The organism is Geodermatophilus sp. SYSU D00698, assembly GCF_054050335.1.
The window spans coordinates 1-226,188 of sequence record NZ_JBJGZD010000001.1 but is presented as its reverse complement, the minus strand read 5'-3'; the positions used below and the strand labels follow the sequence as shown (position 1 = coordinate 226,188).

Here is a 226,188-nt window from a genome sequence, read left to right as displayed (position 1 = left end):
CCGTGACGCTAGTGCCGCTGACCGTCACCGGCAACGGGGTGTGTCCGGACGACGACGTTCCGTTCTCGCGTGTCCGTAACACCGCCGGTGCGGTGTTGCACCCCCGGCTCGTCGGGAGGCCGCCCGGGGCGGCACCATGGGGCCGTGGACGCCGAGGACTTCACGCAGATCCGGGACGCGGTTCGCCAGCTGGTGCGGGAGGTGGTCGTCCCGCGCGAGGAGGAGATCGACCTCGACGACCGCATCCCCGAGGAGCTGCGCGGCGCGGCGGCGGAGATGGGACTGTTCGGCTACGCGCTGCCCGAGGAGTACGGCGGCCTGGGTGTCTCCATGAGCGAGGACGTCGAGCTGGCGTTCGAGTTCGGCTACACGACGCCGGCCTTCCGGTCGCTGTTCGGCACGAACAACGGCATCGCGGGGCAGGTGATCGCGAAATTCGGCAGCGAGGAGCAGAAGAAGGCCTACCTGCCGCGGCTGGCCGCGGGCGAGCTCATCGGCTCCTTCGCGCTCACCGAGGCCGAGGCCGGCTCCGACCCCGCGGGCCTGCGCACCAGCGCCCGCCGCGACGGCGACGGCTGGGTCCTCAACGGCGCCAAGCGCTACATCACCAACGCCCCGCTGGCCGACCTGTTCGTCGTCTTCGCCCGGACCGACCCGCAGGAGAAGGGCGGCCGCGGGATCTCCAGCTTCGTCGTCGACGCCGAGGCGCCCGGCGTCACGCTCGGTCCCAAGGACAGGAAGATGGGGCAGTCCGGGGCGTGGACCTCGGAGGTGTTCTTCGACGACGTCCACGTGCCGGCCGACGCGCTGATCGGTGAGGAGGGGCGCGGCTACTCGAAGGCGCTCACCGTGCTGTCCCGCGGCCGGCTGCACATCGCGGCGCTGTGCGTGGGGATGGCGCAGCGGGTGCTCGACGAGTCGGTCGCCTACGCCGCCACCGCCAAGCAGGGCGGCGCCCCGATCGGCCGGTTCCAGCTGGTGCAGGCGCTGATCGCCGACATGCACGCCGAGACCCTGGCGGGGAGGGCGATGGTCCGCGAGGTCGCCGCCCGCTACGACTCCGGCGAGGACACCTCGATCGGCCCCTCGTCGGCGAAGCTGTGGTGCAGCGAGATGGTCGGCCGGGCGACCGACCGCGCCGTCCAGGTGCACGGCGGGCTGGGCTACCTGCGGACCACGCCGGTCGAGCGCTTCTACCGCGACGCCCGCCTCTACCGGCTGTACGAGGGCACCAGCGAGGTGCAGCGGGTCATCGTCGGCGGCGGGCTGCTGCGCGCGGCCGGCATGCCGCGTGGCTGACGAGGGACCCTCCTGCCCCCCGCCCCTCGCCGCCGCTCGGGGCGGGTCCGTGCAGGAGGGCCGTTCCAGCCTGTCACCCGAGGAGCGGGCCGCCCGGCGGGTGGCCGTCGGCGAGCTCGGCGACGCTCTGCGCGAGCTGGTCGACGCCGCCGTCCGCACGGAGGTGCCGGAGGCCGAGCTCGAGGCGGCCGCCGCCGTCGCGCGGGAGCTGGCGGCGCGGCTGCGGGTGGCCGGCCGCGGCCTGCACGAGATCGCCCGCGTGGACGACCCCGAGACCGGCGAGCGCTGGTACAGCCCGGTGTACGGCCCGGGCAGCCCGGTGGCGCCGCCGCTGGTGGCCACCGACACCCCCGACGGGACGGCGACCGGCCGGGTCACCGTGGGCAAGGCGCACGAGGGGCCGCCCGGGCTGGTGCACGGCGGCGTGGTGGCCACGCTGCTCGACCACGTCCTGGCCCGCGCGCTGCGCGCCGCCGGCCGCGGCGGGCTGACCGCGACCCTCACCGTGAAGTACCGACGCCCGGTGCACCTCGGGGTGCCGCTGCTGGTGACCGCCGAGATGGGGGAGACCGCCGGCCGGCGCACCACCGCACACGCCCGGCTGGTGGCCGAGGACAGTCCCGAGGTGGTGCTCGCCGAGGCGGAGGGCCTGTTCGTGGCGCTGCGCGCGGAGCAGGCCGCCGACGTCTTCGCGGCCACCGGTCGCTCGGTCGGCGCCTGGACGTCACGCACCTGACCGGGCACTGCCCCCCCCCCCCCCGCGGATCACGCGAACCGTCCCTGCCGCCCGAGTCCCTGAGCGGCCCACTGCGGGACGAGCCCGGCTCGGACGCCCTTCCCACGTGAGTGCTGCTCATGGGCGGTCAGTCACGGCCCGTAGCGCTCCGGCAGGCAGCCTCCACGGCGCTCCGGTGCGGGCGCGCCACGGCAGCGCGTCGACCACCTGCCGGTGATCGCGCCACCGCTCACCTGTCGTCCGGTCAGGGCTGGCAGCGGCTCGATGCGGACCCAGGCCCCGTCGGTGAGCTCATGCGGCCGACACTCGACCATCCCCCGGCGCGGATCACCTCTCCTGGGCTTTGGCGCCCGTGGCCGGCCCCCCTCGGTGGAGCAGCGCAGAACGGGATGGAGCCGCCACGCCCGCACCGGGAGGATTGACGTGGGGCCGCGGGTGGGTACCTCCGAGGGTCAGCGACGGGTCGTGTTCTCGCTTCACAGTGGGGGAGGCGTCGCAGTATGGCTCAGGAGCGTCGTGCGGCGCCCGAGCGGCGTGCGACGCCGCGGGCCGCTGGTCCACAGAGCAGCCCCGCCCGTGCCACGCGGACCGCCGGCTCGTCGCGGACCGGCACAGCCGCAGTCACGCGGCCGGCCGCCAGTGCTGCTCGGGCCGGGCAGATCCGTCGTGACGCCGGACACGGTCGGGACGCGCGCGCGGTCACCGGACGACGTGCCGACACCGGCACCCGCGTGGCGCAGCCACCCACCGAGCACCGACGGCGCCCGGCGAGGGCCGAGAAGCACCTGACCGGCGGCACGCCCGAGGTGAGCCGCGAGGCCAGGGCAGACGGCGGACCGGCTCGAACCCGCGACGCCGGCCGCACCGACGGCCGCACGCCGGGTTCCGGCCGGCCTCGGTCGCCATCCCGCCCCGCCCCCCGCCGCACGGGCACGGCACGGGGGTCTCGCGGTCTCGGTGCCATCCTCTCGGCGGTGCTGCGCCGCGCCCGTGCCGCACTGGACGGGCTCGGCGCTCGTCTGAGGCGGACGGTCCGGCGCATGATCCGTCGGTTGTCACCCCGGATAGCCGCGGCCTTGCACGGCCTCGCCGGCCGCGGCAGCGGGCTACAGCGGGCCGCGTGGGCCGCCTTGCGAGCCGTCCTGACCGGCCGCAACCCGGTGCTCGCGGCGATCAAGGCCTGGTTCGCCGCGCTGAGCACGCCGATGAAGATCCTGGTGATCGGGGCGCTGGTAGTGCTCGCCGTACTCGCGCCGCTGCTGCTGTTGCTCCTCCTGCTGGCCCTCGCCATCGCCCTCGTGGTCATCGCCGTACGGGCGCGGGCCACCGCCTGAGCCCTGACCGGCCGATCCTCCTCGCCCGCGGACCCGGCGGCTCCTCCTGACAGCCCGAGGCAACGTCTCCTCCGCGCTGTGCGCCCTGCGCCGCCCTCGGCCTGCGTGGACGTTCCCGGCCGCTGACACCCGCCGGGGCGCCACGCCGGCCCGGGCGACGTCGGCCGTCGAGGGGCCGGGCGAGGTGTCAGGGCAGCACCGCCGCACCCGGTACGTCAGGGGAGTCGCCGTCACGGCTGCACGTGAGCAGACTCCGTCGACGCGGTCCGCCGGGTTCGCCGGCCGACCACAGTCCCAAGCGGCCCACCATCGGACACGCTTCAAGGCTGAGGACGTGGGGTCTGAAGCGAGACAGGCGCCATCGTCGCCGAGCCGAATGGTCAGACGCTGGCATTCCCATGACCGAGCCGGTCGACCGCGGTCTGTGGTCCGGGCGGCCGCCCGGGCCGGCGGACGGGCCGATGTCACGTAGGGGCGCCGAGCGGCGGGTGCTCGAGCACGCAGGGTCTGTACTCGACCAGCTGGATGCGGCCGTCGAAGGTGCGGTGGTCGATCATCTCGAGGGCGACGTCCGGATAGCCGTCGTAGATGCGTTCGGCGCCCGTGGCCCCGGTGATCACCGGGAAGATCCCGACCCGGAAGCGGTCGACGAGTCCGGCCCGTAGCAGGGACCGGCACAGGCTGAGGCTGCCGATCGTGCTGAGGAGCCCCGAGCCGTTCTCCTTCATGGCACGGACCGTCTCGACGGCGTCGTCGCGGACGAGCGTGCAGTTGGCCCACGTCAGTGGCTCCTCGAGCGAGGAGGAGAACACCACCTTGGACGCCTGCGTGAGCTCATCGACGGACGCCTCTTCCTCGGGCCTGAACTCGTCCTGGCCATCCGGGACCTCGCCGGCGGCGAAGCCCGACATCAGGCGGTAGGTGTTCGCTCCCATCAGGTAGGTGACCTCGGGCTGCTCGCCGAGCCAGGCGAGGTACTCCGGGCCCTCGAGGCCCCAGAACCCGGGCCAGCCCTCTCCCGATGCGTAGCCGTCCAGGGAGGTGATGAAATCGACGAGAAGCTCCGACACGGCGGTGTCCCTTCCTCGAGTGTCACGAGCTTGGACCGGCCTGGAGCCACGAACTCATCGGCCGCGCTGTGAGGTGACGAGACCCATGACTCTGCAACGTGCCGAGTTCCAGCAGGTGGATCTCGACGTGGAGCAGGTGAGGGTCCGCATCGGCGATGACGGGATCCTGCGGTCGTGGCACCCTCCCCCACGCCGCCGCATGGCCAGCGTCACGGCGCGGAAGGCTTGTGCAGCACCGACAGTGGCGAGGGCATCGTCGTCAGTCGCGACGGGCAATGCTGGCGTGGATCCTGCGGAGCAGCGGGCGAGGGGCCTTCGACTCTGGAGGCGGGAGGTCCCAAGACGTAGCGCCCCTCATGGCCAGGAAGCCCGTGGTATGCCGACTCGGGGCGCATTCTTACGTGTACGCGCATCCTCGCGACGAGCACCAGGGGCCGGATCGATACCGAGATCAGGTGTGCCGTCGCTGCGGAAAGGGTCGCGACGATCACATACTTGCCCTTCCGCGAAACTCTCCGCCGGGCCTCGGGCCGACCATCTTCGGCTGATCGTGCTGAGGCTTTCAGACAGCAGTGAGCCCCGCGGTCGTGGTGACACCCCGAATCCGCCTCCGAGGAACGCACCGGTCCAACTGACGTTCACCGATCCGTCGGTCGCCGGTGTGTCCCCAAGCGGCCCACTTCGGGACACGTTCAGGTGTCCCGGCCAGGATGACTGGGCCCGCGGATTGATTGCTTCACAGCGTCCTGTACCCGAGCGCCTTGGTGCGCCAGGCTAGACAGGAGCGGTAGGGGTGGAGCGCGGGTCGAGCCCGGCCGCGCGGTAGATCGAGTCGAGCACACGCATCTGCGCCAGCGCGGCCGAGGCGTCCGTCGGGACCGACCCGTCGCCGCGCACCGCGTCCCGAAACGCCTCCAGCTGGTAGTCGTAGGTGGACCGGCGAACGGGGCGCTCGATCCGCACGCCCGCGGCCCCTCGGACTCGGATACGCGCGACCCGCAGCTGAGGGTGGTACGGGCTGATGACCCGCATGCGCCCCGCGTCGCCGACGACGTCGAGATGTGAGTCGATCAGGCGACGCGACCACAGTGACGAGAGCACGGTGGCCCGGACGCCGCCGTCGAAGAGCAGCCCGGCGTCGACCCGTCGATCGATTCCGTTCGGCGCCGTAGCGCGCGCCCAGGCCACTTCCGGCTCCGAGTCGAAGAGCTCCCGCAGCACCCGCACCGGGTAGTAGCCGACATCGAGGAGGCCGCCACCGCCGAGCGTCAGGTCGTAGCGGATGTTGCCGCCGGGCGGCAGCGGGACGGCGAAGGCGGCGGCGGCCGTGCGGATCGTGCCGAGCTCCCCGGACGCCAGGATCGCGACGAGTCGCTCCAGCGCGGGGTGGTAGTGCGAGTGGTACGCCTCCATGACCACGCATGGAGACGACGAGGTGGCCTCGAGAACCTCCTCAGCCTGGGCGGCGTTCGCCGTGAACGGCTTCTCGCAGAGCACGTGCTTCCCGGCCGCGACGGCCGCCAGGGTCCAGCGCCCGTGCAGAGCCGCCGGGAGCGGCACGTACACCGCGTCGACCGCGGGGTCGGCGAGCACGTCGTCATACGTGGGGTGCACGCGCGGGATGCCGTTGCGCTCGGCGTATGCCGCCGCTCGTGCGGGATCACGGGCCGCGAGCGCGACCACCTCCACGCCGGCAACCCGCCGGCTGGGCCCCAGCAGTGCCATCCGCACGATCCGAGCCGCACCCAACACACCGATGCGCACCGCGTCCATCTGCACTCCACAGCACAGGGATGTCCACCGAGTGGCACGGCAACGCTAGACCCACCGGCGGCCTGCACACCAGCGATCGCAGAACTCATCGAGCCGCGCGGCGGTGCGGTGAAGCCCACATGGAGCATCGCGCCGATCCGGTCAGCGCCGACACGGGTCGGAGTGTCTCCGAGGCCGCCTTCAGGGACACAGGTGAGGACGAGCCCTGAGCCGGTTACCCGGTCCTGGTCACGGCAGGCTCAGCAGGGCGGCGGGGTGGTCGCGGCGGTGAGGCCGGACGGCGTGGTGACGACGAGGTCCGCGTCCGGAGCGAGCCGGTGGGTCCAGCCGGGGGCCTGGTGCTCGCCGCGGTGGTGCGTGGTGCAGGAGCCGGCCGGGTTGGCTGCTGACGTCGGGCCCCCGGGCCAGGGGCGGACGGGTCGAGCTCCCCGCTCCCGCGCACGCCGCGGCGGCAGCCGGGGAAGCGGCAGCGCCGGTCGCGGGCGCGGACGTGGCGGTCCAGCGCGGTGCCGGGCCGGTACTCCGGGCTGTCGGCCGGGACGCCCAGGCCGGGGCGGGCGGTGAGGTCGTGGTCGCAGGTGTCGGGGGCGCGCCGGCACTGCGGCGCGGCCACATGTGCCCACGCGTCGCAGTGCGGGCAGGTCGGTGAGTGCGAGCAGGGCGCCGGTGACGGCGTCGGTGAGCGCGATGCGGGGCCGGTCCGCGAGCCCGCCGCCGGCGGTCCGGCCGAGCAGGTCGGCCAGCGCGGCCCGGTCGTCGTCCGCGGCGACGGTCAGGGCGGCGAGCGCGTCCGGTGCCGTCGACACCCGGCCGGCGGGGCCGACGGTCCAGGTGGTCGCGTCGGCGGCGTCGGCGCGCTCCGTCGTGTGGACCGTCCGGCGGGCGTGGCCGAGCGCGCGCTCGAACGTCAGCAGTGCCTCGCCCGCCGCGTCGACCGCGCGGTCCGGTGGCCTGGACCTCACCCGGTGGACCGGGTGCCCGGCCCACCGGAGGAGCGGGCGCGGCAGGAGCGTCGAGCGCCCGTCCCGCCGACCCCGCCACGTGTTCGATCACAGGATCGAAGAGAGAGCGGGGCAAGGTCCGTGGACGGTGGAGTGCCCGGGTCAGTGCCCTGTCAGCCCGGGCGGTGGTCCGGCACGTTGGACGGGTCGCCGCCCGGGTCGTGCTCCCTGCCGCCGGTCGCGGCCAGCAGCGGGCCGGGGCCACCCTCGCCGCGGCCGAGCGCGGCCACGAACTGGCGCAGGGAGTCGTCGCCGCGGTAGGCCGGCTGCCAGTCCAGCTGGGTGCGGGCGCGGGCGGTCTCGAGCACCGGCGACTTCAGGGCGAGGTCCAGCCAGCCCGGCTCGGTGGGCACCAGGCGCGCGTGGAAGGCCGCGCTCAGCCCGGCGCGCAGCACCGTCGCCGGCACCGGGATCCGGGTGGTGCCGAGCGCGCGGGCGATCCCGTCGGCGTCGAGAGCCGGGTCGGCGGAGAGGTTGAACGGGCCGGGCGCGCGCCGGTCGAGCATGCGGGTGATGGCGTCGGCGACGTCGTCGGCGTGGATGAAGCCGACCCGCAGCGACGGCAGGGGCAGCGGCAGCAGCGAGGCCACCTGCCCGGGCACCAGCCGGGCGGCGCCGAGCAGCAGCGGCCCGAGGAAGTAGCGGCCGATCTCGCTGGCCGCCTCCGGCTGCAGGACCAGGGTCGGGCGGACGACGGTCAGCGTGACGTCCCTCCTCCGCCCGACCACCTCGCGCACCACCCGCTCGGCCTCGGACTTCTGCCGGCTGTACTGGGAGCTCGGGATGCCGGTGACCGGCCAGTCCTCGGTGACCGGCCGGTCCCCGGCCCCGGCGGCGTAGGCGCCGAGCGAGGACATGTGCACGACGTGCCCCACCCCCGCCGCCACCGCGGCGCGCACCACCCGGCGGGTGCCGTTGACGTTCGCCTCGTGCAGCGCGTCCGGCTTGCGGCCCGGCTGCAGCACCCAGGCCAGGTGGACGACGGCGTCGACGTCCTCGAGCAGGTTGGTCAGCGCCTGCTCGCTGGAGGTCTCGCCGAGGTCGGCGGTGTACCAGGTGACGGAGTCGTAGGGAGCGGTGTCCGGCGGCTGCCGGCGGGCCAGACCGCGGACCTCGGCCACCCCGCTGCCCGGGGCGGTCAGCCGCCGCAGCAGTGCCGTCCCGACGTTGCCGCTCGCGCCGGTGACGGCGACCCGGAGGCCCTTCAGGTGGTCGCGGGGGAGATCAGCCATGCCCCGCCGCTACCCGCGCTGCCGCGAGGCAACCGGGGAGGCCGGCCCCGAGGCGGCCGCCGCGCCGGAGCGCAGACCCAGCGACACCGCCGCGACGACGAGCAGTGCCCCCGCAGCCACCCAGAACCCGGTCGCGGTGCCCAGGGCGTCGGCCAGCCGCAGCACCAGCAGGCTGGCGAGCAGGCCGCCGACCTGCAGCGTCAGCGACGACGCCGACAGCGCGGTCGCCCGCTGCCCGGCGGCCACCCGCGCGTGCAGCGCGTCCTTCCACAGCGGCCACGCCGCGGCGTTGCCCACGTAGAAGACGGTGAACAGCCCGCCCAGCGCCGGCGGCCCGCCGAGGGGGACGACCGCGACGGCGAGCGCGCCGAGCAGGGCCAGCCCCGCCGTCGCCACGCCCGCCGACCCGCGCGCCGCCCGGCGGGCGAGCGGCGCGAGCAGCGCCCCGACCCCGGCCGCCGCGTACGACACCGCCATCACCACGCCGAACACCGCGGCGCCCTCGGCGTCGTCGCCGGTGAGCGCGGCGACGTGCAGCGGCCCCACCAGCTCGAGCGTGCTCAGCGTGCAGCCGACCAGGAGCGAGATCGCCAGCAGCCGGCGCAGCACCCGGTCGCGGACGACCAGCCGCGCGGTGTCGCGGACGACCGCGGGCACCTCCCGGACGCCGGCGCGCAGGGCGGCCACCCCCGCGTGCCGCGCGGGAGCCACCGGGACGACGAGCGCCGCGACGGCGGCCACCGACAGCAGGGCGACCCCCGTGGCGGCCAGCACCGGCAGCACGAGCACCGCGTCGCCCGAGCCGTCGGCCACCAGGGGCAGCAGCCCGCCGAGCACCGCGCCCAGGCACAGGCCTGCCCCGTCGGCGGCGCCCGCGCGGGACAGGCCCGGGGTCACGTCCGCGGACGGGTCGGCGGCGCGGACGGCGTCGACGTACCAGGCCTCCAGCGGCCCGGAGTCCAGCGCCCGGCCGACGCCCTTGAGCGCCCACGCCACCGCGAACGCCGCGACGGAGTGCGCGAGGGCGGAGGTGACCAGCCCGGCGGCGGTCATCAGCCCGGACAGCACGAGCACCTGCCGGGTGCCGATCGCGTCGGCCAGCCCGCCGGTGGGCAGCTCCAGCAGGAGGGTGACCAGCGAGTAGACGGCGACGACGACGCCGACGTCGGCCGGCGACAGCCCGCGGGAGGCGGCCAGCAGCACGGACACCGGCGCGGCGAGCCCGATCGGCAGCCAGCGCAGCGCGGTCAGCCCGACGAAGCGGCGGCCGGCGGAGCGCACGGTCAGCGGCGCGCTCACGCCGGGTCCTCGGTGAGCGGGAACAGGTCCAGCAGGACGTGCACCAGCGGCTGACCGGGCTCCTCGCGCTCGGCCCGCCAGCGGGCGAGCACGCCGTTGAGCTCCTCGGTGAGCGCCGCGGTGGCCTCCGGCGACAGGTGCAGCGCCCAGTCGTTGAGCGAGACGGCGTCGCGCCAGACGGGCTCGAGGGCCTCCCGCTGCTCGGCGTGCGCGGCGAGCATCCGGCGCTGCCGGCCCAGCGACTGGTGGGTCAGCTCCTCGACGACCTCGCGGCCGCCGGGCCGGGTGACCAGGTCCTCGGTGCGCCAGCGGGTGCTGCGGTGCCGGGCGCGCCACCAGCGCTCCCGCGCGGTGCCCTGGCCGGCCACCTCCTCGACGAAGCCGAGGTCCGCGAGCTGGCGCAGGTGGTAGCTGGTCGTCCCGCTGCTCTCGCCCAGGCGCTGGCCCAGCCGGGAGGCCGTGGACGGTCCCTCCGACCGCAGCAGGGCGAGCAGCCCGGTGCGGATCGGGTGCGCCAGCGCCCGCAGCGTCCGCGGGTCGGTGACGTCGACGGTCTCCTCGGGGGCGGGGTCGGACACGCCGCCAGACTAGGGATGCAGAGACCTCTTTGCAAAGAGGTCTCTGCATCCCGTGGCGTCAGCCGTCGGAGTCCTCGCCGTCGGTGGCGTCCTCGACCTCCTGCTCGGCCTCGTCGACGCCCTCCTCGACGTTCTGCTGCACGTCGTCGTCCACGACGTCGGAACCGCAGGCGGCGACGGTCCACGGGGACGCGGCGAGGGCGAGGCCGACGGCGGCCAGGCGCCAGTTGCGGCGGCGGGGCGTGGTGGCGGGCGACATGGTGGCTCCCTGGGGTCGGGGGTGGGGGCACGGGGTGCCCCGGACGGGCGGCGTCCATGCGCCCGGGCCCGCCGCCCGGGGTGATTGACAGCCCGCGACCGGCGGGGCGAGGCTCGCGGCCACAGGCATCCGCCGACGTCGCCGGGCCTCGGAGCAGCGCTCTCCCGCTGCCCGGCACCGGTGGGGGATCGAGGTGGCGCTCACGTGACGTCCCGGGTGCGGCCGACCCCGGCGGAGGGCCTGCGGATGGGCACCCCGCAGGGGCGGTGGGTGCTGCTGACCACCGTCCTGGGCTCCAGCCTGGCGCTGCTGGACAGCACGGTGGTCAACGTGGCCCTCGAGCGCATCGGGGCCGACCTCGGCGCCGGGTTCACCGGGCTGCAGTGGACGGTGAACGCCTACACCCTCACCCTCGCCTCGCTGATCCTGCTCGGCGGCTCGCTGAGCGACCGGTTCGGCCGGCGGCGCGTGTTCGTCGTCGGCGTCGTCTGGTTCGCCGCCGCGTCGCTGCTGTGCGGGCTGGCGCCGGACACCGGGACGCTCGTCGTCGCCCGCGCGCTGCAGGGGGTCGGGGGAGCGTTGCTGACCCCGGGCAGCCTGGCGATCATCTCGGCGTCCTTCGCCGGGGAGGACCGGGCCGCGGCGGTGGGCGCGTGGTCGGGGCTGGGCGGGGTGGCCGGCGCGGTCGGGCCCTTCGTCGGCGGCTGGCTGGTGGAGTGGAGCTGGCGGGCGGTCTTCCTGGTCAACCTGCCGGTGGCCGCGGTGATCGTCGTCGTCGCGGCCCGGCACGTGCCCGAGACCCGCGACCCCGCCGCCGCACCGGGCCTGGACTGGACCGGGACCGTCCTGGTGGTCGTCGGCCTCGGCGGGCTCACCTACGCCCTCACCGCCGCCGGCGGGCCCGCCCCCGGGCCGGCGGTGTGGGCCTGGGGGGTCGCCGCGGTGGTCGCGCTGGCCGCCTTCGTCGCCGTGCAGCGCCGCTCCCGCCACCCCCTGGTGCCGCCCGTGCTCTTCCGCAGCGTCCAGTTCACCTCCGCCAACGTGGTGACGCTGCTGGTCTACGCCCCGCTCGGGGTCGTCTTCGTGCTGCTGGTGCTGCAGCTGCAGGTCGTGTCCGGCTACAGCCCGCTGCTGGCCGGGACCGCGCTGCTGCCGGTCACCGTGCTCATGCTGCTGTTCTCCTCGCGGGTCGGCGCCCTCGCCCAGCGGATCGGGCCGCGGCCGCTGATGACCTCCGGGCCGCTGCTGTCGGCCGCGGGCCTGCTGCTGATGCTGCGGATCGGCGAGGACGCCTCCTATCCGCTCGACGTCCTGCCGGCCACCGTCGCGTTCGGCGCCGGGCTGACCCTGCTGGTCGCCCCCCTCACCGCGACCGTCCTCGACTCCGCCGACGACCGCTACGCCGGCGTCGCGTCCGGGGTCAACAACGCCGTCGCGCGGGCCGCCAGCCTGCTCGCGGTGGCCGTCGTCCCGGTCGTGGCGGGCATCGGCGGGGACGACTACACCGACCCCGCCGCCTTCGGGTCCGGCTTCCGGACGGCGGTGCTCGTCTGCGCCGCGTTGCTGGTCGCGGGCGCGCTCGTCGCCCTCGCGGGGATCCGCCGGCCGCTGCGCACGGCGGAGCCCGGACCCGGCGGTCGGCTGCCGGTCGAGGAGTACGCGCACTGCAACGTCGAGGGCCCGCAGCTGCACCCGCGCGAGCCCGTGGGCTCCCGCCCGGCCCGCGGGGGCGGTCCCCGCGGCCCCGAACCCCTGGAGGACCAGTGACCCAGGCCCCCGAGGCCGCCGGGCGGGCCCGGCCCGTCCTGCTCACCGTCGACGACGACCCCGGGGTGTCCCGGGCGGTCGCGCGCGACCTGCGCCGCCACTACGGCGAGCGGTTCCGGGTGGTCCGCGCCTCCTCCGGCGAGGAGGCGCTCGGGGCGCTGCGGGAGCTCAAGCTGCGTGGGGACCGGGTGGCGGCGGTGCTCGCCGACTACCGGATGCCCGGGATGAACGGCATCGAGTTCCTCGAGCAGGCGATGGACCTGTTCCCCCGCGCGCGCCGCGCGCTGCTCACCGCGTACGCCGACACCGACGCCGCCATCCAGGCGATCAACCTCGTCGACGTCGACCACTACCTGCTCAAGCCGTGGGAGCCACCGGAGGAGAAGCTCTACCCGGTCGTCGACGCCATGGTCGCCTCCTGGGAGGCCAGCCCGGACACCGCCGTCGAGGACGTCAAGCTGGTCGGCCACCACTGGTCGGCGCCGTCGTTCGCCGCCCGCGACTTCCTGGCCCGCAACGCCGTCCCGTACCGCTGGTACAGCGTCGAGGAGCCCGAGGGGCGGCGGCTGCTCGCCGCGGCCGGCGCGGGTCCCGACGACGTCCCGGTCGTGGTGCCGCCGGGCGGGGAGGCCCTGCTGGCGCCGACCGAGGCGGAGCTCGCCGCCGCGGTCGGCCTCACGGTCGAGCCGAGCACCGACTTCTACGACCTCGTCGTCGTGGGCGGGGGTCCCGCCGGGCTCGGCGCCGCCGTCTACGGCGCCTCCGAGGGGCTGCGCACGGTGCTGGTGGAGCGGCAGGCCACCGGCGGGCAGGCCGGGCAGAGCAGCCGGATCGAGAACTACCTCGGCTTCCCCGACGGCGTCTCCGGCGGGCAGCTGGCCGAGCGTGCCCGGCGGCAGGCCATCCGGTTCGGCACCGAGGTGCTCACCGCCCGCAAGGTGACCGCGCTCGAGGTCCGCGGCTCGGCCCGGGTGGTGCACTTCGCCGACGGCGGCAGCATCGCCGCGCACGCGGTCGTGCTGGCCACCGGCGTCGCCTACCGGACGCTGCCGGCCGCGGGCGCCGACGGGTTCACCGGCCGCGGCGTCTACTACGGCTCGGCGCTGACCGAGGCCGAGGCCTGCGCCGACCAGCCCGTGTACGTCGTCGGCGGGGCGAACTCGGCCGGGCAGTCGGCGGTGTTCTTCTCCCGGCACGCCAGCTGCGTCACGCTGGTGGTCCGCGGTTCCTCGCTGGAGACGTCCATGTCGCACTACCTGGTGCAGCAGCTGGCCGCGATCCCGAACGTCGTCGTCCGGACCGGCACCACCGTGACCGCCGTGCTGGGCGACGACCACCTGGAGCAGGTCGAGCTCACCGACCGCTCCGGCCGGGTGGAGACCGTGCCCACGTCGCACCTGTTCGTCTTCATCGGCGCCGAGCCGCGCACCGACTGGCTCGACGGCGTCCTCGCCCGCGACGAGCGCGGGTTCGTGCTCACCGGCCCGGAGCTGCTCGTCGACGGCGAGCGGCCACCGGGCTGGCGCCTGCAGCGCGACCCGTTCTTCCTCGAGTCCAGCGTCCCGGGCGTGTTCGTCGCCGGCGACGTCCGCGCCCAGTCGGTGAAGCGGGTGGCCTCCGCCGTCGGCGAGGGCGCCATGGCGGTCACGCTGGTGCACCGCTACCTGGAGGAGCGGTGACCGCGCCCGCCCGCCTGGAGCCCGCGCGGCTGCGCGAGCTGTTCCTGTTCGCCGACCTCGACGAGGCGCAGCTGGCGTGGGTCTCGGAGACCGGCGACGTCGTCGCGTTCCCCGCCGGCAGCGACGTCTCCACGGAGGGCGAGCCGGCCGAGTGCTTCTACGTGCTCCTGACCGGCACCCTGCGGATGGTCCGGCGCGTGGGGCGCGACGAGGTGGAGACCGTGCGCACCGACCAGCCGGGCGTGTACAGCGGCGCGGTGCAGTTCTACCTCGGCGACCAGGTCCCGCAGGTCTACCCGGCGACGGTGCGCGCGGTCACCGACTGCACCTTCCTGGCGCTGCCCGCGGCCGAGTTCGCCGCGGTGTTCCGCCGCTGGTACCCGATGGCCGTCCACCTGCTGCAGGGCCTGTTCCTGGGCACGCGCAACTCCGAGGAGCTGGTCGGCCAGCGGGAGCGGCTGCTGGCGCTGGGCAAGCTGACCGCGGGGCTCACCCACGAGCTCAACAACCCGGCCGCGGCCGCGTCCCGGGCCACCGCGGCGCTGCGCGAGCGGGTCGCGGGCATGCGGCACAAGCTCGCGCTGCTGGCCGACGGCACCTTCGACGGCTCGCAGCTGCGCCGGCTGACCGAGCTGCAGGAGCGGTTCGTCGCGGGCATCGGCAGCGCGGTCGAGCTGAGCGCGCTGGAGCGGTCGGACCGGGAGGACGAGCTCGGCGACTGGCTCGAGGACCACGACGTCGACCGGCCGTGGGAGCTGGCGGCGGTGTTCGTCCCGGCCGGGCTGGACACCGAGTGCCTGGAGGCGGTCGCCGGCGCCGTCGACGCCGACTTCCTCGAGCCGGCGCTGCGCTGGCTGGCCTACACCGTCGAGACCGAGATGCTGCTCGCCGAGATCCTCGACAGCACCTCGCGGATCTCCCACCTGGTCGGCGCGGCCAAGCAGTACTCGCAGGTCGACCGCACGCCGCACCAGCTCACCGACCTGCACGCCGGGCTCGACGCGACGCTGGTCATGCTCAGCGCGAAGACCGGCCCGGGCATCCGCGTGGTCAAGGAGTACGACCGCGCGGTGCCGCCGGTCCCGGCCTACGCCGCCGAGCTCAACCAGGTGTGGACCAACCTCGTCGACAACGCGCTCGACGCCATGGCGGGGGAGGGCACGCTCACCCTGCGCACCGCCGTCGACGGCGACTCCGCCGTCGTCGAGGTCGCCGACACCGGCCCGGGCATCCCGGAGCCGGTGCGGCGCCGGGTGTTCGAGCCGTTCTTCACCACCAAGCCGGTGGGCCACGGCACCGGCCTCGGGCTCGACGTCGCCTGGCGGATCGTCACCAACCGGCACGGCGGGGTGATCAAGGTCCGCTCGGAGCCGGGGAACACCCGGTTCGTGGTGCGGCTGCCGCTGTCCGAGCCGCCGGCGGGCTGAGGCGTCCGCGTCCGCCGGCGGCCGCCCCGTCCGGGCGGGAGGGGTGCCGCCCGGACGGGGCAGCGCGGAGGTCAGCCGGTGATGGCGATCCGGCGCGGCCTGGCCTGCTCGGCCTCGGGCACGCGGCCGGTGAGCACGCCGTCGGACAGCGCGGCGGTGACGTGCTCGGCGTCGACGTCGCCGGGCAGGGTCACGGAGCAGGAGAACCGGCCGCCGCGGCGGGTCGTGCGGCGCAGGATGCCGGTGCGCTCCCTCTGCTTCACCTCTCCGGCCACGGTCAGCCTGCGGTCGCTGAGCTCGATGTCGACGTCGTCCCGGGTCACGCCCGGCAGCTCGATCTCGACCGACCAGGCGTCCTCGGTCTCCTCGACGTCGGCGAGCGGGGACCAGCGGTCGACGGCGCCGCCGAACCCCTCGGTCCAAAGCCGGTTCACCCGCTCGTGGAGGTCCTCGAGCTCGCGGAAGGGGTCCCAGGTCGCGACGTCCCGGGAGGACTCCCGGGGGTCAGGAGGCGCCGCGGACGTGCACGGCCACCAGGTCGGCGGTGCGCTCGGCGGCGAGCTCGGGGATCCAGTGCGGCACGTCCTCGAGCACCTCCAGCCGGTAGGGCCCGGTCACGTGGTCGCGGGTCCTCTCGGTGGCGGCGCGGCCGAGGAAGGTGTCGCCGGTGCTCCACACGTGCAGGGTCGGCACGGTCACCTCCCCGACGGTGTCGCGGGCGGCGAGGGGCACGGCCCGGTACCAGGCCAGGGCGCTCGACAGCGCGCCCGGCTCGCGCATCCGGGAGACGTAGCGCTCGACGACGTCCGGGGGCAGGCCGCCGTTCTCCAGCACGCCGCGCAGCGCCCGCCCGTCACCGGCGAGCAGCAGCCGCTCGGGCAGGACGGGGAGCTGGAAGAGGGCCATGTACGACGAGCGCAGCCCCTGGTCGCTGGTGAGCACCGCCCGCCCGACCGCGGCCGGGTGCGGGGTCGACAGCGAGGTCAGCGTGCGCACCCTGTCCGGGTGCCAGGCCCCCAGCGCCCACGCGACCGCGCCGCCCCAGTCGTGCCCGACGACGTGCGCCCGCTCGAGCCCGGCGGCGTCGAGCAGCGCCAGGACGTCGCCGGTCACCGCGCGCAGCCGGTAGGCCGAGCGCCCGGGCGGCCGGGCGCCGGGGCTGTAGCCGCGCTGGTCGAGGGCCAGGGTGCGCAGCCCGGCGGCGTGCAGCAGCGGCGCCATCCGGTCGAAGGCGCTCGCGTCCTGCGGGAAGCCGTGCAGGAGCACCACCGGCTCCCCGTCGGACGGGCCGTCGTCGTGCACGTCGAAGGTGAGGCCGTCGTTCTGGCACCGCTCCATGCCCTCCCCCTGCCCGCCCGGCGGCTGCCGGAACCCCCGGCGTCGGGGAGGATGGGGCGGTGACGGTGACCGCGGCGGAGCTGATCGTGCTGGTCGACGACGACGGGACGCCGATCGGCACCCTGCCCAAGCCGCTGGTGCACCACGGCGAGACGCCGCTGCACCGGGCGTTCTCCGCCTATCTCTTCGCCGACGACGGGCGGCTGCTGGTCACCCGCCGCGCCGAGGACAAGCAGACCTTCCCGGGCATGTGGACCAACACCGTCTGCGGCCACCCCGGCCCCGGCGAGGACGACGGCGCCGCGATCGCCCGCCGCGCCGGCCAGGAGCTCGGCCTGCGGGTGGCCGACCTGCGCCCGGCGCTGCCCGGCTACCGCTACCGCGCCGAGTTCCGCGGCGTCGTCGAGAACGAGGTCTGCCCGGTCTACCTGGGCCGCTTCACCGGCACGCCCGACCCCGACCCGCGCGAGGTGGGGGAGTGGGAGCTGCTGGAGTGGACGGCGTTCCGCCGCCGCCAGGAGGACTCCGAGCGCGACGAGTGGTCGCCCTGGTGCCGCGAGCAGGCGCGTCTGATCGAGCAGGCCGGGCTGGTCCCGAGGAGCCGTTGACGCGCGAGAGGTGGTAGTCGGCAGGACACGGACGGTGGCGGGCGCGCCCGCCCGCTCGTGTCGCTGCGCCGGACACGCGGGGGCGCCCTCCTAGCGTCCGCCGCGTGGACCGCCGGGGCTTCCTCCTCCTGCTCGCCACCGGACTCGCCGGGGCCGCCGTCGGGCGCGGCGCCGCCGAGATGGACCTGGGGGCACCGGACCTCGTCGCCCCGCCGCCCGCCGCGGCGGCCACCCCCACCGGCCCGGGCGGCCTGGTCGCCGTCCCTGCACCGGCCGGCGTGGTCGAGGAGATCCCCGGCAGGGGCAACCAGCTGGCCCTGACCATCGACGACGGCAGCAACGGCGAGGTGGTCGCGGCGCTGGTCACCCTCGTCCGCGAGACCGGCACCCGGCTGACGTTCTTCCCCAACGGCAGCTACCGCACCTGGGGCGACAACGCCCGCGACCTGTGGCCGCTGATCGAGTCCGGCGAGGTCGCGTTCGGCAACCACACCTGGTCGCACCCGGACCTCACCACCGTCTCCGACGCCGAGGTGGCCGAGGAGCTGCGGCGCAACCAGGAGTTCATGCGCCGCACCCTCGGCGTCACCGACACCCCGTTCTGGCGGCCGCCGTTCGGGTCGCACGACGAGCGCGTCGACGCGATCGCCGCCGACCTCGGCCACCCCACCACGGTGATGTGGAACGGCACCTTCGACGACGCCCGCGCGATCGGCGCCGAGGAGTTGATGGCCGCCGCGGAGCAGTGGTTCGCCGCCCGGGCGATCATCGTCGGCCACGCCAACCAGCCGGCCATCACCACCGTGCTCGACCGGCTGCTGGAACTGATCGAGACCCGGCAGCTGCAGACGGTGACCCTCGCCGACGTCTGGTCCTCCCCGGCCTGACCGCTCCGACCTGCGGGCCGCGCGGACCTCGGCGAGAGTGGCGGGGACGCATCGTGATCACGGGCCCGCTGGTCGCGTACCGGTGCGGGCCGGAGGACGGAGGAACGGGTGGCAGGGGAGCTGAAGGGCCGCGTGGCGCTGGTCACCGGCGGGGCCAGCGGGCTGGGCCGGGCGACGTGCGTGTCGCTGGCCGAGGCCGGCGCGCACGTCGTCGTCGCCGACATCGACGCCGACGGCAGCGAGCGCACCCGCGAGCTGGTGACCGACGCCGGCGGCAGCGCCGAGGTCGTCCCGCTGGACGTGACCGACGACGCGAGCCGCCGCGAGGTCGTGGCCCGGCTCTTCGAGCAGCACGGCGACGCCTTCGACGTCCTGGTCAACGTGGCCGGCATCGACCGGCCGGGCTACATCACCGACATCGACCTCGACGACTACCGCCGGGTCATGGCGGTCAACTGCGAGGGTCCGATCTTCCTGACCAGCGAGTTCGTGAAGCGGGTGCAGCACCTGCCCGAGGGCCGCACCGCCGACGTCGTGCACGTCGTGTCGCTGTCGGCGATCACCTCGGGCAGCGGCGCGATCGCCTACAACGGCTCGAAGGCCGGCTTCCTCAACGCCACCCGCTGCATCCAGCGCGAGCTGCGGGAGAAGGCCGTGAGGCAGGAGGACGGCAGCGAGCGGCCCTTCCCGGCGCGGGTCATGAGCGTCATCCCGGCGGCGATGGACACGCCGATGATGGAGCAGTGGGGCATCCCCGGGCACCTGATGATGCCGCCGTCGGCGGTGGCCGACACCGTCCGCACGCTGCTCCTGCTGCACCCGTCGGCGTTCGTGCCGGAGATGCAGGTCGTGCCGCGCCTCGAGCCGAACTTCCCGCGATGACCGACCCCGACCTCCCCGACAGCGGCATGGCCTCCGGCTCGGACGCCGGCGAGCCGGGGGAGCACCTCGGCAGCGGCGACCTGCGCCCCGACGAGGAGCGCCTGCTCGCCGAGCTGACCCGGGGCGTCGACGCCCCGCCCGACTCCACCGAGGCCGAGGTGCGCGCCGCCGAGGACGAGGCGCCGCTGCCCGACGACGGCGGCGCCCAGGACGACGGCCTGGAGGCCGACTTCTCGGACCCCCAGCCGTGAACGCGGCCCCTCCCGGATCCCGGGAGGGGCCGCTCACGCCTCCGGGGACAGGCGGACGGCGACCAGGGCGACGTCGTCCTCGGCGCCGTCGGGGACCATCCGCGCCAGCACCTCGTCGCAGACCTGGTCCACCGGCCGGTCGCGCAGCTCCGCGAGCGCCCGGGCGAGCCGCGTGACGCCGTCGTCGAAGCCCTCGGTCCGGCGCTCGACCAGGCCGTCGGTGAACAGCAGCACGGTGGAGCCGCGGGCGAGGACCACCTCGGCGTCGGCGCGGACCGCCTCCGGGCGCACCCCGAGCAGCAGGCCCGGCCGGCCGCCGTCCAGCGGCGCGCTGGTGCCGTCGGGGGCGGCGACCAGCGGGGGCAGGTGGCCGGCGCTGGCCCACCGCAGGCGGGTGACCCCGGCGGCGCGGTCGTCGTCGGTCTGCCCGAGCCGGCCGACCAGCACGGTGGCCATGGCGCCGAGCCGCAGCCCCTCGATCGCCGCGTCGAGCCGGGCGAGCACGGCCGCGGGGCTGTCCCCGCTGTCGTAGGCGATGCCGCGCAGCAGCCCCCGCAGCTGGGCCATGCAGGCGGCGGCCTGGACGTCGTGGCCGACGACGTCGCCGATGACCAGCATCGTCGAGCCGTCGGGCTGGACGAAGACGTCGTACCAGTCGCCGCCGACCTGGGCCTCCCGGGTGGCCGGCACGTAGCGCACCGCCATCTGCAGGTGGTCGGGCTGCGGCGGCTCGGACAGCAGGCTGCGCTGCAGCGTCTCGGCGGCGCGGACGATGCTGCGCGAGCGGGCGTAGAGCGCCTCAAGCAGGTGGCTGCGCAGCTGCAGCACCTCGGCGCGCTCCTGCGGTGTCCACGGGTGCGAGCGCTCGCGGACGGTCTCCCGCCAGCGGTCGAAGCTCTTGCGCGGGCTGAGCCGGACGTCGTCGCCCTCCCGCTCGGCGATCGCCTTGTTGTGCGGGTCGCCGCCCCAGTCGACGTGCCGCACGGCCTCGCGCCGGTGCCACAGCACGTACTGGCCCTCAGGGAGCGGCAGCACGAGCACGCCGCAGGCGACCTCGACCGGGACGCCGAGCCCGGGCGCCTCGCGCTGCAGGGCGTCGGTGGCCACCACGTCCTCGCCGCTCGCGGCCGCCCAGGCCACCACCCGCTCGAGGACGTCGGCCGGCAGCTCCGCGCCCGTGGTGCCGCTGCTGCCCTGGAGGCAGACCGCGACGCCGTCGGCGGGCAGGACGTCGAGCAGGCTGGTGGTGCCGAGCAGCGTGTCGGCCAGCGGGCGGTCCTCGTCGAGGGTGGCCGCGGTCAGCCAGGCCAGGGTGGAGCGGACCTGCAGCGCCCGGTGCACCTCGTCCTCGGCGGTGCGGTCGACCAGGCGCAGCGACAGCGTCGAGCCGAGGAACTCGGCCGCGGCGCGGGTGGCGTAGGGCGGCTGGTGCGGGCCGGAGTAGTGGTGGCAGGCGATGAGGCCCCAGAGCCGGTCGTCCTGCAGCAGCGAGATCGACATGGAGGCGCGCACGCCCATGTTCTGCAGGTACTCGACGTGGATCGGCGAGACGCTGCGCAGCGTCGACAGGGTGAGGTCCAGCGGCCGGCCGGTGGCCGGGTGCGCGGCCGGCTGGATGCGGCTGGGGACGTAGTCGACGTCGCTGATCAGCCGGATCCAGTTCTTCTCGTACAGCGCCCGGGCCTGCGCCGGGATGTCCGAGGCCGGGTAGTGCAGGCCGAGGAAGGAGTTGAGGTCCGCGGCCTTCGCCTCGGCCACGACCTCGCCGTTGTGGTCGGCGTCGTAGCGGTAGACCATCACCCGGTCGAAGCCGGTGAGGGCGCGGATCGCCCGCGCGGTGATGTCGTAGAGCTCCTGCAGCGTGGAGGCCCGGTTGAGCTCGGCGACGGTCCCGCGCACCGCCTGGTAGGTGTTCGGGAAGGAGAACGGCCGCGGCCCGCGCGCGGGTTCGAGCTCCACGACGAGGTTGGTCAGCGGCGGGTCGCCGTCCTCGGGCTGCCCGTGCTCGTCCCGGGCGCCGTCCAGCACCGCCCGGTGCAGGATCGCGTCCACCGGCACGGGGTCGCCGCCGACGTCGAGGGTGACCTCCACCGGGTTGCGCTCGCGCAGGTCGCCGAACGCGCTGGCCGAGCGGACGACGGCCTCCGTCTGCGCGACCCCGAGGACGTCGGCGAGCGGGCGGCCGAGCGCGTCGGACCAGACGACGCCGGTCAGCCCGGCGAGGTTCTCCGACGCCTGGACGACGACCAGGTCGGGCTCGCTGACCGCCAGCAGCACGCCGCGTGGCTGGATGCTGCCCGGGACGTGGATCGGCTCGCGGGCGCAGTTGTCCAGGTCGACCGGCTCACCCGGCGACAGCCACGCGACGTCTGCCCCGGCGGTGTCCGCCCCGGAGGTGGCGTCGACGTCGGTCACGCGGTGGCCCCCTGCGCCGCCGGGGCGCACCAGTCGGCGAGGACGGCGAAGGTCTGCCGGGCCGCGGCGACCACCCGCCCGGCGTCCCCGGCGCCCGCGACGTGCGCCCGGGTGACCCGGCGGAACCCGGCCCACATCGCGCCGGTGTCCTCGCCGTAGGGGCTGAAGCAGCGCAGCCGGGGCAGCCCCGGCAGGCCCGCCAGGTGGCGGTCGATGAAGGTGCCGCCGAGGGTCGAGCCCTCCATCACGTACAGCCGGCCCAGCGCCGCGTCGGTGTCCGGAACGGCGGGCAGGTCGGGCCGGCCGGCGTCGGGGGAGCCGCCCAGCCCGGCCAGGTCGGCGGCGTAGAGACCGGTGCGACGGCGGCGCTCCCAGTCGAGGGCGGCGGCGTCGGCGGGGCGGCGGGCGGCCCAGTCGTCCAGCCCGGCCTCGGCCACGGCCCAGAAGGCGTGCAGCCGCGCCAGGACGGTGACCAGGCGGCCGCGGTCCAGCGCGGGGTCCATCAGGTTGAGGGTGGCCTCGACCCGTCCGTGCTCCACGGCGGTGGCCGCGCGCAGGTCCCGGAGGACGTCGCCGGCGCCGCCCGCGTCTCGAGGCAACGCCTCTCCTCCCGCAGCCATCAGCCCTTCGAGCGTAGGTCACGCCCCGGACAGCGTCGCGGGGGAGAAGGTGCAGTGCGCAACAGTTCTCCTCCGGCGGGTCAGGAGGTCCGCGGCGGGCGGTCCAGGAGCAGGTCGGCGGCGCGGGCGAGGACCTGCGCCCGGGTGCGCCCGCCGTGGCCGGTGACGAGGAGGTGCTCGCCGATCGCCAGGCAGAAGGCGGTCAGGGCGCGCGCCTCCACCTCGTCGGGGTCGGCGCAGAACGTGCCGATCAGCTCGCGCAGCAGCCCCATGCGCCGCTCGTCGACCCGGCGCAGGCGCGCGGCGACCGCCTCGTCCCGGCGGGCCCAGTCGCGGACGGCGAGGTCGATCGGGAGCAGGCGGTCGCTGGAGAAGGTGAGGACGCCGGCCCGCGCGATGCGCGTCCGCGGGTCGCCGCCCTCCCGCTCGACGCGGTCGAGCACCTCGTCGGTGCTCTCCCGCTCCCAGGTGTCGAGCATCGCCTCGAGCAGGGCCTCCCGGTCGGCGAAGTGCCCGTAGAAGCCGCCCTTGGTGACGCCGAGGTCTTTGGCCAGCGCCTCCACGCGGACCGCGTCGGGACCGCCCGCGGCCAGCGCCCGCAGGCCCTGCTCCACCCACCGCTCCCGCGGCGTCCGCACGACCGCCACGCCCACCTCCTGTACGCCACCGTACACATCCGCTACCGTCGTCTGTACGGCACCGTATACGAGAGGGACCCGCCATGACCCGGCTCGCCAGCACGGGAGTGGTCCGCGGGATCACCGCGTCCGCGCGGGAGGTCTGCCCACTGCCCCGGATCGACTACGCCGACCGCTGCACCCTGGTCACCGACGCGACGGCGACGCCGGACCGGTGGGCCCGGGCGATGTTCGGCGACGTCCCGAGCCCGGCGGAGCGGTTCGTCTGGCGGGGGCTGCTCGCCTTCCGGCTCGACCCGCGGCGCTCCCCGGACACCGTGGGGGGCTGGCGGGTCGGCGGGCGCGGCGAGGACTGGATCCGGCTGGAGACCGCCTCCCGGTCGCTGCGCGCGACCATGGTCGTGCAGACCGCCGGGCGCCGGGTCACCTGGACGACGTGCCTGTCCTACGAGCGGTCGTGGGGCCGGCTGCTGTGGCCGCCGCTGTCGGCCGTGCACCGCCGGCTGGTGCCGCGGGTGCTCGCCGCCGCCGCGCAGCGGCTCCGGGAGACGGACGGTCAGGACAGCCGGGCGCGGCGCAGCGAGGCGTGCACCAGCAGCCGGGTGTCGCCGTCGGCCAGGTCCAGGCCGGTCAGCGCGGTGATCCGGCCCAGCCGGTAGTACAGCGTCTGCCGGTGGATCGACAGCGCCGCCGACGTCCGGACCACGCTGCCGCCCGTGTCGAGGTAGGCCTCGGCCGTGGCGGCCAGCACGGGGTCGGCGAGCAGCGGCGCGACGGCCGGGTCCGGCGCGGGCAGCGCCGCGGCGACCCGCCAGCCGCCGAGCTCCGACCAGCGGGCCACCGGCGCGAGCCCCGGCGCCACGGCCGCGACCCGGGCCGCGGTGCGGGCCTGCGCCCAGCACGCGGGCAGGCCGGCGGGACCCGCGGCGGGGTCGGACACCCCCGCGGCCGCGCCGCCGGGCAGCCGGGCGAGGGCCGCGGACGCGGTGGTCGCGGCCGGGCGCAGGTCGCCGGGGCGGGCCAGCCGGACGAGGACGGCGACCTCGCGGCGGTCCTCGCCCGGCACCGCCGCGGCCGGCTGGAGCCGCCACCCCCCGGGGAGCGCGCCCCGCAGCGCGACCAGGGCCAGCGGCGTGTCCTCGCCGAGCCGGGCGGTCAGGGTGCGCGTCGCCCGCTCGCGCGCCGGCGGGGTGCCGGTGAGCGCCGCGGCCAGGGCCTCGCCGAGGTCGCCGTCGTCGTCCCCGCCGGCCAGCAGCCGTCCCGCGCGGGCGGCGAGGGCGACCGCCGCGGCCAGGGCCGGGTCGGCGTCGTCGTCGGGGTCGGTGCGGCCGCCGTCGAGCAGCCAGAGGTAGCCGAGGGTGCGGCCGCCGTGCCGGACCGGCAGCAGCAGGCGGGTGAGGATCCCCGCGTCCGGGTCGGCGGGGGTGCGCACCGGCCGTTGCGCGGTGGCGATGCCGAGGTCCTCGAACCAGCGGCGGGTGTCGGGGGTGGAGCCGCGGCCGAGGATGGAGCGGGTGCGGACGGCGTCCATCGCGGTGTCGCCGCCGTCGAGGGGGTGCGCGGCGAAGGCCAGCAGCGTGAAGTCGACGTCCTCGAGCGTGGCCGGGGCGCGCAACAGCCGGGCGACCTCGTCCACCACGTCCTGCAGGTCGTCGCGCACCGTACGACTGTATGAAACCGGACGTCCGGAGTCCGTACGTCCGTCCCTGGTGGACCCGATCGGGCGCTCCTAGCGTTCGGGCCAGGCGTGCACTCCCGCGGGAGCGCACCGACGACGGAGGTGGCCGGTGCTGTCCACGAAGACCCTGCTGCTGGGGGCCTCCCGCCGCCCGGCGCTGCGCCGCGCGCTCGTGGGCACCCCGGTGACCCGGCGCGTGGTCGAGCGGTTCGTGGCCGGCGAGACGCTGCCCGACGCGCTGGCCGTCGTCGGCCGGCTCACCGGCGAGGGCATCGAGGTGACCCTCGACCACCTCGGCGAGCACGTCACCGACCCCGCCGAGGCGCGCGCCTCCCGCGACGCCTACCTCGCCCTGCTCGAGGCGCTCGCGCCGCTGGACCTCGGCCCGCGCGCGGAGGTGTCGGTGAAGCTGTCCGCCTTCGGCCAGGCGCTGCCGGGCGGGGAGGACCTCTCGCTGGAGCTGGTCCGGCCGGTGGTCGAGTGCGCGGCGCGGATCGGCACCACGGTCACCCTCGACATGGAGGACTCCTCGACCGTCGACGCCACCCTCGCCGTCCTCGCCGAGCTCCGCCGCGACCACCCGCAGACCGGCGCCGTGCTGCAGGCCGCGCTGCACCGCACCGAGGACGACGTGCGGGCGCTGGCCACCCCGGGCTCCCGGGTGCGGCTGGTCAAGGGCGCCTACGACGAGCCGCCGTCGGTCGCCCACCAGGGCCGCCGCGACGTCGACGTCGCCTACGCCCGCTGCCTCGGCGTGCTCATGCGCGGTCCCGGCTACCCGATGGTCGGCAGCCACGACCCGGCGATGATCGCGCTGGCCCAGCGGCTGGCCGGCGAGCACGGGCGCGCCGCCGACTCGTGGGAGGTGCAGATGCTGCACGGCATCCGGGTCGACGAGCAGCGCCGGCTGGCCGCCTCCGGCACCCGCGTGCGCGCCTACGTGCCCTACGGCCGCGACTGGTACGGCTACTTCGTCCGCCGGCTGGCCGAGCGCCCGGCGAACCTCCGCTTCTTCCTCCGCGCCCTCGTCTCCCGCTGACACACCCTGGAGGTCCCCCGTGGACGGCACCACCCGCGTCCCCCCGCCGCGCAACGAGCCGGTGCTCACCTACGCGCCCGGCTCGCCCGAGCGCGCCGAGCTCGAGACCCGCCTGGCCGAGCTGGCGGCCGAGCCGCTGGAGCTGACGGCCACCATCGGCGACAAGCAGCGCATGGCCGGCGGTGAGCGCTTCGACGTCGTCCAGCCGCACCGGCACGCCGCGGTCCTCGGCACCTCGGCGCACGCCACGCACGCCGACGCCGAGGAGGCCGTGGCCACCGCCAAGGCCGCCGCCCCGGCCTGGCGCGACCTGTCGCTGGACGACCGCGCCGCGGTGTTCCTCAAGGCCGCCGAGCTGCTGGCCGGCCCGTGGCGGCAGACGCTCAACGCCGCCACGATGCTGGGCCAGTCGAAGACCGCCCACCAGGCCGAGATCGACAGCGCCTGCGAGATGATCGACTTCTGGCGCTGGAACGTGCACTTCGCGCGCGAGGTCGTGTCCGCGCAGCCGGTGTCCTCACCGGGCGTGTGGAACCGCAGCGACCACCGGCCGCTCGAGGGCTTCGTCTACGCGGTCACGCCGTTCAACTTCACCGCGATCGCCGGCAACCTGCCCACCGCGCCGGCGCTCATGGGCAACACCGTCGTCTGGAAGCCCGCGCCCACCCAGCAGTTCGCCGCGCACTTCCTCATGCGGCTGCTGGAGGAGGCCGGCCTCCCCCCGGGCGTGATCACCATGCTGCCCGGCGACGGCATCCCGGTGTCGGAGGTCGTGCTCGCCGACCGCGACCTCGCCGGCATCCACTTCACCGGCTCGACGCCGGTCTTCCAGCACCTGTGGCGCACGGTGGGGGAGAACATCGCCGGCTACCGCGGTTACCCGCGGATCGTCGGCGAGACCGGCGGCAAGGACTTCGTCGTCGCCCACCCCTCGGCCGACCTCGACGTGCTGCGCACCGCGCTGGTCCGCGGCGCCTTCGAGTACCAGGGGCAGAAGTGCTCGGCCGCCTCGCGCGCCTACGTGCCGCGCTCGGTCTGGCGGCGGCTGCGCGACGACCTGGTGGCGACGACGGAGTCCCTGACGATGGGCGACGTCACCGACCTGTCGAACTTCATGGGCGCGGTCATCGACCGGAGGTCGTTCTCGAAGCTGTCCGGCGTCATCGACCGGGTCGACGACGACCCCGCGCTGTCGATCGTCGCCGGCGGGCAGGCCGACGACAGCGAGGGCTTCTTCGTCCGCCCGACGGTCATCGAGGGCACGGACCCCGAGCACGAGGTCTTCACCACGGAGTACTTCGGCCCGATCCTCGCCGTCCACGTCTACGACGACGCCGACTACGACACCGTGCTCACGCAGCTCGAGTCGGTGGCCCCGTACGCGCTCACCGGCGCGGTGATCGCCCAGGACCGGGCGGCCATCGCGCACGCGCAGCGGGTCCTGCGCTTCGCGGCCGGCAACTTCTACGTCAACGACAAGCCCACCGGTGCCGTCGTCGGGCAGCAGCCCTTCGGCGGCGGGCGCGCGAGCGGTACCAACGACAAGGCCGGCGCCGCGCAGAACCTGCAGCGCTGGACCTCGACCCGGTCGATCAAGGAGACGTTCGTCCCGCCGACCGACCACCGCTACCCGCACATGGGGTAGCCGCCCGCCTCCGGCCCGGGACGCCGGGGAGCGGAGCGCGGGCGCAGCGTGACGACGGGCACGCCGGGGACCCGGCCGCCCGGATCCCCGGCGCCCGGCGACCGCGAGGCGGTTGACGGGCGCCGGGCGGACCGGGACGGTGCCGTCGTCCCGGTCCGCACCGACGGCCCCGGCTGCACGGGGGCAGGAGGGGCTCCGTCATGGCCGGTCGGCGTCTCGACCAGCCGCCCCCGCCCGGGCGGCCCGGCGCGCGGACGGTCGCGGCCCGGCCGCGGGACGGCACGGTCGTGCAGCTGTCCGCCTCCGGCCGCGTGTGGACCTTCGACGGCTCCCGCGCGGTGGTGGTGGGCCGGGACCCCCGCAGCGACGTGCACCTGCCGGACGAGCGGGTCAGCCGCGCCCACCTGGCCGTGCGGCACGAGGCGCGCGGCTGGGTGCTGCAGGACCTCGGCAGCCGCAACGGCACCTCCCTCGACGGGAGGGCCGTGCCGCCCGGCACGGTGGGCGGGCCGCCCGGCCCGGCGGTGCCGCTGGAGCCCGGCCGGGAGCACCGGGTGCGGGTGGGCGGGCCCGGCGGACCGGAGCTGCTGGTCCGGTCCGTGTCCGGGGGGCACCGCCCGGGGGCGGACGCCGGCCCGGCCGCGGAGCGGGTGGTCGTCATCGGCCGCGACCCCGCCTGCGACGTCGTCGTCGCCGACGACCCGATGGTGTCCCGCCGCCACGCCGCCATCGAGCTCGACGCACCCGGCACCGCCGTCGTGCGGGACCTGGGCAGCTCGAACGGGACCTACCTGAACGGCTCGCGCCTGGCCGGCACGGCGGTCCTCACCGCCGGGGACACCATCGGCATGGGCGGCACGATGGTCACCTGGGACGGCCGGGAGGCGGTCCTGCCCGGCCGCCGCGCGGCGACCCTCAGCGCCCGGCACCTGGGCGTGTCCACCCGCGGCGGCAAGCGCCTGCTCGACGACGTCTCGCTCACCGTCCGGGCGGGCCAGCTCGTGGCGGTGATCGGCCCCTCCGGCGCCGGCAAGTCCACCCTCCTGGGTGCCCTCACCGGCCTGCGCCCCGCCGGCACGGGCCGGGTCACCTGGGACGGGCGGGACCTGTACGAGGGCTACGGCCACCTGCGCCACCTCATCGGGCTCGTGCCCCAGGACGACGTGCTGCACCGCCAGCTCACCGTCCGGCGGGCGCTCGGCTTCGCCGCCCGCCTGCGGCTGCCCCGCGACACCACCGCCGCCGAGCGGGACGAGCGGGTGCGCCGGGTCCTCGCCGAGGTCGGGCTGTCCGAGCAGGCCGACCAGCGGATCGACTCGCTCTCCGGCGGCCAGCGCAAGCGCACCTCCATCGCCCTCGAGCTGCTCACCGCGCCGCAGCTGCTCTTCCTCGACGAGCCCACCTCCGGCCTGGACCCGGGGCTGGACCGGCAGGTCATGGAGGGCCTGCGGGCGCTGGCCGACGGCGGCCGGGTGGTCCTCGTCGTCACCCACAGCGTGCTCGCCCTCGACCAGTGCGACCTGGTCCTGCTGCTCGCCACCGGCGGCCGGGTCGCCTTCTTCGGCCCGCCCGGGCAGCTGCTGTCGTTCTTCGGGGTGCCCGACCACGCGGCGGTCTTCCGGGCGCTGGACGACCCCGCCTGGGTCGCCCGGTTCGCCGCGTCCCCGGTCCGCCGGGCCTACGTCGGGGCGACGTCGGTGGAGGCGCGGCCCCCGCCGCCGGCCGGTGAGGCCCCGGCGCCGCCGCGACCGGCACCGGTCCGCCAGCTGGTCACCCTGGTCCGGCGCAACCTCGCCGTCGTGGCCGCCGACCGGTTGTTCCTGGCCCTGCTGGTCGGGATGCCGGTGGTGCTCGCGGTCATGGCGCACGCCTTCCCCGGCGAGGCCGGCCTGTCGCTGCGCGCGGCCGACGGGGACCCCGCCGAGGCGCAGCAGCGGATCATCGTGCTGGTGGTGGGCGCGGCCCTGATGGGCGCCGCGCTCGCGGTCCGGGAGTTCGTCGCCGAGCGCCCGATCTACCGCCGCGAGCACGCCGTGGGCCTGTCGCCGACCGCCTACCTCACCAGCAAGGTCCTCGTCGTGGGCGGGGCCGTCGCGGTCCAGTCGGTGGCCTTCACCCTGCTGGCGCTGATCGGGCTGCCCGGCCCCGACGACCCGCGGCTGCTGCCCTGGGGGCAGGCGGAGGTCGCCGTCGCGGCGGCCGCGGTGGGCGTGACGATGTGCATCGCCGCGCTGGCCGTCTCCGCGCTGGCCCGGTCCACCGACCAGACCATGCCCGCCCTGGTCGCGTTGGTGATGGGGCAGCTGGTGCTGTGCGGCGGGCTGTTCCCGCTGGCCGACCGCGCGGGCCTCGAGCAGTTCTCCTGGGCGCTGCCGGCCCGCGCCGGCTACGCGGCGATGGCCGCGACGGTGCAGCTGCAGCCCCTGTCCGGCCCCCAGCCGGACCCGCTGTTCACGCCCACCACCTCCCGCTGGGCGCTGGACCTGGGGCTGCTCGCCGCGCAGGCGGCGGTCTTCCTGGCCCTGACCGCCTGGGCGCTGGCGCGCTCGGTGGCGCGCCACGGTGCCCCGCGCTGACCGGCCCGCTCCGCACCGGGTCACGGCCAGTGCACGAGGCCGTCGTCGCCCAGGACGGCACCCCCGGACGGGCGGTGCGGGGCGAGCCGCCCGTCGGGCATCACGTGCGTGACCGGCACGCCGCGGGCCAGGACGGCGACGTCGGCGACCAGCCGCCGGTGGCAGCGCCACCACACGCCCTCGCTGCACATCACCGCGACCGTGGCGTGCGCCGCCTCGGCCAGCACGCCGTCGAGGGCGGCCGCGAACCCCGCGGTCCGGGTGTGCGCGGCGTAGGCGGCGAACTGGGCGACGGTCCACCAGCCGTCGGCCACCGGCTCGCCCGGGGGCAGCCGGCGCCGTCCGCCGAGCCGCTCCTCCCACCGGTAGCCGACGCCGGCGGCCGGCAGCCACTCCTCGAGCGCCTCCCGCCGGACGTCGGGGTTGCCGCGGCTGCCGGGGAAGCGGCGGACGTCGACCACGAGCTCCACACCGGCACCGGACAGCCGGGCGGCGAGGGCGGTCCGGTCGTCGGCCCCGTGGCCCACGGTGAGCAGCACGGGCACCCCCTACCCGCGCGGCGCGCGCCGCCGGGACCGCCTGCGGCTGCGGACGGTCCCGGGACGGGTGCGGGTCAGCCGGTGAACGCCAGCCAGACGGTGGCGGCGACGGTCAGGACGGCCAGGGTCAGGCCCGCGGCGGCTGCGGCGGGGAGCCGCCCGAGGACGGCGACGCCCGGCCCGCGGGCGTCGGGCTGTCCTCGATGCGGACGCGCGCCCGGGCGGTGGGCGGGGAGCTCACCGTGACCAGCGGTCCCGGCGGCACGCGCGTCGTCGCCGGCCTGCCCCTGGGGGCGGAGCGGTGACCGTCCGCGTGGTGGTGGCCGACGACCACCCGATGTACCGGTACGGGCTCCGCTCGGTGCTCGACGCCGCGCCGGAGGTCGAGGTGGTGGGCGAGGCCGCCGACGGCGCCGAGCTGCTCGCCCTCGTCGCCCGGACCGCGCCGGACGTCGTCCTCACCGACCTGGCGATGCCGCGGCTGCCGGGAATCGCCGCGATCGACGAGCTGACCCGCCGCCGGCCGGGCCTCGGGGTCCTCGTCCTGACCATGCACGAGGACGACGCCTCCCTCTTCGGCGCGCTGCGCGCCGGTGCCCGCGGCTACCTGCTCAAGGGCGCCGACGCCGCGGAGATCGTGCGTGCCGTGCTCGCCGTCGCCGACGGGGACGCCGTCTACGGGGGAGCGGTGGCCCGCCGGGTCGCGGACGCCCTGACCGGGACGGCTCCCCGTGCGCAGGCCTTCCCGGAGCTCACCGGCCGGGAGCGGGAGGTGCTCGAGCTGCTGGCCGCCGGGCTCCCCACCGGCCAGATCGCCCGCCGGCCGGCGCTGTCGGACAAGACGGTGCGCAACCACGTCTCCGCGGTGCTCACCGAGCTCCAGGCCCCCGACCGCGCCGCCGCCGTCGCCCGCGCGCGGGACGCCGGGCTGGGCTGAGCCGGTTCCACCCGCCGCCGGGCCGCCCCGGCCCCCCGGTCATGCTGGACGGCCGGGCGACGACGCCCGCGGAGGGGAGCGGTGTGAGCAGGGGGACGACGGACCGGGTGTCGCTGTGGCGGCTGCCGGCGATGCGGGCGCTGGTGGGGGCGACGACGCTCGGCTTCGCCAGCTACTGCCTGACCCTCGCCTCGCTGCCGGCGTACGCGGTGGCGGGCGGGGCGTCGGCCGACACCGCCGGCGTGGTGACCGCGGTCTTCCTGGCGGTGACCATCGCGGTGCAGTCGGTCGTCCCGGCGCTGACCGCGCGGTTCGGCCTGGGTCCGGTCCTCGCCGCCGGCCTCCTCGCGCTGGGTGCGCCCTCGCCGCTGTACGCCCTCGACGACGGCGTCCCCTGGCTGTCGGCGGTGTCGGCGGTGCGCGGCGCGGGCTTCGCGGTGCTCACCGTGCTCGGCGCGGTGCTCGCCGCGCAGGCCGCCCCGCCCGAGCGCCGCGGCGAGTCCATCGGTCTCTACGGGCTGGCGATCGCGGTGCCCAACCTGGTGGCGGTGCCGGCCGGGGTGGCGCTGGTGCTCGACGGCCACCCCGGCTGGCTGGCGTGGCTGGCCGCCTCGCCGGTGCTCGCGCTGCCGCTGGTGCCCGGGCTGGCCCGCTCGGTGCACTGGGAGGGCGGCGCCGGCACGTCCTCGCGCGCCGCCGCCCGCGCCGCACTGGCGCCGTCGGCGGTGCTGCTGCTGGTCACCCTCGCCGGCGGCGGCGTGGTCACCTTCCTGCCCATCGAGCGCCCCGACGGCGTCCTCGCGACGGCCGCACTCCTCGTCTTCGGCGTCACCGGCGCGCTCACCCGCTGGCGCGCCGGCCTGCTGGCCGACCGGGTCGGCACCGGCCGGCTGCTGCCCGCCGCCCTGGTCGCGGGCGCACTCGGGCTGGCCGCCGTCGCGCTGGGCCTGGTCACCGGCGACGCCGTCGTGCTGGCCGGGGCGGCGCTCTTCGGCGCCGGCTACGGCGCGGTGCAGAACCTGACGCTCGTCACCGCCTTCGCCCGCGCGGGGGAGGGCGGCTCGACCGCGGCCAGCGCGCTGTGGAACGCCTCCTTCGACGCGGGGACGGCGATCGGCGCGCTGGTCCTCGGGCTGGTCGCGGCCGGCGTCGGGCTGCCCTGGACCTACGTGCTGGTCGCCGGCGTCCTGCTGGCCGGGCTGCCGGTGGCCCGGACGGCGACCCGCGCGGCCTGAGCGCTCAGCGCAGCACCGAGGTCAGCAGCAGGCTCGTCTGGCTGTTGATCACCCCGGGCACCGACCGGATGCGGTTGAGCAGCCGGTCGAACTCCACGAGGTCGGCGGTGCGGTGCTCGGCGACGAGGTCCCACGCGCCGTTGGTCGAGTGCATGGACTCGATCTCCGGGAAGCCGCGCAGCCGCCGGATGACGTCGTCGGTGGAGCGGCCCTCCACCTCGACCAGCGACACCGCCCGGACCCCGCCCGCGGCGGCCTCGTCGCGCACCCGGACGGTGAACCCGACGATGACGTCCTCGGCCACGAGCCGGTCGAGGTGGCTGGTCACCGTCGCCCGGGTGACCCCGAGCCGGCGGGCCAGCGCGGCCACCGGCGCGCGGCCGTCCTCCCGCAGCGCCGCGAGCAGGCGGCGGTCGAGGTCGCTCAGATCGGCCATGCGCAGAACGTACGACTGATCTTGCTGAAGTGGTCGGTGTCTGGTCACAACGCGCGCCGTTCGCTCATTGTGTGTGCAGATCGCCCAGCAATACCGTTCCGGCATGACCGCGTTCGTCGACGTGCGCAACATGGTCCGCTGGACGGCCGAGACCGGGCCCGAGCGGATCATCGCCGGGATGTCCCGCTACGTGGAGGACGACTTCCGCCGGTGGGAGTCCTTCGACAAGATCGCCCGCGTCGGCAGCCACACGCCCTGGGGCGTGATCGAGCTGATGCCGACCAGCGACGGCGAGACCTACGCCTTCAAGTACGTCAACGGGCACCCGAGCAACCCGGCGCGCGGCTTCCAGACGGTGAGCGCCTTCGGGGCGCTGGCCGACGTCTCCAACGGCTACCCGGTCTTCCTCGCCGAGATGACCCTGCTCACCGCGCTGCGGACGGCGGCGACGTCGGCGATGGTCGCCCGCCTCCTCGCCCGGCCGGACTCCCGGCGCCTGGCGCTCATCGGCGCCGGCAGCCAGGCGGAGTTCCAGGCGCTGGGCATGCGCGGGGCGCTGGGCGTCAACGACGTCGCGGTCTGGGACACCGACCCGGCCGCGACGGCCAAGCTGGTCCGCAACCTGGAGCCGCTGGGCTTCGACGTGACGGTGGCGTCCTCCGGCCGGGAGGCCGTGCGCGGCGCGGACGTCGTCACCACCTGCACGGCCGACAAGGCCCGGGCCACCGTGCTGCAGGCCGACTGGATCGAGCCGGGCATGCACCTCAACGCCATCGGCGGCGACTGCCCCGGCAAGACCGAGCTGGACCCCACGATCCTGCTGCGCGAGGACGTCGAGGTCTTCGTCGAGTTCCCGCCGCAGACCCGCATCGAGGGCGAGATCCAGGCGATGCCGGCCGACTTCCCGGTCACCGAGCTGTGGCAGGTGCTCACCGGCCGGGCGGCCGGGCGCACCTCGGCGGCCCAGGTGACGCTGTTCGACTCCGTCGGGTTCGCGGTCGAGGACCTCTCGGCGCTGCGCTACGTCCGCGACGCGGTCGCCGGCACGCCGTGGGTCGACGACATCGACCTGGTCGCCGAGCCGGACGACCCCAAGGACCTGTTCGGGATGGTCGCGGCGTTCACACCGATCCCCTCGTGACGGCCGGGGCCGCCGCCCGGGCCGCGCCGGGTCGTCGAGGCGTCGGCCCGGCTGCTGCCGGTCGCCGTCCCGACGGTCGAGCTCGCCGGCGGCCCGGTGCGCTGCACGGTCGCCGGGGTGCACCTGGACCTGCGCACCGCGGCCGTCCCGGCCGCGGTCCGACCCCCGGGCTCAGGAGACGCGGTCGGCCGCGGCCTGCAGCGAGCGGATGAGCAGCAGCTCCTCGCCGGAGCGGCGCAGCCACTGCCGCAGCGCGGCGACGTCGGTGCGGGCGGCGTCCCGGACCGCCCCGAGCCGCAGCTGTCGGGTGTTGGCCTGCGCCCGCTGCGCCGGCGGCAGCGCGCGCCCCTCGGCCCGGGCCTGCGCGGTGAGCGCCGCGCCGACGTAGACCAGGTCGCGCACCCCGTCGACCTCGGCCAGCAGCGCGTCTGCGCCGGCGTCGTCACCGGCCTCGAGGCGGGTCAGCAGCAGGTCGGCGCGCTCGCGCCCCAGGGCGGCGGGATCGGGGGAGGTCACCCCTCCACGGTGCCAGCCCGCCCCCTCCGTACGGACGGAGGGGCGGGCCGGGCCCGGGCGACCTAGGCGTCGCGGCGGGTGAAGGCGACCGCGGCGACGGCGAGGACGACGGCGACCTCGGCGGCGAAGACGGTGAACCCGACCCACGGCTCGAGCAGCAGCGGGTTGAACGACTCCGGCATCGCGATCCGCGAGCCCGCGTTGCCCGGCATGAGCTTGGTGAGCCACTCGCCCAGGGCACCGGGCAGCAGCATCACCAGGTTGCCGACGAGGAACACCAGCGCGAGCACCACCGACACCGCGGCGGCGGTGGAGCGCACCAGCAGCCCGACGGCCATCGCGAACAGCCCGAGACCGGCCATGTAGAGGCCGCTGCCGAGCAGCGAGCGCAGCACCCCGTCGTCGCCGAGGGACAGGCCGATGCCCTCCGCGGACAGGAACGCGTTGCCGCCGACCCAGCCGAGGACGGCGGTGACCACGCCGGCGACGAACAGCACCGCGGCGAGCACCAGCGCCTTGGCGGTGAGCACGGTCCCGCGGCGCGGGGTGGCGGCGAGGGTCGCCCGGATCATCCCGGTGCCGTACTCGGCGGTGACCGTGAGCGCGCCGAGGACGACGGCGGTGACCTGGGCGAACAGCAGCCCCCAGGTGATGAACGCGCCGACCGGCTCGCCGGTCTCCCCGGCGGCCAGGTCGGGGGCGACCAGCGCGCACACCAGCGTGGTGAGCCCGGCGCCCAGGCCGACCATCGCGGCCACCGACCAGCCGGTGGAGCGCACCGACCACAGCTTGATCCACTCGGCGTGCAGGGCGCGGGGCAGCCCGGCGGTCGCGGCCGGGGCGGGGGAGGACGCGCGGGGCGCGGCCAGGGTGGAGGCGGTCACCGGGTCACCTCGGCGGGGCGGGCGGCGGCGTACTCGACGCTGCCGGCGGTCAGGGTCATGAAGGCGTCCTCGAGGGAGGACCGGACGAGGCCGAGCTCGTGCAGCACCAGGCCGGCGCCGGCGGCGAGCTCGCCGGTGGCGGCGGCGTCGACGCCCTGGACGCGCAGCTCGTCGCCGTCGCGGGTGACGTCGGCGCCCGAGCGCCGCAGCAGCTCGGCGAGGTCGGCCGGCCGGGGCGTGCGGACGCGCACGTAGGAGGCGGCGTGCTCGGCGATGAAGTCCGCCGTCGGGCAGTCGGCGAGCACCCGGCCGCGGCCGATGACGACCAGGTGGTCGGCGGTCAGCGCCATCTCGGCCATGAGGTGGCTGGACACCAGCACCGTGCGGCCCTCGGCGGCGAGGTCGCGGGCCAGGGTCCGCACCCAGCGGATGCCCTCGGGGTCCAGCCCGTTGACCGGCTCGTCGAGGACGACGACCGGCGGGTCCCCGAGCAGCGCGGCCGCGATGCCCAGCCGCTGCCCCATGCCGAGGGAGAACCGGCCCACCCGCTGCCCGGCCACCGCCTCCAGCCCGACCAGGCCGAGGACCTCGTCGACGCGGGCGGCGGGGATGCCGTTGGACGCGGCCATCCAGCGCAGGTGCGCCCAGGCGGTGCGGCCCGGGTGCAGTGCGCGGGCCTCCAGCAGCGCGCCGACCGCGCGCAGCGGGGCGGGGCAGTCGAGGTAGCGGATGCCGTCGACGGTGACCGTGCCCTCGGTGGGCCGGTCCAGGCCGATGACCATCCGCATCGTCGTCGACTTGCCGGCGCCGTTGGGGCCGAGGAAGCCGGTCACCCGGCCCGGCCGGACGGTGAAGGAGACGCGGTCGACGGCGACCCGGTCGCCGTAGCGCTTGGTGAGGCCGCTGGCGACGATCACGGGGTCACCGCCGGGGTGGGGGAGGGCTGCGAGGTCATGCCGGGAAGGCTCTCGGCAGCGGGGTGCCCGGCACATCGGGGAGGACCCCCGGCCCGACCCTGGACCGTCCCCCACCCGGTGCTGGGGGACGCCCCCGGTCAGGCGGTGCGGGGCAGGTCGGCGGGGAGCAGCCGGCGCAGGGTCACCGCCGCCGTCCGGCCGGCCCGGTTGGCGCCGATCGTGCTCGCGCTGGGCCCGTAGCCGACCAGCTGGAGGCGCGGCTCGTCGACGGCGGAGGTGCCGTCGAGCCGGATGACGCCGTCGCGGGTGCGCAGCCGCAGCGGGGCCAGGTGGCCGACCGCGGCGCGGAAGCCGGTGGCCCACAGGATCACGTCGGCGGCGACGGACCGGCCGTCGTCCCAGGCGACGCCGCCGGGGGCGATCCGGTCGAACACCGGCAGCCGGGTGAGGACGCCGTCGTCCAGGGCGCGGCGCACCCACGGGGTGACCACCAGCCCGGTCGCGCCGACGACGCTGCCGGGCATCCGGCCGGCGCGGACCGCGGCCTCGACGCGGGCCACCGCCTCCCGGCCCTGCTCCTCGCCGAAGGGACCCTCCCGCCAGACCGGCGCGCGGCGGGTCACCCAGGTCGTGCGGGCGACCGGCGCGATCTCCCCGAGCAGCTGGACCGCCGAGGCGCCGCCCCCGACGACCACGACCGACAGTCCGGCGAACTCCTCCGCACCGCGGTAGCCGACGGTGTGCAGCTGCCGGCCGCGGAAGGTCTCCTGGCCCGGGTAGTGCGGCACGAACGGCCGCGTCCAGGTGCCGGTGGCGTTGACCAGGCCCCGCGCCCGCCGCGTCCCGCGGTCGGACTCCACGACGAAGCGGCCGTCGTCGCCGCGGCGGACGGCCGACACCCGCACCGGCCGCCGGACCGGCAGGGCGAAGCGCCGCTCGTACCCGGCGAAGTAGGCCGGCACCGCCTCGGCGGCGGACAGGTCCTCCGACGCCGGCGCGAACGGCAGGCCCGGCAGCTCGTGCACCCGGTGCGTCGTCGCGAGGGTCAGCGAGGGCCAGCGGTGCTGCCAGGCCCCGCCGGGCGCCGCGTCGGCGTCGAGGACGACGAAGCCGCTGCCGGGCGCGAAGCCCTGGCGGGCCAGGTGGTACGCGGCGCTCAGGCCGGCCTGGCCCGCGCCGATCACCACGACGTCGACGTCCCGCGGGCTGCTCACGCCCGCGGAACGCTCCCCGGCCCGCCGCTATGCCGGGGCGAGCCGGCCGAGGTCCGCGCCGGCCAGCGGCACCGACGCCGGGTCGTACCCGAACCGGACGACGACCGCCCCCGGCCGGGCCTCGACCAGCCACGCGGTGCGCGGCTCGCCGCTCTCGGGCGTGTAGGTCCAGCGGTCGGCGAGCAGCGCCAGCCCGCGCTCGCGCAGGAAGGCGACCGCCTGCTCGCGGGTGGGGAACCGCCGCAGCGGCATGCCGGGGACGGCGTGCGCCGTCCACCCGTCCCGGCCGTCGGCAGCGGTCAGGTGGCCGACGAGCTCGCCGTCCTCCGGACGGTGCACCGGCTCGAGCCCGGGGGTGGTCGTCATGCCCTCCATGCTGGGGACGGGATCAACCGGTTTCCGGCCGCCAGGCGTCGGCGTGGTCCTCCACGAACCGGCGCAGGGGAGTCGGCTCCCGGCCCAGCAGGCGGGCGAGGTCGTCGGTGGTGCGCGCGGCCAGGCCGAGCCGGGTGGTCGTGAACAGCAGGGTCATGACCATCACCAGTCCGGGAGGCGTGCCCTCGGCCAGCTGCTGGCGCACGAAGGCGACCGCTCCTGGCCGCGGGTAGACGACCGGGCGGCCCAGCACCGCCGACAGGGTCGCCGCGATCTCGGCGAAGGTCGGCGCCTCCCGGCCGGTCAGCTCGTAGGCCCGCCCCTCGTGGCCCGGCTCCGTCAGCGCCGTGGCGGCCACCTCGGCGAGGTCGCGGACGTCGACGTGGGCGGTCCGGCCGTTCCCGGCCGGCACCGAGATCCGCGACCGGTCCCGGATCTCCTCGCGGTGCACGGTGAGCAGGTTCTGGAAGAAGTTGGCCGGCCGCAGGTGGGTCCAGGCCAGGCCGGTGGCCTCCACCCGCTTCTCCAGGGCCCGGTGCGGGAGCAGCGGGTTGCGCCCGGCGGCCTGCACGGACAGCAGGACGACCCGCCGCACCCCGGCGGCGACGACCGCGTCGAGGAAGGGCTGCAGGCGCTCGACCCGGGCGACGTCCGGCGGGCGGAGCAGGAACAGCGCCTCGGCGCCGTCGAGGGCGGCCGGCCAGGAGGCGGGGTCCTCCAGGTCCAGCCGTACGGCGGGGACGCCGGCCGGGAGCGCCGTGGCCGCCCGCTGCGGGTCGCGCGCGCCGGCCCGGACGGAGGCCCCGCGGCGGGCCAGCCGGCGGACGACCTCGCTCCCGACCGTGCCGGTGGCCCCGGCGACGAGCACGGTCACCGGTCGCCGGCCACGACGAACGGCGCCGCCGAGAGCCAGTCCCGTCCCTCGGCCAGTTCCACCAGGGCGAGGGCGGCGTCCGCCTTGGCCAGCGGAGCCGCGCGCAGCCCCGGCGCCTCGGTCGTCAGCCGGTACCGGCCGGTGCCCGGCCGGTCGGCCAGCCGCGGCGGGCGCACCTGGGTCCAGTCCAGGTCCGAGCCGGCGAGCACCCGGTACTCGCCCTCCTTGTCCTCGACGACGTCCCGTGCCAGCCGGTGGGTCAGACCCGAGACGAGGCGGGCGCCGCGTCCCTTGCGGTCGCCGGGCAGGTCCGCCCCCGCGCCGGAGATCCCCACGAACCGGTGCACCCCGGCCCCGCGCATGGCCGCGACCACCCCCGGCAGCGCCGTCCGGCCGACGTCCCCGCCCGAGGACCGGGTGACCCCGACGCACCACAGGACGGCGTCGGCGCCGCGCACCGCCCCGGCCACCAGGGCGGCGTCACGGACGTCCCCGGGGCACTCGACGGCCGCCGGCAGGCCCGTCGCCCGGCGGGCCACCGCGACCACCGCGTGCCCGCGCTCGGCCGCCAGCCGCACGGCGTGCCGGCCGACGCCGCCCGCCGCTCCGAACACCACGATCCGCACCCCGGCCTCCTGTCGTCAGGTTCCCTGTCGACAGCGTGTCAGGTAACCTGACGACCGTGCAACGGCGGGACGAGCTGCCGCTGGCCTACCTGCTGCTGCAGGCCGGCCGGTCCTTCGACGCCGTCCTCCGGGAGGAGCTCGCGGCCCGGGGGTGGCCGCGGCTGTCGGCGGCGCAGTCCCTGGTCTTCGCCTTCCTCGAGCCGGACGGGGTCGCCCCGGCGGAGCTGGCCCGGCGGCTGGGCACCACCCGGCAGGCCCAGCAGGACCTCGTCGCCGGCCTGGTCCGCCTGGGCCTGGTCGAGACGGTCGCGGACCCCGCCCGGTCCCGCGGGCGCCTGGTCCGCCTGACCACCGCCGGCCGGCGACTCGCCCGCGACGCCGGCGCCGTCCTCGCCGGGCTGGAGGAGGACCTCGGCGAGCACGCCGCGGACCTGCGCCGGCTGCTCGACGACGTCACCCGGGCCACGGAGCGGAGGCGGTCCCGGGGCGCCGACCGGGCGCCCGGCGCGACGACCGCCTGAGCGGTCCGCGGCCCCTGCGCGACCGGGGCCGTTTCCCGGTGGCGGACGCCGGGCACGGCTGCGGCAGCGCCGGTGTGCAGGGCCCGGCACGAGGAGAGGGGCGCTGCGTGCGCGCGATGGTCTACCGCGGGCCGTACAAGGTCCGCGTCGAGGACAAGGACGTCCCGTCGATCGAGCACCCGAACGACGCGATCGTCCGGGTCACCCTGGCCGCGATCTGCGGCTCGGACCTGCACCTCTACCACGGCCTGATGCCGGACACCCGGATCGGCCACACGTTCGGCCACGAGTTCATCGGCGTCGTCGAGCAGGTCGGCCCCTCCGTGCGGAACCTGCAGGTGGGCGACCGGGTGATGGTGCCGTTCAACGTCTTCTGCGGGTCGTGCTGGTTCTGCGCCCGCGGCCTGTACTCCAACTGCCACAACGTCAACCCGAACGCCACCGCCGTCGGCGGCATCTACGGCTACTCGCACACCACCGGCGGCTACGACGGCGGCCAGTCGCAGTACGTCCGCGTCCCGTTCGCCGACGTCGGGCCGGTGCGGATCCCCGAGTGGATGCACGACGAGGACGCCGTCGTGATGACCGACGCCGCGGCCACCGGCTACTTCGGTGCCCAGCTGGGCGAGATCGCCGAGGGGGACACCGTGGTCGTGCTCGGCGCGGGGCCGGTCGGGCTGGTCGCCGCGCAGTCGGCCTGGCTGATGGGCGCCGGCCGGGTGATCGTGGTCGACCACCTGCAGGAGCGGCTGGAGAAGGCGCGGACCATGGCCCACGCCGAGACGCTGGACTACGACGAGCACGACGACGTCGTGGTCGAGATGAAGAAGCAGACCGACTACCTGGGAGCCGACGTCGTCATCGAGGCGGTCGGCGCGGAGGCCGACGGCAACTTCCTGCAGCACGTCACGGGGACCAAGCTCAAGCTGCAGGGCGGGTCACCGGTCGCGCTCAACTGGGCGATCGACGGCGTGCGCAAGGGCGGCACGGTGTCGGTCGTCGGCGCCTACGGACCGATCCCCAACGCGGTGAAGTTCGGCGACGCGCTCAACAAGGGGCTCACGCTGCGGATGAACCAGACGCCGGTGAAGCGGCAGTGGCCGCGGATGTTCGAGCACGTCCGCAACGGCCACCTGACCCCGCGCGAGGTGGTCACGCACCGCTTCCCGCTGGAGCACATCGCGGAGGCGTACCACGTGTTCTCCAGCAAGCTCGACGGCTGCATCAAGCCGGTGATCCTGCCCGACGCGGCCTGAGGGGCGACCATGACCGAGTCCGACATCCCGAGCGCGTACGTCCGCGACAAGCGCACCCCGACGCCGAGCCGCGAGGAGCTGCGGGCCCGCATCCCCGGGTGGGGCGCCGACCTCGACCCGGCCGACCGGCCGTCCCACCCGAAGCTGCAGTACCCGGCCGACACCGGCGCCCACTGGGACTTCCCCGAGCGCCAGCCGGGCAGCGAGGGCCGGGAGCACTCGATCGAGCACGCCTTCGTGACGCCGGTGTTCGGCACCGCGCAGCCGCTGCGCGGCCTGCCCGGGGCGATCCGCCGGTTCGCCTACGCCCGTTTCAGCGAGGGCCGGCTCGCGCACTGGTTGCTGCTGGTCGTCGGCGACCGCGTGGACGCCTGGGAGCACCACCTGCGGTCGTTCGCCTCCGGCCGGCCCGACGTGCCCGCCACCGGCCTGCGGACCGAGTTCACCCGCGGCGGCCTGCGCTCGCGCCGCGGGCGCTCGGACGTCCGGCACCAGCTGCTCGACCCGGTGGTCGTCGCCGGGCCGTGGCTCGCCGGCGCCGGGGCCACGGTGCTCGGCGTCCGCCGGGTGGTGCGCGCCGTCCGCGGCTGACCCGGCCCGCCCGGGGCCGCTACGGTCCCGGGCGTGACGCCGCTCGACGAGCTGCCCCGGATCGGTGCCCCGGCGACCGGGGCCCTGCGGCTGGCCGGCTACACGCGACTCGACCAGCTGGCCGGCGTGCCGCGGGCGAGCCTGGCCGCGCTGCACGGCGTGGGCCCGAAGGCACTGCGCATCCTGGACGGGGCGCTGGCCGAGCACGGGCTGCGGCTGGGCTGAGCCGGAGGTCCGGACCGGCGTGTTCGTGCGGATCTGGGAGTACGAGGTCGCCCCCGCGGCCGTGCAGCGGTTCGTCGCGGCCTACGGGGCGGACGGGGACTGGGCGCGGCTGTTCCGCCGGCGCGACGGGTACGCCGGCACGGAGCTGTTCCGCGGCGCGGAGGGTGGGAGCCGCTTCCTCACCGTCGACCGCTGGCGGGACCGGGGCGCCTGGACCGCCTTCCTCGACCGGGAGCGGGAGGCGTACCGGGCCCTCGACGCGGAGCTCGCCCCGCTGACGACGCGCCAGCGGCCGCTGCTCGAGGGGACGGTCCCCGACGACGGCCCGTGAGACGACGGGAGCGGCCCCTCCCGCCGGGGAGGAGCCGCTCCCGTGTGCTGTGCGCCATCAGGGACTCGAACCCCGAACCCGCTGATTAAGAGTCAGCTGCTCTGCCAATTGAGCTAATGGCGCGTGTCTCCCGGCTGCCCGGGTCACGAGGGAGAACGATACCAGCGGTCGACGGCGTCCCGCTCGGGGGCCCCGGGTGGCGGACGCCACGGTTCCGTGATCCAGCGTGGACACTGGAGCGGGTACGCCCGTGCCCACGTGCACGGGCGACCACGCCGAGACGAGGGGGCAACACGGTGCGACGGACGGCTGCGCTGGTCACGGCGGGGGCGCTGGTCCTGCTCAGCGGGTGCCAGGGCGGCGACGACGGGGCGTCGGCGTCGGCGTCGGCGTCGTCGTCGGCGTCGTCCCCGGCCCCGACGTCCGCCGACGCGGCCCCCGCGCAGCTGCAGCTCGCCCCGGCCGACGGCGCGGTCGACGTCGCCCCGGCCGACCCGGTGGAGATCTCCGTCACCGACGGCGACCTCGCCGACGTCACCGTCACCGACCGCGCCGGCGCGGACGTGCCCGGCCAGGTGGCCGACGGCGAGACCGAGGGCACCGAGGTCTGGACGCCGGACCAGGACCTCACCTACGGCAGCACCTACACGCTCACCGCCACCGCGACCAACGCCGACGGCGAGCGGGCCGAGGCGAGGAGCACCTTCACCACCGTGGACCCGGAGACGGTCACCACCCCCTCGATCGGCCCGCTGGACGGCCAGACGGTGGGCGTCGGCATGCCGATCCGCGTGTACTTCGAGCAGCCGGTCGCCGACAAGGCCGCCGCCGAGAGCCACCTGCTGGTCACCAGCTCGAACCCCACCGACGGCGTCTGGAGCTGGCTCAGCGACACCGAGGTGCACTTCCGCCCGTCGCAGTACTGGCCGGCGCAGACCGACGTGACGCTCGAGGCCGACCTCTACGGCGTCGACCTCGGCGACGGCATCTGGGGCGAGAAGGACCGCACGGTCTCCTTCCGCATCGGCGACCGGCACGTGTCCGTCGCCGACGCCGCGACCCACCGCATGCAGGTCTACGACGGCGACCGGCTGGTGCAGGACTGGCCGATGAGCGCCGGCAGCCCGGACAACCCGAGCTACAACGGCCCGCACGTGGTCACCGAGCTCAACGCCGACCGGGTCATGGACTCCAGCACCTACGGCGTGCCGGTCGACAGCCCCGAGGGTTACCGCACGCCGGTGAAGTGGGCCGTGCGGCTGTCCGACAGCGGCGAGTTCGTGCACGGTGCCCCGTGGTCGGTGGCGCAGCAGGGCCGGGAGAACGTCTCCCACGGCTGCATCAACCTCTCGGACGAGAACGCCCGCTGGTTCTACGAGTTCTCCCAGCCCGGGGACGTCGTCGAGATCGTCAACTCCGACGCCGGCCCGCTCACCTCGCCGATCGCGGACTGGACCATCCCGTGGGACCAGTGGCAGGCGGGTTCCGCGCTGAAGTGATCTCCGTTTCCCGGGCCGCTCACCAGGGCACTCCCGAGTCGATCTCGGGAGGGAGAGCGTCGTGGACACCTGGTTGATCGTGCTCATCGCCGTCGTGGCCGTCGTCGTGCTGGCGCTGATCGGGCTCGCCCTGGCCAAGCGCAGCCGGGTGGCCGGTGCACGCCGCCGCGAGCAGCAGCGCGCCCAGGCGCGCGAGCAGCTCGAGGAGGCCCGGCTGCGCGGCGTGCAGGCGGAGAAGGAGCAGGCGCTGGCCGAGGAGCAGGCCGCCCGCGCCCGCCGGGAGCGCGCCGAGGTCGAGGAGCGCACCCGCCTGGCCGAGCAGGAGGCCCGGCAGCGGGCCGCGGCGGCCCAGGAGCACGCCTCGGCGGCGGACAAGCTGCGGGCGGAGGCCGAACGGCTGGCCCCGGGCCTGTCCGACCGGCACGCCGACGGGCACCCCGGCCGGACCGCCGAGGGCTCGGAGGGCTCCACGCGCCTCTGAGCGGGCCTCCCGCTCAGTTCCGGCGCCGGCCGCGGTCTGCAGTGCCGGGAGGGACCCGCGGGGTCCCGCCGACGCAGCGGAGGCACCGTGACCGACCTGCTCGCCATCGGCACGCGCAAGGGGCTGTGGCTGGCCCGCAGCGACGACGGGCGCCGCACCTGGGCCGTGGACGGGCCGCACCTGCTCGCGCAGGAGGTGGCGGCGGTCGGCATCGACACCCGGGGCAGTGACACCCACGGCGGGGCGCCGCGGGTGCTGGCCGGGGTCCAGTACGGCCACTGGGGCCCGACCGTCACCTGGTCCGACGACCTGGGCCGCACCTGGGCCGAGACCGAGCAGGGCGCGATCCGCTTCCCGGCCGACACCGGGGCCGCGCTGGCCCGCGTCTGGCAGATCCGCCCGGACACCGCGGACCGTCCCGGCGTCGTGTGGGCCGGGTGCGAGCCGCACTCGCTGTGGCGCAGCGACGACGGCGGCCGCACCTTCGCGCTGGTCCGCGGTCTGTGGGACCACCCGCACCGGCCGACCTGGGAGCCGGGCGCCGGCGGGGGCGCGGTGCACACCGTCCTGCCGCACCCCACGACCGACCGGGTGCTGGTGGCGATGAGCACCGGCGGCGTCTACGCCAGCGACGACGGCGGGGCGACCTGGGCGCCGCGCAACGCCGGCATCACCGCGCCGTTCCTGCCCGACCCGCCGCCGGAGTACGGGCAGTGCGTGCACAAGGTCGCCGCCGACGCGGGCGACCCCGACCGCTTCTACGCGCAGAACCACTTCGGCGTCTTCCGCACCGACGACGGCGGCGCGTCCTGGACCTCGATCGCCGCCGGGCTGCCGGTCGACTTCGGCTTCCCGGTGGCCGCCTCGCCGCGCACCCCGGGCACCGCGTGGGTGGTGCCGCTGGTGGCCGACGCCGAGCGGGTGCCGCCCGGCGGGCGGCTGCGGGTGCACCGGACCCGCGACGCCGGGGCCACGTGGACCGAGCTGGGCGCGGGGCTGCCCGACGGGTCCTGGACCGCCGTGCTGCGCGACGCCGTCTGCGTCGACGAGGGCGACCCGACCGGCGTCTACGTGGGCACCCGGGACGGCTGCGTCTACGCCAGCGCCGACGAGGGCGACACCTTCACCACGGTCGCCGAGCACCTGCCCGACGTCCTGTGCGTCCGCGCGGCGGTGCTGCCGTGACGGTCGAGGTGGTGCTGCCGGGCGTGCTGGCCGACCTGGCCGGCGGCGTCCGGCGGCTGCGGGTGGACCCGGGCGACGCGACGCTGGCCGGCCTGCTCGACGCGCTGGCGGTCACCCACCCGGTGCTGGAGCGGAGGATCCGCGACGAGGCAGGGGAGGTGCGCCGCTTCGTCAACGTCTACGTCGACGGCGACGACGTCCGCTTCTCGGCGGGCCTGGCGACGCCGGTGACCGCCGGGTCGGTGGTGCAGGTGCTGCCCTCGGTGGCGGGCGGCTGAGGACCCCTCAGAGGCGGGCCAGCTCCGCGCACTCCCGGCAGAGCTGGTGCTCCGCGTACTCCTCCGGCGGCCACTCCGTCTGCTCGTCCACCGCCACGTACGCGCCGCACAGCGACTTGCGGCTGCGGCCGGTGACCCGGCCGATCGTCGCGTGCGCCGGACCGATCTGCCGGGGCTGCAGGCCCTCGGGGCTGTCGACCGAGCCGACCATCACGACCGAGTGCGCGGTCCCGTAGGAGAAGGCAGTGGTCATGCCGCCAGGGTCCGAGGCGGCGCGGCGGTGGGCCAGCACCGCCCGGTGCGTGTCCGGATCGGAGCGGCGCACCCGCCCCTGCCGTCACAGGCGGCACAGCGGGGTCAGGCGCCGGGGGCCCCGTCCGGGGTCGCTGATCCGCGCGGCGGCCGCGTCGATCCACGGCAGGCCGGTGTCCGGGCCCTCCGTCGTCGCGACGGCCCGCACCGCGGCCGTCGTGACCTCCAGCGGCTGCCCGGGCACGCGGTCGGAGGCCAGCTCGTACGGGAGCAGGGCCTTGAGCCGGCTCTCCAGGGACATGCCGTCCAGCTGCTCCCGCCAGTCCCCCACGGGGGAGCGGTGCCTGGGGGAGGGCCGGTCCATGCGTGTCTCCGGAACTCCGACGCCGTGGTCCCCGCGGGCGGCCGGGAGGCGGTCCGGGTCGCGGGGGACCATGGCCCGGTGACCGCCTCCCCGCGGGCGCTGGCGCCGCTGCGCTCGGCGGCCTACCGCCGGCTGGCGCTCTCCCTGGCCCTGTCGCTCGTGGCCAACGGCGCCTGGGCGGTGACCGCCGTCTGGCAGGTGGTGGCCCTCGGCGGCGGGCCGGCGGAGCTGTCGCTGGTGACCGGCGCCTCCGCGGTCGGGACGCTGGCGACGGCGCTGCCCGGCGGGGTGCTCGCCGACCGGGTGCCGCAGCGCCACCTGCTGGTCGCGGTCACCCTGCTGGCGGCGGTGCCGGTGGGCCTCGCCGGGGCGCTGTCGGTGGCCGGCGCGCTGCCGCTGCCGCTGCTCGCCGTCGCCGGGCTGCTCGGCGGAGCCGGGCTCGGCCTGCACTACCCGGCCTACTCCGCACTGGTCCCCGCGCTGCTGCCGGAGGACCAGCTGCTGGCCGCCAACGGCCTCGAGGGTGCGATGCGGCCGCTGCTGTACCAGGTCACCGGGCCCGCGCTGGCCGCGCTGCTGGTGGCGGCGGCCTCTCCGGGCGCGGCACTGCTGGCCACGGCGGCCACCTCGCTCGCGGCCACCGTCTGCGTCCTCGGGCTGCCGCTGCTGCCCGCGCACCGCGCCGCGGACGGGCCGGCGCACCCGGCGCGGGCGCTGGTCGCCGACCTGCGCGAGGGCCTGGCCTTCCTCGTGCGCACCCGCTGGCTGCTGGCCACGCTGCTGTTCGGTTCGCTGATGCTGCTGGTCACCACCGGGCCGCTGCAGGTCCTGACGCCGTTCGCCGTGCGCGAGCACGCCGGCGGCGGTCCCGTCGAGCACTCCCTGGTGCTCGCCGGCTCCGGCGTCGGCGGCGCGCTGAGCTCGCTCGTCGTCGCCTCGCGGCCCCTGCCGCGCCGCTACCTCACGACGACGACGCTGCTGTGGGCCGCCGGCTGCCTGCCGCTGGTCGCCTTCGGCACCGCGACGTCGGTGCCGGTCATGGTCGGCGCCGCCGTCCTCGTCGGCGCCGGGGTGCACGGCGGGATGACCATCTGGGGCACCCTGCTGCAGCGCCGCGTCCCGCCGGCACTGCTCGGCCGCGTGTCCAGCCTCGACTTCGTCGTCTCGGGCGCGCTGGTGCCGGTGTCGGTGGCCCTGGCCGGGCCGGTGGGCGAGGGCGCCGGTCTGCGGGCGGCGTTCCTCGTGGCGGGCCTGGCGCCGCCGGTGCTGGCCGCGATCACCCTCTTGGTCGCCCGGCTGCCCGCCGACGAGCGCGCCCACCCCTTGGACCGGCCGGTACCGGAACCGGACGCCGGCCTGTGAGGGGCGCGGCATCGGCTACGGTCAGGGGAGCACCAGGTGTCCAACCTCGGGCACCCGGTACCTCGGCCCCCCGGCCCACGCCACGGAGACCACCTGTGGTCGACCACCTCCCCGCGGAGCGCCCGCGCGCCGGCGCCGACGGCCGGTCGCGTCCCTCGCGCGGCGACACCTCGGCGGCCGTCGCCGCCGCCCTGCAGCGGGCCGCCGACCAGGTCGCCCGCATGGAGAAGAACCTGCTCGTCGCCGACGAGCAGATGGCCCACCTGCACACCGCCCTGGAGTCGAACCGGCGCATCGGCATGGCGATCGGCATCCTCATGGCGCTGCGCAAGGTCGACGAGGAGGCCGCGTTCGGCCTGCTCAGGACCGCCAGCAGCCACCGCAACGTCAAGCTGCGCCAGGTGGCCGAGGAGGTCATCCGCACGGGGACGGTGGACTGACCGCCCCGCGCGCACTCAGCGGTCCTGGGCCCGGTCGACCGCGGCCTGCTCCCGGTCCGCCCGGGCGACGACCCGGTCGCGGGCCGCCGCGTCCCGGTCGGCGGCGGCCGCCGACCGGTCACGGGCCGCGGCCTTGCGGTCGGCCTCCTGGGCGTCGCGGTCGGCGCGGGCGGCGTCCCGGTCGGCCGCCCTGTCCCCGCCGGCGGTCGCGTGCCGGTGCCCGGCGGCCGTCATGCGCTCGACGGCGCGCGCGTCGCGGTCCTCGGCGTCGCGGTCACGCTCGCGGGCGTCGGCGTCCCGCTCGGCGGCCGCGTCGTCGCGGTCCCAGCCGCCGGTGACGGGGTCGCGCGCGCCGGGGTGGCGGCGTCCCGTCCCGGGGGGAGTGGTGTCCGGCACGCGTCCCTCCTCGGCTCGACGGGGCGCTGGGACCCATCCTGGCCCGTCCGCGGCACCTCCGCACCCCCCAGAACGGCGGAGGCCCCGGCCTGGGAACCCGGGCGGAGCCGCTGCGCGCAGGGTGGGTCACGGGGCCGGAACCCGCGGGTGGGGCCGGTGTGCGGGCCCGGTGACCCGGCAGGTGCGGAGCACGTGGAGCAGCCCCGGACCCGCGCGCGGGCCGGGGGCTGCTCCGGGTGGGACGGTCAGAGGGACAGGTGGTCGATGACGGCCGCGGTGACGTCCTCCGTGCCGGCGGTCCCGCCGACGTCGCGGGTGCGGATGCCCTTGCCCGAGGTGACCTCGATGGCGTGCTGGACGGCCTTGGCCTCGTCGTGCAGGCCGAGGTGCTCGAGCATCAGCGCCGCGCTGCCGATGGCGCCGACGGGGTTGCAGATCCCCTGGCCGGCGATGTCGGGCGCGGAGCCGTGGACCGGCTCGAACATCGAGGGGAAGCGCCGCTCCGGGTTGAGGTTGGCGCTGGCCGCCAGGCCGAGGCTGCCGGCGAGGGCGCTGCCGAGGTCGGAGAGGATGTCGGCGTTGAGGTTGGACGCGACGACGACGGAGAGGTCCTCGGGGCGCAGGACGAACTTGGCGGCCATCGCGTCGACCAGCACGCTCTCGGTCTCCACGTCCGGGTACTCGGTGGCGACGCGCTTGAACACGTCGTCCCAGAGCACCATGCCGTACTGCTGGGCGTTGCTCTTGGTGACGCTGGAGACCTTCTTGCGGGGCCGGGTGCGGGCCAGGTCGAAGGCGAACCGGATGATCCGCTCGCAGCCCACCTCGGTGAACACCGCGGACTGGACGGCGACCTCCCCGCGGTCGTCGCGGCCGGCGAAGTTGCGGCCGCCGAAGCCGGCGTACTCGCCCTCGGAGTTCTCCCGGACGACGACCCAGCTCAGGTCGGTCGTGTCGGCCTTGCGGAGCGGGCTCTGGATGCCGGGGAGGAACTCGACGGGGCGGACGTTGGCCCACTGGTCGAAGTTCTGGCAGATCCTGAGGCGCAGGCCCCACAGGCTGACGTGGTCGGGGACGGTCGGCCAGCCGACGGCGCCGAAGTAGATGGCGTCGAAGTCCTCGAGCTGGTCGAGGCCGTCCTCGTCCATCATCCGGCCGTGCCGGGCGTAGTAGTCCGCGCCCCAGGGGAACTCCTGCCAGTTGAAGGTGAAGCGGCCGTTCGAGGCCCCGGCGAGGGCGTCGAGGACGGCGCGGCCGGCCGCGACGACCTCGACACCGACTCCGTCGGCGGGGATGGCGGCGATGCGGAACGTGCGCTGGGCGGTCATGACGGTCTCCGTGGGGACGACTGCTGCGGTCGCTCCCGAGTGAACGGGGTCACGTCGCTGCCCGTCCAAGACGCGTTGTCGATCCTTCGGATAGCCCGGGCCTATCGATCCGCGGGGCCCATGCCCGCCTCCGCGTCGGACACGTACTGCTCGACGCACGTGACGAAGGCCTGGGCGGCCGGCGTGAGGGTGCCCGTCCGGGAGACGAGCGCGATCCGCAGCAGGACGGCGGGCTCGATCCGCCGGACCAGTGCGCCCGACCGCTGCGCCAGCGGCGTCCAGGACGACGGCAGGACCGCGTGTCCCACACCGGCGAGCACCAGAGGCATGATCGAGGTCCGGTGCTCGACCTCGACGACGATGCGCGCATCGACGCCGCCGGCCAGGACGTCGTCCACCAGCCCCCGCACGAGGCTGCCGTGCCTGCTGACGATCAGTCGCGTCCCGGCGAGGGCCGCACGGTCCACCGTGCGCACGGCCGGTTCCCCCATCGGCCCGCGGTCCCCGTGCTCCGGCGGCGCACCGTCCTCCGGCGGGGAGACCAGGACCAGGGGCTGGTCCTCGATCAGCAGGACACGCAGGCCACCGGGGTGCGGAGGCGAGGCCGCGCCGAGCAGCCCGAGCTCGGCCCGGCCGGTCCTGACCGCCTGGACCACCTCCTCGGGGGTGAACGCCGCGTCGGCCGTGACCGTCATCGCCGGATGGGCGGCGGTGAAGTCGCGGATCAGGGTCGACAACGGCTCCATGCCGGGACTGGGCATCGCGACGAGCTCGACCCGGCCGCGCTGCAACCCACGGACGGACTGCGCCGCGGCCCGGGCGGCCTCCAGGTCACGGACCACCTGGCGAGCCGGTTCGACCAGCTGGGCTCCGGCGTCGCTGAGCACGATGCCGCGGCCCACCCGGTGGAACAGCGGCACGCCGAGCTCCCGCTCGAGCGTCCCGATCGCCTGGGACAGCGAGGGCTGCGCGATGTACAGCTGCTCCGCGGCGCGGCCGAAGTTCATGGTCTCGACGACGGCGAGGAAGTAGGTCAGCTGCCGGACGTCCACCGCGTCACCTCCCGCGGACCGATAGGCCGAACCTACCGGTGCGGTAGCGAACGCGTCTTGGACCGGTGTGGCCGGAGTCACCCACCGTGGCGGCTACCCCGTCCACCCCTCCGGCAGTGAAGGACCGAGGTGTCCCCAATGGACCTGTCCCACGCGCACACGCCACCGGCCGAGAAGAAGCGCTGGTACCGGCAGCTGTACTTCTACGTCCTCGTCGCCATCGTGCTCGGCGTCGTCGTCGGCGCCGCCTGGCCCGGCGTCGGGGTCGCGATGGAGCCCATCGGCACCGCGTTCGTGGGGCTGATGAAGATGCTGATCGGCCCCATCGTCTTCCTCACCATCGTCGGCGGCATCGCCAGCGTCGCGGACCTGAAGAAGGTCGGCCTGACCGGGATCAAGGCGCTGACCTACTTCCAGATCGGCACCATCCTGGCGATGGTCGCCGGACTGGTCGCCATCAACTTCTTCCGCCTGGGTGACGGCGTGAACGCCGACGTCAGCACGCTGCGACCGACCGAGGACGTCGGCTCGCTCGTGGAGGCCGGGCAGGAGCAGCACTGGTGGGACTTCCTGCTGCGCGTGCTGCCGGAGAGCGCCGTCGCCCCCTTCGTCGAGGGCGAGATCCTGCAGATCATCTTCATGGCCGTGGTCTTCGGCGTGGCGCTCAACGCGGTCGGCGCGGTCGGCGCCCCGGTGCTGTCCGGCGTCCAGCGGCTGACCGCGGTGGTGTTCAAGGTGCTCGCGTTCATCATGAAGGCGGCCCCGCTGGGCGCGTTCGGGGCGATGGCCTACGCCATCGGCGAGTACGGCCTGGAGACGCTGACCAGCCTCGGCTCGCTCATCGCGCTGTTCTACGTCACCTCGGCGCTGTTCGTCTTCGTCGTGCTGGGCGGGGTGATGGCCTACCTGCGGCTGAACCTCTTCCATCTGCTGCGGTACCTGCGGGAGGAGCTCCTGCTCATCCTCGGCACCTCCACCGCCGAGCCGGCCCTGCCCGGGCTGATGAAGAAGATGGAGCACGCCGGCGTGGAGAAGTCCACCGTCGGCCTGGTGGTGCCGACCGGCTACTCCTTCAACCTCGACGGCGCCGCCATCTACCTGTCCCTGGCCGCCCTGTACATCGCCCAGGCCACCAACACCGACCTGTCGATCACCGAGCAGCTGGGCCTGCTCGCGGTCATGCTGCTGACGTCGAAGGGCGCGGCCGGCGTCGCCGGCGGCGGCTTCATCGCGCTGACCGCGACCCTGTCCACCGTCGGCACCATCCCGGCGGCGGGCATCATGCTCGTCTTCGGCATCGACAAGTTCATGTCCGAGTGCCGGGCGCTGGTGAACTTCTGCGGCAACGCCGTGGCCACCCTCTTCATCGCCGCCTGGGACAGGACGCTGGACCGCGACCGCGCCCGCCGGGTCCTGCGCGGTGACGACGTTCCGCCGCTGCACGAGATCGACGAGGTACCGGCAGAGACCGTGGACACCGACGACGCCGCCGCATCAGCCGAGCCGCCGCCGGTTCCCGGCGTCGTCGCCGTCCCCGTTCCTGTGGTGGCGAGGGCCTGACATGCGCGTGCTCGTGGCTCCGGACAAGTTCAAGGGTTCCCTCACCGCCCTTGAGGTGGCGACGGCCATCGGGCAGGGCCTGGAGGCGGCCGGTGTCGCCTCGAGGCTCCTGCCGCTGGCCGACGGCGGTGACGGCAGCGTGGCCGCCGCTCTGTACGCCGGCTCCGCTCCCCGCCCGGTGTCCGTGCGCGGCGCCGACGGACGCCGGCACACCACCGAGTTCGCGTTCGACGGCAGCACCGCGGTCGTCGAGGTCGCCAACACCTGCGGACTGACCACGCTTGCGCCCGGGGAACCGGCCCCGATGACCGCGTCCAGCTACGGATTCGGGCAGGCGGTGCTCGCGGCGCTCGAGGCGGGAGCACGACGCATCGTCCTCTGCCTGGGCGGCAGCGCCAGCACCGACGGCGGCGCGGGACTGCTCGCCGCTCTCGGCGTCCGGTTCCGGGACGACGCAGGACGTGACGTCGAGCCGACGGGGGGATCGCTGACGCAGATCGCCGAGATCGACCCGTCGGGAATCTGCGACCTGGAGGCCGTCGAGCTCGTCGTAGCCACCGATGTGACCAACCCGCTGCTCGGCGCCGAGGGTGCCGCGGCCGTGTTCGGCCCGCAGAAGGGTGCCACCCCGGACCAGGTCCGCGAGCTCGAGGTCGGCCTGCGGCACCTCGTCGGTCTGCTGGAGACCTCCCGGTTTCGAGCGGCCGACGGCGGAGGGGACCTCGCGGACGAACCCGGTGCCGGTGCGGCGGGCGGTCTCGGCTTCGCCTGCCGGTGGCTCGGCGCCCGGCGCGTCGCCGGCGCGGAGTTCTTCCTGGACCTCCTCGGCTTCGACGCCGCGGTCGCCGACTGCGCCGCCGTCGTCACCGGCGAGGGCCGCATGGACGGGCAGACCCTGGCCGGAAAGCTGCCCGCCGTCGTCGCGACACGATCGGCGCCGCGCCCCGTTTCCGCCGTCGTCGGGCAGTCGCTGCTGACCCCCGACGAGCGACGGCGACTCGGGCTCGACCAGGTGGTGGCGCTCGGCGAGCTGACCGACGGGGACCCGAGGCGGGACGCCGAGCTCTCGAGGCGCCTGGCCGCGGTCGCGGGTGAACTCATCGGCCGGCAGGTCCGTTCCCGTGCCGCCGCCGGGCGTCGGGGTGCCAGCCGCGCCCACCCGCCGGCGTCCACCGTCGGCGCCTGACCGGGCCGACCGGTCCCGGGCCGGAACTGGTCCGCCGCCGCCACGATGTGGTCACCTACACCGGCGTCAAGTACGCGCCGCGGTTCACCGCCGTCGGCGCGAGCTGGGAGCCGTGGCGGCAGGCGCCGGACCACGACGACGCTGACCCGGCCGCCACCATCCCCAGGTCGGCGACGGCAGAGGCGCTCGGGCTGGCCGGGCCAACGGTGAGCACGTGATCCTGCGCAGCGGCGTTGGGCAGACCCGGGACCTGCTCGCCCTGCACGGGCGGGAGAGGTTCGACGCGATCGTCAGCGACTAGATGTCGGTCGGCGGGTCGCTGATCGCCGAGAAGCTGGGTCTCCCGCTGGCCACGGTCGCCGTCCTCCCGCTGGTGCTCACCAGTCGGCACCTGCCCCCACCGGGCACTCGGCTGCTTCCGGCCCGCACCGCCGCCGGACGTGCGCGCGACGCCGTCCTCCGGCCGCTGGTCGGCACCGTCCTCCGCCGTGTCCTGGACCCGATCATCACCGACGTCCGCGCCCAGGTCGGGCTCGGCCGTGCCGCGGTGTCGGGCCTCGATGGGCTGTTCTCCACCCGCCTGGTGCTCGCCCAGGGCGTCCCGGGCTTCGACTACCCGCGGCCGGACCTGCCGCCCTACGTCCACTACTTGGGCCGTCTGGCGCCCGAGCCCGCGCCGGGGACCGACGCCGATCTCCCGCCGTGGTGGAACGAGGTGGCATGCGCGCGAGTCGAGGGCCGCCCGGTCGTCCACGTCGCTCAGGGCACTCTCCACGTCGATCCCGACGATCTCATCCGGCCCACCATCGCCGCTCTGGCCGGCAGCGATGCGCTGGTCGTGGCCACCACCGGCCGGGACGCCGCCGGGTCACTCCGCTCGCTGCCGCCCAACGTCCGCGTCGCACCCTTCATCCCGTACCACCTCTTGCTGCCGCACGTCGACGTGATGGTCAGCAACGGTGGCTGAAGCAGCGTGCTGGCCGCCGTCGCCGCCAGCGTGCCGCTGGTGGTGACCGGTGCCGACCTGGACAAGCCCGAGGTCGCCAGGCGGGTTGGCTGGAGCGGGGTCGGTGTGGACCTGCGCACCGGCCACCCCCGGCCCGCGCGGATCCGGGCAGCGGTCGACCGGGTCCTGGCCGATCCGAGGATGCGGCAGACCGCGCAGCGGCTGGCGAAGAAGTTCGACGCGGCCGGCGGTGCCCGTAGGGCCGGCGACCTCATCGAGACCATGGCCACTTCGTCCACGCCCTGAGCTGCCTTGCGCAGTCCTGCTCGGATCCGCGCAGGACAGGTTCTGGCCGTTATCTGCCGTCTCTCCGTTCGCGGTCCGCCGTGGCTGCCGCCTGGTCCCGGCTGTCCTGCTCGCGGTCGGCGCGGGCGGCCTCGCGGTCCTGTTGCGCCGCGAGCCGGTCCTGCTCGGCCGCGCGGCGGTCGGCCGTGTCGGCCGCTCGGTCGCCCGCGGCCCGTGCCCGGTCGTCCTCGATCCATCCGCGGTAGCTCGCCTCAACCTCGATGTCGATGGCCCGCTGCTCCTCGCCCTCCCCAGGAGGCCTACCGCCGGCCGACGCGGTCGGCGGGCCCGTCCACCGCCTGTGTTCGGCACGGCGCTCGTCAGCGGCCGCCTCCCGGCGCTCGGCGGCCACGGCCCGTTCCGCGGCCTGCCGGTCTCGCTCGGCGGCCACCTCGTCGCGCAGCTGGGCCGCCGTCTCGCGGCGCAGGGCCGCTTCATGCCGGTGGTGGGCGGCTCGCTCCCGCCGCCGGGCCGCATCGTCCAGGGCGCGGTCGGCCGCGGTCCGCCGCTGCCCGGCGCCCGCTGCGGCCGTGGGATCGGGCGTCGGGTCGCCCGGCCAGCGCTCCGCCCGCAGGCGTTCGTGCTCGACGGCTCGCAGCGCCGCCGCGGCCTCGCTCAGCAGGCCTTGCGCGTCCTGGAGGCGGGCCTCCCGCAGAGCCCGTTCGGCCAGGGTGAGCTGGGTGGCGGCTACACCGCTCTCGGTGCCGGCGATCGCCTCGGCGCCCCGGCCCATTCGCTCCTGCAGCCGCCGGACGTCCTGCCGGAGCCGCTCGGCGGCCCGCTCGGCGCGACGGCGCCGCTGCTCCCGGCGGTCCTGCCCGTCCGGCCCGCTCTGGTCGGCGGCCCGCTCGTCGGACCCGTCCACGCACCGAGCCTCCCCCCGGCACAGACCGCGGACAAGGGCCAGTGCGGCGCCGCATGGAGGCATGGCGCGGCGGGTAGGCCGAGGTGCGGACGGAACTCTGACAGCACGGGTCCGGCCGGTCCGACGGGCAGGTGCCCAGCTCACCTCCCCGGATCGAGCGGGAGCGTGCCGCTCTCCGGGTGGAGCAGATGGACCAGCCTTCGTGGGCGCAGCGACCGCCGCCGGCGCCGGGACCTCGCCTGACCGCGGTGTGGCAGGGCCGGCCGGGCACCGCCGCCGAGCTGACCGGCATGCGGCGCCGGCTGCGCACCGCACTCACCGACGGTGTCCTGCCCGCCGGGGCCGACGACGGCGGGCGGCTGCTGCTCGCGGTCGAGGAGCTGGCCTCCAACGGCCTGCGCCACGGCCGGCCGCCGGTGGACGTGACCGTTACCGCGGCGGGAGTCGGCTGGCTGCTGGAGGTCAGCGACAGTGCGGCCGCGCGGCCGCCGACCCCGGCGATCGACCGCGACGCCGCGCTCGGCGGCATGGGCCTGGGCCTGGTCGCCCGGCTCAGCCGCGCGCACGGCTGGACCGTGGACGGGGACCGCAAGACCGTGTGGGCGGACATCGCCTACCGGCCGCCGCCCCAGCCGCCGCCACCGCAGCGCATCCGGGCGGCCACCGTACGCGCCCGGGACCTGGTCGCCTGCCTAGCCGCCACCGAGGCCCGGATCGCGGCAACCCGGCAGCGGCTGGCGGCGGACGCCGCCGTCGCGGGCAGACTGGAGCAGGCCCACGCCTACCGCGCCGCCGCCGGGAGCGCCCGGACGACGGCCGTGCAGGCCCGCTCGACGAGTCTCGTCACGCCCCACGCCTCCGGTCCGAGGAGCCGCCGGCCGGCCGCCCCGGTGGGCCGGTACTCCGCCCGCTGAACCGGGCCGGAAGACGCGAAGCTGTCGACGGTCCGGCCCGCTGAGGCGGGCTGGTTCATCGGGACCGCGGCCGGGACACCTCCCAGTACCTTGCCGCGATCCCCACGGCGGGGTGTCCGGGTCGGGGCGGCATGGGGTAGTGCGCGCATACCGGTCCGCTCATCGAGCCGGCGACGTCGGTGACAAGCCGATGGAGGCGTGCCCCGCAGTTGCGCCTGGCACTGAGCCGCCCGAGCACGCCTGGGTGCTGCGGGCTCAGGGTCGTTGCGGCCGGCTGACGTCGGCGCGCGGTAGCGGGCGTAGAGGCTGCTCCAGGTCATGAGGTCGTGGATGCCTCCAGCAGCGTGCCGTCGGGGACGCGGAAGGCCGTGGCCTCGGTGATCCGCTCGCTGAGCTGTCGGTCAGATGGTGGCCGCGACGATGCCGACGTGCTCACGGCCGAGGTTGCGGCCGTTCGCGCCGGGGCGCGACCTGCAGGGAGGGTGGGACCGGGTGGTCGTCCGGGCCTGCAGGGCGGCATGCCGCCGTTGCGGCAGTGCGGCACTGCGGCGGGCACACCGAGGCCCTGCCATCCGGTCCGCTTGGCAGGGCCTCGTGGGTCTGCGGCCGGGACCTGTCCCACAACTGTGGGACAAGTCCAGCGACCTGTTGGACGACCTCAGCGGGCGCGGCGCCGCTGCGACTTCGCGGCGGGCGGCAGGGAGGCCGGGAACAGGTCGGCCTCGGCCGCGCGGCGGCCGCGGCGGGATGATCGGCCTGCTCCCGGGTCGCCGCATCGTGCTGCTCACCGGTCGCGGACCGCCGGCCCGAACGCTGCTGGACGCTGCGGAGGAGGTGCGTCGCGCTGGCTGAGCTGCCGGACGGCGAGGATCGCGATGTCGTCGCGGGCGCCGCCGACGTCGACCAGGTCGGCGAGCACCCCGTCGACGAGCGTGGCCAGCGGTGCCCCGCGGCGGGCGGTCGCGGCCGTGGCGAGCCGAGTCAGGCCGGCGTCGAGGTCGTCGGCGCGCCGCTCGATGAGGCCGTCGGTGTAGAGCAACAGGACCGCGTCGCTGGGCAGGGTGGTGACCGCCTCCGGACGCCGCCGAGCGCCGGGCACGGCGAGTGCCGGGCCGTGCCCGGCGTCGAGGTAGGTGACCGACCCGTCGGGGGTGGCCAGCAGCGGCGGCGGATGGCCGGCGCTGCTGCAGGTCAGCCGGCCGGTGGCGGAGTCGAGCAGCAGGCACACGACGGTGGCCAGCGCGGCACCGTCGACCTCCTCGGCGAGGCCGTCGAGGAGCTCCAGGGCCCGGGCCGGGCTGCGACCGGCCAGCAGCATGCCGTGCAGCGCGCTGGACAGCCGGCCCATCGCGGCGGCGGCCGCCCCGTGCCCGACCACGTCGCCGACGACGAGCGCGACGGAGCCGTCCTCGACGGCCAGCACGTCGTACCAGTCGCCGCCGGCGGCGGTGCCGCGCACCGCCGGCAGGTAGCGGGTGACCACCTGCAGCCCGGCGACGTCGGGCACGCGGGCGGGCAGCAGGCTGCGCTGCAGGGTCTCGGCCATCTCCCGCCGGACGTCGGCCAGCGTGGCGCGTTCCAGGGCCACGGCGAGCTGGTCGGCGACGGCGCGCAGGAACGCGCGCTCCGCGGCGTCGAAGCGCCGTCGGGTCGTGAACGCCACGCCGAGCGTGCCGATCACCCGGTCGGCAGCCGTCAGTGGCAGCGCCGCCGCCGCCTGGGTGGCGGCCTGCAGGTGCCGCTCGATGCCCGGATAGCGCGCCAGCAGCGCGGCGCGGTCACCCAGCCATACCGGCCGGCGGGTGCGCGCGGGTTCGGCGATCGGGAACGGCGCGGTCAGCCGCATGGCGGCGTACCGGGCCAGCTGCTCGGGCGGATAGCCGCGGGCCTCGACGGTGTGCAGCAGCCCGTCGGCGTCGAGCGTGCACACCGAGACGACCGACGCGCCCAGCGCGGCCCGCAGCCCGTCGGCCAGCGCCGCGGCGGCCTCGGCGACGGTGCCGGCCGCCGACAGCGCGGCGGTGAGCTCGTGCAGCTGCCGCGCCCGGGCGGTGACGCGTTCGGCGGCGACCGTCGCCGCGATCCGCTGGCCCAGCTCGTCGGCCAGCGCCAGGTCCTCCTCGTCGTAGCGGCGGGCGAGGTCGGTGGTGAGGAAGGTCAGCAGTCCCACCCGCTCCCCGCCGTGCTGCAGCGGAACCACCAGCTGGCGGCGCGGAGTCGGGTCGGCGGCGGCCAGCCGCTCCAGGACGGGGTCGCCGGCCAGCGCTTCCCGGCGCATCGCCTCGGGGAGTGGACCGACGTCGAACGGCCGGCCGGCGGCGATCAGCGGCCGCAGCTCCTCCGGTGCCAGCACCGCGGGCATGCCGTGGACCTGGGTGGCCAGCTCGGCCGGGGCGGCGGCGACCAGCCGGTAGCGGTCGTCGTCGGCCAGCCACACCACCGCGCGCTCGCCGAGCACCCCCAGGGTCCGCCCGGCCACCGCGCCCAGCCGCTGCTCGATCGGCCCGCCGGCGGACAGCGCTCGCCCGGCCGCGGCCAGCATCACTGCCGCCTGCTCCCGGCGCCGGGCGGCGGTGACGTCGGTGAGGACGACGTGCAGGCTGCGGGCCCGGCCGTGCTCGTCGCGGGCCACGTGCCCGAGGTGCTGCAGCCACAGCCACCGCCCGTCGCGGGTCCGCGCCCGGTAGGTCAGGGAGAAGTCGACCTCGCCGTCGGCGACCGCGCGGTGCACCCGCCGCACCGCTGTGGCGCGGTCGTCGGGGTGCAGGAGGCGCTCCCACAGCCCGGGCTCGGCCAGCCACCGGGCGGCCGGGTAGCCGAGCAGGTCCTCCACCCGGTCGTTGAGGAAGGTGAACCGCAACGTGTGCGGGTCGCGCTGCCACACCACCGCGTTCAGCCCGGCGACCAGCGCCTCCAGCCGGGCGGCGCCGGCCTCGGCGGCCTGGCGCGCGGCCTGCTCGGCGACCGCCGCGGCGCGGGCGTCCTCGGCGGCGCGCCGCTCGGTGATGTCCAGGATGCTGCCGCGGACCAGCCGCCGGTCGGCTGCCGGCAGCCGCAGCAGGGTGATCTCGCACGGCACCGGCGTGCCGTCGGCCCGCCGGTGCGTCCACTCGAACCGCGGCCGGCCACCGGCCAGTGCCTGTTCGACGTAGGCCTCCGCTGCCTGGTCCGACGGGCGGCCGTCGGGTTGCCGCGGCGGGCTGACCTGGACCGGCCCGACGCGCAGCAGCTCGGCGCGGTCCATGCCGAACAGCTCCTCGGCGGCGGCGTTGACCGAGATGAAGCGGCCGGTGTCGACGTCGAGGATCACGATCGCGTCCGGCGCGTGCTCGATCAGTGCCCGGGCCTGGGCCAGCTCCTCGGTCCCGGCGCCGGCCGCGGCGGCCGGCTCGGCGGGCACCTGACGCAGCGAATCCGCGGGGATGCTCACCTGCGCACCTCCGGAGGACCGACCGGAGCCCCGCGGGTCCGAGGGCGACGCCCAGTGTCCCGCGAAGATCGTCTCGGCGGGAGGGGGCCGAGGGGACGCTTCGCCTGCGGGCAAATCCGCGGGCGCACCCCTTCGCCTGCGGTGCTAGCCGGCCAGCGGACCCCCGTTCAGGGTCAGGCCATGACGGTGGTGCCGGAGCACTCGCCGCCCACGCTGCGACAGGCCGCAGCCGTGCGCCAGTCCGCCGAGGCGATCCGGGGGGCCGCCGCGACGGTCGCAGCCGTGGCGTTGAGCTACGGCGCCGTCGCGGCCGCCGCGGACGCGGTCGCCGGCACAACCAACTCCGCCGGGCCGCACCGGGATCGGGCGGCGTGGGCGCGCACGCGGGCCGACCCGCAACGCCGCCTGGCGCTGCGGATGTGGGCGCGGGCCGACGCGCTCGAGTCCACCGCGCACTGACCGGCAGGTCCCCGGACACGCGAACCGACACCCCCGCGGTGCGCATCGGCGTGCCCGCTCATTCGGCGCCGCCAGCGGCCGATGCGTTCGCTGACCGCAGGTGGCCGCGTGCGGCCGGTCTCTCGGACAAGCAGCGCCCCGCTGAGCCCAGGCGGTGGCCCTCCGCACGCGGCGCCCTACGGGCAGGCAGCGAGGGCACCGGTGGGCGCGATGGCCGACAGCTGGGGGCACGCGCAGCGTGTGACGCCGATCGACCTGTCGGAGGTAGCGGCGCGTCGCGCCGCTGCGGCCGAGCGGGCCCGGCGCTGCGCGGTGGAGCTCGTCGCCGAGGCCGGCGCCAGCCGGCAGCGCGCGGAGCAGCTGCGCCGGGGGCTGGAGGCCCGGCGGCTGCGGGCTGCCGCGGGCGGCGGGTCAGGTGCGCAGGGTGGCGCTGGGCAGCACGCCGTAGGCGGCGCGGTAGCGCTCGGTGAACCGGCTGGGCGTGAAGCCCCAGCGGGCGGCGACGGCGGTCACGGTGACCCCGTCGCCGGGGGTGGCGTCGCGTAGCTGCCGGTGCGCCTCAGCCAGGCGGACCTGGCGGAGGTAGGTGGTCGGAGTGCAGCCGAGATGGCGGCGGAAGGCCAGTTGCACCGCCCGCGGGGTGACGAAGGCGGCGCGGGCGATGTCGGCGACGGAGATGTCGCGGTCACAGTGGGAGTCGATGAAGTCGAGCGCGCGCCGCAGCGTGCCGGGGTGCGCGTCGATGCGGTCCGTAGCCACCGCCGGTGCGACGGCGGTGTTCGGCAAGATCGTCAGCGCGGTGGCGGCCAGCAGCCGTGCGGCCGGCCCGAGCAGCAGCGGCGAGGCGGCGGCCTCGGGGTCGGCGAGCAGGTCGTCGACGAACCAGGTGGTCGCCCGCCATCGAGCGGCTCCGCCGGGAGTGGCCTGCGAGGCGGTGAACCGCCACGGCTCGTTCGTGGTGGGAGTGCCCCGGGCGACGTCCGTGAGCAGTGACTGGGGGAGGGCGACGCTGAGGGTCCGAGCTTCATGACTGTCGGCGACGGCTCGGGTGTCGGGGTGATTGGCGATGAACACGTCCCCGGGCACGTACCGCTCGAGGTCGTGCCCGCGGTCGTACCCGATGGCACCGGCGACGGCTACGGAGATGAGGACGTCGTCCTGGCCGGCCAAGTCGAACGTGAGGTCGGCGGGCACCATGACATCGCTGATGCTGAATGCACCCGCGTCCAGCATCCTGACGCTGGCCTCCCATCTGGTGTCCGGGGAGGCCTTCAGCTGCAGCCGGCCGCCGAAGAGGTTGTCGATGAGCTCTCGCGCCTCGCCCGGGTCAGACGTGGCGTACTCATGCCGCCGTAGTGCTCCCGGTGTGGCGGTTCCCATGCCGCCCTCCTCTCCCGCTCGTGAGGCGATGTCAACTCGCAGGGCGATATCAGTCCCAGGACCATCACGTGCGCAGGGTGTGGGCGGGGGTCACCCCGTAGGCGGCGCGGTAGGCGGCGGCGAACCGGTCGGGCTTGGCGAACCCCCAGCGCAGCGCGATCGCCGCCACCGTGTCCCCGGCGGTCGGGTCGGCGGCCTGCAGCTCCCGGTGCGCACCCTCCAGCCGCACCCGCCGCGCGTAGCCCATCGGGGACAGCCCGACGTGGCGGGCGAAGGCCAGCTGCAACGCCCGCGGGCCGACCCCGGCGGCGTGGGCGACGTCGGTGACGGTGATCGGCAGGCTGGCGTGCGCGTCGATGAAGGCCACCGCCCGGCGCACCACCGCCGGCGCCACCGTGCCGGCGCCGGGCAGGTGGCCCGAGGTCATGGTGGTGTTCGGGAACGCCGCCAGCGCGGCCGCCGCCATCAGCTCGGCCAGGTGCGCGGCGATCAGCGGCTCGGCCAGCCCGCTGCCGGGATCGGCCATCTGCTGGTGCACGAACCGCATCAGCCCCAACCAGGTCCGGCGCATCGGCTCGGACAGCGGGCCCATCCCGTCGAACCGCACGTCGGCGGGTGGCACGCCCAGCCGCTCCTCGGCCACCCGCTCGACCACCGCCAGCGGCAGCCGCACGATGCCCACGTCCACGTCGTCCCACTCGTTCACGAACGGCGCGCCGGTCGGGCACCGGAACACCACGCCCGGTCGCGTGGTGACCTGCTCCCGGCCCGCCCCGTACCGGCACCCACCGCTCACCGGACTGGCCACCACCAGGTCGCTCAGCGGAGCGACCGCGCAGCGCATGCCCGCGGTGAACCGCAGCCGGTCCGCGGTCAGGTGACCGGCCGTTGCCGACCGGAGCTCGCAGGTGAACGACCCGCGGACGCCGGAGAACGCGAGCGGGCGCTCCGAGCGGTAGAGGTCGGCGAGCACGGCCTGGGCGACGTCCGGCTCCCGGATGGACAACTCGATGACCTCGACCGGCACGACGCGCCTCCAGCGTGCGCGTTCCCGAGGCCGTGGCTGAGCCGCCGCCGGCAGCGCCGGCCCCGCCGACGCTAGCCGCCGACATCCGCTGTGCGAAGCCCCTCGCCCCCCAGCGCAGCGCGGCGTCCGGCGCCGGTGCATGTCGACGGCGCCCCGTCGACCCGGCTGGACTCCTGACGCGATCGCCTGGCGTCACGTCGGCCGGGCATGCGGAGGTGTTCCACCCGCTGCACCGCGGTACTGCTGGTCGACGCGTCGGGGGTAGCGATACGTTGCGGCTCCCTAACGACAGCAGCCGCCCTCTTCCCGGGGCCACGGGAGGGCGGGCGTGCGATCGGACCTGCCGGCGATCCGCATCTTCCTGGTCGACGCGCACGAGGTCACCCGGCGCGGTGTGGCCGTTGTGCTGGCGGCCGACCCGCAGATCCGGGTGGTCGGCGAGGCCGCGTCGGTGGACCAGGCACGGCGCCGCGCACTGGCGGTGCGGCCGGACGTCGCGGTCGTTGCCGGCGCGCCGCTGTGCGCGGATCCGTGTGCGGTGCTGCCCGGCTTGCGCTGCCTGGTGCTGGGGCAGGACGGCGGTCCCGACTCGGTGGCCGCCGCCGTGCGGGCCGGCGCGTCCGGGTGCTTGGTCAAGGACGTGCGCGGCGCGGAGTTGGTGGCCGCGGTGCGCCGTGTGGCCGCCGGCCAGATCCTGTTCGACGCGGCCACGATCGCCCGGGCCGGGCCGAACTCCGACGGTCACCGGGAGCGGCTGGCGCTGCTCACCGGCCGGGAGCGCCAGGTGCTGCAGCTGCTCGGCGAGGGCCTCAGCAACCGGGAGATCGCTGAGCGCCTCCGTCCGGAGGTCAAGTCGGTGAAGAACTACGTCACCGCGCTGTTGGCGAAGCTGGACCTGGCCAACCGCACCCAGGCGGCGATCCTCGCCACCGAGGTGCGCGGCGGCGATGGGGTCGCCGGCCTGTGACGGGACAGGCCCCGTGCACGTGTCGAGCCCGCGGTGCGCGGAGCCCGGCCACAGCAGCCCTCGCTCCCGGGCGCGGCGCACCGCATCGCCCCGACCGGTCGCCGCGAGCTTGCGGATCAGCGTGCGCACGTGGCCGCGGACGGTGTTGGTCGACAGCACGAGACCGGCCGCGATCTGCCTGGTCGACTGCGCGTCACCCAGCCGTTGGAGCACCTCGAGCTCGCGGGGACTCGACCGCGGCGGCGCCGGGTCCGCTGTCGACTCGACCATCGGGCTCTCCTCGCCCAGCGTCGCGGCCACCGGCGGTGCCCAACGCCCGCGAGCCTGGACCGGCCCGGGGAGAACCCTGCCCGCCCGTCGAGTTGTGCGCCACAGCTTTCGGCGCGCAGGGGCGCCGCGCCGCCGGCCGCTGCTGACCCATGACCGCGGCCCAAGCCGTCGCTGTGCCGCCCCTTGTTCGGGAACCAGGCTGTCGCCGTCCGGTGCCACCGGCACCGCCCGGCTGCTGCCCTGCGTCATCGGCGACCGGACCGGCGGCCCGCTGTTCCTCGCCGTCCGCCGGCCAACGAAGCCGATGCCCGCGGCCGACGTCGATCCGGCCACCGGCCGGGCGCGGCTGTCCTACCGGCAGGCCGAGCGGGTGTTCGCCGCGCCCGGGCGGCGGCTGGACCCGGGCGGGCCGCCGTTCACGCTGCACCGGCTGCGGCACGCCGGGATCTCGCACGCCGTCGAGGACGGGTACTCCGTGGCCGCCATCCGCGCGAAGAGCCGGCACTCCTCGCTGCGGTCGCTGGAGGTCTACACCAACCCCAGCGCCGAGGCGATCCGCGCGATGACCGACGACCTGGACGGCACCGCCCGCCGGCGCCGGGCCGGCGGTGCCCGCTGACGGCGACGCCGATGAGCGGACCCGCGGCGGCGCTGGCGGCGCTCCTGGCCCCCTACCCCGATCCGGAGTTCGCGCCGATCGGCCGGGTCATCGGCGTGTCGGCGTAGGTCGGCGCGGGTGCTGCGGCTGCTGCTCCGCGAGCAGGTCAGCGTCCGGTGCAACGGCGTGCAGCCGCCCATGTCCTGGTTGGTCGAGCAGGCCGGCCTGCTCGACGGCCGGCTGGTCGGCGGGCTGGCCCGGGGCCGGGCCTACGTCCGCTTCGACGGGCTGCAACTGGCGCCGACCGCGGCCCGCGTCCTGGCCGACCGTTGGCCACCGCCTGGCCGGCGAACCCGCAGGCCCCCGGCGCCCTGGAGGGTGCGGTGGTCGAGGCCTGGACGTCGTGGAAGGCCCGCAAGCCCGTCTGGACCGGGGCGGGTGCCGAACTGCTGACCGGGCCGCTGCCGCCCGGCGTCGCCTGCGTGGGGTTCTGGTGGGACTGACCGGCGCGGGCGAGGTCACCATCCGGGCCCACCGCACGTAGCGGGGACCTCGCCGGCGTCCTCGGCCTGTGAGGCGCCGGGCGGCGGGCCAGGTACAGCGCCGCACCGGCGAACTGGAAACCGGTACATCGGCCGCCCGTCCCGGTTGCCGAGCTGTAGCAGGCCCGGGACACGCCGCACCGCCCCCTGGGGGGTGGTTGGGCTGCAGGGCGGCGTGCTGTGCGCCGATGGTGCTTCCGACGAACCGCCGGCCGAGTGCGACACCGCCGAGGACGAGCACGCTCCCGGCGATCACCGCCGATCGTCGGCGACCGCACCCGCACGAGAAGAGACGCAATGTCCAGCCACACCGCCCGCCGCCTCCGTGGAGGCGCGGTCCTGATCGCCGGAGCGCTCGCGCTCACCGCCTGCGGCAGCGGCTCCGCCGATCGCGCTTCGTCGCCCACGAGCTCGGCGGTTCCGTCATCGGCCGCGGCGCCGAGCAGCACCGCGCCCGCCGCTCCGCCCCGCGTGGCGCCGGCCACCGTCGCCCCCGCGTCGTTCACCGGCCCGGCGGTCGACCGGTTCGGTACCGACCACGTGCAGGCCGCCTACGCCGAGATGGCCGAGTACCTGAACCAGGCGTCGTTCAACGAGGCCGCCATGCCGACGGATCCGGCGCCGACCGCGGAAGTGTTCGAGGGCCTCACGGCGTACATGACGCCGAGCATGGCGGCGGACTTCCGGGAGACGGTGCGCAAGGCGGTGTCCGGGGACGAGGACGCGGCGACCGACCTCAACAGCATGGTCTTCAACCAGATGGAGGGGCCCGGCAACGGCGGCCTCGAGTTCGGTGACGGGCCATGGGTCACCGATCACACCCTCGGCGACCCGCGAGCCGAGGTGAGCGATCAGGGCAACCTCGAGCTCATCGTGGTCGAGCACGCCACCGTGCACATCAACCAGGGCGGCGCCCCGGTGCTGGTCCCGATCACCAAGACGTCGACCTTCTACCTGGTGCCGGGCACCGCCGGCACCCACCCCTGGCTGATCGACGGCATCACCGGCCAGTGGGACACCGGCACCATCACACCGGACACCACGGCGGGCTGAGACGGCGGCCCGGCGCAGCGGGTGCGCGGTGACCTCCGCGGAGGAACCGCCCGGCGCGCGGTGCGACGAACCGCAGCGCGGATGCCGTGGGCCGCCGCCAGGTCCATCAGCTGTGCCCGGTGGGCCCGGATGGAGGCCCCGTCCAGCGACGCGGTGTTGACCATGCCCACGTCTTGCCGGATGTGGGCCACGCCCGGCCGCTGGGAGGCCGGAGACTCCGTGGGAGCGCCGACGCTCATGCGGCGGTGCGGCAGGCGGCAATGCGGCCCTCGCTGATCTGGGTGAACGTGATGCGGGCTGCCGGTGGCGGCTGCGCCGCCGGTCAGTGCCGCAGGTCCGCGGCGGTCGGCCGGGCCAGGGACAGCACCGGCGCGACCTCACCGCGGCGCAGCACGTCGATCGGTCGCGTGTGGCGCAGGTCGTGGATCCGAGCCTCTTGGGGACCGCCCCACCGGCGGCCTTGACCGCCTCCTGCCAGTAGCATCGGTGGAGGTTGCCGTGGTGCAGCGGGCCGTCCTCGAGCATGGTGAACATGAAGTCCTCGGGGCCCTTGCCGGCGACCAGCGGCCGCAGCGCCTCGACCAGCCGCGGCAGCAGCAGGATGCGGCGGATCGACGAGCGGGTCTTCGGCCGGCCGCGCTTGCGCGCCTTGCCGCGCCACTTGAGCGCCGCCCGGATGTCGACGTGGGGCCGCTTGGCGTCCAGGTGCAGGTGCTGCACCCACAGGCCGGCGGCCTCGCCGTAGCGGGCGCCGGTGCCGACCAGGAAGTCCAGCAGCGGCTGGAAGTGGACGTGCATCGCGCCGCGGAGCGCGGCGTAGGCGGCGGCGTCGTCGAGGAAGAACGTCTCCCGGCGTTCGTGCTTGGGCAGCCGGATCTCCTTCGCCGGTTGGTCTCCAGCCGCGCCGGGCGCTCGCCCACGGCCAGGTCGAAGCACTGGCCCAGGACGGTCAGCACGTTGTCGACGACCTTCTTCGACAGCAGCGCCCCGGCGATCGGCCGGCCGGCGTTGTTGCGCCGCTCCTTCTTGAGGATGCCGGTCATCCAGTCGTCGTCGACGTAGAGCGCACCGGCCGGCGCGTCGGCCGCGCGCAGCGGCCGGGTGCGCAGGATCAGCCCGATGCCGGTGCCGCCGAAGAACGGCAGCAGGTGGTTGCGGCCGTAGCCCTCGTAGAGCTTGTGGGTGCCCTCGTCGACGTAGCGGATCCTGGTCAGGAAGCGGGCCCAGAGCTCGTCGAAGGTCACTCCGGTCAGCCGGGGGTCGGCCGGCGCGGCGAGTAGCGGCGGCGGCCCGGCCGGCACCGCCGGCGGCACCTGGGGTGCCGGCCGCGGCACCGGGTCGGCCGGCGCCAGGCCGCGTTCGGCCAGGGCCGCGTCCAGCAGCGCCCACCGGGCCACCTTGTCCTCGGTGGCCATCACCTGGCGGGCGGTGTCGAGGCCGAAGTAGGCGGCCATGTCGATGAACTGCTGGGCGTCGGCGGGCGAGTAGCAGCGCTGGTAGGAGCGGGCGGGCAGGCCGCGGCCGGGCGTGTTGCGCCAGTACACGCGGTGCTGGCGGCCGCGCTTCTCGATCCAGGGGCTGGCGGGCTTGAGGGACATGGGGATGTGCTCCGTGCGGTCGGTCGGGAAGGACCGGCCGCACCGTCGGGAGCTGTCTGCGGTGCGCAATCGCCCCGCCACTGCCCCCCCGATCTGCCCCCCAGCGAGGGGGTAGCGGGCGTGATCTTGCCCCCCCAGCCGAGGCCGAGGAACGGGAGAGGCCCTGGTCAGCGAACCGACCAGGGCCTCTCACGTGGGGTGAGTGACGGGGCTCGAACCCGCGACACCCAGGATCACAACCTGGTGCTCTACCAGCTGAGCTACACCCACCGCGTGCACCCGGCAGCGGACCCGCGCCGGAGGCAGGGACGAGGATACCGGAGCCGGTCAGCTCCCCGACGCAGCCGGGGGTGCGTCGTCCTCCGCGGGGGCGGCCGGCGGCGTGGCGTCGGCCGCGGAGAGCACGTCGGCGAAGCCGGCGACGACCTCCCCGGCGGCCCGCTGCGCCTGCGACGTCGACGGGCCGGGGGCGTCGACGAACAGCGTCCGGCGGTAGTAGGCCAGCTCGCGGATCGACTCGACGATGTCGGCCAGGGCGCGGTGGGCGAGGCCCTTGGGCGGCTGGGCGAAGTAGACCCGCGGGAACCAGCGGCGGGCCAGCTCCTTGATCGAGCTGACGTCGACCATCCGGTAGTGCAGGTGGTCGTCGAGCTCGGGCATGTCGCGGGCGAGGAAGCCGCGGTCGGTGCCGATCGAGTTGCCGCACAGCGGAGCGGTGCGCCGCTCGGGCACCCACCGTTTCACGTAGGCGAGCAGCTGCTGCTCGGCCTCGGCCACTGTGAGGGTCGAGGCGCGCACCGCCTCGGTCAGGCCCGACTTCGCGTGCATCTCGGTGACGACGTCGGCCATGTCCTCCAGGTCGGCGTCGTCGGCGGAGATCACCAGGTCCAGGCCGGGGTCGAGGACCCGCAGCTCCGAGTCGGTCACGACGACGGCGACCTCGATGAGCTTGTCCCGGGTGAGGTCCAGCCCGGTCATCTCGCAGTCGATCCAGACCAGGTGCCCGCCGTTGTCCGCCACGTCGGCCGACCCTACGTCCCGTCCGTCCCGCATGCCTCGCGTGTCGGCCCACTACTCCATGCGCCACACCGGCGCCACTCGGGGGTCGGCATCGGCGACCTGCGCCGTTACGGTGGGGCCATCCCGTCAGCGAGACCAGGGAGTCCTCCCGTGCCCCACCCCGTCCCCGCCGCTCCCGCCGGAGCGGTCCCCCCGGCACCGGGCTCGCTGGCCGCCGGGCTGCGGCACCCCGTCGTGCTGCTGCGCTGGCTGTGGCGGGCGTACATGACGCCGGGCCGGCCCGGGCGCCCGACGGGGGAGACCGAGCTGCGCTGGATCTACACCGCCTGGCTCGGGGCCTTCCTGCTCAAGATGCTCGGCTCGTCCTGGGACGTCTCCTGGCACTTCAAGTGGCTGCGCGACGACCTGGCGCCCCCGCACCTGCTCAACTCCGCCGGCACCGCGGTGGTCGTCGCGCTGGTGGTCTTCCACAGCTACAGCGGCTACGGCGTCGACCGCCGGGCGCTGCGGCTCATGCAGTGGGGGATCGGCACCTTCCTCGTCGCCATCCCGGTCGACATCGTCAACCACCGCGTCAACGGGCTGGACATCACCAGCTGGAGCCCCAGCCACGCGCTGCTCTACATCGGGACGGCGATCATGCTGGCCGGCGCGATCCGCGGCTGGTGGCTGTACGCCGCGCCCGGCCGGGTCCGGACGCTGGTGTCGCTGGGCCTGTGGCTGTTCTTCGTCGAGAACGTCGTCTTCCCCAACCAGCACCAGGAGTACGGCGTCCTGTCGCTGCGCGCCTACGAGGCCGGGCGGACGACGGCCGAGCCGCAGCTGCTCGACTTCGCCGCCTCGCAGGGCCAGACCCCCACGATGTTCATGCTGCCGGTGCCCTCCTGGGTGCACCCGGCCTGGCTGGTCTGCGCCGGCCTGCTCTCGCTGGTCGTGGCGCGCAGGGTCGTCGGCCTGCGCTGGACCGCGACCGTCGTCGCCGGCACCTACCTGGCCTACCGCGCGGTGATGTGGGCCGGGCTGGTGGCGATGGGCTTCCCGCCGTCGGTGCTGCCGCTGGCCCTGCTGGCCGGCGCGGTCTGCGTCGACCTCGCGGTCACCCGCGGACTGCCCGGCTGGAGCGCCGCGCCGGCCACCGCCGTCGTCGTCTACGCCGCCGGCCGGCTGCAGGACGCCGCCGGGGTCCTGCCGCCGTGGAACTGGTCCTGGTGGTCGGTCGCGCTGGTGGTCGCGGCGTTCACCGTCCTGTGGTCGGCGGTCGACGTCGTCGGCCGCAGCGCCCGGTTCGCCGACTGGCGCCGTCCCGTCGAGCCGGGCCTCCCGGCCGCCGCCGCCCCGGCCGGCGGCGCGCCGTCCCGCTGAGGTGCGGGACGGGCCCGTCACCTGACGTAACGTCGGACGTGGCCGCCCGCCCGGACCCCGCTGCCGGGCCGCGCCCCGCGCCCTCGCGCGCGCCCGGCCTCCCCCCGACCCCCACCCGCCCCCGGAGGACGACGTGCTGGCCCTGACGCCCGTGCCGCCGCAGACGGCGGGGGAGCGTGCGCTCTTCGCCGAGCTGACCCGCTGGGACCGCGGCGGAGCCGTCCGGGGCGCCGTCGTGGCGTCGGTCCCGGTCGTCGACGGCCCCATGGAGCGTCGCCTGTCCGACGCCGTGGTCTTCGTCCCCGAGGGCCTGGCCGTCGTGCGCGTGGTCGAGGTGGTCCGCCAGTCCGGCGTCGTCACCGCGACCCCGGAGGGCTCCTGGACCATCGGCCCGGGCGCCGGCCCCGGCGAGGTGCTGCAGCTGGCCGGCGGCGGCTCGACGCCGCTGGACGGCCTCATGCGGGCCGGCATGGACGCCGCGGTCCGGCTCCGCCGGGCCGGGCTCGAGCCCGGCCGCATCGCCCGGCTCACCGTCCTCGCCGGCGACCTCACCGGCCTGGTCCCCGCCGACGGCGACCTCGGCGACGGCGACCAGGTCGCGCTGCTGGAACCCCGCTCGCTGCTGCTCGGCATCTCGCGGGCCGCCCGCTACGCCGGGGTGGACAACCCGCGGCTGTGGACCACCGCCGACGTCCGCGCCGCGCTGACCGCGCTCGGCCTCGAGGGCCGCGGGCCCACGGTCGAGGAGCTCAACGGCGAGGGTTTCCCGTACTCGCCCTACGTCCTGCGCCGGCGGGAGCTGCTCGCGCCCGCGGCGATGGCCGCCTCGGCCGCCTCGGCCGCCTCGGCCGCCTCGGCCGCCCCCGTGGCGCCACCCGCCCCGCCGGTCCCGGCGCCGGCCCCCGTGGCGGTCCCGGCGCCGGCCGCCCCGGCCGGCCCGCTCGTCGACCCGGTCGCGGCCGCCGCCGTCGCCGTCGCGGCGATCCGGGCCGACGAGGAGGCCGCGGCGCGCGCGGCGGCCGCCCGGGTGGCCGCTCCGGTCGCACCCGCCCCCGTCGCACCCGTCCCCGTCGCACCTGTCCCCGTCGCGCCCCCGCCGGTCGTGCCCGCCCCGGCACACCCGGCCACCGCGCGCTTCGAGACGCCCGCCGTCCAGTCCGGGGGCGGCGTCCCCGACGCCCCGGTCGCCGTCCCCGCCGACGTCGCCGACGAGACCGGCGGCATCGGCGGGCTGTTCGGCGACGCCGACACCGACGCCGGGCACGGGACCCCGCCGGCCGCGCCGCCCGCGGCTCCCGTCCCGGTCCCGCCGTCCCCGCCGATCCCGCTGGTGGGGCCGCGCCGCCGCTCGCCGGCCGCGCGGCGCCGGCTGGCGCTGCTCGCCGCCGCCGCGCTGGCCGTGGTCGTCGTCGCGGTGGTCGCGCTGGTGAGCCTCACCGGCGGCGGGGGCGACGCCTCGGCGGCCGCCCCGCCGAGCACGAGCACCCCGGCCCCCTCCCCGGGGGCGCAGGAGGCCGGCCCGCAGCCGGGCGAGCGCGCGGTCCTCGACGGCCTGGAGTTCGTCCTGCAGCGGGTGCAGGTCGACGACACCTGCGTCGGCAACTCCTACGGCGACGTCGCGGACTCCTTCGAGCGGACCGACTGCGCGGGCCTGGCGCGGGCGCTGTGGTCGACCGACGTCGACGGCCGGGCCGTGGTGGTCTCGGTGTCCACCGTGGACATGGGCGACACCGTCGCCGCCCGCGCCCTGCGCGACCTGACCGACCGCAACGGCAGCGGGAACGTCAGCGACCTGCTGCGCGAGGGCGTGACCTACCCGGGTGCGCCCGCGGAGCTGTCCGGCGCCGAGTACGCCAGCGCCGTCCAGGGTCCGGTGGTCACCGTCGTGGAGACCGCCTGGACCGGTCCCGGCGAGGGCGGCACCGCCGACCTCGACCTGGTCGCCGGCACCGGCCTGAGCCTGCCGATGCCCGACCCGTCCGCCGGCTGACGACCCCGGCGGCGACGCCGCGTCAGGCGGTCGCGGCCGCCTCGGCCATCGCGGCGAGCAGCGCGGCCGTCCGCGCGCGCGGCAGCCGGCCCGCGCTGTGCGGGGTGGAGTTGACCAGCCCGAAGACGGCGTGCGCGCGGGCCCGGCTGGCGTCGGTGCCCTCCTCGGGCCGCAGCCGGGCCAGCACCTCCACCCACACCTCGACGTAGCGGCGCTGCAGCCGGCGCACCGCGGCCGCGTCGTCCGGCGGCAGGGAGCCGAGGTCGCGGTCCTGCACGGTGATCAGCGCGGGGTTGTCCAGCGCGAAGTCCACCTGGAAGGCGATCAGCGCCCGCAGCTGCGCGACGGGGTCGGGACCGGCGGCGGCGACCCGCTCGCGCCCGCCGGCCAGCAGCCGCTGGCTGATGCCCTCGAGCATCTCGGCCAGCATCGCGTCCTTGCTGGCGAAGTGCCGGTAGATGGCCGGGCCGGTCACGCCGACCGCGGCGCCGACGTCGTCGACGCCGACCGCCCGCGCGCCGCGCTCGGCGAACAGCTGCGCGGCCGCCCGCAGGATCTGCTCCCGCCGGGAGGGCCGGGCGGCGTCGGCCGTCAGCGCCGAGTCGGGCTGGCTGGCGGTCACGCCGCGGATGCTAACGGCCGCGGTCTGGACCCCGATGTGAACCGTCGTTAACATCGCTGGGGAGCGGCCGGCCGACCGGAGCGGTCGCAGGCGGGCCCCGGGGAGGACCCCACCGGCGCCCCGGCACCAGGGAGCACACCGTGCTGGACTACCGGCTCGACGACGAGACCGAGGCCCTGCGGAAGACCGTCCGCGAGTTCGCGCTCGAGGTGGTGGCCCCGCAGATCGGCGGCTTCTACGAGCGCGACGAGTTCCCCACCGCGATCGTGCGGCAGATGGGCGACCTCGGGCTGTTCGGCCTGCCCTTCCCCGAGGAGTACGGCGGCTCGGGCGGCACCTACTTCGACCTGTGCGTGGCCATCGAGGAGCTGGCCCGGGTGGACAGCTCGGTGGCCATCACCCTGGAGGCCGGCGTCTCGCTGGGCGCGATGCCGCTCTACCGGTTCGGCAGCGAGGAGCAGCGGAAGCGCTGGCTGCCGCGGTTGTGCACGGGCGAGGCGCTGGCCGCCTTCGGCCTGACCGAGCCCGGCGGCGGCTCCGACGCCGGCGCCACCCGCACCACCGCACGCCTGGAGGACGGGCACTGGGTGGTCGACGGCTCCAAGGCCTTCATCACCAACTCCGGCACCGACCTCACCGAGCTGGTCACCGTCACCGCCGTCACCGGCACCCGGCCCGACGGCGGCAAGGAGATCTCCGCGATCGCCGTCCCGTCGGGCACCCCCGGCTTCACCGTGGGCCCGCGGTACTCGAAGGTCGGGTGGAACGCGTCGGACACCCGCGAGCTCTCCTTCAGCGACTGCCGGGTGCCCGAGGACTCGCTGGTCGGGGAGCGCGGCCGCGGCTACGCGCAGTTCCTCTCCATCCTCGACGAGGGACGCGTCGCCATCTCCGCGCTGGCCACCGGCCTCGCCCAGGGGTGCGTGGACGAGTCGGTGCGCTACGCCGGCACCCGCGAGGCCTTCGGCCGGCCGATCGGCCGCAACCAGGCGGTCCAGTTCATGATCGCCGACATGGAGGTGCGCGCCTCCACCGCGCGGCTGGCCTACTACCGCGCCGCCGAGAAGATGCTGCGCGGCGAGCCGTTCCGCCGCGAGGCCTCGATCGCCAAGCTCTACAGCTCCGAGGTCGCGGTGGACAACGCCCGCGCGGCCGCCCAGGTGCACGGCGGCTACGGCTTCATGAACGAGACGCCGGTCGGGCGCTTCTACCGCGACGCCAAGATCCTCGAGATCGGCGAGGGCACCAGCGAGGTGCAGCGGATGCTCATCGCCAGGGACCTCGGCGTCGGCTAGGCCGTCACGTCCACCAGCACCTTGCCGACGGCGCCGTCCTGCACGGCCCGGTGCGCCTGCGCCGTCTCCGCCAGCGGGAAGACGTGCAGCGGCAGCCCGGCGTCCTCGCCCACCCGCAGCGCGCCGTCGAGGAGGGCCGCGTTGACGTCCTCGACGCCGAGGACCTTGGCCCGCTCGGGCTGCGTGTAGACGAGCACGAAGTTCCAGCGGGCGTTGGGGCCCATCTGCGCGCGCACGGGGATGGTGACCTCGGCGCCGCCGTCGTCGGCGTACACCGCGACCGCGCCGTGCATGCCGACCACCTGCGCGTCGACGGCGGCGTTGCGGGCCGCCGACACCTCCACGACCGTGTCGACGCCCTTCGGCGCGATCTTGCGGACCTCGGCGGCGACGTCCTGCTGCCGGTAGTCGACGACGTGCGAGGCGCCGGCCGCCGCGGCCAGCTGCGCCTTGCGCGGGCTGCTCACCGTGGCGACGACCGTGGCGCCGGCCCAGCGCGCCAGCTGGATCGCCGCGTTGCCCACCGCGCCGGCGCCGCCCTGCACCAGCACGGTGCGCCCGGTCAGCGAGCCGGGGCCCATCCGGTCGGGCACGGACTCGCCGAGGGTGAGGCAGCGGTGCGCGGTGAGGAACGGGATGCCCAGCGCCGCGCCGAGCTCGAAGGAGGGCTTCGGGCCCATGGGCACCGCCTGACGGGCGGGCACGACGGTGTACTCCGCCGCCGTCCCCCAGGGGCGCTGCCAGGCCGCCTCCCACACCCAGACCCGCTCGCCGCGGATCGCGGGGTCCACGCCCTGGCCGACCGCCTCGACCGTGCCCGCGCCGTCCTGGCCGGGCACCTGGCCGCCGGGCCCGGGCTGCGCGTTGGTACGGGACTTCCAGTCGGTCGGGTTGACGCCGGCCGTCGCGAGCCGGACGAGGACCTCGCCGGGGCCGGGGTCGGGGGTGGGCCGGTCGGTCAGCTGCAGGACCTCGGGGCCGCCGGGCTCGGTGTAGGTGATGGCGCGCACCCGGCGGCCCTACCCCGCGCGGCGTCCCTGTTGCGTACGGCCCTGTTCCGATCGGGGCGCGGCGCGGTAGGGAGGGCGCGTGAGCGAGTCCGCGCCGGCCTGGAGCCGCGTGCTCCCGTCCTCGCTGCGGCGGGCCCGGCTCTACCGGCAGCACCACGGCCGGCTGCCGCCGTGGGGGGAGCCACGCACCTTCACCGAGAAGCTGCAGCGGCGGATCACCCGCGACCGCCGTCCGCTGCTGGCGCCGACCTGCGACAAGCTGGCCATGAAGGACCACTTCGCGCGGCGGGCGCCGGACCTGCTGCGGGTGCCGCGGACGTACTGGACCGGCACCGACGTCGCGGAGCTGGCCGGCGTCGACCTCGCCGGCCCGTGGGTGCTCAAGCCCAACCACTCGTGCCGGCGGGTGCTGGTGGGGGAGGGGCGCCCCGACGTCGCCGATCTCGCCGCGCGCACCGCCGGCTGGGTCGCCGAGCGCTACTGGCGCGACAGCGAGGAGTGGGCCTACCGCTGCGCCCGGCCGGGCCTGCTGGTGGAGGAGCACGTCGGGGAGCCCGGGGAGGTGCCCACCGACCTCAAGGTCCTGGTGTTCCACGGCGTGCCGCGGGTGGTCGGCGTGCACACCGGCCGGCGGGACGTGCACCGTGCGCGCCTGTACACCGCCGGCTGGGAGCCGCTGCCCTGGACGTGGGGCTACCCGCCCGGGCCCGACGTGCCGCGCCCGGCCTGGCTGCCCGAGCTGCTGGAGGCCGCGGCCGCGGCGGCGGCCGGCTTCGACATGCTCCGGGTGGACCTCTACCGGCACGACGGCCGGCTCTGGGCGGGGGAGCTGACGCCCTACCCGGGCGCGGGGCTGTCCCGCCTCGAGCCGGGGCTCGACGCGTGGCTGGGCAGCTGGTGGACGCTGCCCGCCGAGGTGGACCGGCCCCGCTGGCGCACCGCGGCGGCGCGCCGGTGTGGCGGTCCTCACCCCCCGGGGTGACCACCGCGGAACGGAACTGATCCGGAACAGACCGGCGGCCGATGGGGCCTCATGGAGCTCCCCGTCATCGGCCGACTCCGCCGCGCGCTGCCCGAGGGGCGGCCACTGCCGGACGAGGTCTGGCAGCGGCGGCACGCGTTGCTGCTGCGGCTGGCCGCGGTGCAGGCCGTGGCGATCGGCGTCCTCGCGGTGGCCCGGGGCTGGGCTCCGGCTGCGGCGGGCGGTGCCGCGCTCGCCGTCGCCTACCCGCTGTCGTTCAGCCTGCTGCCGAACGCCGGCCGCACGCTGCGGGCCGCGGGGGTGACCGGGAGCCTGCTGGCCGCCTCGGTGCTGTTCGTGCACGTCTGCGACGGGCTGACCGAGGCGCACTTCCACTTCTTCGTCGTCGTCGGCCTGGTGTCGCTCTACCAGGACTGGGTGCCCTTCGGGCTGGCCCTCGTGGTCGTCATCGGGCACCACGGCGCCGTCGGCACGCTCTTCCCGCACTCGGTGTTCGACCACGAGGCGGCCTACCGCGACCCGTGGCTCTGGGCGCTGGTGCACGGCGGGTTCGTGCTGGCAGCGAGCCTGGCGCACCTGTCCTCGTGGCGGCTCAACGAGCGGCAGGGGCTGCACGACCCGCTCACGGGGCTGGCCAACCGCACCCGCCTGCTGCAGACCACCGCCACGCTGCTGGCCCGCCGCACCGGCCCGGTCAGCGTGCTGTTCCTGGACCTGGACGACTTCAAGGACGTCAACGACACCCGCGGGCACGCGGCCGGCGACGTCCTGCTCACCACGGTGGGCGACCGGCTGCGGGCCTGCGTCCGGGACGGCGACGAGGTGGGCCGGCTGGGCGGCGACGAGTTCGCCGTCGTGGTCGGCGGCGGCGCCGACGAGGCGGCGGCGGTCGGCGAGCGGGTCCTGGCCGCGCTCGCCGAGCCGGTCGACGTCGGCGGGCGGCCGCTGGCCGTGCACGTGAGCATCGGCGTCGCCGACACCGCGACGGCGGGTGACCGGCGGCCCGGGACGCTGCTGCGCAACGCCGACCTGGCGATGTACCGCGCCAAGGCGCTGGGGAAGAACCGGCTGGTCCGCTACGCGCCGGGCATGGCCGAGGCGGCCGAGGAGGAGGTCACCCTGCTGCAGGACCTGACCGCCGCGGTCCGGGCCGGCCAGCTGGAGGTGTACTACCAGCCCACCATCGACCTCGCCGACGGCCGCACCACCGGCTACGAGGCGCTGCTGCGCTGGCAGCACCCGCAGCGCGGGCTCGTGCCGCCCGCGGAGTTCGTGCCCCTGGCCGAGGCGAGCGGCGCGATCCTCGAGATCGGCCGCTGGGTGCTCGAGCAGGCGGTCGGGCAGGCTACGGTCTGGACGGCGGAGGCCGGCCGGCCGATCGGCATCGCGGTCAACCTCTCGCCGCGGCAGCTGGCCGACGACGACGTCGTGGCGCTGGTGTCCGCCGTCCTCGCCGCGAGCGGACTGCCGGCGGCGCAGCTGACGCTGGAGGTGACCGAGGGCGTGCTGCTGCGCGACGTCGACCGCGTGGCCGGGCAGCTGCGGGCGCTGCGGGAGCTCGGCGTGCGGATCGCGATCGACGACTTCGGCACCGGCTACGCGAGCCTGTCCTACCTGCGCCGGCTGCCCGCGGACGTCCTCAAGATCGACCGCAGCTTCGTGCAGGACCTCGGCGGCGACGTCCGCTCGCGGGCGCTGGTGGCCTCCATGATCGAGCTGGCGCGCAACCTGCGGCTGGAGGTGGTCGCGGAGGGCGTGGAGACCAGCGAGCAGCACGCCGTCCTCGACGGCCTGGCCTGCTCGCACGCGCAGGGCTACCTCTTCGGCCGCCCGCTGCCCGCGCCCGCGCACGACCCCGCCCAGCCGGCGCCTCCCCGCGCCGTCCCCGCGCCGCGGGAGCCGGTACCGGCCCCCTGACCTGCGCGGGCGTCCGGGGGTGGTCGCGGACGGAATGGAACGGTCCCCTAACCTGTGCGCGCACCGTGACAGCAGTCACACCGTGCGTACACCCTCGACGATGAGGACGTCCGTGCAGCCAGGAACCCTCCCCGCCGTCCGCCGGCGCCGTCTCGGCGCCACGCTCGCCGTCGCGACGGCCCTGTCCGTCTCGCCCCTCGCGGTGGGCGCGGCCTCCGCCGCCCCGCCGCCCGCCACCAGCCCCACCGCGCCGGACCTCGGCGTGAACGTCACCGTGTTCGACCCGTCCATGCCGGTCAGCGAGATCCAGGCCGAGCTGGACGCGACCTTCGCCGCCCAGAGGGACGACGAGATGGGCACCGAGCGGTACGCCTACCTCTTCCGCCCCGGCACCTACGGCACCGACGCCCAGCCGCTGCAGATCAAGGTCGGCTACTACACCGAGGTCACCGGCCTCGGGGACTCGCCGTCCGACGTGGTCATCAACGGCAAGGTCGAGAGCTACAACCGCTGCCTCGACGGCGGTGGCACGACCAACTGCATCGCGCTGAACAACTTCTGGCGCACCGTGTCGAACCTGACGATCGACGTCAACGCCACCGGCCAGGACGGCTGCCGGCAGAGCGCCAACTTCTGGGCCGTGTCCCAGGCGGTCTCGCTGCGCCGGGTGGACGTCACCGGCGGCACCCTGTCGCTGATGGACTACTGCACCGCCGGACCGCACTACGCCAGCGGCGGGTTCATCGCCGACTCGCGGGCGGGCGCGGTCGTCAACGGCTCGCAGCAGCAGTGGCTGACCCGCAACAGCACGGTCGGCTCGTGGTCCAACGGCGTGTGGAACCAGGTGTTCTCCGGCGTCGAGGGCGCTCCCGACGACGCGACCTTCCCGACCCCGCCGTACACCACGCTGGACACCACCCCGGTCAGCCGCGAGAAGCCGTTCCTGTTCCTCGACGGCGACGGCCGGTGGAACGTCCGCGTGCCCGCCGCCCGGCAGGACACCCGCGGGGTGAGCTGGGACGAGGGGACGACGGCCGGGCGGACCATCCCGATCGGCGAGTTCCTCGTGGCCACGCCGTCCACGCCCGTCCAGCAGATCGACAACCACCTCGCCCGCGGCGGCCACCTGCTGCTCACGCCGGGGGTGTACGACGTCGCGCGCAGCATCGACGTCAAGCGGCCCGGCACCGTGGTGCTCGGCATCGGGCACGCGACGCTGACCGCGGTCGGCGGCGCGGTCCCGCTGACGATCGCCGACGTCCCCGGCGTCGTCGTGGCCGGCGTGACGATCGACGCGGGCACCGTCGAGTCGCCGGCGCTGCTGCAGGTCGGCAACCCGAACGGCAACGGCGGGCGGTCCGACGCGGCCGACCCGACGACGCTGTCCGACGTCTACTTCCGCGTCGGCGGCCCGCACGTGGGCAAGGTCGACACCGCGCTCGTGGTCGACAGCGACGACGTCCTCGTCGACCACACCTGGGTGTGGCGCGCCGACCACGGCGTCGAGCCCGGCTTCACCCAGGGCGTCAACGGTGACACCGACCGCTGGCGGACCAACACCGGCCGGGTGGGGGCCGAGATCAACGGCGACCGGGTGACCGCGACCGGCCTGTTCGTCGAGCACTTCCAGACCCACAACACCGTCTGGAACGGCGAGCAGGGGACGACGGTCCTCTACCAGAACGAGCTGCCCTACGACCCGCCGTCGCAGGCCGACTGGCAGCAGCCCGACGGCACCCTCGGCTGGGCCGGCTACAAGGTCGCCGACGACGTGCAGCAGCACCGCCTCTACGGCGGCGGCGTGTACGGCTACCAGCGCAACGCGGGTCCGGGGATCACCACCGAGAGCGGCTTCGAGGTGCCGACGACGCCGGGCGTGCGGCTGCACCACGTGATGACCGTCCACCTCGACGGTCTCGGGATCATCCGGCACGTGGTGAACGACGTCGGCGGCCAGGCCGACGGCAGCAACCAGGGCCGGCCGCAGTACGTGGTCGACCACCCGGCAGCCTGACGCAGCGAGCCCGGTGGGCCGTCGCGGACTCCCGCGGCGGCCCACCGGTGCGTTCCGGCGGTCCCGGTGTCACCCGAGGCATCGGGGGGACGACGGTCGACAGGGTGTCGCGGCGTCACAGGCAGTAGGGACAGCCCGTGCCGCCGACGGCGACCGTGCGCACGCAGCGGAGCAGCGCGTGGAGACGGGTGCCCTTCGGCACCAGCGCGTGGGCACCGGCGGCGAGGGCCTCGAGTCGTGCCTCGCCGGCTTCCGCGGTCAGCACGACGACCCGGGCCTCGGGTCGAGCGGCGCGCAGCGCTTCCGTGGCCGCCAACCCGTCCATCACCGGCATGGACAGGTCCATGCACACGACGTCGGGATGCAGGCGTGCAGCGGCCTCCACCACCTGTGACCCGTCCTCGCACTCGCCGACGACGACGAGGTCGTCCTCCTCGGACAGTGCCTCCACCAGGGCCCTGCGCAGGTCCGGGTGGTCGTCGACGAGGAGCACGCGGATCTCGGCGGTGACGTCACCGACGTGGTCAGCTCCGGTCATCCGTGCACCTCCTGACCGTCCGGCGAGCACCCCGCGGTGGCCTGTCGGCCGTGGCACCTCGAACGGTGAGGCGACGATCCTGGGAGACGTCGGCGCTCACTGCAAGCCCGACGCGCTGCCCTCCTCGGGCGGCCGGTGTGTCCCCGATGGGCCCGTCCGCCGGCCGTGACCCGTCAGTCGTCCCGGGCGGCCCGCGGCGCCACCCGGCGGCGGTGCCGGCGCAGCACGCCGAGCCCGAGCCACAGGATCGCTCCCAGCGGCTCAGGCCGGGGTGATCGAGAGGGTGAGCGCGCGGCGGCCGGCCTCGGAGCGGGCGGTGCGCAGCCGCTCCTCCGAGGGGGTGCCGTACTCGGTGGTGCGCTGCCGGGCGGGCCGGCCGATCGCCGCGGCCATCGCCTCGAGCTCGGCGATCGTCTTCAGCGAGCCGTTCTCGCTGCCGGCCATCCGGCTGATGGTCTCCTCCATCAGCGTGCCGCCGAGGTCGTTGGCCCCGCCCTGCAGCACCGCCTGCGTGCCGGCGTCACCGAGCTTCACCCACGAGGTCTGGACGTTGCCGATCCGCCCGTGCACCAGCAGCCGGGCGACGGCGTGCACCGCCCGGTTCTCCCGCACCGTCGGGCCCGGCCGCGCGACGCCGGCGAGGTAGATCGGCGCGTTGTGGTGCACGAACGGCAGCAGCACGAACTCGGTGAACCCGCCGGTCTCGTCCTGCTGGCGGGCGATCGTGCGCAGGTGCGCCACCCAGTGCGCCGGGGTGTCGACGTGGCCGTACATCATCGTCGACGTCGTCGGGATGCCCACCCGGTGCGCGGTGCCGATGATCTCCAGCCAGGTCGCCGCGGGCAGCTTGCCCTTGGTCAGCACCCAGCGGACGTCGTCGTCGAGGATCTCCGCCGCCGTGCCGGGGACCGAGTCGAGCCCGGCCTCCTTCGCCGCGCGCAGGAAGTCCTCGAACGACAGCCCGGTGCGGGCCGAGGCGTTGACGATCTCCATGGGGCTGAACGCGTGCAGGTGGATGCCGGGCTGGCGGCGCTTCACCTCGCCGATCAGGTCGAGGTAGGCGGACCCGGGCAGGTCGGGGTGGATGCCGCCCTGCATGCAGATCTCGGTGGCGCCGGCGGCCCACGCGCGGTCGACCCGGTCGCCGACCTCGGACAGCGAGAGCGTGTAGGCGTCGGCGTCGGTGCGCCGCTGGGCGAACGCGCAGAACCGGCAGCCGGTGTAACAGACGTTGGTGAAGTTGACGTTCCGGTTGACGACGTAGGTGACGTCGTCGCCGGTGACGTCGCGGCGGACGGCGTCGGCCAGCGCGCACAGCGCCTCGAGGTCGGGGCCGTCGGCGCCGAGCAGCGCCAGGTACTGCGCGTCGGAGAGCCCGGCGGGGTCGCGCTCGGCGGCGCGCAGCGCGGCGTGCACCCCGGGGTCACCCACCGCCAGGGCGGTGGAGGAGCCGTCGCGGGCCGCCGTGGTGCGGTCGCGCAGGTCGGCCCAGTCGCCGTAGACGGCGTCGAAGTCCCCGCGTCGGTCGCCGGTGCGACCGACGGTGTCCACCTCGACGTGCAGGTCGGTGCGGCCGGAGGACACCCAGGCCTCGTCGGGCTCCTGCCACGGCAGCCCGGTGGGGATGCGGCCCTCGACCGCGAGCCCGTCGGGCCCGGCCAGCGCGGCCACGTGCGGGCGCACCCGCGGGTCGAGCCACGGCTCGGGCTCGAGCACGTAGCGCGGCTGGGCGGCCAGCCGCTCGCGCAGGGTGAACCCGCCCTCGGCGGTCAGCGCGGCGAGCTTGTCGGTGTTCGGCCAGGGCCGCTCGGGGTTGACGTGGTCGGGCGTGAGCGGGGAGACCCCGCCCCAGTCGTCGACGCCGGCGCGCAGCAGCAGCCCGAGCTCGGTGGAGTCGGACAGGTTCGGCGGCGCCTGCACCCGCGCCCGCGGGCCGAGCAGCAGCCGGGTGACGGCGACGGCGGCCACGTACTCCTGCAGCGCGAGGTCGTCGTGCGCGGCCATCGCGGTGCGCGGCTTGGCGCGGAAGTTCTGCACGATGACCTCCTGCACGTGCCCGTGCCGCTGGTGCGCGGCGCGGATCCGCAGGACGGCGTCCACCCGCTCGGCCGGCGTCTCGCCGATGCCCAGCAGCACGCCGGTGGTGAACGGGACGGCGGAGCGGCCGGCGTCCTCGAGCACCCGCAGCCGCACGGCCGGCTCCTTGTCGGGGGAGCCGAAGTGGGGGCCGCCGCGCTCGGACCACAGCCGGGTCGCGGTCGTCTCGAGCATCATCCCCATCGACGCCGACACCGGCTTGAGCCGCTGGACCTCCTCCCAGGTCATCACCCCGGGGTTGAGGTGCGGGAGCAGCCCGGTCTCCTCCAGCACCCGGATCGCCATCGCCCGCAGGTAGGCCAGCGTCGAGTCGAAGCCGTGCGCCTCCAGCCACTCGGCGGCGACCGGCCAGCGGTCCTCGGGCCGGTCGCCGAGGGTGAACAGCGCCTCCTTGCAGCCCAGCGCCGCGCCCTGCCGGGCGACGTCGAGCACCTCGTCGGGGGAGAGGAACGGCGCCCTCCCCTGGGCCCGCAGCTGCCCGGGCGTGGTCACGAACGTGCAGTAGTGGCAGCGGTCGCGGCACAGGTGGGTGAGCGGGATGAACACCTTGCGGCTGTAGGTCACCACGCCGGGGCGGCCGGCCGAGGCCAGGCCGGCGTCGCGCACCCGCGAGGCGGCGGTGAGCAGGCGGTCCAGCGGCTCGCCGTCGCCCAGCCCGCGGGCCGACAGCAGGGTCTCGGCCTCGCCGGCGTCGAGGGTCACGCCACGCTCGGCGCGGGCGAGGGCCCGGCGCAGCGCGGACGGCACGGGGGTCTGTGGCTCGCTCATCGCCCTCGAAACTAGTCGAAGGACCCCCCCGCCCCCCACCCGCTCGCAGGCGCGCGGGCGGGCCCCTGCGGGGGGCCGGAACCGCCTCTGTCGCGCTAACGGCTCCCGGGGGCGTCGACGTAGCGGCCGCGCAGCCGGAGCAGGGGCGCGGCGCCGTCGCGCAGGACCGGCACGTCCTCGACGGCGAGCAGCGCCAGCACGTGGTCGCCGGCCGGCACGAGCCGGTCGAGCCGGCAGTCCAGCGCGACGACGCCGCCGTCGAGCACGATCGCGTCGCTGCCGGCCGCCCGCGACCACGGCACCGACTCGAGCAGGTGCCGCGCCGAGGGCCGCCCGGCGGAGGAGAACCGGCTGGCGAGGATCGCCTGCCCGGCGGCGAGCACGGTGAGCCCGCAGGTGCCCACGGCCTCCAGCACCTCGGCCGGGTACCCGTCGGCGGCCAGCCCGACGGCGACCAGCGGCGGGTCGGCCGACACGCTCATGACCGAGGTGACCGTCGTGCCGACGTCGTCGATGTCGTCCCGGACGGTCAGCAGCGCCACCCCCGCCGCGTACTGCCGCAGGGCGGCGCTGAAGTCGGAGGGTGACACCGGCATGGCGGCCAGTCGACCACACCGCCAGGATGGCCCGGTGAGCAGCGCGGACGAGAAGACCTACGACGTCGTCGTGATGGGCGCCGGCTCGACCGGGGAGAACGTCGCCGACGTCGTCGTCCGGGGCGGGCTGTCCGCGGTGCTGGTGGAGGAGCACCTCGTCGGCGGGGAGTGCTCCTACTACGCCTGCATGCCGAGCAAGGCGCTGCTGCGCGGCACCGAGGCGATCGAGGAGGCGCGCGCGGTCAAGGGCGCCGCCGCCGCGGTCACCGGCGAGCAGGACGTCGCCGCGACCCTCGAGCGCCGCGACTCCTTCGCCAGCCACTGGGACGACGCCGGCCAGGTGCGCTGGGTCGAGGGCGCCGGCATCGACCTGGTCCGCGGCACCGCCCGGCTCGAGGGCGAGCGGACCGTCGTCGTCACCCGCCCCGACGGCGGGGAGACCCGGCTCACCGCGCGGCACGCGGTCGCGGTCTGCACCGGGTCGGAGGCCGCGGTGCCGCCGGTCGAGGGCCTGCCCGACGTCGAGCCGTGGACCCCGCGCGAGGCCACGAGCGCGAAGGAGCCCCCGCGCCGGCTGCTGGTGGTCGGCGGCGGCTACGTCGGCTGCGAGACGTCCTTCGCCTGGAACGCCCTCGGCTCGCGGGTGACGCTCCTCCAGCAGGGCGACCGGCTGCTGCCCGGCGCCGAGCCGCAGGCCGGGGACGCGGTGCTCGCCTCGCTGCGCGACCGCGGCGTCGACGTCCGGCTCGACGCGGAGGTCCGCGCGGCCCGCCGCGAGCACGACGAGGTCGTCCTCACGACCGCCGAGGGCGAGGTCCGCGGCGACGAGGTGCTCGTGGCCGTCGGGCGGCGGGCGCGGACGACGGCGATCGGCGTGGACAGCGTCGGCCTCGAGCCGGGGGAGTACCTCGACGTCGACGACACGCTGCAGGTGCGCGGGCTGCCGTGGCTCTACGGCGTCGGCGACGTCAACGGCCGCCGGCAGCTCACCCACATGGGCAAGTACCAGGCCCGCCAGGCCGGCGCGGCGATCGTCGCCCGCGCCCGCGGCGAGGAGGTGCGGGTGGAGGACTGGTCGCCGCACACCGCCACCGCCGACCGCGCCGCCACGCCCTCGGTCGTGTTCACCGACCCGCAGGTGGCCAGCGTCGGCCTGACCAGCGCCCAGGCGGAGGAGCGCGGCCTGCCGCACCGCGTCGTCGAGTACCCGATCGGCTCGGTCTCGGGCGCCGCCCTGTTCGCCGACGGCTACGAGGGGACCGCGGTCGCCGTCGTCGACACCGAGCGCGAGGTGCTGCTCGGGGTGACCTTCGTCGGCCCGGCGGTGGCCGAGCTGCTGCACGCGGCGACGATCGCCGTCGTCGGGGAGGTGCCGATCGCGCGGCTGTGGCACGCGGTCCCGGCCTACCCGACGGTCAGCGAGATCTGGCTGCGGCTGCTCGAGACCTGGCGCGGCTGAGCGCTCAGGGCAGCGGGAACGGCGTGTCGCTCGGTGCGGGCAGGTCGCCGTCGACGGCGGCGGTGACGGTCATGCCCCGGAACTGCGCGCCGCCGAGCGTGGTCAGGAAGGCGGTGTCGGCGGCGTCGCGGCCCGAGCAGATCCGCACCAGCGACGAGGTCGGCGCCAGCCGCGTCGCGTCGACCACGCACCAGGTCCCGCCGACGTCGGCCTCCGCGACGGCGTGGAAGTCCATCGGGTCCAGCCCGGGCGCGTAGACGGCGACCAGCCGCGCCGGCACCTCCAGGGCGCGCAGCAGGGTGACCGTCAGGTGCGCGTAGTCGCGGCACACGCCGCGCCCGGCCAGCAGCGTGTCGACGGCGGTGTCCACCGGGCGGCTGGCGCCCGCGGCGTAGACCAGCCGCCGGTGCACCCAGTCGGCCACCGCGCCCACCAGCTCGGCGCGGGGCAGCGAGCGGTCGAACTCGGTGGCGGCGAACCCCTCGAGCTGGTCCGACGGGCAGTAGCGGCTGGGCCGGATCGCCTCCGCCCACGCCTCCGGCGTCACCGCGCGGCCCGGGCCGCCGCGCTCGGCGGTCGCGGTGTAGGTGACCTCGGTGGTGCCCGCCTCCAGCCGGACCCGGTGCACCCGCGCCTCGCCCACCCGGAGCTCCTCGACCTCCAGCGGGCGCCCCTCGCACAGCACGGTCAGCGTCTCGGTGGCAGGGGCGGCCACCGCCACCTGCAGCAGGGCGGTGGCCGGGCCGGCCGAGGAGAGGGTGAGCGAGGCGGCGACGGAGGTCGGCATGACCGAGATCGTCGCCGCGGCCGGGGTCCCGGCGCGCTGTGTGCTCGCTCACCGTGCTGCAGTGGGGGCCGTGCCCGCACCGTCCCGCAGTTCCTGGCGCCGCTACGTCGCCCTCGGCGACTCCTTCACCGAGGGGCTCAGCGACCCCGACCCGGCCCGCCCCGGCGAGTACCGCGGCTGGGCCGACCGGCTGGCCGAGCACCTGGCCGAGGCCTCGCCGGGCGCCGACGTCGAGTACGCCAACCTCGCCATCCGCGGGCGGCTGCTCCCGCAGGTGCTCGCCGAGCAGGTGCCGGTCGCCCGCGCGGCGCAGCCGGACCTGGTGAGCCTGGTGGCCGGCGGCAACGACCTGCTCCGTCCCGGCGCCGACCCCGACGTGCTGGCCGCCGCGCTGGAGGCGGCGGTGGCCGCCTTCCGCGCCGACGGCGCCGACGTGCTGCTCGCCACCGGCGTCGACCCGCGGCTGACGCCGATCATCCGGCGCACCCGCGGCCGGGTCGCGGTGTTCAACGCCTCGCTGTGGTCGATCGCCGCGCGGCACGGCGCCGTCGTCCTCGACCAGTGGGGCGCGGACTGGCTGCTGGACTGGCGGCTGTGGGACAGCGACCGCATCCACCTCACCGCCGAGGGGCACCGGCGGATGGCGCTGGCCGCGGCCGACGCGCTCGGCGTCCCGGTCCCCGGCGACGGCGAGTGGCGCACCCCGCTGCCGCCGGCCCCGCCGCGGGCGCTGCGCGCGGCGCTGGCCGAGGAGGCCGCCTGGGTGCGCGGGTTCGTCGCGCCGTGGATCGCCCGCCGCCTGCGCGGCCGGTCCTCCGGCGACGGGCGGGCCCCCAAGCGGCCGGTGCCGCTGGCGCTGCCCCGCGGCTGAACCCGCCGGGACCGTGCACCTCCGCGGAGGTTCCCGGAGGGCTCAGGCGGGGGCCTGGTCCCCGTCCGTCTCGTCCCCGTCGGTGACCGGCTCGTCGTCGGTGGGCGTGTCCTCGACGACCACGAGGAACGGCCGGGGGGCCGGGGGCTCCTCGGCGTCCTCCAGCGGGAACAGGTCGACGCCGTCGCCGCCGGCCGGGTCCGGCACCGGGGGCAGCTCGCCGGTGACCGCCTCCAGCTCGCCGGTCACGGCCTCGAGGACGGCGGCGGCCTCCTCGGCGGCCTGCTCGACGAGCACCTCGGCCATGAGCGCCTCGGCGCGGCTGGGCAGCGGCGCGGGCCGGCCGAAGGCGTAGCCCTGCGCCATCGCGCAGCCGTGCCGGCGCAGCCACTCGGCCTGCTCGAGGTCCTCGATGCCCTCGGCGATCACCTGCAGGCCCATGCCCTGCCCGAGCTGCAGCAGGCCCTGGACCAGGGCGGCGGTGGAGGGCCGGGTGACGACGTCGGCGACGAACGACCGGTCGATCTTGACGGTGTGGATCGGCAGCCGGTGCAGCGCGGTGATGGCCGAGTAGCCGGTGCCGAAGTCGTCGAGCGCCAGCGTCACGCCGCGCGCGGTCACCTCCGACACCGCCTGCAGCGTGGCCTCGGCGGCGAACAGCGCCGTCGACTCGGTGATCTCCAGCTCCAGCCGCCCGGGCGGCAGGCCGGACTCCTCCAGCGCGGCGGCGACCAGGTCGCTGAAGCCCTCCTCGGCCAGGTGGCGCGCCGACACGTTGACGTGCACCCGCAGCCCGGCCGGCCAGCCGGCGGCGTCGGTGCACGCCTGCCGCAGCACCCAGGCGCCCAGGCGGGAGGTGAGCCGGTTGTTCTCCGCGGCGTCGAGGAACGCGCCCGGCGGCAGCAGCCCGCGGGTGGGGTGCTGCCAGCGGATGAGCGCCTCGTAACCGAGCAGGGTCTCGTCGGCCAGGGAGACGATCGGCTGGTAGAACAGCCGCAGCTCGTCGCCGTCCAGCGCGCGGCGCAGGTCGGTCTCCAGCTGCAGCAGGTCGACCTCGTCCTCGGTCAGGCCGCCGTCGTGCACCTCGATGCGCGCCCGGCTGCCGTCCCGCTTGGCGCGGGTGAGCGCGCTGTGCGCCTGGCGCAGCAGGTCGTCGGGGGCGACGTCGGAGCCCATGGTCAGCCCGACGCTCGCCGACAGCACGATCTCGCGGTTGCCGAGCTGGAACGGGTCGTCGAGCACCGACAGCAGCCGGTCGGCCAGCGCCCGCAGGCCGTCGAGGTCCTCGACGTCCTCGGCGAGGATGAGGAACTCGTCGGCGCCGAGCCGCACGGCGGTGTCCTCGACGCGGGTGCTCCAGCGGAGCCGGTCGGCGACCTGGCTGAGCAGCTGGTCGCCGGCCTCGGTGCCGAGGGTGTCGTTGACCGCCTGGAACCGGTCGAGGTCCAGGTGCACCAGGCCCACCTGGAGCCCGCGGCGGCGGGACAGCGCGAGGGCGTGGGCGAGCCGGTCGGTGAGGGCGCGGCGGTTGGGCAGCCCGGTGAGCTGGTCGGTGAAGGCCCGGCGGACCAGGTCCTCCTCGGCCCGCCGCCGGTCGGTGACGTCGACCAGCGACAGGACGACGAAGTGCGGCTCGCCGGTGGTCCGGTGGACGACGGTGTGCGACTGCTGCACCCACAGCTCGGTGCCGTCGGCGCGGCGCAGGCGGCGCTCGCCGTCCCGGCGCAGCCACGGGTCCAGGCCGGCCTCGTCACCGGCAGCGCCGTCGCCGTCGGCGATCGGGGCCTCGTCGGGGTGGGCGAGCAGGTCGACGTGGCGGCCCACCACGTCGTCGATGCCGCGGCCGGACAGCGCGCACAGCGCGTCGTTGACGACGAGCAGGTGGCCGTCGAGGCCGACCAGGGCCTTGGGGACCGGCGAGTTGAGGAACAGGGCGCGGAACACCTGGCCGCGGTCGGCCAGCAGCGTGTCGATGGCCCGCAGCCTCGTCCCCGCCGGTGCGCCGCTCGGCTCGCCGGGCTGGTCGGCCCGGGGCCGGGGCACGTGGGGGGCGCTGAGAGTCACCTGCACAGGGTGGCCGACCGGACGGCCGGAGCAGCGGAACCCGCACACGGAGAGTCGTGGTCGGTCGCTCACGTTGCGTCACGGCGGGAGGCTGCCGTGTCGTCCGGTGCGCGTGGGGCGTCCCGGTGAGCAGCGCCTCCACCTCCGGCCACGGTCTCCCTCGGCACGGGTGTCCGCTCCGGGCGCCCGGGAGGGTGCCCGCGCACCGCTCCGGGGAGCAGGGTGGGCGCCCCGAGCGGAGGAGCGCGTCATGGACTGGAAGCTCGAGCTGGTCGCCGTGCCGGTCAGCGACGTCGACCGTGCGATCGCCTTCTACACCGACGGCGCCGGGTTCCACCTCGACCACGACCACCGGGTGAGCGACGGGGTCAGGTTCGTGCAGCTCACCCCGCCGGGGTCGGCGTGCTCGATCGCGATCGGCACCGGGCTGCTCGACGTGCCGCCCGGGGCGGCGCAGGGGCTGCAGCTCGTCGTCGACGACGTCGAGGTGGCGCACGAGGAGCTGACCCGGCGCGGCGTCGAGGTCAGCGAGGTCCAGCACCTCCCCTGGGGGTCGTTCGTGTTCTTCAGCGACCCGGACGGCAACGGCTGGGCGGTCCAGCAGCTGCCGCCGCGCTGAGCGCCGGGAATGCTGAGCGCCGGGGAATCCCGCGCCCGGCCCGTGCGCTGTGCCGGGCATGGACGTCGGCAAGCGCATCGGGTTCCTGTCGTTCGGGCACTGGCAGCCGCTGCCCGGCTCGGAGGTGCGCACGGCCCGGGACGCGCTGGTGCAGACCGTCGAGCTCGCCGTCGCCGCCGAGGAGCTCGGCCTGGACGGCGCGTTCGTCCGGGTGCACCACTTCGCGCGGCAGCTGGCCTCGCCGTTCCCGCTGCTGGCCGCCATGGCCGCGCGGACCTCGCGGATCGAGCTCGGCACCGGCGTCATCGACATGCGCTACGAGAACCCGCTGTACATGGCCGAGGAGGCCGCGGCCACCGACCTGCTCGCCAGCGGCCGGCTGCAGCTCGGCGTGAGCCGGGGGTCACCGGAGACGGCGCTGCGCGGCTCGGAGGCGTTCGGTCACGTCCCGCCGGAGGGGTCCTCGGACGCCGACCTGGCGCGCGAGAAGACGGCGCTGTTCCTCGCCGCGGTGCGCGGCGCGACCGTCGTCGACGCCGACCCCGGGATGACCGGCGGCGCGCGCGGCCGGCTCGCGATCCAGCCGCAGTCACCGGGCCTGGCCGACCGGATCTGGTGGGGCGCCGGCACCCGGGCGACGGGGGAGTGGGCCGCCCGCCAGGAGCTGAACCTGATGAGCTCGACCCTGCTGTCCGAGGACACCGGCGTGCCCTTCGACGAGCTGCAGGCCGAGCAGATCGCCCGCTACCGCGCCGCCTGGGTCGAGGCCGGGTGGGACCGCGAGCCGCGGGTGTCGGTGAGCCGCAGCGTCGTCCCGATCGTGTCCGACGTCGACCGCGCCTACTTCGGCGACGAGCGCCGCTCGTCCGACCAGGTCGGCCTGCTCGAGGGCGTGCGCGCCCGCTTCGGCCGCAGCTACGCCGGCGAGCCCGACGAGGTGGCCGAGGAGCTGGCCAAGGACGCCGCCGTCCGCGAGGCCGACACCCTGCTGCTCACGGTGCCGAACATGCTCGGCGTCGAGTACAACGCCCGGCTGCTGGAGAACGTCGCGCGCCACGTCGCGCCGGCGCTGGGCTGGACGCCCGCCGGCGCGCGCTGACGCACGCACGCGAGAGGCCCGGGACCGCGGTGCGGTCCCGGGCCTCCCCTGCCTCCTGGGGGGTCACTCGAAGCTGACGTTGCCCTCGGCGTCGAGCGTGGCGGTGACGAGGGCGCTGTTGGTCGGGTCGTCGGCCGCGGCCACCTGGCAGTCCAGCGTCAGGCCGTCCTCGGCGACGAGCACGGTGCGGTCGCCGGCGTCGCAGGTGGAGACGACCTCGAGGCCGGTGCTCGCGGCGAACTGCTCGCTCAGGGTCGCCTCGACGTCGGCCACGTGCACGTAGACCTGGTCGCTGTCGATGGTCACGTTGCCCTCGTCGTCGGTCTGCTCGACGGTGAAGGTCACCTCCTGGCCCTCCAGCTGCGCGGTGCAGGTGGTGACCGTGCCGGCGGCGAGCTCGACGTCCTCGGGGCAGCTGACGTCGGTGACGGTGACGCCGGCCTGCTCCTGCGCGACGGCGGCGATCTGCCGCTCGGCCTCGGCGGTGTCGAGCACCTTGCTGCCGAGGAGGAGGAAGGCGCCGACGCCGAGCGCGGCGACGACGAGCACCGCGAGGACGCTGCCGACGATCGCGCCGGTGCGCTTCCCGGGGGGCTGCTGGCCGTAGGGGGTGCCGGGGCCGTCCCAGCCGTTGGGGGCGGGGAAGGGCGCCGGGGCGTAGGGGCCCTGCGGGGCGTGCGGCTGGGCGTTGCGGGGGTCGTGGACCTGGGTCACGGGGCGCTCCTCGGTGCGGTCCCGGGGCCGTCCCCGGGTGCTCGGGAGCACCGTCCCGCCGCCCGCTTGCAGCGCCCTTCGGGACGACTTGCGGTCCACGGCAAGTGGCGGTGAACGGCGCGCCCGGCAGGGATCGAACCTGCGACCAAGTGCTTAGAAGGCACCTGCTCTATCCGCTGAGCTACGGGCGCTCGGTCGCCGATGATGACACCTCCACGGCGCCGGGGGTGAGCGGGTGACGACCGGGGCGGTCGCCGTCCACAGGCGCCGGGTCCTCCACAGGCCGCTCCCGGCGCCGCCACGGGCCCCCGCGCGGGACGAGGGTCGGACCCGGACCGGCACCGTGCCGGCTCCTGGACCCGAGGAGCACCGTGAGCACCACCGAGATCACCGTCGTCGGCAACGTCGTCACGTCACCCAACCGCGTGCGCACGCAGAGCGGCACCGTCACCAACTTCCGCGTCGCCTCCACCGAGCGCCGCTGGGACAGCACCGCCCAGGGCTTCGTCGACGGCGCGACGTTCTTCGTCGACGTCGAGTGCTGGAACGAGCTGAGCGGCAACGTGTCGCACAGCGTCAGCAAGGGCGACCCGGTCGTCGTCCGGGGCACGCTGCGCACCGACGAGTGGGAGAACGACACGGGCCGCCACAGCCGGCCGCGGGTCCGGGCCCGCACCGTGGGCTTCGACCTCAGCAAGGGCACCGCCGAGTTCCGCAAGACCCGGCGGACGGCGGCCGCGCCGCCGGCCGAGCCGGTCGACGAGGCCGCCGACGAGCGGGACTATCCGGAGCCGGTCCAGCCGTTGTACGAGGTGGACCCCGACTCGTCCGCGGCCGGTGCGGCGCTCGACGCCCTGCCGGAACCGGCTCTCCACTAGCCGCCGCGAACTGGGAGGATCGGGGACGAGAACGCACGGGGGCCGGGCCGGGGCACGCGCCGGCCCGCCCCTCTCCGCGCATCGACACCGCGCACCGACGGAAGGCTCGAACGCCCAGTGGCTCAGTACATCTACACCATGGCCCGTGCCCGCAAGGCGCACGGCGACAAGGTCATCCTCGACGACGTCACCCTGTCGTTCCTGCCCGGCGCCAAGATCGGCGTCGTCGGCCCCAACGGTGCGGGCAAGTCGACCGTCCTCAAGATCATGGCCGGGCTGGAGCAGCCCTCCAACGGCGACGTGATGCTGGCCGCCGACGCGACCGTCGGCATCCTGCTGCAGGAGCCGCCGCTCAACGAGGAGCTCGACGTGCGCGGCAACGTCGAGGAGGCGGTCAAGCCGCTGCGCGACGCGTTGACCCGCTTCGAGGAGGTCAGCGCGGCGATGGGGGAGCCCGACGCCGACTTCGACGCGCTGCTGGCCGAGCAGGGCGAGCTGATGGAGGTCATCGAGCAGCACGACGGCTGGGAGCTGGACGCCCGCATCGAGCAGGCGATGGACGCGCTGCGCTGCCCGCCCGGCGACGCCGACGTCAGCGTCCTGTCCGGTGGTGAGCGCCGCCGCGTCGCGCTGTGCCGCCTGCTGCTCGAGGCGCCCGACCTGCTGCTGCTCGACGAGCCCACCAACCACCTCGACGCCGAGAGCGTCGCGTGGCTGGAGCAGCACCTCGAGAAGTACGCCGGCACCGTCGTCGCCGTCACCCACGACCGGTACTTCCTCGACAACGTCGCCCAGTGGATCCTCGAGCTCGACCGCGGCCGGGCCTACCCCTACGAGGGCAACTACTCCACCTACCTGGAGACCAAGGCCGCCCGCCTCAAGGTCGAGGGCGCCAAGGACGCCAAGCGGCAGAAGCGGCTGGCCGAGGAGCTGGAGTGGGTGCGGTCGGGCGCGAAGGCCCGCCAGGCCAAGAGCAAGGCCCGCCTCCAGCGCTACGAGGAGATGGCGGCCGAGGCCGACAAGTACCGCAAGCTGGACTTCGAGGAGATCCAGATCCCGCCGGGCCCGCGGCTGGGCAACGTGGTCGTCGAGAGCCACGACCTCACCAAGGGCTTCGGTGACCGCATCCTCATCGACGACCTGTCCTTCACGCTGCCGCGCAACGGCATCGTCGGCGTCGTCGGCCCCAACGGCGCCGGCAAGACCACGCTGTTCAAGATGCTGGTCGGCGAGGAGAAGCCGGACGACGGCGAGATCAAGGTCGGGGAGACCGTGAAGATCTCCTACGTCGAGCAGACCCGCAGCGGCATCGACCCCAAGAAGACGCTGTGGGAGGTCGTCTCCGACGGGCTGGACCACATCAAGGTCGGCAACGTCGAGATGCCCTCGCGGGCCTACGTCGCGGCGTTCGGCTTCAAGGGCCCGGACCAGCAGAAGCCGGCCGGCGTGCTCTCCGGCGGTGAGCGCAACCGGCTGAACCTGGCGCTGACCCTCAAGCAGGGCGGCAACCTGCTGCTGCTCGACGAGCCGACCAACGACCTCGACGTCGAGACGCTGACCAGCCTGGAGTCGGCGCTGCTGGAGTTCCCCGGCTGCGCCGTGGTGGTCAGCCACGACCGGTGGTTCCTCGACCGCGTGGCCACCCACATCCTCGCCTACGAGGGCGACTCGAAGTGGTTCTGGTTCGAGGGCAACTTCGCCGACTACGAGAAGAACAAGGTCGAGCGGCTCGGCCCCGAGGCCGCCCGCCCGCACCGTGCCACGTACCGCAAGCTGACCCGCGACTAGCCCGCGGTCACACCCCGCCGACGGCGGCCGGAGCACCTGCTCCGGCCGCCGTCGGCGTCCGCGGTGCGCGCACACGGCGCCGGGAGCCGCGGTCGACGGGCGCGGGAGGCGTGCGGCAGGGTGTCGGACCGTGCGGTTCACGGTGCAGGTCCCGATGCGCTGGTCGGACATGGACGCCTACGGCCACGTCAACAACGTCGTCCACCTGCAGTACTTCGAGATGGCGCGGGTCGCGCTGTTCTTCGAGCGGGCGTCGCTGGAGGAGCGCACCGGGCTGCGCCGCGGCACCGTCGTCGCCGCCCACGAGATCGCCTACAAGCGGCCGGTCGTCTACTCCGCCCGGCCGCTGGACGTGCAGATCTGGGTGTCGGGCGTCCGGGCGGCCGCCTTCACCTGCCACTACGAGGTCTTCGACCACGAGCGGCTCGCCGTCACCGGCAGCACGCTGCTGGTGCCCTTCGACTTCTCCATCGACCGGCCGCGCCGGCTCACCCCGGACGAGAAGGACTTCCTCGCCCGCTGGGCCGACGAGCCGGAGGCCTGAGCCCGGGGGTCACCAGCGGGCGGCCGGCGCGCCCTGCACCACGCCGCTGCCGGCGTGCATCCAGTCGCGCGGGGGAGCGGTCTCCACCACCCGCTTGCCCAGCGGGAACAGCCCGACGGCGGCCAGCTTGAACGACGCGATCCCGAACGGGATCCCGACGACCGTCACGCAGAAGGCGATCCCGGCGAGCACGTGCAGCAGCGCCAGCCACCACCCGGCGACGAGGAACCACACCAGGTTCCCGATCGCCGAGGCGACGCCGGCGCCCGCACCGTCGTCCGGCCGAAGGGCCACACCACGAACCCGGCGAGCCGGAACGCGGCGATGCCGAACGGGATGGTCATCACCAGCAGGCAGGCCACGGCGCCGGCGAGCGCGTAGGCCAGGGCGAGCAGCCAGCCGTGCAGGACCAGCCAGACCAGGTTCAGCAGCGTGCGGAGGGTGTCCACGCACAGACGACGGACCGCGGGCGCGCCGGGTTCCGCGCCGGCGGGACGGTCCGCGGGCGGACGACGGGCGCCCGGCCACGGCAGGATCGCGACCGCCGGCGCGGTCGGCCGACCGGCCGGGGCCACCCGAGAGGAGCCCGTCCGCGATGACCACCGACACCCGCGCACCCGCCGTCGACGACACGGCCACCGACACGGCCACCGACACGGCCACCGAGGCCCTCGCCGGGCGCCTGTTCGACACCGTGCTGGCCTGCCTCGACGCCCAGGCGATCGTGATCGGCGACCGGCTCGGCTACTACCGGGCCCTCGCCGACGGCGACGCGCTCACCTCCGCCGAGATGGCCGGGTGCACCGGGACGGCGGAGCGCTACGTGCGCGAGTGGCTGGAGCAGCAGGCCGTCACCGGGATCCTCACCGCCGCCGACGACCCCGACCGCCCCGGCGACGCGCGGGCCCGCCGCTTCACCCTCCCGCCCGGCCACCGCGCCCCCCTGCTCGACGTCCTCAGCGGCGACCACCTCCTCCCGCTGGTCCGCTTCGCCGTCGCGGCCGGCCGGCAGGCCGACGCACTGGCCGAGGTGCACCGCACCGGCGGCGGCATCTCCTGGGCGCGGCAGGGCGCCGACGTCCGGGAGGCGCAGGCCGCCGCGAACCGGCCGCTGTTCCTCGGCCCGCTGGGGCGCGAGCACCTCCCGTCGATCCCCGACGTCGACGCGGCGCTGCGGCGCGGCGGCCGGGTCGCCGACGTCGGCTGCGGGTACGGCTGGTCCTCGATCGGCATCGCGCTGGCCTACCCCGCGGCGACCGTCGACGGCTTCGACGTCGACGCGCCGTCGGTGGAGGCGGCCCGCCGCAACGCGGCCGAGGCCGGGGTCGCCGACCGGGTCCGGTTCGCCGTCACCGACGCCGCGACGGTGTCGGGCACCTACGACGTCGTCACGGCCTTCGAGTGCGTGCACGACCTGGCCGACCCCGTGGCGGTGCTCGCGGCCATGCGGCGGCTGGCCGGGGACGGCGGCGCGGTCCTCGTCGTGGACGAGCGGGTGGCCGAGGAGTTCACCGCCCCCGGCGACGACGTCGAGCGGCTGATGTACGGCTACAGCCTGGTGTGCTGCCTGCCCGACGGGCTCTCGACCCGGCCCTCGGCCGCGACCGGGACCGTCATGCGGCCGGCCACGCTGCGCCGGTACGCGCGCGAGGCGGGCTTCACCGACGTCGAGGTGCTCGACGTCCGGGACGAGGTCTTCCGCTTCTACCGGCTGGTCTGAGCCCTCAGCCGGCCACGATCCGCGGCACCGGCCGGTCCGCCCCCGTGGGCGCCCCCCGGCGGGCGGCCTCCTCCTCCGGCACCGGCCGGACGACGGCGCCCTCGGCGATCCCCGCCCCCGCGAACACCGCCGCGTTGATCCCGCCGCGGTGCACCATCGCCTTCACCAGCCGGGCGCCGGTGAGCCGCTCGAGGTGCGCGCACGGCGGGCAGCGCTTCACCCCGAACAGCAGCGCGTCGCCGACGGCGAACCACCGGCCCACCAGCGAGGGCAGGTCGACCCCGGTGGTGACCAGGTTGCGGCGGGTGTCCCCGGGCGTCAGCGGCACGCCGACCTCGTCCGCGACCGCCGCGACGTCGTCGGCGTCGATCAGCGTGAGCTGCTTCTCCAGGTCCGGGTAGCGCGCCCACGTGCCGCCGCCGAGGGCGTAGCGGTCACCCTCCAGCCCGCGCCCGGCCAGCAGCCGCCCGGCGGGGACCCGCCGCATGGGCGCGGCGGCGGCCGGGGTCGTCCAGATCTCGAGGACGGTCATCGCGGGACCTCCGGGGCGGGGGAGCGCCGGCGGCGGCGCGGGGGCGGGGCGTCGTCGGCGCCGCGGGCGTCCAGCGCCTCGCTCACGTCGTGGGCCATCTGCAGGACCTGCACCAGCAGCGGGGCGACCGTCGTCCGCAGCCCGCGCAGGCCGTGCGGGGAGCCGCCGCGGGCCGCCTGCGCCTCCCGGATGCGGTCCGCCCGCTCGACGAGCACCGGGATGAACCGCAGCGCCATGGTGACCACCAGCCCGACCCGTGCCGGCCGCACCCCGACCAGCCGCAGCGGGGCGGCCAGCCGCTCGACCACCGCCACCATCGCGCTCACCCGCGTCGTCGCCGTCACCACGGCCGCGGCCAGCACCAGCGTGAGCAGGCGCAGCCCGACGTGCGCGCCGGTGCGCAGGTCGGTGGTCAGCGCGTGCACGACCAGCAGCGCCAGCACCCACCACAGCACCGCCCGCGCCTGCCGCGCCAGCACCGCGACCGGCAGCCGGGCCACCAGCAGCCCGACGGCCAGCACGCCCGCCAGGGCCACACCGGCCGCCGTCAGCGTCGGCAGCCAGAACAGCGCGACGGCGAGGACGGCGAGGGCGAGCAGCTTCGCCCCGGCCGGCAGCCGGTGGACGACGCCGTCCCGCGGGACGTACAGCGCGAGGGTCACCGGCCGGCCATCAGCGCGCGGTAGGCGGCCACGGCCGGGCCGGGGGCGGCGTCCTCCACCACCCGGCCGCGGTCGACGACCAGCACCCGGTCGAAGCCGTCGAGCAGGTCCAGCTGGTGGGTGACGACGACCACCTGCTGCTCCAGCCCGGCGATCAGCCCGGCCACCCGCCGGGCGTTGACCAGGTCCAGCAGCGTCGTCGGCTCGTCGAACACGATGCGGGCGGGGCGCATGACCAGCACGCCGGCGATGGCCAGCAGCTGCTTCTGCCCACCCGACAGCAGGTGCGCGGGGTGGTCGGCGTGCCCGGCCAGGCCGTAGCGGGCCAGCACCTCGGCGACGCGGGCGGCCCGCTCGTCCGGCGGGACGCCCTGGTTCTCCAGCCCGTAGGCGACGTCCTCGGCGACCGTGGGGTGCACGATCTGCGCGTCGGGGTCCTGGAAGACGAACCCGACGCGGCGCCGCACGGCGCGCACCTGGGTGCGGGTGTCCAGCCCGTCGACCAGCACCCGCCCCTCGGTGGGCACGACCAGGCCGTTGAGCAGGCGGGCGAAGGTGCTCTTGCCCGAGCCGTTGGCACCGACGACGCCGACCCGCGGCTCGGTCAGGGTGAGGTCGAGGTCCTCGAGCACCACCCGCTCGCCGTACCGGTGCCCGACGCCGCGCAGCTCGATGCCGCGCCCCGGCTCGGCGAGCTCGTCCGCGGCGGGCGCCGGACCGGGACGGCGGAGCCTCACCGGGTGCCGGCCGCCCGGCGGGGACGGTCGATGACGGGGTAGCTGCGCCGGACGACGTCGGCGACGGCCGCGGCGACGAAGGCCTTGAACAGGTCGCCGGGGATGAAGACGGCGGCGCCGGTCCACAGCGCGGTGCCCCAGTCGAGCCCGGCCACGGCCTTGAGCACCGGGACGCCCACGGCGTAGACCACGACGATCCCGCCGACGACGTTGGCCACCAGGCCCCAGCCGACGTTGTAGCGGTCCCAGACCCGCTCGGTCAGCCAGCCGACGACGAACGCGGCGAGCGGCCAGCTGTAGAGGTACCCGGCCGTGGCGCCGGCGAAGGGCGCCAGGCCGCCGGCGCCGCTGGCCAGCAGCGGCAGCCCGACCGCCACCAGGACCAGGAACAGCAGGACGGCGAGGAAGCCGCGGCGGGCACCCAGGACGCTGCCGGCCAGCATGACGCCGAGGGTCTGCGCGGTGATCGGCACCGGCCCCACGTTGATCGCCGGCAGGGTCCCCAGCGCGGCGATGATCGCGGCGAAGAGGGCGACGTAGGCCAGGTCCCGGGTCTTCACGGCGTCTCCTCCACAGGCAGCGGGACGGGCCCGCGCGGTCCCCGCGGAAGGTACCCGAGGGGCGCGCGGGACCGGCCCGGCGGGCGTCCCGGGACCCCGCCGGGCCCGTCGCCGTCGGTGTCCGGGCGCTCACCTGCAGATACGTCCGCCGGTTTGCCCGGGCCGCGCGCGACGTGTTTTCTGGGATCGCTGAGGCCTTCGGCGGAGGCGAGGAACAGGCGGAATCTGCATGGCAACCGGGTGGTGGGCGTCACTGTGGTCGCGGGGACGTCACGAACCGCGGGACCCCACCTCCGAGCCCGCCCGGGAGCCGCACCGGGACCCGTGGCCCGGGCGCGCCGGCGCCGCCCGGCCCGCCGCGGCGGCACCTCCGCCCGAGCCCCCGCCCGAGCCCCCGCCCGAGCCCCCGCCCGAGCCCCCGCCACCCGCCGTCGAGGAGCCGGTCACCCGGCCGGCGCCCCGACCCACGCCGCCCCCGGCCCCGCCGGGTGCGGCACACGACGCCCCGGCGGCCGAGCCGCCGCAGGACGCCGTGCCTCCCCAGACGCCCGGCCCGTCCGGTCGACCCGGGCCGCCTCCCGGCCCGGTGCGCAGCCCGTCGCTGCGTCCCCCTCTCGAGACGACAGGAGCCCTTCCCATGGCCTCACTCGACACCGTCATCGCGGACCTGCTCGCGATCGAGGGCGCCAGCGGCGCCGCGATCGTCGACATCGACAGCGGCATGGCCCTCGCGTCCGGCGGCACGCCCGGCTTCGACCTCAACGTCGCGGCCGCCGGCAACTCCAACGTCGTGCGCGCCAAGCTGCGCACGATCAACGACCTCGAGCTCAAGGACGAGGTCGAGGACATCCTCATCACGCTGCAGAGCCAGTACCACCTGATCAACGTGCTCAAGGGGCAGGGCAACGCCGGCCTGTTCATCTACCTCGTGCTCAACCGCGTCACCGCCAACCTGGCGCTGGCGCGGCACAAGCTGCGCGCGGTCGCGGCGACCGTCAGCGTCTGAGCCGGCGGCGTCGGCACCCGACCCGGACGGGGGGCCGGGGAGGGTGCCGGCGCGGCGGCCCGGTGACCGAGCCCGGTCGTCAGGCGGCCGCCGTGGCGGCCTCGACGATGCGGTCGCGCACCGCGTCGACGGCGAGCTCGCCGGTGTCGATCCACCGGGCGACGCGGCCGCCGGCGACGATGCCGACCCGGTCGCAGCACTCGGCCAGCTCGTCGGGGTCCACCGACACGACGACGACCGAGGTCCCGTGCGCGGTCGCCTCGTCCAGCAGCCGGCGGACCTGCCGCCGGGCCCGCACGTCCAGGCCCCGGGTGGGCTCGTGGAGGACGACGACGTCGCGCGCGCACTCCGACATCCACCGGGCGAGCGCGAGCTTGTGCTGGTCGCCGCCGGACAGCGCGCCGAACACCGTGCGGATGCTCAGCGTCTTCACGTCCATCTGGTGCACGGTGCGGATGACCCCGCGCAGCCGGGCGATCTCCGTGCGCAGGTCCGACAGCGAGCCCCAGGCCTCCTGGGTCATCGTCCGGGCGATCGTCTCGCCGGGGTCCACGCCGTAGGCGTCCTCGTCCGGGCGGTACACCGGCAGCTCCAGCGCCGGGCCGTCCGCGGAGGACCCGAGCGAGCGCTCCTCGCCGAACAGCTGCAGCTCGTCGGTGACCGCCGGCAGCTCCCCGGACAGCGCGCCGGCGATCTCGCGGACGCCGGAGGACCGGTGCCCGGTCAGGCCGATCACCTCGCCGCGGCGCAGCAGCAGGTCGACGCCCTCGACCGCGCCCGGCACCCGCAGGTTGCGGACCCGCAGCACCACCTCGTCGGAGGGCACCAGCCGCGGCGAGAGGCGCACGGGGGCCTCCTCGGCCGCCGTGGGCCCGGCCGCCGCGGGCTCGGGCGCCGAGGCCACCCGGGGCTCCGGCGGCGTCACCGGCTCGCCGACGGTCTCCGCGGCCAGCCGCACCGGGTCCAGCCGGTCGGCCGGCGCGTCGAGGGCGATCCGCCCGTCGCGCAGGACGAGCACCCGGTCGACCACCTCGAGCATCTCGGGCAGCCGGTGGCTGATGTACAGGACGCCGCGGCCCTGCCGGCTCAGCCGGCCGGCGACGGCGTGCAGGCGGCCCACCTCCGAGGGCAGCAGCGGCGCCGACACCTCGTCGAGCACCACGAGCCGGGTGTCCTCGGCGAGCACGCGGGCGGTCTCGACGAGGCCGTGCACGAAGTGCGGCAGGTCCCCGACGGGGGTGTCCGGGTCGACGTCGAGGGCGACCTCGGCGAGCAGCACCTGCGCCTGCCGGCGCAGCTCCCGCGGCGGCAGCCCGGCCTGGGTCGTGCCGCGGAAGACCGCCTGCGCGACGGTGAGCGCCGGGTCGATGTGGACCAGCTGCTCGACGACGCCGACGCCGAGGTGGCGGGCGTCGTCGGCCGACAGCGGCGCGTAGGGGTGACCCTGCAGCGTCATGGAGCCGGCGTCGGCGGGGGTGATGCCGGCGATGACGTCACCGAGGGTGGACTTGCCGGCCCCGTTGGTGCCGACGAGCCCGACGATCTCGCCCTCGTCGATGGTGAAGGAGACGTCCCGCAGGACGCGGCGGGCCCCGAAGGACTTCGTCAGGCCCTGGACCTGCAGCAACGTCATCGGTGGGCGCGCCTCCCCCGGCACAGGGCCGCCGACACGGGGTCGGTCGACCGCGGCGTCAGCGTCCCCCCGTGACGCTCAGTTCCGGATCCGATGCTACCCGCGTGCGGGCGCGGCGCCTCCCGGAGCGGAGGGCGCCGCGCCCGCCCCGCTCACGCCTGCAGCCAGACCGCCGAGTCGGTCGGCAGGGCGCCGCCGGCCACGTCGGCGCTGGCCAGCAGGACCCGGCCCTCGGGCAGCGGCACGGCCTGCGCGGAGAGGTTCACCAGGCACACCAGCCCGCCGGGACGGCGGAACGCGAGGCACCCCTCGGGGGCGGGCAGCCAGTCCAGCGACTCGCCGGTGAAGGCCGGCGACGACGCCCGCAGCGCCAGCGCGGCCCGGTACAGCGACAGCACCGACGACGGGTCCGCGGCCTGCGCCTCGGCGGTCAGCGGCCCCCAGCCCCCGGGCATCGGCAGCCAGGTGTCCCGCTGCGCCGAGAAGCCGTAGGAGGGCTCGGTGCCCGACCACGGCACCGGGACGCGGCAGGCGTCGCGGCCGCGCTCGGTGTGCCCGGACCGCTCCCAGATCGGGTCCTGCAGCACCTCGTCGGGCAGGTCGACGTCGGGCATGCCGAGCTCGTCGCCGTTGTAGACGTAGGCCGCGCCGGGCAGCGCGAGCTGCAGCAGCGCCGCGGCCCGCGCCCGCCGGGTGCCCAGCTCGCCGCCGCCGTAGCGGGTCACGTGCCGGGGCCGGTCGTGGTTGGACAGCACCCAGCAGGCCGGCGCCGGGACGTGGGCCACCGACTCCAGCGAGTGGACGACGGCGTCGCGGAGGTCGTCGGCGTCCCAGTCGGCGGTGAGCAGCTTGAAGTTGAAGGCCAGCTGCAGCTCGTCGGCGCGCAGGTAGTCGGCCAGGCGGTCGTCGTCGGAGACCCACACCTCGCCGACGGCCATGGTGCAGGGGTACTCGTCGAGGACGGCGCGGATGCGCCGGTGCACCTCGTGCACCCCGTCGTTGTCGAACCGGTGGTCGCCCGGGCCGTGGTCGTCGAGCAGCCCGGTGTCCTCCATGGGCTCCATGTCGGGCAGGCCGTCGGGCTTGGCCATGCCGTGGGCGACGTCGATGCGGAAGCCGTCGACGCCGCGGTCGAGCCAGAACCGCATGGTCTCCTCGAGGTCGGCGAGCACCTCGGGGTTGGTGAAGTCCAGGTCGGGCTGCTCGGGCGCGAAGATGTGCAGGTACCACTGGCCGTCGGGCACCCGCGACCACGCCGGCCCGCCGAAGACCGACGGCCAGTTGTTCGGCGGCTCGGCGCCGTCGGGCCCGCGGCCGTCCCGGAACAGGTAGCGCGCCCGCTCGGGCGAGCCGGGGCCGGCGGCAAGGGCCGCCTCGAACCACTCGTGCCGGTGGGAGGTGTGGTTGGGCACCAGGTCGACCGTCACCCGGATGCCGGCCGCGTGCGCCTCGGCCAGCAGCGCGTCGAACTCGGCGAGGTCGCCGAACACCGGCTCGACGTCGCGCGGGTCGGCGACGTCGTAGCCGTGGTCGGCCATCGGCGAGGGGTAGAAGGGCGTGATCCACAGCGCGTCGACGCCGAGGTCGACCAGGTGCGGCAGCCGGGCGCGGATGCCGGCGAGGTCGCCGACGCCGTCGCCGCTGCCGTCGGCGAAGCTGCGGATGTAGACCTGGTAGAAGACCGCGTCGCGCCACCAGTCGGCGTCGGTGCGGCGGAACGGGCGGACAGGGGTGAGGGAACTCACCGGGCTCCTTGCTGTTGCGGCCCCGTCCGGAGGCTCGCGCCGAGCCTGCGAGGCGTGAGGGGGACGGGGTCCTTACCGGTTCTGCATGCTGCGGGCGGCCATCTGCAGGTAGCCCCACAGGGTGGCGTCCTGCTCCTCGGTGAGGTCGAGGGTGTCGACGGCGTCCCGCATGTGCCGCAGCCACGCGTCGCGCTCGGCCGGGCCGATGGCGAACGGGGCGTGCCGCATCCGCAGGCGCGGGTGCCCGCGCTCCTGCGAGTAGGTGGTGGGGCCGCCCCAGTACTGCTCGAGGAAGCGCCGCAGGCGGGTCTCGGCGCCCTCCCAGTCGTCCTGGGGGTAGAGCGGCGCGAGCACCGGGTCGGCCTTGACGCCGGCGTAGAAGCGGGCGACGAGCCGCCGGAAGGTCGGCTCTCCGCCGACCTCCTCGTAGAAGGTCCGCGCCGACGGCAGGGACCGGGTCGCCTCGCTCATGACACCGATGGTCCCGCAGCCGGGCGGTCCCCCGCCACGAGGGTCCGGGTGCGGCCGTAGGCGAGCAGCGGCGGCACGACCGCGACCAGCCCGATCCCGCCGGTCAGCGCGACGACGGCGCCGGGCGACAGCCCCTCGGCGGCGAGCCCCGCGGCCAGCGCACCGACGCCCTGGATGCCGTAGAGCCCGCTGACCGCGACGCCGAAGGCCCGGCCCCGGTAGGCCGGCGGCACCGCCTGCACGAAGGCGACGTTGAGCGGGATGGTCCAGGAGGCGCCGAGCCCGGCGACGAACATCAGCCCGACGACGGCGGCGAACGCGCCCCGGCCCGGGCCCGCGGTCACGGCGACCAGGCCGGCCAGCAGCACCGGCGCGAGCGACAGGCCCACCAGCACCGGCATCAGCCGGTCGCTGCGCGCCGTCCCGAGGAAGCGGGCGACCACCAGGCCGCCGACGGTGACCCCGAGCGGGTTGGCCGCCAGCAGCACGCCCACCTGGACCGCGCGCTCGCCGAGCTCGTCGGTCAGCGGGGCGGCGATGCCCTCGGCGGCGTTGGCGAACAGCGTGCCGACCCACAGCAGCGCGATGATCGCCACCAGCCGCGGGCTGCCCCCGATCAGCCGCAGCCCCTCGCCGGCCTCCCGCCACACCGACGACGGCGCCGCGAGCTCCTCCGTCGGCGCCGGCCGCCGCTGCAGCCCGAGGGTCAGCCACACGGCGGACACGGCGAAGGTGGCCGCGTTGACGAGCAGCACCACCGAGGGGTCGAGCACGGTGACCAGCCCGCCGGCGGCGAGGAACCCGACCACCTGCGCCACCTGCAGGCTGACGTTGGTCAGGGAGGTGGCGACGGCGTAGCGCTCGCCCTCCAGGACGTCGGCCATCAGCGCCGAGCGCGCCGACTCGAACGGCGGCGCGCACAGCGCGACGAGGAACAGCAGGACCAGCAGCAGCGGCAGCGGCGTCCCGGGGACCGCCATCCCGGCGACCAGGACCGCGCGGACGACGTCGCTGGTGATCAGCACCCGGTGCCGCGGGAACCGGTCGGCGACGGTCGCCAGCACCGGGCCGCCGAGCGCCCACGGCAGGAAGCCCAGCGCGAAGGTGAACGCCGAGAGCAGCGGCGAGTCGGTGCGCTGGTAGACGAGGACGGTCAGGGCCACCCGCGCGAGCTCGTCGCCGATGGTCGACAGCGTGTAGGTGCCGAACAGCGGCCGGAACTCGCGGACGGCGAAGACCGCGCGGAAGCTCGCCCGGTCGGTGGCCCTCCCCTCGGAGGTCGCGCGGCGACCGTCCCCGGTGCTCATCGGGCGCCGGCGGCCGCGGCGCCGGAGGACGCGCCGATCAGCGGGGGCGGGGTCTTGATGCCCTCGGCGACGAACCGCTCCTTGAGCCGCATGCGCAGCTCGCGGCCGACCCGCCACTGGTCGGCGTTGGTCGAGCGCACCTGCACCCGCATGAAGACGCCCTCCGAGAGGATCTGCTCGACGCCGAGGGACTCGGGCTCGGCCAGCAGCACCGCGGCCCACTCGTCCTCGGCGTACATCGCGTCGGCGACCTCCTGCATCACGGTGCGGCAGCGCTCGAGGTCGGTGTCGTGCGCGACGGGCATGTCGATGACCACCTGCGCGTAGCCCTGGCTCTTGTTGCCCACGCGCAGGATCTCGCCGTTGCGGGCGTACCAGACGACGCCGTTGACGTCGCGCAGCCGGGTGATCCGCAGGCCCACGGCCTCGACCGTCCCGCTGGCCTCGCCGAGGTCGACGACGTCGCCGACGCCGTACTGGTCCTCGAGGATGATCCCGATCCCGGCGATGAAGTCCTTGATCAGGTTCTGCGCGCCGAAGCCGAGCGCGACGCCGACGACGCCGGCGCTGGCCACGATCGGCGCCAGGTTGATGCCGAGCTCGCCGAGCACGAGGACGACGGCGATGCCCATGACGACGAACGAGGCGAAGCTGCGCAGCACCGACCCGATCGCCTCGGCGCGCTGGGTGCGCCGGGCGGCCACCTGCTCGAGCGGGTCGCCGCCGCCGGCGGCCGCGCGGTTGCGCAGCGGCCGCAGGATCGTCGGCATCGACCCGGTGGCGGTGCGGTCGGTCAGCCGCCGGATCGCCCGGTGCAGCAGCAGCCGGACGACCGCGGCCATCACCACGACGAGCAGGATCTTCGCCGGCTTCTCGATCAGCGCCTCGGCGTTGTTCGCCAGCCAGTCGATGCCGGACAGCTCGTAGACCTTGGCGCACAGCGTCGTCGGGTCGGAGACGCAGTCGGGCATGGAGCCGGCGAGCCCGCTGTCAGCAGCGGCGGTCACTACGGAGGGTGGAGCAGTCATCACTGTCCATGGTGTCAGGTCGGAGCGACGGATCAGGAGTGATCCGCGCGCCATCCGGACAGGCCGGTCGCGGCGGCGAGGAAGGCCAGCTGGTCCGCGGCCAGGCCGACGGTGCGGCTGACCGCCCGGGCGCCGTGGCCGACCGACGTCTCCCGCCGCAGCAGCACCGGCGCGTCGGCGCTGGTGGCGGCCTGCAGCGCGGCGGCGAGCTTGCGGGCGTGCAGCGGGTCCACGCGGGTGTCGGACTCGAAGGTCGTGAACAGCGTCGCCGGGTAGGCGGCGCCCCCTCGGACGGCGTGGTACGGCGAGTAGCCGAGCAGCCAGCCGAGCTCCTCCGGGTCCTCGGCGGTGCCGTACTCGTCGTTCCAGGTGCGACCCAGGCCGAAGCGCTCGTACCGGACCATGTCCAGCAGCGGCGCGCTGCAGACGACGCCCGCGGCGAGGTCCGGCCGCTGGGTCAGGGTGGCGCCCACCAGCAGGCCGCCGTTCGAGCCGCCCATCACCGCGAGCTGCCCGTGCGTCGTCCACCCCTGGGCGACCAGGTGCTCGCCGGCCGCGGCGAAGTCGTCGAAGACGTTCTGCTTGCGCTCCCGCATGCCGGCGCGGTGCCACTCCTCGCCGTGCTCGGAGCCGCCGCGCAGGTTGGCCACCGCCCACACCCCGCCCGCGGCCACCCAGGCCAGCGCCTGCGCCGAGTAGGACGGGGTGAGCGCGACGTTGAACCCGCCGTAGCCGTAGAGGACGGTCGGCCGCGGGGTGTCCGGCTCGCCGGTGCGCGACACCACGAACAGGTGCACCGGCGTCCCGTCGCGCGAGGTGGCGTGCGTCTCCACGACGGTCACCTCCGGCACCTCGCCGGCCACCGGGGCGCGCTCGTCCTCGGTGAGCGCCGTCGGCTCGGCGGCGTCCCAGCGCAGCACCGACGGCGGGGTGGAGTGGTCGGTCCAGCCGACCCAGGCGGTGGTGCCGCCCTCCGGCGGGGCGCTGACCCCGGAAACGCTGCCGACGCCCAGGCCGGTCACCTCGGCCAGCCGGCCGGAGCCGTCGCCGGCCCAGACGGAGAGCCGGTCGGTGGCGTCGACCGAGTGGACGGCGAGCACCTGCAGCGAGCCGTCGGCGCCGTCGACCAGCGCGACGTCGGACAGCACGCCGTCCTCGGCCTGCGGGACGACGTCGGCCCACGCCTCCACCGCCCAGGTGGCCGGGTCGGCCGGGTCGGCGACGGCGAGCCGCCAGCGCGGGGCGCCGCAGTCGCTGAGCAGCCACAGCCGGCCGTCGCGGGCCACCCAGGCGGCGGTCTGCGCGTCGACGCCGACCTGGAGCCCCTGCAGGGGTGGGCGGGTGCTGGGTGCAGAGCTGTTCAGGTCGGCCAGCCAGACGTCGTCGCGCGGGGCGGTGCCGGCCGACGCGGAGACGACCAGCCAGCGGCCGTCGCGGCTGGTGCGCACGCCGTAGTAGTTGGTCGGGTCCAGACCCTCGCCGTGCACCAGGACGTCGTCGCCGGGGTCGGCGCCGACCCGGTGGCGCCACACCCGGCGGTGGAACTGCTCCTCACCGGCGGGCACCTGGTCGGGTGCGAGGCGGCGGACGTAGAACAGCTCCTCGCCGCCGGGCAGCCAGGCGACGGGGGAGTAGCGGCAGCGGTCGACCGGGCCGTCGAGCCGCTCGCCGGTGGCGACGTCGAGGACGTACAGCCGCGACTCCTCGTCGCCGCCGGTGGACAGCTGGTAGGCCAGCCGGTCGCCCTCCCACGACGGCGCCCAGGCGTCGAGCGTCGTCGTCCCGGAGGGGTCGACGGCCATCGGGTCGACCAGCACGCGCACGCTGCCGTCGGCCTCGCGCACCCGCAGGACGGCGTGTTCCTGGCCGGGGTCGCGGCGGGTGGAGAAGGCGCGGCCGCCGCGGTGCACCGGGACGCCGACGGCGCCGGCGTGCACCAGCCGCTCGAGCCGGGCGGCGAGGTCGGCCCGCAGGGGGAGGGCGCCGAGGACGTCGGCGGTGAGGGCGTCCTGGCCGGCGGTCCACGCCTGCGTCCGCGGGTCGTCGGGGTCCTCGAGCCAGCGGTAGGGGTCGGCCACGCGGTGACCGTGCAGGTCCTCGACCAGGTCGAGTCTCTCGGCGTCGGGGTAGCGCACCCGCACCACCGTAACGGCGCCCCCGTCGGCGCCCCGGCACCCTCCGGAATCGTTTCCCCGCGCGCCGGAGGCGCAGGTCAGGGCAGGATGGGCACAGCCCTGTGCGGCCGCCCCGGTACGGCGGTCCGGGGCGTCGGAGGTGATCCGTGTCGCGTTCCGCGTCCGGGTCGTCGCCGGCGGGCCACCCAGGTCCGCGGCGCGACCCCGTCCCCGTCCCCCGGCTGCCCGTGCCCTCGTCCGGCACGGCGTCGGCCACGCTGCTGCTCAACGCCACCTACGAACCCCTGTGCGTGGTCTCCAGCCGCCGCGCGATCGTCCTGGTCCTGGCCGAGAAGGCGGTCCCGGTGGACGACTCCGCGGAGGTGGTGCACGCCGAGCGGGTGGCCCTCGCCGTCCCGGTGGTCGTGCGGCTCACCCGCTTCGTGCGGGTGCCCTACCCCGCGCAGGTGCCCCTGTCCCGGCGGGCGGTGTTCACCCGCGACGGGCAGACCTGCGTCTACTGCGGCGGGTCGGCCACGAGCATCGACCACGTCGTCCCGCGCAGCCGCGGCGGCACGCACACGTGGGACAACGTGGTGGCCGCCTGCCGGAAGTGCAACCACACCAAGGCCGACCGGTCGCTGGCCGAGCTCGGGTGGAAGCTGCCGCACCCGCCGCGGACGCCGAGCGGCGCGGCCTGGCGGCTGCTCGGTGCACGCACCGTGGACCCCCGCTGGCGGGAGTGGCTGGGGATGCCGGAGAGCGTCTCCGCATGAGGGAGGACCCCGTCCTCCCCGTCCGTCGCAGGCCCGGGCCGGGCCCCTGGACGGGGCCGGCGAGCGGCCGGAGGAGGACCCCGTGACCTCCGCGGGCACCGCCCGGCGGCTGTGGGCGCTGGGCGAGCCGTACCACGCGGTCACCTACTTCGCCGACGAGGCGCGGTCCGCGGCCGGGGAGGCCGGGCTGTCCGGCTTCTGGGCCACGTACTTCGCGCTGCGCGCCGCGCCGCTCGGGCCGGTGGGGCCGGCGGTGGTCACGGCGGCGTTCTACAACTTCGCGCCGTCGTTCGTCGCCCGCCGGGTGCCCGGCGTCTGGTCGGCGGTGACGCCGGAGCAGGCGCTGCGCGTCCGGCTGGCCGCCGTCGACGCCGTCGTGCACCGGGTGCTGGGCGAGTGGGCGTCCTCGGCCGAGGCCGCGGAGGCCGCGGAGCTGGCGCGCATCGCCGCCGAGGCGGTCGACCTGCCGGGCCGGCCGTTGGCGGCGGCGAACGCGGCGGTGGCCGAGCCGGACGAGCCGCACCTGGCGCTGTGGCAGGCGCTCACCACGCTGCGGGAGTACCGCGGCGACGGGCACAACGCGGCGCTGCTCGGCCGGGAGGTGTCCGGCGTCGGCGCGCACGTGCTGGTGGCCGCCGCCGGCCGGGTCGACCGGGAATGGCTGCAGAAGGCGCGCGGCTGGGGCGACGACGCGTGGGCGGCCGCCGCCGACGAGCTCGCCCGGCGCGGCTGGCTCGACGGCAGCGGGCCCGACGACGTGGGGCTGTCCGCGGAGGGCCTGGCGATGGTCACCGCGATCGAGGCCGACACCGACCGACTCGCGCTCGGCCCGTGGCGGACGCTCGGCGACACGCGCTGCGACCGGCTCGCCGAGCTCCTCGTGCCGCTGCGCCGCGCCGTCGTCGCCGCCGGTCTCTTCCCCGACCGCAACCCGATCGGCGTCCCACCCGAGGCCGACTGAGCACCTGGCGACGTGCTGGACCCGGCCCTCGTGCAGGGTCCCGCCGCGAGCGCGCGAGCGGTGGGGGGACGAGGGTCCTTCGTCACGTGACGCGGGCGCGCTCCTCGGGGTAGGCGGCCCAGCCGCCGTCCTCGAGCAGGGCGCGGAACCGGTCGACGGCGTCCCAGACGTCGACGAACCTCGTGTACAGCGGCGCGGGGCCCAGGCGCACGCGGTCGGGCGTGCGGAAGTCCGGCACCACCCCGCGGTCGACCAGCGCCCGGGTCAGCTGCCAGGCGTGCGGGTGGGCGAGCGTGACGTGCGACCCCCGCCGCGCCGGGTCGCGCGGGCTGGCCAGCGCCACGCCGTGCGGCACCAGGTGCGCGTCGGCGAGGTCGACCAGCAGCCCGGTCAGCGCCCGCCCCTTCGCCGCCAGCCGGTCGGTGCCGGCCTCGGCCACCAGGCGCGCCCCCACCTCGACCGCCGCGGCGGCGAGCACCGGCGGCGTCCCGGTGGCGAACCGCCCGACGCCGGGCACCGGGTCGTAGGCCGGTCCCATCGCGAACTGGTCGCGCTGGCCGAACCACCCCCAGATCGGCTGGCGCAGCGTCTCCTGCAGCTCCCGCCGCACGAAGAGGAACGCCGGCGCTCCCGGCCCACCGCCCAGGTACTTGTACGTGCACCCGACGGCGAGGTCGACGCCGCTCGCGGTCAGGTCCAGCTCCACCGCGCCCGCCGCGTGCGAGAGGTCCCAGACGACCAGCGCCCCGGCGTCGCGGGCCGCCGTCGTCACCGCCGCGACGTCGGCCAGCGCGCCCGAGCGGTAGGCGACCGCGGACAGCACGACGACGGCGACCCGCTCGTCCAGCGCCGCCGCGAGCACCGCCGGGTCCAGGCCCTCGTCGACGTCGGCGGGCACCTCCCGCACGGTCATCCCGCGGGCGGCGGCGACCCCGGCGACGACGTACCGGTCGGTGGGGAAGTCGTCGGCGCAGCAGACCAGCACGTCCCGGCCCGGGCGGGCGTCGGCCGCGGCGACGAGCAGCTTGTAGAGGTCGACGGTGGTCGAGTCGCTGAGCAGCACCTCGCCGGGCCGGGCGCCGAGGACGCCGGTGCCGATGACGTCGCCGACCCGCGTGCCGACGTCGATCCACGACGACCACGACCCGACCAGCCCGCGGCCCCACTCCTGCTCGGCCACCCGCGCCAGCGCCGCCGGGGTGTCGACGGGCATCCGGCCCAGCGAGTTGCCGTCCAGGTAGAGCAGGCCGTCGTCGACGCCGGCGAAGCGGGCGCGGAACCCGGCCAGCGGGTCGGCGTCGTCGAGGGCCTCGGCGTGCGCGCGGGAGAGGGACACGGCGACGTGTCTACCGGGCGGGGCTACCGTCGCCGCCCGTGACCGGTACGCAGGTGCACGAGCTCACCGCGCTGGAGCAGGCGGCCGCCGTCCGGGACCGGACGGTCAGCCCCGTCGAGCTGGTGGAGGCGGCCCTCGCCCGCGTCGAGGCCCTCGACGCCGGCCTGGGCGCCTTCGTCACCGTCACGCCCGAGCGGGCGCTGGCCGCGGCGGCCGAGGCCGAGGCCCGGGTGCTCCGCGGCGGCGACCTGCCGCCCCTGCTCGGCGTGCCGACGGCGATCAAGGACCTCAACAACACCGCCGGCGTGCGCACCACCTTCGGCTCCGCGGTGTTCGCCGACTTCGTGCCCCAGGTCGACGACGCCGTCGTCACCAAGCTCGCCGCCGCCGGGACGATCAGCCTGGGCAAGACCAACACCCCGGAGTTCGGCTACCCCTGCTACACCGACAACGACCTCGCCGGCCCCGCCCGCTGCCCGTGGGACCCCACCCGGCTGGCCGGCGGGTCCAGCGGCGGCGCGGCGGTGGCGGTCGCCGCCGGCATGGTGCCCTTCGCCCAGGGCAGCGACGGCGGCGGCTCGATCCGCATCCCGGCCAGCATCAACGGGCTGTTCGGCATCAAGCCGACCCGCGGGCGGATCAGCAACGGGCCGCTGGGCAGCGACGTCACCGGGCTGGGCACCAACGGGCCGCTGGCCCGCACCGTCCGCGACGCCGCCGCGATGCTCGACGCCATGGCCGGCCCGGTCACCGGCGACTTCGCCTGGGCGCCGCCGCTGCCGCCGGGGGAGACGTTCCTCGCCGCCGCGGACCGGCCGCCCGGGCGGCTGCGGATCGGTCGCGCGCTGGAGTCCCCGATGCCCGGCACGGTGCTGCAGCCCGAGGTGGCCGCGGCCCTCGACGACGCCACCGCGCTGCTCACCGACCTCGGGCACGAGGTGGTCGACGTCCCGCCCGGCCTGGTGGCCCCGGACGTGCTCGGCGCCTTCGAGCGGGTGTGGTCGCTGTCGGGGACCACGCTGCCGGTGCCGCCGGGCCGGGTGGGGGAGCTGCGGCCGCTCACCCGGGAGCTGCGCGCCCGCGGGCTGGCCCTGTCGGCGCAGGCGGCGATGGAGGCCCTGGGTGCCCTCCGGTTGTTCGCCCGCCGCTACGTCGAGGCCACCGACGGGTTCGACGTCCTCGTCGCCCCGGTGACGACGATGACGCCGCGGCCGCTGGGCTGGTTCGACGCCGACGGCGACGGCGCCGAGGACTTCGAGCGCAACAAGCGGTACGCCGCGTTCACCGCGCTCTACAACGTCACCGGCCAGCCCGCCGTCAGCGTTCCCCTGCACTGGACCGGCGACGGCCTGCCGGTCGGGACGATGCTCGTGGGGCGGCCCGCGGACGAGGTCACGCTGGTCGCCCTCGCCGCCCAGCTGGAGCAGGCCCGGCCGTGGGCGCACCGCCACCCGCCGGGCTGGGACGCGTACGCATAGGTGATCACGGAGGGCGGTAGATTCCGGGCGTGACCGTCGTCGAGACCCTGCTCGTCTTCCTCGTGGCCCCGCTGGCGGTGTTCGTCCTCCTGTGGGCGCTGACCTACCTGCCGGGCGGGCGCAAGCGCCAGGGCGTCCGGTACAAGCCGGGTCAGCCCTGGGAGCACGAGCCGGTCTGGTACGAGCCGCAGCCGAAGGACGCCCCGACGCACGCCGCCGGCCAGGGCGACACCCAGGCCGTCGGGTCCTCGCTGTACGGCGAGACCGCGTCCACCGGGTCCGGCCGCGGCGGCTCCGGGACCACCACCGGCTCGCACGTGATCGCCGGCGGCTCGCACGGCGCGACCGCCGTCTCCGCCGGTGCGCCGGCCCCGTCCGCCGGCGGCCCGCTCGGCGGCGCCCGCGGCACCTGGTGACCGCCCCGTGACACCCATCCACCTCGCGACCGCCTCAGGAGGCCGGCGATGACCCGCGTCTTGGACGCCGACGCCCACGACACCGGGACGGTCGACACCGCGCCCAACCGGGCCGACGAGGGCTACGACACGATCTTCAGCTACCGCGAGCTGGCGCGGCTCGACGAGGCGCTGACGATGTCCTCGCGCGAGACCGGCCTGCGGTTCACGCTCTACATCGGCGACCTCGGGCCCAAGACCCGCATCCGCGCCGAGGAGCTGCACGCCCGCGGCGGCGACCCGGCCGAGTCCGTGCTGCTGGCCGTCTCACCCGGGCAGCGGGTCATCGAGGTCGTCACCGGCGCCTCGGCCGCCCGCCGGCTGCCCGACCGGGCGTGCGCGCTCGCGGTGCTGTCGATGACGAACTCCTTCGCCTCCGGCGACCTCGTCGGCGGGATCGTCAACGGCCTGCGGCAGCTGTCCGACCAGGCCGGCCACCCCCGCGGCGCCCGCACCCACTGACGAAGGACCCCCTGCCCCCACCACTGGTGGACGCGAGAGGCCCAGGACCCGCCGGGTCCTGGGCCTCTCGCGTCCAGCGGGTCAGGCGCCGGCGGCGGCGTCCCGCGCCCGGTTGCGCAGCGCGCGGGCGATGCCGTCGCGGCCCTCGGAGACCAGCCGGCGCAGCGGCGCGGGGTGCCCCTCCTGGCCGAGCCACCTGTCGGCGGCCTGCAGCGTCCGCTCCTCGACCACCGACGGGAACAGGTACTGCACGGCGTTCTTCGCGATCTCGCCGGGCCGGCGCACCCACATCGGACCGCACTCGGTGAAGTACCGGTCCACGTACTCCGCGGTGAGCTCCCGCTGCGCCGGGTGCCAGAAGCCCGCCACCAGCGCCTCGTGCACGGCGTTGGGGATCTCCGGGTCGTGGAACGCCCGGTGCCACGCCTCGGCCTTGGCCTCCGCGGTCGGGCGCAGCGCCCGCGCGGTCGCCGCGCGCCGGATCCCGGTGGCGGTGGCGTCCCGCTCGGCCTCGGCGTCGATCTCGGCGTCGCCGGAGGCGCCGATGGCCACCAGGCCGTTGAGGAACGCCCACCGGGCGTCGGCGTCGACGGTCAGGCCCTCGACGGTGCGGGAGCCGTCGAGCAGCCCGCGCAGCACCGCGGCGTGCTCCTCGGTTCGGGCCGCGGCGGCCAGGGTGCGCGACCACTGCAGCTGCTCGTCACTGCCCGGCTCGGCCGACTCCAGCGCCTGCAGCGCCTTGTCCGCCAGCGCGGCCCACCCGGTCTCGGCCCACGCCGGGTCGGCGTACGAGGTCAGCGCGGACTGCACCCGGGCCAGCAGCGACTGCACCACGCTGATCTCGGTCTCGGCGTCGATGCCGGCCAGCACCAGCTGCACCCACTCGCGGGCGGGCAGCTCGGCGTCGCGGGTCATGTCCCAGGCGGCGGCCCAGCACAGCGCGCGGGCGAGGGAGTCCGGGACCGTGCCGATCGCCTCGCGCAGCGTGGCCAGCGAGCGGTCGTCGAGGCGGAGCTTGGCGTAGGTGAGGTCGTCGTCGTTGACCAGCACCAGGTCCGCCACCGGGTGCCCGGCCAGCTCGGCGACCTCGGTGCGCTCGCCGTCGACGTCCAGCTCGACCCGGGTGGTGCGGGTCAGCCCGTCCGGTCCGCGGTCGTACAGGCCCACGGCCAGCCGGTGCCGGCGCAGCACGGGGTGCTCGGGGACGGCGGTCTGCTCGATGGCGAACGAGGCGTAGCGGCCGTCGTCGGTGAGCTCGTACACCGGGCGCAGGGTGTTGACCTGGCTGGTCTCCAGCCACTGCGCCGACCACTCGGTGAGGTCGCGGCCGGTGGCCTCCGACAGCGGGTCGAGCAGGTCGGCCAGCGTGGTGTTGCCGTACTCGTGGGTGCGGAAGTAGCGGCGGATCCCGGCGAGGAACTCCTCCCGGCCGACGTAGGCCACCAGCTGCTTGAGCACCGAGGCGCCCTTGGCGTAGGTGATCCCGTCGAAGTTCACCTCGACGGCGGCCACGTCGACCATGTCCGCGGCGATCGGGTGGGTCGACGGCAGCTGGTCCTGCGCGTAGGCCCAGGCCTTCTCGGTGTTGGCGAACGTCGTCCAGGCGGTCGTGTACTCGGTGGCCTCGGCCTGGCACAGCGTGGAGATGTAGGTGGCGAAGGACTCGTTGAGCCACAGGTCGTCCCACCAGCGCATGGTCACGAGGTCGCCGAACCACATGTGCGCCAGCTCGTGCAGCACCGTCTCGGCGCGCCGCTCGTAGCGCGCCCGGCTGGTCCGCGACCGGAAGACGTAGTCCTCCAGCACGGTGACCGCGCCCGCGTTCTCCATGGCGCCGGCGTTGAACTCCGGCACGAACAGCTGGTCGTACTTGTCAAACGGGTACGGGTAGTCGAACACCCGCTGGAAGAACTCGAAGCCCTGCTTGGTGACCCGGAACAGCTCCTCCGGGTCCAGGTGCTTCGCCAGCGACGCGCGGCAGTACAGCCCGAGCGGGACGTCCTCGTAGCAGTCGGTCACCCGCGCGTAGGGGCCGGCGATCAGCGCGACCAGGTAGGTCGACAGCCGCTTGGTCGGCTCGAAGTGCACCAGCTGCGAGCCCGCCGGCCCGGCCTCGATCGTGCGGCCGCCGGTGTTGGACACCACCTGCCAGTCGAACGGCGCGACGACGTGCACCTCGTAGGTGCCCTTGAGGTCGGGCTGGTCGAAGCAGGCGAACACGCGCTTGGCCTCGGCCGGCTCGAAGTGCGTGTAGAGGTAGACGTGCCCGTCCTCGGGGTCCTCGAAGCGGTGCAGGCCCTCGCCGGTGTTGGAGTACCGGCAGTCGGCGTCGACGACGAGCGTGTTGTCGGCGGCGAGGTCGGGCAGCGGCAGGCCGCCCTCCTCGGTGTAGGTGGAGACGTCGAGCTCGACCCCGTTGAGCGTGGCGGACCGGACGGTCCCGGCGACCAGGTCGACGAACGAGGCGGCGCCGGGCTCGCGGCAGGTGAACCGCACCGTCGTCGTCGAGCGGAAGGTCCCGCTGCCCGGTCGCCCCTCACCGTCGGTGAGGTCGAAGCGGAGGTCGTAGCTGTCGACGTCGAGCAGGCGGGCGCGGGCGGCGGCGTCGTCGCGGGTCAGGTTGGGTACGGCCACGCCCGGCAGCCTGCCACGGACGGCCGACACGCCCGCAGGGCACCGGGAACAACCGGCCGGACGGGGCACTTGGCAGCGGGCAGTGGCCGGAGGTGCGACCCCGGCCCCGAGGACGACGGACCAGAGGAGAGCGATCGATGACCGAGGCAGTGCAGAGCGCCCCGACCAGGGCCCGGGTGGACTTCTGGTTCGACCCGCTGTGTCCCTGGGCCTGGCTGACCAGCCGCTGGGTCCTGGAGGCGGCGAAGGTGCGCGACATCGACCTGCACTGGCACGTCATGTCACTGGCGGTGCTCAACCGCGGGCGCGACCTGCCGGAGGAGTACCAGGAGATGATGGAGCAGGCGTGGGGCCCGGTGCGGGTCGCGATCGCCGCCGCCGAGAAGCACGGCGACGAGGTCCTCGGGGACCTCTACACGGCCATGGGCACGCTGCGGCACCACGAGGGCAGGGAGCTCGACGAGCTGATCGCCCCCGCGCTCGAGCGCGTCGGCCTGCCGGCCGAGCTGGCCGAGGCGGCGACCTCCACCGACCACGACGAGGCGCTGGAGGAGAGCCACCACGCCGGCATGGACCCGGTCGGCGACGACGTGGGCACCCCGGTCATGCACATCGACGGCGTCGCGTTCTTCGGCCCGGTCATCAGCAGGGTGCCCACGGGCGAGGACGCCGGGCGGGCCTTCGACGGCGCCGTGCTGCTGGCCAACCTGCCGGACTTCTGGGAGCTCAAGCGGACCCGCACGTCGGGCCCGGCCATGGACTCGGTGCCGGCCGACGCCCTGGAGCTGAGGAACACCTGAACCCGCCCGTGCACCTCCGCGGACCCGCACCGGGCGGGTCCGCGGAAGTGCACGGCTGGCATGCTGCCGGGCGTGCCGCGACCGACCCGCCAGCGCATCCTGATCACCGGCGCCAGCTCCGGGCTGGGCATGGGCATGGCCCGCCGCTTCGCCGCGCGCGGCCGGGACCTCGCGCTGGCCGCCCGCCGCGAGCACCTGCTGGAGGAGCTGCGCGACGAGCTGCTCGCCGCGCACCCCGGCATCCGGGTGGTCACCGCGGCCCTCGACGTCGACGACGCGACGGCCGTGGCCGAGGGCGTCCCGGCGCTGGCCGCGGAGCTGGGCGGCGTCGACCGGTTCGTCGCCAACGCCGGCATCGGCAAGGGCGCGTCGGTGGGCACCGGCGCCGGCTGGGCCAACCGCGCGACGCTGTTCACCAACGTCCTCGGCACCCACGCCCAGTGCGAGGCCGCCGTCGAGCTTTTCCGCGCGCAGGGGTCGGGCCACCTCGTCGTCGTCAGCTCGGTCGCCTCGGTCCGGGGGATGCGCGGCACCCGCACCGCCTACGGCGCCAGCAAGGCCGCGCTCAACGCGCTCGCCGAGGGCATCCGGTCGGACCTGCTCGGCACCGGCATCCGGGTCACCACGGTGCTGCCCGGCTACATCGAGACCGACATCAACGTCGGCCGCCGCGGCCCGTTCACCGTCGACCTCGACACCGGCGTCGACGCGCTCGTCGCCGCGATCGAGCGGGAGCCGGTGCGGGCCTACGTGCCCGAGTGGCCGTGGCGGCCGGTGTCGGCGCTGCTGCGCGTGCTCCCGCTGCCGGTGGTGCGCCGCCTCACGTGAGGCGGGAGGCGGCGGCCCGCATCGCCGCCTCGTCGTAGGGGCCGCGGTCCAGCCGGCCGGCCCGGACGGCGGCCAGCACCGCCAGCAGCTCCTCGCGCTGGGCTCCGACGAAGTCCGCGTCCACCACCGCGCCGTGGCCGGGGACGACCGGCCCGCGGGCCAGCGCGTGCAGCCGGCCCAGCGTCGCGGGCCACTCGGCCGGGAAGGCGTCCTCGAACGCCGGCGGGGCGCCCTCCTCGACCAGGTCCCCGGCGAAGACGGTGCCGTCCTCCACCTCCACGACCAGGTCGTGCCCGGTGTGCCCCCGGCCGAGGAAGCGCAGCACCACCTCGACGCCGCCCACGTCGAGCACCGCGACGTCGTCGACCAGCGCGTCCGGCGGGTCCAGCGGCGCCCGCCGCACCTGCGCCGCGGCCTCGTCGTCCCCGGCCGCCAGCAGCTCCGCGACCCGGGCCGCGCGCTGCGCCTCACCGGTCGCCAGCAGGTCCGCGGCGCAGCCGCGCGTGCCCCACACCGTCGCCGGCCGGAACGCGGTGTTGCCGAAACAGTGGTCGTAGTGGGCGTGGGTGTTGACCACGGTCCACGGGTGCGGGGTCACCCGGCGCACGGCGGCGGCGAGGTCGGCGGCCTCGGCGGGGGAGGAGCGGGTGTCGACGACGAGGCAGGCGCCGTCGCCGACGACCAGTCCGCAGTTGAGGTCCAGCGACCCGTGCCGGCGGACGAAGACGCCGTCGGCGACCTCGGTGAACGTCACCAGCAGATGCGCATCGGCCGGCCGCGGGCGTCGAGCGAGCCGTCGCCCACGCACTCCGCGGCGCCGTCGGCGATCCGCCGGGCCGACCAGGCGGCGGCGCAGGCGTCGAGCGCGTCGACCGCCGGGATGCCTGCCGGCGCCTCGGACAGCGCGTCCAGGACGTCCATGACCGGCTGGAGTGCGCGCAGGCGTTGACCCTGGCCCCGGGCGCTCGCCTTCGGATCGCGCACGCGTTCGTCGAGGGCGCGGAACGCCAGCTCGGGGTGGACCTCGTGCACGCGGGGGTCAGACGGGTCGCCGAGGGCGTCGTCGAGGTCGCGGATGGAGCGCGTCAGCCGGAACGACTGCGCCGACAGCGAGCGCCCGCCGGTCGCCGCGATCGAGAGCTCACGGGCGTGCGCGTAGTCCCGCGCGGCCAGGACCGGGCGCACGGGGGCGGGGAACACCGAGCCGGCGGCGCCGCGGCCGCGCAGCTCGTCCCGCGCGGCGACGTCGCAGGTCCGCACACCGTCGTCGGACAGGCCGATGGGCATGTCGACGGCGACGACGTCGACGTCCGGCACCGCGAGGACCGCCGCGGCGTCGCCGAGGTGGAGCAACCGCACCCTGCGGCCGTCGAGCAGCGCGCCGACCCAGGCCCCGCGCCAGCCGTCCACCCCGAGCACCGCCACCACCCGACCCTGACAGACTCGGCGCATGCGCGTCTTCGTCGGCACCGACCACGCCGGGCTGGACTTCAAGGAGCACCTCAAGCAGGCGCTCACCGAGGCCGGGCACGAGCCGGTCGACTGCGGCGCCTTCGAGTACCACCCGCAGGACGACTACCCGCCGTTCTGCTTCGAGGTCGGCGAGCGCGTGGTCACCGAGCCGGGCAGCCTCGGCGTGGTCATCGGCGGCTCGGGCAACGGCGAGCAGATCGCGGCGAACAAGGTGCCCGGCGTGCGCGCGGCGCTGGTGTGGAACACCGAGACCGCCCAGCTCGCCCGGCAGCACAACGACGCCAACGTCGTCTCGATCGGCGCCCGCCAGCACTCCATCGAGGAGGCCACCGCGCTGGTGCTCGAGTTCCTCCGGACGCCGTTCAGCCACGACGAGCGGCACGTCCGCCGGATCGGGCTGATCCACGACTACGAGCAGAACCGGCACCGTCCCGCCGGCGGCCTCCCCACCCGCGGCGACGTGGTCTGACGATCAGAACTGGTCCGGGCAGAACGGGCTCACGGGCCAGGAGAACGCCGTCGCGGCCTGGGTGACCGCGCCGGGGCTGACCTCGGTGACCCGGCCGGCCGCCTGCAGCGTGCCCAGCGAGACCCCGCCCAGGTAGGCCGCGGCCAGCGCCTCGACGTCGACGACCAGGTCGGGGTCGCCGTCGGTGGGGGCGCAGAACGCCCCTGCCGGGTGACCGCGCAGCCACCAGCGGCCGTCGTTCCACGGGCAGAACCGGTCGCGCACCTCGAGGACCATGTCGATCGGCGCCGGGTAGCGGCGCGCGGCCAGCGCCCGGCCGACGTCGACCAGCCGCAGCCACAGCCCGTCCAGCGGGCGCACCTGCAGCGCGCGCGGGTCGGCCAGCAGGTGGCGCAGCGGGTCGTCGGCGGGCGCGTAGCCGGCCTCCACGGTCCGCACGAGGTCCAGGTCGAGCAGGTACCGCCACAGCGCCGCGTAGCCGGGGGTGCTGCGCGCCCGCACGTCCTCGACGACGACCGTGCCGTCGGCCAGGCCGTCGTCGGTCCACCGGGTGCGCACGCGGAACGCGGCGAAGCCGGTGACCTCGCCGTCGGCCTCGGTGTGCAGCACGTACCGGCGGGCGCCGGCGCCGCCGCGGCGCTCGGCCGGTTCGCGCAGCGCGCGCTCCCACCAGCGCCCGTCGCGCTCGAACGTGCCGGGCACCCAGCGGCGCAGCGCCTCGTGCACCCGCGCGGCGCCGGCCCGCCACGCCTCGGGGTCGGCCGGGGCCACCGTGCCGGTGCCCAGGTCGACGCCGGGGCGGAAGGCCATGTCGCGGGTGGAGCCGCGCAGGTTCCCGCGCTGCGTCGCGGGCGCGTAGCCGAAGCGGCCGTAGATCGAGCCCTCGGAGGCCCACAGCGCGGCCAGCGGCTCGCCCTGCTGCTCGTGCAGTTCGGTGAGCTGGCGGCGCATCATCGCGGTCAGCACGCCCCGGCGGCGGTGGGTGGGGGAGACGGTCACCCAGGTGACGCCCGCGCACGGGACGACGGCGCCGGGCACGGTCACCTGCCGGCTGTAGATGCCGCCGGTGGCGGCGACCCGCCCGTCGCCGGCCCACAGCGACAGCGACCGGTCCAGCTCCGCCGTCGGCGGGACCCGCTCGGTGAAGTCGCCGATCGGGTCGTCGCCGAAGACCTCGAGCATCGCCCGGCTGAAGGCGGGCCACTCCTCGGCGGTGACGGGGCGGAGGTCGGCGGGATCGGTCACCCCTGGTGTCTACCGGGCGGGGACGGCGGCCCGCGACCGCGTTCAGCCGCGGAGGTAGGCCAGGGTCGCCATGACCCGGCTGTTGCGGTCCTCGTCGGGCGCGAGGCCGAGCTTGGCGAAGATCCGCTGGGTGTGCTTCTCCACCGCGCCCGGGGTGACCACCAGCTGCCGGGCGATCGCGGTGTTGGAGTGGCCCTCGGCGATCAGCCCGAGCACCTCGCGCTCGCGCGGGGTGAGCCGGCGCACCGGGTCGTCGGCGCGGCGGCGGGCGAACAGCTGGGCGACCACCTGCGGGTCGAGCACGGTGCCGCCGGCCACCACCTCGGCGAGCGCGGAGAGCAGCTGGTCGAGGTCGGTCACCCGGTCCTTGAGCAGGTAGCCGGCGCCGCCGCGGCCGTCGGCGAGCAGCTCGTCGGCGTAGGCCACCTCGACGTACTGCGACAGCACCAGCACCGCCGTCCCGGGCACCGCCCGGCGCACCTCGACGGCGGCGCGCAGCCCCTCGTCGGTGTGCGTGGGCGGCATCCGCACGTCGACGACGGCCACGTCGGGCCGGTGCTCGCCCACGGCGCGCACCAGCGACGGGCCGTCGCCGACCGCGGCCACCACGGTGGTGCCCGCCTCCTCGAGCAGCCGGACCAGCCCCTCGCGGAGCAGGACCGAGTCCTCGGCGAGCACCACCCGCAGCGGCCGGCCGTCCGGGGTCAGGCCCACGGCAGCTCGGCGGTGGTCCGGGTCGGGCCGCCGCGCGGGCTGTCGACGGTCAGCACGCCGTCGACGGCGCGCAGCCGGTCGGCGAGCCCGGCCAGGCCGTGCCCGGGCACCAGCAGCGCCCCGCCCTCGCCGTCGTCCTCGACGACGACCCGCAGCACGTCGCCGGCCCGCCGCACCTCGACCCGGCACACGCCGGCCCCGCTGTGCTTGGCCACGTTGGCCAGCGCCTCGCTGACGACGAAGTAGGCGGTGTTCTCCGTGACCGGCGCCGGCCGCTCGTCGGGCAGGTCGACGGCGAGCTCCACCGGCACCGGCGAGCGGGCGGCCAGCGCGGCCAGCGCCGCGGGGAGACCGCGGTCGGCGAGCACCGGCGGGGCGATGCCGCGGGACAGCGCCCGCAGCTCCTCCAGCGCCTCCTTGGCGAGGACGCCGGCCTCGGCGAGCGTCGTGCGGGCGGCGGCGGGGTCGCGCTCGAGCTGGCGCTGGGCGCGGGAGAGGTCCATGCCCAGGCGGACGAGGTGCTGCTGCGGGCCGTCGTGGATGTCGCGCTCCAGCCGGCGCAGCGCCACCGCCTCGGCGGCGACGGCGGCGTCGCGGCCGCGGGAGAGCCGGCCGATCTCGGCCTGGGCGGCGGCGCGGGAGGTGAGCACCACCCGGCCGAGCTGCGCCTGCAGCAGCGCGACCGCCCGGACGGCGAAGGGGAGCACGGCCGCGGCGACCAGGCCGATCGCCGTGTAGCCGACGATCCGCAGCGGGGTGCCGCCGTCGAAGCCGAGCAGCTCGAACAGGTCCTCGTTGCCCTCCTGCGGCAGCGCCCAGTCCCACAGCCCGTAGGTGATCCCGCCGAGCGCGAGCGCCCAGAACGTGACCGTGACGACGAAGGCCAGGACGGCGAGCGGGAACCGGGCGACGGCGTGCAGCACGTCGAGCCAGGACTGCGGGTCGCGCAGCGGGGTCAGCAGCCGGCGCACCCGGCCGCCGTCGGGGGTCAGGTAGGCCGGGCGGGGGACCGGGTGGCCCAGCACCGCGGGCAGCTGCGCCCGCTCGAGCGCGGCGAACCCGCGGGCGGCGAGCAGGGTGAGCGCGAGGACGGCGAGGCCGACCCAGATCACCACGGTGCCGACGCCGACGGCGACGCCGGTCACGGCGACGACGAAGGCGGCGATCCCGACCGGCAGCGACAGCAGCGCGTAGCCGGAGTCGACGAGCAGCCGGCGCAGGAGGCCGGCGTGCGGTGGGGCGGCGGTCGCGGAGGGCATCACGAGGGTGTCGGTGGTCATGCAGCGAGCCTGCTGGCGCGGGGGCGCCCGGCCGATCCCGTCAGCCGGTCGATCCGCTGTCGGGCTGGCCCGACACCCGCTGCGCTGCTCATGTCGCCGGCGATGCTCCCGGTCACGGCGGGCCGGTGTCCAGCGTCCTGGCTAGTGTCGGGCGCGATCCCGAGCGCGCCGACGGCGCCGTGCCCCCGCGCGGCCGCGTGCCCGGCTGGACGGAGGTCGCCCGTGCACCCGAGGTCGGTACCCGTCGCGCTCAGCGCGCTCCTGCTGGCCGCCGGCTGCACGGCGTCCACCGCCGCGGAGGAGGACGGGGGCGGCACCACCCCGGTCGCGACCTCCGCACCGGACCAGCGGCTGACCGTCGTCGCCGACGCCGAGCCCGCGGCATCGGCCGTCAGCGCCAGCCGCGCGCTGTTCGACGGGGCCGGCGTGGTCGTCGTCGCCCCCGAGGGCGACCGGGCGGCGACCCTGCTCGGCGCCTCGGCCGCGGTCGGCCTGGGCGTGCCGCTGCTGCTGGACCCCGAGGGCGAGGACGCCGACGCTGCCGTCGCCGAGGAGATCGGCCGGCTGGGCGCGCGCACGGTCCTCGCCGTGGGCGCCGACACCGCACCCGGCGACGCCGACGTCGTCGGCGTCCCGGCCGGTGCCGAGGCGGTCGCCGCCGCCACACGCCTCGACCTCGCCGACGCCGACCCGGTGCCGGCCGACGGCGAGGCAGCCGCCGTCGCGGCGCTCGACCCCGACCGACCCGCGGCCCTGCGCCCCGAGGAGGACGGAGCCGCGGCCGAGGGCGAGGCCGACGGCGAGCTGCCCGCGGTCACCCGCGCCGAGCCGCTCGAGGGCACCGTCGTCCTGGCCGACGGCGACCCGGGGTCGCTGGCCGGCGTCGCCACCGCCCGGGCTGCCGGCGCGCGCGTGCAGGTGACCGGCGGGCAGACCGACCCGCGGGGGTCGGCCGACGCGGTCGAGGCGGTGTCCGGCGCGGAGACCGTCGTCGCCCTGGGCGCGGGGTTCGGCGCGGAGGACGGCCTGGACTGGAAGGTGGAGACCGCGGCGACCGGCACCCAGCTGCCCGGCGGCGGGCAGACGCTGTTCCCGCAGCACTTCATGGTGGCGCTCTACGGCCACCCGGGCACCGGCGCGCTCGGCGTGCTCGGCGAGCAGGACGTGCAGGCGAGCGTCCAGCGGGCCCGCGACCACGCCGCGCCCTACGAGTCGCTGGTCCCCGACGCCACCGTCGTCCCGGCCTTCGAGATCATCGCGACGGTGGCCTCGGAGTTCCCGACCGACGGCAACGACTACTCCTACGAGGCGCCGCTGGAGCAGATCCGCCCGTGGGTGGAGGCCGCGGGGGAGGCCGGCCTCTACGTCGTCCTGGACCTGCAGCCCGGGCGCACCGACTTCGTCACCCAGGCCGAGCTGTACCGGCCGCTGCTGGAGCTGCCGCACGTCGGGCTGGCGCTGGACCCCGAGTGGCGGCTGGCGCCGAACCAGGTGCACCTCACGCAGATCGGCTCGGTCGGCATCGACGAGGTGAACCGGGTGGTGACCTGGCTGGCCGACCTCACCCGCGAGAACCGGCTGCCGCAGAAGCTGCTCGTGCTGCACCAGTTCCGGGTGGACATGATCCCCGGCCGCGAGCAGGTCGACCTGTCCCGCGACGAGGTCGCCGTCATGGTGCACGCCGACGGGCAGGGCCCGCAGGGGAGCAAGCAGGACACGTGGCGGGTGCTGCACGGCATCGGCCCCGAGGGGCTGGCCTGGGGCTGGAAGAACTTCTACGACGAGGACTCGCCGATGCTCACGCCCGAGCAGACGATCGCGCAGGTCTCCCCGCGACCCCAGCTCGTCACCTACCAGTAGTCCCCCTGTGTGACGAAGCGGTCACCCCCGGGAGTTAGCGTCGCCCCGCGCCCGGGACGCACGGGCGGCACACCGAGGGGACCACGCACACATGCAGCGACGCAGGTACTGGGCCGCGGTCGCGGCCGCACTCGCGGTGACCGCCGGGGCGGCGACGCCCGCGGCGGCCGCCCCGGCGGCAGCGGCCACCGACGAGCTCGACCTCACCCTGTTGGCCACCACCGACCTGCACGGTCGGGTGCAGGACTGGGACTACTTCAAGGACGCGCCCTACACCGAGTCGGCGCGCTTCGCCACGGGCCTGGCCCGGGTCGGCTCGGTCGTCGACAACGTGCGTGCCGCGCGCGGCGAGGAGAGCGTCCTGGTCGTCGACAACGGCGACTTCCTGCAGGGCACGCCGCTGAGCTACTACTACGCGCGGCAGGAGCCGGTCACCGGGACCGGCGCCGAGCACCCGATGGCCGCTGCCTACGACGCCGTCGGCTACGACGCCCAGGTCGTCGGCAACCACGAGTTCAACTACGGCCTGGACCTCCTGCAGGCCTACGCCGACGACGTCGACCACCCGGTGCTCGGCGCCAACGTCGTCGACGCCGCGACCGGTGAGCCCCACCTGCCGCCCTACACGCTGCAGCGGATGCACGTCCCCGGCCACAAGCCGGTCACCGTGGGCATCCTCGGCCTGACCACGCCGGGCTCGGCGATCTGGGACCGCGGCAACGTCGAGGGCCGCGTCGAGTTCGAGGACATGGTCGAGGCGGCGGAGCGCTGGGTGCCGATCGTCGACGAGCAGGCCGACGTCGTCGTGGTGCTGTCGCACGCCGGCGTGGGCGGCACGTCGTCCTACGACGAGTCGCAGGCCCCCACCGAGAACCCGACCGACGTCATCGCCCGGACGGTCCCCGGCATCGACGCCATGGTCGTCGGCCACACCCACCGGAACGCCCCGAGTCAGGTGGTCGAGAACGAGGTCACCGGCGACGGCGTGCTGCTCACCCAGCCCTACCGCTGGGGCGCCACGGTGTCCCAGGTCGACATCGGGCTCGAGAAGGTCCGCGGCCAGTGGGACGTCGTCAGCACCGCGGCCACGGCGCTGCGCACCGACGCGTACCCCGAGGACCCGGAGGTGCTCGCCGCGACCGACGAGGCACACCGGACGACGGTCGGCTACGTCAACCAGGTGGTCGCGACCTCCACCGAGGAGCTCTCGGCCGTGACCAGCCGGTACGAGGACACCGCGATCCTCGACTTCATCCAGGACGTGCAGACCGACACCGTCGACGCCGCCCTGGAGGGCACGCAGTACGCGGACCTGCCGGTGCTGTCGATCGCCGCGCCGTTCAGCCGGGACGCCGTCTTCCCGGAGGGCGAGGTGACCATCCGCGACATCGCCGGGCTCTACGTCTACGACAACACGCTGCAGGCGGTGCAGATGACCGGCGCCGAGATCCGCGCCTACCTCGAGCACTCCGCGAAGTACTTCTCGCAGACGTCCGACCCGGCGGTGGACCCCACGACGATCGCCGGGGTCAACGGGACGCCGGACTACAACTACGACGTCCTGTCCGGGGTCTCCTACGACATCGACGTGGCCGAGCCGGTGGGCGAGCGCATCACCCGCCTGCAGCACCCGGACGGCTCGGCGGTCGAGGCCGACGACGTCTTCGTGGTCGCGGTGAACAACTACCGGCGCTCGGGCGGCGGCGGCTTCCCGCACGTCGCAGCCGCTCCGGTGGTCTACGACCAGCAGCTGGAGATCCGGCAGCTGCTCATCGACAGTGCACAGGCGTCCGGTGAGATCGACCCGGCCGACTTCGCGGTCGACAACTGGCAGCTGGTGGTGAACGGGCAGCCGCTGGTGTCCTGACGCACCCGCCCCACCTCACACCCGACCGCCCCGCCGGAGCCCTCCGGCGGGGCGGTCGGCGTCCGGGACGGTCAGCCCGCCGGGGACTCCCGTTCCGTCGGTCCTCCGTGGTGGACTACCGCCCGTCGACGGGGATGGCGACCGAGGAGAGGTGGTCCGCGTGACCAGCGTGCTGACCGGGGTGTCCGACGAGCTCGACCCGCGACTGCTCGAGCACCGGCGGGAGCTGACCGGCTACTGCTACCGGATGCTGGGGTCGTCGTTCGACGCCGACGACGCGGTGCAGGAGACGCTGGTGCGGGCGTGGAAGAGCTTCGGCTCGTTCGAGGGCCGTTCCTCGCTGCGCTCCTGGCTGTACCGGATCGCCACCAACGTCTGCCTCGACCAGCTCTCCGGGCGGCAGCGCCGGGCCCTGCCCATGGACCTCTCCGGCTCGCCGTGGTCGCCGGTGGAGGCGTCCCTGGCCGCCAAGCGGCCGGCCGATGCCTGGGTCGAGCCGGTCCTCGACCGCGCGGTCCTGCCCGAGGACGGCGACCCGGCCGAGCGTGCGGTGGCGCGCGAGTCGGTGCGGCTGGCCTTCGTGGCGGCGCTGCAGCACCTGCCGCCGCGGCAGCGCGCCGTCCTCCTGCTGCGCGACGTGCTGCGCTGGCACGCCGACGAGGTCGCCGCCCTGCTCGAGACCACCGTCGCCTCGGTCAACAGTGCCCTGCAGCGGGCCCGCGCCACGCTGGCGGCCATGGGCGGCACCCCGGAGGAGCGGCCGCTGGACGCCGACCACCGCGAGCTGCTGGACCGCTACCTGGACGCCTTCGAGCGGTACGACATCGACGCCTTCGTCGCCCTGCTGCACGAGGACGCCACCCAGCACATGCCGCCGTTCGAGATGTGGCTGGGCAGCGCCGCCGACATCGGCACCTGGATGCTCGGCCCGGGTAGCGGCTGCCGGAACTCCCGGCTGCTGCTCACCGAGGCCAACGGCAGCCCGGCGGTCGCGCAGTGGCGCCCCACGGACGAGGGCGGCCACACCCCCTGGGCGCTGCACGTCCTGGAGATCGAGGACGGCCGGATCCGGCACATCACCAGCTTCCTCGACCTCGACAACGACCTGTTCGCCCGGCTCGGCCTGCCGCTCACCCCGGACGCGGCGCCCGCCGCCGGCTGACCCCCCGCCCTCCTCCACCGCCGCCTCCCACCCGCCCGGGTCGGGAGGCGGCGGCGCGTCGAGGGGTTGCTCCAGGTACCCCCAGGGGGTATACACGGCGGCATCCACGGAGGAGGGGACATGCACAGTGACCACGTCCACCGGACGCCCACCACGGACCGGCCCGCGGGCTCCGGGAGGAACGCCGTTCCCTGGGCCGCGGCGGTGCAGGCCACGCTGCACTGCCTCACCGGCTGTGCCATCGGCGAGGTCCTCGGGATGGTCATCGGGACCAGCCTGGGCCTGTCCACCTGGGCCACGGTCGCCCTGGCCGTCGCGCTGGCCTTCGTCTTCGGCTACGCCCTGACGATGCGCGGTGTCCTGCGCGCGGGCCTGACGTTCCGCCGGGCGCTGCGCGTGGCGCTGGCGGCCGACACCGTCTCGATCGCGGTGATGGAGCTGGTCGACAACGCCGTCCTGGTCGGCGTCCCGGGTGCGATGGAGGCCGGCGTCGGCTCGGCGTTCTTCTGGCTGTCCCTGGCCGCCGCCCTGGCGGTGGCGTTCGTCGTCACCCTGCCGGTCAACCGCTGGCTCATGGGGCGCGGCCTCGGCCACGCCGTCGTCCACGCCCGCCACTGACCGCCGCTCACGGCCGGTGCACGGGCCGCCCGCCGTCGACCGGGCCGGACGGTCCTGCGGTCACCAGGGCCGACCCCAGGCCGAACCGGCCCCGCAGCCGCCGGGCCCAGGCCTCCGGTGCGCGGTCGAACTCGGCACCGACGACCGTCGTGACCACGACGATGACCGCGACGGCGAGCAGCCAGCCCACCAGCGCGAGCGTCACGCCGAACAGGCCGTACCTGCGGCTGTAGGACTCCATGAGCAGGGGCATGTAGACCGCGGTGGCCACGGCGTAGAGGGCCGAGCAGGCGGCCGCCAGGGCGCCCGTGGGGAGCAGTCGCCGCCAGGCGAGGCGGCCCCCGAGCAGCAACCAGGGGGTCGAGGTCCACAGCAGGCAGCTCGCCACCAGGTGGCCGGTCCAGCCCAGCACCCGCGGGACGGAGCCGGGGGCCACCAGCCCGTGCAGGAACGACAGCAGCACGATCTCGAGCAGCAGCGCGGCGATGCCCAGCAGCGCGTCGACCGACCCGCGGAGGCCGGCGCGCTGCGGGAGGCGCCAGGCCTGCTCGTACATCCGCTGCAGCCGGCGCGCCAGTGAGACGCCGGAGAACACCAGCAGGACGACGCTGAGCACGCCGACGCCGGCGTCCCCGGCTGCTGCGAACAGCTTCTCCACGTCCGCGGCGGCCGCACCGGTCAGCCGGAACCGGTCGATCACGATCTCGGCGACCAGAGGCGCGTCGTCCCCCGGGGCCAGCAGGGACACGAGCAGGAGCAGCGGGATCAGCGCGGTGAACGCCTGGGCGGAGACGGCCATGGCCCGGTCGACGCCGCGCTGGTCCAGGAAGGCGGCGACACACCGGCCCGGGAACGTCGTCGCCGGCGGTTCGGTGACCGTGCCCGACCCCTGCGTCACCGTTCGACGCTGACCGCTGCCGGCACGGAGGCGCATCGTCCCGGCCGCATGAGCCCGGGTGGCGCGGCCGAGGATGGGGCCCGTGAAGATCTACGTGTCGTCGGACATGGAGGGCACCGCGGGTGTCGTCGACTGGGCGCAGTGCCGCGGCCCGGGCGGGGAGTACGAGCACTACCGGCGGCTGCTGCAGGACGAGGTGAACGCGGCGATCGCGGGCGCGATGGACGCCGGTGCCACCGAGTTCCTCGTCAACGACTCGCACTCGACGATGCAGAACCTGCGGCCCGGCGAGCTGCTCGGCAACGCCCGCCACCTCGCCGGCCGGCACAAGCCGATGTACATGATGGAGGGGCTGGACGGCTCCTTCGACGCCGTCTTCCTCGTCAGCTACCACGGCTCGATGTCCGGGCCGGCCTCGGTGCTGTCGCACACCTACAACCCGGCGGCGGTCGCCCGCGTGCGGCTGAACGGCGTCGAGGTGGGGGAGTCGGGCATCAACGCGCTGGTCGCCCTCGGCCACGGCGTGCCGGTCGTGCTGGTCACCGGCGACGAGACGACGGCCGAGGAGGCGCGCGCGGTGTGCCCGGGGATCGAGACCGCCGTCGTCAAGCGGTCGGTCACCCGGTTCGCGGCCGAGAGCCTGCACCCGGCCGAGGCGTGCGCGCTCATCCGCGAGCGGGCGGCCGCCGCCGTGCGGGGCCTGTCCGCCGCCGGCCTCCCGGCGATCGAGCTGCCGGCGACGCTGGAGGTCACCTTCCGGAACGCGGACCTGGCCGAGCTGGCCTGCCGGGTCGTCGGGGTCGAGCGCACCGGGACCCTCGACGTCCGGATCGCCGACGACGACCCGGTCGCCCTCTACCGGACGTTCGTCACCGTCGTGCTGCTCACCCGCGGGTTCACCGACTGAGCGGCGTCCGGCGGGGCTAGATGCGGGTCAGCCAGACCACCGGCGGCCGGGCGCGCCGCGCGGCGAAGGCGTCCAGTTGCGCCTGGCTCGGACGGCAGCCGCCCGGACAGTCGAACTCCACGGCCTGCCCGTCGACCCACCCGACGGCCGCCGGCCGCCGGCAGTTCGGGCAGTCCTCCCACGTGACCCGCTCGCTGGCTTCCACGGTGTCGCCTCCCGGTCCCGGGGATGCCCGGGGACGGGAGAGGACCTGGGCGCGCTGTTCGATCCAGGGACCCCTCGTCGGGAGAACGGTAGCCCTGCGATCCGGGCGCAAACGCCGGGATCGCGGACGGCGTGTTCCGGTTAACCCACGTTCCGCGTCCGGCGCCGGCCGGGGCCCGGGGGCGCCCTCCGGGAGGACCCGTCGCCCTCCCGGTCCCGCTACGTTGCCGGTCATGTCGTCGTCGAGCCCGCCGGGCGCGGGGACCGACCCGGCACCGCTGCCCACGGCCGAGCTGCACGTGCACGTCGAGGGGACCCTGGAGCCGGAGCTGGCCCTCGCGCTGGCGGCCCGCAACCGGATCCCGCTGCGCTTCCGCGGTCTCGTCGAGCTGCGTCGCGCCTACGCCTTCCGCGACCTGCAGTCCTTCCTCGACCTGTACTACGAGCTCTCCGCGGTGCTCCGGCAGCCGCAGGACTTCGCCGACCTCGCCGGGGCATACCTCGCCCGGGCGTCGGCGCAGGGCGTGCGGCACGCCGAGGTCTTCGTCGACCCTCAGGCGCACCTGACGCGCGGGGTGCCGCTGGAGGTCGTCATGGAGGGCCTCGGCGAGGCGTTGGGCGCCGCCGAGGAGCGGTACGGGATCACCGCCCGGCTGATCGCCTGCTTCCTGCGGGACCGCGACCCGGCCGAGGCCGAGGCGCTGCTGCCGCGACTGCTGCCGTATCGGGACCTGGTCATCGGGGTCGGTCTCGACAGCGCCGAGGTCGGCCACCCGGCTGCGCCGTTCGAGCGGGTCTTCGCCCGTGCCGCCGGCGAGGGGTTGCACCGGGTGGCGCACGCCGGTGAGGAGGGGCCGCCGGACCACGTGTGGGCGGCGCTGGACCGGCTCGGTGTGGAACGGATCGACCACGGCATCCGGAGCCTGGAGGACGACGGACTGGTGGCCCGGCTGCGCGAGGAGCAGATCCCGCTGACCGTGTGCCCGCTGTCGAACGTGGCGCTGCGCTGCGTCGACCGGCTGGCCGGGCACCCGCTGCGCCGCATGCTCGCCCTGGGCCTCGCCGTCACGGTGAACTCCGACGACCCCGCCTACTTCGGCGGGTACCTGCACGACAACGTCGTCGCCGTCACGCGGGCGCTGGGTCTCACTCCGGAGCACCGGCGGCGGCTGGCCGAGAACAGCTTCCGGGCCAGCTTCCTGCCCGAGGAGGCCAAGGCGCGGCACCTGGCCGCCGTGGCCGCCCACCGGTCCTGAGCCTCCGGTGGCGCGTGGAGTGGGTGACCGGGATCGACCGGCACGGCCAGCCGGGAAGGCTGAGTTCCCCGGCGTCCCCTTCGGCTGATCAGAGCGTTGTCCGCCCTACACCGTGCCTCCGGCTGAACAGGTCAGGTGGTCACGTCGGGTCCGTCGCCGTGCGGCCGGCGCGGACGGCGGTCACCACGGCGGTGACCTCGTCCACGACCAGTTGCGGCTGGCTGCCGGCGATGTCGTGGTCGCTGGTGGGGGAGACGACGTGGTGGGAGCCGGGCACCAGCGCGGCCAGCTCTGCCTGTTGCTCGCTCCAGAGCTCCTCGCGCGCCTCGTCGAGGCTTCCGGGCGGGAACTCCGCAGGTCGCCGGCTGAGCACCGAGAGCGGCATCGGCTGCAGCGGCCGCTCCGCGAGGGCCGTCGCAGTCTGGTTCTCGGCGGTGCAGATGTCGATCTGCTCGGGATCGGTCACCCGTGGCTCCATCCGGCAGAGCGCAGCCCGTAGTCCCGGCCACTCCTCGGGCGGGACGAACTGCTCGACGATCGCGGTCGTGCGCTCGTGGGTAGCGGGGTGGACGCCGTCGATGAGCACCAGGCCGGCGACGTCGTCCGGGTGGCGGCTGGCGTAGAGCAGATCGAACAACCCGCCGTTGGACGCGCCGGCGAGCACGTACGGCCCGGGCACGCCGGCGGCCGCGAGCAGCGCCCGCAGGTCGTTCACGCGGTCCTCCGCCGTGCGCGGCGTCGGCGCCGGATCGCTGCGGCCTTCCGCCCCCGCCTGGCCGGCCGGGTCGTAGCTGCAGACCCGGGTGAGGTCGGACAGCCGCTGCTGGAGCGGGTGCCAGAAGTGGGCCAGTCCGTTGTCGAACACGACGGTGGGACTGCCGTCGCCGGTGCACTGGAGGAAGAGCTGCCGGCCGTCGACCTCGTGCCAGCCGTCGTGGTCGCCCTCCGGGACGAGGGTGGGTGGTGCCGGGCTGGCCGAGACCTGGTCGATCAGACCGTCCGAGACGCCGAGGGCCACGGCGATCCGCTGCCCCGACTCCGCGTCGCCGAGCGCCATGGCCTGGTCGGCGCGGGGTGGGTACGCGAAGCCGGTGAACGTGGCCGGGCCGACGTCGGACAGCGCGGTCCGGAACGCCTCGAGGAGCTGTTCCGGTGGCTGCACGGTTTGCAGTTCAGGCGTGAGATGGTCCCGGACCTGTCCGGCGGTGAGACTGGCGGCGCCGCCGCCGAGCTGCTCGAAGACCCAGGCCAGCTGGTCGCCGAGCGGGCCGTCCGGCAGCCGGTGTTGCGGGCGGCAGCCGTGCAGCGCGTAGGCGTCGAAGGCGGAGCAGTAGCGAGCCGCTCCCTGTTCCGGACCGGATGCCTCCGAGTCGGCGCAGGCTGCGGCGAGCGCGGTGACCACCGCACAGGCCGCGACTGCGGCGTTGTTCCGCATGGCGGGACCTCCTTGATCGGGTCGGTCCTGGGTCGCCCCCCGTGGGTCGGTCGGCACCGCTGGCGGCCCGCCGGGGAGTTCAGGCGGGTTCGCGACGGATGAACGTCAGTGCCCCGGCCAGCACGATGGCCGCGGTGTAGCCGGCGAAGAGCAGGCCACCGGCGGCCGGGGACAGGATCGACGCCTCGTCGCCATCGAGCACCGCGTCGGCCGCCCCGCTCGGCAGCCAGGGCTGCACCTCCTGGGTGCGTGTGACGATCGGGATGAGCTCCTCGACGGCGAACTTCCAGAGCAGCACGGCCACCAGGGCGACCGTGCTGCTGCGCACCAGGGCGCCCAGCCCGACGGCCAGCACGGCCCACAGGCCCGCCAGTACCACGCCTCCGGCGATGCCGTGGACCAGCCCGGACCCGGCGGTGACCTGGCCTCCCGAGACCAGGACCGCCACGGCTCCCGTGAGCATCGCGACCGCGGCGCCCAGTGCGGCCAGGACGGCTCCGTAGCCGGCGGCGACGGCGGCCTTGGCGACCAGGACGCGTCCGCGCCGCGGCACCTGCAGCAACGTGGCGACGACGGTGCCGTGCTGCAACTCCCCGGTCGTGGCCAGCACGGCGACGATCACGGCGAGGAACCACAGTGGCCGGCTGGGTGCGACGGCGAGCTCGGCGAGCGTCGGGGTCCCGCCGTTGCCGGCGGCGATCTGGACGCCCGCGTAGCCGATGGCGGCGGAGCCGACCGCGCCGACCACCAGGACGGCGAGTGGCAGCACGAGCGTGCGGAGCTTGAGGGTCTCGGTCGCGAGGAGCCGGGTCATGATCGGCGCACCTCCTGCTCGGTGAGCTGGAGGAAGACGTGCTCGAGGTCGGGCCGTTCGGCCTGCATCTCGTAGACGGCCAGGCCGGCGGCGGCGACGGCCTGGCCGACCTGCTGGGTGCTCGCGCCGGTGGCGATGACCTCGTCCGGTTCACGCAGCTGCGCGGCGATGCCCCGGGCTGCCAGCACCTCGTACAGCACCGACGCCTGCGGGGTGCGCACACGGACGACCGCCGCCTGCGAGCCGGTGATGCCGGCGAGGCTGCCCTGGGTGATCAGCCGGCCGTTCCGGATGATCACGACGTGGTCGGCCGACAGCGCGAGCTCGGCCAACTGGTGGCTGGAGAGCAGCACCGTGCCGCCCTGCTCGACCCGCGCCCGGAGCAGCCCCCGGAGCCAGTGGACGCCGGCCGGGTCCAGCCCATTGGCCGGCTCGTCCAGTACGAGGAGCGGAGGGTTCCCGAGCAGCGCCCCGGCCAGCGCCAGGCGCCGGCGCATGCCGAGGGAGAAGCCCCCCACCCGCCGCCGCGCGGCTCCGGTGAGGTCCACCTGGTCGAGGACCTCGTCCACGCGCCCCGGGGGTATCCGGTGGGGTCGTGCGACGACGCGCAGGTGGTCGCGGGCGGTCCTCCGTGGGTGGAACCCGTCGGCCTCCAGCGCCGCGCCCACCACGAACGGTGGCCGGTCCAGCTGGGCGTAGGGCCGACCGCCGACCAGGGCGGTGCCCGACGTCGGTCGCGTCAGGCCGAGGATGGCCCGCAACGTCGTCGTCTTCCCGGCGCCGTTGGGTCCCACGAAGCCGGTGATGGTGCCCTCGCCGACGACGAAGCTCAGGTCGTCGACCGCCCGGACCGCCCGGAAGCACTTGGTGAGTCCGGACACGGCGATGGCGTCCATGGCGTCCTCCCGCGCAACCTCGAGCGCTGCCGACGCTAGGGCGGCGGGCCTGCACGCTCGTCGGCCCGCGGTCCAGAACCGGCTCAGCCGGCGGGATGAGACGCCGTGTCCCCGGGGCGGACCACCCCGGTCTCGTAGGCCGTGACGACCAGTTGCGGGCGGTCGCGCACCTGGAGCTTCGCGAGCAGCCGCGAGACGTGCGTCTTCGCCGTGGCCTCGCTGATGAGCAGCCGCGAGGCGATCTCGGTGTTGGACAGACCCTGACCGACCAGTCCGAGGACCTCCCGCTCCCGCTCGGTGAGACCGTCCAGCCGCCGCGCCTCGGCGGCCGGTACCGCTCCGCGCCGGCGGATGGTGGTCTCCACGAGGCGGCGGGTGGCGGCCGGGTCGATGAGCGCGTCGCCCGCTGCCACGATCCGCACCGCGTCGAACACCCGCTCCGGCGGCGCGTCCTTGAGCAGGAAGCCGCGCGCCCCCGCCTGGATCGCCGCGTACAGGTACTCGTCGAGGTCGAAGGTGGTGAGCACCAGCACGGCGACGTCGCGTGTGCCCGGGTCGGCGGCCAGTCGGCGGATCGCCTCGATGCCGTCCATCCCCGGCATCCGGATGTCCATCAGGACGACGTCGGGCCGGGTGGCACGCGCCTGCTCGAGCGCGGCCAGCCCGTCACCGGCCTCACCGACGACCTGGATGTCGGGAGCGTGCTCGAAGAGCGCCCGTAGCCCGGCTCGGACCAGCGGCTGGTCGTCGACGATGAGGGCAGCGATCACCGGGTCACCTCCGCGTAGGGAATCCGGGCTTCCACCCGCCAGCCACGCACGGGAGCCGGGCCGCTGGTGACCGTCCCGCCGTAGAGCGCCACGCGTTCCCGCATGCCGACCGTGCCGTGACCGGTCGGACCTCCGGAGTCGGCCCGCTCCGCCGGGCGCGGCCCGCCGCTGCGACCCTCGTCCTCGACGCAGACGGTGAGCAGGCCCGCCCCGGCGCGCACCGCCAGCCGAGCCGTCGTGGGCGCGGCATGCCGGAGCACGTTGGTCAACGCCTCCTGCACCACCCGGTAGGCGGTGAGCGACACCCCCGGAGGGACGTCGTCGAGCGGGCCCTCCGTCCGCACGTCGACGGTCACCCCGGCGTCGACCACCTGCGACACGAGCTCGTGCAGCCGCCCGAGGCTCGGCGCGGGATCGAGGACGGCCGCCTCCTCCTCGTCCTGGTCCCGCAGGATGGCGACCAGGCGTCGCATCTCTGCGAGCGCCGCCCGGGTCAGCCCCTCGATCTGGGCGAGCATCGCGCGTTCCCGGTCCGGATCGGTGCCCACCGCCAGCCGAGCGCCGCCGGCCTGCATCGCGATGACGCTCATGCTGTGCGCGAGCACGTCGTGCAGCTCGCGAGCCATGCGCAGCCGCTCGGCGGCGACGGCGGAGCGGGCCAGTTCCAGGCGTGCCTGCTCGAGTTCGGCAGCCCGTCGCCCGTTCTCGCGCGCCAGCACCTGCAGTGTCCGGACGACGGCGCCCAGGCACCAGGCGGCGGTGATGGTCAGGAGGTAGAGGACCGTCGACGGCCAGCCGGGAAAGAGCGGCTCCAACCGGAGGAGAACGACTGTCCCCGTGACCACCGCGGCGAGGTGCAGCAGCGCCCAGCGGCGGTTCAGCGTCGCCGCGCTGCCGTAGACGACGAAGAGCACGGCCGGCCCGAGCAGGTGCCCGGGCAGGCCGAGCACGCCGACGAAGACGGCCGCGGTGAGGAGCAGCTGGATCAGCGCCGCCCACGGGTTGACCCGCCGCCAGGCCACTGAACCGCCGTGCAGCACCGCGACGAGCCTTGCCGGCAGCAGCATGTCGGTGTTCCCGACCAGCCCGACCGCCTCGGTCGCCAGCACGAAGCCCGCGTAGGCACAGACGGCCGCGAACGCGACGTCCAGCGCCAGCGACCGGGACCCCAGCCGCTGGACCGACCACCACGCGACGTGGCCCGTCACCGGTCCCACCGTAGGGGCATCCCGCAGACCGTGGGCCACTCGCTCGCGTCGGGCGGGACCCCGACGAGGCTCACGGACGCGGGCCCGGAGACGTCGATGGCCCGACTCGCGGGGCACCTGCGAGCGGTGCCCCGCGCCGCCGCCCACGAGAACCCGAGGCGCCTCGACGTCGCGGAGGAGGTCGGCCGCCCGGGCCGTCACCGGCGAACTCGGCGCACGGGTGGTGATGCGACGCAAACGCCCTGCTGACCTGGACAGACGGGCATCCGAGCTGGTCGACACGTGGAGCGGGTGACGGGAATCGAACTCGCATGGCCGGCTCGGAAGGCGGGATCCCTTGGATCTGTCGGTGCTGGTCAGGGGGTTGTCAGGGTGTCCGAGACGGCCCGCATGACCACTGTGTGACCAATCGCTCTTCGGCTACTCCGGCCGCTCGCTGTCGTCAGGCGCTGACGCCCGGCCCTACCGCTCCTCGAAGAAGTCCTCGTCGACGCGTTCGAGGACGAAGCTCTCGCGGTCCTGGGCGCCGATGTTGTGCACCCGGGCCTCCGAGCGGTGCGTCATGACCGCTACCGGGCAGAGCGCAGGCATCTCAAGGGACTCCGATGCGCGTCCCCACGCCTCTCGAGCGTCAGCTGCCCGGACTGGACCGCCGCCGAGAGGCACCCGTTCACCGAGCCTCGACACACGATCGGGCAGCACGAGGTCGAGCCTTCCCGACGACGGTGCGGACCCCGTCGAAGCCGGGGCGAGACCCATCGAACCTGAGGTGCACGAGGTGTGTCCCTCTTGATCTCGGCGACCTCCAGTGCCGACAGATGGGCTGTGGCGAGGTGCCCCAGTGGAAGCCGGCCAGATCGGGGACCCGTGCGCGGGTCACCGTTGGTGTCACTCGGATCCCGCAGCCGGCTCCGGGTCAGCCGCTACCGGCGGTGGTGCAGGGGATGTCCGGGTCAACGCGTCGCGCAGGGCTGCGCGCGTCGATATGCCGAGCTTGGGGAAGATCCGGTACAGGTGGCCGGAGACCGTGCGGGGGGACAGGTAGAGACGGCTTCCGATCTGCTTGTTGGTCAGCCCGGAAGCGGCCAGCGAGGCGATCTGGTGCTCCTGTGGTGTCAGCGTCGCCGCCGCGGCTGGCTCGGTGCGGGAACCGTGCGTCAGACCGCTGGCACGCATCTCCTGCTCCACACGAGTGACCCAGGGGTGCGCGCCCAGGCTCTCGAACTGCTCCCGAGCAGCGGTCAGCTGGAGTCGGGCCGCCGACATCGCCCGGTTTCGCCGCAGGTGTTCGCCGTAGGCCAGTTGCACGCGTGCCCGCTCGAACGGGAACGCCTCGGCGCCGCGGACGCCCAGGGCCGCTCGGTAGAGATCGCCGGCGTCCTCACCGGAGGCCGCGAGCGCCGCTGACCCCGAGGCGAGCAGGGCCAGGCGCGGTCGGAGCCGGAAGACCTCGGCCCGCTGCATGGCGGTGACGTGTGCCGCAGCCTCCGCGGAACGCCCGGTGCGGACCGCCGCCTCCACCAGGTCCTTGGCGACCCACATGGCGACCGGGACGTGAGGCGCCAGGAGGCCCGGAGGGCTGATGGCGGTCGTTCGGCGGTAGGCCTCCTCGTAGTCGCCTCGACCGAGGGCGGCCAGGGCCCTGACCCGGTTGGCGAAGTGCTCGAGCACCGTCGCGCCCCGGGGCGCCGCCCAGGCCACGAGCTCCTCGGTCAGGGACCCGGTGGCCTCGTCGTCGCCACAGGCCGCGGCGAGCAGCGCGCGGCAGTAGACGCCGGGCAGGGAGATCAGCTGGTACCCCAGCAGCTCGCTCCAGGCGATGCCCTCGTCGGCCATCCGCGCCGCCTCGTCCCACCGTCCCCCGCGGAAGGCGTCGTGGCAGAGCATCATCAACGCCTGGACGGCGGACGTGGCCGCCCCGCCGTCGCGCCCGTCCCGGACGACCCTCGACAGCGCCGAGCGGCAGGCCGACACGCGATCGACGTAGAAGGCCGCGATGGCGACCCGCACGATCCGGGTGGGGTCGACCTCGGCGCCGAGCGTGGCGATGAGCCGGTCCAGCCGGTCCAGCTCGCTCGACGTCGCGCGGACGGCGGGAGCGCCGTACAGGTTGCTCGACACCGTCAGGACCGGTGAGACCCCCGGCCCCAGCCGGGTCACCGCCGAGTCGAACGGGCGCCACGGCTCGTCCCGTCCGCTGAAGTGGCAGACCAGCATCAGGCTGTGCAGCGCCTCGTCGACGGCCGGGCCGGTGCGCCCCTGCTCCACGGCGTCCTCGATCACCCGGGAGAGCATGGCGTGGGCGGTGTCGACGTCCCCCTCCCCGTTGAGGAGGTGGTAGGCGGCGGCCACCGTGACCTCGAGGGGCTCCGCACTGTCCGGGTCGGCGCGGCGGGCCTCACCGAGCAGGCGGGGGACACTGTCCAACTTCCCTGCTGTGTCGGCACCGAGATAGGCGGCTGCGGCCAGCCGCCGCGCACGGTCCGCGCCACGGGGGCTCAGCTCCGCGGCGCGGAGCCGGGCGTGCACGGCCCGGACGACGTCACCCTTGTGCAGGGCCCGGGAGGCGGCCACCTCGAGCAACGCGGCCGTCGGCTCGTCCGGGCCGCTCGCGGCCTCGGCCAGGTGCCAGGCGCGACGTTCCGGGTCGTCGGCGTGCAGGTCCGCGAGGAGGGCATGGGTCCGCCGGCGCTCGCCGGTGGTGGCCAGCTCCACCGCGGCCGCGCCGATCAGGGGATGCCGGAGGGCCACCCGGTTGGTGGTCGAGTCGACCCGGACCAGCCCGTCTCGCTCGGCGGGCGCCAGGTCGTCCAGCCAGCTGTCACCGGAGGAGCCCGCGCGCAGCGCCCGGAGGTCCCCGGTCCCGTCCAGGGCGGTCAGCAGGAGCAGCCGGCGCGTGGCCGCCGGCAGCGTGCGCAGCCGGCGGGCGAACAGCCTCTGGAGCTGACCGGTCAGCGGGAGGACGGGCGGCAGGGGGTTCCGCGCGACGCGCTGGTCCTCCGTCATCGTCGCGGGCAGCTCGAGGAGGGCGAGCGGGTTCCCCTGCGCCGCCGCGATGATGTGCCGGCGGACCGGCGTGGCGAGATCCGGGAACCGGCTGGCCAGCAGCTGCGTCGCCGCGAGCTCGTCGAGGGGGGACACCTCGTGCTCCGGCAGGCCGGCGTGCAGCAGGGAGGACTCGGTCTCGCTCCGTACCGCGGCGAGGAACCCGAGACGGCTGCCTGCCAGACGGCGGGCGACGAACCCGAGGACCCGCGCGGTCGAGCGGTCCACCCACTGCACGTCGTCGACGACCACCAGGACCGGTTGCTGCTCCGCGAGGTGGCGGAGCAGGGCGAGCGCGGCGGCGGAGATCACGAGCTGGCCGCCGGTGCGACCGGTGCCCGTGCCGAGAGCGACCGACAGTGCCTCCTGCTGTGGCCGCGGGAGTGCCTGCACCTGGTCGTGCAGGGGGAGGAACAGTTGGTGGAGCCCGGCGAAGCTGACCTCGGCCTCGAACTCGACCCCGGCCGCTCGCAGCACCCGCATCCCCGAGCCTTCGGCCGCTCGGCCGGCGACGTCGAGGAGCACGGTCTTGCCGACCCCCGGTCCTCCGCTCAGGAGCAGTGCGTCCCCGTGGTGGGCAGCCCGACCGAGGAAGGCCTCGAGGAGCTGCAGTTCCGCCATCCGCCCGACCAGGTCGGCGCGCTCGCTGTCGCCGAGGACGGGGGTGTCCTCCATCGGACGTCCTCTCGGCTGGGCGCCGGTCAGCGCGGGACGACGCGGCTCCGGTCGTCAGGACCGGCGGCGACGAGAGTCTCTCCCAGGGCACCGGCCGGCGACCAGCCACAGGCGCATCGCCAGGACGAGTCGGGTGACTCGTGCGCCGGGGACCTCGGCGCCTCCATGCTGCGCCGGCTGTGTCGGATGCCCAGGAGAGACCGATGTCCGTGCCCGCCGGGACCACGAACGGAACGACGCTGCCCGCGTCGTTCGACGCGCTGACCGTGTCGCAGGTGACCGTGGGCGAGGTGTCGCTGCGGGTCCGGGCCGGCGGGTCGGGGCCGCCGATGCTGCTCCTGCACGGCTACCCCGAGACCCACCTGGCCTGGGGTCTTGTGGCCGGCGACCTGGCGGAGGACTTCACGGTGGTCGCCCCCGACCTGCGCGGGTACGGGGACAGCTCCAAGCCGGCAGCCGTCCCCGGCCACGAGAACTACGGCAAGCGGGCCATGGCCGAGGACTGCGTCGACCTGATGCGCCGGCTCGGGTTCGACCGTTTCGACGTCGCCGGACACGACCGCGGGGGCCGGGTCGCCTACCGGATGGCGCTCGACCACCCCGGGGCGGTTCACCGGCTCACCGTGATGGACGTGATCCCGACCGGGGAGGTCTGGGCACGCGCCGATGCCCGCTTCGCCCTCGGCTACTGGCACTGGGCCTTCCTGGCCCAGCCGCACCCCCTCCCGGAGCAGCTCATCGGCGCCGACCCCGAGTTCTTCCTCTTCGACGCCGAGTTCGGCGGCGCCATCCGCCGGTTCCCGCCGGCGGCGGTGGCGGACTACGTCCGGTGTGCTCGGGACCCGGCCGCGATCCGGGCGATGTGCGAGGACTACCGCGCCGGGGCCACGTGTGATCGGCAGTGGGACGACGAGGACCACGCGGCGGGCCGCCGGATCACCTGCCCGACCCAGGTCCTGTGGGCCGGCCAGGGAGCCCTGGCGGCCTGGTACGACACCCTCGCCATCTGGCGCGACTGGGCCGCCGACGTGTCCGGACGCGCCCTGGACTGTGGCCACTTCCTGGTCGAGGAACGTCCGCAGGAGGTCCTGGCCGCCCTCCGGGAGTTCCACGCGGTGAGGTAGGTCTCGACCGAGTCAGCCGTCCGGCCCCGGACCCCCGCGTGCCGAGCCCAGCGCCTGGCCCCACCACATCGGCAGGTCAGTTGACCGTTGCTCCGGCCGCACCACCGCGACGAGGGTCCCACCGCGAGAGGTCCGGGGCGGACGCGGGGATCGCGGCAGCCGAGGGACGGGAGGAGCGAGGGGCGGCCGTCACCACCGAGGCGGGCGTGGCCGTCGTCGACGAGGACCGGGGGAGCGGGTCGTCCTGGTCACGGCGGGCCGCTGACCGCCGACGCCTGGGACCCGCGACCGAAGCAGGGGGCTCCGGCCCGCTGTCGGGCCGTCGCCTGTGACCGCCGCCCACGACCGCCGGAGTGGTGGCCGCTCGCCCCAGCACCGGGCTCTGTCAACCGCCACATCGGGAGGATTCGTCATGACCGACACCACCGCCCCCACCGTCGCCCTCGTCCACGGCGCCTTCGCCGACAGCTCCGGCTGGAACGGCGTCATCGCCGGCCTCGCGGCCGCCGGGGTGCGGGCCCAGGCGATCTCCAACCCGTTGCGCGGCCTCGCTCACGACGCCGCCTACGTCGCCAGTGCGCTCGGGCAGATCCCCGGCCCGGTGATCGCCGTCGGCCACTCCTACGGCGGGGCGGTCCTCACCAACGCGGGGACGCGACCGGGCAACGTGGTCGCTCTGGTCTACGTCGCCGCCTTCGCCCCGGACGAGGGGGAGACGCTCGCGGAGATCGAGAACGGTTCCGTCGACAGCGTCCTCAACAGCGCTCTCGTCCAACTCCGGTACCCCACCGGTCAGGGGAGCGAGACCGAGGTCGAGGTCGCGATCGATCCGGAGAAGTTCCACGACGCCTTCGCCGCCGACGTGCCGCTCGCGGACAGCGCGTTGATGGCCGCCACCCAGCGGCCGGTGGCCATGCGGGGATTCACCGAGTCGACCCGTGCGCCGGCATGGAGAGCCCTGCCGTGCTGGGCGGTCATCCCGACCGGCGACAAGGCCGCGGGAAGCGACGTCGTCCGGAACATGGCCCAGCGTGCCGGCATGACCATCAGCGAGGTGGAGGGCTCGCACGTCGCCTTCGTCACCAAGCCGCAGCCGGTTATCGACGCGATCCTGCAGGCGATGGAGGCCGTGGGCCACCGTGTCGCCGGCCGCGCTCCGGCAGGGGTCTGAGCCGTGTCAGATCCCGGGCCGCCCGTGATGTCGGTACCGGACGACCTGGCCGCCAACCTCCGGCGCACCGAGGTGCAGCGCGGCCCCTCGTCGATCCCCGGGCGGGAGATCGTGCAGGTGCTCACCGAGATCCCGGTGGGCGTGGAATCGGGCTGGCACACCCACCCCGGCGAGGAGGTGGGCTACATCCTCGCCGGGACGGTGGAGATGCAGGTCAGGGACGCCGACACCGTGACCCTGCAGGCCGGCGACGGCTTCCTCATCCCCCCGCGGACTCCGCACAACGCCCGCGACGTCGGCCCGGGCACAGGACGGATGCTGTCCACCTACGTCGTCGAGGTCGGACAGCCCTTGGCGACCTTCGCCGGCTGATGGTGCTCCGGACCGGCTGACCGTCTGCTCGAGCAGGATCGACCGCCGGTCGCGGGCCGCCCCACGTCCCGACGCCCGAACCGGCGCCGCGGCGCTCTCCGGACACCCCGCACCGGGAGAACCGATGTCACCGATGCCGGTAGGTGTCGCGACCCGACGCTCGGCCAGGTCCGAGTCCCGGTCCGGGACAGCCGACGACCGGCAACGCCCGGACCGGTCGCACCGTCGGCGACCGGTTCCACCGGCTCATCCGGACTCGGAGGTGGCGATGCCCCATGCGCTGGTCGTGGTGGCGGTGCCCGGTGACGTGAAGTCCACCGTCGCGCTGATCACCGCTGCACTCCACGGACGCCGGGTGCCGCTCTTCGCGACGATCGACCACGCCGCAGGCGCGGAGGAGGCCGGCCTGCAGCTGCAGGACGAAGTGCTGCTGATCTTCGGCAACCCCGCGGTCGGCACGGCGCTCATGCAGGCCGATCCGCGTGCCGGTGTGGACCTGCCGCTACGCCTGCTGGTGTGGTCGGAGTCCGGTAGCACGCACCTCGCCTACCACGACCCTCGGGAGCTGGCCGACAGGTACGAACTCGGCGGCCAGCTTTCCGTGCTCACCGTCCTCCACGATCTCCTCGCGGGTCTCGTCACGACGACGATCAACGGCGGCGACCGCGGTCCACCGTCCGCCTGACCTGCAGAGGACCGACTCGTGCCCCGCCTGCGGCCGTCCGGGACGCCCGCGATCGCGGGCAGCGTGCCGTCGCGGCGGGACCACGGGCCGGGCTCCTCGGCGACGCCGGGTGGTGGCAGACCCCGCTGTGGCGGTGGGCCGCTCACGTCGTCGTGATCTACCGCCGGGTGGCGGCCGAGCGGCTCGCGATGCCGGTGGAGGAGACCGCCCGGCGAGTCGCCGGGGGGCACGGCCTCGAGCTCACCAGGCCTTGCAGGGCCGCCCGACGTGACCCGTTCATGACCCACGCGGCGGGGAACAGGGGCCTGAAAGGGTTCGAACGAGCCGTCCGGAGGCTCCTCCAGAGCTCCTCCAGAGGGCCTCACGGGCCGGTTGACCTGCGGTGACACGTGGAGCGGGTGACGGGAATCGAACCCGCATGGCCAGCTTGGAAGGCTGGGGCTCTGCCATTGAGCTACACCCGCGAGGTGCCGCACCAGCGTAGCGGGCCGGGCCGATAGCGTCCGGGCGTGACCGAGCCCACAGAGCTGGACGCCACCGCGCAGGCCGACCTCGTGCGCCGGGGCGAGGTGAGCCCCGCCGAACTCGTCGACGCCGCCATCGCCCGGATCGAGGCGACGAACGCGCAGTTCGCCGCCGTCATCCGCGAGCGGTTCGACGCCGCCCGCGCCGAGGCCGCCGGCACGCTGCCCGACGGGCCGTTCCGCGGCGTGCCGCTGCTGCTCAAGGACATGGGCGCGCACATGGCGGGGGAGGAGACCGCCTACGGCCTGGGTCCGCTGCGCGACGCGCACGTGCGCTGGCGGCGCGACAGCCACCTGGCGAACGCCTTCCGCGCCGCCGGGTTCGTCGTCCTCGGCCGCACGAACGTCCCCGAGCTCGGGACGACGGTCACCACCGAACCCGCGTGCCACGTGCCGGCCTGCAACCCGTGGGACCCTGCACGCTCGACCGGAGGCTCCAGCGGCGGATCGGCCGCGGCGGTGGCTGCGCGGTACGTACCGGTCGCGCACGCCAGCGACGGCGGTGGGTCGATCCGCATCCCCGCCGCCCAGTGCGGGCTGGTCGGTCTCAAGCCCAGCCGGGCACGGGTCAGCCAGGGGCCCAGCGTCGCGGAGGGCTGGGCCGGCGCCACCATCGACGGCGTCGTCACCCGCACCGTCCGCGACACCGCCGCCGTTCTCGACCTGATCAGCCGGCCGATGCCCGGCGACCCGTACGCGGCGCCGCCGCTGCCGCGCCCGCTGGGCGAGGAGGTCGGCGCCCCGGTCGGTCGGCTGCGGGTCGGCCTGCTCGCCTCCCCGCCCGACGAGCGATACCTCGACGATCCCGACTGCCGAACGGCCGTCGCGCGGGCCGGTCAGCTGCTCGAGGATCTCGGCTGCGCCGTCGAGAAGGCCGGCCCGGCCGCCTTCTTCGACGACGGCTTCTCCCGGGCGTTCAACGCCACCATCGCCGCCGACGCCGCCCGCATGCTCGCCGATCACGAGCGCGTCCTCGGCCGGGAGATCACCGACGACGAACTGGAGCCGCGGAACGCGTACTACCGGCTGACCGGGAACCGGATGTCCGCGGCCGAGTACCTCGGGCACCGCGGCTGGCTGGGCTCCTGGGCCCGCCGGATGGCGGTCTTCTGGACACCGGCCGAGGACGGCGGGCAGGGCTTCGACCTGCTGGTGACCCCGACCGTGGGCGCGCCCCCGCCGGAGCTCGGCTGGTTCACCGCCGCGGGCCCGCGCGAGGAGGGCCGCCGGATCGGGGCGTTCATCCCCTACACCGCCCAGGCCAACGTCACCGGCCAGCCGGCGGTCAGCCTGCCGCTGCACACCACCGACGCCGGGCTGCCGGTCGGCGTGCAGCTGGTCGCGGGCGCCGGGCGGGAGGACCTGCTCGTGCGGGTCGCGGCCGCGCTGGAGGAGGCCGCCCCGTGGGCGGCACGCCGCCCGCCGGTGCCCGCCTAGACTCGCAGCCGCCACGGGGTGTGGCGCAGCTTGGTAGCGCACCCGCTTTGGGAGCGGGGGGCCGTGGGTTCGAATCCCGCCACCCCGACCCCGCCCCCGGCGTCTCTAGACTCGGGGGTCGACCCGGCGCCGGTCCCGGCGTCCCCCTTCCGTCGTACCGAGGAGCACTGCCGCTGTGAAGAGCACCATCGAGGAACTGGGCCCCACGCGGGTCCGGATGGCGATCGAGGTGCCGTGGGGAGACCTGGACCACGCCTTCGGTGAGGTCTACAAGGAGCTCAAGCGGCAGGTGCGCGTCCCCGGGTTCCGCCCGGGCAAGGTGCCCAACCGCATCCTCGACCAGCGCATCGGTCGCCCGGTCGTCCTCGAGCAGGTCGTCCAGCACGCCATCCCGGAGGTCTACTCCGAGGTCGTCCGCGACAACCAGGTCCGCGTCATCGGCCAGCCCGACATCGAGGTGACCCGCCTCGACGACAACGACACCCTGGCGTTCACCGCCGAGGTCGACGTCGCGCCGAAGATCGAGCTGCCGGCCCTCGACGACCTGAACGTCACCGTCGACGACGTCGAGGTCACCGACGAGGAGATCGACCAGCAGGTCTCGGTCATGCGCGAGCGCTTCGCCATGCTGACCGGCGTCGAGCGCGCCGCCCAGGACGGCGACTACGTCTCCATCGACCTCGAGGCCCGCGTCGGCGACGAGGTGCTCGAGGACGGCACCACCAGCGGCATGTCCTACGAGGTCGGCTCCGGCTCGCTCATGGAGGGCCTCGACGACGCCGTCCGCGGGCTGTCCGCCGACGAGTCGGCCACCTTCGAGACCCCGCTGCAGCAGGGCCCCCACGCCGGCGAGCAGGCGCAGGTCACCGTCACCGTCCGCTCGGTGAAGGCCAAGGAGCTGCCGGAGCTCGACGACGAGTTCGCCTCCACCGCCAGCGAGTTCGACACCCTCGAGGAGCTGCGCGACGACGTCCGCACCCGGCTGTCGCGGGTGAAGGTCATGCAGCAGGGCGCGCAGGCCCGCGACAAGCTGGTCGAGCACCTGCTCGAGGTCACCGAGGTCCCGATCCCCGAGGGCCTGGTCGACCGCGAGCTCGAGTTCCGCAACAACGCGCTGGCCACCGAGCTCAACGGCGCCGGCATGGACTGGGACACCTTCCTGTCCATGTCGGGCAGCGAGAGCCGCGAGGCCTACGACGCCGAGCAGCGGAAGAACATCGAGGAGGCGGTCCGCACCCAGTTCGTCCTCGACGCGATCGCCGACGCCCGTGAGATCACCGTCGACAACGACGACCTGTCGGCGCAGATCATGGCGCAGGCCTCGCGCAACCGGATGAGCCCGGAGCAGTACGCCCAGCAGCTGCAGCAGAGCGGCAACATCGCCGAGTTCGTCGCCGACGTGCGCCGCACCAAGGCGCTGGCCCAGCTGCTCGAGCAGACGACGATCACCGACGCCTCGGGCAACGTCGTCGACCTGGAGGCCGCCCGCCCGCAGACGGTGCGTGCCGCCGAGGCCGCCCCCGCGGCTGACGACACCGCCGGCGACGACACCGCCGCCGACGACACCGCCGCCGAGGAGGCCGACGAGGCCCCCGACGCCGAGGTCGCCGACGCGGCCGCCGTCGAGGCGACCGAGGGTGCCACCGAGGACAGCGGGGACGTCGCCAAGGGCTGACGGAGGACCCGTCCTCCTCACCCCGAGCGAGCTCGGGGTGAGCCTCGGCACGGGGCCACCCGGATGCCCACCACGGACGCCGTCCTCCCCCGCGCACGCGGGGGAGGGCGGCGTCCGTCGTCTTCCCGGGGGCGCGCTGCGCCGTCGGCGAACAGGCCCCCGCGCCGGGACTCCGGGCCCGGGGGTGCGCGTTAGGGTCGACGTGACTCGGGGCGGACGCCGGGGGTACGGCCCGCCAGGGCCGCCGGCCCCGCCTCCCGCCCACCGAGACCGACTCGATCCACCGCCAACGGAGGTCACACCACCCGTGAGCACCGACCCGAACCCGGCGTACAGCCCGCTGATGCGGGGTGCCGCCGGGGGGATGAACCTCAACGACTCGGTCTACGAGCGCCTGCTGCGCGAGCGCATCATCTTCCTGGGCACCCAGGTCGACGACGTCATCGCCAACCAGCTGGCCGCGCAGATGCTGCTGCTGTCCGCCGAGGACCCCAAGCAGGACATCCACCTGTACATCAACTCGCCGGGCGGCTCGGTCAGCGCCGGCATGGCCATCTACGACACGATGCAGTTCATCGACTGCGACGTCGCCACCTACGGCATGGGCCTGGCCGCCTCGATGGGCCAGTTCCTGCTGACCGCGGGCACCAAGGGCAAGCGCTACGCCCTGCCGCACGCGCGGATCATGATGCACCAGCCCTCGGCGGGCGTCGGTGGCACCGCCGCGGACATCGCCATCCAGGCCGACCTGTTCCGCCGCACCAAGCGCGAGCTCAACGAGCTGCAGGCGTTCCACACCGGCCAGTCCATCGAGCAGATCGAGCGGGACTCCGACCGCGACCGCTGGTTCACCGCGCAGGAGGCCCTCGAGTACGGCTTCGTCGACCACGTCGTCAGCCGCGCCGCGATGACCGACAGCGCCAACCCGGTCTCCGACAACTGAGCAGCGAGGACTGACAGACGATGAGCGACTTCCAGCTGCCCTCCAGCCGGTACGTGCTGCCCTCCTTCGTGGAGCGGACCAGCTACGGCATGAAGGAGAGCAACCCGTACAACAAGCTCTTCGAGGAGCGGATCATCTTCCTCGGGGTGCAGATCGACGACGCGTCGGCCAACGACGTGATGGCCCAGCTGATCACGCTGGAGTCGGCCGACCCCGACCGCGACATCACGATCTACATCAACTCGCCCGGTGGCTCGTTCACGTCGCTGATGGCCATCTACGACACGATGATGTTCGTCCGCCCGGACATCCAGACCGTGTGCATGGGCCAGGCCGCCTCGGCCGCCGCCGTCCTGCTCGCGGCCGGCACCCCGGGCAAGCGGCTGGCGCTGCCGTACTCCCGCGTGCTGATCCACCAGCCCTCCGGCGAGGCCGGCGGCCAGGTCTCGGACCTCGAGATCCACGCCGCCGAGATCGCGCGGGTGCGGGCCCAGATGGAGGAGATCCTGGCCCGCCACACCGGCCGCTCGGTGGAGCAGGTCCGCGCCGACATCGACCGCGACAAGATCCTGACGGCCCCCGAGGCCAAGGAGTACGGGATCGTCGACCAGGTCATCCAGAGCCGCAAGCTCAACGCGCTGCCGGTCTGATCGCCGTGATCGCCCGATCGGTACGGGTCGAGTCATCGCGTGTCGCGCACTCGACCCGTACCGTTCGAGGTGCAGTGCCGGGAGTGACGCGCGAGTCGGACGCCCCCGGCGCACCGGGGCGTCGAACCCCCGCGGCGTCGGCGGCGGCAGGTACCGTCGGCGAGCGTCCGATCCCCGGCCGGCAGCGCCGGGAGGTCACCCTCGCGGCACCCGCTCCCGCGGGGCCGAGCACGGGCAGCAAGCGACACACGATCCGCAGGTCCGCATCCCCGGGACCTGCAAACCCCCTGAGGTGGAGGTCAGCAGGTGGCACGAATCGGTGAGAGCGGTGACCTGCTCAAGTGCTCGTTCTGCGGGAAGAGCCAGAAGCAGGTCAAGAAGCTCATCGCGGGCCCCGGCGTCTACATCTGCGACGAGTGCATCGACCTCTGCAACGAGATCATCGAGGAGGAGCTGTCGGAGTCGTCGGACCTGAAGTTCGACGAGCTGCCGAAGCCCCGCGAGATCCACGACTTCCTCGAGCAGTACGTCATCGGCCAGGAGAAGGCCAAGCGCACCCTCGCCGTCGCCGTCTACAACCACTACAAGCGGGTGCAGGCCGGTGGTGAGCGCTCCCGGGACGACTCGGTCGAGCTCGCCAAGTCCAACATCCTGCTGATGGGCCCGACCGGGTGCGGCAAGACGCACCTGGCGCAGACGCTGGCCCGGATGCTCAACGTCCCGTTCGCGATCGCCGACGCCACGGCGCTGACCGAGGCCGGCTACGTCGGCGAGGACGTCGAGAACATCCTGCTCAAGCTGATCCAGGCCGCGGACTACGACGTCAAGCGCGCCGAGACCGGGATCATCTACATCGACGAGGTCGACAAGATCGCCCGCAAGAGCGAGAACCCGTCGATCACCCGCGACGTCTCCGGCGAGGGCGTGCAGCAGGCGCTGCTGAAGATCCTCGAGGGCACGACGGCGTCGGTGCCCCCGCAGGGCGGCCGCAAGCACCCGCACCAGGAGTTCATCCAGATCGACACGACGAACGTGCTGTTCATCGTGGGCGGTGCCTTCGCCGGCCTGGAGAAGGTCATCGAGCAGCGGGTCGGCAAGCAGGGCATCGGCTTCGGCGCGGAGATCCGCGGCAAGAAGGAGATCGAGGAGGCCAACGCCTTCGCCGAGGTCATGCCCGAGGACCTGCTGAAGTTCGGCATGATCCCCGAGTTCATCGGCCGGCTCCCGGTGATCACCAGCGTGCAGGCCCTCGACCGGGACGCGCTGATCCAGATCCTCACCGAGCCGAAGAACGCGCTGGTGCGCCAGTACCGGCGGCTGTTCGAGCTCGACGGCGTGGAGCTGGAGTTCACCGACGACGCCCTCGAGGCGATCGCCGACCAGGCCATCCTCCGCGGCACCGGCGCCCGCGGGCTCCGGGCGATCATGGAGGAGGTGCTGCAGTCGGTGATGTACGAGGTGCCCAGCCGCGAGGACGTCGCCTCCGTGGTGATCACCAAGGAGGTCGTGCTGGAGCACGTCAACCCGACGATCGTGCCGCGCAAGCCCACCCGCGAGCGCCGCGAGAAGAGCGCGTAGCACTGATACAGCTGAACGCCGGTGGCCCAGGATTCGCCGAGTCCTGGGCCACCGGCGTTCAGAGGTACGCCCGACGCCGCCTCAGCACGGCCTCGAGCTCGCGCCGGCAGCCGTCCGGGTCTGAGGTCAATCGCCGGTAGCTGAAGCGCTGCACGACCCAGCCGAGCGCCGCCAGGGCCGTGTCGCGGCGCAGGTCCCGCTCCCGCTGCTCGCGGCTGCCGTGGAAGGCGGCGCCGTCGAGCTCGACGGCCACCCGGAGCTCGGGCCAGGCGGCGTCGAGCAGGACGGCGCGGCCCCCGGGGAGCAGGACCCGGTGCTGCTGCACGAACGGCGGGATGCCCGGTGCGCGGAGGACGTGCAGGACGCCGAAGACCTCGAGCTCGCTCTGACAGCCGCCCGCGACGAGGCCGAGCAGGTCGGTCAGCTCCGCCCGGCCGGCGTGCACCCGCTGTCCGGCGGACTCCTCCCGCAGGTCCTCGACGTCGACCGCACGGGTGCGGACCGCCTCGATCACCGCCTGCCGGACCACCGGGACGTCGACGGCGGCCAGCGGGTTGCGGCGCGGGCTGGCCGCCCAGCTCCACGCGTCGACGAAGCTGCGCGCGGCACCGAGCACCGGCAGGCTGGAGACCCGGACGGGACGCATCGGCAGCGTCGTCCGGTGGGCGACGACGCCCGCGGGCCAGCGGTCGGCCGGCACGGTGACGTGCACCGGTCCGGTGGGTGCGGGAGCCAGGCCGTGCACGCCCAGGGCGGAGAGGTGGCTCAGCGGCCCGCGGGTCCACAGCGCCGCGGCGAGCGCCCGGACCGGCCACTCGTCCACCCGGTGCGCGATGGCGAGCACGCCGGGGTGCAGCAGGACGACGTCACCGCGGGTCAGCCACCGGCTGACGCTGCTAGAGCTCGTGGCGAGGGTGACCCGGTCGCGGCGGGCGGCGCCGTGGGGGAGGAGGGTGGCGAGTTCGTGCACGGGCCGGGAGCCTGGCCCAGACGGGTGCCCCGCCGCCGGTGCCCTGTGGACATCCCGACCTCTGAACGCCGGTGGCCCAGGACCGGCGCGGTCCTGGGCCCCCGGCGTACAGCGGTCCCGGAGGTCAGTCCGCGGGGGCGGCGAGGACGACGTCGACGGTCAGGGGGCCGTCGCCGGCGACGACGGTCAGCGAGGCGATCCGCCCGGCCGACACCAGGTCGTCCCGCGCGGCCTCCACCTGCGGCACCTGCGCCTCCGGCGCGGTCACCGTCGCGGACTCGACGTCGGCCCGCATCGACTGCTTGGCCTCCGACTTGGCCTTGCGCACCGCGGCCAGCGCCTCGGCGGCCACCTCGACGACCGCCGGGTCGCCGCCGCCGGGCAGCTCGTCGGCGGCCGGCCACGCCGCCCGGTGCACCGAGCCGGCCTGCCACCAGGACCAGACCTCCTCGGTGACGAACGGCAGCACCGGCGCGAACAGCCGCAGCTGCACCGACAGCGCGAGGGCCAGCGTGGCCTGGGCGGAGCGGGCGGCGTCGTCCGAGCCGTAGGCGCGGGACTTCACCAGCTCCACGTAGTCGTCGCAGAACGACCAGAAGAACGCCTCGGACACCTCGAGCGCCCGGGTGTAGTTGTAGGCCTCCATCGCCGCGGTCGCCTCGTCGACGACGTCGGCCAGCCGGCGCAGCAGCCCGAGGTCGATCGGCTCGGTGACCTGCCCGGCGGAGAGGTCGGCGGTGACGCCGAGGCCCAGCACGAACTTGCCGACGTTGAGGATCTTCATGGCCAGCCGGCGGCCGACCTTCATCTGCGCCTCGTCGAACGGCGAGTCCGCGCCCGGCCGGGCGCCGGCGGCGCGCCAGCGGACGGCGTCGGTGCCGTAGCGCTCGAGCACGTCGATCGGCGTGACGACGTTGCCCTTCGACTTCGACATCTTCTTGCGGTCGGGGTCGACGACGAACCCGGAGATGGTGGCGTGCGTCCACGGCACCGCGCCGAACTCGAAGTGCGAGCGGACGACGGTGGAGAACAGCCAGGTGCGGATGATGTCGTGCGCCTGGGGCCGCTGGTCCATCGGGAAGACGTGCGCGAACAGCTCCGGGTCGGTGTCCCAGCCCGAGGCCACCTGCGGCGACAGCGACGACGTCGCCCAGGTGTCCATGACGTCGGGGTCGGCCATGAAGCCGCCGGGGACGCCGCGCTGCGACTCGTCGAAGCCCGGCGGCACGTCCGAGGAGGGGTCGACCGGCAGCGACGCCTCGTCGGCCAGGATCGGCTCGTCGTAGACGGGGTCGCCGGAGGGGTCGAGCCGGTACCAGACCGGGAACGGGACGCCGAAGAACCGCTGCCGGCTGATCAGCCAGTCGCCGTTGAGGCCCTCGACCCAGTTCTCGTAGCGGTGCCGCATGTGCTCGGGCACCCACTGGATCTCCCGCCCGCGGGCGACGAGGGCGTCCCGGAGCGAGGCGTCCCGCCCGCCGTTGCGGATGTACCACTGCCGCGTGGTGACGATCTCCAGCGGCCGGTCGCCCTTCTCGAAGAACTTGACCGGGTGGGTGATCGCCTTCGGCTCGCCCTGCAGGTCGCCGGACTCGCGCAGCATCTCCACGATCCGCTGCTGGGCGCTGAACGGCGTCTTCCCGGCGAGCTCGGCGTAGACGCCGGCGGGGACGCCGTCCGGGGCGTCGGCGACGAAGCGGCCGTCCCAGCCGACCACCGCGCGGGTGGGCAGCTGCAGCTCGCGCCACCAGGTGACGTCGTTGAGGTCGCCGAAGGTGCAGATCATCGCGATGCCCGAGCCCTTGTCCGGCTCGGCCAGGCGGTGGGCGACCACCGGCACCTCGACGTCGAACAGCGGCGTGCGCACCGTCGTGCCGAACAGCTGCCGGTAGCGCTCGTCGTCGGGGTGGGCGACCAGCGCGACGCAGGCGGGCAGCAGCTCCGGCCGGGTGGTCTCGATGAGCACCGGGCCGTCGGCGGAGTGGAACGAGATCCGGTGGTAGGCGCCGGGGCGCTCGCGGTCCTCGAGCTCGGCCTGCGCCACGGCGGTGCGGAAGCTGACGTCCCAGAGGGTCGGCGCCTCCTGGGCGTAGGCCTCACCGCGGGCCAGGTTGTGCAGGAACATCCGCTGCGCGGTGGCCCGCGAGGTCTCCGAGATCGTCCGGTAGACGTTCGACCAGTCCACCGACAGCCCGACCCGGCGCCACAGCTGCTCGTAGGCGCGCTCGTCCTCCTCCGTCAGCTGCATGCACAGCTCGACGAAGTTGCGCCGGCTGATCGGCACCTGGTCCTTGCCCGGCTTGGCCGGCGGCTCGAAGCCCGGGTCGTAGGGGAGGGAGGGGTCGCAGCGGACGCCGTAGTAGTTCTGCACCCGCCGCTCGGTCGGCAGCCCGTTGTCGTCCCAGCCCATCGGGTAGAAGACGTGCTTGCCGCGCATGCGCTGGTAGCGGGCGACGATGTCGGTGTGGGTGTAGCTGAACACGTGCCCCACGTGCAGCGACCCGCTGGCGGTCGGCGGCGGGGTGTCGATCGAGTACACCTGCTCGCGCGGCGCGGCGAGGGCGGCGGCGCGGTCGAAGGCGTAGGTGTCCTGCTCGGCCCAGCGGGCGACCCAGGTGTCCTCGAGTCCGTCGAGGCTCGGCTTCTCGGGTACCCCGGCCCCGGCTCCCGGGGTGGTGCTGACCGGGGTGAGGGGATCGGCGACCATGCCCCCATCCTAGGAAGTGCGCGACTGGCATCCTGGGGAGGATGAGCAGCAGTCCCGAGGCCGAGCTGGCCCGCGTCGAGAAGGAGCTGCTGGCCCGCTGGCCGGAGACCCGGCTGGAGCCCTCGCTGGGCCGCATCGCCGCCCTGGTGGACCTGCTGGGCAGCCCGCACCGGGCCTACCCGGTCGTGCACGTCGCCGGCACCAACGGCAAGACGACGACGTCGCGGATGGTCGACGAGCTGCTGCGCGGCTTCGGCCTGCGCGTGGGCCGGTTCACCAGCCCGCACCTGCAGTCGGTGCGCGAGCGGATCGTGCTCGACGGCGAGCCGGTGAGCGCCGAGCGGTTCGTGGAGACGTACGACGACATCGCGCCCTACGTGCAGATGGTCGACGCCGCCGGCGAGCACCCGATGAGCTTCTTCGAGGTCGTGGTCGGCATGGCGTACGCGCTGTTCGCCGAGGCGCCGGTCGACGTCGCGGTCGTCGAGGTCGGCATGGGCGGCACGTGGGACGCCACGAACGTCGTCGACGCGCGGGTCGCCGTCGTCACGCCGGTGGCGCTGGACCACGCCGAGTACCTCGGTCCCGACGTCGCCACGATCGCCGGCGAGAAGGCCGGGATCATCAAGGCCGACGCGATCGCCGTCCTCGCCCACCAGCAGCCCGGGGCGCTGGACGCGCTGGTCCGCCGCGCGGTCGAGGTCGAGGCCGTGGTGGCGCGCGAGGGCACCGAGTTCGGCGTGCTGGACCGGCGGGTCGCCGTCGGCGGGCAGCAGCTGCGGCTGCAGGGCCTGGGCGGGGAGTACGACGACGTCTACCTGCCGCTGTTCGGCGCGCACCAGGCGCAGAACGCGGCCACCGCGCTGGCCGCGGTCGAGGCGTTCCTCGGCGCCGGCGCGGCCACCGGGACCGTCGACGTCGAGACGGTGCGCGCGGCCTTCGCCGCCGTCCGCTCGCCCGGCCGCCTCGAGCGGGTGCGCACCAGCCCGACGGTGCTGGTCGACGCCGCGCACAACCCCGCCGGGATGGCCGCGACCGTCGAGGCGATCCGGGAGTCCTTCGACTTCACCCGGCTGGTCGGGGTGGTCGGCGCGGTGCACGGCAAGGACGTCGAGGGCATGCTGCGCGAGCTGGAGACCGTCTGCGCGGAGCTGGTGGTGACGCAGAACAGCTCGCCGCGGGCGGTGCCGGCCGACGAGCTCGGCGCGCTCGCCGTCGACGTGTTCGGCGCCGACCGGGTGAGCGTCTCCCCGCGGCTGCCGGAGGCGCTCACCGAGGCGATCGAGCTGGCCGAGGCCGGTCCCGACGACGCCCTCGGCGGCTCCGGCGTGCTGGTCACCGGCAGCGTGGTCACCGCCGGCGAGGCCCGCACGGTCCTGGGCGGCCGGCCGTGACGGCGCCCGACCCGGTCCGGGCCGCGAGGGCGCTGCGGGGGGCGGCCGCCGCCGTGCTGCTGCTCGAGGGCATCGCGGTGCTGTTCGTCCCGCGGGCGATCGCGCAGACCGAGGCGGGCCTCGGCGCCACCCGGCTGACGGTCCTGCTGGTGCTCGCCGTCGTCCTCGTGCTGGCCAGCGGCGTCCAGCGGCGGCCGCGCGGCCTGGAGATCGGCACCGCGCTGCAGGTCCCGCTGCTGCTCACCGGGCTCATCGACTCGTCGATGTGGTTCGTCGGCGGCGTGTTCCTGCTGATCTGGCTGTACCTGCTGCAGATCCGCAAGGAGCTGCTCGGCGCGCCGTTCCGCGAGCCGGCCGCTCCCTCCGGGGACGACGCGCCGCCCGCCTGATCAGGCCGCGTCGGCCTCGCCCGCCAGGCGGCGGCGCAGGCCGGCGACGTCGGCGCCGGCGCGGGCCAGCGCCGCGGACACCGCGGGGTCGCCGACCTCGAGCACCCCGGCGAGCAGGTGCCGGCCGTCGATGACCCGGTCGCCGCGCGCGATCGCCGCGCGCAGCGCCTCCTTGAGCGCCTCCCTGCTGCCGGAGGCGAAGCGCAGGTGCCCCCTCCGGCGGCCGGGGGACCCGCGGTCCAGCGCGCCGGGGCCGAACGCCGCCTCGGCGGCCGCCCGCACCCGGTCCAGGTCGATGCCGAGCGCGGCCAGCGCCTCCGCATCGAGCGCACCGCCCCCGGAGGAGGGCAGGCCCGCGCGGAGGTCGGTCACGTGCACGCCCGCGGCGGCCAGCAGCGGGCCGGCGGCGCCGGGCGCGGCGGCGAGGGCGACCAGCAGGTGCACCGGGTCGACGCCGTCCGACCCGGCGGAGCGGGCCTCCTCCTGCGCCAGGACCACGACCGTGCGTGCCTCGGCGGCGAACCGTTCGAACACCTCAGGACTCCCTCCACGTCGCCCCGGACGACCGGGCGTGCTTCTTGTGCACCGCCTGCCGCGTGACGCTGAGCGCGTCGGCGACCTGCTGCCACGACCAGCCCCGCCGGCGGGCGGCGGCGACCTGCAACCCCTCGAGCCGGTCGGCCAGGTCCCGCAGGGCGCGGACCCCGCGCAGGCCGACGGCGGGGTCGTCGCTGGTGGCGGCGGTGAGCGTCTCGTCCGCGGTCCGGCTGGTCACGGTGTCAACTGTGGTTGACAGCTTCGGGGATGTCAACCCCGGTTGACGGACGGCGACCCGTAGGCTGCCGTCCCGTGACTGATCGCACCCTGGTCCTCGTCAAGCCCGACGGCGTCGCCCGCGGCCTGGTCGGAGAGGTCGTCTCGCGGCTGGAGGCCAAGGGCCTGCGCCTGGTCGCCGCCGAGCTGCGCACCCTGACCCGTGAGGTCGCCGAGGAGCACTACGGCGAACACCGCGAGAAGCCGTTCTTCGGCTCGCTCGTCGAGTTCATCACCGGCGGCCCGCTGCTCGCCCTCGTCGTCGAGGGGCCGCGCGCGGTCGAGGCGTTCCGCGCGCTGGCCGGCGCCACGGACCCGGTCAAGGCCGCCCCCGGCACCATCCGCGGCGACTTCGCCCTCGAGGTGCAGTCGAACATCGTGCACGGCTCGGACTCCGCCGAGTCCGCCGCCCGCGAGATCGGCCTGTTCTTCCCGGACCTCGCGGCGTAGTCGGTTCGACCCGGCCCCCGGGGCCGGGGTCAGCATGGGGGACATGGTGGAGTCGCTGGTCCGGGCCCGGGGCCTGGTGAAGCGCTTCGGCGAGCACACCGCCGTCGACGGCATCGACGTCGACATCGCGCCCGGGGAGGCCTTCGGCTTCCTCGGGCCCAACGGCGCCGGCAAGAGCACGACCATGCGCATGGTCGGGGCGGTGTCGCCGCCGACGGCGGGGGAGCTGCGGATCCTCGGCATGGACCCCGCCGTCGATGGCCCGGCGATCCGCGCCCGCCTCGGTGTCGTCCCGCAGACCGACAACCTCGACCTCGAGCTCACCGTCGAGGAGAACCTGCTGGTCTACGGCCGGTACTTCGGGCTGCCGCGGGCCGTCGTGCGGGAGCGCACGGCGGAGCTGCTGGACTTCGTGCAGCTCACCGACCGGGCGCGGGACCGGGTCGAGCCGCTGTCGGGCGGGATGAAGCGGCGGGTCACCATCGCCCGCGCGCTGGTCAACGACCCCGACGTCGTGCTGCTCGACGAGCCCACCACCGGGCTGGACCCGCAGGCCCGGCACGTGCTCTGGGAGCGGCTGTACCGGCTCAAGCAGAGCGGGGTCACCCTCGTCCTCACCACCCACTACATGGACGAGGCCGAGCAGCTGTGCGACCGGCTGGTGGTCATGGACCGCGGCCGGATCGCCGCCGAGGGCTCCCCGGCGCAGCTGATCGCCGCCTGGTCCACCCGCGAGGTGTGCGAGCTGCGCTTCCCGCTGACCGAGGGCGGCGGCGGGCCGGCCGCGCACGCCGACGCGCTGGCGCCGCTGGTCTCCCGCGGCGCCGTCGAGCGGGTCGAGGTGCTGCCCGACCGGCTGCTGCTCTACACCCCCGACGGCGACGCCGCGCTGAGCGAGGTGCTCGCGCTCGGACTGCGTCCGCTGTCGTCGCTGGTCCGGCGCAGCTCGCTGGAGGACGTCTTCCTGCGGCTGACCGGCCGGACGCTGGTCGACTGACGTGGTCCCGTCCCCGGCCGCCCGCTCCTTCCTGGCCCAGCGGCTGACCGCGCACCGGCACTTCTGGCGCAGCAGCGCGATCGGCAGCGTGCTGGAGCCGGTGCTGTTCCTCGCCGCGATGGGCCTGACGCTCGGCACCCTCGTCGACCGCGGGCCCGGCGTCCCGGGCGGGGTGGGCTACCTGGCCTTCCTCGCCCCGGGCCTGCTGGTGGCCGCGGCGATGCAGACGGCGACGGGCGAGTCGACCTACCCGGTGCTCGGGGCGCTCAAGTGGGACCGGCTCTACGAGGCGGTGCTCGCCACCCCCGCCCGCCCGGCCGACGTCCTCACCGGCCACCTGCTCTACGTCGCCTTCCGCGTCGCGACGTCGGCCGCGGCGTTCCTCGTCGTCCTCGTGCTGTTCGGCGCCGCGGAGAGCCCGCTGGTGGTGCTCGCGCTGCCGGTCGCGCTGCTCACCGGCCTGGCCTTCGCCGCGCCGGTGACGGCCATGGCCGCCCGGCTGGAGGAGGACGCCGCCTTCGCCGCGCTGCAGCGGTTCCTCATCGTGCCGATGTTCCTGTTCAGCGGGACGTTCTTCCCGGTGACGCAGCTGCCGGCGGCGCTGGAGTGGTTCGCCTACGCCACCCCGCTGTGGCACGGCGTCGCGCTGGCCCGCGACCTCGCCCTCGGGACGGCGGGGGCGGGGTCCGCGCTGCTGCACGTCGGCTACCTGGCGCTGTGGGTCGCCGCCGGCACGTGGCTGGCCGCCCGGGCGCTGCAGCGGCGGCTGGTGCGGTGACCGGCGTCCCCGCGCCGGTGCGCCCGGCGTCGCTGCTGCTGCGGATCGTGCCGCTGTACCCGCTGTCCGCGCGGCGGGCCGGGCAGCTGGTGTACCGGAACCTGCTGGTGGCCCGGCGCAGCTGGCTGGTGTTCGTCTCCGGGTTCGCCGAGCCGTTCTTCTACCTGTTCTCGATCGGCGTCGGCATCGGCGGGCTGGTCGGCGACGTCGTCACCGACACCGGCACCGCGCTGACCTACCAGGAGTTCGTCGCCCCGGCGCTGCTCGCGTCGGCCGCGATGAACGGCGCGGTCTACGACGCCGTCTTCAACCTGTTCTTCAAGCTGCGCTACGCCAAGCTCTACGACGCCGTCCTCGCCACGCCGGTCTCGGCCGCCGACGCCGCGGTGGGGGAGACGGTGTGGGCGCTGCTGCGCGGGGCCGTCTACTCCGCGGCGTTCCTGCTGGTCATGCTCGTGATGGGGCTGGTCGGCTCGTGGTGGGCGCTGCTCGCCCTGCCCGCGGCGGTGCTCATCGGCTTCGCCTTCGCCGCCGTCGGGCTGGCCGCGAGCACCTTCCTCCGCGGCTGGCAGGACTTCGAGTTCGTGCAGGTGGTGATCCTGCCGCTGTTCCTGTTCTCCACGACCTTCTACCCGCTGTCGACCTACCCGCGGCCGCTGCAGGTCGTCGTCGAGTGCACGCCGCTCTACCACGGCATCGAGCTGGTCCGCGGGCTGGTGACCGGCGACGTGCGGTGGGGGCTGCTGGTCTCGGTCGCCTACCTCGCGGTGCTGGGCGTGGCGGGCCTCGCGGTGGGCGCCCGCCGGCTGGCGGGCCTGCTGCTGCGCTGAGGTTCAGGCCACCCCGAGCAGCGGACGGCCGGCGCGGACCAGCCGCTCGACGGTGTCGGCCGGCACCGGGGAGCCGAACAGGTGGCCCTGCGCGGCGTCGCAGCCCAGCGACCGGAGTGCCGCCAGCTGGGCGGGCTGCTCGACCCCCTCGGCCACCACCTGCAGGCCCAGGCTGTTGCCGAGCGCGATGACGGCGTCGGCGACCGAGCCGGCGGCGGCGCCGGCGGCCAGCGGCGCCACCGACGAGGGGTCGATCTTCAGCCGGTCCAGCGGCAGGTCCTGCAGCCGGGACAGCGACGACGCGCCGGTCCCGAAGTCGTCGATGGCCACGTGCACGCCCAGCGCCCGCACCTCGCGGATCCCGGCCGCGGCGTCGGGGCCGGCGGCGACGGCCTCGGGGACCTCGATCTCCAGCCGGCCGGGGTCCACGCCCGCGTCCCGGGCGGCCGCGGCGATGCTGACGGCGAGGTCGCCGGTGGCCAGCCGGCGCGGGGAGACGTTGACCGCCACCCGCAGCGGGGGCAGGCCGGCGTCGTCCCACGCGCGCAGCTGGGCGCAGGCCCGGCCGATCACCCAGTCGTCGATCGCGTCGATGACGCCGCTGGCCTCGGCGACCGGGATGAAGCCGGCCGGCTCCACCAGCCCGCGGGTGCGCGACTGCCAGCGGGCCAGCGCCTCCACGCCGGTGACCGCGCCGCTGCGCAGGTCCACCTGCGGCTGGTAGAGCACCCGCAGCTCGCCGGAGTCGACGGCGGCGCGCAGGTCGCGGACCAGCTCGTCCTGCGCGGCGACCTCCTCGCGCATGCCGCGCTCGAACACCCGCACCCGGTCCTTGCCGCCGGACTTGGCCACGTACATCGCGAGGTCGGCGTCGCGGAGCAGGTCGTCCATGCCGCGCCGGTCGCCGGCGTCGGTGAGCGTGACCCCGACGCTGCCGCCCACGGTGAACCGCTCGTCGCCCCAGGCCACGGGCTCGCGCAGCGCTCGCAGCAGCCGATCGGCCACGGCCAGGACGTCGCAGCGGCCCTCGACGTCCTCCATGAGCACGACGAACTCGTCGCCGCCGAGGCGGGCGACGGTGTCGGCCGGCCGCACGTGCGACTCGAGCCGCCGGGCGACGGCGGTCAGGACGGCGTCGCCCGCCTCGTGCCCGCAGTCGTCGTTGACCGCCTTGAAGTCGTCGAGGTCGAGCAGCAGGACCGCGTGCCGGCGGACGCGGCGGTCGGCGAGGGCGTGCTCGAGCCGGTCCTGCAGGAGCGCCCGGTTCGCCAGGCCCGTGAGCGGGTCGTGCAGCGCCATCCGGGCCAGCTCGCCGGCCTGCTGCTCGAGCTGGCGGGCGGCGGCGCGGGCCTCGGCCTCCTCGCGCTTGCGGCCGGTGATGTCCCGGGTGATCCCGGCCACGCCGGTCGGGGTGCCGTCCTCGTCGCGGATGAGGGAGGAGGTGACCAGGGCGTCGAAGACCGAGCCGTCCGCCCGGCGGTGCCGCCGCTCGTGACTGCCGGGCGGCAGCCGGGTCAGGTCCGCGGGCAGCGGGGCGCCGGCGGACAGCATCGACACGTGCCGACCGAGGGCCTCCGCGGCGGTCCAGCCGTAGAGCCGCTCCGCGCCCGGGTTCCAGCTGGTGATCCGGCCGTCGGGGGTCGTCGTGACGACGGCGTCGTCGGTGGTCTGGACGACGGCCGCCAGCCGGGCCAGCTCGTCGCGCTGGGCGCGCAGCTCGGCGGTGCGCTCGGCGACCAGCTGCTCGACGCGCTCGCGCCGGTCGTCGAAGCGCCGCCAGGCCGCCAGGCACGCCCAGCTCTCCAGCAGCACGAACGCCGCGTGCAGGGCGGCCATCGGCAGCGCCGGGACGGAGTGCGCGAACACCGCGTGCGGCCACAGCGTGCCCAGCACCAGGTGGTGGAGGGCCACGAAGCCGACCGCGAGCAGGAACGGCGCCCGCGCGGCGTAGAGAGCGGCGAGCGGGAGCAGGGCGAAGAACAGGAAGTGCGCCTCGGTGGCGCCGTCGGACAGCCACACGCCCAGGGCGGCGGCGGTCATCAGCCCGATGGCGGCGGCCGCGGCGCGGGTGTTGCGGCCCAGCCCCGGGGCCCAGGCCAGCGCGGTCAGCAGCGCCAGGGGTGCGGCGTGCAGCACCGCGGGGACGACGCCGCTCCCGCGGACCAGCGCGTAGACCGGGACCGCGGCGACCAGCACCAGCAGCGTCCGGAGGACGAGGAGGTGGTGGGCGGCCCACTGCTCCGCCGGCATCGCCCGGCCCCGGGGCAGCGGGGACATCGCCCGGCCGCGGGGCAGCGGGGACACAGCCCGGCCCCGGGGCAGCGGGTGCGGGAGCCGGCCGGAGGGTCGGGTCGGGGAGACGCCGTCGGCGTCGCGCAGTGCACCGGTGCTCCCGGCCGGCGGGACCATGCTCCTCCTCGGAGGCCGTCCTGCTGGTCACCGACAGTTTAGTCGCGATCACGGTGAGCCGCCGGTCGAGAACCGGGCCGGGGACGGCGGGGGAGCCGTCTACCCTGGACGGGTCATGAGCGGAGAGAGCCTGTACCCCCGTCTCGAGCCCCTGCTGGCCCAGGTGCAGAAGCCCATCCAGTACGTGGGCGGTGAGCTGAACGCGCAGGTCAAGGCCTGGGACGACGTCGCCGTGCGCTGGGCGCTGATGTACCCGGACGCCTACGAGGTGGGGCTGCCCAACCAGGGCCTCATGATCCTGTACGAGGTGCTCAACGAGCGCTCCGACGCCCTCGCCGAGCGCACCTACGCCGTCTGGCCCGACCTCGCCGCGCTCATGCGCGAGCACGGCGTCGGCCAGTTCACCGTCGACGCCCACCGCCCGGTGCGCGACTTCGACGTCCTCGGCGTCAGCTTCGCCACCGAGCTGGGCTACACGAACCTGCTCGAGGCCCTCGACCTCGCCGGGATCCCGCTGCACGCGGCCGACCGCGACGAGACGCACCCGGTCGTCGTGGCCGGCGGGCACGCGGCGTTCAACCCGGAGCCGATCGCCGACTTCGTCGACTGCGCCGTCCTCGGTGACGGCGAGCAGGTCGTCGGGGACGTCACCGACGTCGTCAAGGCGTGGAAGAAGCAGGGCCGCCCCGGCGGCCGCGAGGAGCTGCTGGCCCGGCTGGCCCGCGTCGACGGCGTGTACGTGCCGCGCTTCTACGCCGTCTCCTACGGTCCCGACGGCGCGATCGCCGCGGTGACCCGCACCCGCGACGACGTCCCGGCCCGGGTCGGCAAGCGCACCGTCATGGACCTCGACGAGTGGCCCTACCCGAAGACGCCGCTGGTGCCGCTGGCCGAGAGCGTGCACGAGCGGATGAGCGTCGAGATCTTCCGCGGCTGCACCCGCGGCTGCCGGTTCTGCCAGGCCGGGATGATCACCCGCCCGGTGCGCGAGCGGACGATCACCGGTATCGGCTCGATGGTCGACCAGGGCCTGCGCGCGACCGGCTACGAGGAGGTCGGGCTGCTGTCGCTGTCCAGCGCCGACCACTCCGAGATCGGCCAGGTCGCCAAGGAGCTCGCCGACCGCTACGAGGGCACCAACACCGGGCTGTCGCTGCCGAGCACCCGCGTCGACGCCTTCAACGTCACCCTCGCCAACGAGCTGTCCCGCAACGGGCGCCGCTCGGGTCTGACCTTCGCGCCCGAGGGCGGCAGCGAGCGGATCCGCCGGGTGATCAACAAGACCGTGTCCAAGGAGGACCTGGTCGCCACGGTCACCACCGCCTACGCCAACGGCTGGCAGCAGGTGAAGCTCTACTTCATGTGCGGGCTCCCCACGGAGACCGACGAGGACGTCCTGGAGATCGCCGAGCTGGCCGTGGAGGTGATCCGGGCGGGCCGCGAGGCCAGCGGCCGCAAGGACATCCGCTGCACCGTGTCCATCGGCGGGTTCGTGCCCAAGCCGCACACGCCGTTCCAGTGGGCCGGGCAGGCGAGCGCGGAGACCATCGACCACCGCCTGAGGGTCCTGCGGCAGGCGATCAACGCCGACCGCCGGATCGGTCGCTCCATCGGCCTGCGCTACCACGACGGCAAGCCCGGCGTCATCGAGGGCCTGCTGTCCCGCGGCGACCGCCGGGTGGGCCGGGTCGTCGAGCGGGTGTGGCGCGAGGGCGGCCGGTTCGACGGCTGGAGCGAGCACTTCTCCTACGAGCGCTGGACCGCCGCGGCCGCCGCGGAGCTCACCCCGCTCGGCGTGGACCTCGACTGGTTCACCACCCGCGAGCGCACCCAGGACGAGGTCCTGCCCTGGGACCACCTGGACTCCGGGCTGGACAAGGAGTGGCTCTGGGACGACTGGCAGGACGCGCTGTCGGAGGAGGAGGTCGCCGACTGCCGGTGGACCCCCTGCTACGACTGCGGCGTCTGCCCGACCAACGGCACCGAGATCCAGATCGGCCCCACCGGGCGCAGCCTGCTCCCGCTCACCGTCGTCGGCCGCTGACCGTGGCCCGCACCCCGGAGGGCCCGCCCCCGCCGCCGACCGTCCAGCGCCTGCGGCTGCGCTACGCCAAGCGCGGCCCGCTGCGCTTCGCCTCCCACCGCGACCTCGCCCGCGCGCTGGAGCGGGCGCTGCGCCGCGCGCGGGTGCCGATGGCCTACTCCGCCGGCTTCACCCCGCACCCGAAGATCAGCTACGTGGGCGCGGCGCCGACCGGGGCGGCCAGCGAGGCGGAGTACCTGGAGATCGGCCTGGCCGAGCGGCGCGATCCCGAGGAGGTCCGGGCCGCGCTGGACGCGTCGCTGCCCCCGGGCATCGACGTCCTCGAGTGCGTGGAGGCCGCCGAGGGCGGCGGCTCGCTGGCCGACCGGATCGACGCCGCGCGGTGGCGGATCGAGCTGTCCGGCGTCGAGCCCGCGACCCTCGCCGCGGCGGTCGACGCCTTCCTGGCCCGGGAGGAGGTGCTGGTCGCCAAGCGCACCAAGAACGGCCTCCGCGACGTCGATGCGCGCGGCCCCGTCGCGTCCGCGTCCGCGGGCGGGGAGGCAGGATGTGCCATACTGCACGTGGTCGTCCGGCAGGTGACGCCCGCCGTTCGACCCGACGACGTGGTGGCCGCTCTCGCCGCCGTCGCCGACCTGCGCCCGCCGTCGCCCCCCCGGGCCGTGCGTGAGGCGCAGGGCCGGCTCGACGGCAGCGGGACCGTGGCCGATCCGCTCGGTCCCGACCGAGCGGCGCGCACCCGCTGCCAGGGGGAGCACGCCGCCGTCTGACCGGGCGACCCGGGAGCCACCGCGACGTCGAGCGACACGGCTGCCAGACGTGCCGCCCAGGACCGGCACCACCCGAGACCATCGGCACCACCGCTCCACCAGCAGTCCGGCCCCGGCCGCGGCGACCGCCGCGCGGGACCGACCACAGACTTCGCGAGCCGGGCTCGCCGCCGCACCCCGTGCGGCCGCCCGGCCCGCCCAACCCGTGCTCCTGCGCGGCCGCCCGTCCCCGGTGGGGACCGGCGCCCGGGAGCACCACACAGGAGGCGAGCCCTCGTGGCCGACCAGGACAGCGACACCCCGACCACCGACACCCCGACCACCGACGCCGGCAGCGCGCCCGCCCTCCCGCCCGGCGACGCGCCGGTCGCGGAGGTCCTGAGCGGCGAGGCGGCGACCGGGGAGACCCCGGCCGAGGAGCCGGCGGGGACCGCCGCGGCCGAGCCGCCGGCGGAGGCCGACTCCGACTCCCACCCCGACCCGGAGCCCCCGCCCGCCCCGGAGCCCGAGGAGGAGCCGGAGGACGAGCCGGACCGGTCGCCGTTCGGCGCCCAGTTCAGCTCACCGGAGCCGACCGCGGTCATCGCCCGGCCCCGCCGCCGCGCCACCCGCCCGGCGGCCGCCCCCGAGCCCGCCGCCTGGACGCCGCCCCCGCCGGTCGCCGCCCCGGTGGCGCCGGCCTTCGTGAGCTTCGTGGCCCCCGAGGCGGAGGTGACGCCGGCGCCGCGCCGGCGCAGCCGCCGGCCGCTGCCCGAGTCGCCCGACGTCGAGGACGTCGCGGCGCCGGCGGAGGACGACGCGGAGCCCCCGGCGCCGCGCTCGCGCCGCAGCCGGTCGCGCCGCCGCGGCGGGGCCGCCGAGGAGCAGCCCGCCGACGAGCGGGCCGTCGTCGGGACCGCCGAGGACGCCGACGAGGCCGACCGCGACGACGCCGACCGCGACGACGCCGACCGCGACGAGACCGACCGCGACGAGGCCGACCGCGACGAGACCGCCGGCGGCAGCCGGCGCCGCCGCCGGGGCCGCCGCGGCCGCGGCCGCGGCCGCAACGGGGACGACGCCGCGGACACCGACGCCGACGAGGACACCGCCGAGCGCGCCTCCGACGACGAGGACGCCGAGGACGAGGACCCCGACGCGGAGGCCGGCGAGGACGCCGAGGGCGACGACGGCGAGGGCGCCGAGGGCACGTCGACCACGCGGCGCCGCCGCCGGCGCCGCCGCCGCGGCGGGGACGGCGAGGCAGCCGCGGCCGAGGACGACGACGACCGCCCCGAGCGCGCCGGCCGCAACGGCCGCAGCACCAGCGACGACGACGTCCGCGGCGTCACCGGTTCCACCCGGCTGGAGGCCAAGCGCCAGCGCCGCCGCGAGGGCCGGGACAGCGGCCGCCGCCGCGCGCCGATCCTCACCGAGGCCGAGTTCCTCGCCCGCCGCGAGGCGGTGGAGCGCCGGATGGTGATCCGCCAGCGCGGCGAGCGCACCCAGATCGCCGTCCTCGAGGACGGCGTGCTGGTCGAGCACTACGTCACCCAGGCCCAGGCGACGTCGTTCGCCGGGAACGTCTACCTCGGCCGGGTGCAGAACGTGCTGCCCAGCATGGAGGCGGCGTTCGTGGACATCGGCAAGGGCCGCAACGCCGTCCTGTACGCCGGCGAGGTCAACTGGGACGTCGCCGGGCTCAGCGGCAAGCAGCGCTCGATCGAGCAGGCGCTCAAGTCCGGCGACAAGGTGCTGGTGCAGGTCACCAAGGACCCGATCGGCCACAAGGGCGCCCGGCTGACCCAGCAGGTCAACCTGCCCGGCCGGTTCCTGGTCTACGTGCCCGGCGGGTCGATGACCGGCATCAGCCGCAAGCTGCCCGACACCGAGCGGCAGCGGCTCAAGGACATCCTGAAGAAGATCGTCCCCGACGACGCCGGCGTGATCATCCGCACCGCCGCGGAGGGCGCCTCGGAGGAGGAGCTCACCCGCGACGTCGCCCGGCTGCAGGCGCAGTGGGAGGTCATCCGGCAGAAGTCGGAGTCGTCGAACAACGCCCCGGCGCTGCTCTACGGCGAGCCCGACCTCGCCATCCGGGTCATCCGCGACGTCTTCAACGAGGACTTCAGCGAGCTCGTCGTCCAGGGCGACGACGCGTGGGACACCGTCGAGGCCTACGTCGCGCACGTCTCCCCGGAGCTCACCGGGCGGCTGACCCGGCACACCGGCGAGGGCGACGTCTTCCGCGACCTGCGCATCGACGAGCAGCTGGCCAAGGCACTGGACCGCAAGGTCTGGCTGCCCTCGGGCGGCTCCCTGGTCATCGACCGCACCGAGGCGATGACGGTCATCGACGTCAACACCGGCAAGTTCACCGGGTCCGGCGGCAACCTCGAGCAGACCGTCACGCGCAACAACATGGAGGCGGCCGAGGAGATCGTCCGCCAGCTCCGGCTGCGCGACGTCGGCGGCATCATCGTCATCGACTTCATCGACATGGTGCTCGAGAGCAACCGCGACCTGGTGCTGCGGCGGCTGACCGAGTGCCTGGGCCGCGACCGCACCAAGCACCAGGTCGCCGAGGTGACGTCGCTGGGCCTGGTGCAGATGACCCGCAAGCGGGTGGGCCAGGGCCTGCTCGAGGTGTTCTCCGAGCCGTGCGAGCACTGCCGCGGCCGCGGCGTCATCGTGCACACCGACCCGGTCGACGACCGCCGCCGCGGCGGCAACGGCTCGGGCGGGCACGGCCCGGGCTCCGGCAACGGCGGCCGGCGCGACCAGGGGGGCCGCAAGGACGCCGAGCGCGGCGAGCGCAAGGACACCGAGCGCAAGGACACCGAGCGCAAGGACACCGACCGCAAGGACGCCGACCGGACCGAGGCCGAGGTCGCCGCGCCCGGGACCGGGCCCGACGCCGCCGAGAACGGCGAGGGCCAGCGGTCCGGCGGCGGGCGGCGCAACCGGGGACGGCGCAACCGCGGCCAGTCCGGTGAGGAGCGCGCCGCCGAGGACGCCGCGGTGCTCGCCGCAGCCTCCGGCGAGGAGCCCGCCGACGCCGGGACGTCCGAGGAGGCCGTCGCGGAGCAGGCCGTCGCCGGTCCGGCCGCGGCCGCCGACGAGGCCCCCGAGGTCGAGGTCACGGCCGCGGTCGGCGCCGAGGTGCCGGGCGCCGAGGTGACCGAGCCGGAGGAGGCGCCGCAGCCCGGGCCGGCTCGGCCCCTGACCGCGGAGCCCGAGGTCGCGGAGCCGGAGGACGCGGGGGAGGCCCCGCAGGCCGACCCCGGCCTGCTGGTCACCGACGCCCCCGTCCCGGTGGACGCCGCCTCCGCGGAGCCGCAGGGCCCGGGCGAGGAGGAGGCGGTCCCCGCGGGCGCCGGCCCCGACGACCCGGCCCCGGCGGCGGACCCGCAGGCCCCCGGCGGCCAGGTCCCGGCCGAGGGGGTCCTGGCCGAGGAGGCCCCGGCCGAGGAGACCCCGGCCGCCGAGGCGCAGCCGCCGGTGGCCGACGACGGCACCGGTGCCGCGGTGGGCGGGGCGCGCCCGCGCCGCCGCCGGGCCGCCAGCCGCCCGGCCGGGCCGCCGGCCAGCTAGACCCTCCGGGCAGCCGGGGCCGCGTTCGACCCGGTCCCGGCTGCTCGGGTACGCTGGTCGGGTTGCACCGCCCCGGACCGGGTCTCCCGGTCCCGCGCAGGCGGAGCGGCCCGTCCAGCACCCGGCGCCCGCGCCGGGGTGCGCGTAGGACGCAGCGCGGGGACAGACAGCAGCGATCGAGGAGTTCAGTGGTGTACGCAGTCGTGAAGGCCGGGGGCCGGCAGCACAAGGTGGCCGTGGGCGACCGGTTCACGGTCAACCGTCTCGCGGGTGAGGCGGGCGACACCGTCACCCTCCCGGCCCTGCTCCTGGTCGACGGCGAGACCGTCACCAGTGACGCGCAGGCGCTGGCCGGCGTGACCGTGACCGGCGAGATCGTCGGCCACGGCAAGGGCCCGAAGATCCGCATCCACAAGTTCAAGAACAAGACGGGCTACCACAAGCGTCAGGGCCACCGTCAGCCGCTGACCGACGTGGTCGTCCGCGACATCACGAAGGGCTGACGACGACATGGCACACAAGAAGGGCGCCTCGTCCTCCCGCAACGGCCGCGACTCGAACGCCCAGCGCCTCGGCGTCAAGCGCTTCGGCGGCCAGGTCGTCAAGGCCGGCGAGATCATCGTGCGCCAGCGCGGCACCCACTTCCACCCGGGCCTGGGCGTCGGCCGCGGCGGCGACGACACGCTGTTCGCGCTGACCCCCGGTGCGGTCACCTTCGGCACCAGCCGGGGCCGCAAGACCGTCTCGATCACCACGGTCGAGGCCTGAGGAAGGACCCCACCGCCCCCACCCCTCGCTCCGCTCGGGGCGGGGCCCTGCGGGGGGGCCGACCGTGAGGTCACCACGGACAGCACGAGGACGAGCGCACGGGCTTCGGGCCCGTGCGCTCGTCGTCGTTGAGCGAGCAGTGAGCAGGTAGAGCAGACATGGCCGCGTTCGTCGACCGCGTCGTCGTGCACGTCGCCGCGGGCAACGGCGGTCACGGCGTCTCGTCCGTGCACCGCGAGAAGTACAAGCCCCTCGGCGGCCCCGACGGCGGCAACGGAGGGGACGGCGGCGACGTCGTCCTCGAGGTGGACCCCTCGGTCCACACGCTCCTCGACTTCCACCACCGCCCGCACCAGCGGGCGGGCAACGGCCGGCCCGGCGCCGGCAGCCACCGGCACGGCGCCCGCGGCGAGGACCGCGTGCTGCGCGTCCCGGAGGGCACGGTCGTCAGCGTCGGCGGCGAGGTGGTCGCCGACCTGATGGGTGCCGGCACCCGCGTCGTGCTCGCCCATGGCGGCAAGGGCGGGCTGGGCAACGCCGCGCTGGCCAACCCCCGGCGCAAGGCCCCGGGCTTCGCGCTGCTCGGGGAGCCGGGGGAGGGCTTCGACGCCGTCCTCGAGCTCAAGAGCGTCGCCGACGTCGGCCTGGTCGGGTTCCCCTCGGCGGGCAAGTCCTCGCTGATCGCGGCGATGTCCGCGGCCCGGCCCAAGATCGCCGACTACCCGTTCACCACGCTGGTGCCCAACCTCGGCGTCGTCCGCGCCGGCGACACCGTGTTCACGATGGCCGACGTGCCCGGGCTGATCCCGGGCGCGGCCACCGGCAAGGGCCTGGGCCTGCAGTTCCTCCGCCACGTCGAGCGCTGCGCGGTGCTCGTGCACGTGGTCGACACGGCGACGCTCGAGCCCGGCCGGGACCCGGAGAGCGACATCGAGGCGCTGGAGCGCGAGCTCGCCCTGTACTCCGAGGGCGCGGCCGGCGGCGACGAGCTGGACCTGGTGGGCCGGTTGCGCTTCGCCGTCCTCAACAAGATCGACGTGCCGGACGGCCGCGAGCTGGTCGACCTCGTCCGCCCGGCGCTGGAGGAGCGCGGGCTGCGGGTGTTCGCGGTCAGCGCCGCGACGGGGGAGGGGCTGCCCGAGCTCGGCTACGCGCTGGCCGCCGCCGTCGAGGAGCACCGCGCCGCGCTGCCGGCGCCCGAGCCCGCCCGCGTCACGCTCACCCCGCGCGCCGTCGACGACTCCGGGTTCACCGTCGCCTTCGACGCCGAGGACGAGGCCTACGTCGTCCGCGGCGTGAAGCCCGAGCGCTGGGTGCGGCAGACCGACTTCACCAACGACGAGGCGGTCGGCTACCTCGCCGACCGGCTCAACCGGCTCGGCGTCGAGGACGAGCTGACGGAGCTCGGCGCGCAGGAGGGCGACACCGTCGTCATCGGCGACGTGGCCTTCGACTTCGCGCCCAGCCTGCCCGCCGGCACGCCGCTGGCCGAGGAGACCGCGGGCCTGGGCGGCCGGGGCACCGACAACCGCATCGACGCGCCGCACCGCGTGCGCGCGGCCGAGCGGCTGGCGGCGAAGAAGGCCCGCCGGGTGCCCTACGAGCTCACCGAGACGTGGACCGACGACGACCTGCCCGGGGAGACCGAGTGACCGCCCGTCCGCAGGTCGCCGGCGCCCCCCGGGTCGTCGTCAAGGTCGGGTCCTCGTCGCTGACCACGCTGCCCGGCGGGCTGGACGCCGACCGGCTCGCCGCGCTGGTCGACGTCCTCGCGGCGGTGCGGGCGCAGGGCCGCGAGGTGGTGCTGGTGTCCTCGGGGGCGATCGCGGCGGGCCTGGCGCCGCTCGGCGTCGAGGGCCGGCCGCGGGACCTGGCGACGGCGCAGGCGGCGGCCAGCGTCGGCCAGCTGCGGCTGGTGCAGACCTACGCCGACGCCTTCGACCGGCACGGCGTCACCGTCGGGCAGGTGCTGCTGACCGCCGACGACCTCACCCGCCGCGGGCACTACCGCAACGCCCGGCAGACGCTGGAGCGGCTGCTCACCCTCGGCGTGATCCCGATCGTCAACGAGAACGACACGGTCGCCACCGACGAGATCCGCTTCGGCGACAACGACCGGCTCGCCGCCCTGGTGGCGCACGTGGCCGCCGCCGACGCGCTCGTGCTGCTGTCCGACGTCGACGGCGTCTACGACGGCGACCCGCGCACCGGCCCGGCGCAGCTGCTCGACACCGTCCGCGGCCCGGGTGACCTCGCCGCGGTCACCCTCGGCACCGCCCGGCGCAACGGCGTCGGCACCGGGGGCATGGCCACCAAGGTCGAGGCGGCGCTGATCGCCTCGGGCGCGGGCGTGCCGGTCGTGGTCACCTCGACGCCGCAGGCCGCGGCCGCGCTGGCCGGCGAGCGGGTCGGCACGCTGTTCGAGCCCTCGGGCCGCCGTCCCTCGGGCCGGCAGTTCTGGCTGCGCTACGCCAGCCGGCCGCGCGGGCGGCTGGTGCTCGACGACGGCGCGGTCCGCGCGGTCCGCGAGCGGCACGCCTCGCTGCTGGCCGCCGGGGTCACCGGCGTCGACGGCGACTTCCTGGCCGACGACCCGGTCGAGCTCGTGGGGCCCGACGGCACCGTCGTCGCCCGCGGACTAGTCGCCTACGACGCCCGGGAGCTGCCGGCGCTGCTCGGCCGCCGCACGACCGACCTCGACCCGGAGTACCGGCGCGAGGTGGTGCACCGCGACGAGATGGTGCTGGTCGGGCGGCCGCGGACGGCTGCGAGACTGCCCGGGTGACGATCCGCCCCATCCGCGAGCTCGGTGACCCCGTGCTCCGCACGCCCGCCGACGAGGTGCGGGCCTTCGACAAGGAACTGGCCGCCCTGGTCCGCGACCTCGAGGAGACCGTCGACCACCCCGGCCGCGCCGGGCTGGCCGCCCCGCAGATCGGGGTGAGCGCCCGGGTGTTCAGCTACAACGTCGACGGCGAGATCGGCCACGTGGTCAACCCGCGGGTCGTGGAGCTGTCGGAGGAGACCCAGGACGGCGACGAGGGCTGCCTGTCCATCCCGGGGCTCTGGGCGCCCACGGTGCGCGCGATGTCCGCCGTCGTCGAGGGCTTCGACGTGCACGGGGGGCCGCTGCGGCTGTCGGGCACCGGGCTCATGGCCCGCTGCCTGCAGCACGAGGTGGACCACCTCGACGGGAAGGTGTTCCTCGACCGGCTCGCCGGCGAAGCCCGCAAGGCCGCCCTGCGCGCGCTGCGCGACCGGTGAAGGACCTCGTCCTCCTCACCCCTCGCGAGCCCGGTGCGAGCCTCTGGACGAGGCCGTACGGTCGGGTCCCGTGACCGACCTCGCCACCCGCGCCCGGACCCTGCTCGACCTGCACACCGCCCCGGAGATCCTCGTCCTCACCAACGTGTGGGACGTCGTCTCCGCGCAGGTGGTGGCGGCCACCGACGGGGTGCGGGCCCTGGCCACCGCCAGCCACGGCATCGCCGCCACCTTCGGCTACGAGGACGGCGAGAACATCCCGCTGGACCTGCACCTGGACATGGTCGGCCGGATCACCGCCGCGGTGGACCTGCCGGTCAGCATGGACATGGAGGCCGGCTACGGCGACGCCGGCGAGACCGCCCGCCGCGCCATCGGGCAGGGCGTCGTCGGCGGCAACCTCGAGGACCAGATGAAGCCGCTGGACGAGGCCGTGGCCGCCGTCGAGGCGGTGGTGCGGGCCGGGCGCGACGCCGGCATCGACTTCGTGCTCAACGCCCGCACCGACGCCTTCGTCCGCGCCGGGCGCGACGCCGACCGCGCTGAGCTGGTCGCCGAGGCGATCCGCCGCGGGCAGGCCTTCCTCGAGGCCGGCGCCCCGGTCGTGTTCGTCCCCGGGCTGATCGGGCGCGAGGAGATCGAGGCGGTCGTCGAGGGCCTGGGCCGCAACAGGCTGACGCTGATCAGCGTGCCCGGCCGGTCGCTGCCGGCCCGCGAGATGCAGGAGCTCGGCGTCGCCCGCGTCTCCACCGGCCCGTTCACCCAGCGGGTCGCGCTGACCGCGCTGCAGGACGCCGTCGTCGAGATGGTCGGCGGCGGCGTCCTGCCGCCCGGCACCCGCGCGCTCAACTGAGCCGGCGGGTCACCGGCCGGCGGGGAGTGCCACCCCGCCGGCCGGGACCACCAGGCCGCGGACGTCGAACGGGGTGACCACCACGGTCGGCCACGGCCGCCCCGCGAGGACCTCCGCGACCAGCGGCCCGATGCCCTCGCGGCCGTAGCGGTCGTACTGCTCGCGGGACTCCCACACCGCCACCTCCCGCAACCCGTCGGCGGTCGCCCAGGCCAGCTGGACCAGTCGGCCGTCGAAGACCCCGCCGGTGCGCTCCAGCAGCAGCCGGTGCACGGTGTCGTAGAGCTCCACCACGTCGTACGGCTGCTCCACCGGTGCGGACGCGTCCTCGGTCACTGCCCACATGACCTCGTCCCCCTCTCCGACGAGAGCGCGACGTCAGACCGCGACGCCGGCCCGCGGCAGCACGAGGCCGCGGACCTCGAACTCGGTGACGGTCGTGGCCGGCCGTGCCCGTCCTCCCAGCACCTCCTCGGACACCGGCCCGACCACCTCCCGGATCCCACGCTCGTAGGCCTCGCGGGACTCCCACACGTCGATCACCTGGAAGCCGTCCGCCGTCTGCCGGCCCAGGTGCAGCAGCAGGCCCTCGACGGCCGGGCCGATCCGCTCGAGCATCGCCGCGTGCATCGCGTCGTAGGTCTCCACCGGTGCGGACACGTCCGTGATCACACCCAGGGTCATGTCGTCCTCCTCGACTCCTCCCGGCGGCCGTCCGCCGCCGGCAGCCGTTGCCGCCCCTCGCCGGAGAGCCGGTGCACCGTCGCGGTGCGCCCGGTGATGAGCAGGAGCAGGTCGCCGGTCGTGCCCTCGACCGGCGCGCCCTCGCCCAGCACGAGGTCGCTGTCGGTGGCCCGCAGCTGCAGGCCGGCCAGCCGCTTCCGCACCCCGAACGGGAAGCTCATCGCCCAGGCCCGCCGGGCCGACACGGCCGCGGGGACCGGCGGGATCGGCCGCTCCCTGCCCAGCGGCAGGGCGATGTCCTGCCCGTGCACGAGGACGTCGGTGAGCGGCTCGATGGGGGAGATGAACGGCGCCCGCTTCCGCGAGCCGACCATCGCCCGGATCCGCCGGCCGTACTCGTCGTCGGGCAGCGGGCCGACGCGCAGGGCCGTGTCCCGGATGATCCGGTTGAAGCTGCCGCCCGCCCGGATCGCGGCGACCGTCAGGGGCCACGGGCCCATCTGCGCCAGCGTCAGGTGCGCGGCGACGTCGCGCACCCGCCAGGCGTCGCACAGGGACGGGGTCTCCCACTCGGTCGGCGAGAGGTCGTCGAGCAGGTCGGCCAGGCTCAGGCGCTGGGCGTCGATGGTGCGCCACACGTCGTCGAGGTCCACGACGACCTCCCCCGGTGTTGGTAAGATGGTCTGACCATTCAGTCAGATCGTCTGACCAACGTCAAGGGGGATCGTGAGCGTCCGCGACGAGGTCCGGCAGGACGGGGACCGCCCAGGCCGGGAGCAGGAGCACCAGAACCTGGCCCTGCTGTGCTTCTACCCGCACCGGGCGATGGAGGTCCGGGTACTCGCGGCCCTGGCGGCCGAGGGGCACGACGACATCACGCTCGCCCAGGGGCGCATCGCCGCCCGGATCGGCCCCTCCGGCACCCGGCTGACCGACCTGGCCGCGCAGGCGCAGGTCACCAAGCAGACCGCCGGGCACCTGGTCGACCAGCTCCAGCGCGCCGGCTACGTGCGCCGGGTGCCCGACCCCACCGACGCCCGCGCCCGGCTGGTGCAGATGGCCGAGCGGGGGCGGGAGCTGGTGGCGATCGCCCGCCGGGTGGAGGCCGAGGTGGAGGCCGAGTGGACCGCGTATCTGGGCGAGGAGACGACCGCGGAGCTGCGGGCGGCGCTCACCCGGCTGCGCGAGGTGACCGACCCCTACCGCTGAGCGGCGGTGCAGCTGCCGCAGGTCCCGAAGACCTCCAGCTGGTGCTGCACGTCGGCGAAACCGTGCTCGGCGGCCACCCTCGCGGCCCAGCGCTCCACGGGCGGGTCGGCGACCTCCACGGTGGTCCCGCAGGAGCGGCAGACCAGGTGGTGGTGGTGCACCGGCGAGCAGCGCCGGTAGGCGGCCTCGCCATCCTCGCCGCGCAGCACGTCGACCAGGCCGTCGTCCACCAGCGCCTGCAGGGCCCGGTAGACGGTGGCCAGGCCGACCGCGTCGCCGCGCTCGCGCAGCAGGGCGTGCAGGTCCTGGGCGGTGCGGAACCCGTCGAGCTCCTCGAGCAGGGCCATGACCGCGGTCCGCTGGCGGGTCTGGCGGCGGACCGGGACCTCGGGTGCGCTCACGGCCGCTCCGTCCCCACCGTCGGCGGGACGGCGGCGGGCGGGTGGGCAGGCCCGTCGTGCTCGTCGTAGTGCACGCCCGTGCCGGTGCGGTGCGGCGCGTGCAGGTGCCCGTCGTGGTCGTAGTCGACGTGGTCGCCGTGCGGCACCGGGCGGTGCCCGCAGCCGTCGCCGTGCTCGTGCGGGTGCGCGGCGTGCACCTGCACCCGCCGCCCGTGCCGGCGCCGTGCCGTCGCCTCGCGCAGTGCCACGGCCACCGTGACCAGCAGGAACAGGGCGATGGCCCCCAGCACGATCGTGCCGCCGGAGGGGGTGCCGGTGTAGTACGACGCCGCCGTCCCCCCGACGCTGACCACCAGGCCGATCGCGCAGGCCAGGTGCAGGGTGGCGCGGAAGCTGCGCCCGACCAGCTGGGCGACCGCGCTCGGCAGGATCATCAGCGCGCTGATCAGCAGCAGGCCGACCACGCGCATCGACAGGACGACGGTCGAGGCGACGAGCGCGGCCAGCACCACGTTGAGCGGCAGCACCGGCAGGCCGACCGCCCGGGCGTACTCCTCGTCGTCGCTGACCGCGTACAGCCGCCGGCCGAGCAGCCACACGACCGCGAGGACGACGACGGTGATGACGCCGAAGACGGCGACGTCGGCGCCGGTCGTCGTGGTGATCGCGCCGAACAGGTAGGCGTCGAGGTTGGTGGCCTGCCCGCGCGGCGCCAGCGACAGCAGCACGACGCCGCCGGCGATGCCGCCGTAGAACAGCACCGCGAGGGCGACGTCGCCACTGGTCCGCCCGCGCGCGCGGACCAGCTCGATGAGCACCGCGCCCAGCACGGCGGCGACCAGCGCCGTCCCCACCGGCGCGGTGGAGGTGAGCACCCCGATGCCGACGCCGGTCAGCGCCACGTGCCCGAGGCCGTCACCGAGCAGCGACAGCCGGCGCTGCACCAGGAAGACGCCGACGGCGGGCGCGACCAGCCCGACCATCAGCGAGGCCAGCAGCGCCCGCTGCATGAACCCGTACTCGAGCAGCTCCACGTCAGCGGCTCCCGTCGCGCACGCGCACCGCGTCCGGCGCCGGCCGCGGCTGGTCCAGGCGGTAGCCGCGCGCCGCCGGCTCGGTGCTCTCCCCGGGGTGGTGGCAGTCCGGGCCGGCGGGCCCGGCGCCGGCCAGCGGCCCGTCGTAGGTGAGCCGGCCGGAGTCGACGACGACCGCGCGCGCCAGGACGCCAGCGAGGGGGCCGGTCTCGTGGGTCACGACGACGAGTGTCGTCCCGGCGGCCGCGACGCGGGTCAGCACCGCGGCCAGCGCGGCCTGGCTGGCGGCGTCGACGCCGGCGGTCGGCTCGTCCATGACCAGCAGCTCCGGCTCGGCGGCCAGCGCCCGCGCCACCAGCACCCGGCGCTGCTGGCCCCCCGAGAGGGAGGCGACCGGGTCCTCGAGCCGGTCGGCGAGGCCCACGGCGTCGACCGCCTCGGCGACGGCCGCCCGGTCGCGCGGGCCGGGCCGGCGGAACAGTCCCAGCCGCGGCAGCCGCCCGACGCCGACCACCTCGCGCACGGTGGCCGGCATCGCGCCGCTGACGGTGTGCCGCTGCGGGACGTAGCCCACGCGTCCGCGCTCGCGCAGCCGGCCGACCGGGGCGCCGAGCACCTCGACCGTGCCGCCCAGGACGGTGGCCAGGCCCAGCACGCCCCGCATGAGGGTGGTCTTGCCCGAGCCGTTGGAGCCGAGGACCGCGACGGCCTCGCCGCGCCGGACGGTCAGGCCGGCGTCGCGGACGATGGCCACGTCGCCGTAGCCGATCGTGGCGCCGGCCAGCCGGAGCGCGGCGTCGTTCATGCGCAGCCCTGTCCCTCCTGCAGCGTGGCGAGGTCCGCGCGCATGACCGCGAGGTAGTCCTCGCCGGCCGACTCGTCGGTCAGGCCCTCGATCGGGTCGAGGACGGCGGTTCGCACACCGGCCTCCTCGGCGACGGTCTCGGCCACGGCGGGGTCGACGAGGGTCTCGGTGTAGACGGTCGTCACCCCGCGCTCCCGGACCAGCGTAGAGATCTCGGCCAGCTGCGCCGGGCTGGGCTCGGTCGACGGGCTCAGCCCGCTGACGCCCACCACGTCGAGGCCGTACCGCTCGCCGAGGTAGCCGAACGCGTCGTGCGCGGTGACCAGCGTGGTCACCGCGCAGTTCGCCAGCCCCTGCTCCATCTCGGCGTCGAGCGCCTCGAGGTCGGTGCGCAGCGCCGCGGCGTTTCCCCGGTAGGTGTCCGCGCCGTCGGGGTCGACCTCGGCCAGCCGGTCGGCCAGGGCGTCGCCGACGTCGGCCAGCCGGGTGGGGTCGAGCCAGAAGTGCGGGTCGACGGCCTCGCCCTCCTCGCCGGCGTGCTCGGCGTGCTCCTCCTCGCTCTCGCCCTCGTGGTCGTGCTCCTCGGCGGTCAGCGACAGGTCGGCGGCCTCGCCGGCGTCCCAGGCGGCGTCCCCGGCCTCGGCGACGGCGTCGTCGAGGCCGGGCTGGAAGCCGGCGAGGTAGACGACGAGGTCGGCCTCCGTCAGTGACGCGACGTCCTGCGGGGTGAGCTCCAGGTCGTGCGGCTCGGCGCCCGGCGGGGTCAGCGACTCGACGTCGACGCGGTCACCGCCGACCCGCTCGGCCGCCCACTGCAGTGGGTAGAAGGCGGCCTGGACCGAGACGCCGTCCGCGGCCGCGGCCTCGTCCTCCCCGGAGGAGCCGCACGCGGCCAGCAGCAGGACGGTGGCGGCGGCGGTGGTCGCGGCGAGGGCGCGCGTCGTCGTGCTCATGAGAACCATTCTCACACAGTGGCGGAGGTGCCCGGCCGGAGGGGGCGGCGCGTACCCTGCGGGGCGTGTCCGACGCCGCCGACCTGCCGCTGATCGGGGCCGCCGCGCTGCGTGCCCGCGCCGCGTCCCGCGTCCTGCGCACCCTCCCGACCGACGTCAAGGACGCCGCGCTCACCGCGATGGCCGAGGCGCTGGTCGAGCGGACCGACGCGGTGCTGGCCGCCAACGCCCAGGACGTCGCGGCCGCCGAGGCCGACGGCACGCCGGCGTCGGTGCTGGACCGGCTGCGGCTGGACGCCGGGCGGGTGGCCGGGGTGGCCGCCGCGCTGCGCGAGCTGGTCGCCCTGCCCGACCCGGTCGGTGACGTCGTCCGCGGCTCGCGGCTGCCCAACGGGCTGGAGCTGCGGCAGGTCCGGGTGCCCTTCGGCGTGGTCGGCATCGTCTACGAGGCCCGCCCGAACGTGACCGTCGACGCCGCCGGCCTGTGCCTCAAGAGCGGCAACGCGGCGCTCCTGCGCGGGTCGGCCTCGGCGTACCGGACCAACCTCGCGCTGGTCACCGTGCTCATGGAGGCCGGGCAGAAGGCCGGGCTGCCCGAGGGCTCGGTCGAGCTGCTGCCGGCCGACCGCGCCTCGGTGGGCGAGCTGCTGTCCGCGCGCGGGCACGTCGACCTGGTCATCCCGCGCGGCGGCGCCTCGCTCATCCAGCGGGTGGTCCGCGAGGCGCAGGTCCCGGTGATCGAGACCGGCGTCGGCAACTGCCACGTCTACGTCGACGCCTCCGCCGACCCGGCGATGGCCGAGGCGATCGTGCTCAACTCCAAGACCCACCGGGTGAGCGTCTGCAACTCCGCGGAGACGCTGCTCGTGCACCGCGACGTGCCGTTCCTCCCGCGCCTGCTGTCGGCGCTGGTCGACGCCGGCGTCACCCTGCACGGTGACCAGGCGACGATCGACGCCGCTGCGCAGTCCGGTCTCCAGGCCGTCGTCCCGGCCACCGACGAGGACTGGGCCACCGAGTACCTGTCGATGGACATGGCGGTGCGCGTCGTCGACGACCTGCCGGCCGCGCTCGGGCACATCGCGACGTGGGGGAGCGGGCACAGCGAGGCGATCGTCGCCGACTCCGCGTCGGCCATCGCGGCGTTCACCGCCGGGGTCGACGCCGCCGCCGTCCTGGTCAACGCCTCCACCCGGTTCACCGACGGCGGCGAGTTCGGCTTCGGCGCCGAGATCGGCATCTCCACCCAGAAGCTGCACGCGCGCGGGCCGCTGGGCCTGCCCGAGCTGACCAGCACCACCTACGTCGTCACCGGGAACGGCCACACCCGCTGATCCCGGCCTCCGATCCGAGGAGTCGCATGCCCCGCCCGCCGACGCAGTCGCCCCAGTTCTCCTCGGTGGCCGACGTGAGCAAGCGGTTGTCGACCGCCGGGTACCTGCCCGACGCGCAGATCGCGACGACGGTCTTCCTCGCCGACCGGCTGGGCAAGCCGCTGCTGGTCGAGGGCCCGGCGGGCACCGGCAAGACCGAGCTGGCCAAGGCGCTGGCGGCGGCCACGGGCTCGGAGCTGATCCGGCTGCAGTGCTACGAGGGCCTGGACGAGGCGCGGGCGCTGTACGAGTGGAACTACAAGAAGCAGCTGCTGCGGATCCAGGCGGCGCAGGGCGGGGACGGCGCGGACTGGGACACCGTCCACGACGACATCTTCGGCGAGGAGTTCCTGCTCTCCCGGCCGCTGCTGACCGCGATCCGGCGCACCGAGCCGACCGTCCTGCTCATCGACGAGACCGACAAGGCCGACGTCGAGGTCGAGGGCCTGCTGCTGGAGGTGCTCAGCGACTTCCAGGTGACGATCCCCGAGCTCGGCACGGTGACCGCCACCCGCCGGCCGACCGTCGTCCTCACCTCCAACGCCACCCGTGAGCTGTCCGAGGCGCTCAAGCGGCGCTGCCTGTACCTGTCGCTGGACTACCCCTCGGCCGAGCGGGAGCGGGAGATCGTGCTCTCCCGGGTGCCCGACCTCGCGCCGGGGCTGGCCGAGCAGCTGGTGCGCACCATCCGGGCGCTGCGGGCGATGGAGCTGAAGAAGTCGCCGTCGATCTCCGAGACCCTCGACTGGGCGCAGACCCTGCTCGAGCTGGGCCTGGACACCCTCGACGAGACCGCGGTGCGCTCGACGCTCGGCGTGGTGCTCAAGCACACCAGCGACCAGGACCGCGCCGCCGCCGAGCTGCGGCTCAACTGATGTCCGCGCCGTCGGCGCCCGCCGGGGGGCTGGCCGGTCACCTCGACGGCTTCGTGCGGGCGGTGCGGGAGGCCGGCATCCCGGTCGGGATCAGCCAGGCCGTCGACGCCGCGGAGATCCTCACCGTCGTCGACCTGCTCGACCGCGAGCAGCTGCGGCACGGGCTGGCGGCGGTGCTGCTGCAGCGCGCCTCGCAGCGCCCGGCCTACGACGTGCTGTTCGACCTGTGGTGGCCGCTGTCGGACCGGCCCGCTCCCGGCCCCGCCGGCGACGACGCGGACCCGGCCGACGGCGAGCCGCAGGCCCACGACGGCTCGACCCTGGACCTGCCCGACGGGCACGGCGACGGCGACGAGCGCGACCTCGCGCAGCGGATGCGCGAGCAGCTGGCCCGGCTGCTGCTCGAGGGCGACGACGAGGCGCTGCGCCGCTTCGCCCGCCAGGCGGTCGAGCAGCTCGGCCGGGCGCCGGCGTCGCCGTCGGGGCAGTCCTACTTCGGCTACCGGGTGATGCGGGCGCTGTCGCCGGACACCCTGGTCACGCAGCTGCTGGCCGGGCTGCTCGGCGACGGGGACCGCGGCGGCCTGGCCGAGCAGGTGGCCCGGCAGACCGTCCGCGAGCGGCTGGCCGCCTTCCGCACCGCCGTCGACGCCGAGGTGCGCCGCCGGGCCGCGGCCGACCGCGGGCGCGACCGGGTGGCGAAGAGCGCGGTGCGGCCGCTGGCCGAGCAGGTCGACTTCCTGCGCGCCCAGCAGTCCGACCTCGCCGAGCTGCGGCGGGCGGTGGCACCGCTGGCCCGCCGGCTCGCGGTGCGGCTGTCGGCGCGGCGGCGGATGGGCCGCCAGGGCCGGCTGGACTTCCGCAGGACCGTGCGCGCCTCCCTCGGCACCGGCGGGGTGCCGGTGGTCACCCACCACCGGCCGCGCAAGGTGCACAAGCCCGAGCTGGTCGTGCTCTGCGACGTCAGCGGCTCGGTGGCCGGGTTCAGCCACTTCACGCTGATGCTCACCCAGGCGCTGCGCGAGCACTTCTCCGGCGTCCGGGCGTTCGCCTTCGTCGACTCCACCGACGAGGTGACCCGGTTCTTCCGGCCCGGCGCCGACGTCGCCGGCGCCGTCGCGCGGATCGGCCGCGAGGCCGACGTCGTCGCCTTCGACGGGCACAGCGACTACGGCAACGCCCTGGAGGTGTTCGCCGACCGCTGGCCCACCGCCGTCGGGCCGAAGACCTCGCTGCTGGTGCTCGGCGACGGGCGGACCAACTACCGCCAGCCCGGCCTGCCGGTGCTCGCCGACCTGGTCCGCCGCGCCCGCTCGGCGCACTGGCTCAACCCCGAGCCGCGGCGGCTGTGGGGCAGCGGCGACTCCGCCGCCGACCGCTACGGCGAGGTCGTCGACATGGTCGAGTGCCGCAACGCCACCCAGCTGGCGGAGTTCGTCACCACGCTCTGACACCACCCGGTCCCGGCGACACGCCCGGGGGACCCGCTGCGAGACCGCGCGTAACCGGTGGCCGGCTGCGCCGTTGGTCAGCGCGGGCACCGAGACGCGACACGGTGCCCGGCCCGTGCTCCCGTCGTCGCGGTCGGGAGCGCGGGCGGCGCGACCGACGGCACGGGGGTGCCGGTCGCGACCGGGACGGTCCCGTCCCGACGGCCGGGTGCGGCGGCGCCCCGCGCCCGGCCGTCCGGGACCGGATCCGCCGGGTGCACCCGGGCCGCCGGTGCGGTGCCCGGCTAGGCTCGATCGGTGGCTGGTACCCGGATCGGCGTGATGGGTGGGACGTTCGACCCCGTCCACCACGGTCACCTGGTCGCCGCCAGCGAGGTGGCCGGGCTGTTCGGTCTCGACGAGGTGGTCTTCGTCCCCACCGGCCAGCCCTGGCAGAAGACCGAGCGCGAGGTCAGCCCCGCCGAGGACCGCTACCTCATGACCGTCATCGCCACCGCCTCCAACCCGCGGTTCTCCGTCAGCCGGGTCGACGTCGACCGCGAGGGCCCGACCTACACGATCGACACGCTCACCGACCTGCACGCCCAGCGTCCCGACGCCGAGCTGTTCTTCATCACCGGCGCCGACGCGCTGGCGCAGATCCTCAGCTGGCGCGACAGCGACCGGTTCCTCCGGCTGGCCCACTTCATCGGGGTCACCCGCCCCGGTTTCGCCCTCGCCGACGGGCACCTGCCCGAGGGCGCGGTCAGCCTGGTCGAGGTCCCGGCCCTGGCGATCAGCTCCACCGACTGCCGCGACCGCGTGGCCCGCGGCATGCCGGTCTGGTACCTCGTGCCCGACGGCGTGGTGCAGTACATCGAGAAGCGGGGCCTGTACCGCGCCGGCGGCCGGCGCTCGCCGGGCCCGCGCGGCGACCGGCCCACCCACGACCGCCCCCCGCCCGCCGCGCAGGCGGAGCCGGCCGACCCCGACCCCCCCGACCCACCGTCTGCCCACCTCCGGGAGGTGCCCCGATGACCGCCTCCGCCGAGGCCCGGGAGACCGCGCTGCTCGCCGCCCAGGCCGCCGCGGACAAGCTCGCCACCGACGTCTCGATCGTCGACGTCAGCGACCGCCTGGCCATCACCGACGCGTTCGTGCTCGCCGCGGCGCCCAACGAGCGCCAGGTGCAGGCGATCGTCGACGAGGTCGAGGAGCGGCTGCGCCGGCACGGCGTGAAGCCGGTCCGCCGCGAGGGCGTCGCCGAGGCCCGCTGGGTGCTGCTGGACTTCGTCGACGTCGTGGTGCACGTCCAGCACGCCGAGGAGCGCGCCTACTACGCCCTCGAGCGGCTGTGGAAGGACTGCCCGACCATCCCGTTCGTCGACCGCGCCGCCCCGCCCGCCACCGACGGTGCGCCCGCCGCGACCGGCACGCTGTCCACCGACGACGTCGACCCGGGCAGCTCCGACCCCGTCCCGCTGGCGCCCGACCCGACCGAGGACCTCCCCGAGGACGACCTCACCGACGACGAACTGGCCGACGAGGACGCCCTCGAGGGCGACCCGCTCCAGGAGGAGCCCCTCGGCGGCGCCGCCGACGGGGACGCGGGGACGACCGGCCGGTGACGGCTCCCGCCGCCCTCGACCTGCCGGTGCCCCGGCTGGTCGTCTGGCGGCACGGGCGGACCGAGTGGAACGCCACCGGGCGCTTCCAGGGCCAGATGGACCCGCCGCTGGACGCGGAGGGCCGCGCCCAGGCCGCCCGCACCGCGCCCCACCTGGTGGCGGCCGGGCTGGCGCCGGGGACGACCGTCGTGGTCGCCAGCGACCTGGTCCGCGCCGCCGACACCGCCGCCGCCCTGACCGGCCTGCTCGGCGTGCCGCTGCGGCTGGACGAGCGGCTGCGCGAGCACGGGCTGGGCTGCTGGGAGGGGCTCACCCGCGCCGAGGTCGCCGAGCGCCACCCCGAGCAGTACGCCGACTGGCTCGCGGGCCGGCCGGTGCAGGGCCGCGGCGGCGAGGAGGCCGCCGACGTCGCCCACCGCGCGCTGGCCGCCCTGCGCGACCTGCCGCCGGCCGAGGTGGCCGTCGTCGTCACCCACGGCGGGACCGCCGGCCGGCTCGTCGAGGCCCTGCTCGAGCTCGGCCCGCAGCACCGGCGGGTGTTCGGCCCGCTGGCCAACTGCGGCTGGAGCGAACTGGCCCGGCAGGGGGACCGGTGGCGGCTGATGCGGCACAACGCCGTCGTGGCCGCCCTGCCGGGCCGGGTCGAGGGACCGGCCGTCGGCGCCCCGGCGCCGGTCCCGGCCGACGCCGCGGCCACCCCGGAGGGCGCCGCGCCCCCGCCGGCCCAGGACGCCGACGCGGTCCTCTGAGGTCACCCGCCGGCCACCGACCGTCCGCCTGCGCGTCGGCCGCCGGTCGGCGTCGGGCTAGCCTCCCCTGGTGTCCGTCGCCGTGGTCACCGACTCCACGGCCTACCTGCCGCCCGACCTCGTCGCGCGGTACGGCATCGAGGTGGTCCCGCTCTACGTCGTCCTCGCCGGGCACTCCGGCCGGGAGGGCACCGAGATCACCCCGGAGGACGTCGCCCGGGCGCTGACCTCCCGCGGGCAGCAGGTCTCGACCTCGCGGCCGACCCCCGGCGACTTCGTCGCCGCCTACCGCCGCCGGCTCGCCGAGGGCGCGGACCGGGTGGTGTCGATCCACCTGTCCGCCGAGCTGTCGAGCACCTGGGACGCCGCCCGGCTGGCCGCCGCCCAGGTGGGGGAGCACCTCGTGACCGTCGTCGACTCGCGGTCGACGGCGATGGGCACCGGCTTTCCCGTCCTCGCCGCCGCCCGCGCCGCGGCCGACGGCGCCACCGCGGCCGAGGTCGCCGCCGTGGCCGCGCGGACCGCCGCGCGCACCCGCACGCTGTTCGTCGTCGACACCCTCGAGCACCTGCGCCGCGGCGGCCGCATCGGCTCGGCCGCCTCGCTGCTGGGCACCGCGCTGGCGGTCAAGCCGGTGCTGCACGTGGCCGAGGGGCGGGTCGTCCCGCTGGAGCGGGTGCGCACCTCCGGGCGCGCCCTCGCCCGGCTGGTGAAGCGTGCGGAGGAGGCCGCCGGCGGCCCGGGCGCCTCCCTCGCCGTCCACCACCTGGCCGCGCCCGAGCGCGCGCAGCGCCTGGCCGCCGAGCTGCAGCGCGCCGTGCCCGGCGTCCGGGAGCTGCACGTCAGCGAGCTGGGGGCGGCGGTCGGCGCGCACGTCGGGCCGGGCGCGGTCGGCGTCGTGGTGACCCCGGCGGAGGGGGACTGAGCGGAGGGCGGACACGGCGCGCAGCGTGCACCCGGCACCCGCCGAGCGGCCCGCGCCCGTCCACAGTCCGCACCGCCGTCCACAGTCCCCGCGGACCGGTCCTCCCGGGCGGGCGGTCTCCCTAGCGTCCGCCGCGTGCGCCTGACCTCCCGCCGCGACCCCGCCGCCGACGTCATCCGTGCCCGTCTCCGGGTGCTGCTCGACGAGGGCCGGCGCTCGGGCTGGCTGCCCGACGACGACCCGCTCGAGTCCCCGCCGCGCACCGGCGTCGCCCTCCTCCGCCGCCCGGAGCCCCGTGGGGACCGGGTCGACGACGACCGCGACGACGAGCCGGCGGGCGGGCGGCTGCCGGGCGGGCTCGGCCGGCACCGGGCGCCCGGGCGCGCGGTGCGGGTGGACCCCGGCCGCCGAGGCAGCGCGGCGCTGTGGCTCACCGGCCTGATGGCGGCGCTCCTGCTCGCCGGGTGGACCTGGCTGCAGCGGCCGGAGGTGGAACCGGCTCCCGAGCCGGCCCCGGCCGCCGACACGGAGCCCGCGCCCGCGGAGGCGGCCGGGGCCCGCACGACCGTCGTGGTCTCGGTCGTCGGCCTCGTCGTCACGCCCGGCCTGGTGACGCTGCCCGAGGGCGCCCGGGTCGCCGACGCGGTGGCCGCGGCCGGCGGCCTCCTGCCCGAGGCCGATCCCGCCTCGGTCAACCTGGCCGCGGTCGTCAGCGACGGGCAGCAGATCGCCGTCGGCGTCCCCGGCACGGCCGCCGCGCCGGCCGGCGGGGGAGCCGCCCCGGCCGGCCCGCTGGACCTCAACGCCGCCACGGTCGCCGACCTCGACGCCCTGCCCGGCATCGGCCCGGTGCTCGCCCAGCGCATCGTCGACCACCGCGGGCAGCACGGCCGGTTCACCAGCGTCGAACAGCTCGACGACGTCCCGGGCATCGGCCCCGCCGTCTACGGCGAGCTCGCCGACCTGGTCCGGGTGTGAGCGCCCGCCCCGACCGACGCTGGTCGTGGCTGGACCTGCGCCTGGTCCCGGCCGCCGCCGCGGTGTGGGCGGTCACCCTCGCCGCCGGCCTGCTGTCGCCCCCGGTCCTGCTCGTCCTGGCCGGCGCGGCCACGCTCGCGGCGCTGCTGCTCGTCCGGCGCCGGGGGCGGGCCGGCGTCCTCGCGCTGCTCGCCGTGCTCGCCGCCGTGGCCACCACCGCGACCGTCGCCGCCGTCCGCGGCGCCGCCCACGCCGCCTCCCCGCTCGCCGACGTCGCGGCCGGCCGCACGGTCGAGGTGGTCCTGGAGGTCGACGGCGACCCGCGGCGCGCCGCCGGTGCCGGCCCGCCCCGGCTGGTCCTCGACGTCACGGTCACCGCGGTGACCGACCGGGCGGCCACGGTGTCGCTGACCGCCGGGGCGGTGCTGTTCGCGCCGGCGCAGGACTGGACCGGCGTGCTGCCCGGGCAGGTGGTGCGCACCCGGGCGGCGGTGGCGACCGCGCCCGCCACCGACGGCGTCGTCGCCCGGCTGTCGGCCCGCGGCCCGCCGGAGCCGGTCGAGGGGCCGTCCCGGCTGCAGCGTGCCGCCGGTGCCGTCCGCGACGGGCTGGCCGCCTCCGCCCGGCGCGTGCTGCCCGCACCCGCGGACGGGCTGCTGCCCGGCCTGGTCGTCGGCGACACCCGGGGCCTGGACCCGGTGCTGGAGGAGGACTTCCGCCGCGCGGGCCTGTCCCACCTCACCGCGGTCTCCGGCGCCAACGTGGCGATCGTCCTCACCGGCGTGCTCGCGCCGCTGCGCCGGCGGGCGGTCGACCGCCGGGTGCAGGCGGTCGTGGCCCTCGCGGTCCTCGCCGGCTTCGTGGTGCTGGTCCGGCCCGACGCCAGCGTCCTCCGGGCGGCGGCCATGGGCGCGGTCACCCTCCTGGCGCTGGCCTCCGGCCGGGCGCGGGCCGCGGTCCCCGCGCTGGCCGCCTCGGTCGCGGTGCTGCTGCTGCTCGACCCGCGCCTGGCCCGCGACGCCGGCTTCGCCCTGTCGGTCGCGGCGACGGCGGCGATCGTGCTGCTGGCGCCCCGCTGGTCGCACCGGCTGCGGCGCCGCGGCTGGCCGCGCACCCCCGCCGACGCGGTGGCGGTCGCGGCGGCCGCCGGGCTGGCCACCGCGCCGCTGGTGGCGGGCCTGTCCGGGCTGGTCAGCCCGGTGTCGCTCCCGGCCAACGTGCTCGCCGCGCCCGCGGTGGCTCCGGCGACGGTGCTCGGCCTGCTGGCCGCCGTCGTGGGACCGGTCGTGCCGGTCGCCGGGGACGGCCTGGTGTGGCTGGCGGGCTGGCCGGTGCGGTGGCTGGTCGCCGTGGCGCGCACCGCGGCCGCTCTGCCCGACGGCGCGACCGGCTGGCCGGCCGGCACCGGCGGCGCGTTGCTGCTGACCGTCCTGCTGCTCGCCGCCGGGCTGGCGCTGTGGCGGTACCGGCGGCTGCGCCCGCTGGGGCTGGCCGCGCTGCTCGGGCTGGTGCTGCTCGGCTGGCCGCTGCGCCAGGTGGCCGACGGCTGGCCGCCGCCGGAGACCGTGCTGGTGGCCTGCGACGTCGGCCAGGGCGACGCGCTGGTCCTGCCGACCGGCCCGGGCGAGGCCGTGCTCGTCGACGCCGGCCCGGAGGTGGGCGCGGTCGACCGCTGCCTGGACCGGCTGGGCGTCGACCGGCTGCCGCTGGTGCTGCTGTCGCACCTCGACGCCGACCACGTCGGCGGGCTGGCCGGGGCGCTGGACGGGCGGGAGGTGGGCGCCGTCGCCACCGGCACGCTGTCCCCGGCCGACGACCGGGCCGGCGCCCTGGCCCGCGCCGCCGCCCGGGCGGGCGCGCGCCGCGAGGTCCTCGTCCCCGGCGACCACCGCGACGTCGGCGGCGCCCGGCTCGAGGTGCTGGCGCCGCCGCCGGAGATCGCGACCGCCGCGGCCGAGCCCAACGACCTCTCCCTGGTCGTGCGGGTCACCGTGCGCGGCGTGCGGGTGCTGCTCACCGGCGACCTGAGCGCGGCGGCCGAGGCGCGGGTCCTCGACCGGGGGGTGGACCTGCGCGCCGACGTGCTGAAGGTCCCGCACCACGGCAGTGCCGACGTCGACCCGGCCTTCCTCGCCGCGACCGGCGCCCGGGTGGCGCTGGTCAGCGTCGGCGCGGGGAACACCTACGGGCACCCGGCGCCGCGGCTGCTGTCGCTGCTGGCCCGGGACGGGGTGCGGGTGCACCGCACCGACCGGGAGGGCGACCTGGCCGTCGTCGGCTCGGTGGGGGAGTGGGGCGTCGCCGCCCGCGGCGCCCCGGGGGCGCAGGCCGGACCGGTGCACCCCGGCGACGACGGCGTGCCGGGAGGACCCGCGGTGCGGCCGGACCGTCGGCGGGCCGTGACACCATCGGAGCGTGGCAGCGGCACCCCCGGCACCGACCTCCCGCCTGCGGGCCGTCGTCGGCGAGGAGGAGCTGCTGCGCTCCCGCGCCGTCGCCGCCGTGCGCGCCGCCGTCCTCGAGCGCCACCCCGCCGCGGAGGTGCACGAGCTGGTCGCCGCGGGCCTGCCGGTCGGGCAGCTCGCCGACGTGCTGGCGCCGTCGCTGTTCGGCGAGCACCGCCTGGTCGTCGTCAGCGGGGTGCACGAGGCCGCGGGCGCCCTGGTCGACGCCCTGACCGGCTACTGCAAGGACCCCGACCCGGAGCTCACGCTGGTCGTCGTCCACCACGGCGGCAAGCGCAACGAGGCGCTGGTCAAGGCGTTCACCGCGGCCGGTGCGGCGCTCGACGAGTGCGCCAAGATCTCCTCGCCCGGCGACCGGGCGGCGTTCGTCCGCAACGAGGTGCGCGCGGCCGGCGGCCGGATCACCCCCGACGCGGTGGCCGCCCTGGTCGACGCCGTCGGCGCGGACCTGCGGGCGCTGTCGTCGGCGGCCACCCAGCTGGTCGCCGACTTCGGCGGGACCATCGACGCCGACGCCGTCGCCCGCTTCCACCGCGGGCAGGCCGAGGTCACCGGCTTCACCGTCGCCGAGAAGGTGCTGGTGGGGGACCGTCAGGGCTCGCTGGAGACGCTGCGCTGGGCGCTGGACCGCGGCGTGGCGCACGTGCTCATCGCCGACGCGATCGCCGACGGCATCCGGACCGCGGCCCGGGTCACCTCGCTGAACACCACCAACACCGGTGACCTCGCGCGGGCGCTCAAGCTGCCGCCGTGGAAGGTGAAGAAGGCCCAGACGCAGGCGCGCGGCTGGAGCATCGAGGGCCTGCAGCAGGCGATCGGGGTGGCCGCCGAGCTCAACGCCGACGTCAAGGGCGTCGCCGCGAGTGCCGACTACGCGCTCGAGCGGGCCATCCGCCGGATCGTCGACATCCGCGCCACCACCGGCCGCGGCCGGGTCCGCGCCGGCTACTGAGCGGCCGGCCCGCCCCGCACAGCGACGGGCCCCCGTCCTCCGGGGGGGAGGACGGGGGCCCGGGAGCGCTGGGACGCAGCTCAGAGGCTGGTCAGCTGCTTGGCCATGCCCGACTTGCGGTTGGCGGCCTGGTTCTTGTGGATGATGCCCTTGCTGGCGGCCTTGTCGAGGGCCTTGCTGGCCTTCTGCAGCGCCGTGGTCGCGGCCTCGGTGTCGCCGGCGGCGGCGGCCTCGCGGAAGCGGCGGACGGCCGTCTTCAGGGCGGACTTGACGGCGACGTTGCGCTGGCGCGCCTTCTCGTTCGTCTTGTTCCGCTTGATCTGGGACTTGATGTTCGCCACGCGTGAGCCTCGGTGTCTCGCAGGAGGGAAAGGGTCTGTCGGTGCGTCCGGACGGCATGCGTCAGCGGACCGGCCTGCCAGGTTACCAGCGTGCGGCGCGCCGTCCCAACCCGGCCGCGGGGGGACCTCCCCGGCACGGTGCTCCACCGCCGTGCCCGGGCGTGGGACGATGGCGGCACTGTGACGACTCCCGCTGCCACCGATCCCGCCCGGATCCGGAACTTCTGCATCATCGCCCACATCGACCACGGCAAGTCGACGCTGGCCGACCGGATGCTCGAGGTGACCGGGATCATCGAGGCGCGGCAGATGCGCGCGCAGTACCTCGACCGGATGGACATCGAGCGCGAGCGCGGCATCACCATCAAGGCGCAGAACGTGCGCCTGCCCTGGAAGGTCGGGGACACCGAGTACGTCCTCGACATGATCGACACCCCCGGCCACGTCGACTTCACCTACGAGGTGTCCCGGTCGCTGGCCGCCTGCGAGGGCGCGGTCCTGCTCGTCGACGCCGCGCAGGGCATCGAGGCGCAGACCCTGGCCAACCTCTACCTGGCCCTGGAGAACGACCTCACGATCATCCCCGTCCTCAACAAGATCGACCTGCCGGCCGCGCAGCCGGAGAGGTACGCCGCCGAGATCGCGCACATCATCGGCTGCGAGCCCGAGGACGTCCTCAAGGTCAGCGGCAAGACCGGCGAGGGCGTGCCGGAGCTGCTGGACGCGATCGTCGCGCAGATCCCCGCGCCGGAGGGCGACGCCGAGGCCCCGGCCCGCGCGATGATCTTCGACTCGGTCTACGACATCTACCGGGGCGTCATCACCTACGTCCGCGTCGTCGACGGGCGGATCTCCAGCCGCGAGCGCATCCGGATGATGTCGACCGGCGCCACCCACGAGCTGCTCGAGATCGGCGTCATCTCGCCCGAGCCCAAGCCGGTCGACGGCCTCGGCGTCGGCGAGGTCGGCTACTTCATCACCGGGGTGAAGGACGTCCGCCAGTCCCGCGTGGGCGACACCGTCACGCTGCAGCACCGCCCGGCCGCCGAGCCGATCGGCGGCTACAGCGACCCCAAGCCGATGGTCTACTCCGGCCTGTACCCGATCGACGGCAGCGAGTACCCGCTGCTGCGCGAGGCGCTGGACAAGCTGCTGCTCAACGACGCGGCGCTGACCTACGAGCCGGAGACCTCCGCGGCGCTCGGCTTCGGCTTCCGCGTCGGCTTCCTCGGCCTGCTGCACCTGGAGATCGTCCGCGAGCGGCTCGAGCGCGAGGCCGGCATCAGCCTCATCTCCACGGCGCCCAACGTCGTCTACCGGGTGGTGATGGAGGACGGCACCGAGCACACCGTCACCAACCCCAGCGACTGGCCCGAGGGCAAGATCGACAAGGTCTACGAGCCGATCGTCAACGCCACGATCATCGCGCCCAGCGACTACACCGGCGCGATCATGGAGCTCTGCCAGAGCCGGCGCGGCCAGCTCGGCGGCATGGACTACCTGAGCGAGTCCCGCGTCGAGCTGCGCTACACCCTGCCGCTCGGCGAGATCATCTTCGACTTCTTCGACGCCCTGAAGTCGCGCACCCGCGGCTACGCCAGCCTCGACTACGCCGAGGCCGGCGAGCAGGAGTCCTCGCTGGTCAAGGTGGACATCCTGCTGCAGGGCGAGGCCGTCGACGCGTTCAGCGCCATCGTCCACAAGGACAAGGCGTACGGCTACGGCGTGATGATGGCCGGCAAGCTGCGCGAGCTCATCCCGCGGCAGCAGTTCGAGGTGCCCATCCAGGCCGCCGTCGGCTCCCGGGTGATCGCCCGCGAGACCGTGCGCGCCATCCGCAAGGACGTCCTCGCCAAGTGCTACGGCGGTGACATCACCCGCAAGCGGAAGCTGCTGGAGAAGCAGAAGGAGGGCAAGAAGCGGATGAAGATGGTCGGCCGCGTCGAGGTCCCGCAGGAGGCCTTCGTCGCCGCGCTGTCGACCAACGAGCCCTCCGCCGCCAAGAAGTGAGCGGCCGGCTGCTCGCCGTCTGCGTCTCCGGCTCCGACCTGCTGCCCCTGCCCGGGCGCCGGCCCGACCGCAGCGGCATCGACAAGCGGCCGAGGCCCGGCCGCGTCGCCGTCGGCGAGCTGGGCCTGGACGGCGACGTCCAGGTCAACCGGAAGCACCACGGCGGGGAGGGGCAGGCGGTCTACGCCTACGCCCAGGAGGACGCCGACTGGTGGGCCGCCGACCTCGGCCGCGACCTGCCGCCGGGCCGCTTCGGCGAGAACCTCCGGACGGCGGGCCTGGACCTCACCGAGGCGGTCATCGGCGAGCGCTGGCGGGTGGGGACGGCGCTGCTCGAGGTGACCGCGCCGCGCATCCCGTGCGCCAACTTCGCCCGCTTCTGGGACGTCCCGGACCTGGTCAAGCGGTTCACCGCGCACGGCGCCACCGGCGCCTACCTGCGGGTGCTCGAGAACGGCGACGTCGGCACGGGGGACGAGGTCGCCGTCGTCGACCGGCCGGAGCACGGGGTCACCGCCGGCCTGGCCTTCCGCGCGCTCACCACCCAGCGGTACCGGATCGCCCAGCTGCAGCCCGCGCTGGCGTCGTTCCCGGTCAAGGACCAGCCCAAGCTCGCCGCGCGGATCGCCGCGAGGGCCGCCGCCCCGGCCTGACGCGGCGCCGGCGTGGACCGGCCTTCCCGTCCCCGGGACCCCCGCCGCCTGCGTCTGCCGGCCACCGCGACGCGCTACCGTGCCCGCGCCGGGAGCCGACCGGCGGGAGCGGGGAGGACGACGATGGTGCTGCGCTGTGCTGCCGCGACGGTGGCCGGGCTGGTGGTCGCGGTGTCCGCGCTGGCCGGCTGCGGCGGGAGCGAGCCGGAGGAGTCCGCCGGCGACCTGCTCGCCCGCGCCAAGACCACGCTCGACGAGACCGAGTCGCTGCACTTCGTGCTGACCAGCGAGGGCGCCCCCACCACCGGCACCGCGCTGGTCGGCGGCGAGGGCGACGTCCTCCGCCCGGCCTCGTTCGAGGGCACGCTGCAGGTGCTGGCCGTCGGTTCGGCGCTCGACCTCGCCGTCGTCTCGGTCGACGGCACCGTCTACGCGCAGCTGCCCTTCACCAGCGGCTACAGCGTCGTCGACCCCGCGCAGTTCGGCTTCGGCGACCCCGGCGCGCTGCTGGACCCCGACACCGGCATCTCGCAGCTGCTCGCCCAGGCCGACGCCGCCGAGCTGGGGGAGGAGCGCCGGGTCGACGGCGAGGTGGTGCGCGAGGTGACCGCGGAGATCCCCGGCGACCTGGTCGAGCAGGTGCTCACCAGCGAGGACCCGAGCCAGCCGGTGGAGGCCCGCTTCTCCGTGGCGACCGAGTCCGGCCAGCTGCGCCGCGCCGAGCTGACCGGCCCGTTCTACGCCGCCGACCAGGACGCCACCTTCACCATCGAGCTCTCCGACCCCGGCGACGATGTCGAGATCACCGCACCGCCTGTCGGCTGAACCGCAGGCGTCCGCGGTCCCGGGGCTGCCGCTGGTCGTCCTCGCCACCCTGGCGGTGCTGGTCACCGCGGCCGACACCTACGTCGTCGTCCTGGCGCTGCCGGACATCCTCACCGGGGTCGGCGTCGGCATCGACGAGCTGCAGCGGGCGACGCCGATCGTCGGGGGCTTCCTGCTCGGCTACACCGCCACGCTGCCGCTGCTGGGCCGGCTGGCCGACCTGCGCGGCCGGGTCCCGGTGCTGGCCGGCTGCCTGCTGCTGTTCGCGCTGGGCTCCCTGCTGACCGCCACGGCGACCGACCTGGGCCTCGCCGTCGCCGGCCGCGGGTTGCAGGGGGTGGGCGCCGGCGGGCTGGTCCCGGCCACGCTGGCACTGGTCGCCGACCGGTGGCCGCCCGAGCGCCGGGCGGTGCCGCTGGGCGTGGTCGGCGCGGTGCAGGAGGCCGGCGCGGTGCTCGGCCCGCTGGCCGGCGCCGCGGTGCTCGCGGTCAGCGACTGGCGGGCGGTCTTCTGGCTCAACCTGCTGCTCGGGCTGGTCCTCGCCGCGGGGGTGGTGCTCACCGGCGGCCGCCGGCGGCCCGACCCCGTCGGCCTGGTCCTGCTGCTGCTCGCCGGTGCCGCCGCGGGCCTGCAGCTGGCCGAGCCGGCGGTGCTGGCCGAGGACGTGACCCTCGGGCTGGCCTGGGTGCCGCTGGCCGACGGCGGAGCCGCCTCGACGCCGCTGGTGCTGGCCGCCGTGGCCGCCGGGCTGGCGCTGGTCGCGCGGAGCCTCGCGCACCCCGCCGGTGCGGTGCTGCCGCTGCGCGGGGTGCCGCGGCTGGTCCGCGAGGTCGACGTGCTGGGCTCGCTGCTCGCCGTCGTCGCGCTCGGGGCGCTGGTGTGGTCCTTCGCCGCGGCCGACCCGGCCACCGAGGTCGTCGCCCACGGCCCGGTGCTGCTGCCGGTCGCCGCGCTGGCCGCCGCCGGCTTCTGGCTGCACGAGCGGCGCGCATCCGACCCGGTGCTGCCGCTGGGCGCGCTGCGGCCGGCCGGCGCGTGGGGCGCGCTGCTGGTCAACCTGCTGGTCGGGGTGGCGCTGGTGGCCGCGCTGGTCGATATCCCGCTGTTCGCCCGCGCCACGACGACGCCCGGCGACCAGCTCGGCGCCGCGCTCGTGCTGGTGCGGCTGCTGGTGGCGGTCCCGGTGGGCGCGGTCGCCGGCGGGTGGCTGTGCCGGGTGCTGCCCCCGCGGCTGGTCGCGGCCGGCGGCACGGTGCTGGCCGCGCTGGCGCTGTGGGCGATGACCGGCTGGGGCGAGACGTCGCTGGACCGGTGGGGGTCCACGGTCGTGCTGCTGGCCGCGGGGCTCGGGTTCGGCCTGGCGATCGCGCCGGTCAACGCGGTGCTGCTGGCGGTCACCGGGCCGGCCGTGCACGGCAGTGCCAGCGCGCTCGCCGTCGTCGCCCGGACCGTGGGGATGCTGGTCGGGCTGTCGCTGCTCACCGCGGTGGCGCTGCGCCGGTTCACCGCCGAGGTGGCGGCGGTCGGCTCGCCGCTGACCGTCTGCCCGGACACCCCGGCCGACTGCCCCGCCTACGAGGCGGCCGTCGACCAGGCCGTCCTCACCCAGCTGCACACCGTCTTCGCCGGCGCCGCGGTCGCCGCCGCGCTGGCGGCGGTCGCGGCGCTGGTGCTGCTGCGCGAGGTCAGCGCGGCTCGTGCACCGCGTAGTGCGTGACGGTGTCCTCGCGCTGCACCAGGAAGCGGTCGTCCTCGGGGTAGTAGACGGCGGCCTCGAGGTCGTCGCCGGCGAACCCGCGGACCGCGTCCAGCGACTCCCACAGGCTCAGCGCGACGACCTCGGTGCGGCCGTCGCCGAGGTCGCGGGTCAGCACCCAGGCGCCCTCGTTGCCCGGCGTCCGCCGGTACTCACCCACGCCGGTCTCCTCGACGTAGGCGGCGTAGGCGTCGGCGTCCCCGGTGCGGACCCAGCCCCGCCACACCCGCGCTGTCCTGGCCACGGCCGGCCTCCTCGTCAGAGCGTGAAGACGATCTTCCCGGCGGTGCGCCCCTCGAGCATGCGGGCGAAGCCCTCGCGGGCCTCCTCGAGCGGCAGCTCGACGTCGATGACCGGGCGGACGCCGGTCACCGCGCACATCCGGACCAGCGACTCGAGCTCGTCGCGGGTGCCCATGGTGGACCCGACCACCGACAGCTGGGTGAAGAACACCCGGTTGAGCTCGGCGCCCGGGTCGTAGCCGGTGGTGGCGCCGGAGGTGACGATGACGCCGCCGGGCCTGAGCGACTTGACGCTGTGGCTCCAGGTCGCCTTGCCGACCGTCTCCATGACGCCGTCGACCCGCTCGGGCAGCCGGGCGCCGGTCTCGAAGGCCTGGTCGGCGCCGAGCTCGAGCGCGGCCGCGCGCTTCTCCTCGCTGCGGCCGGTCACCCACACCCGGTAGCCGGCGGCCCGCCCCAGCACGACCAGCGCGGTGGCGACGCCGCCGCTGGCGCCCTGCACGAGCACCGTCTGGCCGGGCCGCAGACCGGAGCGGACGAACAGCATCCGGTAGGCGGTCAGCCAGGCGGTGGGCAGGCAGGCGGCCTCGGCGAACGACAGCTCGGCGGGCTTGGGCAGCACGTTGCGCCGGGGGACGGCGACCCGCTCGGCCATCGTGCCCTGGTGCAGCTCGGAGAAGAGCGTGCGCTTGGGGTCGAGCGTCTCGTCACCGGTCCAGCCGGGGCTGGCGACGACGCCGTGGACGACGACCTCGTTGCCGTCCTCGTCGAGCCCGGCCGCGTCGGTGCCCAGGATCATCGGCATCCGCTCCTGCGGCAGCCCGATGCCGCGCAGGCTGAACAGGTCGTGGTGGTTGAGTGAGACGGCCTTCACCTGCACCGTCGTCCAGCCGTCGGGCGCCTCCGGCTCGGGCCGGTCGCCGACCTCCAGGACGGAGAGCGGGTCGTCGGGCGAGGGCGTGGAGACGAAGACGGCGCGCACGGCCGCGACGCTAGCCGAGGGTCGGGCCTGCGGCGACGCCGGTCACGGGCAGGCCGGGACGCCCCGGGCGAGCGAGTCGTCGTCGTCGGCCAGGGTGACCGCGACGCCGTCGTAGCCGAGGTCCGGCACGACGACGCGCACCTGCCCGGTCACCACGGCGTGCCGGTCGGTGAGCAGCTCGCGGCAGGCGCCGTCGGGACTGTCGAGGGTGTACTCGTGGCCGGGGCCCTCCGCGGTCCAGGTCAGGTCCACCACGGCGGTGCCGGTGACCTCGCCCGGCTGGGTGTGCGACCCGCAGGTCAGCGCCAGCTCGCCGCGGGCGGTGGCCGAGTCCAGCCCGGCGACGGTGGCGGGGACCCGCTGCTCGGTCAGGCAGTCCCAGCCGAGGACGAAGAACTCGCCGTTGCCGAAGGCGTCGGCGTCCGGCGGGTCGAAGACGGTGACGTGCACGAAGAGGTCGTCGCTGCCGCTGTCGCCGCCGGCGCCGAGGAACGCGCTGGCGTACCCGGTGCCGCCGTCGTCCGGCGCGGCCGGGGCCGTCGGGGCGGCCCGCGGGACCGCCGTCGCCTGTCCGCCGCACCCGGCCAGCAGCAGCGCCACCCCGCCCGCGATCCACCGCACGCCGTCCTCCTCCGCCGCTGCCGGGCGCGGAGGATGGCAGCCGCCGCCGGGCGGCGGAAGGGCCTAGCGGACGACGACGACGTGCTCGCCGCGCGGGACGAACTCGCCGATCACCGGGGCGCCGGGCACCTCGCCGGCCAGCAGCAGCCCGCCGGAGGTCTGCGCGTCGGCCAGCAGCAGCGCCTCGTCCTCCCCGACGGCGGACAGGTCGGTGTGCGGGCGCACCCAGTCGAGGTTGCGCCGGGTGCCGCCGGAGACGAACCCCGCGGCCAGCGCCTCGCGGGCGCCGGCCAGGTAGGGGACGGCGGCGGCGTCGACCACCGCGGTCACCCCGCTGGCGCGCGCCATCTTGTACAGGTGACCGAGCAGGCCGAAGCCGGTGACGTCGGTGCCCGCGCGGACGCCGGCGGCCAGGGCGGCGCGCGAGGCGTCCCGGTTGAGCGCGGTCATCGAGGCCACCGCCTCCTCGCTGACCTCGCCGGTGGCCTTCATCCGGTTGTTGAGCACGCCGACGCCCAGCGGCTTGGTCAGCGACAGCGGCGTCCCGGCGACGGCGGCGTCGTTGCGGATGACCCGGTCGAGGTCGAGGACGCCGGTGACGGCCATGCCGTACTTGGGCTCGGGGTCGTCGATCGAGTGCCCGCCGCCGACGTGGCAGCCGGCCTCCTGCGCCGCCTCGAGCCCGCCGCGCAGCACCTCGGCGGCGAGCTCGGCGGGCAGCACGTCGCGCGGCCAGCCGAGCAGGTTGACCGCGACCACCGGGGTGCCGCCCATCGCGTAGACGTCGGACAGCGCGTTGGCCGCGGCGATCCGGCCGAAGGTGTACGCGTCGTCGACGACCGGGGTGAAGAAGTCGGTGGTGAGCACCAGCCCCTGCCCGCCGGCGGTGCGGACGACGGCCGCGTCGTCGCCGTCGTCGAGGCCGATGACGAGCTCGGCGGCCGGGTCGACCGGGCCGGTGTGCGTGAGCCCCGCGACGACGGCCTCGAGCTCCCCGGGCGGGATCTTGCAGGCGCAGCCGCCGCCGTGCGCGTACTGGGTGAGGCGGATCCGTGCGGGCGCGCTGGTCACGGCCCCACCGTAGGCTGGCCGGCGGAGGCGTCAGGGCGCCTGGTGGCCCCCGCGGCCTCTAAAGCCGACGTGGCCGAGCAGCTCGGTCAGGCGGGTTCGATTCCCGTCCGCCTCCGCCAGCCTCCCCGCGGGCCGGCGCGCATACGCTCCGCAGCGATGAGCGCCGACCCGCGGCGGGCAGTGCCCCGCACCGACACGCTGCTGGCCGACCCGGCGCTGGCCGACGCCGCCTCGCGCCTGGGCCGGGAGCTGGTCAAGGACGCCGTCCGCGCCGTGCAGTCCCGCATCCGCGCGGGCGAGCTCGCGGCCGACGACGCGGTCGCCGCCGTCCTCGCCGGCCTGCCCTCGACCGCGTCCGCCCTGCGCCCGGTGCTCAACGCCACCGGCGTCCTCGTGCACACCAACCTCGGGCGGGCGCCGCTGTCGGCCGCGGCCGTCGAGGCGGTGGTCGCGGCCAGCGGCACCACCGACGTCGAGCTGGACCTGGCCACCGGCCGCCGCGGGCCGCGCGGCGAGGCGGCGATCGCCGCGCTGCTGGCCGCCGTCCCCGCCGCCGGGGCCGCGATCGTGGTGAACAACTGCGCGGCCGCGCTGGCGCTGGTGGCCACGGCGCTGGGCGGCGAGCTGGTCATCGCCCGCGGCGAGCTGGTCGAGATCGGCGACGGCTTCCGCATCCCCGCCCTGCTCGAGTCGACCGGCGCCCGGCTGCGCGAGGTGGGGACGACGAACCGGGTGACCCTCGACGACTACCGCGACGCCCTGCACGACGACACCGGCGCGGTGCTCAAGGTGCACCCGTCGAACTTCGTCGTCCGCGGCTTCACGCGGGCCGTGCCGGTGCACGAGCTGGCCGAGGCGCTGGCGAACAGCGGCGTGCCGCTGGTGGCCGACGTCGGCTCCGGGCTGCTGCGGCCGCACCCGGCGCTGCCCGACGAGCCGGACCTGCAGACGACGCTGGCCGACGGCGCCGACCTGGTGCTCGCCAGCGGCGACAAGCTGCTCGGCGGCCCGCAGGCCGGCCTGGTGCTCGGCCGCGCCGACCTGGTGCAGCGGCTGCGCCGGCACCCGCTGTACCGGGCGCTGCGGGTGGACAAGACGACGCTCGCGGCGCTGGAGGCCACGCTGCGCGGCCCGCAGCCGCCGGTGCAGCAGATGCTCGCTGCCGACGTGGACGGGCTGCGCGCCCGGGCGCGGGCGCTGGCCGGCCGGCTGGCCGCCGCCGGGGTCGACGCGCACGCCGTCGACTCCGCCGCCCGGGTCGGCGGGGGAGGGGCGCCCGAGCACCCGCTGCCCAGCGCGGCGGTCTCGCTGCCCGAGCCGTTCGCCGAGCCGCTGCGGCGGGGTGCGCGGCCGGTCGTCGGCTACGTGGCCGACGGGCGCACCCTGCTCGACCTGCGCAGCGTGCCGCCGTCGGCGGACGACAACCTCGCCGCCGCGGTGCTGGAGGTGGCGCAGCGGTGTCCCTGAGCGGCATGGACGTGATCGCCACCGCCGGGCACGTGGACCACGGCAAGTCGACGCTGGTCCGCGCGCTCACCGGCATGGAGCCCGACCGGTGGGAGGAGGAGCGCCGCCGCGGCCTGACCATCGACCTCGGCTTCGCCTGGACGACGCTGCCCTCGGGCCGGGTGCTGGCCGTCGTCGACGTGCCGGGGCACGAGCGGTTCGTCGGCAACATGCTCGCCGGCGTCGGGTCGGTGCCGGCCGCGCTGGTCGTGGTCGCCGCCGACGACGGCTGGTCGCCGCAGACCGCCGAGCACGTCGCCGTCCTCGACGCGCTCGGCGTGCGGCACGCGCTGCTCGCCGTCACCAAGGCCGACCTCGCCGACCCCGCGCCCGTGCTCGCCGACGCCACCGAGCGGCTGGCCGCGACGTCGATGGGCGCCGTCCCCGGCGTGGCCGTGAGCGCGCCGACCGGCCGCGGCGTCCCCGAGCTGACCGCCGCCCTCGAGACGCTGCTGGCCGGGCTGCCCGCGCCGGACGCCGAGGCGCCGGTGCGGCTGTGGATCGACCGCGCGTTCCCGATCCGCGGCGCCGGCACCGTGGTCACCGGGACGCTCGCCGCCGGGTCCGTCGCGCCCGGCGACCGGCTGCGGCTCGGCGACCGCGAGGTGGGCGTGCGCGGCGTGCAGTCGCTGGGCCGTCCGGTGGAGCGGGCGACGGCGACCGCGCGGGTGGCGCTGAACCTGCGCGGGATCGCCGTCGAGGACCTCTCCCGCGGCGACGCGCTGCTCACCCCCGGCGCGTTCCGGACCACCGCGGAGGCCGACGTCGTCCTGGCCCGCGCGCCCGAGGGGCGGCTGCCGGCCGAGGCGGTGCTGCACGTCGGCTCGGCGGCGGTGCCGGTGCGGCTGCGCCCGCTCGACGGGCGGGCGGTGCGGCTGCGGCTGACCGCCCCCCTGCCGCTGCGGGTGGGGGACCGCGTGCTGCTGCGCGACCCGGGGGCCCGGCGGGTGCTCGGCGCCGACGTCCGCGACGTCGCGCCGCCGGAGCTGCGCCGCCGCGGGGCGGCCCGGCAGCGGGCCGGCGAGCTGGGCCGCCAGCAGGCCGGCCCGGCCGGTGCCGCCGCCGACCTCGCCCGCCGCCGGGTGGTGCGCGCCGACGACTTCACCGCGATGGGCTGGCCGGTGCCCGGCGACGCCGTCCGCGCCGGACCGTGGCTGCTGGCGCCGGGGCTGGTCGGCGAGCTGGCCCGCCGGGTGCCCGGGCTGGTGGCCGCGCACCGGCAGGCGCACCCGCTGGAGCCCGGGCCGCCGGTCGCCGTCGTCCGCCGGGAGCTGGACCTGCCCGACGACGACCTGGTGGCCCTGGTCGTGCGGCCGCCGCTGGCGCTGCGCGAGGGCCGGGTGGTCGTGGCCGCCGCCGGGCTGCCGCCAGCGGTGCAGCGGGCGGTCGACGCGATCCGGGCGCGGCTGGCCGCCGATCCGTTCGCCGCCCCGGACGCCGACGAGCTGCGCGCGGCCCGCCTCGGCCCGCGCGAGCTGGCGGCCGCGGTGCGCGACGGGCAGCTGGTGCGCATCGCCGACGGCGTCTACCTGGCACCGGGCGTGGAGGAGGCCGCCCGCGCGCGGCTGGCCGCGGTCCCGCAGCCGTTCACGCTCAGCCAGGCACGCTCGGCGTGGGGGACGACGCGGCGGGTGGCCGTGCCGCTCATGGAGTGGCTGGACGCGCGCGGGGTCACCGAGCGGTTGCCCGACGCGTCCCGCCGGCTCCGCTGACCCGGCGTGGGACACGGACCGTGACGTTCCGCTGACCTAACGTGTCCGGGTGATCGACTTCTCCAACGGCTCGGTGTTCAAGCTGAGCCAGTGCAACCCCCAGGACGTCGCCGGCGACGTCGCCCCGCTGCTCATCCCGGGCGAGCAGCTGTACTTCGCGTTCAAGACGGTGCGGGACTTCGTCGTCTTCACCGACAAGCGGCTGATCGCGGTGAACGTGCAAGGCATGACCGGCCGCAAGAAGGACTTCACCTCGCTGCCCTACAGCAGGATCCAGGCGTTCTCCGTGGAGACCGCGGGCACCTTCGACCTCGACGCCGAGCTCGACCTGTGGTTCAGCGGCCTGGGCAAAGGTGCGGCTGGAGTTCAAGGGCAACTCCGACATCCGCCAGCTCGGCCAGATGATCGCCACCTACGTGCTCTGACCGCGGTCGTGCTCTGCACACAGGTGGGGGCGGAGCACGAGTGCGCGGCAGGGGTGTTCCCTCGCGGGAGCTCGTGCTCTGCCCCCACCGGCGGGGCAGAGCACGACCGCGCACGGGACAGGTCAGCCGCCGGCCTGGCGCAGCAGCGCGTCGCGCTCGTCGCTCTCCGTCAGCACCGGCTGCGCGGAGGAGGCGTCGACGGTCTCCACGGTGTCCTCGAGGTCGACCGGCTCGGGCAGGGTGCGGAAGCGTTCGCGCGGGTCCTCGGGAACGGTCACGCCCGCAGCATCCCGCGCCGGACCGGTTACAGCGAGGGGACCCAGCGCGCCGGGCGCCTCTCCCGGAACGCGGCGATGCCCTCCTGACCGTCCTCGCCGGCGAAGGCCCGCGCCGAGAGCTCGAGCAGGTCGTCGAAGGAGCCGCGGAGCCCGCCGGCGCGCAGCAGCCGCTTGGTCTCGGCCAGCGCCCACGGCGACCCGGCGGCCAGCGCCAGCACCTGCCCGTCGACGGCGGCGTCGACCCCGTCGTCGGGCGCCACCAGGTCCACCAGCCCGCCGGCCGCGGCGGTGGCGGCGTCGAACACCTCGCCGGTGAGCATGAGCCGGTGTGCCACGTGCGGGAGCATCCGCGGCAGCACGACCGCGGAGATGACGGCGGGCACCAGCCCGAGCCGCACCTCCGACATGCCGAACGTCGCCGAGGACGCGGCCACCACGACGTCACAGGCCGCGGCCAGGCCGACCCCGCCGGCCCGCGCCGGCCCGCGCACCGCGGCCACCACCGGCTTGGGGGCGGTCCAGATCGTCCGCAGCAGGTCGGGGAGCTCGCGCACCCCCTGGTCCCCGGCCCCGGCGCCGGCCGCCTCGGACAGGTCCATCCCCGAGCAGAACACCCGCCCGGTGTGGTCGAGCACGACCACGCGCACCGCGTCGTCGGCGAGCACGGCGTCGAGGGCCTCGCGCAGCTGCGCGCGCAGCGCCCGGGAGAGCGCGTTGCGGTTGCCGGGGGAGTCCAGCACCAGCCGGGCCACGCCCCCCGCGACGGTCACCTGCAGCAGCCGGTCCTCGTCCACGGGCGCAGAGCTCACCCGGGCATCCTGCCCCGGGGTGGCGGGGGCGCGGCACACTGGGAGCAGATGACCACCACCCTGCCGCTGCTGCCGGCGCGTCCGCCCGCGGACGACGACCTGCCGGCCGGTGCCCGCGAGCACCTGACGACGACGCCGTTCGGCCTCTACGTGCACGTGCCGTTCTGCGCCACCCGCTGCGGCTACTGCGACTTCAACACCTACACCTCCGACGAGCTCGGCCCCGGCGCCAACCGCGCCGAGTACGCGGGCACCGCGATCGCCGAGCTGCACCGCGCCGCGCGGGTCCTCGGCCCCGACCTGCCGACGGTCTCCACCGTCTTCGTCGGCGGCGGCACCCCGACGCTGCTGCCCGCCGAGGACCTCGCCGCCGTGCTGGCCGCCGTCCGCGAGCTGTTCCCGGTCGCCGACGGCGTCGAGGTGACCACCGAGGCCAACCCCGAGTCGGTGACCCCGCGGTCGCTGGCGACCCTGCGCGCGGCCGGGTTCACCCGGCTCAGCCTCGGGATGCAGTCCGCCGCCGAGCACGTCCTGGCCGTCCTCGACCGGCGGCACACCCCGGGGCGCGCGGCGCAGGCCGCGCGGGAGGCGGTCGCGGCCGGTTTCGAGCACGTCAACCTGGACCTCATCTACGGTACCCCGGGCGAGACCGACGCCGACTGGGCCGCCTCGCTCGACGCCGTCCTGGCCGCGCCGGTCGACCACGTCAGCGCGTACGCGCTCATCGTCGAGGACGGCACCCGGCTGGCCCGCCGGATCGCCCGCGGCGAGCTGCCGATGCCCGACGACGACGTCCTCGCCGACCGCTACGTCCAGGCCGACACCGTGCTGCGCGGCGCCGGGTTCGACTGGTACGAGGTCAGCAACTGGTCGCGCGGGGACGCCGCCCGCTGCCGGCACAACGAGCTGTACTGGGCCAACGCCAACTGGTGGGGCGTGGGCCCGGGCGCGCACAGCCACGTCGGCGGCGTGCGCTGGTGGAACGTCAAGCACCCGGCGGCGTACGCGCAGCGGCTGGCGGCGGGGGAGGGCCCGGTGGCCGACCGCGAGGTGCTCGAGCCCGCCGACCGCGCGCTGGAGACGGTCATGCTCGGCCTGCGGCTGCGCGACGGGCTGCCGCTGACCGCGCTGTCCGACACCGGCCGGGCCCGCGCCGCCGACGCCGTCGCCCGCGGCCTGCTGGAGCCCGCCGCGCACGCCGGGGGCCGGGCGGTGCTCACCGACCGCGGCCGCCTGCTCGCCGACGCCGTCGTCCGGGACCTGACGGACTGAGGCTCCGCCTCTCGCGCGCGGAAGGCGGGGACAGCACCTGACGGATGTCAGCCCGGGCCGACGACGTCCGGCAGGTCCGGTACCGGGATCGGCAGGTCTACGGTCGGGCGCCGTGGACGCCCACTCCCGGTGGCGGCAGATCGGCTGGTCCCTGCCCTGGCTGCTGTTCCAGGCCTTCCCCCTCGCCGACCTGCTGACCACCGACCGGCCGACGGCGGTCCGGGTGGTCGCCGGCGCCGCGCTGCTGGTGTTCACCGCCGTCTACCTCGCCGTGTTCCGCCGGTCGTTCACCAGCTGCGACCCGGGCGGACCGCTCGGCCGGCTGGCGGTGGTCGCGGCGCTCGGTGCCGGCCTCGCCGTCTGGCTGGGCCCGGCGTGGGCGGGTCTGCTGATCTACGTGTCGGCGGCCTCGGCGGCGGCACTGCCGCGGCGCTGGGTCTGGCCGGCGGTGCTCGCCGCCGCCGCGGTGTGCGCCGGGGTCGTCACGGCCGACGGCCAGCTCGCGAACCTGTTCATCCTCCCGGTGATGTGCCTGCTCACGGCGTTCGCGATGCGCGGCACCCGCCACCTGGTGGAGGTCAACACCGAGCTCGCCGCGGCCCGCGAGGAGCTGGCGCGCAACGCGGTCGCCGAGGAGCGGCTGCGCTTCGCCCGCGACCTGCACGACCTGCTCGGCCACAGCCTGTCGCTCATCGCGCTCAAGAGCGAGCTCGCCGGGCGGCTGGCCGAGGTCGACCCGGCACGGGCGCGCACCGAGATGGCCGACGTCGAGGCCGCCGCCCGCCGCGCGCTGGCCGAGGTCCGCGACGCGGTCAGCGGCTACCGCCAGGTCAGCTGCGCGCAGGCGCTGGCCGAGGCGCGCGCGGCGCTGTCCGGCGCGGGGATCGCCGCCCGCCTGCCCGACCGGGTGCCCGTGCTGCCCGGCCCGGTCGACGCCGCCCTGGGCTGGGTGGTCCGCGAGGCGACGACGAACGTGCTGCGGCACAGCGGCGCCCGGACGGTCACCGTCACCCTCGCCGACGACGGCACCGACGCGGCGCTCACCGTCGCCGACGACGGCCGCGGCCCCGCCGACGACACCGGGCCCGGCTCCGGGCTCACCGGCCTGTCCGAGCGGGTGGGCGCGCTCGGCGGCCGGCTCACCGGCGGCGCCGGCCGCGACGGCGGCTACGAGCTGCGCGCGGTCCTGCCGCTGGTGCCGGCTCACGCGGCGGCGGTGGCCCGGTGATCCGGGTGCTGGTGGCCGAGGACCAGTCGATGGTCCGCGGCGCGCTGCGGGCGCTGCTGGAGCTGGAGCCCGACATCACCGTCGTCGCCGAGGTGGGCCGGGGCGACGAGGTGCTGGCCGCCGCCCGGGAGCACGCCCCCGACGTCGCGCTGCTCGACATCGAGATGCCCGGGCGGGACGGTCTGGAGGCCGCCCGCGAGCTGGCCGCCGAGCTGCCGGGCGTGCGCGCCGTCGTCCTCACCACCTTCGGCCGGCCGGGGTTCCTGCGCCGCGCCATGGAGGTGGGCGCGGCGGGCTTCCTGGTGAAGGACGCGCCGGTCGCCGAGCTCGCCCGGTCGATCCGCGCCGTCGTCGCGGGGGAGCGGGTGATCGACCGGGAACTGGCCGCCGCCGCGCTGGCGATCGGCGCGACGCCGCTGTCCGCGCGCGAGGCCGACGTGCTGCGGGAGGCCGCCGACGGCGCCACCGTCGCCGACATCGCCCGGCGGCTGTTCCTGTCCGAGGGCACGGTGCGCAACTACCTGTCCTCGGCGATCGGCAAGACCGGCGCCCGCACGCGGGTGGAGGCCGCCCGCGTCGCCGCCGACAAGGGCTGGCTGTAGCGGCTAGAGCTCCAGCTTCATGCCGACGTGTGAGGCGACGAAGCCCAGCCGCTCGTAGAAGCGGTGCGCGTCGGGGCGGCGGACGTCGGTGGTCAGCTGCAGCAGGGCGGCGCCGCGGCGGCGGGACTCCGCGGCGCACCACCGCAGCATCGCCTCGCCGAGCCCCCGCCCGCGGGCGGCCGCGGCCACCCGCACGCCCTCCACCTGTGCGCGCAGCGCGCCGCCGCGGGACAGCCCGGGCAGGAACGACAGCTGCAGGGTGCCGACGACGGCGCCGGCGTCCTCGGCCACGACCAGCAGGTGCGCGGGGTCGGCGTCGACGGCGGCGAACGCCCGCTCGTACGGGGCGGGGTCGGCCGACTCCCGGGTCGCGCCCAGCGGGTCGTCGGCCAGCAGCGCGACCACCGCGGGCAGGTCCCCGGCGGTCGCCTCCCGCAGCAGCACCCCGCCGTCGAGCCGGGCCGGGTCCATCAGGCCAGGTTGGCGGGCATCAGCGCGTCGAGGTCGAGCACGCGGACGTGGATGACCGAGCGCTGCTGCAGGGCCGCCCGCAGCGCGCGGTGCAGGCCGTCCTCGAGGTAGAGGTCGCCGTGCCACTGGACGGCGTGCGGGAACAGGTCGCCGTAGAAGGTCGAGTCGTCGGCGAGCAGGGTGTCCAGCGCCAGTTCGCGCTTGGTGGTGACGAGGGTGTCGAGCCGGATCTGCCGGGGCGGGATCATCGCCCAGTCCCTGGTGGACAACCCGTGCTCGGGATAGGGGCGCCCGTTCCGCACCGCTTTGAAGATCAGGGACCCGACCTCCGTCCAAACACCTGCCCCGTACCGGCACTGACGCGTCCGAGCGTATCGGCCCGCTGCCCGCCGTGCCGGGCCCCCACCGGGTGGTGGACCCCGTCACGTCCGCGACGGAACGGCTCCCCGGTCGTATGCTGGATTGGCACTCGGTCCGTGCGAGTGCCAACCCGGCCGGGCACCCGGCGAGGGCGGGCCGGAGCCCCCGCGGCTCCCCGCACGGCGACGTCGACCGGTTCGGGGAGGTGTCACCGTGGCGCACGACGAACGGCGCCTGCAGGTCCTGCGGGCGATCGTGCAGGACTTCGTCTCCACCAACGACCCCGTGGGCAGCAAGGCCCTGGCCGAACGGCACGACCTCGGGGTCTCGCCGGCGACCATCCGCAACGACATGGCCGTCCTCGAGGAGCAGGGCTACATCACCCAGCCGCACACCAGCGCCGGGCGGGTGCCCACCGACAAGGGCTACCGGCTGTTCGTCGACCGGCTCTCGGCGGTCAAGCCGCTGTCGCCCGCCGAGCGCCGCGCCATCGAGCGGTTCCTCGACGGCGCGGTCGACCTGCACGACGTCCTCGGCCGCACGGTGCGCCTGCTCGCCCAGCTGACCCACCAGGTCGCCGTCGTCCAGTACCCGACCCTGTCGCGCAGCGCGGTCCGCCACCTCGAGGTGGTGCAGCTGACCGGCTCGCGGCTGCTGCTGGTGCTCATCACCGACACCGGCCGCGTCGAGCAGCGGGTCGTCGACTGCCCGGTCGACGTCAGCCGCGACGACGTCTCGGACCTGCGCGCCACGCTCAACGCCGCGTTCACCGGCGCCCGGCTCGCCGACGCCGGCAGCAAGGTCCCCGACCTCGTCGAGACCGCGCCGGAGCAACTGCGGGCGCTGGTCGCCGCGGTCAGCGCCGCGCTGGTCGAGACCCTGGTCGAGCCGGGGGAGGACCGTCTCGTCATCGGCGGGACGGCGAACCTGGCGCGCGTCGCGCTCGACCCGGGCAGCCTGCGCCCGCTGCTGGAGGCACTGGAGGAGCAGGTCGTCGTCCTCAAGCTGATCAGCGAGGTCGACAGCAGCGGCGCGGTGCTCGTGCGCATCGGCGAGGAGAACGCCCACGAGGCGCTGGCCGGTGCGTCGGTCGTCTCGGTGGGGTACGGCACCGGTGACCGGGCGCTGGGCGGGCTGGGCATCGTCGGCCCGACCCGCATGGACTACCCAGGCAACATGGCCGCGGTGCGAGCCGTGGCCCGCTACGTCGGCCAGTTGCTGGCCGGGAGCTGAGGTCTCGACCCCTGATGGCAACCGACTACTACGGCGTGCTCGGGCTCTCCCGGGGCGCCTCCGACGCCGACATCAAGAAGGCCTACCGGCGGCTGGCGCGGGACCTGCACCCCGACGTCAACCCCGACCCGGAGGCCAAGGAGCGCTTCCAGGAGGTCAGCCGGGCCTACCAGGCGCTGACCGACCCGGACAAGCGGCGCATCGTCGACCTCGGCGGGGACCCGTTCGACAGCGGCGCCGGCGCCGCCGCGGGCTCGCCGTTCGGCGGGGCCGGCTTCGGCGGGCTCGGCGACATCATGGACGCCTTCTTCGGCGGCGGGATGGGCACGCGCGGGCCGCGCAGCCGCGTCCGCGCCGGCGACGACGCCCTGATCGCGCTGGAGCTCGACCTCGAGCAGACGGTCTTCGGCACCACCGAGACGATCACCGTCGACACCGCCGTCCTGTGCGGCACCTGCGCCGGCGCCGGCACCGCGCCGGGCACCCACCCGACCACCTGCGTCACCTGCTCCGGCCGCGGCGAGGTGCAGAACGTGCAGCGCTCGTTCCTCGGCCAGGTCGTCTCCAGCCGGCCGTGCCCGACCTGCGCCGGCACCGGCCAGGTCATCCCCGACCCCTGCCCCGAGTGCGGCAGCGAGGGCCGGGTCCGCGCACGGCAGGACATCCAGGTCAAGGTGCCCGCCGGCGTTGAGGACGGCATGCGGATCCGGCTCACCGGCCGCGGCGAGGTCGGCCCCGGCGGCGGCCCCGCCGGCGACCTGTACGTGGAGATCCGCGAGCGCCCGCACCCGGTGTTCACCCGCGACGGCGAGGACCTGCACTGCCACGTCGCGCTGCCGATGACGGCCGCGGCGCTGGGCACCACGCTGCCGCTGACCCTGCTCGACGGCGAGGACACCGACGTCGACGTCCGCCCCGGCACCCAGGCGGGCACCGTCCTCACCCTCCGCGGCCAGGGCGCGCCACGGCTGCGGGCCACCGGCCGGGGCAACCTGCACGTGCACGTCGACGTCCAGACGCCGACGCGACTCGACGCCGAGCAGGAGAAGCTGCTGCGCGAGCTGGCGGTGCTGCGCGGCGAGGACCGCCCCGGCCCGGCGGAGACGCAGGGCGGCCTGTTCTCCCGGGTCCGGAACTCGTTCAAGTGAGCGTCCCGGCCCCCGACGACGCCCGGCCGGCCCTCGACGGCTCCCCGCTGTTCCTCCTCGACGAGCTGCCGGGTGACGGGGCGGACGAGGTGCTCGTCGGCGGCGCCGAGGGCCGGCACGCCGTCGACGTGCTGCGGCTGGCCGCCGGCGAGGCGGTGCGGGTCGGCGACGGCCGCGGCGCGGTCGTCGAGGGCACCGTGCTCCACGCCGGGCCGGCCGGGCTGCGCGTGCAGGTCACCGCCCGCCACGACGTGCCCCCGGCCGAGCCGGAGTTCGTGCTGGTCCAGGCCCTGCCCAAGGGCGACCGCGGCCCGCTGGCCGTGGAGCTGGCCACCGAGCTCGGCGTCGACCGGGTGGTCCCGTGGGCGGCCGCGCGCTGCGTCACCCGCTGGCGCGAGGACCGCGTCGAGAAGGGCCTGGCGAAGTGGCGGGCCGCGGCCCGGGCGGCGGCCAAGCAGTCGCGGCGGCCGCGGGTCCCCGAGATCGGCGACCTCATGACCACCCGGCAGGTGTGCGGGGAGCTCGCCGACGTCGACCTCGCGCTGGTGCTGCACGAGCAGGCCCGCCGTCCCCTCGCCGGGGTGGACGTCCCCGCCAGCGGCACGGTCGCCGTCGTCGTCGGCCCCGAGGGCGGGCTCACCGACGGCGAGGTCGTGGCCCTGCGCGCGGCCGGCGCCCAGCCGGTGCGGCTCGGGCCGGAGGTGCTGCGGACCTCCACCGCCGGCGCCGCGGCGCTGGCCGCCCTGTCGGTCCGGACCCGCTGGGCCTGAGCACGCTCAGCGCAGGGCCCGCCGCGCCCGCTCGCTGACCAGGTCCACGGCGAGGGTCAGCGCGATCGTGGCCAGCAGCACCGTCGTCACGGCGGGCCAGTCGAAGACCGCCAGGCGTGAGGCCAGCAGCGCGCCCAGCCCGCCGGCGCCGAGCAGCCCGACCAGCAGCGTGTCCCGGACGGCGACCTCCCACCGGTACAGCGCGAACGCCAGCACCGGCCCGGCCGCCTGCGGCGCCACCCCGTACAGCCACGCCCCCGCCGGGCGGGCGCCCAGGGCGGTGAGCGCCGACCGCGGCCGGGCGTCGGCCTCCTCCACCACCTCGGCGGACAGCCGCCCGAGCACCCCGAGCGTGTAGACCCCGAGCGCGAGCGCCCCGGGCAGGACGCCGGGCAGCAGCACGAACAGCAGGACCAGCGCCCACACCGGCGGGGGCACCGCCCGCAGCAGCAGCAGGGCCGCGCGCGCGAGCGCCCCGGCGACCCGCCCGGGCGCCGACCGCCCCGCGAGCCGCGCGGCCGGCCCGGCCACCAGGACCGCGCCCGCCGTCGCCACCGCGATCGCCAGCACCGACGTCTGCAGCGTGACGACCGCCTGCCGGGCGACCTCCCGCAGCAGGTCGCCGCCACCGGCCGGGGGCCAGGCCGCGCCGAGCACGTAGCCGGCCTGCTCGCGGGCGCGCGCGGACACCAGCGACGCCGGCGACAGCGCCAGGAACCACCACGCCCACGCGACGGCGGCCGGCACCGCGAGCGCCGCCGCGGTCAGCACGCGGTCGCGGGAGAGGGTGCCGGCGCGCCGCCTCGGGGCGGCCACCCGGCGGCGCACCGCGCGCCCGGCGACGTCGGCGGCGAGGCACAGGAGGGCCAGCGCGTGGACGGCGGTCCAGACCTCGGGCCAGCGCAGCGACGAGAACGACAGCGACAGCTGGTAGCCCAGCCCGCCGGCGCCGACCAGCCCCAGCACGACGGCGGACCGGACCGCGCACTCCAGGCGGTAGAACGCGTACGACAGCAGCCCGCCGGCCGCCTGGGGGACCAGCCCGTACAGCGCGGCGGCGACCCGTCCCGAGCCCTGCGCGAGCAGCGCGTCGTACGGCCCGCGGGGCACCTCGTCGAGCAGGTCCGCGAACACCTTCGCGGTCACGGCGCCGCAGGGCAGGCCGATCGCCAGCACGCCGACCCACGGGTCCAGCCCGAGCAGGTTCACCAGCAGCAGGCCCCACACCGCCTCGTGCAGACCGCGCGGCACCGCGAGCGCGCCGCGGGCCGCCGCCCAGCCCAGCCGCCGGCCGCCCCAGGTGGTGCGGGTGAGCAGCACCGCCCCCGCCGCGCCGAGGACCAGGGCCAGCGCGGTGCCCAGGACGGCGTAGGCGACCGTCACCAGGGCCGCGGTGCCGAGCACGCCGAGGAAGGCGCCGTCGAGCGCCGGGGACAGCGCCGCCCCGGCGAACCGGCCGAGCTGCGTGCCGCCGGCCGGGTTGAGCACCCCGCCGTCCAGCGCGCTCGCGAGCGCCCAGCCGACGGCGGCCGGCGCGGCCAGCCCCCACGCCCAGCGGCGCCGGTCCCGCCGCAGCGGCGGCGCCGCCGGGCGGGACAGCACCGCGGTCACGCGGCCGCCCCGTAGAAGTCGGCCAGGTCGCGGACCGACAGCGAGGCGGCGCGGACGTCGAGGACCACCCGGCCGGCGGCCAGCCCGACCACCCGGTCGCAGCACCGCAGCGCGAGCGCCGGGTCGTGCAGCGCGGCCAGCAGGGCGCCGCCCCGGGACGCCGGCCCGCCCAGCAGCTCCAGCACCCGGCCGGACAGCGCCGGGTCCAGCGCGGAGGCCGGCTCGTCGGCCAGGACCAGCTCGGGGTCCTGCACCAGCAGCCGCGCGACGGCGACCCGCTGGCGCTGCCCGCCGGACAGGGCGCCGGTGCGGTCGAAGACGCGGTCGGCCAGCCCCACCCGCTCCAGGGCGGCGAGGACCTCGGGCAGGCCCTGCGGCCGCAGCAGGGACCACGCCGCCCGGGCCGCCGGCCACCCGCCGAGCCGGCCGGCGTTGACGTTGTGCACCACGCGCAGCGGACCCACCAGCTCGAGGTGCTGGTGGACGGTCCCCACCCGCGCGCGCAGCCGGCGCAGCGCCCGCCCGCGCAGGGCCGCGGGGTCCTGCCCGAGCACCTCGACCGTGCCGGACGACGGCGGCACCGCGCCGTTGGCCACGGCCAGCAGCGTCGACTTCCCGGCGCCCGAGGCCCCGACGACGGCGACCCGCTCGCCGGGACCGACGGTGAGGTCCACGGACTCCAGCGCGGTCGCCGCCCCGAACCGGACGGTGACGCCGGTCAGCCGGAGGACGGCGCTCAGGTGACCAGCCCCAGGCCGCGGCCGATCTCCTCGATCCGGTCGTGGTCGGAGGCCCGCGCCGGGACGAAGGAGCCGGCGCCGAACAGCTCGAGCACCGCGGCGTCGTCCGGGTCCCCGGCCGACAGCCCGGTGAAGTAGCCGGTGAGCCGCCCGGCGACGTCGTCGCCGAAGCGCTCGGGCGCCCGCGGGCCGAGCAGCCAGTGGTAGTCGTGGTAGGCCGGGGTCCGGGCGTACCGCACGACCGCCGGGTCCACCGCGCCCGCCTCGGAGCGGGAGGTCCACACCTGCTCGTTGAGCACCCCCGCCTGGTAGGTGCCCGAGGCGACGAGCTGGATGGTCGCGTCGTGCGAGCCGGAGAACCCCGGCCCGCCCGGGAAGCCCTGCGGGTCGACGCCGGCCTGCTGCAGGAAGTACGCGGGCATCAGCCGGCCCGACGTCGAGGTCTCGCTGCCGTAGGTGAACCGCAGCCCGGCCAGCGGGCGCAGGTCGTCCGACGGCGCGAGACCGGTGGCCGTGTGGACCACGAAGAGCGAGTGGAACGCCGTGTCGATGTCGCGCTGGGCGACCGGCCGCGCACCCGCCGCCTGCAGCCGCGCCTGCACCCCGGTGAGCCCGCCGAACCAGACGAGGTCGAGGTCGCCGGTGCGGAAGAGGGAGACCGCGGCGGCGTAGTCGGTGACCGGCACGTAGGTGACGTCGAGGCCGAGCGCGGCGGACATCGAGTCGGCGAGGGTGCCGTGGAGGCGCTGCAGGACCTCGGGGTCCTGGTCGGGGATCGCGCCGATGCGCATGGTGGCCGTCGCGCCGGAGGAGGGGGCGGCGCCGACGGGGGAGGAGCGGCCGCACGCGGCGGTGGCGAGGGCGAGAGCGGTGCCGGCGAGGAACGCGCGGCGGGACGGGTGGACTCCGGGGCTCCCCGACCGGAGAGCGCTGCAGCTGGTCACTACGTCCTGCTGGGCGGCGGGGGGACGGGCACGGGGCACCTCCGGGGACGGGCGGGGGAGGGGGACCGGCCCATCGTGTCGCGCGTGCCCGGGCGGCGCGCGTCCTAGTGTCGGCGCGTGACCGACTGCCTGTTCTGCCGGATCGTCGCCGGGGAGATCCCGGCCGACGTCGTGCACGAGACCGACCGCACGCTGGCCTTCCGGGACGTCAACCCGCAGGCGCCCACGCACGTGCTGGTCATCCCCAAGCAGCACCACGCGACGGCGGGGCTGCTCGTCGGCGCCGACCCGCAGCTGCTCGCCGACGTGGTGGCCGCGGCGCACGCGGTGGCGATCCAGGAGGGGCTGGCCAGCGAGGACGGCACCGAGCCCGGCTACCGGCTGGTGGCCAACACCGGCCCGCAGGCCGGGCAGACCGTCCACCACCTGCACCTGCACGTCCTCGGCGGCCGCGACCTGCACTGGCCCCCGGGCTGAGCCGGGCGGGCCGCCTGGCAGGGTGGCCGGCATGACCGACGCCGGCAGCGCCGCCCCCGTCCGGATCGAGCGGGACGGCGACGTCGCCGTCGTCGTGCTGGACGCACCGCCGCTCAACCTCTTCGACGAGTCGGTGTTCGCCGCCTTCGAGCGGGTCGCCGCCGAGCTGGTCGCCCTCACCGCGCCCGGCCGGCCCGACCGCGCCCGCGCGGTGCTGCTCGAGGCCCGCGGGAAGGTCGTCTCCGGGGGCGTCGACGTGCACGCCTTCCAGGAGATCGCCGAGGGGCCCGAGCCCGCGCAGCGCGGCGCGGCGCTGTGGGCGCGGCTGCTGCGCATCGCCCAGACCCTCGAGGACCTGCCCGTCCCCACCGTGTTCGCCGCGCACGGGCTCACCCTCACCGCCGCCTTCGAGCTGGCGCTGGCCTGCGACGTGCTGATGGCCGCGGAGAAGGCCTCGTTCGGGCTGCTCGAGATCCGCGTCGGGCTCACCCCGTCGATGGGCGGGCCGCAGCGGCTGGCCGAGCGGGCCGGCCCGGCGCGGGCGAAGGAACTCATCTTCACCGGCGAGCGCTACCCGGCCGCGGTGCTGGAGCGGTGGGACGTCGTCAACCGGGTGCTGCCCGACGACGGCTTCGCCGAGGCCGCCCGCGACTACGCGCGCCGGGTCGCCGCCGGCCCCACGCTCGCGCACGCGGCCACCAAGCGCCTCGTGACGACGGCGGTGCGGCACGGCGCGCGGGCCGCCGACGAGATCACCCCGCAGGTCTCCGGGCCGCTGTTCGCCACCGACGACCTGCGCGGCGCCGTCGCCTCCTTCCTGGCCGACGGGCCGGGGAAGGCGACCTACTCGGGGCGGTGACCCGCCTGCGAGCGCGGTTCCGGTGGCGGGGCGCGGGTAGAGTCGAGCCGTTCAGTCCCCGTGCCAGGAAGGCAGGGTCGAGGGTTCTTGCCCGACACCTCCCCGAACGTCCCCGTGCCGGGCGCCCCCACGTCCCGCGAGGCCTCCGCGCAGGCCGTCGCCGCGGACAGCGCCAGCACCCTCGCGAGCGCCACCCCCGCCGCGGTCCGCGCCACCATCACGGTCCCCGACTCCGTCTCGATGGTCGCCCTGCTCGGCTCCGGTGACGAGCTGCTCCGGCTGGTCGAGTCCGAGCTCGACGCCGACGTGCACGTCCGCGGCAACGAGATCGCCGTGACCGGGCAGCCGGCCGACAACGCCTTCGCCGTCCGCGTGTTCGACGAGCTCATCGCGCTGCTCGGCACCGGCCAGGCGCTGCGCCCGGACTCGGTGCGCCGGGTCATCGGCATGCTGCGCAGCGGCGGCTCCGAGCGGCCGGCCGACGTCCTCAGCCTCGACATCATCAGCCGCCGCGGCCGCACGATCCGGCCCAAGACGCTGAACCAGAAGCGCTACGTCGACGCGATCGACGCGCACACGGTCGTCTTCGGCATCGGTCCCGCCGGTACCGGCAAGACCTACCTGGCGATGGCCAAGGCCGTGCAGGCGCTGCAGACCAAGCAGGTCAACCGGATCATCCTCACCCGCCCCGCGGTCGAGGCCGGCGAGCGGCTGGGCTACCTGCCCGGCACGCTCAGCGAGAAGATCGACCCGTACCTGCGCCCGCTCTACGACGCGCTGCACGACATGGTCGACCCCGAGTCGATCCCGCGGCTCATGCAGTCCGGCACCATCGAGGTCGCGCCGCTGGCCTACATGCGCGGCCGCACGCTCAACGACGCGTTCGTGATCCTCGACGAGGCGCAGAACACGACCGCCGAGCAGATGAAGATGTTCCTCACCCGGCTCGGCTTCGGCTCGAAGATCGTCGTCACCGGTGACGTCACGCAGGTCGACCTGCCCGGCGGCGCGCAGAGCGGCCTCAAGGTCGTGCGCGAGATCCTCGACGGCATCGACGACGTGCACTTCGCCAACCTGACCAGCTCCGACGTCGTCCGTCACCGGCTGGTCGGCGACATCGTGGACGCCTACGAGCGGTGGGACGCCGCCCACCAGCAGGGCGCCGGCCGTCCCGCCGGCCCGGCCCGGCCCGCGCGGCCGACCCGCCGGCAGGGGAGCTGACCGCCGTGCCCGTCGAGGTCGCCAACGAGTCCGAGATCGCCGTCGACGAGGCCGAGCTGACCGGCATCTGCCGGTACGTCCTCGCCGAGATGGGCGTCAACCCGATGGCCGAGCTGTCGGTGCTGTGCGTCGACCCGGACTACATGTCCGTGCTGCACGAGCGCTGGATGGGGGAGAAGGGCCCGACCGACGTCCTGGCCTTCCCCATGGACGAGCTCGACACCGCCCGCCCCGACGACCCCGACCCCGGCCCCGCGCTGCTCGGCGACGTCGTGCTGTGCCCCTCGGTCGCCGTCCGGCAGGCCCGCGCCGCCGGCCACTCCATGGACGACGAGCTGCTGCTGCTGGCCACCCACGGCGTGCTGCACCTGCTCGGCTACGACCACATGGAGCCCGAGGAGGAGCGGGAGATGTTCGGCCTGCAGACCCGCCTGCTGGAGGGCTGGCGCGCGGCGCCGCGGCAGCCGGTCACCGGCGAGCCGGCCGAACGGGGTCCCGGGACGCGGTGACGCGATGAGCGCCGGTACGGTCACGCTGCTGGTGGTCGCGATCTGCCTGGTGCCGCTGGCCGGACTCTTCGGCGCCATGGACGCCGCCCTGCAGCGGGTGTCCGCGGCGCGGGTCGAGGAGCTGCGCCGCGACGGCGTCCGGCGGGCGGCCACCCTCGAGCGGGTCCTCGACGAGCGCGCCCGCCTGGTGGCGCTGCTCCTGCTGCTGCGGATCGTCTGCGAGATGGTCGCCGCGGTGCTGGTCGCCGTCGTCCTGGTCCGCGTGCTGGGCATGGGCTGGCAGGCGGTGCTCGCCGCCGCCGGCGTGATGACCGTCGTCAGCTACGTGCTGGTCGGCGTCGGGCCGCGGACGCTGGGCCGCCAGCACGCCTACCCCCTCGCCCTGACCACCGCCGGGGTGGTGCGGCTGCTGGGCCGGGTGCTCGGCCCGGTCGCGACGCTGCTGATCCTGATCGGCAACGCGATCACCCCCGGCCGCGGCTACCGGGACGGCCCGTTCTCCACCGAGGTCGAGCTGCGCGAGCTCGTCGACCTCGCCGAGGAGCGCGGCGTCGTGGAGTCCGGCGAGCGGAACATGATCCACTCGGTGTTCGAGCTCGGCGACACCATCGCCCGCGAGGTCATGGTGCCGCGCACCGACGTCGTGTGGATCGAGCGCACCAAGACCGTCCGGCAGGCGCTGGCCCTGGCGCTGCGCAGCGGCTTCAGCCGCATCCCGGTGATCGGGGAGAACGTCGACGACGTCGTCGGCGTCGTCTACCTCAAGGACCTCGTGCGCCGGTCGCAGAACCTCGGCGACGGGCGTGGCCCGAAGGTGGAGGAGCTCATGCGCCCGCCGGCGTTCGTGCCGGAGTCCAAGCCGGTCGACGAGCTGCTGCGCGACATGCAGGCCCGCCGCACCCACATCGCGATCGTCGTCGACGAGTACGGCGGCTTCGCCGGGCTGGTCACCATCGAGGACATCCTCGAGGAGATCGTCGGCGAGATCGCCGACGAGCACGACGCCGTCCAGCGGCCGCCGGTCGAGCACCTCGACGACGGGTCGGTGCGGATCACCGCCCGGCTGCCGGTCGAGGACCTCGCCGAGCTGTTCGACGTCGAGCTGCCCCGCGACGACGACGTCGAGACCGTCGGCGGCCTGCTCGCCCGCGAGCTCGGGCTGGTGCCGATCGAGGGGTCGTCGGCGGAGGTCGCGGGGCTGCGGCTGGTCGCCGAGAGCACCGGCGGGCGGCGCAACCGCATCGACACGATCGTCGTCACGCGGGTGCCCGACGCCGATCCCGGGCACCAGTCCGGGGCCACCCGGGCCGAGGTACCGGCCGGCGTGGAAAGCTGAGCCCTCGTGCCCGACCTGCAGCCCGAGGACGCCAAGCTCGTCACCCTCGCCCGCTCCGCGCGCGGCCGCACCGGCGCCCCGGAGGGCGCCGCGGTCCGCGACACCGACGGGCGCACCTACGTGGCCGCCAGCGTCGCGCTGCCCTCACTGCGGCTGTCCGCGCTGCAGGCGGCCGTCGCCGCGGCGGTCTCCAGCGGCGTCGAGGGCCTGGAGGCGGCGGCGATCGTGTCCGACGCCGACGCCGTCGAGCAGGAGGGCCTGGCCGCCGTGCACGACCTGACGCCGTCGGCGCCGGTGCACCTCGCCGGGCCCGACGGGATGCTCCGCACCACGGCGTGACCGCGACGAGTGGGGGCCGGAGGCCTCCGCGAGGAGCGGCCGTGGGGCTCCACGCCTGTGGCGGACGGCACGTGGCCGCGGTGTCGGCCGGTGGGCCGACGATGTCGTCACGCAGTGGGAGACTGGGCCGGTGAGCACGCCGGACCAGCCGTACCGCAGCGGCTTCGCCTGCCTGGTCGGCCGGCCCAACGCGGGCAAGACCACGCTGACCAACGCCATGGTCGGCGAGAAGGTCGGCATCGTCAGCAACCGGCCGCAGACCACCCGGCACGCGATCCGCGGCGTCGTGCACCGGCCCGGCGGGCAGCTCGTCCTCGTCGACACCCCCGGCCTGCACAAGCCCAGGAGCCTGCTGGGCCGCCGGCTCAACGACGTCGTCCGGGACACGCTGTCCGAGGTCGACGTCGTGGTGTTCTGCATCCCGGCCGACCAGCCGGTGGGCACCGGTGACCGCTTCATCGCCCGCCAGCTGAAGGAGATCACGGCGCCGGTGGTCGTCGTCGTGACCAAGACCGACGCCGCGTCGAAGAAGCAGGTCGCCGAGCAGCTGGTGGCCGCCAGCCAGCTCGTCGAGGCCGCCGAGGTCGTGCCGGTGAGCGCGGTCGCGGGCGACCAGGTCGAGCTGCTGGAGGATCTGCTGGTCGGCCTGCTGCCGGAGGGTCCGCCGCTGTACCCCGAGGAGCAGACCACCGACGAGGACACCGACCGCCAGATCGCCGAGCTCATCCGCGAGGCGGCGCTGGAGAAGGTGTTCCAGGAGGTGCCGCACTCGCTCGCCGTCACCGTCGAGGAGCTCAACCGTCGGCCCGACCCCAAGCGGGAGGGCGCGGAGCTGGTCGAGGTGCACGCGCTGCTGCACTGCGAGCGCCCCAGCCAGAAGCCCATGCTGCTGGGCAGGGGCGGGTCGGTCATCAAGGCGATCGGCACCGAGGCCCGCGCCGGGCTCGAGCAGCTGCTCGGCGCGCGCGTCCACCTCGACCTGCACGTCACCGTGCTCGGCGAGTGGCAGGACGACCCCAAGAAGCTCAACCGGCTCGGGTACTGATGAGCACCACGCCGAAGTCGCTGTACCGCGACGAGGGGATCGTCCTGCGCACCCAGAAGCTGGGGGAGGCCGACCGCATCGTCACGGTCCTCACCCGCCGGCACGGCAAGGTGCGCGCGGTGGCCAAGGGCGTGCGCCGCACCAAGAGCAAGTTCGGCGCCCGGCTCGAGCCGTTCAGCCACGTGGACGTGCAGTTCTACACCGGCCGGAACCTCGACATCGTCAGCCAGGCGGAGTCCATCCGCTCCTACGGCTCGGTCATCGCCGCGGACTACCGCGCCTACACCGCCGGCACCGCGGTGCTCGAGACCGCCGACCGGCTGACCGCGGAGGAGAAGGAGCCCTCGCTGCGGCTGTTCCTGCTCGTCGTCGGCGCGCTGCGGGCGCTGGCCGAGCAGACCCACCCGGCCGGGCTGGTGCTCGACGCCTTCCTGCTGCGCGCGATGTCGGTGGCCGGCTGGGAGCCGGCGCTCGGCGACTGCGCCCGCTGCGGCCTCGAGGGGCCGCACCGGCACTTCTCCGTCCCCGCGGGCGGCTCGGTGTGCCTCGACTGCCGCCCCGCCGGAGCGGGCAGGCCCAACCCCGTCACCATCGGGCACCTGGAGGCGCTGCTGTCCGGCGACTGGGTCACCGCCGAGGCCAGCGAGGCCGCGCAGTGCCGCGAGGGCAGCGGGCTGGTCGCCGCGCTGCTGCAGTGGCACCTCGAGCGCGGGTTGCGCTCCCTGCCGCTGGTCGACCGCTCGGACCCGTCGGCCCCGCGCCGGGAAGTGAGCCTGCTGAGTGAGGCGTGAGGTCCCGGCGCCGCGGCAGGTGAAGGCGCCGAACCCGCACCCCTCGGGCGTCCGCCCGCCCGAGCTGCCCGCCGACAAGGTGCCCCGGCACGTCGCGATCGTCATGGACGGCAACGGCCGCTGGGCGAAGGAGCGCGGCCTGCCCCGGACGGCCGGGCACGAGGCGGGGGAGTCCTCGCTGTTCGACTGCGTCGAGGGCGCCATCGAGCTCGGCGTGAAGGCGATCAGCGCCTACGCCTTCTCCACGGAGAACTGGCGGCGCAGCCCCGAGGAGGTCCGCTTCCTCATGGGCTTCAACCGCGACGTCATCCGCCGCCGACGCGACGAGATGCACGACCTCGGGGTCCGGGTGCGCTGGGCCGGCCGCCGGCCGCGGCTGTGGCGCAGCGTCATCCGGGAGCTCGAGGTCGCCGAGGATCTCACCCGGGACAACGACGTCCTCACGCTGACCATGTGCGTCAACTACGGCGGCCGCGCCGAGATCGCCGACGCCGCCGCGGCCATCGCCCGCGAGGTCGCCGCCGGCCGGCTGGACCCGGGCGAGGTCGACGAGGACGCCGTCGCCCGCTTCCTCGACGAGCCGGACATGCCCGACGTCGACCTGTTCGTGCGCAGCTCCGGGGAGAACCGGACGAGCAACTTCCTGCTGTGGCAGTCGGCCTACGCCGAGTTCGTCTTCCTCGACACCCTCTGGCCGGACTTCGACCGCCGGCACCTGTGGGCGGCGTGCGAGGAGTACGCCCGTCGCCAGCGCCGCTTCGGCAAGGCGTAGGCCCCCGTCCGCGGGTCCGCGACGGGGACCGTCCGGACCGCTCCCCGGACGTCCGTGCAGGCCGGGACGCGGTTCCGGCTGCCGCGCCGGAATCCGTTGACAGTGCGTGCGCGCCCCCTGACAGTGGCGGCTCCCCCGACAGAGGACGGAAGCCCCCACCGTGAGCGAGAGCACGATCGCGTCCCAGCACGCCCGGACCCCGGCAGCACCACCGCAGCCCGGTGACCTGACCGACCAGCTGATCGCCAGTGACTTCTGGACCGACCAGATGCTGGCCGACGCCGGCATCCCCGTCGTCGACGTCCCGTTCGTCACCTTCGGTGGCGGCATCGGCTCGTTCGTCACGGTCGACTACCTGCGGATCTGCGGTGTCCCGACGAGCGCCATGCGCGTGCTCACCCCGCTGAAGACGCCGTGGGAGAGCTACGAGTACCTGACGACGGTCTCCCAGATCCCGCGGGGCGAGCGGCTGCGGTCGGACTCGTCGTCCTGCCCCGACAACATCTGGGGCTTCCCGAGCTACGCCATCCGCGAGGCCCTGCAGGGCAACCTCAAGCAGGCCTGGAACGTGCTGGTCGAGCCGATCTTCGCGAACTACTACACGCCCAAGGCGGGGCACGCGTTCGAGTCGATGGAGAAGGAGATGTACCGGATCCGGTACCCGGAGATGGTCGTCCACGGCCAGGTCCGCATGGTCCGGCGCCGCGTGGGCGGGGGGTACTTCACCATCCTGACCCCGCCCGAGGGCGCGACGCCGACCAAGCGGATCGCCTACCGCAGCACCTGGGTGCACGTGGCCGTCGGCTACCCGGGCCTGAAGTTCCTGCCCGACCTGCAGCGCTACCGCAACGAGCACAACGACTACGGCAGGGTCGTCAACGCCTACGAGCGGCACGAGCAGGTCTACGAGCGGCTGCACCAGCGCCCGGGCACCGTCCTCGTCCGCGGCGGCGGCATCGTGGCCTCGCGCGTCCTGCAGCGGCTGATCGACGACCGCGACCGGCTCGGCCTGCAGACCCAGATCGTCCACCTGTTCCGCACCTACGTGGACAGGCCGCACGGCACCGGCATCCTCAAGCGCCGCAAGGGCGCCGACGGCTGGGCCTACCAGGGCTTCAACTACCCGAAGTCGGTGTGGGGCGGCCAGCTCAAGCAGCAGGTGCGCAAGAGCGAGGGCGCCGACCGGAAGCGGCTGTACGAGGAGATGGGCGGCACCAACACCCCCGTCCGCCGGGACTGGAAGGAGCAGCTCGAGCGCGGCCGCGCCGAGGGCTGGTACCGGGTGATGATCGGCCGGATCGAGGAGATGAAGCCGGCCGGCGACCTCGTCGAGGTCACCGTCAGCACCCCGGACCAGGGCCCGCACACCGGCACCTTCGACGCCGTCATCGACTGCACCGGCCTCGAGGCCGACATCCGCGAGCACCGCGTCCTGGCCGACCTGCTCGACCACTCCAACGCCACCCGCAACCCGGTGGGCCGGCTCGACGTCCAGCGGAACTTCGAGGTCACCGGCACGCGGAACGGCGGCAAGGTCTACGCCTCCGGCAGCGCCACCCTCGGCGGCCCGTTCCCCGGCGTCGACACGTTCTTCGGCCTGCAGATCGCCGCGCAGGAGATCGCCGACGACCTGATCGCGCAGGGCTTCGCGCAGAAGCTCGGGCCGGGCCGGTCGACCAGCCAGTGGTGGAAGTGGGTCCGGAACGAGCAGATCTGACCGACCCGCCCCCACCCCGCCGACCGACGTCCGCGACGACCGAGAGAGACGACGCCGTGCTGCCCACCCTGAACGGCCGCATCCAGACCAGGATCTTCCTGCTGGCCGTGGTCGGTTCGATCTGGACCCTGATCATCACCCCGGTGCTCCCGACCGGGGCCTCGCTCGGCGCCTCCTACGGCGCCACCTTCTCCGTGCTGCTCGTCGTGCTGGTGCTCGGCGTGCTGTGGGAGCTCGTCTACCACGGCATCCAGCAGTTCCGGTGGGAGAAGGACTGGCCGACGCTGTTCGGCCTGCTCACCGGCATCCCCGAGGGCCTGCTCGTGTGGTTCCTCTTCGCCGGCGGTGCGATCCCGTGGATCCACTCGCTGCCAGGCCCGGCGTTCGCCGTCCACTTCGTCAGCACCTGGCTGATCGTGTGGTTGGTCGCCAACGGCCCGATGCGCGTGCCGTTCATCCACTGGCGGATCAACGGCGGGAGGCTCGTCTGATGTCGACCCCCACGCCTCCGCTCACCGGGACGACCGGCGCACCGGCCACGGTTCCGCCGTTCGACCAGGTCGCCGTCCGGGTCGCCCCCGGTCCCGACCTCGTCGTCCGGATGCCCGGGGTGCTCCTGGTCGTCGGGGTCACCACGCAGCCGTCCGGCTCCGCCGCCCCGGCGGCCCGGCCGGCGCTGGTCGGCTGGGGCTCGGTCCCGGTCCCGCCCGCGCCCGCGGCCGCCCCGGCCGGCGACGCGCACGTCGGCGAGCTGGTCGCGCTGTGCCGCCGGCTGTCGGCGGCCGGCTCCCGCGCCCCGGGCCGCCGGCTGCACGAGGAGCTGCGGACCTGGCTCGGCACCGTGACCGAGCCGCCGTCGTTCGCGGTCGCCGCCGCCACCGAGGACGGGCTGACGCTCGTGCTCGTCGGCGGCGGCAGCGCCGAGGTGCCCGACCTGGGGCTGCGGCTCACGCCTGCCCAGGGGGAGAAGCTGGACAACGGCACCCTCGTGCTCGACCGCTTCGTCACCTGGCCGCCGGCCCCGCTGCACCTGTCGGCCGGCTCGCCCGCCGACACCGCGCCGCACCCGCTCGCCGACCTCGAGGCCGGCGCGGTCCCCGGCGCGGCCGCGGTGCTCTCACCGGCCCCCGCGCCGTCGGCCGCCGCGCCGGCGCCGTCGGGCACCATGCAGGTCCGGCTGCCGGCACCGCACGCCCGGGTGCCGCTGTCGACGGCCAAGCCGCCGGCCCGTCCGGTGCCCGCCGGGGCCCCGGCCGGCCACGACCACGCAGGCCACGACTCCGCCGGTCACGACTCCGCCGGGCACGGGCACGCGGCCCCGGCACCCCGCGCGGCCCCGGCACCCGCCGTCGACCCGGCTCCGGTCGCGCCGCCGCCCGCGGCGGTGGAGCTGCCGGCGCCGGAGCGGTCGTCCCTGCTGTTCGGTGCCGCCGCCGAGGCGGAGCCGGCGCGGCAGCCGCTGCCGACCCCGGGCCAGGAGCCGGCGCCCACCACCGCGGAGCCGGAGGACGAGCGGCCCACGGTCAAGGGCATCCTCTGCAAGAACGGCCACCTCAACGACCCGCGGGCCGGGTTCTGCGCGCTGTGCGGCATCCGCACGACGCAGCAGACGGCGGTCGTCGTCGAGGGCGTGCGCCCGCCGCTGGGGCTGCTCGTCTTCGACGACGGCGCCACGGTGAGCCTGGACATGGACTACCTGCTCGGCCGCGAGCCGGAGACCGACGAGCGCGTCGTCTCCGGCCAGGTGCGGCCGCTGCTGGTCCTCGACCAGACCGGCGGCGTCAGCCGGCACCACGCCGAGATCCGGCTCGAGGGCTGGGATGTGCTGCTGGTCGACGTCGGCTCGGCCAACGGCACGCTCGTCGCCCCGCGCGGCGCCCCGGGCTGGTCCTCGCTGGTGCCGCACCAGCCGATCCGGCTGACCCCGGGCACGGCGGTCCGCATGGGCGGTCGCCAGTTCGCCTTCGAGTCGCAGCACGGCGGGTACTGACCCGCACCCCGCTCCGCTCCGGCGCCCGTCTCCCCACCCGGGGAGGCGGGCGCCGTCGCGTTCCGGGGACTCCCGCGGGTGCCCCACCCGCGGTGGAGCTCTGTACCGGGCGGGGCGCGGCGCCCGGGGCCGGGGAGGGGGAGGGGCCTGCGCACGCTCGTGCTCTGCACACCGGTGTGTGCAGAGCACGAGCGGTCGGAGTGGGGACGACCGGGGGCAGGGACCACGAGGAGGTGAGGAGGGCCAGGAGGTGAGGAGGAGCGGGAGCAGTCGTGGGGGGGGGGGGGGGGGGGGGGGGGGGGGGGGGGGGGGGGGGGGGGGGGGGGGGGGGGGGGGGGGGGGGGGGCGGGCGCCGACCCCCCGCCGCCGGGCCCGGCGCCGCGGCCGGCGCC

The 226,188-nt window shown here is 75.8% G+C and carries 216 protein-coding genes, 6 tRNA genes and 3 pseudogenes; 130 read left to right on the top strand and 95 right to left on the bottom strand.

Annotated elements, in window-relative coordinates:
* Positions 1 to 144 precede the first annotated feature (144 nt).
* The 3 genes from ACI8AB_RS01125 (at position 145) to ACI8AB_RS01115 (ending at position 3,369) form a co-directional block, all read left to right on the top strand.
* Entirely contained in the window at positions 145 to 1,299 is a 1,155-nt protein-coding gene (locus ACI8AB_RS01125) for an acyl-CoA dehydrogenase family protein (protein ID WP_456948628.1), read from the top strand.
* 49 nt (positions 1,300 to 1,348) lie between these two features.
* Positions 1,349 to 2,035: a PaaI family thioesterase gene (locus tag ACI8AB_RS01120; RefSeq protein ID WP_456948627.1), complete on the top strand. Its 687-nt coding sequence runs from the start codon at positions 1,349 to 1,351 to the stop codon at positions 2,033 to 2,035.
* Positions 2,036 to 3,165: 1,130 nt separating this feature from the next.
* Complete coding sequence (locus tag ACI8AB_RS01115) at positions 3,166 to 3,369, top strand: hypothetical protein (protein ID WP_456948626.1); 204 nt, start codon at positions 3,166 to 3,168, stop codon at positions 3,367 to 3,369.
* Between the two features lie 464 nt (positions 3,370 to 3,833).
* On the opposite strand, the gene ACI8AB_RS01110 is transcribed toward ACI8AB_RS01115, so the two are convergent.
* The 6 genes from ACI8AB_RS01110 to ACI8AB_RS01085 all read right to left on the bottom strand — a co-directional run bounded on the left by ACI8AB_RS01110 (position 3,834) and on the right by ACI8AB_RS01085 (position 10,581).
* Positions 3,834 to 4,439, bottom strand: a complete 606-nt coding sequence (locus tag ACI8AB_RS01110) for a dihydrofolate reductase family protein (protein WP_456948625.1) — start codon at positions 4,437 to 4,439, stop codon at positions 3,834 to 3,836.
* 774 nt (positions 4,440 to 5,213) lie between these two features.
* Complete coding sequence (locus tag ACI8AB_RS01105; protein ID WP_456948624.1) at positions 5,214 to 6,212, bottom strand: Gfo/Idh/MocA family protein; 999 nt, start codon at positions 6,210 to 6,212, stop codon at positions 5,214 to 5,216.
* 1,114 nt (positions 6,213 to 7,326) lie between these two features.
* Positions 7,327 to 8,445: an NAD-dependent epimerase/dehydratase family protein gene (locus ACI8AB_RS01100; protein WP_456948623.1), complete on the bottom strand. Its 1,119-nt coding sequence runs from the start codon at positions 8,443 to 8,445 to the stop codon at positions 7,327 to 7,329.
* 9 nt (positions 8,446 to 8,454) lie between these two features.
* Positions 8,455 to 9,744 (bottom strand): MFS transporter, encoded by a 1,290-nt coding sequence (locus tag ACI8AB_RS01095; protein WP_456948622.1) that lies wholly within the window; start codon positions 9,742 to 9,744, stop codon positions 8,455 to 8,457.
* Positions 9,741 to 10,322: a helix-turn-helix domain-containing protein gene (locus ACI8AB_RS01090; protein WP_456948621.1), complete on the bottom strand. Its 582-nt coding sequence runs from the start codon at positions 10,320 to 10,322 to the stop codon at positions 9,741 to 9,743. Before ACI8AB_RS01090 ends, ACI8AB_RS01095 begins: the two co-directional genes overlap by 4 nt.
* 58 nt (positions 10,323 to 10,380) lie before the next feature.
* The gene (locus ACI8AB_RS01085) at positions 10,381 to 10,581 is read right to left on the bottom strand and encodes a hypothetical protein (RefSeq protein WP_456948620.1); all 201 of its coding nucleotides are present in this window, start codon (positions 10,579 to 10,581) and stop codon (positions 10,381 to 10,383) included.
* 204 nt (positions 10,582 to 10,785) lie between these two features.
* Between ACI8AB_RS01085 and ACI8AB_RS01080 the strand changes: the two genes are divergently transcribed.
* Genes ACI8AB_RS01080 through ACI8AB_RS01070 form a run of 3 tightly spaced genes read left to right on the top strand, consistent with a single transcriptional unit; the run spans position 10,786 to position 15,454 of the window.
* Positions 10,786 to 12,348 (top strand): MFS transporter, encoded by a 1,563-nt coding sequence (locus ACI8AB_RS01080; RefSeq protein WP_456948619.1) that lies wholly within the window; start codon positions 10,786 to 10,788, stop codon positions 12,346 to 12,348.
* Positions 12,345 to 14,027, top strand: coding sequence for an FAD-dependent oxidoreductase (locus ACI8AB_RS01075; protein WP_387985700.1), 1,683 nt, complete (start codon positions 12,345 to 12,347; stop codon positions 14,025 to 14,027). Before ACI8AB_RS01080 ends, ACI8AB_RS01075 begins: the two co-directional genes overlap by 4 nt.
* A complete protein-coding gene (locus ACI8AB_RS01070; protein WP_456948618.1) occupies positions 14,024 to 15,454 on the top strand; it encodes an ATP-binding protein in 1,431 nt (476 codons plus the stop codon). The genes ACI8AB_RS01075 and ACI8AB_RS01070 overlap by 4 nt, the downstream gene beginning before the upstream one ends.
* Positions 15,455 to 15,525: 71 nt before the next feature.
* Here ACI8AB_RS01070 and ACI8AB_RS01065 read toward each other — a convergent pair whose 3' ends face one another.
* Together ACI8AB_RS01065 and ACI8AB_RS01060 are read right to left on the bottom strand one after the other, a co-directional pair.
* A complete protein-coding gene (locus ACI8AB_RS01065; protein ID WP_456948617.1) occupies positions 15,526 to 15,888 on the bottom strand; it encodes an Hsp20/alpha crystallin family protein in 363 nt (120 codons plus the stop codon).
* A gap of 70 nt (positions 15,889 to 15,958) precedes the next feature.
* The gene (locus ACI8AB_RS01060; protein WP_456948616.1) at positions 15,959 to 16,792 is read right to left on the bottom strand and encodes an alpha/beta fold hydrolase; all 834 of its coding nucleotides are present in this window, start codon (positions 16,790 to 16,792) and stop codon (positions 15,959 to 15,961) included.
* A gap of 59 nt (positions 16,793 to 16,851) precedes the next feature.
* Here ACI8AB_RS01060 and idi point away from each other — a divergent pair, with 59 nt between their 5' ends.
* The 4 genes from idi (at position 16,852) to ACI8AB_RS01040 (ending at position 19,420) form a co-directional block, all read left to right on the top strand.
* The gene (gene idi, locus ACI8AB_RS01055; RefSeq protein ID WP_387985690.1) at positions 16,852 to 17,400 is read left to right on the top strand and encodes an isopentenyl-diphosphate Delta-isomerase; all 549 of its coding nucleotides are present in this window, start codon (positions 16,852 to 16,854) and stop codon (positions 17,398 to 17,400) included.
* Positions 17,401 to 17,504: 104 nt separating this feature from the next.
* Entirely contained in the window at positions 17,505 to 18,287 is a 783-nt protein-coding gene (locus ACI8AB_RS01050; RefSeq protein ID WP_456948615.1) for a polysaccharide deacetylase family protein, read from the top strand.
* A gap of 108 nt (positions 18,288 to 18,395) precedes the next feature.
* Positions 18,396 to 19,169 (top strand): SDR family NAD(P)-dependent oxidoreductase, encoded by a 774-nt coding sequence (locus ACI8AB_RS01045; protein WP_387985687.1) that lies wholly within the window; start codon positions 18,396 to 18,398, stop codon positions 19,167 to 19,169.
* Entirely contained in the window at positions 19,166 to 19,420 is a 255-nt protein-coding gene (locus ACI8AB_RS01040) for a hypothetical protein (RefSeq protein ID WP_387985684.1), read from the top strand. The genes ACI8AB_RS01045 and ACI8AB_RS01040 overlap by 4 nt, the downstream gene beginning before the upstream one ends.
* 33 nt (positions 19,421 to 19,453) lie before the next feature.
* On the opposite strand, the gene ACI8AB_RS01035 is transcribed toward ACI8AB_RS01040, so the two are convergent.
* The 3 genes from ACI8AB_RS01035 to ACI8AB_RS01025 form a co-directional block, all read right to left on the bottom strand.
* On the bottom strand, positions 19,454 to 21,835 hold the full coding sequence (locus ACI8AB_RS01035) for a SpoIIE family protein phosphatase (protein ID WP_456948614.1): 2,382 nt from the start codon (positions 21,833 to 21,835) through the stop codon (positions 19,454 to 19,456).
* Entirely contained in the window at positions 21,832 to 22,434 is a 603-nt protein-coding gene (locus tag ACI8AB_RS01030) for a biliverdin-producing heme oxygenase (protein ID WP_456948613.1), read from the bottom strand. Before ACI8AB_RS01030 ends, ACI8AB_RS01035 begins: the two co-directional genes overlap by 4 nt.
* A 101-nt stretch (positions 22,435 to 22,535) precedes the next feature.
* On the bottom strand, positions 22,536 to 23,102 hold the full coding sequence (locus ACI8AB_RS01025; RefSeq protein ID WP_456948612.1) for a TetR/AcrR family transcriptional regulator: 567 nt from the start codon (positions 23,100 to 23,102) through the stop codon (positions 22,536 to 22,538).
* Between the two features lie 74 nt (positions 23,103 to 23,176).
* On the opposite strand from ACI8AB_RS01025, the gene ACI8AB_RS01020 reads away from it, so the two are divergent.
* Positions 23,177 to 23,752, top strand: a complete 576-nt coding sequence (locus tag ACI8AB_RS01020) for a hypothetical protein (RefSeq protein WP_456948611.1) — start codon at positions 23,177 to 23,179, stop codon at positions 23,750 to 23,752.
* Here the strand turns inward: ACI8AB_RS01020 and ACI8AB_RS01015 are convergent.
* Entirely contained in the window at positions 23,650 to 24,753 is a 1,104-nt protein-coding gene (locus tag ACI8AB_RS01015; RefSeq protein WP_456948610.1) for a PucR family transcriptional regulator, read from the bottom strand. The genes ACI8AB_RS01020 and ACI8AB_RS01015 overlap by 103 nt on opposite strands.
* 127 nt (positions 24,754 to 24,880) lie before the next feature.
* On the opposite strand from ACI8AB_RS01015, the gene ACI8AB_RS01010 reads away from it, so the two are divergent.
* The 3 genes from ACI8AB_RS01010 (at position 24,881) to ACI8AB_RS01000 (ending at position 30,031) form a co-directional block, all read left to right on the top strand.
* Positions 24,881 to 25,810, top strand: a complete 930-nt coding sequence (locus ACI8AB_RS01010) for a proline dehydrogenase family protein (protein WP_456948609.1) — start codon at positions 24,881 to 24,883, stop codon at positions 25,808 to 25,810.
* Positions 25,811 to 25,829: 19 nt separating this feature from the next.
* Positions 25,830 to 27,455 carry an L-glutamate gamma-semialdehyde dehydrogenase gene (gene pruA, locus ACI8AB_RS01005; RefSeq protein WP_456948608.1) on the top strand — a complete coding sequence of 542 codons (1,626 nt, stop codon included), beginning with the start codon at positions 25,830 to 25,832 and terminating at the stop codon, positions 27,453 to 27,455.
* 200 nt (positions 27,456 to 27,655) lie between these two features.
* Positions 27,656 to 30,031 (top strand): ATP-binding cassette domain-containing protein, encoded by a 2,376-nt coding sequence (locus ACI8AB_RS01000; RefSeq protein ID WP_456948607.1) that lies wholly within the window; start codon positions 27,656 to 27,658, stop codon positions 30,029 to 30,031.
* Positions 30,032 to 30,051: 20 nt separating this feature from the next.
* Here the strand turns inward: ACI8AB_RS01000 and ACI8AB_RS00995 are convergent, their stop codons facing one another.
* A complete protein-coding gene (locus tag ACI8AB_RS00995; RefSeq protein ID WP_456948606.1) occupies positions 30,052 to 30,570 on the bottom strand; it encodes a DUF488 domain-containing protein in 519 nt (172 codons plus the stop codon).
* 301 nt (positions 30,571 to 30,871) lie between these two features.
* On the opposite strand from ACI8AB_RS00995, the gene ACI8AB_RS00990 reads away from it, so the two are divergent.
* Both ACI8AB_RS00990 and ACI8AB_RS00985 read left to right on the top strand, forming a co-directional pair.
* Positions 30,872 to 31,507 (top strand): response regulator, encoded by a 636-nt coding sequence (locus ACI8AB_RS00990; protein WP_456948605.1) that lies wholly within the window; start codon positions 30,872 to 30,874, stop codon positions 31,505 to 31,507.
* A gap of 83 nt (positions 31,508 to 31,590) precedes the next feature.
* Positions 31,591 to 32,742 (top strand): MFS transporter, encoded by a 1,152-nt coding sequence (locus tag ACI8AB_RS00985; RefSeq protein ID WP_456948604.1) that lies wholly within the window; start codon positions 31,591 to 31,593, stop codon positions 32,740 to 32,742.
* Positions 32,743 to 32,746: 4 nt separating this feature from the next.
* Here the strand turns inward: ACI8AB_RS00985 and ACI8AB_RS00980 are convergent, their stop codons facing one another.
* Positions 32,747 to 33,178 carry an Lrp/AsnC family transcriptional regulator gene (locus ACI8AB_RS00980; RefSeq protein WP_456948603.1) on the bottom strand — a complete coding sequence of 144 codons (432 nt, stop codon included), beginning with the start codon at positions 33,176 to 33,178 and terminating at the stop codon, positions 32,747 to 32,749.
* A gap of 103 nt (positions 33,179 to 33,281) precedes the next feature.
* Here ACI8AB_RS00980 and ACI8AB_RS00975 point away from each other — a divergent pair, with 103 nt between their 5' ends.
* Entirely contained in the window at positions 33,282 to 34,319 is a 1,038-nt protein-coding gene (locus tag ACI8AB_RS00975; protein ID WP_456948602.1) for an ornithine cyclodeaminase, read from the top strand.
* 171 nt (positions 34,320 to 34,490) lie between these two features.
* Here ACI8AB_RS00975 and ACI8AB_RS00970 read toward each other — a convergent pair whose 3' ends face one another.
* From ACI8AB_RS00970 to ACI8AB_RS00940, 7 genes are all read right to left on the bottom strand, one after another.
* Complete coding sequence (locus ACI8AB_RS00970; RefSeq protein WP_456948601.1) at positions 34,491 to 34,835, bottom strand: hypothetical protein; 345 nt, start codon at positions 34,833 to 34,835, stop codon at positions 34,491 to 34,493.
* Positions 34,836 to 34,897: 62 nt separating this feature from the next.
* Positions 34,898 to 35,719: an ABC transporter permease subunit gene (locus ACI8AB_RS00965; protein ID WP_456948600.1), complete on the bottom strand. Its 822-nt coding sequence runs from the start codon at positions 35,717 to 35,719 to the stop codon at positions 34,898 to 34,900.
* Positions 35,716 to 36,636 carry an ABC transporter ATP-binding protein gene (locus ACI8AB_RS00960; protein WP_387985644.1) on the bottom strand — a complete coding sequence of 307 codons (921 nt, stop codon included), beginning with the start codon at positions 36,634 to 36,636 and terminating at the stop codon, positions 35,716 to 35,718. The genes ACI8AB_RS00965 and ACI8AB_RS00960 overlap by 4 nt, the downstream gene beginning before the upstream one ends.
* 137 nt (positions 36,637 to 36,773) lie before the next feature.
* A complete protein-coding gene (locus ACI8AB_RS00955) occupies positions 36,774 to 37,850 on the bottom strand; it encodes an FAD-dependent oxidoreductase (RefSeq protein WP_456948599.1) in 1,077 nt (358 codons plus the stop codon).
* A gap of 27 nt (positions 37,851 to 37,877) precedes the next feature.
* Positions 37,878 to 38,216: a hypothetical protein gene (locus ACI8AB_RS00950; RefSeq protein ID WP_456948598.1), complete on the bottom strand. Its 339-nt coding sequence runs from the start codon at positions 38,214 to 38,216 to the stop codon at positions 37,878 to 37,880.
* A gap of 22 nt (positions 38,217 to 38,238) precedes the next feature.
* On the bottom strand, positions 38,239 to 39,099 hold the full coding sequence (locus ACI8AB_RS00945; RefSeq protein WP_456948597.1) for an SDR family oxidoreductase: 861 nt from the start codon (positions 39,097 to 39,099) through the stop codon (positions 38,239 to 38,241).
* Positions 39,096 to 39,725: an NAD(P)-dependent oxidoreductase gene (locus ACI8AB_RS00940; protein ID WP_456948596.1), complete on the bottom strand. Its 630-nt coding sequence runs from the start codon at positions 39,723 to 39,725 to the stop codon at positions 39,096 to 39,098. The genes ACI8AB_RS00945 and ACI8AB_RS00940 overlap by 4 nt, the downstream gene beginning before the upstream one ends.
* A 56-nt stretch (positions 39,726 to 39,781) precedes the next feature.
* On the opposite strand from ACI8AB_RS00940, the gene ACI8AB_RS00935 reads away from it, so the two are divergent.
* The 5 genes from ACI8AB_RS00935 (at position 39,782) to ACI8AB_RS00915 (ending at position 42,649) form a co-directional block, all read left to right on the top strand.
* Entirely contained in the window at positions 39,782 to 40,246 is a 465-nt protein-coding gene (locus ACI8AB_RS00935) for a MarR family winged helix-turn-helix transcriptional regulator (RefSeq protein ID WP_456948595.1), read from the top strand.
* Positions 40,247 to 40,362: 116 nt separating this feature from the next.
* A complete protein-coding gene (locus ACI8AB_RS00930; RefSeq protein ID WP_456948714.1) occupies positions 40,363 to 41,502 on the top strand; it encodes a zinc-dependent alcohol dehydrogenase in 1,140 nt (379 codons plus the stop codon).
* Positions 41,503 to 41,511: 9 nt separating this feature from the next.
* Positions 41,512 to 42,093, top strand: coding sequence for a hypothetical protein (locus ACI8AB_RS00925; protein WP_456948594.1), 582 nt, complete (start codon positions 41,512 to 41,514; stop codon positions 42,091 to 42,093).
* Positions 42,094 to 42,126: 33 nt separating this feature from the next.
* On the top strand, positions 42,127 to 42,318 hold the full coding sequence (locus tag ACI8AB_RS00920; protein ID WP_456948593.1) for a DNA-binding protein: 192 nt from the start codon (positions 42,127 to 42,129) through the stop codon (positions 42,316 to 42,318).
* A 19-nt stretch (positions 42,319 to 42,337) separates the two neighbouring features.
* Positions 42,338 to 42,649, top strand: a complete 312-nt coding sequence (locus tag ACI8AB_RS00915; RefSeq protein WP_456948592.1) for an antibiotic biosynthesis monooxygenase family protein — start codon at positions 42,338 to 42,340, stop codon at positions 42,647 to 42,649.
* Positions 42,650 to 42,699: 50 nt separating this feature from the next.
* Here ACI8AB_RS00915 and ACI8AB_RS00910 read toward each other — a convergent pair.
* Positions 42,700 to 42,772 (bottom strand) — tRNA-Lys (locus ACI8AB_RS00910).
* Between the two features lie 173 nt (positions 42,773 to 42,945).
* On the opposite strand from ACI8AB_RS00910, the gene ACI8AB_RS00905 reads away from it, so the two are divergent.
* From ACI8AB_RS00905 to ACI8AB_RS00890, 4 genes are all read left to right on the top strand, one after another.
* Complete coding sequence (locus ACI8AB_RS00905) at positions 42,946 to 44,148, top strand: L,D-transpeptidase (protein WP_456948591.1); 1,203 nt, start codon at positions 42,946 to 42,948, stop codon at positions 44,146 to 44,148.
* 61 nt (positions 44,149 to 44,209) lie between these two features.
* The gene (locus ACI8AB_RS00900; protein WP_456948590.1) at positions 44,210 to 44,629 is read left to right on the top strand and encodes a hypothetical protein; all 420 of its coding nucleotides are present in this window, start codon (positions 44,210 to 44,212) and stop codon (positions 44,627 to 44,629) included.
* Between the two features lie 87 nt (positions 44,630 to 44,716).
* Positions 44,717 to 45,814: a WD40/YVTN/BNR-like repeat-containing protein gene (locus ACI8AB_RS00895; protein WP_456948589.1), complete on the top strand. Its 1,098-nt coding sequence runs from the start codon at positions 44,717 to 44,719 to the stop codon at positions 45,812 to 45,814.
* Entirely contained in the window at positions 45,811 to 46,092 is a 282-nt protein-coding gene (locus ACI8AB_RS00890) for a MoaD/ThiS family protein (protein WP_456948588.1), read from the top strand. The genes ACI8AB_RS00895 and ACI8AB_RS00890 overlap by 4 nt, the downstream gene beginning before the upstream one ends.
* 7 nt (positions 46,093 to 46,099) lie before the next feature.
* Here the strand turns inward: ACI8AB_RS00890 and ACI8AB_RS00885 are convergent, their stop codons facing one another.
* Together ACI8AB_RS00885 and ACI8AB_RS00880 are read right to left on the bottom strand one after the other, a co-directional pair.
* On the bottom strand, positions 46,100 to 46,345 hold the full coding sequence (locus ACI8AB_RS00885; RefSeq protein WP_456948587.1) for a hypothetical protein: 246 nt from the start codon (positions 46,343 to 46,345) through the stop codon (positions 46,100 to 46,102).
* Between the two features lie 84 nt (positions 46,346 to 46,429).
* Positions 46,430 to 46,708: a hypothetical protein gene (locus ACI8AB_RS00880; protein WP_456948586.1), complete on the bottom strand. Its 279-nt coding sequence runs from the start codon at positions 46,706 to 46,708 to the stop codon at positions 46,430 to 46,432.
* Between the two features lie 78 nt (positions 46,709 to 46,786).
* On the opposite strand from ACI8AB_RS00880, the gene ACI8AB_RS00875 reads away from it, so the two are divergent.
* Together ACI8AB_RS00875 and ACI8AB_RS00870 are read left to right on the top strand one after the other, a co-directional pair.
* Entirely contained in the window at positions 46,787 to 48,070 is a 1,284-nt protein-coding gene (locus ACI8AB_RS00875; RefSeq protein ID WP_456948585.1) for an MFS transporter, read from the top strand.
* A gap of 95 nt (positions 48,071 to 48,165) precedes the next feature.
* The gene (locus tag ACI8AB_RS00870; RefSeq protein WP_456948584.1) at positions 48,166 to 48,510 is read left to right on the top strand and encodes an ANTAR domain-containing protein; all 345 of its coding nucleotides are present in this window, start codon (positions 48,166 to 48,168) and stop codon (positions 48,508 to 48,510) included.
* Positions 48,511 to 48,525: 15 nt separating this feature from the next.
* Here the strand turns inward: ACI8AB_RS00870 and ACI8AB_RS00865 are convergent, their stop codons facing one another.
* The 3 genes from ACI8AB_RS00865 to ACI8AB_RS00855 all read right to left on the bottom strand — a co-directional run bounded on the left by ACI8AB_RS00865 (position 48,526) and on the right by ACI8AB_RS00855 (position 51,286).
* Positions 48,526 to 48,906 carry a hypothetical protein gene (locus tag ACI8AB_RS00865; RefSeq protein WP_456948583.1) on the bottom strand — a complete coding sequence of 127 codons (381 nt, stop codon included), beginning with the start codon at positions 48,904 to 48,906 and terminating at the stop codon, positions 48,526 to 48,528.
* 245 nt (positions 48,907 to 49,151) lie between these two features.
* The gene (locus ACI8AB_RS00860) at positions 49,152 to 50,234 is read right to left on the bottom strand and encodes a tartrate dehydrogenase (RefSeq protein ID WP_456948582.1); all 1,083 of its coding nucleotides are present in this window, start codon (positions 50,232 to 50,234) and stop codon (positions 49,152 to 49,154) included.
* Between the two features lie 101 nt (positions 50,235 to 50,335).
* Entirely contained in the window at positions 50,336 to 51,286 is a 951-nt protein-coding gene (locus ACI8AB_RS00855) for a LysR family transcriptional regulator (RefSeq protein ID WP_456948581.1), read from the bottom strand.
* 138 nt (positions 51,287 to 51,424) lie between these two features.
* Here ACI8AB_RS00855 and dctA point away from each other — a divergent pair, with 138 nt between their 5' ends.
* The 5 genes from dctA (at position 51,425) to ACI8AB_RS00830 (ending at position 55,284) form a co-directional block, all read left to right on the top strand.
* Positions 51,425 to 52,846: a C4-dicarboxylate transporter DctA gene (dctA, locus tag ACI8AB_RS00850; protein ID WP_456948580.1), complete on the top strand. Its 1,422-nt coding sequence runs from the start codon at positions 51,425 to 51,427 to the stop codon at positions 52,844 to 52,846.
* A gap of 1 nt (position 52,847) precedes the next feature.
* Complete coding sequence (locus ACI8AB_RS00845; RefSeq protein WP_456948579.1) at positions 52,848 to 54,032, top strand: glycerate kinase; 1,185 nt, start codon at positions 52,848 to 52,850, stop codon at positions 54,030 to 54,032.
* A gap of 47 nt (positions 54,033 to 54,079) precedes the next feature.
* Entirely contained in the window at positions 54,080 to 54,250 is a 171-nt protein-coding gene (locus tag ACI8AB_RS00840; RefSeq protein WP_456948578.1) for a hypothetical protein, read from the top strand.
* An 83-nt stretch (positions 54,251 to 54,333) separates the two neighbouring features.
* A complete protein-coding gene (locus ACI8AB_RS00835; RefSeq protein WP_456948577.1) occupies positions 54,334 to 54,999 on the top strand; it encodes a glycosyltransferase in 666 nt (221 codons plus the stop codon).
* Positions 55,000 to 55,005: 6 nt separating this feature from the next.
* The gene (locus tag ACI8AB_RS00830; RefSeq protein WP_456948576.1) at positions 55,006 to 55,284 is read left to right on the top strand and encodes a glycosyltransferase; all 279 of its coding nucleotides are present in this window, start codon (positions 55,006 to 55,008) and stop codon (positions 55,282 to 55,284) included.
* A gap of 49 nt (positions 55,285 to 55,333) precedes the next feature.
* On the opposite strand, the gene ACI8AB_RS00825 is transcribed toward ACI8AB_RS00830, so the two are convergent.
* Positions 55,334 to 56,056, bottom strand: a complete 723-nt coding sequence (locus ACI8AB_RS00825) for a hypothetical protein (RefSeq protein ID WP_456948575.1) — start codon at positions 56,054 to 56,056, stop codon at positions 55,334 to 55,336.
* A gap of 320 nt (positions 56,057 to 56,376) precedes the next feature.
* Between ACI8AB_RS00825 and ACI8AB_RS00820 the strand changes: the two genes are divergently transcribed.
* Complete coding sequence (locus tag ACI8AB_RS00820) at positions 56,377 to 57,102, top strand: ATP-binding protein (RefSeq protein WP_456948574.1); 726 nt, start codon at positions 56,377 to 56,379, stop codon at positions 57,100 to 57,102.
* Positions 57,103 to 57,886: 784 nt separating this feature from the next.
* Here ACI8AB_RS00820 and ACI8AB_RS00815 read toward each other — a convergent pair.
* Positions 57,887 to 60,532 (bottom strand): SpoIIE family protein phosphatase, encoded by a 2,646-nt coding sequence (locus ACI8AB_RS00815; RefSeq protein ID WP_456948573.1) that lies wholly within the window; start codon positions 60,530 to 60,532, stop codon positions 57,887 to 57,889.
* 180 nt (positions 60,533 to 60,712) lie between these two features.
* On the opposite strand from ACI8AB_RS00815, the gene ACI8AB_RS00810 reads away from it, so the two are divergent.
* The gene (locus ACI8AB_RS00810) at positions 60,713 to 60,991 is read left to right on the top strand and encodes a hypothetical protein (RefSeq protein WP_456948572.1); all 279 of its coding nucleotides are present in this window, start codon (positions 60,713 to 60,715) and stop codon (positions 60,989 to 60,991) included.
* A 411-nt stretch (positions 60,992 to 61,402) separates the two neighbouring features.
* On the opposite strand, the gene ACI8AB_RS00805 is transcribed toward ACI8AB_RS00810, so the two are convergent.
* Together ACI8AB_RS00805 and ACI8AB_RS00800 are read right to left on the bottom strand one after the other, a co-directional pair.
* Entirely contained in the window at positions 61,403 to 62,371 is a 969-nt protein-coding gene (locus ACI8AB_RS00805) for a helix-turn-helix transcriptional regulator (protein WP_456948571.1), read from the bottom strand.
* Between the two features lie 64 nt (positions 62,372 to 62,435).
* The gene (locus tag ACI8AB_RS00800; protein WP_456948570.1) at positions 62,436 to 63,398 is read right to left on the bottom strand and encodes an AraC family transcriptional regulator; all 963 of its coding nucleotides are present in this window, start codon (positions 63,396 to 63,398) and stop codon (positions 62,436 to 62,438) included.
* Positions 63,399 to 63,726: 328 nt separating this feature from the next.
* Between ACI8AB_RS00800 and ACI8AB_RS00795 the strand changes: the two genes are divergently transcribed.
* Positions 63,727 to 64,365 (top strand): LuxR C-terminal-related transcriptional regulator, encoded by a 639-nt coding sequence (locus ACI8AB_RS00795; RefSeq protein ID WP_456948569.1) that lies wholly within the window; start codon positions 63,727 to 63,729, stop codon positions 64,363 to 64,365.
* 81 nt (positions 64,366 to 64,446) lie between these two features.
* On the opposite strand, the pseudogene ACI8AB_RS00790 reads toward ACI8AB_RS00795, so the two are convergent.
* Positions 64,447 to 64,635 (bottom strand): annotated as a pseudogene (locus ACI8AB_RS00790) (LuxR C-terminal-related transcriptional regulator); the annotation flags it as partial.
* Between the two features lie 304 nt (positions 64,636 to 64,939).
* Here ACI8AB_RS00790 and ACI8AB_RS00785 point away from each other — a divergent pair.
* The 3 genes from ACI8AB_RS00785 to ACI8AB_RS00775 all read left to right on the top strand — a co-directional run bounded on the left by ACI8AB_RS00785 (position 64,940) and on the right by ACI8AB_RS00775 (position 66,828).
* Positions 64,940 to 65,254 (top strand): hypothetical protein, encoded by a 315-nt coding sequence (locus ACI8AB_RS00785; RefSeq protein WP_456948568.1) that lies wholly within the window; start codon positions 64,940 to 64,942, stop codon positions 65,252 to 65,254.
* A gap of 308 nt (positions 65,255 to 65,562) precedes the next feature.
* A complete protein-coding gene (locus tag ACI8AB_RS00780) occupies positions 65,563 to 65,736 on the top strand; it encodes a hypothetical protein (protein WP_456948567.1) in 174 nt (57 codons plus the stop codon).
* Positions 65,737 to 66,246: 510 nt separating this feature from the next.
* Positions 66,247 to 66,828: a hypothetical protein gene (locus ACI8AB_RS00775; RefSeq protein WP_456948566.1), complete on the top strand. Its 582-nt coding sequence runs from the start codon at positions 66,247 to 66,249 to the stop codon at positions 66,826 to 66,828.
* A gap of 377 nt (positions 66,829 to 67,205) precedes the next feature.
* Here the strand turns inward: ACI8AB_RS00775 and ACI8AB_RS00770 are convergent, their stop codons facing one another.
* From ACI8AB_RS00770 to orn, 3 genes are all read right to left on the bottom strand, one after another.
* On the bottom strand, positions 67,206 to 68,426 hold the full coding sequence (locus ACI8AB_RS00770; RefSeq protein ID WP_456948565.1) for a hypothetical protein: 1,221 nt from the start codon (positions 68,424 to 68,426) through the stop codon (positions 67,206 to 67,208).
* Positions 68,427 to 68,620: 194 nt separating this feature from the next.
* Positions 68,621 to 68,696 (bottom strand) — tRNA-His (locus ACI8AB_RS00765).
* Between the two features lie 57 nt (positions 68,697 to 68,753).
* Positions 68,754 to 69,446, bottom strand: a complete 693-nt coding sequence (gene orn / locus ACI8AB_RS00760; RefSeq protein ID WP_387985600.1) for an oligoribonuclease — start codon at positions 69,444 to 69,446, stop codon at positions 68,754 to 68,756.
* A gap of 150 nt (positions 69,447 to 69,596) precedes the next feature.
* Between orn and ACI8AB_RS00755 the strand changes: the two genes are divergently transcribed.
* Together ACI8AB_RS00755 and ACI8AB_RS00750 are read left to right on the top strand one after the other, a co-directional pair.
* The gene (locus ACI8AB_RS00755; protein ID WP_456948564.1) at positions 69,597 to 70,808 is read left to right on the top strand and encodes a hypothetical protein; all 1,212 of its coding nucleotides are present in this window, start codon (positions 69,597 to 69,599) and stop codon (positions 70,806 to 70,808) included.
* A 133-nt stretch (positions 70,809 to 70,941) separates the two neighbouring features.
* Positions 70,942 to 72,798, top strand: coding sequence for a hypothetical protein (locus ACI8AB_RS00750; RefSeq protein WP_456948563.1), 1,857 nt, complete (start codon positions 70,942 to 70,944; stop codon positions 72,796 to 72,798).
* Positions 72,799 to 72,820: 22 nt separating this feature from the next.
* Here the strand turns inward: ACI8AB_RS00750 and ACI8AB_RS00745 are convergent, their stop codons facing one another.
* On the bottom strand, positions 72,821 to 73,420 hold the full coding sequence (locus ACI8AB_RS00745; RefSeq protein WP_387985591.1) for an SACE_7040 family transcriptional regulator: 600 nt from the start codon (positions 73,418 to 73,420) through the stop codon (positions 72,821 to 72,823).
* 140 nt (positions 73,421 to 73,560) lie between these two features.
* Here ACI8AB_RS00745 and ACI8AB_RS00740 point away from each other — a divergent pair, with 140 nt between their 5' ends.
* A complete protein-coding gene (locus tag ACI8AB_RS00740; RefSeq protein WP_456948562.1) occupies positions 73,561 to 74,715 on the top strand; it encodes an acyl-CoA dehydrogenase family protein in 1,155 nt (384 codons plus the stop codon).
* On the opposite strand, the gene ACI8AB_RS00735 is transcribed toward ACI8AB_RS00740, so the two are convergent.
* Positions 74,712 to 75,725 (bottom strand): NADPH:quinone reductase, encoded by a 1,014-nt coding sequence (locus ACI8AB_RS00735; RefSeq protein WP_456948561.1) that lies wholly within the window; start codon positions 75,723 to 75,725, stop codon positions 74,712 to 74,714. The genes ACI8AB_RS00740 and ACI8AB_RS00735 overlap by 4 nt on opposite strands.
* A gap of 79 nt (positions 75,726 to 75,804) precedes the next feature.
* On the opposite strand from ACI8AB_RS00735, the gene ACI8AB_RS00730 reads away from it, so the two are divergent.
* From ACI8AB_RS00730 to ACI8AB_RS00720, 3 genes are all read left to right on the top strand, one after another.
* Complete coding sequence (locus ACI8AB_RS00730; protein WP_456948560.1) at positions 75,805 to 76,707, top strand: ATP-grasp fold amidoligase family protein; 903 nt, start codon at positions 75,805 to 75,807, stop codon at positions 76,705 to 76,707.
* Between the two features lie 51 nt (positions 76,708 to 76,758).
* On the top strand, positions 76,759 to 78,624 hold the full coding sequence (locus tag ACI8AB_RS00725; protein WP_456948559.1) for a putative bifunctional diguanylate cyclase/phosphodiesterase: 1,866 nt from the start codon (positions 76,759 to 76,761) through the stop codon (positions 78,622 to 78,624).
* A gap of 100 nt (positions 78,625 to 78,724) precedes the next feature.
* Entirely contained in the window at positions 78,725 to 80,638 is a 1,914-nt protein-coding gene (locus tag ACI8AB_RS00720) for a glycosyl hydrolase family 28-related protein (protein WP_456948558.1), read from the top strand.
* A gap of 115 nt (positions 80,639 to 80,753) precedes the next feature.
* Here the strand turns inward: ACI8AB_RS00720 and ACI8AB_RS00715 are convergent, their stop codons facing one another.
* The 3 genes from ACI8AB_RS00715 to ACI8AB_RS00705 all read right to left on the bottom strand — a co-directional run bounded on the left by ACI8AB_RS00715 (position 80,754) and on the right by ACI8AB_RS00705 (position 84,637).
* The gene (locus ACI8AB_RS00715; RefSeq protein ID WP_456948557.1) at positions 80,754 to 81,176 is read right to left on the bottom strand and encodes a response regulator; all 423 of its coding nucleotides are present in this window, start codon (positions 81,174 to 81,176) and stop codon (positions 80,754 to 80,756) included.
* A 261-nt stretch (positions 81,177 to 81,437) separates the two neighbouring features.
* A complete protein-coding gene (locus tag ACI8AB_RS00710) occupies positions 81,438 to 84,041 on the bottom strand; it encodes a bifunctional FO biosynthesis protein CofGH (protein ID WP_456948556.1) in 2,604 nt (867 codons plus the stop codon).
* A gap of 95 nt (positions 84,042 to 84,136) precedes the next feature.
* Positions 84,137 to 84,637, bottom strand: a complete 501-nt coding sequence (locus ACI8AB_RS00705; RefSeq protein WP_456948555.1) for a flavin reductase family protein — start codon at positions 84,635 to 84,637, stop codon at positions 84,137 to 84,139.
* Positions 84,638 to 84,671: 34 nt separating this feature from the next.
* Here ACI8AB_RS00705 and ACI8AB_RS00700 point away from each other — a divergent pair, with 34 nt between their 5' ends.
* The gene (locus ACI8AB_RS00700) at positions 84,672 to 86,096 is read left to right on the top strand and encodes a dihydrolipoyl dehydrogenase family protein (RefSeq protein ID WP_456948554.1); all 1,425 of its coding nucleotides are present in this window, start codon (positions 84,672 to 84,674) and stop codon (positions 86,094 to 86,096) included.
* 4 nt (positions 86,097 to 86,100) lie between these two features.
* Here ACI8AB_RS00700 and ACI8AB_RS00695 read toward each other — a convergent pair whose 3' ends face one another.
* On the bottom strand, positions 86,101 to 86,883 hold the full coding sequence (locus ACI8AB_RS00695; RefSeq protein ID WP_456948553.1) for a transglutaminase-like domain-containing protein: 783 nt from the start codon (positions 86,881 to 86,883) through the stop codon (positions 86,101 to 86,103).
* 70 nt (positions 86,884 to 86,953) lie between these two features.
* Between ACI8AB_RS00695 and ACI8AB_RS00690 the strand changes: the two genes are divergently transcribed.
* Entirely contained in the window at positions 86,954 to 87,754 is an 801-nt protein-coding gene (locus ACI8AB_RS00690; protein WP_456948552.1) for an SGNH/GDSL hydrolase family protein, read from the top strand.
* A gap of 42 nt (positions 87,755 to 87,796) precedes the next feature.
* Here ACI8AB_RS00690 and ACI8AB_RS00685 read toward each other — a convergent pair whose 3' ends face one another.
* Complete coding sequence (locus tag ACI8AB_RS00685; protein ID WP_456948551.1) at positions 87,797 to 89,818, bottom strand: putative bifunctional diguanylate cyclase/phosphodiesterase; 2,022 nt, start codon at positions 89,816 to 89,818, stop codon at positions 87,797 to 87,799.
* A gap of 250 nt (positions 89,819 to 90,068) precedes the next feature.
* Between ACI8AB_RS00685 and ACI8AB_RS00680 the strand changes: the two genes are divergently transcribed.
* Positions 90,069 to 90,437 (top strand): VOC family protein, encoded by a 369-nt coding sequence (locus ACI8AB_RS00680; RefSeq protein ID WP_456948550.1) that lies wholly within the window; start codon positions 90,069 to 90,071, stop codon positions 90,435 to 90,437.
* A 58-nt stretch (positions 90,438 to 90,495) separates the two neighbouring features.
* Positions 90,496 to 91,536 (top strand): LLM class flavin-dependent oxidoreductase, encoded by a 1,041-nt coding sequence (locus ACI8AB_RS00675; protein ID WP_456948549.1) that lies wholly within the window; start codon positions 90,496 to 90,498, stop codon positions 91,534 to 91,536.
* A gap of 63 nt (positions 91,537 to 91,599) precedes the next feature.
* Here the strand turns inward: ACI8AB_RS00675 and ACI8AB_RS00670 are convergent, their stop codons facing one another.
* Positions 91,600 to 92,250 carry a DUF4333 domain-containing protein gene (locus ACI8AB_RS00670; RefSeq protein ID WP_456948548.1) on the bottom strand — a complete coding sequence of 217 codons (651 nt, stop codon included), beginning with the start codon at positions 92,248 to 92,250 and terminating at the stop codon, positions 91,600 to 91,602.
* Between the two features lie 118 nt (positions 92,251 to 92,368).
* Positions 92,369 to 92,441: transfer RNA gene (locus tag ACI8AB_RS00665), tRNA-Arg, on the bottom strand.
* A gap of 180 nt (positions 92,442 to 92,621) precedes the next feature.
* On the opposite strand from ACI8AB_RS00665, the gene ACI8AB_RS00660 reads away from it, so the two are divergent.
* The 3 genes from ACI8AB_RS00660 (at position 92,622) to ACI8AB_RS00650 (ending at position 95,460) form a co-directional block, all read left to right on the top strand.
* Positions 92,622 to 93,128 carry a single-stranded DNA-binding protein gene (locus tag ACI8AB_RS00660; RefSeq protein ID WP_456948547.1) on the top strand — a complete coding sequence of 169 codons (507 nt, stop codon included), beginning with the start codon at positions 92,622 to 92,624 and terminating at the stop codon, positions 93,126 to 93,128.
* Between the two features lie 117 nt (positions 93,129 to 93,245).
* The gene (gene ettA, locus ACI8AB_RS00655; protein ID WP_456948546.1) at positions 93,246 to 94,916 is read left to right on the top strand and encodes an energy-dependent translational throttle protein EttA; all 1,671 of its coding nucleotides are present in this window, start codon (positions 93,246 to 93,248) and stop codon (positions 94,914 to 94,916) included.
* Between the two features lie 130 nt (positions 94,917 to 95,046).
* Positions 95,047 to 95,460 (top strand): acyl-CoA thioesterase, encoded by a 414-nt coding sequence (locus ACI8AB_RS00650; RefSeq protein ID WP_387985547.1) that lies wholly within the window; start codon positions 95,047 to 95,049, stop codon positions 95,458 to 95,460.
* Positions 95,461 to 95,469: 9 nt separating this feature from the next.
* On the opposite strand, the gene ACI8AB_RS00645 is transcribed toward ACI8AB_RS00650, so the two are convergent.
* Positions 95,470 to 95,754: a YccF domain-containing protein gene (locus ACI8AB_RS00645; RefSeq protein ID WP_456948545.1), complete on the bottom strand. Its 285-nt coding sequence runs from the start codon at positions 95,752 to 95,754 to the stop codon at positions 95,470 to 95,472.
* 44 nt (positions 95,755 to 95,798) lie between these two features.
* A pseudogene (locus tag ACI8AB_RS00640) lies at positions 95,799 to 95,909 on the bottom strand (YccF domain-containing protein); the annotation flags it as partial.
* Positions 95,910 to 96,055: 146 nt separating this feature from the next.
* On the opposite strand from ACI8AB_RS00640, the gene ACI8AB_RS00635 reads away from it, so the two are divergent.
* Positions 96,056 to 97,180, top strand: coding sequence for a class I SAM-dependent methyltransferase (locus ACI8AB_RS00635; protein WP_456948544.1), 1,125 nt, complete (start codon positions 96,056 to 96,058; stop codon positions 97,178 to 97,180).
* 4 nt (positions 97,181 to 97,184) lie between these two features.
* Here ACI8AB_RS00635 and ACI8AB_RS00630 read toward each other — a convergent pair whose 3' ends face one another.
* Genes ACI8AB_RS00630 through ACI8AB_RS00615 form a run of 4 tightly spaced genes read right to left on the bottom strand, consistent with a single transcriptional unit; the run spans position 97,185 to position 99,671 of the window.
* A complete protein-coding gene (locus tag ACI8AB_RS00630) occupies positions 97,185 to 97,712 on the bottom strand; it encodes an MOSC domain-containing protein (protein WP_387985539.1) in 528 nt (175 codons plus the stop codon).
* A complete protein-coding gene (locus ACI8AB_RS00625; protein WP_387985536.1) occupies positions 97,709 to 98,374 on the bottom strand; it encodes an energy-coupling factor transporter transmembrane component T family protein in 666 nt (221 codons plus the stop codon). The genes ACI8AB_RS00630 and ACI8AB_RS00625 overlap by 4 nt, the downstream gene beginning before the upstream one ends.
* A complete protein-coding gene (locus ACI8AB_RS00620; protein ID WP_456948543.1) occupies positions 98,371 to 99,111 on the bottom strand; it encodes an energy-coupling factor ABC transporter ATP-binding protein in 741 nt (246 codons plus the stop codon). Before ACI8AB_RS00620 ends, ACI8AB_RS00625 begins: the two co-directional genes overlap by 4 nt.
* Complete coding sequence (locus ACI8AB_RS00615; protein WP_387985531.1) at positions 99,108 to 99,671, bottom strand: biotin transporter BioY; 564 nt, start codon at positions 99,669 to 99,671, stop codon at positions 99,108 to 99,110. The genes ACI8AB_RS00620 and ACI8AB_RS00615 overlap by 4 nt, the downstream gene beginning before the upstream one ends.
* Before the next feature lie 637 nt (positions 99,672 to 100,308).
* On the opposite strand from ACI8AB_RS00615, the gene ACI8AB_RS00610 reads away from it, so the two are divergent.
* Entirely contained in the window at positions 100,309 to 100,677 is a 369-nt protein-coding gene (locus tag ACI8AB_RS00610) for a hypothetical protein (RefSeq protein ID WP_387985528.1), read from the top strand.
* A 79-nt stretch (positions 100,678 to 100,756) separates the two neighbouring features.
* On the opposite strand, the gene ACI8AB_RS00605 is transcribed toward ACI8AB_RS00610, so the two are convergent.
* The 6 genes from ACI8AB_RS00605 to ACI8AB_RS00580 all read right to left on the bottom strand — a co-directional run bounded on the left by ACI8AB_RS00605 (position 100,757) and on the right by ACI8AB_RS00580 (position 108,996).
* Positions 100,757 to 102,310 carry an ATP-binding cassette domain-containing protein gene (locus ACI8AB_RS00605; RefSeq protein WP_456948542.1) on the bottom strand — a complete coding sequence of 518 codons (1,554 nt, stop codon included), beginning with the start codon at positions 102,308 to 102,310 and terminating at the stop codon, positions 100,757 to 100,759.
* Between the two features lie 152 nt (positions 102,311 to 102,462).
* Entirely contained in the window at positions 102,463 to 104,055 is a 1,593-nt protein-coding gene (locus ACI8AB_RS00600; protein WP_456948541.1) for a glycoside hydrolase family 13 protein, read from the bottom strand.
* 72 nt (positions 104,056 to 104,127) lie between these two features.
* Entirely contained in the window at positions 104,128 to 104,526 is a 399-nt protein-coding gene (locus tag ACI8AB_RS00595; protein ID WP_387985520.1) for a globin, read from the bottom strand.
* Positions 104,523 to 105,833 (bottom strand): MFS transporter, encoded by a 1,311-nt coding sequence (locus ACI8AB_RS00590; protein ID WP_456948540.1) that lies wholly within the window; start codon positions 105,831 to 105,833, stop codon positions 104,523 to 104,525. Before ACI8AB_RS00590 ends, ACI8AB_RS00595 begins: the two co-directional genes overlap by 4 nt.
* Entirely contained in the window at positions 105,830 to 106,840 is a 1,011-nt protein-coding gene (locus ACI8AB_RS00585) for a mechanosensitive ion channel family protein (RefSeq protein WP_456948539.1), read from the bottom strand. The genes ACI8AB_RS00590 and ACI8AB_RS00585 overlap by 4 nt, the downstream gene beginning before the upstream one ends.
* A gap of 53 nt (positions 106,841 to 106,893) precedes the next feature.
* On the bottom strand, positions 106,894 to 108,996 hold the full coding sequence (locus tag ACI8AB_RS00580) for a prolyl oligopeptidase family serine peptidase (protein WP_456948538.1): 2,103 nt from the start codon (positions 108,994 to 108,996) through the stop codon (positions 106,894 to 106,896).
* Positions 108,997 to 109,223: 227 nt separating this feature from the next.
* Between ACI8AB_RS00580 and ACI8AB_RS00575 the strand changes: the two genes are divergently transcribed.
* Complete coding sequence (locus tag ACI8AB_RS00575; RefSeq protein WP_387985509.1) at positions 109,224 to 109,751, top strand: HNH endonuclease; 528 nt, start codon at positions 109,224 to 109,226, stop codon at positions 109,749 to 109,751.
* A gap of 82 nt (positions 109,752 to 109,833) precedes the next feature.
* The gene (locus ACI8AB_RS00570; protein ID WP_456948537.1) at positions 109,834 to 110,712 is read left to right on the top strand and encodes an SCO6745 family protein; all 879 of its coding nucleotides are present in this window, start codon (positions 109,834 to 109,836) and stop codon (positions 110,710 to 110,712) included.
* A gap of 82 nt (positions 110,713 to 110,794) precedes the next feature.
* Here ACI8AB_RS00570 and kynU read toward each other — a convergent pair whose 3' ends face one another.
* On the bottom strand, positions 110,795 to 112,048 hold the full coding sequence (gene kynU / locus ACI8AB_RS00565) for a kynureninase (protein ID WP_456948536.1): 1,254 nt from the start codon (positions 112,046 to 112,048) through the stop codon (positions 110,795 to 110,797).
* 38 nt (positions 112,049 to 112,086) lie between these two features.
* Here kynU and ACI8AB_RS00560 point away from each other — a divergent pair, with 38 nt between their 5' ends.
* From ACI8AB_RS00560 to ACI8AB_RS00550, 3 genes are read left to right on the top strand one after another with little or no spacing between them, the layout of a single operon-like run.
* Complete coding sequence (locus tag ACI8AB_RS00560) at positions 112,087 to 113,526, top strand: amidase (protein ID WP_456948535.1); 1,440 nt, start codon at positions 112,087 to 112,089, stop codon at positions 113,524 to 113,526.
* A gap of 29 nt (positions 113,527 to 113,555) precedes the next feature.
* On the top strand, positions 113,556 to 113,942 hold the full coding sequence (gene ctaJ / locus ACI8AB_RS00555) for an aa3-type cytochrome oxidase subunit CtaJ (RefSeq protein WP_456948534.1): 387 nt from the start codon (positions 113,556 to 113,558) through the stop codon (positions 113,940 to 113,942).
* A gap of 48 nt (positions 113,943 to 113,990) precedes the next feature.
* Complete coding sequence (locus tag ACI8AB_RS00550; protein WP_387985495.1) at positions 113,991 to 114,443, top strand: DUF5130 family protein; 453 nt, start codon at positions 113,991 to 113,993, stop codon at positions 114,441 to 114,443.
* 81 nt (positions 114,444 to 114,524) lie between these two features.
* Here the strand turns inward: ACI8AB_RS00550 and pepN are convergent, their stop codons facing one another.
* Positions 114,525 to 117,077, bottom strand: coding sequence for an aminopeptidase N (pepN, locus tag ACI8AB_RS00545; RefSeq protein WP_456948533.1), 2,553 nt, complete (start codon positions 117,075 to 117,077; stop codon positions 114,525 to 114,527).
* Positions 117,078 to 117,214: 137 nt separating this feature from the next.
* Between pepN and ACI8AB_RS00540 the strand changes: the two genes are divergently transcribed.
* Together ACI8AB_RS00540 and ACI8AB_RS00535 are read left to right on the top strand one after the other, a co-directional pair.
* Complete coding sequence (locus ACI8AB_RS00540) at positions 117,215 to 117,877, top strand: mycothiol-dependent nitroreductase Rv2466c family protein (RefSeq protein WP_456948532.1); 663 nt, start codon at positions 117,215 to 117,217, stop codon at positions 117,875 to 117,877.
* A gap of 72 nt (positions 117,878 to 117,949) precedes the next feature.
* The gene (locus ACI8AB_RS00535; protein WP_387985487.1) at positions 117,950 to 118,705 is read left to right on the top strand and encodes an SDR family oxidoreductase; all 756 of its coding nucleotides are present in this window, start codon (positions 117,950 to 117,952) and stop codon (positions 118,703 to 118,705) included.
* On the opposite strand, the gene ACI8AB_RS00530 is transcribed toward ACI8AB_RS00535, so the two are convergent.
* Complete coding sequence (locus ACI8AB_RS00530; protein ID WP_456948531.1) at positions 118,698 to 119,459, bottom strand: MBL fold metallo-hydrolase; 762 nt, start codon at positions 119,457 to 119,459, stop codon at positions 118,698 to 118,700. The two genes, ACI8AB_RS00535 and ACI8AB_RS00530, sit on opposite strands and share 8 nt — an antisense overlap.
* Positions 119,456 to 120,157, bottom strand: a complete 702-nt coding sequence (locus ACI8AB_RS00525; RefSeq protein WP_456948530.1) for a DUF429 domain-containing protein — start codon at positions 120,155 to 120,157, stop codon at positions 119,456 to 119,458. Before ACI8AB_RS00525 ends, ACI8AB_RS00530 begins: the two co-directional genes overlap by 4 nt.
* On the opposite strand from ACI8AB_RS00525, the gene ACI8AB_RS00520 reads away from it, so the two are divergent.
* A complete protein-coding gene (locus ACI8AB_RS00520) occupies positions 120,156 to 120,647 on the top strand; it encodes a ribose-5-phosphate isomerase (RefSeq protein ID WP_456902482.1) in 492 nt (163 codons plus the stop codon). The two genes, ACI8AB_RS00525 and ACI8AB_RS00520, sit on opposite strands and share 2 nt — an antisense overlap.
* A 3-nt stretch (positions 120,648 to 120,650) precedes the next feature.
* On the opposite strand, the gene ACI8AB_RS00515 is transcribed toward ACI8AB_RS00520, so the two are convergent.
* From ACI8AB_RS00515 to ACI8AB_RS00505, 3 genes are read right to left on the bottom strand one after another with little or no spacing between them, the layout of a single operon-like run.
* The gene (locus ACI8AB_RS00515; protein WP_456948529.1) at positions 120,651 to 121,892 is read right to left on the bottom strand and encodes a GNAT family N-acetyltransferase; all 1,242 of its coding nucleotides are present in this window, start codon (positions 121,890 to 121,892) and stop codon (positions 120,651 to 120,653) included.
* A 42-nt stretch (positions 121,893 to 121,934) separates the two neighbouring features.
* Positions 121,935 to 122,606 carry a response regulator gene (locus ACI8AB_RS00510; protein WP_456902484.1) on the bottom strand — a complete coding sequence of 224 codons (672 nt, stop codon included), beginning with the start codon at positions 122,604 to 122,606 and terminating at the stop codon, positions 121,935 to 121,937.
* On the bottom strand, positions 122,597 to 123,886 hold the full coding sequence (locus ACI8AB_RS00505; RefSeq protein WP_456948528.1) for a sensor histidine kinase: 1,290 nt from the start codon (positions 123,884 to 123,886) through the stop codon (positions 122,597 to 122,599). Before ACI8AB_RS00505 ends, ACI8AB_RS00510 begins: the two co-directional genes overlap by 10 nt.
* A 222-nt stretch (positions 123,887 to 124,108) precedes the next feature.
* Here ACI8AB_RS00505 and ACI8AB_RS00500 point away from each other — a divergent pair, with 222 nt between their 5' ends.
* From ACI8AB_RS00500 to ACI8AB_RS00485, 4 genes are all read left to right on the top strand, one after another.
* Entirely contained in the window at positions 124,109 to 125,746 is a 1,638-nt protein-coding gene (locus tag ACI8AB_RS00500; RefSeq protein WP_456948527.1) for a hypothetical protein, read from the top strand.
* 91 nt (positions 125,747 to 125,837) lie between these two features.
* On the top strand, positions 125,838 to 127,613 hold the full coding sequence (locus ACI8AB_RS00495) for a bifunctional metallophosphatase/5'-nucleotidase (RefSeq protein WP_456948526.1): 1,776 nt from the start codon (positions 125,838 to 125,840) through the stop codon (positions 127,611 to 127,613).
* Positions 127,614 to 127,773: 160 nt separating this feature from the next.
* Positions 127,774 to 128,775 (top strand): sigma-70 family RNA polymerase sigma factor, encoded by a 1,002-nt coding sequence (locus ACI8AB_RS00490; protein ID WP_456948525.1) that lies wholly within the window; start codon positions 127,774 to 127,776, stop codon positions 128,773 to 128,775.
* 120 nt (positions 128,776 to 128,895) lie between these two features.
* The gene (locus ACI8AB_RS00485; RefSeq protein ID WP_456948524.1) at positions 128,896 to 129,393 is read left to right on the top strand and encodes a DUF4396 domain-containing protein; all 498 of its coding nucleotides are present in this window, start codon (positions 128,896 to 128,898) and stop codon (positions 129,391 to 129,393) included.
* A 7-nt stretch (positions 129,394 to 129,400) separates the two neighbouring features.
* Here the strand turns inward: ACI8AB_RS00485 and ACI8AB_RS00480 are convergent, their stop codons facing one another.
* The gene (locus ACI8AB_RS00480; protein ID WP_456948523.1) at positions 129,401 to 130,291 is read right to left on the bottom strand and encodes a YhjD/YihY/BrkB family envelope integrity protein; all 891 of its coding nucleotides are present in this window, start codon (positions 130,289 to 130,291) and stop codon (positions 129,401 to 129,403) included.
* Positions 130,292 to 130,373: 82 nt separating this feature from the next.
* On the opposite strand from ACI8AB_RS00480, the gene ACI8AB_RS00475 reads away from it, so the two are divergent.
* Positions 130,374 to 131,198, top strand: coding sequence for a M55 family metallopeptidase (locus tag ACI8AB_RS00475; RefSeq protein ID WP_456948522.1), 825 nt, complete (start codon positions 130,374 to 130,376; stop codon positions 131,196 to 131,198).
* Positions 131,199 to 131,214: 16 nt separating this feature from the next.
* Here ACI8AB_RS00475 and ACI8AB_RS00470 read toward each other — a convergent pair whose 3' ends face one another.
* Positions 131,215 to 131,403: a hypothetical protein gene (locus ACI8AB_RS00470; protein ID WP_456948521.1), complete on the bottom strand. Its 189-nt coding sequence runs from the start codon at positions 131,401 to 131,403 to the stop codon at positions 131,215 to 131,217.
* 232 nt (positions 131,404 to 131,635) lie between these two features.
* Between ACI8AB_RS00470 and ACI8AB_RS00465 the strand changes: the two genes are divergently transcribed.
* Positions 131,636 to 132,658 carry an adenosine deaminase gene (locus tag ACI8AB_RS00465; protein ID WP_456948520.1) on the top strand — a complete coding sequence of 341 codons (1,023 nt, stop codon included), beginning with the start codon at positions 131,636 to 131,638 and terminating at the stop codon, positions 132,656 to 132,658.
* Positions 132,659 to 132,797: 139 nt separating this feature from the next.
* Here ACI8AB_RS00465 and ACI8AB_RS00460 read toward each other — a convergent pair whose 3' ends face one another.
* From ACI8AB_RS00460 to ACI8AB_RS00435, 6 genes are all read right to left on the bottom strand, one after another.
* The gene (locus ACI8AB_RS00460) at positions 132,798 to 134,093 is read right to left on the bottom strand and encodes an alpha/beta fold hydrolase (protein ID WP_456948519.1); all 1,296 of its coding nucleotides are present in this window, start codon (positions 134,091 to 134,093) and stop codon (positions 132,798 to 132,800) included.
* Between the two features lie 79 nt (positions 134,094 to 134,172).
* Positions 134,173 to 134,907: a hypothetical protein gene (locus tag ACI8AB_RS00455; RefSeq protein WP_456948518.1), complete on the bottom strand. Its 735-nt coding sequence runs from the start codon at positions 134,905 to 134,907 to the stop codon at positions 134,173 to 134,175.
* Entirely contained in the window at positions 134,904 to 135,803 is a 900-nt protein-coding gene (locus ACI8AB_RS00450) for an ATP-binding cassette domain-containing protein (RefSeq protein ID WP_456948517.1), read from the bottom strand. Before ACI8AB_RS00450 ends, ACI8AB_RS00455 begins: the two co-directional genes overlap by 4 nt.
* Positions 135,804 to 135,886: 83 nt before the next feature.
* Positions 135,887 to 136,573 carry a response regulator gene (locus tag ACI8AB_RS00445; protein WP_456948516.1) on the bottom strand — a complete coding sequence of 229 codons (687 nt, stop codon included), beginning with the start codon at positions 136,571 to 136,573 and terminating at the stop codon, positions 135,887 to 135,889.
* Entirely contained in the window at positions 136,570 to 137,781 is a 1,212-nt protein-coding gene (locus ACI8AB_RS00440; protein WP_456948515.1) for a sensor histidine kinase, read from the bottom strand. Before ACI8AB_RS00440 ends, ACI8AB_RS00445 begins: the two co-directional genes overlap by 4 nt.
* An 888-nt stretch (positions 137,782 to 138,669) precedes the next feature.
* Positions 138,670 to 141,501 carry an AAA family ATPase gene (locus tag ACI8AB_RS00435; RefSeq protein WP_456948514.1) on the bottom strand — a complete coding sequence of 944 codons (2,832 nt, stop codon included), beginning with the start codon at positions 141,499 to 141,501 and terminating at the stop codon, positions 138,670 to 138,672.
* A gap of 203 nt (positions 141,502 to 141,704) precedes the next feature.
* On the opposite strand from ACI8AB_RS00435, the gene ACI8AB_RS00430 reads away from it, so the two are divergent.
* The 4 genes from ACI8AB_RS00430 to ACI8AB_RS00415 all read left to right on the top strand — a co-directional run bounded on the left by ACI8AB_RS00430 (position 141,705) and on the right by ACI8AB_RS00415 (position 144,853).
* A complete protein-coding gene (locus ACI8AB_RS00430) occupies positions 141,705 to 142,625 on the top strand; it encodes an alpha/beta fold hydrolase (RefSeq protein WP_456948513.1) in 921 nt (306 codons plus the stop codon).
* 412 nt (positions 142,626 to 143,037) lie between these two features.
* The gene (locus ACI8AB_RS00425; RefSeq protein WP_456948512.1) at positions 143,038 to 143,796 is read left to right on the top strand and encodes an alpha/beta fold hydrolase; all 759 of its coding nucleotides are present in this window, start codon (positions 143,038 to 143,040) and stop codon (positions 143,794 to 143,796) included.
* 27 nt (positions 143,797 to 143,823) lie between these two features.
* Entirely contained in the window at positions 143,824 to 144,168 is a 345-nt protein-coding gene (locus tag ACI8AB_RS00420; protein WP_456948511.1) for a cupin domain-containing protein, read from the top strand.
* Between the two features lie 268 nt (positions 144,169 to 144,436).
* A complete protein-coding gene (locus ACI8AB_RS00415; protein ID WP_456948510.1) occupies positions 144,437 to 144,853 on the top strand; it encodes a DUF302 domain-containing protein in 417 nt (138 codons plus the stop codon).
* Between the two features lie 390 nt (positions 144,854 to 145,243).
* Here the strand turns inward: ACI8AB_RS00415 and ACI8AB_RS00410 are convergent.
* Positions 145,244 to 145,317 (bottom strand) — tRNA-Gly (locus tag ACI8AB_RS00410).
* 45 nt (positions 145,318 to 145,362) lie between these two features.
* On the opposite strand from ACI8AB_RS00410, the gene ACI8AB_RS00405 reads away from it, so the two are divergent.
* The 6 genes from ACI8AB_RS00405 (at position 145,363) to clpX (ending at position 151,660) form a co-directional block, all read left to right on the top strand.
* A complete protein-coding gene (locus ACI8AB_RS00405) occupies positions 145,363 to 146,814 on the top strand; it encodes an amidase (RefSeq protein WP_456948509.1) in 1,452 nt (483 codons plus the stop codon).
* A 14-nt stretch (positions 146,815 to 146,828) separates the two neighbouring features.
* A tRNA-Pro gene (locus tag ACI8AB_RS00400) sits at positions 146,829 to 146,902 on the top strand.
* An 87-nt stretch (positions 146,903 to 146,989) separates the two neighbouring features.
* Positions 146,990 to 148,489, top strand: a complete 1,500-nt coding sequence (gene tig, locus ACI8AB_RS00395) for a trigger factor (protein ID WP_456948508.1) — start codon at positions 146,990 to 146,992, stop codon at positions 148,487 to 148,489.
* Between the two features lie 307 nt (positions 148,490 to 148,796).
* Positions 148,797 to 149,432, top strand: a complete 636-nt coding sequence (locus ACI8AB_RS00390) for an ATP-dependent Clp protease proteolytic subunit (protein WP_456902534.1) — start codon at positions 148,797 to 148,799, stop codon at positions 149,430 to 149,432.
* Between the two features lie 20 nt (positions 149,433 to 149,452).
* Positions 149,453 to 150,082 (top strand): ATP-dependent Clp protease proteolytic subunit, encoded by a 630-nt coding sequence (locus tag ACI8AB_RS00385; RefSeq protein ID WP_387985431.1) that lies wholly within the window; start codon positions 149,453 to 149,455, stop codon positions 150,080 to 150,082.
* A gap of 306 nt (positions 150,083 to 150,388) precedes the next feature.
* Positions 150,389 to 151,660: an ATP-dependent Clp protease ATP-binding subunit ClpX gene (gene clpX / locus ACI8AB_RS00380; protein WP_387985428.1), complete on the top strand. Its 1,272-nt coding sequence runs from the start codon at positions 150,389 to 150,391 to the stop codon at positions 151,658 to 151,660.
* 58 nt (positions 151,661 to 151,718) lie between these two features.
* On the opposite strand, the gene ACI8AB_RS00375 is transcribed toward clpX, so the two are convergent.
* The gene (locus ACI8AB_RS00375; protein WP_456948507.1) at positions 151,719 to 152,630 is read right to left on the bottom strand and encodes a DUF559 domain-containing protein; all 912 of its coding nucleotides are present in this window, start codon (positions 152,628 to 152,630) and stop codon (positions 151,719 to 151,721) included.
* A gap of 124 nt (positions 152,631 to 152,754) precedes the next feature.
* Entirely contained in the window at positions 152,755 to 155,337 is a 2,583-nt protein-coding gene (gene valS / locus ACI8AB_RS00370) for a valine--tRNA ligase (protein WP_456948506.1), read from the bottom strand.
* A 41-nt stretch (positions 155,338 to 155,378) separates the two neighbouring features.
* Between valS and folC the strand changes: the two genes are divergently transcribed.
* Both folC and ACI8AB_RS00360 read left to right on the top strand, forming a co-directional pair.
* Positions 155,379 to 156,731, top strand: a complete 1,353-nt coding sequence (gene folC / locus ACI8AB_RS00365) for a bifunctional tetrahydrofolate synthase/dihydrofolate synthase (RefSeq protein WP_456948505.1) — start codon at positions 155,379 to 155,381, stop codon at positions 156,729 to 156,731.
* Positions 156,728 to 157,120 carry a DUF4233 domain-containing protein gene (locus ACI8AB_RS00360; RefSeq protein ID WP_387985420.1) on the top strand — a complete coding sequence of 131 codons (393 nt, stop codon included), beginning with the start codon at positions 156,728 to 156,730 and terminating at the stop codon, positions 157,118 to 157,120. The genes folC and ACI8AB_RS00360 overlap by 4 nt, the downstream gene beginning before the upstream one ends.
* Here the strand turns inward: ACI8AB_RS00360 and ACI8AB_RS00355 are convergent, their stop codons facing one another.
* Both ACI8AB_RS00355 and ACI8AB_RS00350 read right to left on the bottom strand, forming a co-directional pair.
* The gene (locus ACI8AB_RS00355) at positions 157,121 to 157,654 is read right to left on the bottom strand and encodes a Clp protease N-terminal domain-containing protein (protein WP_456948504.1); all 534 of its coding nucleotides are present in this window, start codon (positions 157,652 to 157,654) and stop codon (positions 157,121 to 157,123) included.
* Position 157,655: 1 nt separating this feature from the next.
* The gene (locus ACI8AB_RS00350) at positions 157,656 to 157,895 is read right to left on the bottom strand and encodes an RNA polymerase subunit sigma-70 (protein WP_456948503.1); all 240 of its coding nucleotides are present in this window, start codon (positions 157,893 to 157,895) and stop codon (positions 157,656 to 157,658) included.
* A 74-nt stretch (positions 157,896 to 157,969) separates the two neighbouring features.
* Between ACI8AB_RS00350 and ndk the strand changes: the two genes are divergently transcribed.
* The 4 genes from ndk to ACI8AB_RS00330 are packed head-to-tail and all read left to right on the top strand — an operon-like array spanning position 157,970 to position 160,988.
* The gene (gene ndk / locus ACI8AB_RS00345; RefSeq protein ID WP_106280974.1) at positions 157,970 to 158,383 is read left to right on the top strand and encodes a nucleoside-diphosphate kinase; all 414 of its coding nucleotides are present in this window, start codon (positions 157,970 to 157,972) and stop codon (positions 158,381 to 158,383) included.
* A gap of 43 nt (positions 158,384 to 158,426) precedes the next feature.
* A complete protein-coding gene (locus tag ACI8AB_RS00340; protein WP_456948502.1) occupies positions 158,427 to 159,380 on the top strand; it encodes an ABC transporter ATP-binding protein in 954 nt (317 codons plus the stop codon).
* Between the two features lies 1 nt (position 159,381).
* A complete protein-coding gene (locus ACI8AB_RS00335) occupies positions 159,382 to 160,158 on the top strand; it encodes an ABC transporter permease (RefSeq protein WP_456948501.1) in 777 nt (258 codons plus the stop codon).
* Complete coding sequence (locus ACI8AB_RS00330; protein WP_456948500.1) at positions 160,155 to 160,988, top strand: ABC transporter permease; 834 nt, start codon at positions 160,155 to 160,157, stop codon at positions 160,986 to 160,988. The genes ACI8AB_RS00335 and ACI8AB_RS00330 overlap by 4 nt, the downstream gene beginning before the upstream one ends.
* A gap of 3 nt (positions 160,989 to 160,991) precedes the next feature.
* Here ACI8AB_RS00330 and ACI8AB_RS00325 read toward each other — a convergent pair whose 3' ends face one another.
* Entirely contained in the window at positions 160,992 to 163,397 is a 2,406-nt protein-coding gene (locus tag ACI8AB_RS00325; protein ID WP_456948499.1) for a putative bifunctional diguanylate cyclase/phosphodiesterase, read from the bottom strand.
* Between the two features lie 115 nt (positions 163,398 to 163,512).
* Between ACI8AB_RS00325 and ACI8AB_RS00320 the strand changes: the two genes are divergently transcribed.
* The 9 genes from ACI8AB_RS00320 (at position 163,513) to ACI8AB_RS00280 (ending at position 174,669) form a co-directional block, all read left to right on the top strand.
* Positions 163,513 to 165,441, top strand: a complete 1,929-nt coding sequence (locus ACI8AB_RS00320; protein ID WP_456948498.1) for a TIGR03960 family B12-binding radical SAM protein — start codon at positions 163,513 to 163,515, stop codon at positions 165,439 to 165,441.
* A 2-nt stretch (positions 165,442 to 165,443) separates the two neighbouring features.
* The gene (locus ACI8AB_RS00315) at positions 165,444 to 166,211 is read left to right on the top strand and encodes a TIGR03936 family radical SAM-associated protein (RefSeq protein WP_387985398.1); all 768 of its coding nucleotides are present in this window, start codon (positions 165,444 to 165,446) and stop codon (positions 166,209 to 166,211) included.
* Positions 166,212 to 166,487: 276 nt separating this feature from the next.
* On the top strand, positions 166,488 to 169,784 hold the full coding sequence (locus tag ACI8AB_RS00310) for an Rne/Rng family ribonuclease (RefSeq protein ID WP_456948497.1): 3,297 nt from the start codon (positions 166,488 to 166,490) through the stop codon (positions 169,782 to 169,784).
* Between the two features lie 191 nt (positions 169,785 to 169,975).
* Positions 169,976 to 170,287 (top strand): 50S ribosomal protein L21, encoded by a 312-nt coding sequence (gene rplU / locus ACI8AB_RS00305; protein ID WP_110007164.1) that lies wholly within the window; start codon positions 169,976 to 169,978, stop codon positions 170,285 to 170,287.
* A gap of 7 nt (positions 170,288 to 170,294) precedes the next feature.
* Positions 170,295 to 170,552 carry a 50S ribosomal protein L27 gene (gene rpmA, locus ACI8AB_RS00300; protein WP_387985394.1) on the top strand — a complete coding sequence of 86 codons (258 nt, stop codon included), beginning with the start codon at positions 170,295 to 170,297 and terminating at the stop codon, positions 170,550 to 170,552.
* A gap of 158 nt (positions 170,553 to 170,710) precedes the next feature.
* On the top strand, positions 170,711 to 172,204 hold the full coding sequence (gene obgE / locus ACI8AB_RS00295) for a GTPase ObgE (protein ID WP_456948496.1): 1,494 nt from the start codon (positions 170,711 to 170,713) through the stop codon (positions 172,202 to 172,204).
* The gene (gene proB / locus ACI8AB_RS00290; RefSeq protein WP_456948495.1) at positions 172,201 to 173,337 is read left to right on the top strand and encodes a glutamate 5-kinase; all 1,137 of its coding nucleotides are present in this window, start codon (positions 172,201 to 172,203) and stop codon (positions 173,335 to 173,337) included. The genes obgE and proB overlap by 4 nt, the downstream gene beginning before the upstream one ends.
* Positions 173,334 to 173,816: a peptide deformylase gene (gene def / locus ACI8AB_RS00285; RefSeq protein ID WP_456948494.1), complete on the top strand. Its 483-nt coding sequence runs from the start codon at positions 173,334 to 173,336 to the stop codon at positions 173,814 to 173,816. The genes proB and def overlap by 4 nt, the downstream gene beginning before the upstream one ends.
* 70 nt (positions 173,817 to 173,886) lie before the next feature.
* Positions 173,887 to 174,669, top strand: coding sequence for an isocitrate lyase/PEP mutase family protein (locus ACI8AB_RS00280; protein ID WP_456948493.1), 783 nt, complete (start codon positions 173,887 to 173,889; stop codon positions 174,667 to 174,669).
* 9 nt (positions 174,670 to 174,678) lie between these two features.
* Here ACI8AB_RS00280 and ACI8AB_RS00275 read toward each other — a convergent pair whose 3' ends face one another.
* Genes ACI8AB_RS00275 through ACI8AB_RS00265 form a run of 3 tightly spaced genes read right to left on the bottom strand, consistent with a single transcriptional unit; the run spans position 174,679 to position 176,006 of the window.
* Positions 174,679 to 175,014, bottom strand: coding sequence for a hypothetical protein (locus tag ACI8AB_RS00275; protein ID WP_456948492.1), 336 nt, complete (start codon positions 175,012 to 175,014; stop codon positions 174,679 to 174,681).
* Between the two features lie 33 nt (positions 175,015 to 175,047).
* Positions 175,048 to 175,353, bottom strand: coding sequence for a hypothetical protein (locus tag ACI8AB_RS00270; RefSeq protein WP_456948491.1), 306 nt, complete (start codon positions 175,351 to 175,353; stop codon positions 175,048 to 175,050).
* A complete protein-coding gene (locus ACI8AB_RS00265; RefSeq protein WP_456948490.1) occupies positions 175,350 to 176,006 on the bottom strand; it encodes a maleylpyruvate isomerase family mycothiol-dependent enzyme in 657 nt (218 codons plus the stop codon). The genes ACI8AB_RS00270 and ACI8AB_RS00265 overlap by 4 nt, the downstream gene beginning before the upstream one ends.
* 73 nt (positions 176,007 to 176,079) lie before the next feature.
* On the opposite strand from ACI8AB_RS00265, the gene ACI8AB_RS00260 reads away from it, so the two are divergent.
* Positions 176,080 to 176,562, top strand: coding sequence for a MarR family winged helix-turn-helix transcriptional regulator (locus ACI8AB_RS00260; protein WP_456948489.1), 483 nt, complete (start codon positions 176,080 to 176,082; stop codon positions 176,560 to 176,562).
* Here the strand turns inward: ACI8AB_RS00260 and ACI8AB_RS00255 are convergent.
* Genes ACI8AB_RS00255 through ACI8AB_RS00240 form a run of 4 tightly spaced genes read right to left on the bottom strand, consistent with a single transcriptional unit; the run spans position 176,553 to position 179,755 of the window.
* Positions 176,553 to 176,963, bottom strand: a complete 411-nt coding sequence (locus ACI8AB_RS00255) for a Fur family transcriptional regulator (RefSeq protein ID WP_387985374.1) — start codon at positions 176,961 to 176,963, stop codon at positions 176,553 to 176,555. The two genes, ACI8AB_RS00260 and ACI8AB_RS00255, sit on opposite strands and share 10 nt — an antisense overlap.
* Positions 176,960 to 177,997, bottom strand: coding sequence for an iron chelate uptake ABC transporter family permease subunit (locus tag ACI8AB_RS00250; RefSeq protein ID WP_456948488.1), 1,038 nt, complete (start codon positions 177,995 to 177,997; stop codon positions 176,960 to 176,962). The genes ACI8AB_RS00255 and ACI8AB_RS00250 overlap by 4 nt, the downstream gene beginning before the upstream one ends.
* Before the next feature lies 1 nt (position 177,998).
* A complete protein-coding gene (locus ACI8AB_RS00245) occupies positions 177,999 to 178,802 on the bottom strand; it encodes a metal ABC transporter ATP-binding protein (RefSeq protein WP_387985370.1) in 804 nt (267 codons plus the stop codon).
* A complete protein-coding gene (locus tag ACI8AB_RS00240) occupies positions 178,799 to 179,755 on the bottom strand; it encodes a metal ABC transporter substrate-binding protein (protein WP_456948487.1) in 957 nt (318 codons plus the stop codon). The genes ACI8AB_RS00245 and ACI8AB_RS00240 overlap by 4 nt, the downstream gene beginning before the upstream one ends.
* 65 nt (positions 179,756 to 179,820) lie before the next feature.
* On the opposite strand from ACI8AB_RS00240, the gene ACI8AB_RS00235 reads away from it, so the two are divergent.
* The 10 genes and pseudogenes from ACI8AB_RS00235 (at position 179,821) to holA (ending at position 191,130) form a co-directional block, all read left to right on the top strand.
* A complete protein-coding gene (locus ACI8AB_RS00235; protein WP_456948486.1) occupies positions 179,821 to 181,089 on the top strand; it encodes a glutamate-5-semialdehyde dehydrogenase in 1,269 nt (422 codons plus the stop codon).
* Between the two features lie 26 nt (positions 181,090 to 181,115).
* The gene (locus tag ACI8AB_RS00230) at positions 181,116 to 182,003 is read left to right on the top strand and encodes an AAA family ATPase (protein WP_456948485.1); all 888 of its coding nucleotides are present in this window, start codon (positions 181,116 to 181,118) and stop codon (positions 182,001 to 182,003) included.
* The gene (locus ACI8AB_RS00225; RefSeq protein ID WP_456948484.1) at positions 182,003 to 183,454 is read left to right on the top strand and encodes a vWA domain-containing protein; all 1,452 of its coding nucleotides are present in this window, start codon (positions 182,003 to 182,005) and stop codon (positions 183,452 to 183,454) included. Before ACI8AB_RS00230 ends, ACI8AB_RS00225 begins: the two co-directional genes overlap by 1 nt.
* Positions 183,455 to 183,751: 297 nt before the next feature.
* Positions 183,752 to 184,471, top strand: coding sequence for a nicotinate-nucleotide adenylyltransferase (nadD, locus tag ACI8AB_RS00220; RefSeq protein WP_456948483.1), 720 nt, complete (start codon positions 183,752 to 183,754; stop codon positions 184,469 to 184,471).
* The gene (gene rsfS, locus ACI8AB_RS00215; protein ID WP_456948482.1) at positions 184,468 to 185,061 is read left to right on the top strand and encodes a ribosome silencing factor; all 594 of its coding nucleotides are present in this window, start codon (positions 184,468 to 184,470) and stop codon (positions 185,059 to 185,061) included. The genes nadD and rsfS overlap by 4 nt, the downstream gene beginning before the upstream one ends.
* Complete coding sequence (locus ACI8AB_RS00210) at positions 185,058 to 185,810, top strand: histidine phosphatase family protein (protein WP_456948481.1); 753 nt, start codon at positions 185,058 to 185,060, stop codon at positions 185,808 to 185,810. Before rsfS ends, ACI8AB_RS00210 begins: the two co-directional genes overlap by 4 nt.
* Before the next feature lie 70 nt (positions 185,811 to 185,880).
* Positions 185,881 to 186,735: a DegV family protein gene (locus ACI8AB_RS00205; protein WP_456948480.1), complete on the top strand. Its 855-nt coding sequence runs from the start codon at positions 185,881 to 185,883 to the stop codon at positions 186,733 to 186,735.
* A gap of 135 nt (positions 186,736 to 186,870) precedes the next feature.
* Positions 186,871 to 187,713: a ComEA family DNA-binding protein gene (locus tag ACI8AB_RS00200; protein ID WP_456948479.1), complete on the top strand. Its 843-nt coding sequence runs from the start codon at positions 186,871 to 186,873 to the stop codon at positions 187,711 to 187,713.
* Positions 187,710 to 189,815, top strand: a pseudogene (locus ACI8AB_RS00195) (ComEC/Rec2 family competence protein); the annotation flags it as partial. The gene ACI8AB_RS00200 and the pseudogene ACI8AB_RS00195, both read left to right, overlap by 4 nt.
* Positions 189,816 to 190,128: 313 nt before the next feature.
* Positions 190,129 to 191,130, top strand: a complete 1,002-nt coding sequence (holA, locus tag ACI8AB_RS00190) for a DNA polymerase III subunit delta (protein ID WP_387985348.1) — start codon at positions 190,129 to 190,131, stop codon at positions 191,128 to 191,130.
* Positions 191,131 to 191,210: 80 nt separating this feature from the next.
* Here the strand turns inward: holA and rpsT are convergent, their stop codons facing one another.
* Positions 191,211 to 191,471: a 30S ribosomal protein S20 gene (rpsT, locus tag ACI8AB_RS00185; RefSeq protein WP_387985345.1), complete on the bottom strand. Its 261-nt coding sequence runs from the start codon at positions 191,469 to 191,471 to the stop codon at positions 191,211 to 191,213.
* 180 nt (positions 191,472 to 191,651) lie between these two features.
* Between rpsT and lepA the strand changes: the two genes are divergently transcribed.
* The 4 genes from lepA to ACI8AB_RS00165 all read left to right on the top strand — a co-directional run bounded on the left by lepA (position 191,652) and on the right by ACI8AB_RS00165 (position 196,676).
* Positions 191,652 to 193,481: a translation elongation factor 4 gene (gene lepA, locus ACI8AB_RS00180; protein WP_456948478.1), complete on the top strand. Its 1,830-nt coding sequence runs from the start codon at positions 191,652 to 191,654 to the stop codon at positions 193,479 to 193,481.
* Positions 193,478 to 194,134 carry an MOSC domain-containing protein gene (locus ACI8AB_RS00175; RefSeq protein WP_456948477.1) on the top strand — a complete coding sequence of 219 codons (657 nt, stop codon included), beginning with the start codon at positions 193,478 to 193,480 and terminating at the stop codon, positions 194,132 to 194,134. Before lepA ends, ACI8AB_RS00175 begins: the two co-directional genes overlap by 4 nt.
* Positions 194,135 to 194,257: 123 nt before the next feature.
* On the top strand, positions 194,258 to 194,959 hold the full coding sequence (locus tag ACI8AB_RS00170; RefSeq protein WP_456948476.1) for an LppX_LprAFG lipoprotein: 702 nt from the start codon (positions 194,258 to 194,260) through the stop codon (positions 194,957 to 194,959).
* Complete coding sequence (locus ACI8AB_RS00165; RefSeq protein ID WP_456948475.1) at positions 194,928 to 196,676, top strand: MFS transporter; 1,749 nt, start codon at positions 194,928 to 194,930, stop codon at positions 196,674 to 196,676. Before ACI8AB_RS00170 ends, ACI8AB_RS00165 begins: the two co-directional genes overlap by 32 nt.
* Here the strand turns inward: ACI8AB_RS00165 and ACI8AB_RS00160 are convergent.
* The 4 genes from ACI8AB_RS00160 to selD all read right to left on the bottom strand — a co-directional run bounded on the left by ACI8AB_RS00160 (position 196,645) and on the right by selD (position 199,631).
* Positions 196,645 to 196,959 carry a hypothetical protein gene (locus tag ACI8AB_RS00160; RefSeq protein ID WP_387985332.1) on the bottom strand — a complete coding sequence of 105 codons (315 nt, stop codon included), beginning with the start codon at positions 196,957 to 196,959 and terminating at the stop codon, positions 196,645 to 196,647. The genes ACI8AB_RS00165 and ACI8AB_RS00160 overlap by 32 nt on opposite strands.
* Before the next feature lie 14 nt (positions 196,960 to 196,973).
* Positions 196,974 to 197,939 carry a zinc-binding dehydrogenase gene (locus ACI8AB_RS00155; RefSeq protein WP_456948474.1) on the bottom strand — a complete coding sequence of 322 codons (966 nt, stop codon included), beginning with the start codon at positions 197,937 to 197,939 and terminating at the stop codon, positions 196,974 to 196,976.
* A 42-nt stretch (positions 197,940 to 197,981) separates the two neighbouring features.
* Positions 197,982 to 198,560: a hypothetical protein gene (locus ACI8AB_RS00150; protein ID WP_456948473.1), complete on the bottom strand. Its 579-nt coding sequence runs from the start codon at positions 198,558 to 198,560 to the stop codon at positions 197,982 to 197,984.
* Between the two features lie 63 nt (positions 198,561 to 198,623).
* On the bottom strand, positions 198,624 to 199,631 hold the full coding sequence (selD, locus tag ACI8AB_RS00145) for a selenide, water dikinase SelD (protein WP_456948472.1): 1,008 nt from the start codon (positions 199,629 to 199,631) through the stop codon (positions 198,624 to 198,626).
* A 23-nt stretch (positions 199,632 to 199,654) separates the two neighbouring features.
* Here selD and ACI8AB_RS00140 point away from each other — a divergent pair.
* The 4 genes from ACI8AB_RS00140 to ACI8AB_RS00125 all read left to right on the top strand — a co-directional run bounded on the left by ACI8AB_RS00140 (position 199,655) and on the right by ACI8AB_RS00125 (position 203,639).
* Positions 199,655 to 199,750 (top strand) — tRNA-OTHER (locus ACI8AB_RS00140).
* A gap of 37 nt (positions 199,751 to 199,787) precedes the next feature.
* Positions 199,788 to 201,098 (top strand): L-seryl-tRNA(Sec) selenium transferase, encoded by a 1,311-nt coding sequence (selA, locus tag ACI8AB_RS00135; protein WP_456948471.1) that lies wholly within the window; start codon positions 199,788 to 199,790, stop codon positions 201,096 to 201,098.
* Positions 201,089 to 202,849 carry a selenocysteine-specific translation elongation factor gene (gene selB / locus ACI8AB_RS00130; RefSeq protein WP_456948470.1) on the top strand — a complete coding sequence of 587 codons (1,761 nt, stop codon included), beginning with the start codon at positions 201,089 to 201,091 and terminating at the stop codon, positions 202,847 to 202,849. Before selA ends, selB begins: the two co-directional genes overlap by 10 nt.
* A 49-nt stretch (positions 202,850 to 202,898) precedes the next feature.
* Positions 202,899 to 203,639 (top strand): PH domain-containing protein, encoded by a 741-nt coding sequence (locus tag ACI8AB_RS00125; RefSeq protein ID WP_456948469.1) that lies wholly within the window; start codon positions 202,899 to 202,901, stop codon positions 203,637 to 203,639.
* Here ACI8AB_RS00125 and ACI8AB_RS00120 read toward each other — a convergent pair.
* A complete protein-coding gene (locus ACI8AB_RS00120; protein ID WP_456948468.1) occupies positions 203,579 to 204,361 on the bottom strand; it encodes an enoyl-CoA hydratase-related protein in 783 nt (260 codons plus the stop codon). The genes ACI8AB_RS00125 and ACI8AB_RS00120 overlap by 61 nt on opposite strands.
* A gap of 48 nt (positions 204,362 to 204,409) precedes the next feature.
* On the opposite strand from ACI8AB_RS00120, the gene hemW reads away from it, so the two are divergent.
* The 3 genes from hemW to ACI8AB_RS00105 all read left to right on the top strand — a co-directional run bounded on the left by hemW (position 204,410) and on the right by ACI8AB_RS00105 (position 207,463).
* Positions 204,410 to 205,633: a radical SAM family heme chaperone HemW gene (gene hemW / locus ACI8AB_RS00115; protein WP_456902566.1), complete on the top strand. Its 1,224-nt coding sequence runs from the start codon at positions 204,410 to 204,412 to the stop codon at positions 205,631 to 205,633.
* A 112-nt stretch (positions 205,634 to 205,745) separates the two neighbouring features.
* The gene (locus ACI8AB_RS00110; RefSeq protein WP_456948467.1) at positions 205,746 to 206,861 is read left to right on the top strand and encodes a sensor histidine kinase; all 1,116 of its coding nucleotides are present in this window, start codon (positions 205,746 to 205,748) and stop codon (positions 206,859 to 206,861) included.
* Positions 206,858 to 207,463: a response regulator transcription factor gene (locus ACI8AB_RS00105; RefSeq protein WP_387985304.1), complete on the top strand. Its 606-nt coding sequence runs from the start codon at positions 206,858 to 206,860 to the stop codon at positions 207,461 to 207,463. The genes ACI8AB_RS00110 and ACI8AB_RS00105 overlap by 4 nt, the downstream gene beginning before the upstream one ends.
* 3 nt (positions 207,464 to 207,466) lie before the next feature.
* Here the strand turns inward: ACI8AB_RS00105 and ACI8AB_RS00100 are convergent, their stop codons facing one another.
* On the bottom strand, positions 207,467 to 207,934 hold the full coding sequence (locus ACI8AB_RS00100) for an N-acetyltransferase family protein (protein WP_456948466.1): 468 nt from the start codon (positions 207,932 to 207,934) through the stop codon (positions 207,467 to 207,469).
* Positions 207,934 to 208,248, bottom strand: a complete 315-nt coding sequence (locus tag ACI8AB_RS00095; RefSeq protein ID WP_456948713.1) for a type II toxin-antitoxin system VapB family antitoxin — start codon at positions 208,246 to 208,248, stop codon at positions 207,934 to 207,936. The genes ACI8AB_RS00100 and ACI8AB_RS00095 overlap by 1 nt, the downstream gene beginning before the upstream one ends.
* Before the next feature lie 259 nt (positions 208,249 to 208,507).
* On the opposite strand from ACI8AB_RS00095, the gene hrcA reads away from it, so the two are divergent.
* The 3 genes from hrcA to ACI8AB_RS00080 are packed head-to-tail and all read left to right on the top strand — an operon-like array spanning position 208,508 to position 211,445.
* Positions 208,508 to 209,527, top strand: a complete 1,020-nt coding sequence (hrcA, locus tag ACI8AB_RS00090; protein ID WP_456948465.1) for a heat-inducible transcriptional repressor HrcA — start codon at positions 208,508 to 208,510, stop codon at positions 209,525 to 209,527.
* A gap of 14 nt (positions 209,528 to 209,541) precedes the next feature.
* Positions 209,542 to 210,675, top strand: coding sequence for a molecular chaperone DnaJ (gene dnaJ / locus ACI8AB_RS00085; RefSeq protein ID WP_456948464.1), 1,134 nt, complete (start codon positions 209,542 to 209,544; stop codon positions 210,673 to 210,675).
* Positions 210,672 to 211,445 carry a 16S rRNA (uracil(1498)-N(3))-methyltransferase gene (locus tag ACI8AB_RS00080; RefSeq protein ID WP_456948463.1) on the top strand — a complete coding sequence of 258 codons (774 nt, stop codon included), beginning with the start codon at positions 210,672 to 210,674 and terminating at the stop codon, positions 211,443 to 211,445. Before dnaJ ends, ACI8AB_RS00080 begins: the two co-directional genes overlap by 4 nt.
* Before the next feature lie 6 nt (positions 211,446 to 211,451).
* Here ACI8AB_RS00080 and ACI8AB_RS00075 read toward each other — a convergent pair whose 3' ends face one another.
* The 3 genes from ACI8AB_RS00075 to ACI8AB_RS00065 form a co-directional block, all read right to left on the bottom strand.
* Entirely contained in the window at positions 211,452 to 213,056 is a 1,605-nt protein-coding gene (locus tag ACI8AB_RS00075; RefSeq protein ID WP_456948462.1) for a PhnE/PtxC family ABC transporter permease, read from the bottom strand.
* The gene (locus ACI8AB_RS00070) at positions 213,053 to 213,730 is read right to left on the bottom strand and encodes a phosphonate ABC transporter ATP-binding protein (protein ID WP_456948461.1); all 678 of its coding nucleotides are present in this window, start codon (positions 213,728 to 213,730) and stop codon (positions 213,053 to 213,055) included. Before ACI8AB_RS00070 ends, ACI8AB_RS00075 begins: the two co-directional genes overlap by 4 nt.
* A gap of 62 nt (positions 213,731 to 213,792) precedes the next feature.
* Positions 213,793 to 214,740 carry a putative selenate ABC transporter substrate-binding protein gene (locus tag ACI8AB_RS00065; protein ID WP_456948460.1) on the bottom strand — a complete coding sequence of 316 codons (948 nt, stop codon included), beginning with the start codon at positions 214,738 to 214,740 and terminating at the stop codon, positions 213,793 to 213,795.
* Between the two features lie 117 nt (positions 214,741 to 214,857).
* Between ACI8AB_RS00065 and ACI8AB_RS00060 the strand changes: the two genes are divergently transcribed.
* From ACI8AB_RS00060 to ACI8AB_RS00005, 12 genes are all read left to right on the top strand, one after another.
* Positions 214,858 to 215,217, top strand: a complete 360-nt coding sequence (locus ACI8AB_RS00060) for a histidine triad nucleotide-binding protein (protein ID WP_387985284.1) — start codon at positions 214,858 to 214,860, stop codon at positions 215,215 to 215,217.
* Positions 215,218 to 215,248: 31 nt separating this feature from the next.
* Positions 215,249 to 216,076 carry an enoyl-CoA hydratase/isomerase family protein gene (locus ACI8AB_RS00055; protein ID WP_456948459.1) on the top strand — a complete coding sequence of 276 codons (828 nt, stop codon included), beginning with the start codon at positions 215,249 to 215,251 and terminating at the stop codon, positions 216,074 to 216,076.
* A gap of 87 nt (positions 216,077 to 216,163) precedes the next feature.
* A complete protein-coding gene (locus tag ACI8AB_RS00050; protein WP_387985280.1) occupies positions 216,164 to 217,297 on the top strand; it encodes a PhoH family protein in 1,134 nt (377 codons plus the stop codon).
* Between the two features lie 5 nt (positions 217,298 to 217,302).
* Complete coding sequence (gene ybeY / locus ACI8AB_RS00045) at positions 217,303 to 217,806, top strand: rRNA maturation RNase YbeY (RefSeq protein ID WP_456948458.1); 504 nt, start codon at positions 217,303 to 217,305, stop codon at positions 217,804 to 217,806.
* Between the two features lie 4 nt (positions 217,807 to 217,810).
* On the top strand, positions 217,811 to 219,142 hold the full coding sequence (locus ACI8AB_RS00040; RefSeq protein ID WP_456948457.1) for a hemolysin family protein: 1,332 nt from the start codon (positions 217,811 to 217,813) through the stop codon (positions 219,140 to 219,142).
* Between the two features lie 6 nt (positions 219,143 to 219,148).
* Complete coding sequence (locus ACI8AB_RS00035; RefSeq protein ID WP_456948456.1) at positions 219,149 to 219,481, top strand: cytidine deaminase; 333 nt, start codon at positions 219,149 to 219,151, stop codon at positions 219,479 to 219,481.
* 130 nt (positions 219,482 to 219,611) lie between these two features.
* Complete coding sequence (gene era, locus ACI8AB_RS00030; protein WP_456948455.1) at positions 219,612 to 220,526, top strand: GTPase Era; 915 nt, start codon at positions 219,612 to 219,614, stop codon at positions 220,524 to 220,526.
* The gene (gene recO, locus ACI8AB_RS00025) at positions 220,526 to 221,317 is read left to right on the top strand and encodes a DNA repair protein RecO (protein ID WP_456948454.1); all 792 of its coding nucleotides are present in this window, start codon (positions 220,526 to 220,528) and stop codon (positions 221,315 to 221,317) included. Before era ends, recO begins: the two co-directional genes overlap by 1 nt.
* On the top strand, positions 221,307 to 222,089 hold the full coding sequence (locus tag ACI8AB_RS00020; protein WP_456948453.1) for an isoprenyl transferase: 783 nt from the start codon (positions 221,307 to 221,309) through the stop codon (positions 222,087 to 222,089). Before recO ends, ACI8AB_RS00020 begins: the two co-directional genes overlap by 11 nt.
* Before the next feature lie 160 nt (positions 222,090 to 222,249).
* Positions 222,250 to 223,806 carry a hypothetical protein gene (locus tag ACI8AB_RS00015; RefSeq protein ID WP_456948452.1) on the top strand — a complete coding sequence of 519 codons (1,557 nt, stop codon included), beginning with the start codon at positions 222,250 to 222,252 and terminating at the stop codon, positions 223,804 to 223,806.
* Positions 223,807 to 223,862: 56 nt separating this feature from the next.
* Positions 223,863 to 224,297, top strand: a complete 435-nt coding sequence (locus tag ACI8AB_RS00010; protein WP_456948451.1) for a hypothetical protein — start codon at positions 223,863 to 223,865, stop codon at positions 224,295 to 224,297.
* Complete coding sequence (locus tag ACI8AB_RS00005) at positions 224,297 to 225,796, top strand: FHA domain-containing protein (RefSeq protein WP_456948450.1); 1,500 nt, start codon at positions 224,297 to 224,299, stop codon at positions 225,794 to 225,796. The genes ACI8AB_RS00010 and ACI8AB_RS00005 overlap by 1 nt, the downstream gene beginning before the upstream one ends.
* The last annotated feature ends 392 nt before the right edge of the window (positions 225,797 to 226,188 follow it).

Bases quoted from the DNA above. Each gene is read 5' to 3' on its own strand.
- ACI8AB_RS00550 (WP_387985495.1), top strand. From the start codon at position 113,991: ATGACCCGCGTCTTGGACGCCGACGCCCACGACACCGGGACGGTCGAC.
- ACI8AB_RS01040 (WP_387985684.1), top strand. From the start codon at position 19,166: ATGACCGACCCCGACCTCCCCGACAGCGGCATGGCCTCCGGCTCGGAC.
- ACI8AB_RS00635 (WP_456948544.1), top strand. From the start codon at position 96,056: ATGACCACCGACACCCGCGCACCCGCCGTCGACGACACGGCCACCGAC.
- ACI8AB_RS00385 (WP_387985431.1), top strand. From the start codon at position 149,453: ATGAGCGACTTCCAGCTGCCCTCCAGCCGGTACGTGCTGCCCTCCTTC.
- ACI8AB_RS01085 (WP_456948620.1), bottom strand. From the start codon at position 10,581: ATGTCGCCCGCCACCACGCCCCGCCGCCGCAACTGGCGCCTGGCCGCC.
- ACI8AB_RS00605 (WP_456948542.1), bottom strand. From the start codon at position 102,310: ATGACGTTGCTGCAGGTCCAGGGCCTGACGAAGTCCTTCGGGGCCCGC.
- ACI8AB_RS00170 (WP_456948476.1), top strand. From the start codon at position 194,258: ATGGTGCTGCGCTGTGCTGCCGCGACGGTGGCCGGGCTGGTGGTCGCG.
- ACI8AB_RS00680 (WP_456948550.1), top strand. From the start codon at position 90,069: ATGGACTGGAAGCTCGAGCTGGTCGCCGTGCCGGTCAGCGACGTCGAC.
- selA (WP_456948471.1), top strand. From the start codon at position 199,788: ATGAGCGCCGACCCGCGGCGGGCAGTGCCCCGCACCGACACGCTGCTG.
- ACI8AB_RS00930 (WP_456948714.1), top strand. From the start codon at position 40,363: ATGGTCTACCGCGGGCCGTACAAGGTCCGCGTCGAGGACAAGGACGTC.
- ACI8AB_RS01060 (WP_456948616.1), bottom strand. From the start codon at position 16,792: ATGGAGCGGTGCCAGAACGACGGCCTCACCTTCGACGTGCACGACGAC.
- ACI8AB_RS00505 (WP_456948528.1), bottom strand. From the start codon at position 123,886: ATGACCACCGACACCCTCGTGATGCCCTCCGCGACCGCCGCCCCACCG.
- ACI8AB_RS00225 (WP_456948484.1), top strand. From the start codon at position 182,003: ATGTCCGCGCCGTCGGCGCCCGCCGGGGGGCTGGCCGGTCACCTCGAC.
- ACI8AB_RS00820 (WP_456948574.1), top strand. From the start codon at position 56,377: ATGGACCAGCCTTCGTGGGCGCAGCGACCGCCGCCGGCGCCGGGACCT.
- ACI8AB_RS00720 (WP_456948558.1), top strand. From the start codon at position 78,725: ATGAGGACGTCCGTGCAGCCAGGAACCCTCCCCGCCGTCCGCCGGCGC.
- ACI8AB_RS00835 (WP_456948577.1), top strand. From the start codon at position 54,334: ATGTCGGTCGGCGGGTCGCTGATCGCCGAGAAGCTGGGTCTCCCGCTG.
- ACI8AB_RS00005 (WP_456948450.1), top strand. From the start codon at position 224,297: ATGTCGACCCCCACGCCTCCGCTCACCGGGACGACCGGCGCACCGGCC.
- ACI8AB_RS00975 (WP_456948602.1), top strand. From the start codon at position 33,282: ATGACCGCGTTCGTCGACGTGCGCAACATGGTCCGCTGGACGGCCGAG.
- ACI8AB_RS00230 (WP_456948485.1), top strand. From the start codon at position 181,116: ATGCCCCGCCCGCCGACGCAGTCGCCCCAGTTCTCCTCGGTGGCCGAC.
- ACI8AB_RS00810 (WP_456948572.1), top strand. From the start codon at position 60,713: ATGACGGTGGTGCCGGAGCACTCGCCGCCCACGCTGCGACAGGCCGCA.
- ACI8AB_RS00860 (WP_456948582.1), bottom strand. From the start codon at position 50,234: ATGACCGCCCAGCGCACGTTCCGCATCGCCGCCATCCCCGCCGACGGA.
- obgE (WP_456948496.1), top strand. From the start codon at position 170,711: ATGGCCGCGTTCGTCGACCGCGTCGTCGTGCACGTCGCCGCGGGCAAC.
- ACI8AB_RS00430 (WP_456948513.1), top strand. From the start codon at position 141,705: ATGTCCGTGCCCGCCGGGACCACGAACGGAACGACGCTGCCCGCGTCG.
- ACI8AB_RS00725 (WP_456948559.1), top strand. From the start codon at position 76,759: ATGGAGCTCCCCGTCATCGGCCGACTCCGCCGCGCGCTGCCCGAGGGG.
- ACI8AB_RS00495 (WP_456948526.1), top strand. From the start codon at position 125,838: ATGCAGCGACGCAGGTACTGGGCCGCGGTCGCGGCCGCACTCGCGGTG.
- ACI8AB_RS00320 (WP_456948498.1), top strand. From the start codon at position 163,513: ATGAGCGGAGAGAGCCTGTACCCCCGTCTCGAGCCCCTGCTGGCCCAG.
- ACI8AB_RS00340 (WP_456948502.1), top strand. From the start codon at position 158,427: ATGGTGGAGTCGCTGGTCCGGGCCCGGGGCCTGGTGAAGCGCTTCGGC.
- ACI8AB_RS00040 (WP_456948457.1), top strand. From the start codon at position 217,811: ATGAGCGCCGGTACGGTCACGCTGCTGGTGGTCGCGATCTGCCTGGTG.
- ACI8AB_RS01000 (WP_456948607.1), top strand. From the start codon at position 27,656: ATGGCCGGTCGGCGTCTCGACCAGCCGCCCCCGCCCGGGCGGCCCGGC.
- ACI8AB_RS00785 (WP_456948568.1), top strand. From the start codon at position 64,940: ATGCCCGCGGCCGACGTCGATCCGGCCACCGGCCGGGCGCGGCTGTCC.
- ACI8AB_RS00805 (WP_456948571.1), bottom strand. From the start codon at position 62,371: ATGGGAACCGCCACACCGGGAGCACTACGGCGGCATGAGTACGCCACG.
- ACI8AB_RS00630 (WP_387985539.1), bottom strand. From the start codon at position 97,712: ATGACCGTCCTCGAGATCTGGACGACCCCGGCCGCCGCCGCGCCCATG.
- ACI8AB_RS00980 (WP_456948603.1), bottom strand. From the start codon at position 33,178: ATGGCCGATCTGAGCGACCTCGACCGCCGCCTGCTCGCGGCGCTGCGG.
- ACI8AB_RS00610 (WP_387985528.1), top strand. From the start codon at position 100,309: ATGGCCTCACTCGACACCGTCATCGCGGACCTGCTCGCGATCGAGGGC.
- ACI8AB_RS00715 (WP_456948557.1), bottom strand. From the start codon at position 81,176: ATGACCGGAGCTGACCACGTCGGTGACGTCACCGCCGAGATCCGCGTG.
- rsfS (WP_456948482.1), top strand. From the start codon at position 184,468: ATGACCGCCTCCGCCGAGGCCCGGGAGACCGCGCTGCTCGCCGCCCAG.
- ACI8AB_RS00950 (WP_456948598.1), bottom strand. From the start codon at position 38,216: ATGACGACCACCCCCGGGCTCGAGCCGGTGCACCGTCCGGAGGACGGC.
- ACI8AB_RS00245 (WP_387985370.1), bottom strand. From the start codon at position 178,802: ATGAACGACGCCGCGCTCCGGCTGGCCGGCGCCACGATCGGCTACGGC.
- ACI8AB_RS00240 (WP_456948487.1), bottom strand. From the start codon at position 179,755: ATGAGCACGACGACGCGCGCCCTCGCCGCGACCACCGCCGCCGCCACC.
- dnaJ (WP_456948464.1), top strand. From the start codon at position 209,542: ATGGCAACCGACTACTACGGCGTGCTCGGGCTCTCCCGGGGCGCCTCC.
- ACI8AB_RS00450 (WP_456948517.1), bottom strand. From the start codon at position 135,803: ATGGACGCCATCGCCGTGTCCGGACTCACCAAGTGCTTCCGGGCGGTC.
- ACI8AB_RS00100 (WP_456948466.1), bottom strand. From the start codon at position 207,934: ATGGACCCGGCCCGGCTCGACGGCGGGGTGCTGCTGCGGGAGGCGACC.
- ACI8AB_RS00880 (WP_456948586.1), bottom strand. From the start codon at position 46,708: ATGGACCGGCCCTCCCCCAGGCACCGCTCCCCCGTGGGGGACTGGCGG.
- ACI8AB_RS00165 (WP_456948475.1), top strand. From the start codon at position 194,928: ATGTCGAGATCACCGCACCGCCTGTCGGCTGAACCGCAGGCGTCCGCG.
- ACI8AB_RS00055 (WP_456948459.1), top strand. From the start codon at position 215,249: ATGACCGACGCCGGCAGCGCCGCCCCCGTCCGGATCGAGCGGGACGGC.
- ACI8AB_RS00420 (WP_456948511.1), top strand. From the start codon at position 143,824: ATGTCGGTACCGGACGACCTGGCCGCCAACCTCCGGCGCACCGAGGTG.
- ACI8AB_RS01105 (WP_456948624.1), bottom strand. From the start codon at position 6,212: ATGGACGCGGTGCGCATCGGTGTGTTGGGTGCGGCTCGGATCGTGCGG.
- ACI8AB_RS00770 (WP_456948565.1), bottom strand. From the start codon at position 68,426: ATGTCCCTCAAGCCCGCCAGCCCCTGGATCGAGAAGCGCGGCCGCCAG.
- ACI8AB_RS00415 (WP_456948510.1), top strand. From the start codon at position 144,437: ATGCCCCATGCGCTGGTCGTGGTGGCGGTGCCCGGTGACGTGAAGTCC.
- folC (WP_456948505.1), top strand. From the start codon at position 155,379: ATGAGCAGCAGTCCCGAGGCCGAGCTGGCCCGCGTCGAGAAGGAGCTG.
- ACI8AB_RS00485 (WP_456948524.1), top strand. From the start codon at position 128,896: ATGCACAGTGACCACGTCCACCGGACGCCCACCACGGACCGGCCCGCG.
- ACI8AB_RS00710 (WP_456948556.1), bottom strand. From the start codon at position 84,041: ATGAGCGAGCCACAGACCCCCGTGCCGTCCGCGCTGCGCCGGGCCCTC.
- ACI8AB_RS00325 (WP_456948499.1), bottom strand. From the start codon at position 163,397: ATGGTCCCGCCGGCCGGGAGCACCGGTGCACTGCGCGACGCCGACGGC.
- ACI8AB_RS00435 (WP_456948514.1), bottom strand. From the start codon at position 141,501: ATGGAGGACACCCCCGTCCTCGGCGACAGCGAGCGCGCCGACCTGGTC.
- ACI8AB_RS00885 (WP_456948587.1), bottom strand. From the start codon at position 46,345: ATGACCACTGCCTTCTCCTACGGGACCGCGCACTCGGTCGTGATGGTC.
- ACI8AB_RS00275 (WP_456948492.1), bottom strand. From the start codon at position 175,014: ATGTGGGCAGTGACCGAGGACGCGTCCGCACCGGTGGAGCAGCCGTAC.
- ACI8AB_RS00520 (WP_456902482.1), top strand. From the start codon at position 120,156: ATGCGCGTCTTCGTCGGCACCGACCACGCCGGGCTGGACTTCAAGGAG.
- ACI8AB_RS01020 (WP_456948611.1), top strand. From the start codon at position 23,177: ATGACCCGGCTCGCCAGCACGGGAGTGGTCCGCGGGATCACCGCGTCC.
- ACI8AB_RS00455 (WP_456948518.1), bottom strand. From the start codon at position 134,907: ATGACCCGGCTCCTCGCGACCGAGACCCTCAAGCTCCGCACGCTCGTG.
- ACI8AB_RS00590 (WP_456948540.1), bottom strand. From the start codon at position 105,833: ATGAGCACCGGGGACGGTCGCCGCGCGACCTCCGAGGGGAGGGCCACC.
- ACI8AB_RS00705 (WP_456948555.1), bottom strand. From the start codon at position 84,637: ATGCCGGTGTCACCCTCCGACTTCAGCGCCGCCCTGCGGCAGTACGCG.
- ACI8AB_RS00540 (WP_456948532.1), top strand. From the start codon at position 117,215: ATGACCGAGGCAGTGCAGAGCGCCCCGACCAGGGCCCGGGTGGACTTC.
- ACI8AB_RS00825 (WP_456948575.1), bottom strand. From the start codon at position 56,056: ATGGGCCGGGGCGCCGAGGCGATCGCCGGCACCGAGAGCGGTGTAGCC.
- ACI8AB_RS00675 (WP_456948549.1), top strand. From the start codon at position 90,496: ATGGACGTCGGCAAGCGCATCGGGTTCCTGTCGTTCGGGCACTGGCAG.
- ACI8AB_RS00595 (WP_387985520.1), bottom strand. From the start codon at position 104,526: ATGAGCGAGGCGACCCGGTCCCTGCCGTCGGCGCGGACCTTCTACGAG.
- ACI8AB_RS00270 (WP_456948491.1), bottom strand. From the start codon at position 175,353: ATGACCCTGGGTGTGATCACGGACGTGTCCGCACCGGTGGAGACCTAC.
- ACI8AB_RS00465 (WP_456948520.1), top strand. From the start codon at position 131,636: ATGTCGTCGTCGAGCCCGCCGGGCGCGGGGACCGACCCGGCACCGCTG.
- rpmA (WP_387985394.1), top strand. From the start codon at position 170,295: ATGGCACACAAGAAGGGCGCCTCGTCCTCCCGCAACGGCCGCGACTCG.
- ACI8AB_RS00845 (WP_456948579.1), top strand. From the start codon at position 52,848: ATGCGCGTGCTCGTGGCTCCGGACAAGTTCAAGGGTTCCCTCACCGCC.
- ACI8AB_RS00460 (WP_456948519.1), bottom strand. From the start codon at position 134,093: ATGCGGAACAACGCCGCAGTCGCGGCCTGTGCGGTGGTCACCGCGCTC.
- ACI8AB_RS00925 (WP_456948594.1), top strand. From the start codon at position 41,512: ATGACCGAGTCCGACATCCCGAGCGCGTACGTCCGCGACAAGCGCACC.
- valS (WP_456948506.1), bottom strand. From the start codon at position 155,337: ATGGTCGCCGATCCCCTCACCCCGGTCAGCACCACCCCGGGAGCCGGG.
- ACI8AB_RS01100 (WP_456948623.1), bottom strand. From the start codon at position 8,445: ATGGCTGATCTCCCCCGCGACCACCTGAAGGGCCTCCGGGTCGCCGTC.
- ACI8AB_RS00425 (WP_456948512.1), top strand. From the start codon at position 143,038: ATGACCGACACCACCGCCCCCACCGTCGCCCTCGTCCACGGCGCCTTC.
- recO (WP_456948454.1), top strand. From the start codon at position 220,526: ATGAGCACCACGCCGAAGTCGCTGTACCGCGACGAGGGGATCGTCCTG.
- dctA (WP_456948580.1), top strand. From the start codon at position 51,425: ATGGACCTGTCCCACGCGCACACGCCACCGGCCGAGAAGAAGCGCTGG.
- ACI8AB_RS00525 (WP_456948530.1), bottom strand. From the start codon at position 120,157: ATGCGCCGAGTCTGTCAGGGTCGGGTGGTGGCGGTGCTCGGGGTGGAC.
- hemW (WP_456902566.1), top strand. From the start codon at position 204,410: ATGACCACCACCCTGCCGCTGCTGCCGGCGCGTCCGCCCGCGGACGAC.
- ACI8AB_RS00695 (WP_456948553.1), bottom strand. From the start codon at position 86,883: ATGCCGACCTCCGTCGCCGCCTCGCTCACCCTCTCCTCGGCCGGCCCG.